Below are 226,614 nucleotides of genomic sequence, written 5' to 3' on the forward strand. Positions count from 1 at the left end.
CTCCCGGCGAAATGTCTCCAGATCATTGGCCGGTATCGCAGCGTCGCCGAGGGCTGCCATGATCTGGCGTGGCGTGATCTCGCCATGGGCGAGGTGAGGGGAAAGACGCGAGGTTGCTTCCTCTGCCATCCTGTCGCGTCCGTTGGTGTAGCCGTTGCCGCGACCTTCAAGAAACTCATTCAACCTGACCTGCGCACCGGATTCACCAGGTTCCCAGATTTCACCAAATGCCGTCGCCCAGGCGGGAGCGTAGTCCAGCAAACCATCCGGATCGGTTTCAAGGTCATGCTCGTGGGCTTGCACATGGTCCGGCGCATCGGCCGGATCGGCAAAGTCACCCTGGGAGGCGAGGGCGCGCCAGAAGGGCGTGAACACATTGTAGAAACCGCCGCTGGTCGTTCTCAGCTGATGCGGGTCATGCAGAAGCTGCCCCTCGTGACGTTCTGCAACGACGTTTGTCCGTGCGAGCTGTTCGATCAGACGCACATCCGCGGCATCTGCAGCGGGTTCGAAACGTCGGTTCATGAAGACTGCGCCAGCACCAATTTGCGCGATGTGGCTGCCGACTACGTCGCATAGCGGTCCTTTACGGCAAATCAGCCGCAAACCGCTGCCGGAGAGCGCATTCTGAAGCTTCCTCAGCGATCTTGCCCGCCACCACCTTGCCGCCGCACCCAATGGTCGCACGCCTTCGGTCAGATCCTCGATATATACAGCAACGAGCGGCAGCCCACTGCGGGCCGCTGCACAAAGGGCGAGATTGTCGGAAAGACGCAGATCGTGCCGGAAAAGAATCAGAGCCGGTTCATGAGGATCATTCTTCATGCATCAGCTCTGTAGATCATCGGATTCGAAATGTTCAAAACTCTGCCTGACGGCTGGAATCAGAAAACAAAGACGAAAAGCAGAATGATGACGATCAGCGGCACGCCCAGCAGCCAGAGGATAAGGCCCTTAATCATGTGATTCTCCTGCGACAGAATTGCTTCATTGAGCGGTGAACGCCTCAATGAGGAGCAGGTTCCAGAAGCAGAAGATGCGCGTCGATTGCCGCACCAGAAGGAGCGACAGGCATGCCAGCAGAAAGTTATGAAAAGAGTGGCTCCCCGGGCCGGATTCGAACCAGCGACCAACCGGTTAACAGCCGGTTGCTCTACCGCTGAGCTACCGGGGAAGGCCTGTGCTCTTGCGAGTGAGCGTGCCTATAGCAAAGTGATTTTCATTTTGCAAAGCGTCAATGACACTTTTTTGCACCTAATTTGTGGTTCCCCTCGATTTGCGGGCATTGGGACCGCATAAGTATCGCACATTATTCGGGCGCAAGCCCTTTGAGATTGTTTGCAGGACATGAAGACGGACCGGAAGAACGAATCTCCAAACCATGCAAGCCGTCCCCATGTGGCGATGTTCGGGCGTAGCCTGCCGCTGCCGCAGACCCGATTGGCACGCATGGGCGTGGGGAGTGCACTGGTGGTTTTGGGCATGTTCGGGTTCCTGCCCGTTCTTGGCTTCTGGATGATTCCTCTGGGGCTGCTTGTCCTGTCCTATGATTTCGCATCGGTACGCCGGATGCGGCGCAGGAGCGAAGTCTGGTGGAATCGCAAGCGTCAGAAGACAGGGAAAAAGGTGAGGGGGCAAAGTTCTCACAAATGATCCGATTATGGTCGCCTTACCCGCTTGACGCTGAGCGCCGCGCGCCATATTGAACGCCCCGACGCATGATTGCGCATGAGGCCTCGTGGCGGAGTGGTTACGCAGAGGACTGCAAATCCTTGCACCCCGGTTCGATTCCGGGCGAGGCCTCCATTTCCAAGAATCAATCTCCATCCACGCGCATCGATCGGGCATCCACGAGGCCTGTCGCAGCGCAATTCCAACTGAGTTTGGATCCGCAAGCATTGGCTTTGCCGCCTCAAACACTGGCTTTTGGGGGCTGTGTGGTGGATTTCGGGCAACAGGCTGTCAGGAAGGTCATGAGGCGGCGGTCAGCTTGATTGACAGCAGGGGATGCGCGCTATAGCAAATCCAAGGATTCTCCAGAGTGCTGGCCGGGTTGGAGTGGCTCTGGTAGGTTGGGTTGGTGCCAAGTGCCTCGGCGCATTACGCGCCCCTGGTGACGGGAACAGTTTGAATGTCGGTGGATTTCTCAAAGCAGCGCGAAAACATGATCGAGGGCCAGCTTCGCACCCAGGACGTGACGAATGTCCGGCTGATCGATGCGGTGCGCGCGATCCCGCGTGAGGAATTCGTACCGGGCCGCCGCAAGGCGCTTTCCTACATCGATGAGGATCTGGAAGTTGCAGCGGCCAGCGGTGGTCAGCCGGCTCGTTTTCTCATGCAGCCGGCGCAGTTCGGCAAGCTGGTGCAACTCGCCGATGTGAAATCCTCGGATTTCGTGCTCGATGTGGGTTGCGCCACCGGATATTCGACAGCCGTGCTTTCGAAGATCGCCAGCTTCGTGGTGGCGGTGGAGTGTGACGAGGCACTTGCCGAAGGTGCAGCTTCAACACTCGCCGAGCTTGATTGCGTCAATGTCACGGTGGTGACGGGTGCTCTTGAAAAGGGGCATGCCAAGGAAGCGCCTTACGATGTCATCTTCGTTGGTGGTGCTGTTGAAGAGGTTCCGCAGGCGCTGCTTGACCAATTGGGCGAAGGCGGACGGCTTGTTGCTGTTGTTGGTCACGGCAATGCAGCGCGGGCGCATCTTTACCTGAAGGAAGACGGTATTGTCTCCTCGCGGGCAGTTTTCAATTCCGCGGTTGAGGCGCTTCCCGGTTTTCAGCGGGAAGTCGGTTTCGTGTTTTAGTAAGCTACGCAGTGCAGTATGGGGAAGCTGGATTGTAGGAGACGAGGTTCCTCATATTGCTGCCGGGTTCGAACCCGGCAATGACAGGTGCAAAGGCTGGATGAATTGGCTGGCCGCAGGAACGCGAGGTTGAGCGTGACGTTCTTTAGACGCAGAATGATAGCTGCCCTGGCGGTTTCAGTTTCGATGGTCATGGCGATGCCGGCTGGAGCGGAGACGCTCGCAGGTGCCTTGGCCAAGGCATATCAGAACAATTCGACCCTGAATTCGGAGCGCGCCGGAGTGCGCGTGACCGATGAAGATGTTGCGATCGCCAAATCGGGCATGCGTCCGCGGATCAACGGTGCGGCCAATGCCGGACTGGCAAGTCGCGGCGGTGTGGAATCGCGCAGCCTCGATGTGAGCATTTCGCTGAACCAGCCGATTTTTGACGGGTTCCAGACGCGCAACAATGTTGCTTCGGCGGAATCGTCCGTGCGCGCAGCAAATGCCGCTCTGGCCAATCAGGAAATCACGACGCTTCTCAACGCCGTCAATGCCTATCTCGACGTCATTCGTGATCGCCAGATTGCAGCACTGCGCGCGCAGAGCCTGGAGTTCTTGCAGGAGCAGGTTCGCTCGGCTCGCTCGCGACTGGATGTGGGTGAAGGCACGCGGACCGATCTTGCGCAGGCCGAGGCGCGGCGCCAGGAAGCGCTGGCACAATTGACCGCTGCCCGTGCGCAGGTGGCTGCAAGTGAGGCGGTCTACCGGCAGGTTGTCGGAGAAGCGCCAGGCTCTCTTCAGCAGCCTTCAGCCATCAGCAAACTGCTTCCCTCCGGCCTCAACCAGGCTATTGCGATCGCGCTGAGCGAGCATCCTGCGATTGCGGCACGCAAGCACGGCGTCGATGCGGCGTCGTTCGGTGTGAAGGTCGCCGAGGGCGCATTCCTGCCGCAGCTGTCCGCACAGGCGCAGGTAAAGTCGGAATTTCTGGACACAAGCCCGAGTGCAAGTGACGGAACCACAAATTCCGCGTCGCTGGGCCTCAACCTCTCGGTGCCGATCTATCAGGGCGGTGAGAGTTCAGCACGTGTTCGCAAGTCCAAGGAGCAACTTGGTCAGGCGCGCATTCTTGTGGATGTGACCACGGACGAGGTTCGTCAGGCGGTTACCAGAGCTTGGACAGGCTATCAGGCTGCGCGCGAGAGCGTTGCGGCAAACCGCGAGCTGGTCAGCGCCGCCCAGTTGGCGCTCAACGGTGTGATCGAAGAACGTTCTGTCGGCCAGCGCACCACTCTTGATGTCCTGAATGCGCAGTCGGATGTTATCGCTGCACGGATCGGGCAAGTCAGTGCCGAGCGTGACGTGGTGGCTGCAAGCTATGCCATCGTCGGTGCGATGGGGCGCCTTTCGGCAACCCGGCTTGGTCTACAGGTCGCCACCTACCGTCCCGAAGAGCATTACAATGCCGTGAAGGACAAGTGGTATGGTCTGCGTACGCCGGATGGGCGTTGAACCTTAAGTCGGCAGAGGCCTGAAGGCGCGGATCAAGGACGATTCCGTTCATATTGTGTGGTCGCGGGAAACGGCGGGAGCCATTCCTCGCGCCTGATCACCCACAATTCGTAGCTTGGCGTGAACAAGTTAGGGCTGTCGAAGCTTCCAAGATGAAGCTCCAGTTCCTCTCCGGATCTTGAGTAAACCGATGAACCGCAGCGCGGGCAGAAGTGTCTGTTTTCGTATTGCGCTGATGCGCCGGTGATCTCTACCGCCTTTTCGGAGTAGATCGCGGAGGCATGAAACAGGGCGCCGTGGTGTTTGCGGCAGTCCATGCAATGGCACAGGCCAACCCGCTTGGGCGAGCCTTCGGCTTCGAAGCGCAACGCGCCGCACAAACATCCGCCTGCTGCTTTCGTCATCGCTCCCTCCTCAAGAAATTGCGGCGCAGGAAAGTCTAGCATTCAGGCCTACGTCTACATAGGTGAAGTGGAGCGAAGTCCGCGATCCGCTAAATCTTGTGTGTAGCTTGCCAGCATGGGTGGGCAGGGATTCTCACTTGCCGAAGTCTCCGATACTCTCTGAGTGATTCGGAAAGAGGGTTGATTCCCTGCAAACGGCTTTCCGTACAAATGTTGATCAGCGGCGGATCCATATTATGGCCCAGGCGAGCAGTGTACAGCGTGAACCCTCGATGGAAGAGATTCTGGCTTCCATCAGGCGGATCATCGAAGACAACGAAGCGGGCAGCGGACAAGGCGTCGCGGCTAGCGCGGCGGCAAGTGCAGCAGATCCGGCCGATGACGCACCTGCTGCGCATTCAGCTGATGTCGAGGAATTTCGCGCTGAGCTTCGTCCATCCTTCGCGGATCGCCAGGATGAGCCTGCAAACAAGCCTGCTTCTATCAGCGAGGATAAGGTCCACGCATTGAACGTGAAGCGTGACGAGGCGCAGGCAAAGCCCTTCGATTGGATGCAATCCACCGGCTCGGCACCTTCAAGTGCCGCGGCGCCTGCAAGTGCTGAAAAGTCAGAAGAGCGCGAAGAGCGTGCCTGGCCTCCAGTGGGGCAGGCCGATACGCGTTATGACGATGCAGCGCGGCCGGAGCTGCAGGCTTCACCTTCACAGGCAGAGCCGGCGGAGGAAATGGCTGAGGCGACTGCGAATACGGCGCCCGAGATGGGAAATACCGCCTCTGTCGGGCAGAACGTGGAACAGGTCGTGCGGCAGAGCCTTTCGGAATCGACCGGCAGGGAATTGGCGACCGAGCGCAAGCCCATTCTTTCCGAACAGTCGGGGCGCAAGGTGGCGGCTGCATTCAGTGAGCTGAATGAGGCTTTCCAGGCATCGCGGCGCAAGGGGCTCGATGAAGTCGCGGAAGAAATGCTGCGGCCGATGCTTCAGGAATGGCTCGATGACAATCTGCCGGCGATCGTGGAGCGCTTGGTGCGCGAAGAGATCGAACGTGTGGCGCGCGGCGGATAGGATCGAAGCCGAAGATTGCTTGTGGAAGCCCCGGTGGATGCCGGGGCTTTTTTCATTCCGGAACCGTCGCGCATCCGAGCATGGCACGGTGTGCTTCGCCACCAGTTGACTTGACCATACCCATGGGCTTTACCACTCGCATTCACAAATGCCCCGAGAAGCGCGGAATTTCACATGCTTGAAAAGACCTTTGACGCGGCCAGCGTCGAGCCCCGTATCAATGAGCGCTGGGAAGAGGCCAAGGCCTTCAAGGCAGGAGCAGGGGCCGGGAAGGGCGCTGAAAGCTTCACCATTGTCATTCCGCCACCGAATGTGACGGGCTCGCTCCATATGGGGCACGCGCTCAACAATACCCTTCAGGACATCATGGTCCGCTTCGAGCGCATGCGCGGCAAGGATGTGCTGTGGCAGCCGGGTATGGACCATGCGGGCATCGCCACCCAGATGGTTGTCGAGCGCCAGCTTGCGGCCAAGGGCGAGCATCGCCGCGACCTGGGACGCGAGAAGTTCGTGGAGCGCGTGTGGGACTGGAAGGCAGAGTCCGGCGGCGCCATCATGAATCAGCTGAAACGTCTTGGCGCATCCTGCGACTGGTCACGTGAGCGCTTCACCATGGATGAAGGGCTTTCCGAGGCGGTCCGCGAAGTCTTTGTCACCCTCTACAAGCAGGAACTGATCTACAAGGACAAACGCCTGGTCAATTGGGATCCGAAGCTGCTCACTGCGATCTCCGACCTCGAGGTCGAGCAGGTGGAGATGCAGGGGAACCTTTGGCATTTCCGCTATCCGCTCGAGCCGGGTGTGACCTACGAGCATCCGTATAATCTGGATGAAGAGGGCAACCGCACCGCCTGGAAGCCTTCTGATGGCGAACCGGCCGGTTACGAAACGCGCGACTATCTGGTAGTCGCGACGACGCGACCGGAGACCATGTTGGGTGACAGCGGCGTCGCCGTGCATCCCGATGACCCGCGCTACAAGGACCTGATCGGCAAGCATGTGGTGCTTCCGCTCGTGGGGCGCAGCATTCCAATTGTGGGCGATGAATACCCGGATCCGGAAGCCGGCACGGGCGCGGTGAAGATGACACCTGCGCATGATTTCAACGACTTCGATGTCGGCAAGCGCCATGATCTGAAACAGATCAACATTCTGACGACCGAAGCCGCCGTCACTCTGGCCGACAATGAGGATTTCCTCGAGGGGCTTGAGCGTACGCCGCAGCTTGAAGCCACGATTGGAGCCGTTGAAGGCAAGGACCGTTTCGAGGCGCGCAAGATCATCGTGTCGATGATGGAAGAAGCTGGCCTTCTCGACAAGATCGAGCCGCACAAGCATATGGTGCCGCATGGCGACCGTGGCGGTGTGCCGATCGAGCCGTTCCTGACCGATCAGTGGTATGTGGATGCCAAGACGCTCGCCAAGCCCGCCATTGCGAGCGTGAGGGAAGGGCGCACCAATTTCGTGCCCAAGAACTGGGAAAAGACCTATTTCGAGTGGATGGAAAACATCCAGCCCTGGTGCATTTCGCGTCAGCTATGGTGGGGTCATCGCATTCCCGCCTGGTATGGCCCGGACGGGCAGGTCTTCGTCGAGAAGGACGAGGAAACCGCGCTGGAGGCAGCCATTCAGCACTACATCTCCCATGAAGGCCCCTGGAAGGCCTGGGTGGAAGAGAAGCTGGAGAACTACAAGCCGGGTGAAATCCTGACGCGGGACGAGGATGTCCTCGACACCTGGTTCTCTTCCGCGCTCTGGCCGTTTTCCACGCTGGGCTGGCCTGAAAAAACGCCGGAACTGCAGCGCTACTACCCGACTTCCGTGCTCGTGACGGGCTTCGACATCATCTTCTTCTGGGTTGCCCGGATGATGATGATGGGCCTGCACTTCATGAAGGAGGAGCCGTTCCACACCGTCTATGTTCACGCTCTGGTTCGCGACAAGACCGGCGCGAAGATGTCGAAGTCGAAGGGCAATGTCATCGATCCGCTGGAGCTGATCGATGAATATGGTGCTGACGCGCTGCGCTTCACGCTCGCCATCATGGCGGCACAGGGGCGCGACGTTAAACTCGATCCCGCGCGCATTGCCGGCTACCGCAATTTCGGTACCAAGCTTTGGAATGCAACGCGGTTCGCGCAGATGAATGGTGTCGCGCGTGATCCGGACTTTGCGCCGGAGGATGCAAAGCTTGCGCTCAATCGCTGGATCCTGACCGAACTGACGCGTGCTTCGCGCACGGTTACCGCATCCATTGAGGCCTATCGTTTCAACGATGCGGCGCAGGCAGCTTACCGCTTTGTCTGGAGCCAGTTCTGCGACTGGTATCTGGAGCTTTTGAAGCCTGTCTTCAACGGTGAGGACGAGGCTGCGAAGGCTGAAAGCCGCGCATGTGCAGCCTATGTGCTTGATGAGACCTACAAGCTCCTGCATCCCATGATGCCGTTCCTGACCGAGGAGCTTTGGGCCGAAACTGCAGGCGAAACCCCGCGTGAGGACGTACTGGCGCTGGCCAAGTGGCCGAATCCCGATTTCGAGGATGACAGTGCGGCAGACGATCTCAACTGGCTGATCGACCTTGTCACCGGTATTCGCTCGCTGCGTGCGGAGATGAACGTTCCGGCAGGTGCCAAGGCGCCGCTGGTTGTTGTCAATGCGGATGAGGCGGTGCGTGACCGGCTTGCCCGCCACGATGCAGCACTGCAGCGCCTTGCGCGGCTTGAAAGCGTGACGCTGGCCAACTCGGTGCCGCGCGGCGCGGCACAGCTGGTGCTTGGATCCGCGACCTTCTGCCTGCCGCTTGGCAACCTGATCGACATCGAGGCCGAGACCAAGCGTCTCGAGAAAGAAGTTGCCAAGCTGAAGGGCGAAGTAACGCGTCTCGACAAGAAACTGGGCAACGACAAATTCGTGGCGAATGCTCCAGAGGAAATCGTGGCAGCCGAGCGTGAGAAGCTCGCGGAGTTTCAGGAGCAGATGGCGCGGATCGAGAAGGCATTGGAGCAGGTGCGTGCTGCCGGATGATCAAACGTCCTGATTCGTGCGAAATCATCGACTGAGCGTGCCTTAAGCGCCCGCTGATCCGCATTCAGGTGGTCATGCCGCGTCTGTTCAAGGCGCGGCATTATCTTTTCTCGGTGTGTGGCATAGCTGCAACATTGCTCAAATCGTGACCGTTGGGTGACAAAAATGTGAGCAAAACGGCCTGTTTTGGCCGTTTTTCGTATTGCGGCAATGCGCGCAGTCAAGAAACAGGCCGCCAAATCTGATCCTTACGTTAGGGTAAGCGCAATGCCATGCTTGGCGGTGCGTTTACAGCAATTGCAACCTGAAAAAGCTTGGATATCCTCACGCTCAACAAACGCTTTTTCAGGGAGGTCCTCGCATGCGTTTCAGGGGAATGGGGTATACGGCGCTGAGCCTGGTCCTTATGGCCGGAGCCGCTCAGGCAAACGGTTTTTCGCGCGGCACGGCTGACACGGACATTCTGTACGAGCCCGGCAACTTCAACATGCGTGCGGGTGTGACGATCGTTGCGCCGAGCCAGAAGACGAGCAAGAACCCCACCGTCACGGGTGTCGGCGCTGGCGATGACCTTGTCGGTCAAGACTATCTTGGCACCTATGCCATCCCATCCGTAGGAATAAAGTACGGAATTACCGATAGCCTATCCTGTGCAGTTACCTATACCGATAGCTTTGGTGCTGATTCTGATTTTGGTGGGTTGAAGAAGGGTGCCAAGGGAATCGTCACGGAAGAATTCGTTGTGAACGAATTTGGCGGAACCTGCGCCTATTTCGTCCCTGTCGGCCCGGGCCGCCTCGCAATTCTTGGCGGCGCGTTCGTTGAACGCTTTGACTACAATCTTGATGCCTATCCCGTGTCAATTGGCAGCGGCATGGTCCCTTACAACGTGCAGCTTGAAGGCAATGCCTACGGATGGCGGGCAGGTCTCGGCTACGAGATTCCAGATATCGCCCTGCGCGCTCAGCTACTTTACAAGTCTGGCACCTCTCATACACCGGATGGCACGTTTAGTGTGGCTAGCGGTGCGTTAGCCAGTGGCCCAGCTATGGGCGTCGGCGAACTGCCTCAGACAGTTGAGCTGCGCGTCCAGAGTGGTATCGCTCCTGGCTGGCTTGCATTCGGTTCGGTTCTCTGGACTGACTGGTCTGTAAATGAAACGCTGCAGATCTCAGCAGGCGGCACGACCAGTGAAAACAAATACTACTGGCGCGATGGCTGGACGGTCACCGGTGGCGTCGGCCACGTGTTCAATGACCGCATGTCGGGTGCTGTCAGCCTTCAGTGGGATCGCGGGGTAAGCACAGGCTACGACCTGCGTACGGACAAATGGGTCCTTGGTGCAGGCATCAGCTTGAAGGATGATCTTGGCGGTGAATTGCGCCTCGGTGCTGCAGCTGCGTACCTTGCCTCCGGTGAAGTTACTGAAGGCAGCCCGCTCGCTGGAGACGACACCGGCTGGGCCGTCGACTCCGGTTGGGCTGGCATTCTGTCTGCTGCCTACAAGGTCAACTGGTAATACCGCGGCAGATCTTCCGATCTGTTTCTGGACCCGGCTTCGGCCGGGTCTTTTTCGTTTCAGGGGCAGGTGAGGGCGTTTGCGTACTTATTTGCGTGTAACATGGCTCGTGCCCTTGAAAGGCATGTTCATGTGCAGCAAATATCTGCATGTCACCCGGGCCGGGCCCCTCTGGCAGGCAAGGCGTTGCCTGTGATGTCGGACCGATCGACAACGCGCCAACGCAGCGCATTGTTTTTCTGATCCAAACCCATGACCTTACATGACTGGCTGTGGCCCAGCTTTCTGGCCTTTGTTGCGCTGATCCTTTTCGTTGATCTGTTCGTGCTGCACCGGCGCGACCATGTCATCGGAACGCGAGAGGCGCTCCTTACCGTTGGCGGCTATGTGACGCTCGCCATGATCTTTGCCGGCGGCGTGTTCTATTTCGGCGGTGCCGACCGCGGTGCCGAATTCCTGACCGGCTATCTCGTCGAGCAGGCGCTGTCTCTCGACAATATCTTCGTGATCGCGCTGATCTTCAGCTACTTCAAGGTGCCGCCGGAGGCGCAGTATCGCGTTCTCTTCTACGGCATCGTGGGCGCAGTGGTGATGCGCCTGTCGCTCATTGTCCCGGGCGTGAAGCTTGTCGACCAGTTCCACTTCATCGCAATGGCGCTGGGCGCATTGCTGGTCTTCTCCGGCTTCAAGATGATGACGTCGGGCGACGAAATGATCGATCCGGGCGAAAGTCGTGTTGTGAAGTTCCTCATGCGCACGGGGCGGGTCACGAGCGAATATGAAGGCTCGCAGTTTCTGACGCGGCGTAACGGCGTCCTCTTCATGACGCCGCTTTTTGTCGTGCTGGTCACGGTGGAACTTACGGACCTTGTTTTCGCGATCGATTCCATTCCGGCCGTGCTCGCGATCTCTAAGGATCCGTTTATCGTCTTCTCATCGAATGTGTTCGCGATCCTCGGTCTGCGTGCGCTCTTTTTCGTGCTTTCGGGCATGATGCGCAGCTTCCGCTACCTGAAATTCGGGCTCTCACTCGTGCTCGTCTTCATCGGGTTCAAGATGCTGTTGTCGCACTACATTGATATTCCTTCCGTTTTCGCTTTGGGCGTGACGGCACTCATCATCGTTGGTTCGGTGATAGCGTCGCTCATCCACGGACCGGTGGAACCTGTCGAGGAACGCGACTGACACCCTGCATGTGTTGCCGAATGTTGCGGTTCGGCAACACATTATTATGACACGATGCGCTACAAGGTGGCGGGGGCAGGACTGCCAACTTCCCGCCATAAAACAGGCGCACCGGATAAACCCGGTAACGTCACAAGTGTTACGCGTGTCAAAGGAAGCCGTGCCAAGCGGCTAGGGTGATCATGGACTCTCGAGCAATCTCGAAGAAGAACCTTCCAAGCCGTCATGTAACAGAGGGGCCGGCCCGTGCGCCGCACCGCTCCTACCTATATGCGATGGGGCTTTCCCAGGAAGAGATTGCTCAGCCGCTCGTCGGTGTGGCCACCTGCTGGAACGAGGCCGCACCGTGCAACATTTCGCTGCAGCGTCAGGCGCAGGTGGTGAAGAAGGGCGTGGCCTCGGCGAACGGCACGCCACGCGAATTCACCACGATCACCGTGACCGACGGTATCGCCATGGGCCATCAGGGCATGAAGGCCTCGCTGGTTTCACGCGATGTGATCGCCGATTCGGTCGAACTGACGATGCGCGGCCACTGCTATGACGCGATTGTCGGCCTTGCAGGCTGCGACAAGTCGCTGCCGGGCATGATGATGGCCATGGTGCGCCTCAATGTACCGGCCGTCTTCATCTATGGCGGCTCCATTCTTCCCGGCTCCTATCGCGGTCGTCAGATCACGGTTCAGGACGTCTTCGAGGCTGTTGGCCAGCATTCCGTCGGCTCCATTTCGGATGAGGATCTTCTGGAGATCGAGCAGGCCGCATGTCCGTCAGCCGGTTCATGTGGCGCACAGTTCACTGCCAACACCATGGCGACCGTCGCCGAGGCAATCGGCCTCGCCCTGCCATATTCCTGCGGCGCCCCTGCACCTTACGAGATGCGCGACCGGTTCAATTATGCGGCCGGCGAGAAGGTGATGGAACTTGTCGCGAAACAGATCCGCCCGCGCGATATCGTGACGCGCAAGGCGCTTGAAAATGCGGCTGCCGTCGTTGCCGCGTCCGGTGGCTCTACCAATGCGGCCCTGCATCTGCCAGCAATCGCGCATGAGGCGGGCATCGAGTTCGACCTGTTCGATGTGGCCGAGATCTTCAAGAGAACGCCTTACATCGCCGATCTGAAGCCGGGCGGCAAATATGTTGCCAAGGACATGTTCGAGGCTGGCGGCATACCGCTTCTCATGAAGGCTCTGCTTGAAGCTGGCTACCTGCATGGCGACTGCATGACGGTAACTGGCCGCACAATCGCCGAAAACATGGAGCATGTTCCCTGGAATGACCAGCAGGACGTCATTCGCAAGGTCGAGAACGCGATCACCAAGACAGGTGGTGTTGTCGGTCTGCGGGGCAGCCTCGCACCGGAAGGCGCCATCGTTAAGGTGGCTGGCATGAAGGAACTGAAATTCACCGGTCCCGCACGGTGCTTCGATTCGGAAGAAGAGGCATTCGCCGCGGTCAACGAGCGCAAATACAAGGAAGGCGAAGTACTCGTCATCCGTTACGAGGGGCCGAAAGGCGGTCCGGGCATGCGCGAGATGCTTGCCACGACCGCGGCGCTCTATGGCCAGGGCATGGGCGACAAGGTTGCGCTCATCACCGACGGACGCTTCTCCGGCGCAACGCGTGGCTTCTGCATCGGCCATGTGGGCCCTGAAGCAGCGGTGGGCGGGCCGATTGGCCTGCTGCGTGACGGAGACATGATATCCATCGATGCCGTTGAAGGCACGATCGATGTTGATCTTTCGGAGGAAGAGCTTGCTGCGCGGCGGGCGGAGTGGAAGCCGCGTGAAACCGATTACCAGGCCGGCGCAATCTGGAAATATGCCCAGACCGTCGGTCCCGCAGTGAAGGGTGCTGTCACCCATCCTGGTGGAGCCAAGGAAACACACTGCTATGCAGATGTCTGATGTCATGAAGCGGATCGTCGCTACCGCATTGCTGCTGGGCTTCACGGCCGGCACGCCTGCGCTCGCGCTTGACCCGGAGACTGTGATCCAGAAGGATCGCAGTCCGTGGGCGATGTTCCGCTTCGGCTTCTCCGCCTACAAGAGCGGCAAGAAGCAGGAGGCTGTCGAGGCCTACCGTTACGCTGCTGAAAAAGGGCAGGTGGGTGCGCGCTGGAAACTTGCACGAATGTATGCCGAAGGTGACGGCGTTCCGCGCAACGACTATGAAGCCTTCAAGTTCTTTTCCTCGGTGGCCCAGCAGAATATAGAGCCGGGCAGCCAGGACGAGAGCTACATTTCCGATGCGCTCGTCGCGCTTGGGCGCTATTTGCGCAAGGGAATCGAGAACTCGCCGATCCGGCCCAATCCTCATGCCGCGCAGGAATTCTTCATGCGCGCTGCAGCCGTCTACCGCAACGCCAATGCGCAGTACGAGCTTGGGCTCATGTTCCTTGAGGGTGATACGGGAACGCAGAATGTTCAGCAGGCCGCCCGTTGGCTGCAGCTGGCAGCCGAGAAGAACCATGCGCCTGCACAGGCCACGCTTGGTCACCTGCTTTTCCAGCGCGGGCAGACGGTGGAAGGCCTGGCGCTCATGACGACCGCACTCGAAGGTGCGGCGCCATCAGACATTCCCTGGATCCGTGCCAGGCAGGAAGAAGCCTTCGCGCTTGCCGGCGAATCCGACCGGCGTACGGCGATGGCCCGCGCCGAGCACTATCTGGTCAACGGGATCGATTGACCGCCAGAAAACGAGAACAGGAAGAAGCCGGCCTTGCGCCGGCTTTTTCGTTCAGGCGGGCATGCAATCCAGCTCTGCAATGACCGGCACATGGTCGGACGGCTTCTCCCAGCCACGCGTATGTTTCGCAATCTCGACCGCGCGCAGTTGATCTGCAGCTTCCGGTGACAGAAGCAGGTGATCGATGCGGATGCCGTTGTTCTTCTGCCACGCGCCGGCCTGATAATCCCAGAACGTGTAGGTGTCTGCTTCCTGCGTGGTCGCACGCAGGGCGTCGGTGAGCCCGAGATTCACGAGTCGTCTGTATGCCTCGCGCGTTTGGGGCAGGAACAGGGCATCACCGACCCAGGCCTGCGGATTCTTCGCGTCTTGCGGCTGGGGAATGACATTGTAGTCACCAGCGAGAACCAGCGGTTCTTCCAGCGCCAGACGCTCTTGCGTCCATTGATGCAGGCGCTCCATCCATGAAAGTTTGTAAGGGTATTTCGGACTGTCTACCGGATTCCCGTTCGGCAGATAGAGTGAAACCACGCGCAGGACACCCTTGTTCGTGGAGAAAACGCCTTCGACGAAGCGCGCCTGTTCATCTTCCTCATCCCCCGGCAGGCGGCGATGGACCTCATCGAAACGCAGCTTGGAAAGGATGGCCACACCATTAAAGCCCTTTTGGCCGTGTGTCTCCACATGATAGCCCAGCGCTTCGATGCGATCGCGCGGGAAACCTTCGTCAACGGACTTGATCTCCTGCAGGCAGACAATGTCCACATCGGCTTCTTCAAGCCAGTGAAGCAGGTTTTCGATGCGCGCCTTCACGCCATTGATGTTCCAGGTGGCAATCTTCATCGACTATTCCATCCGCAGCTAGGTGGCGCGCACAGTAGCCATTGAGGCTCCGTCGTCAATGAGCCATGGCGGCTGGTCAGGCGGGACGCGCTGACGCCGTGGATGCAAGTTTGAAAGGAACGCCCGAAAGCAGCGCGCGTACGTAGCGCGCCTTCTGGTAATCGCCATTCAGGGAAACCCTGTTGAAGCTTGTGGGCGCATTCGTGCATTCGCGAGACACGAGGCCGGGCCGGTTGGTCACAGCAATGGAGTAGCCGGCATCACGGGCGGCTTCAAACTCGCGATCACCCACGGCTTCGGCAAAGCCATAGGGATAGGCAAAGCTTGCGGGCCGCTTGCCGCCTATCGCCTCTACCGCCTTTGTGGATTCCAGGATTTCCTTGCGAAGACGATCCTCGCCAACGCGAGTAAGGTTCACATGCGAGACCGTATGTGCGCCAAGGCTTGCCAGCGGATCGGTGGCAAGTACGGCAAGTTCCTTCTCATTCATCGTCAGGCGGGAGACTAGATCAAGCGGGTCGAGCCCTAGTCCTGCGGCGAGCCTGTCAATCTGCTGAACGGCCGCGTCTTCATCGCTGGTCTGCACGAATCGGGAGAACCGGTCGATGGCGACCGTCTTTTGCAGGGGCGTGCGGGTGGCAATTGTGCAGGGGCCGGAACCGAAATCGAATTCGAGCTCGTCATGGCGGGAAAGCAAGGCCTCGACGGTTTCCCACCATATGCTGTGGGTGCGTGCGGCAAAACCGGAGGTCACGAAGATCGTGTAGGGCACATCGTGCCGGCGAAACACGGGCGCGGCAAATTCGGCATTGTTGCGGTAGCCGTCATCAAGCGTGAAGACAAAATAGCGGTTGTGATCGGTGGGATCACAAAGTCGGGACGGCAGGTCTTCCAGGGAGATCGGCAGAAAGCCGAGATCGCGGCAGGTGCGGATCGTCTCGTCGAGGAAAGCGGGGGTGACGCTGAGCAGACGGTTTGGCTTCGACAGCCCCTTATGCTCGGGACGGACGTGATGGAGCGTGAATATGATCGCGCCGCCAGACAAGCGTTTGCGCGAAAGGCCGGAAAGCGCGATGGCTTCCAGGCCCGTCCGTATCAGTGTGTGACGCATGAAGCGCTTGAGCGTAATGCCCGGAATCATCGGCAACCGTCCCCTCGTCAGACCGTATTAGGGACAAGTTGTATACAGGGCGTCAACGCCACATCGCAGTTGCCGAGTAACTTCAGATCGAAAAGCTGGTACCGCAGCCACAGGATGCGACCGCATTGGGATTACGGATCTGGAAGGACTGACCCATGAGATCATCGACGAAATCGATCACCGAGCCGCCCATATAGACGAGTGACAGATCGTCGATATAGACGCTTGCACCATCGCGTTCGATGATCACATCGTCCGGATTCTTTTCGCTCACCAGGTCGAACTTGTAGGAAAAGCCGGAGCAACCGCCACCTTCGACGGAAACACGCAGGGCCGTCTTGTCAGGTTTGTCAGACAGAATCTTCGAAATCCGACGGGCCGCAGCTTCGGTCAGTTCCACGCCCTTCATATCTGTCTTTGCATCAACGCCCATAACGGTCACCTTGCTTTCGCATGTCTACACTAGGTATGAACGCGGTTGCGGCGAGTCAACAAGGGCCAAAATGTCTGCCCCTCCGGTTTTTGAAGATATAGGATTTGGTTACAGGCCGCGTGCAGCTTATGCATGCGATCCTGCAAAGTCGCGTGGGCGGTTCTATCCGGAGCCTGAGAGCCCGACCAGAACGCCTTATCAACGCGACCGCGACCGCATCATTCACTCCACTGCGTTCAGGCGTTTGAAGCACAAGACGCAGGTCTTCATCGCCCATGAGGGCGATCACTACCGCACGCGTCTGACCCATTCCATCGAGGTGGCACAGATTGCAAGGGCTCTGGCTCGCGCGCTGCGCTGCGACGAAGATCTCGCCGAGGCGATCGCGCTGGTTCATGATTTCGGCCACACGCCCTTCGGCCATACGGGCGAGGATGCGCTCGATGACAAGATGAAGCCGTGGGGCGGTTTTGACCACAATGCCCAGTCGCTTAGGGTGGTTACGCGGCTTGAACGGCGCTACGCGGAATTTGACGGGCTTAATCTGAGCTGGGAGACCCTTGAAGGGCTGGTCAAGCACAATGGACCGCTCGAGACGCGGGGAGGCGAAGGTATCGACGGCCCCGTGCCCAAGGCCATTCTAGACTATTCCGCGCTGCACGACATGGAATTGTCGCGTCACGCGAGCCTGGAGGCCCAGTGTGCCGCAATTGCCGATGACATCGCCTACAATGCTCATGACATCGATGACGGTCTGCGCTCCGGTCTTCTGACATTGGAGATGATGCGCGAAGTCGCGTTGCCCGGTCGCATCCTTGAAAAGGTGGACGAACGCTATCCGCGCCTGGATCCTGTCCGGGCAGGGCACGAATTGATGCGTCGGCAGATCACCGTCATGGTGGAGGACGTCATCAACAGCGCCCAGGAAAAGTTGCTTGCCGCGAAACCGGCTTCGCCGGACGATGTTCGCGATGCGGGTTACACCATGGTGACATTCTCGCAGACAATGGCGCTTGACGAGAAAACACTGAAGTCGTTTCTGTACGCCAATCTCTATCGGCATCCCGAAGTGGTGGAAGTGCGCAAAGCCGCCGATCGCGTGGTGCGCGAGTTGTTCGACGCCTATTTCGCGGACCCGAGGGAGATGCCGGAAGGATGGCGCGAGGGTCTTGATCGAGCCGATGAGCGGATAAGAGCGCGCGATGTCGCCGACTTCCTTGCCGGGATGACAGACACCTACGCCATCAAGGAACATGAGCGCATCTTCGGCAGCGGCCTGTTTGACCGATTCGCCGTTTTGCGATAGGCGCAGGCAATCGAAATTTCCCTGACTTCACGATTGCGGTTCCAAGCCGCTCGAGTGCAACAATCTGGAATGTCCCCATGAACATATTTGCCGATTTCTCTGATCGGGTCCTTGCTGCGATTGGTGAGCTTGGGCTGAAGCCGCGCGATGGGGGCGAGCTGGATACCAGCCGGGTCACGGTCGAGCCGCCGCGCGACCCTTCGCACGGCGATCTGGCGACCAATGCGGCCATGGTTCTGGCAAAGGCGGTTGGTGCCAACCCGCGGCAGCTTGGCGAGCAGATTGCAGCCTCCTTCGCAGATGATCCGGATGTGGCGGAAGCCACGATAGCCGGGCCCGGTTTCGTCAATCTGCGGCTATCGGACAAGTTCTGGCATTTGCGGCTGAAGGATATGCTTGGGCTGGGAAGCGATTATGGCCGCTCGGAGATGGGGCGGGGCCACAAGGTCAATGTCGAATATGTTTCAGCCAATCCCACCGGTCCGATGCATGTGGGTCATTGCCGGGGTGCGGTGGTCGGTGACGCGCTGGCGAATGTTCTGACCTTCGTCGGATATGATGTGGTGAAGGAATACTACATCAACGATGCCGGTGCTCAGATCGATGTGCTCGCGCGCTCGGTCATGCTGCGCTACCGCGAGGCACTGGGCGAGAAGATCGACGAGATACCGCAGGGGCTCTATCCGGGCGACTATCTCGTGCCGCTGGGCAAGACGCTGGCGGATGAGTTCGGCACCAAGCTTCTCGAAAAGCCTGAGACGGAAGCGCTCGTTATCGTGAAGGACCGCGCGATATCCGCCATGATGGACATGATCCGCGAGGATCTGGCCGCGTTGAACGTGCACCACGATGTCTTTTTCTCGGAGCGGTCACTTCACGTGGACAATGGCGGTCCAATCCGTGCTGCCATCGCTGATCTGACCATGAAGGGGCATGTCTACAAGGGTACATTGCCGCCTCCGAAAGGTCAGGTTCCCGAAGACTGGGAAGATCGGGAGCAGACGCTTTTCCGCTCGACCGAGGTGGGTGACGATATCGATCGTCCGCTGATCAAGTCGGATGGTGCCTTCACCTATTTCGCTGCAGACGTGGCCTATATGAAGGACAAATATGCGCGTGGCTTCGAGCATCTGATCTACGTGCTCGGCGCCGATCATGGAGGCTATGTGAAACGCCTCGAGGCGCTTGCGCGCGCATTGTCCGATGGCGAGCTGGAGCTGACCGCCCTTCTGTGCCAGCTCGTGAAGCTCTACCGCAATGGCGAGCCGGTTCGGATGTCCAAACGGGCAGGGGATTTCGTGACCCTGCGCGAGGTGATCGACGAGGTCGGGCCCGACGCCGTACGTTTCATGATGCTCTATCGCAAGAGCGATGCGCCGCTCGATTTCGACTTCGCGAAGGTCACCGAGCAGTCGAAGGACAATCCGGTGTTCTATGTCCAGTATGCCTCGGCACGCTGCCACTCCGTCTTCCGGCAGGCGCGCGAGCATTTGGGTGTCGAGAAGATCGACAGGGATGTGCTCAAGAACAATCTCCACCTGCTGACGGATGAGGGCGAACTGGCGCTCATACGCAAGCTGGCGGAGTATCCGCGCTTGGTCGAAAGTACAGCGCAAGCACTCGAGCCGCACCGGGTTGCGTTCTACCTCTATGATCTGGCCAGCCAGTTCCACGCACAGTGGAACAAAGGCAGTGACAATGACGACTTACGCTTTATTAAGGTTAACCAGCCAGACTTGTCTTACGCCAGGCTGGGTCTGGTGCAGGCGGTCCTGGACGTTCTGACGTCCGGATTGGCGCTCGTGGGGGCCGGTGCACCCGCGGAAATGCGCTGATTTTCAGGGGAAAACCTGTCACCTTTTGCCCACATTGCGCTGGTAGTGCCCTAGAGTAAGTGTGACGTCGCCGGCGTCCGACCAAGCGTGGGAAAAGGCATGGCCGACAGTAATTTCGCCAATCGCGTAGAGCCAAATCTTGTCGCGGAAGATGATCCTTTCGCCGAGCTGACCCGGATCATGGGTCATGATCCGAGATCATCTTCCAGCGAAGCTCCAGCTTCCAGCCAGGCGCAGGATGACCTTGCGCTTGATCTTGAGAGTGAGCTTCTGGGTGACCTGGCTCGAGAAAACTTTCATGGAGAGCCCCAGGCGGAGGTGCTTCCGTTCCGTGGCGGCGAGCGGGCGGAGCCTCTAGCCCAACAGGAACCAGCGGTTCAGGCCGATGCGCAGGAAGATCTTGGCGATCTCCTGAGTGACGCGGATTTCGATGCTTCATTCACGGCAGCCTTCGAAGACTTTCAGGAGCAGCCCGAGCCGCAGAGCGTTGAAGCCGCGCCGGCACCGGCGCCTGCGCCGCAGCCTGTCGAGAATGATCTCGGTTTCGAACTGAGCGAAGATGATCTCGCGGCTTTCGACAACGATTTCGCGATGGAAGAAGAATTCGCAGCAGTGGCGGACGATTTCTCCCCGGCTGAGGAGGCTTCCAGCGAAGATGCGGCGGAGCCAGAGCCAGCCTTCGACTTCGCACGGGCGGCTGCTTCGCGCCCGGATTTCTCTGCCGACCGCGTGGTGGCGGGGGACAACCACTACCAGCCGGTTGCCCAGCCGCAAGCCGTCGATCCCCAGCCAGAAGCGCAGGCGGAATCCGATGATTGGTCGAGCGAAGCCTTGTTCCAGGAATTTTCGCAGAGCATGCAGGCTTCACTCGGAGTGGAACTCGGTACTGATACCGAAACCCGTGAGGAAGCTGCATACGCCGCATCTGCGCCGGTCGAGCCGACGGGCGCCGAAACGTCTCGCTACAGCCAGCCCGAGATCGATACGGTTGATGTTCCAGATGAGGCCGTGCCTCAAACCGACCAGCTTGATCTTCCAGAAGTCGACTATCACGGCGACAAACCTGTGCAGGGCGAGTTCGACGACCTCGAGGAACTGCTTTCGGGCGCGTTCGGTGAAGGCAGCGGAGTGGGAGCGGAAGAGCCGGAGCCGCAATGGGCTGAAGCCGCGGCTGCAACTGCCGTTGCTGCACCTGCTGCCGCAGTTGCTGCTACAACAGCGTCCGCGCAGACGGACTATGACGACGACTATTTCGACTCCGTTTATCAGCCCGGCGCACAGGGCGCTGCTGCCTTTGGTGCATCCGCTCAGGCCGCACCGCATTTCGGAGCGCCTGTCGACCCCAGCTGGGGCGATTTCGACGAGACTGAAGCGCGTCTGGCACCTGCGCCCGGTGCTGAGCCTCCCTATCACACGGCCGCGCCATGGTATCAGTCGCGCAACGTGATGGCTGGTGCTGCGGCCGCTCTGGGCATCTTCATCCTGGGTGGCGTTGGCTATTACGCGTTCAGTTCCGGTGACGAGGCCTCTTCCGGTCCGGTGATCGTTCGCGCCGACGAGGGGCCGATCAAGGTAAGGCCGGAGAATCCGGGCGGGGTCCAGATCCCCAACCAGGACAATCCGGTCTACAAGAAGGTCTCCGGCGCCAGCAACGAGCCAAAGGCAGAGCAGACCGAACTGGTCTCCACCACCGAGGAGCCGATCGATGTCGCTGCGCGTGTCCCAGCCGCTCCTTCACAGCCGTCGCCAGTTGCGTCGGCCGATACGGCAAAGAGCGAGGAACGTCTTGAGACAGCGGGTGATCAGGATGGTTCCGCCGGCTCCGACACGGTGACGCTGGCGCCACGGATGGTGCGCTCCCTGGTTGTTCGTCCCGATGGCACCATGGCTCCGCGTGAATTGCCAAAACCGCAGCCACAGACGGCTGAAGGAGCGGCGCCGGCCGATACGCAAACTGGCAATACAGCTGCCGAAGAACAGACTGCGGTGCAGCAGGTCTCGCTGCCAGCAACGCCATCTGCAGTTCCGACGCAGCGGCCATCACGTCCGGCTGCCGCACAGGCGGCTCCAGTTCAGCCTCAGGCTCCCGCTCAGCAGCAGGTTGCCGCTGCACGTGCACCGGCCGCTCCGCAGCCAGCCGCCGCGCAGCCTGCAGCGCCCCAAGCTCCTGCCGCAAGTTCGGGATGGTCGGTTCAGATCGCTTCTCAGCCTTCGGCCGCCGGTGCGCAGCAATCCTATCAGCAGATGGCCCAGCGTTATGGAAATCTCCTGCAGGGCCGTGGCGTGAATATCGTGAAGGCGGATATTGCGGGCAAGGGAACCTATTACCGGGTTCGTATCCCGTCATCCTCCAAGGATGATGCGATCCAGCTTTGCTCGCAGTTGAAATCCGCCGGCGGCAGCTGCTTCGTATCCAAGTAGTCCTGCCACTACATGTGTTGGTGAAAGCGCTGCCCTGACGGGCGGCGCTTTTTTCTTTGTGCGCCGGGTATGTGGGCGCATAACCTTTCTTCATGACCGAATCAAAAGCCATGATCCTCGGCGCAAAGGGCCTGAGCCTGACCGCCGATGAAAAAGCCTTCTATGCAGCCGAGCGGCCATGGGGCTTCATCCTCTTTGCCCGCAACATCGCTGAGCGTGAACAGGTGATCGACCTGGTCGCCAGCATGCGCGAGAGCATCGGACGCTCCGATGCGCCTGTCTTTATCGATCAGGAGGGCGGGCGTGTGCAGCGTCTGCGGCCACCGCTCGCTGACAACTATCCGGAGGCTGCCAAGCTTGGCGAGGTTTATCGTCGGGACCGGGAGGCAGGACTGCGCGCGGCCTGGCTTATGGCGCGGTTGCATGGATTCGACCTTCGAAAGCTTGGTATCACCGCCGATTGCCTGCCGGTTCTTGATGTGCCTGTTGAGGGTGCCCATGACGTGATCGGCAATCGCGCCTTTGCCAAGGACCCGCAGACCGTGATCGCGCTTGGTCGTGCGGCAGCTGAGGGTCTGATGGCTGGGGGCGTCCTGCCCGTGATGAAACATGTGCCGGGTCATGGGCGCGCGGGCGCCGACAGCCACAAGGCACTGCCGCGCGTTTCGGCGACGATGGATGAACTGCGTGCGCATGATTTCGTGCCGTTCAAGGCGCTGAACGATCTGCCCATGGCGATGACGGCGCATGTGGTCTATGAAGCGATCGACCCCGAGCGACCGGCCACCACTTCGACGAAGGTGATCAACGAGATCATCCGACAGGAAATCGGCTTTGACGGTCTGCTCATGAGCGATGACCTCTCCATGAACGCACTTTCTGGGGATTATCGCAGCCGCGCGGAAGCAGTTCTTGCGGGCGGGTGTGATCTTGTCCTTCACTGTGACGGCACGATGGGCGACATGATCGAGGTGGCCAAAAGCACGCCTGAATTAAGCGGTAGATCTTCACAGCGTGCACAAACAGCGCTTGCCGCGCTTGGTGCGGGTGATGGAACGGAAGAAGCCGTGGCGCGCGCGGAGTTTGACAGTCTGGTGAGGGCTGCCTGAACAGAACGGATTGCAGCTTGGCAGAAGCGACGAAACAGGATGGGCAGAAAGGGGGGCTGAAACCAACCCCCATGGATCCTCTGTGGTCGGACGCGGAAGCAAATTCAGACCGTGGCGTCAGCGAGCCGGCTCTGACCGTAGATGTTGACGGTTTTGAGGGACCGCTTGATCTCCTGCTTCATCTGGCACGCAATCAGAAGGTTGACCTGTCCAAGATCTCAGTCCTCGCTCTTGCCGAGCAGTATCTCGTATTCGTGGAGCAGGTGCGCTCCATGCGGCTTGAACTGGCCGCCGATTATCTCGTCATGGCCGCCTGGCTTGCCTATCTGAAGTCGCGGTTGCTGATCCCCAAGAAAGCGGATGATGAGGAGCCTTCTGGTGAAGAGATGGCTGCGGTCCTTCAATTCAGGCTGAAGCGCCTGGAGGCCATGCGTGATGCCGCAGCGCGGTTGGTCAATCGCAATCGACTGGGGCGTGAGGTTTTCGGGCGCGGCATGCCGGAGCAACTGGTTGTCGACAAGCGCAGTACTTTCGAGGCCTCGCTCTATGACCTGCTTACCGCCTATGCAGCCCAGCGCCAGAGACGCGCGATCACCAATGTGCGCATAGCCAAGCGTGGCGTCTGGTCGCTGAAACAGGCGCGCGACATCCTCACGCGGCTCGTTGGAGAATTGAAGGACTGGACGGCATTGGACCGCTTCCTACTCCAATATATCGATGACCCGCGCGACCGGGCGACAGCGCTTGCAAGTTCCTTCGCGGCAAGTCTTGAACTTGTCCGTGAGGGTGCACTTGAGATCCGGCAACAGGAGGCGTTCGCGCCCATCTATATGCGCAACACCACGGACCTTACGCGTCCGAAGAGGGAAGCGGGATGAGTGATCGTGCCAATGTCATACCGATTTTCGGCTCGTCTGAAGGGGATGACGGCAGCGTCGGAGGCGGAGTAGCGCTCAGTGATGCCAAGCGCATGGCGGAAGCCATCGTGTTCGCCAGTGCCGAACCTGTCTCGCGCCGCATGCTTGAGGAACGGCTGCCGGAGGGCGTCAATATCAGCAAGGTGATGGAAGCGCTTGTTCGCGATTATGCGACACGGGGCGTGAACCTTGTTCGTGTCGAGGACAACTGGGCGTTCCGCACGGCAGGTGATCTCGCATTCCTGATGAGCCGCAATGCGGTTCAGCAGAAGAAGCTTTCGCGCGCCGCGCTGGAGATGCTCGCGGTCATCGCCTATCACCAGCCGGTTACACGCGCCGAGATCGAAGAGATCCGTGGTGTCGAGACCTCCAAGGGGACCCTGGACATTCTGCTGGAAACCGGCTGGGTGCGGATGCGCGGGCGTCGCAGGACACCGGGCCGCCCCGTCACTTATGGCACGACCACCGATTTTCTCGATCATTTCGGGCTTGAGGAACTCCGCGATCTTCCAGGCATGGACGAGCTGCGTGGGGCCGGGCTTCTATCGGGGCGGATGCCCTCCGGCTTTGCGGTTCCCCAGCCGCCTGTGGACGCGGATGCATTGACTGAGGACGAAGATCCGCTGACGGATATCGACTTCGAGGAGCTCGGTCTGTTGACACCGCGCGTCGAGGATGATTGACCCGGTTACGGATCAACCGCGCGAGACGCTCCAGCCATGAACGACATGAGGGAAAAGCCGGCCCGGGTTACCGCCGGTGTTACCTTTGCCGCGCGGCTTGCCTTCAAGAATATCAGCCACCGGTTTGCGCCGGGCAAGGATACGCTTTGCGATGTGACGCTTGAGGCCGAGCCTGGTCAGGTTTTGTGCCTGCTTGGGCCGTCGGGCTCGGGCAAGACGACACTTTTGCGTATTGCGGCGGGTATCGAGGCGCAATCCGAAGGTCAGGTTGTTCTCAATGATCGTGAGATTGCCGGCCCCAATGTTTTCCTGCCGCCAGAGGAACGGTCGATCGGGCTTGTCTTCCAGGATTTCGCTCTGTTTCCCCACCTCACCATACTTGAAAATGTCCGCTTCGGCCTGACCGCGCTTTCAAGCGAAGAAGCGAGGCGGGAGGCAATGATCGCCCTGGAACGCGTGGGGCTTGAGGGTGTGGCAGAGGCCTATCCGCATGTCCTGTCCGGGGGGCAGCAGCAGCGTGTTGCGCTCGCGCGCGCTCTCGCGCCGCGACCGGCGGTCTTGCTGATGGATGAACCCTTTTCGGGCCTGGATTCGCGTCTCAAGGATTCGGTGCGTGCGGAAACGCTCGCGATTCTTCGCCAAAGCCGCGCTACGGCCATAGTAGTGACGCATGATGCTGAAGAGGCCATGCGGATGGGCGACCGTATCGCGCTGCTTCGCGATGGCAAGCTTGTGCAGGTGGGTACGGCTCAGGAGCTGTATCTTCAGCCGGTTGATCCTTTCGTTGCGGGCTTCTTTTCCGAGATCAACCGCATCGAGTGTCGCGCGCAGAATCAGCAGGCTCAGACACCGTTCGGTTCATTTCCGGCAGCCGGGATGGCGGACGGCCAGCCCCTGACCGTGGCGATCCGGCTTGCAGGCTTCGATGTCTCGGAGGACGGCGAGGGGCTCGCTGCACGCATCGTCGCGCGGCGGTTCCTGGGCGTCGTGGAGCTTCTGGAACTGGCGGTTTCCGGTCTCGACGAGCATGTGCATGCGCGCGTGCGAGCTGGCATTCTGTCACCCGGTATACGAGACATTCGTATTAATGTTCGCCCTTCGGACGTTCTAGTGTTTGAAAGACAGAACGAAACCGCATAAATCAATCTTCAGGAAACAGGCAAAAGAGAATTATCATGGGTTCCTTCTCCATCTGGCACTGGCTTATCGTTCTGGTCGTCGTGCTTCTGCTTTTTGGTCGCGGCAAGATCCCCGAGCTGATGGGTGACATGGCCAAGGGCATCAAGAGCTTCAAGAAGGGCATGGCGGACGATGAGGATGCGGAAGACACCCGCACCGTTGAGCATCGGGCGGATGAGCCGGTAAAGCCGTCCAAGGAAAAAGCCACCAAGTCCTGACATTCGCGGCGTCACTTGTGACGCCTGCACGGAAGCTTGATACATGTTTGATCTTGGCTGGCCGGAACTGCTCGTCGTCGCGATTGTCCTGATCGTGGTTGTCGGGCCCAAAGACTTGCCGCGCGTATTGCGCGGCTTTGGGCGCACCACGTCGAAGATCCGCGGTATGGCTGGTGATTTCCGCAAGCAGTTCGATGAAGCCCTTCGGGAGGCGGAACTGGAGGACGTCCAGACACTGGTCAAGGACGCTCGCAAGCTGGACCCGCGAAGGGAAATCAAGAAGCATCTGAGTCCGTTGGAAGAAGCGGGCAAGGATGTTCGTGCGGGGCTGGATCAGGCCATGAAGCCAAAGGCTTCGCAGCCGAAGCTTGATGAAGGCAACCGGCCGGCGGCAAGCGACGCCGTGGCCAAGGCGCCGGTGAAGACAGGCGCAACGGCAAAGTCATCCGCGGCAGGTAAAGCTACGGCCAAGAGTGCCGCTTCAGCTGCGAAGAAGGCTCCATCCGGCTCCCGTAGCACATCGAAAACCGCTGCAAAGCCCAAGAGCGCGAGGGCAGGTGGGACAAAATCTGCCACTGCCAGGCCGGCAACAACCAAGAAGACAGGAAGCGGCGCGTGAGTTCTCACGACGAAGACGATATCGAGGCGACGTCAGCCCCGCTGATGGAACATCTGATCGAGTTGCGCCAACGGCTGATCTGGGCCATTGGCGGCTTCTTCGTGGCGTTTCTGGTCTGCTTCTTCTTTGCAAAGCAGATATTCAATCTGCTCGTCATCCCCTTTCAGTGGGCGACTAGCTGGGCCGGCCTTGATGCCGACAAGGTCGATTTGATCTACACGGCGCCGCAGGAATTCTTCTTCACCCAGATCAAGCTCGCCATGTTCGGCGGTCTTGTCCTGGCTTTTCCGGTCATTGCTTCGCAGATATACAAATTCGTGGCTCCCGGGCTCTACAGGAACGAGCGCCACGCATTCCTGCCATTCCTGATCGCTTCACCGATCCTGTTCCTGATCGGTGCGGCACTCGTCTATTTCTTCTTCACGCCCATGGTGATGTGGTTCTTCCTGTCGATGCAGCAGGTTGGACCCGATGCCGAAGTGCAGATTTCACTTCTGCCGAAAGTGTCCGAATATCTCGGACTGATCATGACGCTGATCCTCTCCTTCGGGCTGGTGTTCCAGCTTCCGGTGGTGACGACGCTCATGGCGCGCGTCGGTTTGCTGACTTCCGAGGGGCTTGCCGACAAGCGCAAATATGCAATCGTAGCTGCTTTCGTGGCCGCTGCCATCCTCACGCCGCCGGATCCGGTCAGCCAGATCGGTCTTGCGATTCCGACCATCCTTCTCTACGAGGTTGCGATCTGGAGTGCCCGGATGGTGGAGCGCAGACGCGCTGAGCGGGAAGAAGCGGCAGCAGCTGAAACGGCTTCTGACAAGGCAGCCGAAACAGGCGAGTAGACCGCATCCGTTCATCGAGCGCTATCGCCGTGCGGGCTCAATTTCACGCCTCGCACGCCGGAAAGAACATGCTCGACATCAAGTGGATACGCGAAAACCCGCAAGGCCTTGAACAGGCCCTCATCAAGCGTGGAGCGCAGGCCGACGAGGCCTCGAGCCTGGTACAATCCGTGCTTGAGGCCGACGAGGCGCGCCGTTCCCACCTCACAAAATTGCAGGAAGCCCAGTCGCGTCAGAAGACGATCTCCAAGGAAATCGGCCAGGCCATGGGCGCTGGTGACAAAGAGAAGGCCGAGGCACTCAAGGCCGAGGTCGGAGAACTGAAGCGCTTCGTACAGGAAGGCGAGGCTGCCGAGCGGGACCTGGATGCGAATCTTCTCAATATCTTGGCCGGTATCCCCAATGTGCCGCTGGAAGATGTTCCGGTTGGTGCCGACGAGAATGACAATGTCGAGTTGCGCCGCTTTGGCGAGCCAAGAGAGATGGATGGTGCAAAGGAGCATTACGAGCTTGGCGAGGCGCTCGGCATGATGGATTTCGAGCGTGCGGCGAGGCTTTCCGGTGCGCGCTTTACCGTTCTTTCCGGTCCACTTGCGCGTCTTGAGCGTGCGCTCGGCCAATTCATGCTCGATCTGCACACGCAGGAGCACGGATATACGGAAGTGCAGCCGCCGCTACTGGTGCGTGACGATGCGCTTTTCGGCACCGGGCAGTTGCCGAAATTTTCCGAGGATCTCTTCAAGGCCGGTGACCATCATTGGCTGATCCCGACTGCCGAAGTGCCGCTCACCAATCTGGTGCGTGAAGAGATTCTGGAGAAAGAGAAGCTACCGCTGCGCTTTACCGCGCTCACGCCGTGCTTCCGTTCCGAGGCCGGTTCTGCGGGACGCGACACGCGTGGCATGTTGCGTCAGCACCAGTTCTACAAGGTCGAGCTGGTCTCGATCACGGATGCGGACAGCGCAATCGCCGAGCATGAGCGGATGACCGAATGCGCCGAGACGGTTCTGAAAAAGCTGGAACTGCCTTTCCGCACCATGACCCTTTGCACGGGGGACATGGGGTTTGGTGCACGAAAGACCTATGACATCGAGGTTTGGCTGCCGGGCCAGAATGCCTATCGCGAAATTTCATCCTGCTCCGTCTGCGGTGACTTCCAGGGGCGTCGCATGAATGCGCGCCATCGCGCGAGCGGCGAGAAGCAGACGCAGTTCGTGCACACGCTGAACGGTTCGGGCACTGCTCTTGGCCGCGCGCTCATTGCGGTCATGGAAAACTATCAGAACGCGGATGGTTCGATCACGGTGCCGACGGCGCTGCGTCCCTATATGGGCGGGGTGGAAAAGATCGGCGGATAGGCGCTTGTCATCAAGCCCGTGTCTTTCCATTTGGCTTCGGTGCGGGCAGCATCAGCCGTTGTTGCACGATTGCGAATCATGGGCGAGGGGACTGAACATTGCGCATTCTGTTGACGAATGACGACGGCATCCATGCTGAAGGTTTGCAGGTTCTGGAGCGCGTTGCCCGCACTCTGAGTGATGATGTCTGGGTGGTGGCGCCCGAGACCGACCAGTCCGGCTTCGCCCATTCGCTCTCGCTGTCCGAGCCGCTTCGCATGCGCAAGATCGATGATCGCCATTTTGCATTGCGCGGCACCCCGACCGATTGCGTGATCATGGCTGTCACCAAGGTTATGGACAGCCCGCCCGATCTCATCCTTTCAGGCATCAACAATGGCACCAATATCGCCGATGATGTCACCTATTCGGGTACAGTGGCCGGAGCCATGGAAGGAACGCTTCTCGGCATCCGTTCGATTGCGCTTAGCCAGGCCTACGACTTTACCGACGAAAGCCGCTTCGTGCCGTGGGATGTTGCCGAAACGCTGGCGCCTGATCTTCTGCGCAAGCTCGTGAAGACCGATCTTCCCGAAGGCGTGTTTTTGAACGTCAACTTCCCCAATTGTCGTCCTGAGGATGCAAAAGGCACGCAGGTGACGGCTCAGGGCAAACTGATCCACGGGCTGTGGATCGATGAACGAAAGGACGGTAGAGGCTTTCCCTATTACTGGCTGCGCTTTGGCCGCAAGCAGTCGGAAGTGCGGGAGGGAAGCGATCAGGCTGCCGTTCGTGACGGCTACATATCCGTTACGCCGCTGCATCTCGATCTTACCGCTCATGAGGTTCGTCAGGAACTGGCCAAGGTATTGAAATGAGCGAGACCGGCAGCGACAGGGAGGGGTTTGCGGCCCTGATGCTGCGCATGCGCGCACGGGGCATAGGATCGAAGGCACTCTTCGAGGCAATTGAAAACACACCACGCGCGAGTTTCGTGCCCGCCGAATTCCGTGATGCGGTCTGGTCGAACCGCACCGTTCCGATCGCGTGTGGAGAGACCCTGGAAGCCTGCGATTTCCAGGCCGCCATGATTGCCGCACTTGATCTTCAGCCGGGCAACCGGCTTCTCGAGATCGGAACGGGGTCGGGATACACGTCAGCGGTCATGGCGCGGCTTTGCGACAAGGTCCTTACTCTCGATCGCTACAAGACGCTGATCCAGCAGGCCCAGTTACGCCACGAGCATCTCGGTCTGACCAACATCGTCGCCAGGCAATCCGATGGGCGCGAAGGAGCGGCGGAAGGTCCGTTCGATCGCATCATCGTCTGGGCTTCGTTCGAGGAACTGCCACGAAAATTCGTCGATCAGCTCACCAGTGGGGGCATCATGATCGCTCCGATCGGGCCGGGGGAGGATGTGCAGACCATGACACATCTGACCAAGGTGGGGAGTCGTTTCGAGAAGGTGGAGCTTGAGACCACGAGGCTCCAGCCACTTGCAGCCGGTGTGGCCGAGGCAATCTGAATTTATGCCGATCATTCTTCGGCAGATTTAACCGACCAGTAACATTAACGCGCTTTAATCCCATCCAGTTAGAGGTAATGGGTACGCGGGTAGGTTCTATGTTTCTGGGCATCACAGGTCATCTAAGCCGCACGCTGGCACGCGGTGTTGCCGTGTGTGTCGTCGGCGGAACCGTTGTCGGTTGCGGCAGCGCGGCTAACCTCACCGATGGTCTGGTCACGAATTCGACCGCACAGGCCACCAGTTATGCACCGGCAAACCAGCCCTATCCGGGTGATGTGGCGCACACCACGCGGCGCAGTGCCGGTCGTCCGGGCATGAAGATTGTCCGGCCAAGTCTTCCTGTCGGAGGTGGTGGTATCCTGCAGAACAGGGCAGTCGCGAATCTTCCAAGTCCCAGCACGGCGCAGCAGCCGGTCTATACGGCAGCAGCAGCCCGGAATTCCACCGTGACCAGCCAGCCGCTTCCAGCACCTCAATCTGTGCAGGCGCAGCCCGCGCCGCAACAGGTTGCTTCGGCAGCATCGGCAACAATGCCTGCGCCCGCACAGGCAGCGCCTGCCAATATCGACAGTCGCTCGACCGGTTCGGTCGCGACTGCCGCAACGACCACCGTAGCCAGTGCCGCAACACGCAGGATTACTGTCTCCGAAGGTGACACGCTCTACGGTCTTGCGCGTCGCTTCAATGTTCCCGTTTCCGCGCTGATGAGCGCCAATGGCATGAGCGAACCGCGCGGGCTGATGATCGGCCAGACGTTAGTGATCCCGGGTGCCGGTGCCGCGACTGCTCCCGCACCAGCTGCGGTTGCTTCAAAAAAGCCCGTGCCGGAACCAGAGCAGCGCCCGCAGATCCAGGCGGTTGCAAGCGTGCCGTCAAAGCCGGAGCCGGTTGCCAAGGCGCCAGCTGAAGCGACGGCATCTTCCGATCAGGGTCGCTATACGGTGGTTGCTGGCGATACGCTCTATGGCGTGGCTCGCAAAACCGGTGCCAGTGTAGACGCAATCAAGCAGGCCAATGGCCTCGGCGACGGCGTCATCCGCATCGGTCAGACACTGAACATTCCAAATGGCAGCGGCAGCGTCGTTGCTGCCAACGCGGGCGTTGACCCGGTCAAGACCGCAACGACGGTGAAGCCGAAGGAAGTGGAGAGCGACAGCTCCGCTCAGGTGGCTGCCTATACGCCGCCCAAGATTACCGACGATGTGGCCAAGAAGGCAGAGAGCGACGCACAGACAGCAGCGCTCACCCCGCAATCCACCGGCGTCGACCGTTTGCGCTGGCCAGTGCGCGGCCGTGTCATCACCAGCTACGGTGCTGGTGCGGGTGGACGTTCAAGCGACGGCGTGGACATCGCCGTGCCTCAGGGCACGTCGGTTCGAGCCGCGGAGAACGGAATTGTCATCTATGCGGGTGACGGCCTGAAGGGCTTCGGCAATACAGTGCTCGTGCGCCACGAGAACGAACTTGTGACCGTATATGGTCACACATCGGATATCCGCGTGAAGCGTGGTGAAAAGGTCAAGCGTGGCCAGGAGATTGCTCTTTCGGGCATGAGTGGCGATGCAGACCGTCCGAAACTGCATTTCGAGGTTCGCAAGGGCACGAATCCTGTCGATCCGATGCAGTTTCTCGAATAGCCGACGTTCCCCAGACATTATCGGTTTAGCGGCCTGCTGACCTCCAGCAGTGGCCGTGCCTGAAGCGGGCTGCCTCTGACCCAATCGGCCGCCCGCTTCATGGCGTTTTCGGCCCGGTTGCGGCAATATGCGCCTCTTAACAGGTGCAAAACGGGCTTTTGCAGCGCGGAGCACGGTTGCCGCTGCGTTATCACGGTGCTAAGCGCGCTCCGCGAAAGTCGATGTTGCTGAAGGCAGGTCTTTTCGGAACGAAATATAATCGTTCCCACTGCGCTGGGACATCAATCTTTCACTATTCAAGCTAAGCCGCCTGATCTCTTGAAGCGCACTTCGAGTGCTACGAGGACGGCAGTTGAAACTGTGGTTCGCTGTATTGGCGTCAGGCCAACGGCAATGCGAGACCGAATTTGGTCACACCACGCCACGCGAATGGATTGGAGCGATGGTTCAAGCACGTGAACACTGGTCCTCGAAGATGGGGTTCATCCTTGCCGCAGCAGGATCTGCTGTCGGCCTTGGGAATATCTGGCGTTTTCCCTATGTCACCGGCGAGAATGGTGGTGGCGCATTTCTCTTGATCTACCTGGCCATCGTTTTCACGATCGGACTTTCGCTGCTGGTCGCCGAGCTTCTGATCGGCCGCTCAACCCAGCGTGATGCCGCGCGGGCCTTCAAGGAGAGTGCAGGCGGTGCCTGGCCACTGGTGGGCTATATGGGCATTCTCACCGCATTTCTCATCCTGTCCTTCTACATCGTCATCGCCGGCTGGACCGTTGCCTATACGGTGAAGTCACTGACGGGTACGATCCTGGCGAGCGGGACAGAAGAGGTGGGGGCCGTGTTCACCGGCTTTATCTCCGATCCGATCGAGCCGGTGATCTACACGGCGATATTCCTGGCGCTGACCGTCTTCGTTGTTCTTGGTGGCGTTGCCAGCGGTATCGAGCGCGCCGCTCGCTATCTGATACCGATCCTGTTCATCATTCTGCTGGTTCTGGCCGCGCGTTCCGTAACGCTGGACGGTGCGGGCGAGGGGCTTTCCTTCTTCCTGAAGCCGGATTTCTCGAAAGTGGGTTGGGACACGTTTCTTGCCGCACTTGGGCAGGCCTTCTTTTCCCTGTCACTGGGCATGGGCGCGATGATCACCTATGGCTCATATATGCGCCGGGACGATGCGATCGTGGGATCTGCGGCTTCCGTTGCGACACTCGATGCGCTCGTGGCCGTGCTCGCAGGTTTCGTCGTGCTGCCGGCTGTTTTCGCTTTTGGTGCCGAGCCGTCCGCCGGCCCCGGTCTCACCTTCATCACATTGCCATCGATCTTCGCGCAGATGCCCTTCGGCGCATTCTTCTCCGCGTTGTTCTTTTTCCTGCTCGCCATCGCAGCCTTGACCAGCGCGGTCGCGCTGTTTGAGGTCGTGGTTTCATACTTCTCGGCAGGAGATCCTGCGCGGCGCAAGCCGGTGACGCTGTGGGTCAGCCTTGCGAGCTTCGTTCTAGCCATTCCGACCTCGCTCAGCATGGGTGTCTGGTCCGGCTATACGATTGGTGGCAAGCCGCTGCTTGATGCTCTGGACTTCTTCACCAACAACATCACCATGCCACTGGGCGGCCTGCTGATCGCGATCTTCGCTGGTTGGGTGCTGCGACGTCAGGTGGTGCAGGAACTTGGAGCCAGCGGCACGCTGGTCGGTGCATGGCAGTTCGTCATCCGCTTCGTTGCGCCTGTGGCCATCGCGGTGATCCTGATTGCCGGGCTGATCTAGCAATCATGTGAACCGGAGAGTTCGCGAGAGGGCGTTGCGGGCGATCGCAGCGCCCTTTCTGTTCAGGAATTGAGTCTGACCCCGAGACGCCCGGCAAGTTCCTGTATGAATTGCCATGCCACGCGGCCCGAGCGGCTGCCTCTCGTGGTCGCCCATTCGAGCGCGTCGTGCCGCCACTCACCCTGTGCAACCGGCAATTCATAGAAGGCTATGTAGCCTTCGAGCATGGCCAGATATTCATCCTGGGAGCATTTGTGGAAGCCAAGCCAGAGACCAAAGCGATCTGATAGCGAGACCTTCTCTTCGACGGCTTCAGCCGGATTGATCGCGGTTGAACGTTCGTTCTCGATCATGTCGCGCGGCAGCAAATGCCGACGGTTGGAGGTCGCATAGAAGATCACGTTTTCCGGCCGTCCTTCCACGCCCCCCTCCAGCGCGGCCTTCAGGGACTTGTACGAGCTGTCGTCAATGTCGAAGGACAGATCGTCGCAGAACAGGATGAACGCGAAGCGTGCCTGGCGCAGATGGTGCATGAGCTGCGGGAGTGTGTCGATATCCTCGCGGTGGATCTCGATCAGCTTCAGTCGCGAGGCGACTTTGTCGTCTTCATTCACCGCGGCATGAACGGCCTTCACGAGTGAGGACTTGCCCATGCCGCGCGCACCCCACAGCAGTGCATTGTTTGCAGGAAGACCGTTCGCGAAACGGCGGGTATTTTCCAGCAGCAGGTCGCGCGCACGGTCTACACCCTTGATCAGGCTGATGGAAATGCGGTTTACGTGTTCAACGGGTTGCAGTTCGGCGCGCTCCGGTTGCCAGACGAAACAGTCAGCCCGATCGAAGTCGGGGACAGCCTGTTCGGGCGGTGCCATCCGTTCCATGATGGACAGCAGTCGATCCAGCTTTGCGTTCAGTGTGGTCAGAGCATCCTGCGCCATTTGATGGTTACCTGTCAGTGGTTCGTACCGTGCGGTACGGTTTTCCACGGATGTGAAGTGGTTGCAAGCCACGCAGTTGCGCAGGAAAGCCTGTGTGCGGCTGTCGCATGGAGTTGCAAAGCGTTACTGAACATCTATATTCCGCCCAACCTTTACGGGGGCGCACAAGCGGCCTTTTCTTCATCAATTGCGGGAGTTCAAGATGTTCGTTACACCGGCTTATGCCCAGACTGGCGCAGGCGCACCGGATATGTTGGTCAGCATTCTGCCCTTCGTCCTTATTTTCGTCATCATGTACTTCCTCATCATTCGTCCGCAGCGTACGCAGATGAAGAAGCGCCAGGAGATGCTTGCCAATATCCGCCGCGGTGACACCGTGGTGACGGGTGGCGGCCTGGTTGGCAAGGTTTCCAAGGTGGTCAACGACACCGAGCTCGAAGTCGATCTCGGCGGAGGCAACAAAGTGACGGCTCTTCGCTCCATGATCGCGGATGTGCGTGTGAAGGGCGAGCCGGCCGAGAAAGCCGCCAACAAGTAGGCCCTCAGGCTTCGGGACGAGATATGGCGGCGGTGCAGCACCGCCGCTTTTGGCAATCAGGAAGAGGCAGCATGTTATATTTCCCTCGCTGGCAAACGGTTCTTATCTGGCTGGCGGTGGCGCTGGGCATAGCCTATGCCGCGCCCAATATTCTGCCTCAGACCTGGTTCTCCTCAATGCCGACCTGGGCTCCGAAGCAGCCCATGACGCTTGGTCTGGACCTGCAGGGCGGTTCGCATATCCTGCTGGCGCTCGATCGCGACGAATTGACCGAAGAGCGTCTTGTTTCGGCACGTGATGATGTTCGCCGTTCGCTGCGTGAAGAACGCATCGGCTATACCGGCCTTGCCATCAATGGCCAGGCGGTTCAGGTGCGGGTGCGCGATGCCTCCCAGCTCGATGCTGCACGGGAAGCACTTTCCGAACTCACCCAGCCCGTTTCCAGCGGTGTTTTTGGCTCTGGTGCTGTCGCCGAGTTCTCGCTCAGCGAGCCGGAGCAGGGGATCCTGCGCTACTCGCTTACAGAGCAGGGTATCGAGTACAGGCTGAACTCGGCCCTGTCCCAGTCCATCGAAGTGGTCAGCCGCCGCGTGAACGAGCTTGGTACGACCGAGCCCGTCATTCAGCGTCAAGGTGACGACCGCATTCTGGTTCAGGTGCCCGGTCTTCAGGATCCGGAGCGCCTGAAGGAGATTCTCGGCCAGACGGCCAAGCTGACATTCCAGATGGTCGATCAGTCCATGCCTGCGCAGGAGGCCATCGAAGGTCGTCCGCCGGTCGGCACGAGCGTGATGTATTCCACGGATGATCCGCCCGTTCCCTATGTTATCGAAGACCGCATCATCGTTTCGGGTGAAAACCTCGTCGATGCGCAGGCGAGTTTCGACCAACGGACGAACGAGCCGGTCGTTTCCTTCCGTTTCGACACACGAGGGGCAACGGGCTTCGGTCAGGCGACGCAGGAAAATGTCGGTCGCCTCTTTGCCATCATTCTAGACGGGCAGGTGATTTCCGCTCCACAGATTCGAGAGCCTATCCTGGGCGGAAGCGGTCAGATCTCGGGCAATTTCTCGGTTCAGGGCGCAAACGACCTGGCGGTTCTACTGCGCGCAGGCGCGCTTCCCGCTACCCTGACCGTCATCGAGGAACGTACGGTCGGGCCGGGCCTTGGCCAGGACTCGATCAATGCCGGCAAGATTGCCGCAATGATCGGCGCTGTCCTCGTGGTCGCCTTCATGATCATCGCCTATGGTACGTTCGGTGTATTTGCCGTGGTCGCGCTTGGCGCCAATATCGCCTTGATCATCGCCCTGCTTTCGGGCCTTGGCGCTACGCTTACCCTGCCTGGTATCGCCGGCATCGTGCTCACCATGGGCATGGCGGTGGATTCCAACGTGCTTGTGTTCGAGCGTATCAGGGAGGAACGCGCTAATGGGCGCTCGCTGATCCAGGCGGTCGATTCCGGCTTTTCCAAAGCGCTTGGCACCATCGTTGACGCCAATGTCACCACCCTTATCGCGGCTATCATCCTTTTCTATCTGGGTACCGGTCCCGTACGCGGCTTCGCCGTGACGCTGGCAATCGGTATCGCAACGACGGTGTTCACGGCCTATACGCTCACGCGCTGGCTCGTTGCTCAGTGGGTGAAGCGGCAGCGTCCGAAGGAGTTGCCGCGCGCACCGCTCAACCTGCTCCCCGGGGCGACTTCCATCGGTTTCATGTGGCTGCGCCGCATGACCTTCACATTGTCGGCCATTGCGTCCATAGCAGCGCTCGCGCTCTTCATGACGCTGAACATGAACTATGGCATCGACTTCAAGGGCGGTTCGGCCATCGAGGTGCAGGCGAGGCAGGATGTCGCCGATATTTCGGACATCCGCTCACGCCTGTCCGAACTCAATCTTGGAGAGGTGCAAGTTCAGGAATTCGGCAATCCGAAGGACGTTCTGATCCGCGTCCAGGCACAGGGCGGTGGCGAGCAGGCTGAACAGACAGTCATCACCAAAGTCCGCGATGCGCTGGAAGCCGACTACGACTTCCGCCGTGTCGAAGTGGTTGGCCCGACGGTTTCGGGTGAACTCGCGCGGGCCGGCACCATCGCGGTTCTTGTCTCGCTTTTTGCGATCCTGATCTATATCTGGCTGCGTTTCGAGTGGCAGTTCGCGGTGGGTGCGATCCTTGCCACCACCCACGACGTGGTGATGACGATCGGCTTCTTCGTGATCACCGGCATCGAGTTCAACCTGTCGAGTATCGCCGCGATCCTGACCATTGTCGGTTACTCGCTGAACGATACTGTGGTGGTCTACGACCGCATTCGTGAAAATCTGCGCCGCTTCAAGAAGATGCCGATGCCGCAACTTCTCGATCTGTCGATGAACCAGACGCTGTCGCGTACGATCATGACCTCGGTCACGACACTTCTGGCTCTGATCGCACTCTATGCGTTCGGTGGCGAAGTCATCCGCTCCTTCACGGCTGCCATGATCTTCGGTGTGCTTATCGGCACCTATTCCTCGATCTTCGTCGCTGGTCCTCTTCTCATCCTGTTCCGTCTGCGTCCAACGGGCGCAGCAGCAAAGGATGCGGAGGAGAATGGTGAGGAGGTCGCGGTCAAGGGATGAGTGGCGGTATCGAAATGCGAGAGGCGCATTTCCCCGGGAAAGCGCCTATCGAAGCCTATGGCAATGGCGGCTTCCGCTTCGCCGATATGAGCCATCGCGGCTCGCTGCTCTGCCTGCCATCGGGTATACATGGCTGGAAGGCCACGGATGCGAGATCGCTGGACCTTGGCGATTTCCAGTCGGTCCTGGCCGAGGCTGAGGAGATTGACATTCTGCTGGTGGGTACAGGGCGCGATCTCTTGCACCTGCCACAAGGCTTGCGTGACGCCTTGCGCGAAAAGGGCATAGCGGTGGAGACAATGGCGACTGGTGCTGCGGTGCGCACATACAACGTCTTGCTCGCCGAGGAACGGGCGGTCGCTGCTGCGCTGATCGCGGTCGATTGAGATGGAAGCCCATTTTCTCCATGCCATGGAGCAGGTGCGGGCAGCAGACCCCGAACGCTATCTGAGCACACTCTATGCGCCTGAAGACAAGCGGCCTGCGCTTTACGCGCTATATGCTTTCAACACCGAAATAGGGTCTGTGCGCGACAAGGTCAGTGAACCGATGCCAGGCGAGATCCGCCTGCAGTGGTGGCGCGATGTCATCGCGGATGACACTGAAGCACAGGCAGGCGGTAACCCCCTGGCCGAAGCATTGCTGGCAACGATCAAGCGGCATGAACTTCCTCGCCAGCCGTTTCTGAACATGTTGGATGCGCGCGTTACCGACCTCTATGACGATGCCATTCCTTCTCGCAACGATCTTGAAGGTTATCTGGGCGAGACGCGCTCCGCTCTTATCCAGCTTGCATCTTTGTGTCTGGATCCGCGAATTGCGGGGGAGCATGCCCAACTGGCGGGCCATGCGGGCTGCGCACAAGGCGTGAGCGAGATCATCCGCAAACTGCCGCTACTGTCCCGCCGTGGTCAGAGCTTTATCCCCGCGGACATCCGTGCTGCGGCTGGAGCGGGAGAGGTCGCACTGCACGACCCGGCACAGGCAGCTGCGGCTGAACGCGTATTGGCTGCACTGATCGCGTTGGGTCGTCAGCATTTCTCGACATTCCGCCGCGACAGCGCTTCCCTGCCACAAAGCCTGCGCGCAGCCTATCTGCCACTTGCAAGCACGGGTGCTGTCTTTTCGCGCGCCGAACGGTTGGGCGCGAAAGCATTTCAGGAACCGGTTCGCATCTCCGTTTTGGCGCATCACATCCATTTGTTGCGGAACGCTTTGGGCGGGTGGTAGTGCCGTAATTTCGCCTGTCGCTTGTGCTAGCAGTATGGGCAATATTGTCTGCAATATTGTCGGCAGGGTCATTTCAATGACGATATGGGCTGAAGAAATCGCCTCCACGGGCTGGAAATCGGTGCTGCGCGAAATGCAGGACGGTATCGGCAAGGCTCTGTCGCGGTTTCCCGTGCCCATAGCTTTCCTGAGTATGGCGACGATCAGCGCGTTCATGGAGATCGCGGACGCATCTTTCGCTCTTCCCTGGCGCGGACCCAATGAACTGATGGCCGCTTTCCTCGGCGCTGCCGCTGCTGCACTGGTGTGCACATTGGTGACTGAGGCTCATCAGATCAAAAGAAGCTTTGGTTATCTGAGCGGCCTGCTGTTTGGATTGCTTCTGGGAGCGCTCCTGCTCGATCCAGCCTATCTCTGGGTGCAGGAGTGGTCTCTCGTGGCTGCGCTTGCAGGCTTGATTCTGGTTGCCCCTTTCACTCTGCGGGGAAACAGCAGCCAGTTTTGGATGTTTAGCCTGCGGGTAGCCTTCTCGGTTATGCTGATGGTGCTGGCCTTGCTTCTTTTTGCCGGAGGGACTTCGGCGACGCTTGCGACACTAAGCTTCCTGTTCGGGTTCGATATTGATCAGGGCGTCTATCAGTATGTATGGGCCTTCACGGGCCTGCTGGCCGCACCGGTCTTCGGACTGGGACAACTTCCTCGAAATTTCGACCACGAGCCGCGGCTGAGCCAGATCGGTGCGATGGATCGCGGCATGCGGGCGCTCGGTGACTTCGTGGCTGCGCCATTGCTGATACTCTATGCGGCTATCCTGCATCTCTATGCCGCAAAGATCGTGCTGACGGGCGAATTGCCTGCAGGCCAGATCGGCTGGCTGGTTCTCACCTACGGCTTCTGCCTCTTCGGCACCTTGCTGGTGATCAACCCGTTTCTGGATCTGGCGCGCGCGCCTACGCGGTTCGTTCTTCGCTTCTGGCCTGCGTTTCTCGTGGTGCCCCTCATTCTATTAGCGCTGGCTCTTTGGGTCCGTGTAGCCGCGTTCGGATTTACGCCAGACCGCTATATGGTGATGCTTTTTGGTGGAGTGAGCGCAACGGTGGTTGCTCTTCAACTCGTTCCAACCCTGCGTGGCGACATACGCCTGATCCTTGCATTGCCCGTAGCGGCATTATTCCTTGCCAGTTTCGGGCCACAGGGCGCGCGCGCGGTTTCCGTCGCAAGCCAGGAGGATCGATTCCGAAACGCGATTGCGAATGAGCAGCTTACGCAAGAGCAAGAGCTTCAAGCCTTGGCCTCGTTGCGATATCTGTCTGGTCAGGGTGCGCTTCAACGGGTGACTCCGGTGGCTGCCGAAGGCGAAGTGCTGCCGGATGGCTACGAACAGGTCGCCCGGGCCTACGGCCTTGATCCCGAACTTCGCTATCCCGAACGCGAAAGACTTGTCCTGCGCCGAAGCGAAACGCTTTTGGCGGAAGATCTCGGCGAATATCTGGGAAGCGAGGGATACGGTTTCGACATTTTCCTGCCTCAGCTTTCACTGAGGCAGGATTATCCGGTGGATGTTGCGCTGCCGAGCGGGAAGAACATACGCGTCTCGCTGGCGGAAGACTCGATCCTGCTTGAAACGGAGAACAATTCAGCTCGATTTCATGTTGCGGAACAGGATGTTGCCGCACTTGAAGATCGCGATTCGCGGGTGCTCCGCTTGATTGGCGAGGATGAGGAGCGTGAAATGCTCGTCATCCCTGCATTCGCGTTCGTATCGGCTGATGGAAGGTTACAAACTTTCGAGACGCTTGTGTTCCTGCGCGGGCAGGATTGGGATTGACTATTCCGCAGCCGCAGCCGGTTGTGGCAAACCGAGCCAGCTGCGTGCATCAGCCAAGGCGCGTGCACTCAGCGCATGTTTGCGTGCGAGGCTTTTTTCCTTTCCGCGCAGACGTTTGCCTTCCGGCTTCACGATTTCCACGGGCGGGAAGAGCCCGAAATTTACATTCATGGGCTGGAAGGAGCGTTTCCCGGGTTCGTCATCAGAGATGATGTGGCCGCCGGTTATGTGGTTGAGCAACGCGCCGAAAGCAGTAGTTGCAGGCGGTGGGGTGAGAGTTTCACCCTTTCGCGCCGCCGCGGCAAAGCGCCCTGCGAGCAGGCCCATTGCCGCGCTCTCCACATAGCCTTCGCAGCCGGTGATCTGACCTGCGAATCGTAGGCCATCGCGGCCCTTCAGCTGAAGTGTACCGTCGAGCAGAGCAGGCGAATTTATGTAGGTGTTGCGGTGAAGCCCGCCAAGGCGGGCGAATTCCGCGTTCTGCAGGCCAGGAATTGTCCGGAAGATCTCGACCTGTGCACCATATTTCAGCTTCGTCTGGAAACCGACCATGTTGTAGAGCGTGCCCAGAGCATTGTCCTGGCGCAACTGCACGACGGCATAAGGTTTTTCATCGGGCTTGTGAGTATTGGTGAGGCCCATCGGTTTCATTGGACCGTGACGCAGGGTTTCTGGCCCGCGCTCTGCCATCACTTCAATCGGCAGGCAGCCGTCGAAATAGGGGGTACCCTCCCATTCCTTGAACTGGGTCTTCTCGCCGTCAAGAAGCGCCTGAATGAACCGCTCATACTGCTCCTTGTTCATGGGGCAGTTGATGTAGTCCTTGCCGGTACCACCGGGGCCGACCTTGTCGTAACGCGACTGGAACCAGCAGGTGTCCATGTCAATGGAATCGTAATGCACGATGGGCGCGATGGCATCGAAAAAGGCCAGAGCTTCCTCGTCCGTATGCCTGCCGATCGCCTCTGCCAGTGAGGGAGCGGTGAGTGGGCCGGTGGCGATGATCGCCTGGTCCCATTCCTCAGGCGGAAGGTCAGTGACTTCCTCGCGCACGAGCTCGATCAACGGATGTTCCTGCAGTGCTTTTGACACCGCATCCGAGAAGCCGTCGCGGTCGACAGCCAGTGCACCGCCTGCAGGGACCTGATTCGCATCACCGCTTGCCATGATGATCGAGCCGGCCATGCGCATTTCCGCATGAAGAACGCCGACCGCATTCGCAGTGGCATCATCGGAGCGGAAGGAATTGGAGCAGACAAGCTCGGCGAGGCCGTCTGTCTTGTGCGCGTCGGTGCCGCGAACGGGGCGCATCTCGTGGAGGATGACCGGTACGCCGGCCTGCGCGATCTGCCAGGCAGCTTCGGAGCCGGCCAGGCCGCCGCCAATCACGTGAACTGGCTTGTATGGGGAGCTGTTTGTCATGTGGGGGAGATAGGCAAAAGCGAACGGTAATGCAATTCACATGTGTGCCGCATGAAACGTCCGATAAAAAAACAACACCCGCCGGGGGAGGAGGTCCGGCGGGTGTCGTTTTTGTCGACCAGCTATCGGGAGGAGGAGAGAGCTGGCCGTATTCGTCAGAATTGGGAGGAGGTAATCCTGACGAAATCTCTTTGTCAGTCCTTAGAGGGACTTGCGTGCAACGAACGGAATGTCGCCGCGGGCGATGCCGAGGTCGTTGAGCTCACGGCTGGAAAGGCGGCTCAGTTCGTTGACGGTCTGACGGTAACGGCGCCAGTTGCGGTAATTGCGAATGATGTTCATCTGTCTTGCTCGCTTCAGAATTCGTGTGGGGTGTTGATCACCCGTTGCGATGGACAGATAAGCCCATTGAGCCATGCGTAAAAGTGCCAATGTTGCATAGCAGCGATGCAGATTGTGCATTGCAACATCAAAGTGTCACAAAGCGGCCTGAGACGCGTCACACAGGTTAAATGAAGATGAAGAATCGATGACGCTCTAGACGGCCGTGGAAGCGTCTCAATGCTGAAGATATGTAAAAAGCTCCCAAAAATCCTTGCACCAGGCCAATTTCCCTTTGAACACACATGGTCAGGTGATATAGAGGCGCGCGCTTTCGGGAGCGTTGGCTGTCGGCAGCGGGTGTGGTGGAACTGGTAGACACGCCAGATTTAGGTTCTGGTGGCGCAAGCCGTGGGGGTTCAAGTCCCTCCACCCGCACCAGACAGAGCCATCCCCGAAACACGGAATTCGGCAGGCTGACCGCAAGGCGCCGTTGGCACGGCCAGTGAGTAAACGCAAAGGTTTGATGAATGCAGGTAACCGAGACTCTCAATTCAGGTCTTAAGCGCGAGATCAAGGTCACCGTGCCGGCCCAGGACCTGGAATCGCGTCTTGTGGCGCGGCTCGAGGACGCCAAGGACAAGGTGCGGCTGAAAGGCTTCCGTCCGGGCAAGGTTCCGCTCAGCCATCTGCGCCGCATGTACGGCAAGTCCTTCATGGCAGAAGTGGTCAACGAGATCCTGTCCGACTCCTCGCGCTCCATTCTTGAAGAGCGCGGCGAGAAGCCCGCCATGCAGCCCGAAATCAACATGACCGAAGACGAGAAGGAAGCCGAAAAGGTTCTCGACGGTCAGGCCGATTTCGAGTTCTCAATGGCTTACGAAGTGATCCCGGCAATCGAGATCAAGGACTTCTCCGGGATCAAGATCGAACGCCCCGTTTATGACGTTTCCGACGAGGAAGTTGACGACCAGGTCAAGCGTATTGCCGACTCCGTCCGCACCTACGAGGACAAGGACGGCAAGGCTGAAGATGGGGACAAGGTCACCATCGACTATCTTGGCAAGATCGACGGCGAAGCGTTCGACGGTGGTGCTGCCGAAGATTCAGATGTTGTCATCGGCCACAATCAGTTCATCCCCGGCTTCGAAGAGCAGCTGGTTGGTCTGAAGGCGGGCGACGAGAAGACCATCAAGGTCAAGTTCCCCGACGAATATGCAGCAGCTCATCTTGCCGGCAAGGACGCCGAATTCGACATCAAGGTGAAGAAGGTCGCAGCGGCGGAAGAACTCGTCATCGATGACGAGCTGGCGAAGAAGCTGGGTCTGGAATCGGCTGACAAGCTGCGCGAAATCGTTCGCGGCCAGCTGGAGAACCAGTTCGGCCAGATGACCCGCCAGAAGGCGAAGCGTCAGCTTCTCGATGCTCTCGACGACCAGTACAAGTTCGAGGCGCCGGAGAAGCTGGTGGAAGCCGAATTCCAGAACATCTGGAACCAGGTGACCCGCGATCTGGAGAATGCCGGCCGCACCTTCGAGGACGAAGACACGACCGAGGAGGAGGCTCGCGAAGAGTATCAGCGCCTTGCCGAACGCCGCGTGCGTCTCGGCCTCGTGCTCGCACAGATTGGTGAAGAGCAGGGCGTGCAGGTGTCCGAAGACGAGATGCAGCGTTCGCTGATCGAATCGATCCAGCGTTACCCGCGTCACCAGCAGCAGGAAATCTACGACTTCTACCGTCAGAACCCGCAGGCGCTCGCCAATATCCGCGCGCCGCTGTTTGAGGAAAAGGTCGTTGACGAGCTGCTTTCCAAGGCCGACGTGACCGACAAGAAGGTGTCTCGTGAAGAGTTGATGGCCGACGACGAGGACGAGGCAGAGGCTGAGAAGCCTAAAGCCAAGGCCAAGAAGAAGGCCGCGCCGAAAAAGAAGGCTGCCAAGGCTGACGACGCCGAATAAGCCCTCCGTCAGGTGCATAGTCGAAAGCCCCTGCAGCCAAGCTGCGGGGGCTTTTTCGTTTGGCACAGGAACAAGCCTTATCTGGTTCTCGATCGATCCGTGCCAGCAGGCCGATAAAGCGGCGGATAGTGGAGGGTGCTGATGAAGCGGGTGATTGACGGCGTTTTCCGTGGCACGCTGAAGACGCTTGGCCCCAAGGCCAGTCCGACGGGCATTTTCAAAGAGCCTGTGAAGGGACCTGTCGCTGTAGGTTCCGAGGGACTTTCCGGTGACCATCAGGGTGATCGCAGAGTTCATGGCGGACCCGAGAAAGCAATCCATCTCTATCCATCGGTTCATTACGCTTCATGGGTGACAGAATACCCTCATCTCGAATCCCAGATGCAGCCAGGCTCATTCGGCGAGAACATATCGGTCGGGTGCATGGACGAAGGTGATGTATGCCTTGGCGACCGGTTCAGGCTCGGGACCGCTGTCGTGGAATTTTCTCAAGGACGACAGCCCTGCTGGAAGCTCAATGCGCGCTTCCTGGAGCCGAGACTAGCGAAAGCCGTGCAGGATACGGGACGCACGGGCTGGTATTTCCGGGTGATCGAGCCCGGAACGGTGTCCGCCGGCGATGCCTTGGAGCTTGTGGAACGGCCACATGGAAGCTGGTCGCTGGCGCGGGTGACGCGTCTTTTCTATGTCGATCAGCTCAATTACGACGCTTTGGAAGAGCTGGCGGCAATCGCCAGTCTTGCAGAAAGCTGGCGGAAGCTTGCCTGTCGGCGTCTGGAGCGTCGTGAGGTGGAAGACTGGAACCGCCGCCTCAATGGTGAGGCTTGAGCACTAGAGCAGGCGCTGGATGTTGCGACCGGCCTTGATGAAGCGCAACGGGTTGATGGGCTTGCCCGACTTGCGGACTTCATAGTGCAGATGCGGTCCGGTCGAACGCCCGCTGCTGCCGACCTTGCCGATGACGCTGCCGGGCGAGACCTTGTCTCCAACGCCGACATCGATCCGGCTCATATGGGCGTATCGCGTGGTCAGGCCATTGCCGTGGTCGATTTCCACCATTCGGCCATAGCCCCCATTCCATCCGGCGCGTATGACCTTGCCGGCGCCGGCCGCCTTGATGGGAGTGCCGGTCTTGCCGCTGAAATCCATGCCTGAATGGTGCGCGCGGCGTCCAAGGAGCGGATCACGCCGCGTGCCGAACATGCTTGTTACACGGGCTCCCGGGAGAGGATTTGCAATGGGAACCTGGCGCGCCGTTTTCTTGAGCTGCTCCAGCGTGTTCAACGCTTCGTCGAGCTCACGGACCTTCTCGTCGAACGGTCCGATCTGGCCGGCAGCAAGGAGGGGGCCGCCAACAGCTTCCGTACCGAAGTTATCCGCAGGACGCACACCGGCTTCTGCGAGAGCCTGCGCAATCTCCTCCGCCGTCTGATAGGCTTCCTCGGCGAGAACCTCCACACGCGCAATCTGTTCGGATTCGATGTCGCGCAGCGAACGGTTTATGGCAACGAACAGACGGTCTGCCTGATCTGCCTCGGATGGCTGCGCACGATCGCGAATCGGCCATCTCATCGCGGACACGGCAGCTGCGGGAGCCGGAGCATAGGCACTGGCGGTAAGTATCGTGGTGTCGACCGTGGTGCCTCTCAGCTGCAGTGATGCATCTTTCTGCGGGCGCGGCGAGGGGAGAGGAACAGCAGTATGCTTGTCTGGCCGACTGCGCTCGAGGATAGGCTCCAGCCTGCCGTGACGCTTTGTCAGCTGCTCCTGACGCTCGATCAGCTTGGAGACCTTGCGTTCCATCAATTGCTGGTCGAGAAGCTGACGGCTCGTGATCCTGTCGACCTGGGCGCGAAGTGTGGAAATACGGTCTTCATAGGCCTGCTGCATGCGCGCCTGGCGCGCCATCGCAGCGCCCATAAGGTCGTCACGGACCACCAGATAAGCAGTTGCCACCAGATATCCGCCAGCGATCACAGCCATTGCCGTACCCGCCAGGGCCGCGACCCATGGGCGGATGGTGAAATGCCGGATCCGGTCGCCCCGCGCGATGATCACCGTGTGGGGCTCTTTGCGTTTGCCAAAGACTGTCGGCTGAATGTTCACGAGACCGTATCACCATAGAATGTTCAACGGTCCCGATTACACCCTGTTAGGGTTAACAAAGCATTTGGCGGCAGGTAGAAATCACGCCGAGGCGTTCAACTCTTCGACCTGCTTGAGCACGGCGTCGACGTGGCCTGGCACCTTGACCTTCCGCCAGGCCTGAATGATCGTCCCGTCGGCGTCGATCAGAAAGGTGGAGCGTTCAACACCCATATATTTGCGGCCATACATGCTCTTCTCCACCCAGACGCCGTATGCCTGGAGGACTTCCTTCTCCGGATCGGAGAGGAGGGTGATCTTCAGATCATGCTTGGTCTTGAATTTTGCATGCTTCTGTTGGCTGTCGGGCGACATGCCCAGAACGACGGCACCCTGCTGTTCGAAATCGTTCAGCCGTTCGGTAAATGCGATGGCCTCTGCCGTGCACCCGCTGGTGTCGTCTTTCGGATAGAAATAAAGCACGACCGGCTGGCCGCGAAAATCCGACAGTTTCACATTATCGCCGCCATCTGCAGTCAATTCAAAATCGGGAGCAGGGCTGCCAATGTCTGGACCGGCCATTGTCTCTACCTCTTGGGCTGTTGCACGAAATGAAAACGAGGGAAAACCCCATGCGGTGGGTCCCTCGCAAGGCTGCACAGATATAATAGCTTCGCCGGATTCGTCCATCGCGAGCGGCAAACTTGAATAACATAGGCTGCCAGTGCGTCGTTGACATCAGATCAGGGTAATCACGAGAAGATCCGCTTCAGTCGCAAGGAGATGCCGCGTTACGAGCAGTATCCCTCCGTTGAAGCGGCACGGGGCGGTGCGCCGGCTTGCCTGCGACGTCCAATACGTGTGCGCCGGTGGTTGGTTGTCCCTGTGCTTGCACTTCTGGCGCTGGTCGTTGTCATACTCGGCGGCATCTGGCTCGTTGGTGTTGATGCGATCGGCAATGAGCGCCTTCGCGCACAGGCTGAACAGGCGCTGACGCGGCTTGCAGGCGTTGATGTCGATGTGGAGCTTGGGCGTCTGCATCTGGGGCTCGGGCGGAGAAGCCTCTTTGCACTCGAGATCAGCGATGTGCGCATCAATCTGGCGCAGACCGGCGAGCAATTGGCGCGAGCCGACAATCTGCGTATCGGCCTCAAGGCCGTCCCCATGCTTTCCGGCCAGCTTGAACTCGGTGCAGTTACCCTCGTCGACGCAGAACTTGCACCCTTCTTCCTTCCCCAGCTTGGTCAGGAGGGGATGGGACCGCCGCAAGGGGCGCTTTCTCCTCAGGAGGTGGAGGCCGCGGTTTTCGGTGCCGTTCAACGTGCTTTTGCAATCACTGACAATTCCGGCCTGCGGCAGCTCGTCCTGCGCAATGTCGGCTTGCGCTTGCGAGATAAAGGGGAGCTGTCGGACCTGACCATCAACCAGCTTGACCTTCTGCGCGTGAGCGAGGACGAGATCACCTTCGCGGGCGAAGCGCAATTTCGCGAGCGCGTTGCATCCTATGAAGGCAGCGCATTGCGAGGTGAGAACGCGACGGCCATTGAAGACCTGGAGCTGAAAGTCACTTCTGACGTTCCCGAAGATCCTCTGCCGGCACCTGGTGGCGGGCTGCAGAGCGTGGGCTCCTACAGTTTCGTCCTCAGCGGCAACAGCGAGGGTCCGGGAGACGGCAGCGGCCGGACCGGGGCGGAGCTTCTACTTGATGCGCAGATCAATGACATTGCCGTGCGTTTCGATGATGATGCCATCAAGGTGGATCAGGTGCGGGTTCGTACCGGCTTCTCCGGCACGGCGGACAAGTTCACACTCGGTGCGCTCGAATTCGACATGGGGCGTTCGCAGGTCAATCTGCTCGGGACTTTCGGGCCCGAGGGCGCTGACAGTTCGCGCTATGCATTCGAGCTTGTTTCCCGCGAATCGCGCCTTGCCCCGGTCGATTCCCCGGAAGCGGCCTTGCCTTTCGGAGCACGAATAGCCGGGACCTTGGATGTTGCGGAGTCGGTGTTGCAGGCCGATTCCATCAACATTCGGACCACCAATGGCGAACTGGTCGCGCGCTCTGCGCTCGACTTCGAACGCGGTTCTTCGCCGGGAATTTCATTCTCGCTTGACGTTGCCAACATGGCGACTTCGCATGTGAAGCAGTTGTGGCCCTGGTTCTCTGCTCCAGGCGCGCGGCGTTGGACCCTGGAGAATGTTTTCGGGGGCGTGATGCAGTCAGGACGCATCTCGCTGGAGGTGCCGCCGGGCCGGCTTGGCAATGGTGTGCCGCTTGGTCCGGATGAAGTCTCAGGACATTTTGAACTTGAAGGTGCACGCTTCGACATTGCGGGTGAAATTCCGCCGGTGCGCAACGGGACTGGCAGCGTTTCCTTTGCAGGAACTGACGTCGAGGTCGCCTTGTCCAGCGGTGTCATATACACGGGCAGTGGACGCACGGTGCAGGTGGCGGAGGGTGCACTGGCAATCCGCTCGGCACATCTCACGCCGCGAATCGGCGATCTGGATATCAAGGTGGACGGGGAGGCCGCCGCCGTTCTGGAACTTGCTTCCTACAAACCCATCGATGCTTCACGATTTCACGATCTCGATCCGGAGGCTCTTTCGGGCCTGGTGCGTGGCCATGTGAAGGCGCGCATCCCCTTGCAGGATGGCATCGATCGCGACGATCTCCCCTGGCAGGTCGAGTTCTCCTTCAATGATCTTGATTTTGCGGAACCTTTTCAGGGGCAGGATATCAAGAATGCCAAAGGCAGCCTTCGCATTCAGCCTGATCGCGCGGAGGTCGAGGCTGAGGCGGCGCTGAACGGCATGCATGCGGTCATCAGCATTCTCGAGCCATTGCAGGAGAGTGATCTTGCCCGCAAACGCGACATAGTGCTGAAGATGGATGACGCCGCGCGCGCAAAGCATCTTCCGGGTCTCAATGATCTTGTATCAGGCCCGATCGAACTGGACGTGAAAGAACCTGAAGCCGGTGTGCGCGATCTGGTCGTAGATCTATCAGCCTCTCGTCTGCAGATACCCTGGATCGGATGGTCCAAGGGCAAGGGCATTCCGGCAACGGCCACATTTCGAATGCGTGACGAGGATGGACGCATCACGCTCTCCGATTTCCGGCTGAAGGGAGAAAGTTTCAACATATTCGGCAATGTGAGTATCGACGACGGTTCCTTGGTCGACGCCGATTTCTCGCAGGTTCGCCTGACGCGGCAGGACGATTTCCGCGCCCGGGTGGTAAAGGAAGGTGCGGGCTATCGCGTAACGGTGCGCGGCAAGGCGATGGACGCGCGAGCTCTTGTGAAGAAGCTTATCGCTCCGTCGAAGGCGGCGGGCGAGGGCGGCGGAAGCTCCAAGGGCAAACGCGTTGCCGTGGATGCGAAGCTGGACCTCGTTCACGGGTTCAAGGGTGAAGCAGTCAGTTCGCTCGATGCGCAATACAGGGTATCGGCGTCAGGGATTGCCACCGGTTCCGTGCGGGCAAGCCACTCCGGTGGCGGCGCGTTCCACATTACCAAGACCGCTGAGCAACAGCAGCATCAGCTCAGTGTTGCCTCAGGCAATGCAGGGGCGCTGGCCCGTTTCCTCGATCTCTACGGAAACATGCAGGGCGGACAGCTTGCGGTTTCCCTGGCAGGGCAGAATCTCGACGCGCTGGCAGGGCAGGTGAATGTCGAGAATTTCTGGATCGTGAATGAGCCGCGGATGGAATCGCTCGTCGCTGCCACAGATGGCGCTGCAAAGGCAGATGTCGACAGTTCTCGCTTGAGCTTCGAACGTGGTGCTGCCCGCGTGGCGATCAATGGCAGTCGACTGGATATCGCCGACGGCGTGCTCAGAGGAAGCCTGATCGGCTCCACCTTTCAAGGCGCATACAACGAAAAGGCGGATATGGTGGAGATCACCGGTACCTTCATGCCGTTTTACGGTCTCAACCGCATATTCGGCGAGTTGCCTGTGATCGGTCAGATCCTTGGCAACGGGCGGGATCGTGGCCTGATCGGGATCACCTACAAGCTCAGTGGCAAAGCCAGTGATCCCGAACTCTTCATCAATCCGATCTCGGCCATCGCGCCGGGGATTTTCCGGCAGATATTCGAATATCGGTGACGGGTGAAGCCGCCTAGCGCGGCTTGACCAGGACGTGCTTCTTGCGGCCTACGGAAAGCTTGATGACCCCGTCCGCGTTCAACGCGCTGTCGGACACGGTGGCGCGGTCATCGTTTACCTGAATATCATTGACCTTCAGTGCGCCACCTTTCACATGGCGACGGGCTTCACCATTTGACGCTGCAAGTCCGGCTTTGACAAAGAGCGCAAGCACGCCGATCCCTTCATCCAGTTCCTTGCGGGGAACATGGATCGAGGGAAGTTCTGCAGCGTGCGCGCCTTCCTCGAAGGTCTTGCGTGCGGTCTCTGCAGCTTTCTCTGCCGCTTCGCGGCCATGAAGCATTGCAGTTACCTCGGTCGCCAGCACCTTTTTCGCTTCGTTGATCTCCGCCCCTTCAAGTGCGGCGAGCTTGGCGATCTCGTCCATTGGCAGTGTGGTGTAGAGCTTCAGGAAACGGCCGACATCGGCATCTTCCGTGTTACGCCAGAACTGCCAGAATTCGTAAGCGCCCAGCAGGTCGGGGTTCAGCCAGACGGCGCCGTCCACGCTCTTTCCCATCTTCGCGCCTGAAGCAGTGGTCAGCAGCGGCGAGGTCACTGCATAGAGCTGCGGCGTGCCCATGCGGTGGCCGAGATCGATACCGTTGACGATATTGCCCCACTGGTCGGAACCGCCCATCTGCAGGCGCACGCCGAGGCGCTTGTTCAATTCGACAAAGTCGTAGGCCTGCAGGATCATGTAATTGAATTCGAGGAAGGACAGCGACTGCTCTCGATCGAGGCGAAGCTTCACCGAATCGAAGGACAACATGCGATTGACCGAGAAGTGGCGACCGACATCGCGCAGGAACTCGACATAGTTCAGGCCGAGAAGCCAGTCGGCATTGTTGACCATGACCGCATCCGTCTTGCCTTCGCCGAAGGTGAGGTAGTTCGAAAAGACCTTCTTGATGCCGTTGATGTTCTCTTCAATGGTGTCCGGCGTCAGAAGCTTGCGCGCCTCGTCCTTGAATGACGGGTCGCCGATCATACCTGTACCGCCGCCCATCAGCGCGACAGGGCGGTGGCCGGTCTTCTGCAGCCAATGCAGCATCATGATCTGCATGAGGCCGCCCACATGCAGGCTCGGAGCCGTGGGATCGAAACCGATATAGGCCGTTACCGTCTCCTTGGAAAACAGCTCGTCCAGACCGCTGTCATCGGAGGTCTGGTGAATGAAGCCGCGCTCGGAGAGCGTGCGCAGGAAGTCGGACTTGAACTCGGACATCGTCTATCGGGTCCCAATGGGGTGGTTGGATGGAGGATTGCGGCGTTTAACACCAGTTCCTTGGCAGAGACAAGCAAGACGGCCTCTGAGTAATCGCCAAGGGCTTTGCGCTTCACCTTGAGTCAGTTGCGAAGATAACTGGCTACAAAAAGAAACGCTTCCGATCGGGTGTTGAAGCCTGATCGGAAGCGCTTGAAGTTCTGATTCCACTGAATGTCTATTTCAGTCGCTTCGGACGCGCCTCGGCCAGTTCACCGTTCAAACGGCGATCCAGATAATCGGCACACTCCTCGATGAGCGTGTCGATCTTGTCCGTATAGAAGTGATTGGCGCCGGGCATCGTCTTCTGGGTAATCGTGATGCCCTTCTGTGACTGCAGCTTGTCGACGAGTGTCTGGACATCTGCAGGGGGCGCAACCTTGTCTGCTTCACCGTGGATGATCAGGCCCGAGGAGGGACAGGGTGCAAGGAACGAGAAATCGTAGGTGTTCGGCTGCGGGGAGATGGACATGAAGCCTTCTATCTCCGGACGGCGCATGAGAAGCTGCATGCCGATCCAGGCGCCGAAGGAATATCCAGCGACCCAGCAACTCTTGGAATCGGGATGGAGCGACTGCACCCAGTCCAGTGCGGCAGCTGCATCGGAAAGTTCGCCCGTGCCGTGGTCGAATGCACCCTGGCTGCGACCGATGCCGCGGAAATTGAAGCGAAGCGTGGTGAAGCCGCGCTGCTGGAACATGTAGAACAGGTCGTAGACGATCTTGTTGTTCATCGTCCCGCCGAACTGCGGGTGAGGATGGAGAATCAGCGCAATGGGCGCGTTCTTTTCCTTCGATGGCTGGTACCGGCCTTCAAGGCGACCGGACGGTCCGGCAAAAATGACCTCTGGCATCGTGTCTCCGTTAGCGATACGCCCGGGGGCAGGGAGCTTGCCTGTGCAAGTTTCGCTCAACCCTTGACGCGGCGCGTGTGCCTCCATAGAAGCTAGTTTAGAACCATTCAAAACTGGCAGCCGAGCTGCGCAATAGCCGCGTAAATAGGACGGCTGGCCCTGCAAATTCAAGGAAATAACGCCGCGGCAGCATGATTCTGTCACGGCCTGAACCGGAAGATGATGTCCAACACGCGCATATATCTCGATCACAATGCCAGCGCGCCTCTGCGTGGGGATGCGCTGCGAGTGATGATCGATGCGCTTCAGGCCGTCGGCAACGCATCTTCCGTGCACGGTGAAGGCCGTAGCGCGCGGCGCATGGTGGAGCGCGCCCGCCAACAGGTTGCAGCTCTCGCGGGCGCCAGGGCGGAGCATGTGACTTTCACGTCCGGCGCCACGGAAGCAGCGACAATGCTGCTGACATCGGAATGGGTGATGGGGCGTGCGCCGCTGCATTTCTCGCAGCTTTATGTCTGTGCGGCCGACCATCCCTGCCTGTTGAGCGGTGGGCGCTTTGCGCGTGACCAGGTCCACGAGCTTCCGGTCGATAATCAGGGACGCCTTGATCTGGAAGCACTCAAGGAAAGGCTGGCGGGCCACGACAAGGCAAAGGGACTGCCGCTCGTGGCGGTTCATCTGGCCAATAACGAGACCGGTGTCCTGCAGCCGGTCAGCGAAATATCCCGGCTTGCGCGAGAACATGGTGCAACGCTTATCCTCGATGCCGTGCAGGCTGCTGGACGAATTCCGCTTGTTGATACAATCGGCAATGCCGATTTCCTCATTCTTTCCTCGCACAAGATCGGCGGGCCGCAGGGGGCGGGCGCGATCATCGGTGCAAGCGATCTCATGATGCCGCGTCCCCTGGTTCGTGGTGGCGGTCAGGAGAAGGGGCATCGCGCCGGTACGGAGAATGTTGCTGCAATCGCAGGATTTGGTGCGGCTGCAGAAGCCGCCGCAGCCGATATCGGACTGATGGGCGAGGTCGAGCATATGCGCGACCGGCTGGAAGCTGCAGTCCTTCGCCATTTTCCTGCTGCCCGTATCCATGGCCGTGGCTCAAATCGCCTGCCCAATACCAGTTTCTTCACGCTGCCCGACGTGAAGGCTGAAACCGCGCAGATCGCTTTCGATCTGGAAGGTTTCGCAGTCTCCGCAGGTTCTGCGTGTTCGTCCGGAAAGGTCGGCCCAAGCCACGTCCTCAGGGCCATGGGCGCTGATGCGGAGGCGGGTGCCATACGCGTCTCGCTTGGCGCAGCGACCAAGGATGAGGAAATCGGGAAGTTCATCACGGTGCTGGAACGTTTCGCCCGGCGCCGAAATGCCAAGGAAACCGCTGCCTGAGCATTCGCTCAACAGCGGATGAAGAAAACTGGAGAAAAACAGACATATTTTCTTCATGAACGGGTGAAAAGGCCCGTTCGAACCATTAAATAGGAGCCAATCGCTCCCGAAATGTGAGAGTGCCGGCAATTTGGCCGGCTTGAATGGAGAACGCCGATGCCTGCAGTGCAGGAGACAATCGATCAAGTAAAAATGATCGATGTTGACCAGTACAAATACGGATTCGAGACCGAGATCGAAAGCGATCTCGCGCCAAAGGGTCTGAACGAGGACATCATCCGCTTCATCTCGGCCAAAAAGGACGAGCCGGAGTGGATGACCAATTGGCGTCTCAAGGCCTTCGAGCGCTGGAAGACCATGCAGGAGCCCGAGTGGGCACGCGTGGATTATCCTGCGATCGATTTCCAGGATCTGCATTATTACGCGGCACCGAAGAACACGCCTGGACCTTCCTCGCTGGACGAAGTCGATCCGGAGTTGCTGCGCACCTATGAAAAGCTGGGCATCCCGCTGAAAGAGCAGGAGATCCTTGCAGGCGTGCGCAAGCCTGGCGAGCCGAGCCCTGCGGATGCCGATGGCGAAGAGAGCGACAACGTCTATTCCTCCGGACGTGTGGCCGTGGATGCCGTTTTCGACTCGGTCTCGGTTGTCACGACTTTCAAGAAGGAACTGGCGAAGGCTGGCGTGATTTTCTGCTCGATTTCGGAAGCCATTCGCGAGCATCCCGAGCTGGTGCAGAAATATCTGGGATCGGTCGTGCCGATGTCGGACAATTTTTACGCGACACTGAACTCGGCGGTCTTTACCGATGGCTCCTTCGTCTATGTTCCCAAGGGTGTTCGCTGCCCGATGGAGCTGTCGACCTATTTCCGCATCAACGAGAAGAACACCGGCCAGTTCGAGCGCACGCTCATCATCGCTGATGAAGGCTCGTATGTGTCCTATCTTGAGGGCTGCACGGCGCCTCAGCGCGACGAAAACCAGCTTCACGCGGCTGTTGTCGAGTTGATCGCCCTGGACGACGCGGAGATCAAATACTCCACCGTTCAGAACTGGTATCCGGGCGACAAGGACGGAAAGGGCGGCATCTACAATTTCGTCACCAAGCGTGGTGATTGCCGCGGCAAAAACTCGAAGATCTCCTGGACACAGGTGGAAACCGGTTCTGCCATCACCTGGAAGTATCCGTCCTGTATCCTGCGCGGCGACAACAGCCGCGGCGAGTTCTATTCGATCGCAGTGTCCAATGGTCACCAGCAAATCGATTCCGGCACCAAGATGATCCATCTGGGCAAGAACACGTCCAGCCGCATCATTTCCAAGGGTATCTCGGCTGGCAACTCCAACAATACCTATCGCGGCCAGGTGTCGGCGCATCGCAAGGCGACCAATGCGCGTAACTTCACCCAGTGCGACAGTCTGCTGATTGGCAATGACTGCGGCGCGCACACGGTGCCTTACATCGAAGCAAAGAATGCCACGGCTCAGTTCGAGCATGAGGCGACCACCTCGAAGATTTCCGAGGACCAGCTGTTCTACGTGATGCAACGCGGCATCCCCGAAGAGGAGGCCATCGCGCTTATCGTCAACGGCTTCGTGAAGGACGTCATACAGGAACTGCCGATGGAGTTTGCCGTCGAGGCGCAGAAGCTTATCGGCATTTCGCTTGAAGGCTCGGTCGGCTGATAGCCGGAAAAAGTTTGGGAAAGAAAAAGATGCTTGAGATCAAGAACCTGCACGCCCGTATCGCCGAAGACGGTACGGAAATCATCAAGGGCCTGAACCTGACCGTAAAGGCCGGGGAAGTGGCTGCGATCATGGGGCCCAACGGCTCCGGCAAGTCGACCTTGTCCTACATCCTTGCAGGTCGTGATGACTACGAAGTGACCGAGGGCGATATCCTCTACAATGGCGAATCCATTCTGGAGATGGATCCGGCAGAGCGTGCGGCCGCCGGCCTGTTTTTGGCCTTCCAGTATCCGATGGAGATACCGGGTGTCGCCACAATGGAGTTCCTGAAGGTTGCCATCAATTCGCAGCGCAAGGCGCGTGGCGAGCCTGAACTGAAGATCCCCGATCTTCTGAAGAAGGTCCGTGAAGCTGCCGGCGAGCTGGAAATGGACATGTCCATGCTCAAGCGCCCGCTCAACGTCGGGTTCTCCGGTGGTGAAAAGAAGCGCGCGGAAATCCTGCAGATGAAGCTTCTGGAGCCGAAGCTTTGCGTTCTCGACGAGACCGACTCCGGCCTCGACATCGATGCGCTGAAGATCGTTGCTGATGGCGTGAACGCGCTGCGTTCGCCGGATCGTGCGGTCGTGGTCATCACCCACTATCAGCGCCTGCTCGACTATATCGTGCCGGACAGCGTGCACGTGCTCTACAAGGGCCAGGTTATCAAGTCGGGTGAGAAGGATCTCGCGCAGGAACTGGAAAAGAACGGCTATGCCGGCATCATCGGCGCAGCAGCCTGAGGTTTGATATGAACATTCAAACACCCGTAAAGCATACGCCTGCCGAGGAAGCGCTGATCGCTTCCTATGGTGCGCGTGCGGCCGACCTGCCAGGTGACGGCAGCGTTACGCTGAAGCGCGACAATGCGGTGGAACTCCTCAAGCGCGGCCTTCCCACCCGCAAGGTGGAAGCGTGGCACTATACGGATCTTCGTCGACTTCTGTCGCAGGTTCCGTCCTTCGACCCGTCGGCCAGTGTCGAAACGATTGAGCCGCTTCTGGCGGGCTCGGACGTTCTGGTCGTCGCGAATGGTTTTGCCAATCGCGACATTGCTCTGGAGCAGGTTTCGGTATCAACGGTTGCGGATAAGCTCTCGGACGGAAGTCTCGCCGAGCTTCTTGGCACCGCAGGCGATGACGACACGGTTTCGGCGATCAATTCAGCACTGGTTTCCGATGGCTATGTCATCGACATCGAAGCCGGGTGCGAGGTCGAGCGTCCCATTGAACTGCAGAACCTGCAGGCCGGCGGTCAGGCCCATGCGCGTTTCGTGGTGAAGGCCGGTGCTGGTGCCAAGGCGACCATCGTTGAACGCCAGACCGGTAGCGGTGAGGCGCTTGTCTCCAGCATCGCGCATCTTGATGTCGCCGATGGTGCCGAGATCACCTGGATCATCGTTCAGGAGCAGCCGGAGAATGTCAGCAATCTCGGCCAGCTCAACCTGACGATTGGCAGCAATGCGAAGGCCACCGTCTTCATCATGAATGCCGGCGGCAAGCTTGTTCGTCAGGAACTGCGTATCGCCGCGAAAGGCGAGGGCAGTGACTTCCGCCTGCGTGGCGTGAACCTGCTTTCTGGCGAAACGCATACGGATGTGACCATGGTTCTCGACCATATCGCACCGGGTACGGAATCGACCGAGACCATCCGCAATGTGGTGACTGGCAAGGCCGAAGGTGTGTTCCAGGGGCAGATCCGTGTGGATCGCGAGGCCCAGAAAACTGACGCCAAGATGGCGTGCAACACGCTTCTTCTGTCGGATGAAGGCAGCTTCTCGGCCAAGCCGGAGCTGGAAATCTTCGCCGACGACGTGGCCTGCGGCCATGGTGCCACAGTTGCCGAGATCGACGAGAACCATCTCTTCTATCTCATGGCGCGCGGCATCGACGAGAAGACGGCACGCGGCCTTCTGGTCAAGGCATTCCTGGCCGAGGTGATCGAAGAACTCGACGACGAGGCTCTGATCGAGGCGCTCGAAGCAAAGCTCGACGCCTGGTTCGCCGAGCACGGCTAATCATGGATCGAGGGCAGGGGAAACGCTGCCCTCATCTGCCAAACTGACAGGAAGCGGAAGAGATGGACCAGGACACTATGCCCAAAGCGTTCGATGTCGAGGCAGTGCGGCGCGATTTTCCGATCCTGTCACGCGAGGTCTATGGCAAGCCGCTGGTCTATCTGGACAATGGTGCGTCCGCGCAGAAGCCGCAGGCGGTCATCGACGCGGTGTCCGAGGCTTACTCGACCACCTATGCCAATGTTCATCGCGGGCTGCATTTCCTCTCCAATGCCGCCACCGACGCTTATGAGGCCGCGCGCGAAACGGTGCGCGACTACCTGGGAGCCGAAAGCACCGATCAGATCATCTTCACCAAGGGAGCGACCGAGGCGATCAACGCAGTCGCCTATGGCTATGCAATGCCGCGCATCGGCGAAGGTGACGAAATTGCGCTGTCGGTGATGGAGCATCACTCCAATATCGTGCCATGGCATTTCCTGCGGGAGCGGCAGGGCGCGAAGCTCAACTGGATTCCCGTCGAGGATGATGGTTCCATTGCAATGGAAGCCTTCGAGGCGAGCCTGACCGAGCGCACGAAACTTGTTGCCATCACGCATATGTCGAACGTGCTTGGCACGGTCAATCCGGTGAAGGAGATGATCGCGATCGCTCATGCGCGGGGTATCCCCGTGCTGGTCGATGGCAGCCAGGCGGCAGTGCATATGCCGGTCGACATGCGCGACCTTGATTGCGACTTTTACGTCTGCACTGGTCACAAGCTTTACGGGCCTTCGGGCATCGGTGTGCTCTACGGGAAGAAACATCTTCTGGAAGAGATGCGTCCCTTCCAGGGCGGCGGCGAGATGATCGAGGATGTCTCGGTCGACGGCGTTACCTATAACGACCCGCCACATCGCTTCGAGGCAGGCACGCCGCCTATCGTGCAGGCTATCGGCCTTGGTGCCGCGCTTCGCTATGTGCAGGGTGTGGGGCGCGAAGCCATAGCACAGCATGAGGCGGAGCTTTCCCGCTATGCGCATGAGCAGCTTCATGGCATCAACAGCCTGCGCATCATCGGTGAAGCGCCGGGGAAGGGCGCGATCATATCCTTCGAGCTTGAAGGCATTCACGCACATGATGTGGCAATGGTCATCGACCGTTCCGGTGTGGCGGTACGTGCAGGCACTCATTGCGCGCAGCCGCTTCTGAAGCGTTTTGGCGTGACCTCGACATGTCGTGCCTCATTCGCCATGTATAATACGAAGCAGGAAGTGGACGCGCTGGTGGAAGCGCTCGACAAGGCACGAAAGTTTTTTGGATAGCGATATGACGGACATGGTCGAAAACACCTCGGTGCCGAGCACCGACGAGCCGGTCAAGACGGAGCCGAACGCCAATTCCGCGATTCCGCAGGAAGAACTGGCGCGGCTGAGCGACGATATCATCAGCGCTCTGAAAACGGTTTATGACCCGGAGATACCCGCCGACATCTACGAACTCGGCCTGATCTACAAGATCGACATCGAGGATGACCGGTCGGTAAAGATCGAGATGACGCTGACCGCACCGGGCTGTCCGGTCGCAGGCGAAATGCCCGGCTGGGTGGAAAATGCCGTCAGCACGGTCGAGGGTGTCAGCGATGTCGAGGTTTCCATGACCTTCGACCCACCATGGACGCCGGACCGCATGTCCGAAGAAGCGCAGGTTGCCGTCGGCTTTTACTGATCTGCCCTTGTCGGCAGAAGTCCCGATCGCCATCTTGTGCAAAGCAACCTTCCGCGAGTCTTTCACCTCGCCGTGAATGGAGAATGATATGGGCCGCTTTCAGGTAATTTCTCTCACCGACGCTGCTGCAACCCGTGTGCGCGAAATCGTTGACGCACGTGAAGATGCGGCAGGCGTGCGCGTGGGTATCAAGAAAGGTGGCTGTGCAGGCATGGAGTATACGGTAGACCTCGTCACCGAGCCCAACCCCGCGGACGATCATGTCGAACATGAAGGCGCACATGTCTATGTGGCGCCAGAGGCTGCGCTATTCCTGCTGGGCACTCAGATGGATTTCGAAGTGACGACGCTTCGCACCGGTTTCGTCTTCAACAATCCGAACCAGAGTTCAGCATGTGGCTGTGGCGAGTCGGTCGAGTTGAAGCCTGCGGATCTCAAGGCGCTGGCCGAAGCCCGCGCACAGAATGCGTGATCCAGACGGTCGCAATCAGCTGCTGATACTGGCACAAACCGGCGAGTGATCGCCGGTTCTACGGTTTCAGACCTTGCCCGGGACCTTCATGAAGTCGGGGATATTGTCACCAAATCCTATGGGGGCATCATCGTCGCGATTGCGCGCCCTGGACTTGCTGTTAGAAGCCTTGATCGCGCTCTTGCGCTCCTCACGTGGCTTTTCAATCTTCTCTTCCGCCGCAACTTCAGGAGTTTTGGCTTCCTGAGGGGTATCAGCCTCGCTGGATGCGGAGGGCTTGCGCTTGCGGGTACGGGTATTGCGTGAGTCTTCGGAAGTGCTCTTGCCGCCGGCCTTCTTGCCACGCTGCGGCTTCTCATCGCCCTGATCCTCCGCCTCGAGCGTGGACAGGTCGCCATCGAGCCACTCGACGTCCTCACCGATCAGTTTCTCGATGGAATCGAGATATTTCGCGTCGCCCTTGGCGACCAGGGTGAAAGCCTTGCCAGAACGACCCGCCCGTCCCGTTCGACCGATGCGGTGCACATAGTCATCGGCGTGAGTGGGAATGTCGTAGTTGATGACGTGGCTCACGTCAGGAATATCAAGTCCGCGTGCGGCAACATCAGATGCGACCAGCAAGGACAATTTCCCTTTTCGGAAATTGTCGAGCATCATCATGCGCGCGCGCTGGTCCATGTCGCCATGCAATGCGCCGGCATCGAACTCATGGCGTGCCAGCGACCGGAAAAGCGTGGCAACTTCCGACTTGCGATTGCAGAAAATGATCGCGTTTTTCAACTGATCGCCTTCGCCGCGGATCAACTCACGCAGACGCGCGCGCTTGGCCCAGGGCTTGGAACCCGTCTTCACCAGTTTCTGGGTGATGTTGATGTTCGTGGAAGCGGGCTTTGCCACCTCGACACGTACCGGCGCCTGAAGAAACTGCTGCGTCAGCTTGGTGATCTCGGGCGGCATTGTCGCCGAGAAGAAAAGCGTCTGGCGGGTAAAGGGGATCAGTTTGCAGATGCGCTCGATGTCGGGGATGAAGCCCATGTCCAGCATGCGGTCGGCTTCGTCGATGACGAAGATGTCCACGCCTGTCAGGAGCAGCTTTCCGCGCTCGAAGTGATCGAGCAGGCGACCGGGTGTGGCGATGAGAACATCCGCGCCACGCTCCAGCTTCTTTTCCTGCTCATCAAATGAAACTCCGCCGATGAGCAGCGCGATGTTCAGCCGATGGTTCTTGCCGTATTTGATGAAGTTTTCTTCGACCTGGGCGGCAAGTTCACGCGTCGGCTCCAGGATCAGCGTACGCGGCATGCGGGCACGCGCGCGGCCACGTTCCAGACGTGTCAGCATGGGAAGAACAAAGGAGGCGGTCTTGCCTGTTCCCGTCTGGGCTATGCCCAGAACATCCTTGCCTTCAATTGCATGGGGTATCGCACCCGCCTGGATGGGCGTGGGCGTTGTGTAACCTGCATCGGTAACAGCCGAAAGAACCTTGGGTGAAAGGCCGAGTTCGGCAAATGTCACAGCTTCCTGTGCGGTTTTATTGTCTTCTGACACGAATTAGCTGTCTTTGCTTCTCAACAAAAAAGAGGATGAACGCTATGCGGCAGACCGGATGGGTGATCCGTGTTGGGGCCTAGAGCGTGCCTGACGCATTGTCAACCACAGTATAAACAGGTCTGGCGCACGAATATATCCAAATCGCTCTGCCTGGGCATTCTTTTACGAGAATGTTTAATGTCGCCATCCGGTTCCGCGGATGTAGTTACCATCCTCAATAGCGAAATTGTTCGGAGAGAATACGCTCGTCCCAGGAATGGCTCGCATCGAACATTACTGTAACGGTCAGATCATGGGACTCGCGCACGCGCACGCGCTGTACCGATTTTATCTCGGTGTGATCTGCCACCGCGTTCACCGGGCGCTTTTGCGGTTCGAGGATCTCGAAATCAACGGTGGACTGGTTGGGAAGCAGTGCGCCGCGCCAGCGCCTCGGTCGGAAGGGGCTGACGGGGGTGAGCGCCAGAAGCGGTGCGTCCAGCGGCAGGATCGGACCTTGTGCGGAAAGATTGTAGGCGGTGGAGCCGGCGGGCGTGGCCACCATCACTCCGTCACAGATGAGCTCTTCCAGACGTTCCTTCTCGTCGATTGCGATCCTGATCTTTGCCGCCTGATAGGACTGGCGCAGCAATGAGACTTCGTTGATGGCAAGAGCCTTGTGGCTGAGGCCTTCTGCATCGGTTGCGGTCATTTCCAGCGGGCGTATCGTTTCGGGAACGGCTGCGGCGATGCGCTCCCGCAAGCCTTCCTCGCGATATTCATTCATCAAGAAACCGATCGTGCCGCGATTCATGCCATAGATGCGCTTGCCGCTGCCCATCGTGTCACGCATCGTTTGCAGCATGAAGCCGTCACCGCCCAAAGCCACGATGATGTCGGCATCCGCCAGCTTTTCCTGCCCATAAAGCGCGGAAAGCCGTGCCGCGGCCTCACGGGCATCCTCCGTTTCCGCCGAGACAAAGGTTATCGCTGCAGGAAATTCTGACATTGAAAGTTGTGTCCCGGTCTATCCAAGCGAAAGGCGGTTATCGCCTAGCACGCGTAAAAGCTGCTGCAAAGCGCGACACCGGCGCGACTAGACCTGCAGATAAAGCACAGAAACCATTTCCAAAGACGAAACTTTTTGCTATGCGCACGCCACTGCCCTTGTAGCTCAGTTGGTAGAGCACCTGATTTGTAATCAGGGGGTCGCGGGTTCGAATCCTGCCGGGGGCACCATTTCTGGAAATTTCCGCGCCTATCTGATCCGCTCAGCCCTTCAGCGCCTGCCGTGCTATGTACAGCGATACGGCTGCTGCGTTGGATACGTTGAGCGAACGGATCGCGCCTGGCATGTCGAGACGGGCGAGGGCGGTAACCGTTTCGCGCGTCTTCTGGCGCAGGCCTTTTCCTTCAGCTCCAAGGACCAGGGCGATCTTCCCGCCTTCCAAGGTTCCTTCCAGCGGTTCGGGGCCTTCCGAATCCAAACCGACCGTCTGGAAGCCGGCAGCGTGAAGTTCCTCAATCGCATTGGCGAGATTTCGAACCTCTATATGATCGATATGCTCAAGGGCTCCCGATGCCGATTTGGCGAGAACGCCTGATTCGGCAGGGCTGTGCCTTGTCGTTGTCACCAATGCGTCCACGTTAAATGCGACGGCCGAACGCATGATGGCCCCCACATTGTGTGGATCGGTGACCTGGTCGAGAACAAGGACGAGGCTGGCCCTGCCCAACTCGCTGAGCGCCTTGGCCTTGCGGCGATGGGCTTCGACGACCACGCCCTGGTGTACGGCCTCGCTGCCCACCAATGCATCGATTGCCTTCGGCTCCACGAGTTCTGCGGGATAGGGCAGGGCGTGCAGGTCCCCGAGCTCCAGCCTTTGGGCGGCATTGCGGGTGACAAACATGCGCAGGATCTTGCGCGAGGGATTGTCGAGCGCGGCCCGAACCGTGTGAAGGCCGTAGAGGCGCACCTGGTGCTCTGGCAGGTCAGGCGCGCTTGGTGCCGTGACCTGCTTGCGTTCGCGATGGGCCCGCCTGAGGCGCGCATAGTGGCTGTCTTTGGCCGAGCCGGCCTTCTTCTCATCTGTCATGATCCAACGCCTATAAACGATGAGGCCGCCGCCTGCCATCAGGCTGTTGGGCGAGGCGGCAAAATTTTATCCACGGAGTGCTGTCACACGGTTGACAGAAGAAGTCGTCCTCGCCATAACGCGCCTCGCAGACGGGCCGAGGCCAGAACCGAGGCCCAGACGCACAAGTAGCTCGCTACACGGTTCCGGTTCCGGAGGGGTGTCCGAGTGGTTAAAGGAGACGGACTGTAAATCCGTTCGCTATGCGTACGCTGGTTCGAATCCAGCCCCCTCCACCACCGGCCGGACCTGAGCGAGTTGCCCTCCAAGCGTTAAGCGAAAGGGGGCTGTTCACGCTGTACGCGGGTATAGCTCAATGGTAGAGCAGCAGCCTTCCAAGCTGAATATGCGGGTTCGATTCCCGCTACCCGCTCCAGATGCTCCGATCACTAGAAGTGGTTTTGATTGCCGGGCCGGGCATGGCTTTTTGCGCGTTCGGCATTCGCGAACGGCTGAATGATGCATGCCCCCTTGTTTTTTTCGGCCATAGCCGCTAATCGCCCCCGCATCTGCAATTCCAACCACGCCGCCTAAGGGAAATAAGATGGCCAAAGGTAAATTTGAGCGTACGAAGCCGCATGTGAACATCGGGACGATCGGTCACGTCGACCACGGCAAGACGTCTCTGACGGCCGCGATCACCAAGTATTTTGGTGAATTCCGCGCCTATGACCAGATCGATGGTGCACCTGAAGAGAAGGCACGCGGTATCACGATCTCGACGGCGCACGTCGAGTACGAGACGGAAGCGCGTCACTACGCTCACGTCGACTGCCCGGGCCACGCCGACTATGTGAAGAACATGATCACCGGTGCGGCACAGATGGACGGCGCGATCCTGGTTTGCTCGGCCGCTGACGGCCCGATGCCGCAGACCCGCGAGCACATCCTTCTTGCCCGTCAGGTTGGCGTTCCGGCCATCGTTGTCTTCCTGAACAAGGTTGACCAGGTTGACGATGCCGAGCTTCTCGAGCTGGTTGAGCTTGAGGTTCGCGAGCTTCTGTCGTCCTACGACTTCCCCGGCGACGACATTCCGATTGTCAAGGGTTCGGCTCTTGCTGCTCTCGAAGACTCCAACAAGGAGATCGGTGAAGACGCAATCCGCGCTCTGATGAAGGAAGTCGACGCCTATATCCCGACGCCTGAGCGTCCGGTTGACCAGCCCTTCCTGATGCCGATCGAAGACGTCTTCTCGATCTCCGGCCGTGGTACGGTTGTGACGGGTCGCGTCGAGCGCGGCATCATCAAGGTTGGCGAGGAAGTCGAGATCGTCGGCATCCGCGACACCACGAAGACGACGGTTACGGGCGTCGAGATGTTCCGCAAGCTGCTCGACCAGGGCCAGGCCGGCGACAATATCGGTGCTCTGATCCGCGGTATCGACCGTGAGGGCGTTGAGCGCGGCCAGGTTCTTTGCAAGCCGGGTTCTGTTACCCCGCACACGAAGTTCAAGGCAGAAGCCTACATCCTGACCAAGGAAGAGGGTGGCCGTCACACGCCGTTCTTCACCAACTACCGTCCGCAGTTCTACTTCCGCACGACGGACGTGACCGGTGTTGTTTCGCTGCCGGAAGGCACGGAAATGGTGATGCCTGGCGACAATGTCACCGTTGACGTCGAGCTGATCGTGCCGATCGCCATGGAAGAGAAGCTGCGCTTCGCTATCCGTGAAGGCGGCCGCACCGTCGGTGCCGGCATCGTGGCATCCATCACCGAGTAATCTCAACTCGATGTGGTAAGGATCAGGGGCGGGCCGCGAGGCTCGCCCTTTTCCGTTGGAGCAAATTTCGTCATGTTGCGGACATATCTACTTTTGCTTCCGCTGCTGATATTGCCGGTCTGCCTTTCGTCCGTCATTCCGGCAAATTCGGATGTAAAATGTCCTGAACGACCGGCATGTCGTGGCTGTGGTTGCAAGGGTGGGCCAGGCTATCGTGGGCCCGACGGCAAGTGTGTCGGTTTCAAGGACCTCAATGAGAAATGCGGAGCATATCCGCATCCGCGCTGTGTTTTCGAGAATGCGCCGGGGACCGGTGCCAACAGCTACTGCGCACTTCACTGAGATCGGAAAATTTCTTCAGGAAATAGCCCCGCGATGGCCTTCGGACTCTGGACAATGCCGGCAGGGCGTAATATTGAACCGCCGTCGCAGCGCAATGCGCGCGGCAAAGGGGTATAGCTCAGTTGGTAGAGCGGCGGTCTCCAAAACCGCAGGTCGGGGGTTCGAGCCCCTCTGCCCCTGCCATTTTCCCCACACGAGAAGCGCTATCCCTTAAAAGCCTCTTGCGCGTTGGGGGAATCGCAATTATGTAGAGCGGCAGACAGGCGGTGCGTGGAGCTGGCGAGCAGCTTTACGCGCCTTTGTTGCATGTGTGGAATACGGCAGCGATTCGCTAGGCCTATTTTGCATCCACCGGGTTGATCCGGGCGGTTACAAGATCCGGAGCAAATCCGGACGCTACAGAATAAAGAGCGGCATATGGCGTCGAAGACCACTAATCCATTTACGTTCCTGCAGCAGGTGCGGTCGGAAACTGCCAAAGTGACTTGGCCGTCGCGGCGCGAGACACTTATCTCGACCCTTATGGTTATCGCCTTTGCGGCGCTGGCTGCGATTTTCTTCTTTGCCGCTGACCAGTTGATGGCGTGGGCAATCGAGCTGATCCTGCAGATCGGCAGCTGAGCGCCACCAACGAACAGGAGTATTTTTTGAGATGACTGCGCGTTGGTACATCGTCCACGCTTATTCGAATTTCGAGAAGAAAGTTTCCGAATCGATCGAAGAGCAGGCTCGCCAGAAGGGCTTGAGCCACGAGATCGAGCAGGTTGTCGTTCCGACCGAGAAGGTTGTCGAGGTGCGTCGCGGTCGCAAGGTTGACGCCGAGCGCAAGTTCTTTCCCGGCTATGTCCTGGTGAAGGCCAATCTGACCGATGCCGTGTTCTCGATGATCAAGAACACGCCGAAGGTCACCGGCTTTCTTGGGGATTCCAAGCCGGTACCGATCACGCAGGCCGAAGCCGACCGTATCCTGAATCAGGTTCAGGAGGGTGTCGAGCGTCCGAAGCCTTCGATCAGCTTCGAGATCGGCGAGCAGGTGCGCGTCTCCGATGGTCCCTTCGCTTCCTTCAGCGGCTATGTGCAGGAAGTCGACGAGGAGCGTTCGCGCCTCAAGGTAGAGGTTTCGATCTTCGGGCGTGCAACGCCTGTGGATCTGGAATTCGATCAGGTCGAAAAGCTCTGATTGGATTGTCCGACCTCAGGTCGGGCTGAAACGGTGGAAGGTGGCTGCGGCTTTAGCCGGTTGCAGTGCAAGCCGAACCACCAAACTGCAACCGCCCCAACCGGAAACCGGTTGGGCAAATGATAGGGCAGATTAGAGATGGCTAAGAAAGTTGCAGGCCAGCTCAAGCTTCAGGTTCCCGCCGGGTCGGCTACGCCGTCGCCCCCGATCGGTCCTGCGCTTGGTCAGCGTGGCATCAACATCATGGAGTTCTGCAAGGCGTTCAATGCGCAAACGCAGGAAGCCGAGAAGGGTTCCCCGATTCCTGTAGTGATTACATACTATCAGGACAAATCCTTCACCTTCACCATGAAGACGCCGCCGGTGAGCTACTTCCTCAAGAAGGCCGCCAACCTGAAGTCCGGTTCCAAGGAGCCAGGCAAGGCTTCGGCAGGTCAGATTTCGCGGGACAAGGTGCGTGAGATCGCGGAAGCCAAGCTTAAGGATTTGAACGCGAATGATGTGGATGCGGCCATGCGTATGGTCGAAGGTTCCGCTCGTTCCATGGGCCTTGAAGTGGTGGGCTGAAGATATGGCGACGAAACTTGCAAAGCGCGTGGCCAAGAGCCGCGAAGGTATCGACCGCAACAAGCAGTACAGCCTTGATGAAGCCGTCGCGCTTCTGAAGGAGCGTGCGACCGCGAAGTTCGACGAGACCGTCGAAGTTGCGATGAATCTGGGCGTTGACCCGCGTCATGCCGACCAGATGGTCCGCGGCGTTGTGAACCTGCCGAACGGCACGGGCCGCAATGTACGTGTTGCCGTCTTCGCTCGCGGCGACAAGGCCGAGGAAGCAAAGGCTGCCGGTGCCGACATCGTGGGTGCGGAAGATCTGGTCGAAACCGTCCAGAAGGGCGAGATCGACTTTGATCGCTGCATTGCCACGCCTGACATGATGCCGCTGGTCGGTCGTCTTGGTAAGGTGCTTGGACCGCGCGGCATGATGCCGAACCCGAAGGTCGGTACGGTGACGCCGGATGTGGCTTCTGCCGTCAAGGCTTCCAAGGGCGGTGCCGTAGAGTTCCGCGTAGAGAAGGCCGGTATCGTTCATGCAGGCGTTGGCAAGGCTTCCTTCGATGCCAATGCGATCGCCGAGAACATCCGCGCTTTCGCTGATGCTGTGATCAAGGCCAAGCCTACGGGTGCGAAGGGCAACTACCTCAAGCGTGTTGCGCTCACCACCACGATGGGCCCGGGCCTCAAGATCGACCCGTCGACGCTCAGCGCGTCCTGATGAATTGCGGGGCCTCTCGCCCCGCCGAAGAATTCCGGGCCGGAAACGGCTCGGAATGTCAGAGGAAACTCTGGCAAATCCTGTCCGAGATTGCAGGCGGCTCGCCTTAATTCATATGGGCCTGCATGAGACGGGTGCGAACCGGATTTCGCCGCGCATGCGGCAAATGAAAGTTCGGACCGTGTATGCCTTTTGTCCTTGCGTCTTCGGGCGTGGCGAAAGGGGGCAGGATCCTCGAACGTCGTTCGGGTGATCCGATGGATGACCCGTTCGGCAAAAGGCAACCCGGCGGCTGGGTTCTACTCACCCGTCGTCAAATGGAGAAAGGCTGTGGAAAGAGCGGAAAAACGCGAATTCGTCACGAGCCTGAACGAGGTGTTTCAGAACACCGGTTCGGTCGTCGTGGCCCACTATGCCGGACTGACCGTCGCGCAGATGAACGATCTTCGTTCGAAGATGCGTGAGGCGGGCGGTACCGTCAAGGTCGCGAAGAACCGTCTTGCCAAGATCGCTCTTCAGGGAACGCCATCCGAGGGTATCCAGGCGCTGTTCGAAGGACAGACCTTGATCGCCTATTCGGATGATCCGGTTGCTGCTCCGAAGGTCGCCAACGATTTCGCCAAGGCCAATGACAAGCTTGTCATCCTCGGCGGTTCGATGGGTCCGACCGTGCTCGATGCTGATGGTGTGAAGGCTCTGGCCACCATGCCGTCGCTGGACGAGCTCAGGGCGAAGATTGTCGGCATGATCAATACGCCGGCAACCCGGATTGCACAGGTCGTCAACGCACCGGCAGGAAATCTTGCCCGCGTGTTCGGCGCCTATTCCCGGAAGGACGAGGCGGCGTGAGGCCGTTCCTCAATCAATACACGAAGTTCGAACTTTTAAAGGAAGTGAAAAATGGCTGATCTCGAAAAGATCGTTGAAGACCTTTCGAACCTGACCGTCCTCGAGGCGGCTGAGCTCTCGAAGATGCTCGAAGAGAAGTGGGGCGTTTCTGCCGCTGCTCCTGTTGCAGTTGCTGCTGCTGGTGGCGCTGCTGCCGGCGGTGAAGCTGCTGAAGAGAAGACCGAGTTTGACGTGATCCTCACCGATGCCGGTGCACAGAAGATCAACGTCATCAAGGAAGTCCGTGGCATCACCGGCCTGGGCCTGAAGGAAGCGAAGGACCTCGTTGAGGGCGCTCCGAAGGCAATCAAGGAAGGCGTTGCCAAGGACGAAGCTGAGAAGATCAAGAGCCAGCTCGAAGGTGCCGGCGCCAAGGTCGAGCTCAAGTAATATGGATGCGGCCTGCGGAAACTCTTCCGCGGGCCGCGCCCATTGACGTTTTACGGAAGCCTCTTTCCCAAAGGCCGGACCAACGGCCTTTGGGAAACGGGTTTTCACCCGTTTTGATCAGCCGTCACAGACGGCGCGGACGATGGCAGGCAAGCCAGGCAGGCAAGGAGCGACGATGGCCCAGACCCTCACATTCAACGGTCGCAGGCGCGTACGCAAATTTTTCGGTAACATTCCGGAAGTTGCGGAGATGCCCAACCTCATCGAGGTTCAGAAGGCATCATATGATCAGTTTCTCATGGTGGACGAGCCGGAGGGCGGACGTGCGGATGAAGGTCTGCAGTCGGTCTTCAAATCGGTTTTCCCGATCCAGGATTTTGCCGGTACGGCGATGCTCGAATTCGTCAAATACGAATTCGAGGCCCCCAAGTTCGACGTTGACGAGTGCCGCCAGCGCGACCTCACCTATGCAGCGCCGCTCAAGGTGACGCTGCGCCTCATCGTTTTCGATGTGGACGAGGACACGGGCGCGAAGTCCATCAAGGACATCAAGGAGCAGGATGTCTATATGGGCGACATGCCGCTCATGACGGACAACGGCACCTTCATCATCAACGGTACCGAGCGCGTGATCGTGTCGCAGATGCACCGCTCGCCGGGCGTCTTCTTCGATCACGACAAGGGCAAGTCCCATTCCTCGGGCAAGCTGCTTTTCGCCGCTCGCGTGATTCCGTATCGTGGTTCCTGGCTCGACATCGAATTCGATGCCAAGGACGTGGTGCATGCACGTATCGACCGTCGCCGCAAGATTCCAGCGACATCGCTTCTGATGGCGCTTGGCATGGATTCGGAAGAAATCCTGTCGACCTTCTACAACCAGCTGACCTTCCGTCGCGACAAGGATGGCTGGCGCATTCCCTTCTCCGCCGACCGTTTCCGCGGCATCAAGGCAACGACCGACATGGTCGATGCCGATACGGGCGAGGTTGTTGTCGAGGCGGGCAAGAAGATCACCGCACGTCAGGCACGTCAGCTGGAAGAGAAGGGCCTGAAGGCCATTCGCGCCACCGAGGAAGACCTTCTTGGCAACTATCTCGCCGAGGATATCGTCAATCCGATGACGGGTGAGATCTTCCTCGAGGCCGGTGACGAAATCGACGACAAGACCCTCAAGGTCCTGCTCGAGACGGGTGAGGAAGAGGTTCATTTCCTCGACATCGACCACGTGAATATCGGCGGTTACATCCGCAACACGCTGGTTGCCGACAAGAACGAGAGCCGCCAGGACGCGCTGTTCGACATCTACCGTGTGATGCGCCCGGGCGAGCCGCCGACGCTCGAGACGGCAGAGGCGATGTTCAACTCGCTGTTCTTCGACGCAGAACGTTATGACCTTTCGGCAGTCGGTCGCGTGAAGATGAACATGCGTCTGGGCGTCGAGTGCCCGGATACGGTTCGTGTCCTTCGCAAGGAAGACATCGTTGAAGTCGTGCGTACGCTTGTAGAACTGCGCGATGGCAAGGGCGAGATCGACGATATCGACAATCTCGGCAACCGCCGTGTGCGTTCGGTCGGCGAGCTAATGGAGAACCAGTATCGTCTGGGTCTGCTGCGCATGGAGCGCGCGATCAAGGAGCGCATGTCTTCGATCGAGATCGACACGGTCATGCCGCAGGATCTCATCAATGCGAAGCCTGCCGCTGCTGCCGTTCGCGAGTTCTTCTCGTCCTCGCAGCTCTCGCAGTTCATGGATCAGACGAATCCGCTGTCCGAAATCACGCATAAGCGCCGCCTGTCGGCACTTGGACCGGGTGGTCTGACGCGTGAGCGTGCAGGTTTCGAGGTACGCGACGTTCACCCGACCCATTACGGCCGTATCTGCCCGATCGAGACGCCGGAAGGCCCGAATATCGGTCTGATCAACTCGCTTGCCACCTTCGCCCGCGTCAACAAATATGGCTTCATCGAAAGCCCGTATCGCAAGATCGTTGACGGCAAGGTCACGCAGGACGTGGTCTATCTCTCAGCCATGGAAGAGGCCAAGCACTATGTGGCTCAGGCCAATGCCTCGCTGAACGACGATGGCACTTTCGCCGATGAGTTCGTGATCTGCCGCCACTCCGGCGAAGTGCTCATGACACCGCGTGAGAATGTCGACCTCATGGACGTTTCGCCGAAGCAGCTCGTTTCGGTTGCGGCCGCGCTCATTCCGTTCCTCGAGAACGATGACGCCAACCGCGCGCTCATGGGTTCGAACATGCAGCGTCAGGCCGTGCCACTGGTTCGTGCAGAGGCACCGTTTGTCGGTACCGGTATGGAGCCCATCGTGGCACGCGATTCCGGTGCTGCGATTGCTGCACGCCGCACGGGTGTGGTCGATCAGGTGGATGCGACCCGTATCGTTATCCGCGCGACCGAAGATGTCGATGCTTCCCAGTCGGGCGTGGACATCTATCGCCTGATGAAGTTCCAGCGTTCCAACCAGAACACCTGCGTCAACCAGCGTCCGCTGGTTCGCGTTGGCGATCATGTGAACAAGGGCGACATCATCGCAGACGGTCCGTCGACCGATCTCGGTGATCTGGCTCTGGGCCGCAACGTGCTCGTCGCGTTCATGCCCTGGAACGGCTACAACTACGAGGACTCCATCCTCCTGTCCGAACGTATCGTTCGCGATGACATCTTCACCTCGATCCATATCGAGGAATTCGAGGTCATGGCTCGCGACACCAAGCTTGGACCGGAAGAGATCACCCGCGACATCCCGAATGTCTCGGAAGAAGCTCTCAAGAACCTGGATGAGGCCGGCATCACCTATATCGGTGCCGAGGTTCAGCCAGGCGATATCCTGGTGGGCAAGATCACTCCGAAGGGTGAGAGCCCAATGACGCCGGAAGAGAAGCTTCTGCGCGCCATCTTCGGTGAGAAGGCATCGGATGTGCGTGACACCTCCATGCGTATGCCGCCCGGCACCTATGGTACCGTTGTCGAGGTTCGCGTCTTCAATCGCCACGGCGTTGAGAAGGACGAGCGCGCGATGGCCATCGAGCGCGAAGAGATCGAACGTCTTGCAAAGGACCGCGATGACGAGCAGTCGATCCTCGACCGCAACGTCTACTCACGCCTTGCAGAGATGCTCGATGGCAAGTCGGCTATTGCCGGACCGAAGGGCTTCAAGAAGGGCACGACGGTTACTTCGGAGATCCTTGAGGAATATCCGCGTTCGCAGTGGTGGCAGTTCGCCGTTGAGGACGAGAAGCAGCAGAGCGAGCTTGAGGCTCTTCGTGCACAGTACGACGAGTCCAAGAGCCAGCTCGAGCATCGCTTCATGGACAAGGTCGAGAAGGTCCAGCGCGGTGACGAGATGCCTCCGGGCGTCATGAAGATGGTCAAGGTCTTCGTCGCCGTAAAGCGCAAGATGCAGCCCGGCGACAAGATGGCTGGCCGTCATGGCAACAAGGGTGTCGTGTCGCGCATCGTTCCTGTCGAGGACATGCCGTTCCTCGAAGACGGCACGCATGCAGACATCGTTTTGAACCCGCTTGGCGTGCCTTCGCGCATGAATGTCGGACAGATCCTCGAGACGCATCTCGGCTGGGCCTGTGCCGGCATGGGCAAGAAGATCGGCGATCTGATCGAAGCCTACAAGGAAAGCGGCGACATCAAGCCGCTGCGCGAGACGATCGAAAGCGTCATTCCTGACAATGACCGCAACGAGCCGGTCCGTCAGTATGACGACGAGAGCATCGTGCGCCTTGGCGAGCAGATGAAGCGCGGTGTCTCCATTGCGACGCCGGTCTTCGACGGTGCGCATGAAGCGGACGTCAACGAGATGCTGGAACAGGCGGGTCTGCATTCGAGCGGACAGTCCCAGCTCTATGACGGCCGTACGGGTGAGCCATTCGACCGCAAGGTCACGATGGGCTACATCTACATGCTGAAGCTGCATCACCTTGTCGATGACAAGATCCATGCTCGCTCGATCGGTCCATACTCGCTCGTCACCCAGCAGCCGCTTGGTGGTAAGGCGCAGTTCGGTGGTCAGCGCTTCGGTGAGATGGAGGTCTGGGCACTTGAAGCCTACGGTGCGGCCTATACCTTGCAGGAGATGCTGACCGTCAAGTCGGATGACGTGGCCGGTCGTACCAAGGTGTATGAGGCGATCGTGCGTGGTGATGACACGTTCGAGGCAGGCATTCCCGAGAGCTTCAACGTTCTCGTCAAGGAAATGCGTTCGCTTGGCCTCAATGTCGAGTTGGAAAACTCGGGCTTCAGCACCAGCCAGGCACAGGAACTGCCGGACGCTGCCGAATAAGGATTGGGCGCCGCGAGCCTTCTCGCGGCGCCATCGCCCTTCGCAAGGGCTGGCCTTTGGCCAAGGGAATTGGACCGGTGAGGCGGTGGCGGCCGTCAGCACCGCAGATGACAAGGGACAAAGCGTCCCGCAAAGGAGATCGGCATGAACCAAGAGGTCATGAATCTTTTCAACCCTCAGGCGCCGGCACAGACATTCGATTCAATCCGGATCTCGCTCGCGAGCCCGGAAAAGATCCTGTCCTGGTCTTTCGGTGAGATCAAAAAGCCCGAAACCATCAATTACCGTACGTTCAAACCAGAACGTGACGGTCTTTTCTGCTCGCGTATCTTCGGTCCCATGAAGGACTACGAGTGCTTGTGCGGCAAGTACAAGCGCATGAAGTACAAGGGCGTCATCTGTGAGAAGTGCGGCGTCGAAGTCACGCTTTCGCGTGTGCGTCGTGAGCGCATGGGCCATATCGAGCTTGCCGCACCGGTTGCTCACATCTGGTTCCTGAAGTCGCTGCCTTCGCGCATCGGTACGCTGCTCGACATGACGCTCAAGGACATTGAGCGCGTTCTCTATTTCGAGAACTACATCGTGACCGAGCCGGGCCTGACGGCTCTGAAGGAAAACCAGCTTCTTTCCGAAGAAGAGTACATGCTCGCCGTTGACGAGTATGGCGAGGATTCCTTCACCGCAATGATCGGTGCCGAGGCGATCCATCATCTTCTGGAATCGATGGAACTGGAGAAGATCGCGGGCGACCTGCGTTCCGAACTTGCTTCAACGACGTCCGAACTGAAGCAGAAGAAGCTTCTCAAGCGCCTCAAGGTCGTCGAGAACTTCCTGGAATCCGGCAATCGTCCCGAGTGGATGATCATGAAGATCGTTCCGGTGATCCCGCCGGATCTGCGTCCGCTCGTACCGCTGGACGGCGGTCGTTTCGCGACGTCCGATCTGAACGATCTCTATCGCCGCGTGATCAACCGTAACAACCGTCTGAAGCGCCTGATCGAGCTTCGTGCGCCGGGCATCATCATCCGCAACGAGAAGCGCATGCTTCAGGAGGCGGTTGATGCGCTGTTCGACAATGGTCGTCGCGGTCGCGTCATCACCGGTGCCAACAAGCGTCCGCTGAAGTCGCTCTCCGACATGCTCAAGGGCAAGCAGGGTCGCTTCCGCCAGAACCTGCTTGGCAAGCGCGTCGACTATTCCGGCCGTTCGGTCATCGTGACCGGTCCGGAACTCAAGCTGCACCAGTGCGGCCTGCCGAAGAAGATGGCGCTCGAGCTCTTCAAGCCCTTCATCTATGCCCGTCTTGACGCCAAGGGATACTCCTCGACCGTCAAGCAGGCCAAGAAGCTGGTCGAGAAGGAAAAGCCGGAAGTCTGGGATATCCTTGATGAGGTGATCCGCGAGCATCCGGTTCTCCTGAACCGCGCGCCCACGCTTCACCGTCTCGGCATCCAGGCGTTCGAGCCTGTGCTGATCGAAGGCAAGGCCATCCAGCTGCATCCGCTCGTCTGTACGGCATTCAATGCCGACTTCGACGGTGACCAGATGGCTGTTCACGTGCCGCTGTCGCTCGAAGCGCAGCTTGAAGCACGCGTTCTCATGATGTCGACGAACAACATCCTGCATCCGGCTTCGGGCGCACCGATCATTGTTCCGTCGCAGGATATGGTTCTGGGTCTCTATTACCTGTCCATCATGAACCAGAACGAGCCGGGCGAGGGGATGGCATTCGCCGATATGGGCGAGCTGCACCACGCGCTAGAGAACAAGGTCGTCACGCTTCACACGAAGATCAAGGGCCGGTTCAAGACGGTTGACGAGAACGGCAATCCGGTCTCGCAGATCCATGAGACCACGCCTGGCCGCATGATCATCGGCGAACTTCTGCCGAAGAACCACAATGTTCCCTTCGACATCTGCAATCAGGAGATGACGAAGAAGAACATCTCCAAGATGATCGACACGGTCTATCGTCACTGCGGTCAGAAAGAGACGGTTATCTTCTGTGACCGTGTCATGCAGCTTGGCTTCGGCCATGCATGCCGCGCGGGCATCTCCTTCGGCAAGGATGACATGGTCATTCCGGATACCAAGGAGAAGCTGGTCTCCGAGACCGAGGCGCTCGCGAAGGAATATGAGCAGCAGTACAATGACGGTCTGATCACTCAGGGCGAGAAGTACAACAAGGTCGTCGACGCCTGGGCCAAGTGCTCGGAGAAGGTCGCCGACGAGATGATGAAGCGCATCAAGGCTATCGAGTTTGACGAGAACGGTCGTCAGAAGCAGATGAACTCCATCTACATGATGTCCCACTCCGGTGCCCGTGGTTCGCCGGCGCAGATGCGCCAGCTCGGCGGCATGCGCGGCCTCATGGCCCGTCCGGATGGCTCCATCATCGAGACGCCGATCATCTCGAACTTCAAGGAAGGCCTGACCGTGATGGAGTACTTCAACTCCACCCACGGCGCACGCAAGGGTCTTGCCGATACCGCTCTGAAGACGGCAAACTCGGGTTATCTTACCCGCCGCCTCGTCGACGTTGCGCAGGATTGCATCGTCGTCACGCCGGACTGCGGTACCGAGAAGGGCCTGACCATGCAGCCCATAGTGGATGCCGGTCAGGTGGTTGCCTCCATCGGCCAGCGCGTTCTCGGTCGCACCTCGCTTGACGACATTCTGCATCCGGCAACGGGTGACGTGCTCGTCAAGGCAGGCACACTCATCGACGAGCGCGATGTCGAAGCCATCGAGACCGCAGGCGTCCAGTCGGTCCGCATTCGTTCCGCACTGACCTGCGAAGTGCGCAACGGTGTCTGCGCGGTCTGCTACGGCCGTGACCTTGCACGCGGCACGCCGGTCAATATCGGTGAGGCTGTCGGTGTCATCGCCGCCCAGTCCATCGGTGAGCCCGGCACCCAGCTGACCATGCGTACCTTCCACGTTGGTGGTACGGCACAGGTCGTGAACCAGTCCTTCCTCGAGGCTTCCTTCGAGGGTACGGTCAAGATCCGCAACCGCAATGTTGTCCGCAACTCCGAGGGCCACCTCGTTGTCATGGGCCGCAACATGGCCGTTCTGATCATGGACGAGCAGGGCGCAGAGCGTGCCTCGCACCGACTGACCTATGGTTCGCGTCTGTATGTCGACGACGGCGACAAGGTGAAGCGCGGTCAGCGTATCGCCGAGTGGGATCCCTATACCCGCCCGATGCTCACCGAGGTCGAGGGTACGGTTGCGTTCGAGGATCTGGTGGATGGTGTTTCCGTTCAGGAGACGACCGACGAATCCACCGGCATCACGAAGCGTGAGGTCATCGACTGGCGTTCGACGCCACGCGGTACCGATCTCAAGCCGGCCATGACGATCCTCGACTCCAAGGGCAAGGTCGCAAAGCTCGCCCGTGGCGGTGATGCGCGGTTCCTGCTCTCGGTTGAGACCATCCTTTCGGTCGAGCCTGGTGCAAAGGTTGCGCCTGGTGACGTGATCGCGCGTATTCCGACGGAAAGTGCCCGTACCAAGGACATCACCGGTGGTCTGCCGCGTGTTGCCGAACTGTTCGAGGCACGTCGTCCGAAGGATCACGCGATCATCGCCGAGATCGACGGTACTGTCCGGTTCGGCCGGGATTACAAGAACAAGCGCCGCATCATCATCGAGCCACATGACTCGACCCAGGAGCCTGTTGAATATCTGATCCCGAAGGGCAAGCCGTTCCATCTGCAGGATGGTGACCAGATCGAGAAGGGTGACTACATCCTCGACGGCAACCCGGCACCGCATGACATCCTGGCGATCAAGGGCGTGGAGGCTCTGGCTTCCTACCTCGTCAACGAGATCCAGGAAGTCTATCGACTGCAGGGCGTGCTGATCAACGACAAGCACATCGAGGTGATCGTTCGCCAGATGCTGCAGAAAATCGAGGTGACGGCACAGGGCGACTCGACCTATATCCCCGGCGATCACGTCGACTCCGTCGAATTCGACGAGGTCAACGAGCGTCTGGTGGAAGAGGGCAAGAAGCCTGCCGAAGGTCAGCCGGTTCTGCTCGGTATCACCAAGGCATCGCTGCAGACGCCGTCCTTCATCTCGGCCGCTTCGTTCCAGGAGACCACGCGTGTCCTTACCGAGGCTGCAGTCGCCGGCAAGATCGACACCCTGCAGGGTCTGAAGGAAAACGTGATCGTGGGCCGCCTGATCCCGGCTGGTACCGGTGGTGCCATGAGCCAGGTCCGTCGCATCGCACGTTCGCGTGACGACCTGATCCTCGACGAGCGTCGCAAGACGTCGGGTGCAGAAAGTGCCGACCCGATGCTTGCCGACATGTCGGGCGCACAGTCCGGGGCTGCCGAATAATAGGCAGCTCAGCGAGCTACAAATCAAAAGGCCGCCGGAGCTTTGCTTCGGCGGCCTTTTTCATTGGTCGGCAGTTCGAGCCGGTCTGTGGCGCGCTGGCTATTCGTCGTCGTCGAAGGTAACGATCGCGATCTCGCCCTCGGTAGCTCCTTGCCAGGCAGACTGGTGGGGTTCTTCATCCGGTGGGCCTTCCATCTCGCCGATCTGATCAAGCTCGGCTTCCGCATAGCCCTCCTCGGAGAGCGCTTCGAGGGCCATGCGAACGGCGGTGTCTTCATCTGGCGCCATGAGGAGGATGTGGACACCCTCGGGCTTCTTGCTGCCTTCACGCCAGGCGCGACCGACAATGATGCTGACGGGGTGGATGTCCTGTTCTTCCATACGTGATTCTGCCTTTTCATATTCGCGGCGATTCTCAGGCCCTACGGCCGGGCTCATTTCAGGCATATAGCGGCTGATCTGAAGTTAAAAGGGCAGGGCGGCAGGCTTGAGGGGTTAAAAAAGTGCTAATTTGCGCCAGGCAGGCTGGAATTATCGTCTTCCCATAACGATATCAGGCGCGACGGGGTTGACGATTGGCGATGTTAAGCGTAATACCCGCCTCGTCTGAGCCGATGTGAGGCTTTCCATTTTCAGAGCGACGCGCTCCGAAGCTGGCCTCAAACAGGGTTCGTTTTTACGAGCGACAGACCATCCGGCGCATGAAGCGGGCAACTGCTTCCTCTGCTTTTGTTCGGGCGAGACCGTGTATCACGGTTTGCGGCCCGAATTTGCGTATGGTCACCTGGCGCTTGGAGTTAGCGAACCCGTTCGCAAGAGACACGAGATTTGTAACAAGGGAAGGTTTGATGCCGACCGTAAGCCAGCTGATCCGCAAGCCGCGCCAAGCGCCGGTGAAGCGTAATAAGGTTCCCGCCATGCAGGCAAACCCGCAGAAGCGGGGCGTTTGCACGCGCGTTTATACGACTTCGCCTAAGAAGCCCAACTCGGCAATGCGCAAGGTCGCAAAGATCCGGCTCGCCAATGGCTTCGAGGTGATTGGTTATATTCCCGGTGAGGGTCATAACCTTCAGGAGCACTCCGTGGTCATGATCCGCGGCGGTCGCGTGAAGGATCTTCCGGGCGTTCGCTACCACATCATCCGTGGTGTGCTCGATACGCAGGGCGTGAAGAGCCGCAAGCAGCGCCGCTCCAAATATGGCGCCAAGCGTCCGAAGTAAGGTTGTCCGGCGCTGGTGCCTCATGGCGCCAGGCTACGAAGGTGAGAGACGAAAGATATGTCCCGACGTCACCGTGCAGAAAAGCGCGAGATCAACCCGGATCCGAAATTCGGCGATGTGGTTGTGACCAAGTTCATGAACGCCATCATGCTCGACGGCAAGAAGTCTGCTGCTGAGCGTATTGTTTACGGCGCATTCGACAGCGTTGAAGAGAAGATGAAGCAGGAGCCTGTCGCCATCTTCCATCAGGCGCTCGACAATGTTGCGCCGCATGTTGAGGTTCGCTCCCGCCGCGTTGGTGGTGCAACCTATCAGGTTCCGGTCGATGTTCGTCCTGAGCGCCGTCAGGCCCTGGCGATCCGCTGGCTGATTGCTGCTGCGCGCAAGCGCAATGAGACGACCATGGTTGATCGCCTGTCGGGTGAGCTGCTTGACGCTGCCAATAATCGCGGTACCGCCGTGAAGAAGCGTGAAGACACCCACAAGATGGCTGAGGCCAACCGCGCATTCTCGCATTACCGCTGGTAATGACGGGCACGGATTGAAGAGGTAACGACGATGGCCCGCGAATATAAGCTCGAAGATTACCGTAATTTCGGTATCATGGCGCATATCGACGCCGGTAAGACGACGACGACCGAGCGCATCCTGTTCTACACGGGTAAGTCGCACAAGATCGGTGAAGTTCATGATGGTGCAGCCACCATGGACTGGATGGAGCAGGAGCAGGAGCGTGGCATCACGATCACCTCTGCTGCTACGACCACCTTCTGGGAAGGCCGTGACGGCAAGAAGCGCCGTTTCAACATCATTGATACGCCCGGACACGTTGACTTCACCATCGAAGTCGAGCGCTCCCTGCGCGTTCTCGACGGTGCCATCGCTCTTCTCGATGCGAATGCCGGTGTCGAGCCGCAGACGGAGACCGTCTGGCGCCAGGCCGACAAGTATCATGTCCCGCGCATGATCTTTTGTAACAAGATGGACAAGATCGGTGCGGACTTCTATCGCTCCGCCGAGATGGTCAAGTCGCGTCTTGGTGCAACGCCTGTTGTGATGCAGCTGCCGATCGGCGCTGAAAACGACTTCGCCGGCGTTATCGACCTGATCGAGATGAAGGCCCTTGTGTGGCAGTCCGAAAATCTCGGCGCCGCCTGGGATATCGTCGAGATCCCGGCCGACATGCAGGCCAAGGCTGAAGAGTATCGCGAGCAGCTGATCGAGACGGCTGTCGAGATGGATGAAGCCGCGATGGAGCGTTATCTGGAAGGCGAAATGCCCTCCAATGACGAACTGCGCAAGCTGATCCGCAAGGGCACCATCGAGGTCAAGTTCTTCCCGATGTTCTGTGGCTCTGCCTTCAAGAACAAGGGTGTTCAGCCGCTTCTCGACGGTGTTGTGGACTTCCTGCCTTCTCCGCTCGAAGTTCCGGCCATCAAGGGTGTTGATCCCAAGACCGAGGGCGAGATCTCCCGCAAGTCCTCTGATGAAGAGCCGCTTTCCATGCTGGCCTTCAAGATCATGAACGACCCGTTCGTTGGCTCGCTGACCTTCTGCCGCATCTATTCCGGTGTTCTGAACAAGGGCGTTTCGCTCCAGAACACGGTCAAGGACAAGCGCGAGCGTATCGGCCGCATGCTGCAGATGCACTCCAACTCCCGTTCGGATCTTGAAGTTGCATATGCCGGTGACATCGTTGCCCTGGCTGGCCTCAAGGAGACCACGACGGGTGATACGCTTTGCGATCCGCTGAAGCCGGTTATCCTCGAGCGCATGGAATTCCCCGATCCGGTCATCCAGATCGCGATCGAGCCGAAGACCAAGGGCGACCAGGAAAAGATGGGCCTCGCGCTCAACCGTCTGGCTGCAGAAGATCCGTCCTTCCGCGTCAAGTCCGACGAGGAATCCGGTCAGACCATCATCGCCGGCATGGGCGAGCTTCACCTCGACATCATCGTTGATCGTCTGAAGCGTGAGTTCAAGGTCGAAGCGAATGTTGGTGCGCCTCAGGTTGCTTACCGTGAGACCATCACCAAGGCAGCCGAGATCGACTACACCCACAAGAAGCAGTCGGGTGGTTCGGGTCAGTTCGCTCGCGTCAAGATCATCTTCGAGCCGAACACCGAGAGCGAAGAGTTCGAGTTCGAATCCAAGATTGTCGGTGGTTCCGTTCCCAAGGAATACATCCCCGGCGTTCAGAAGGGTATCGAGAGCGTTCTGTCTTCCGGTCCGGTTGCAGGCTTCCCGATGCTCGGCGTGAAGGCAACGCTCGTCGATGGTGCCTACCATGACGTAGACTCCAGCGTTCTCGCCTTCGAAATCGCGGCACGTGCTGCCTTCCGTGAGGGTGCTCAGAAGGCTGGTGCACAGCTTCTCGAGCCGATCATGAAGGTCGAGGTCGTGACGCCTGAGGAATATGTGGGCAGCGTGATCGGTGACCTGAATGGCCGTCGTGGCCAGATTCAGGGCCAGGAACCACGCGGCATCGCCACCGTGATCAACGCGATGGTGCCGCTGGCCAACATGTTCAAATACGTGGACAACCTGCGTTCGATGTCTCAGGGCCGCGCCCAGTACACGATGCAGTTCGACCACTACGAGCCGGTGCCGACCGCAGTGGCTCAGGAAATCCAGAAGAAATACGCGTAAGCCTCAGGCGCGCGCCAGTAACACAGGCCTGTAAAAGGCAAGAAAGAAACGGAGACCTCACATGGCCAAAGGTAAATTTGAGCGTACGAAGCCGCATGTGAACATCGGGACGATCGGTCACGTCGACCACGGCAAGACGTCTCTGACGGCCGCGATCACCAAGTATTTTGGTGAATTCCGCGCCTATGACCAGATCGATGGTGCACCTGAAGAGAAGGCACGCGGTATCACGATCTCGACGGCGCACGTCGAGTACGAGACGGAAGCGCGTCACTACGCTCACGTCGACTGCCCGGGCCACGCCGACTATGTGAAGAACATGATCACCGGTGCGGCACAGATGGACGGCGCGATCCTGGTTTGCTCGGCCGCTGACGGCCCGATGCCGCAGACCCGCGAGCACATCCTTCTTGCCCGTCAGGTTGGCGTTCCGGCCATCGTTGTCTTCCTGAACAAGGTTGACCAGGTTGACGATGCCGAGCTTCTCGAGCTGGTTGAGCTTGAGGTTCGCGAGCTTCTGTCGTCCTACGACTTCCCCGGCGACGACATTCCGATTGTCAAGGGTTCGGCTCTTGCTGCTCTCGAAGACTCCAACAAGGAGATCGGTGAAGACGCAATCCGCGCTCTGATGAAGGAAGTCGACGCCTACATCCCGACGCCTGAGCGTCCGGTTGACCAGCCCTTCCTGATGCCGATCGAAGACGTCTTCTCGATCTCCGGCCGTGGTACGGTTGTGACCGGTCGTGTCGAGCGCGGCATCATCAAGGTTGGCGAGGAAGTCGAGATCGTCGGCATCCGCGACACCACGAAGACGACGGTTACGGGCGTCGAGATGTTCCGCAAGCTGCTCGACCAGGGCCAGGCCGGCGACAATATCGGTGCTCTGATCCGCGGTATCGACCGTGAGGGCGTTGAGCGCGGCCAGGTTCTTTGCAAGCCGGGTTCTGTTACCCCGCACACGAAGTTCAAGGCAGAAGCCTACATCCTGACCAAGGAAGAGGGTGGCCGTCACACGCCGTTCTTCACCAACTACCGTCCGCAGTTCTACTTCCGCACGACGGACGTGACCGGTGTTGTTTCGCTGCCGGAAGGCACGGAAATGGTGATGCCTGGCGACAATGTGACCGTTGACGTCGAGCTGATCGTGCCGATCGCCATGGAAGAGAAGCTGCGCTTCGCTATCCGTGAAGGCGGCCGCACCGTCGGTGCCGGCATCGTGGCATCCATCACCGAGTAATCTGGGGCAGCATCCGGCGCGGCGCGGCAGAAGCCCGCGCCGCAGCGGAGAAGGAAACGAAGAATGATGAACGGACAAAATATCCGTATCCGCCTCAAGGCTTTCGATCACCGGGTGCTCGATTCCTCGACCCGCGAGATCGTGTCTACGGCAAAGCGCACTGGTGCGAATGTGCGTGGGCCCATCCCGCTGCCGACGCGCATCGAGAAGTTCACGGTGAACCGTTCGCCGCATATCGACAAGAAGAGCCGTGAGCAGTTCGAAATGCGCACGCATAAGCGTCTTCTGGATATCGTCGATCCAACCCCGCAGACGGTCGACGCGCTTATGAAGCTCGATCTGGCTGCCGGCGTGGACGTCGAGATCAAGTTGTAGGCGGAAGACATTAGGTGAGGAACCCGCGATAGGTTGCTTGAAGCAGCCGGAGGCGGGAACCCTGAAAGGAAATCGAACCGATGCGTTCAGGTGTTATCGCACAGAAGATCGGGATGACGCGCGTCTACAACGAGGCGGGCGAGCATATCCCTGTCACGGTGTTGCGCATGGAAAACTGCCAGGTCGTCGCGCAGCGTACCGAGGAGAAGAATGGCTATACGGCTGTTCAGCTCGGTGTAGGACTGGCCAAGGTGAAGAACACGTCGAAGGCAATGCGTGGTCATTTCGCCACGGCCTCCGTCGAGCCCAAGGCCAAGCTGGCCGAGTTCCGGGTAAGCCCCGACAACCTTCTTGAGGTTGGTGCAGAGATCACTGCCGAGCACTTCGTTGCCGGCCAGAAGGTTGATGTCACCGGTACCTCGATCGGTAAGGGCTTCCAGGGTGTCATGAAGCGCCACAATTTCGGTGGTGGTCGCGCAACCCATGGTAACTCGGTATCGCACCGTTCGCATGGTTCGACCGGTCAGCGTCAGGATCCGGGCAAGGTTTTCAAGGGCAAGAAGATGGCCGGTCACATGGGTTCCACCCGCGTGACGACCCAGAACCTTGAAATCGTCTCCACGGATACCGAGCGCGGTCTGATCCTCGTTCGCGGTGCTGTTCCCGGCTCCAAGGGCGCTTGGATCGTGGTTCGTGACGCGGTGAAGGCGCCGCTGCCCGAGAACGCTCCGGTTCCGGCTGCCATCCGTGCTGCAGGCAATTCGAATTCGGCTGAGAATGCCGGTGCCAGCGAGGGTGCAGAATAATGGACGTCAAGGTAACAACACTCGCAGGCAAGGATGCCGGTAAGGTTGCTCTTTCCGATGCAATCTTCGGTCTTGATCCGCGCGAGGACATCATTCACCGCGTGATCCGCTGGCAGCTTGCCAAGCGTCAGCAGGGCACGCACAAGACCAAGGGCCGTGCAGAGATCGCACGCACCGGTGCGAAGATGTACCGCCAGAAGGGTACGGGCCGCGCTCGTCACTCGTCTGCTCGCGTACCGCAGTTCCGCGGCGGTGGTCGTGCTCATGGACCGGTTGTTCGCAGCCATGCACACGAGCTCCCCAAGAAGGTTCGTGCGCTTGGTCTGAAGCATGCACTGTCCGCCAAGGCTCGTGCAGATCAGATCATCGTGCTTGATGACCTGACCTTTGCCGACGGCAAGACCAAGGCTCTGGTCGACAGCTTTGCAAAGCTTGGTCTCTCCAATGCGCTGATGATCGGCGGCAACGAGATCGACGCCGGCTTCAAGCGGGCTGCAGCAAATATCCCGAATGTGGATGTTCTGCCGGTCCAGGGTATCAATGTTTACGACATTCTTCGTCGCGGCACGCTGGTGCTGTCGAAGTCGGCTGTCGAGGCACTCGAGGAGCGCTTCAAATGACGGATCTTCGCCATTACGACGTGATCGTCAGCCCGGCGATCACCGAGAAGACCACCATCGCCTCCGAAAACAACCAGGTTGTTTTCAATGTGGCGCCGAAGGCCACCAAGCCTGAAATCAAGGCTGCGGTTGAAGCTCTCTTCGGTGTGAAGGTGAAGGGTGTGAACACTCTTGTCCGCAAGGGCAAGGTCAAGCGGTTCCGCGGCACGATCGGCAGACAGAGCGACGTCAAGCGCGCAGTTGTCACGCTGGCCGAGGGCCATTCGATCGACATCGCGACAGGTCTTTGAGAGGCCCGGGGATTAGAACATGGCACTCAAGCACTTCAAACCGGTAACACCGGGCCAGCGTCAGCTGGTGATCGTCGACCGTTCGGGCCTCTACAAGGGCAAGCCCGTCAAGGGCCTGACCGAAGGTCTGACCTCCAAGGGCGGTCGCAACAATACGGGCCGTGTAACGGCTCGCTTCCAGGGTGGCGGTCACAAGCGCTCCTACCGTCTGATCGACTTCAAGCGTCGCAAGTTTGACGTTTCGGCGACTGTCGAGCGCATTGAATATGACCCGAACCGCACCGCGTTCATCGCGTTGGTTCGTTATGAGGACGGCGAGCTGTCCTACATCCTGGCTCCGCAGCGTCTTGCAGCCGGCGACAAGGTTATTGCCTCGTCCAAGGCCGTAGACGTGAAGCCCGGCAATGCCATGCCACTCGGCTCCATGCCGATCGGCACCATCGTCCATAATGTGGAGATGAAGGCAGGAAAGGGCGGCCAGATGGCACGTTCGGCTGGTGCTTATGCCCAGCTGGTTGGCCGTGATGATGGCATGGCGATCCTGCGCCTGAACTCCGGTGAGCAGCGCCTTGTATCCGGTAACTGCATGGCAACTGTCGGTGCAGTATCGAACCCGGATCATTCGAATGTGAGCCTCGGCAAAGCCGGCCGCAAGCGCTGGATGGGCAAGCGTCCGCATAACCGCGGTGTGACCATGAACCCGGTCGACCACCCGCATGGTGGTGGTGAAGGCCGTACTTCCGGCGGTCGTCACCCGGTTTCGCCATGGGGCAAGCCCACCAAGGGTGCGAAGACGCGGTCGAACAAGTCGACTGACAAGTTCATCATGCGCTCGCGCCATCAGCGCAAGTCTTAAGGAAAGGTAACGGCAAGTGTCCCGTTCAGTCTGGAAAGGTCCGTTCGTAGACGGTTTTCTGCTCAAGAAGGCAGAGAAGGTGCGCGAAAGTGGCCGCAAGGAAGTGATCAAGATGTGGAGCCGCCGCTCCACCATTCTGCCGCAGTTTGTTGGCCTTACCTTCGGTGTCTACAACGGCCAGAAGCATATCCCGGTCCTCGTCTCTGAAGAGATGGTCGGCCACAAATTCGGTGAATTTGCTCCATCCCGCACCTATTACGGCCACGGGGCGGACAAGAAGGCAAAGAGGAAGTAACGATGGGCAAAGCCAAAGCACCGCGCAGGCTTGCAGATAACGAGGCACGTGCCGTATTGCGCACGATCCGCGTCAGCCCTCAGAAGCTGAACCTCGTTGCTGCCATGATCCGCGGAAAGAAAGTGGCGAGCGCTCTCGCCGATCTGGAATTCTCGCGCAAGCGCATCGCCGGTACCGTCAAGAAGACGCTTGAATCGGCCATTGCAAATGCAGAGAACAATCACGATCTCGACGTGGATTCGCTGGTGGTGGCTGAGGCCTTTGTCGGCAAGTCGATGGTTCTTAAGCGTTTCCATGCACGCGGCCGTGGCCGTGGCAACCGGATCCTGAAGCCTTATTCGCACCTGACGATTGTCGTCCGCGAAGTCGAAGAACAAGTGGAGGCCGCCTGATGGGCCACAAAGTCAATCCGATCGGCCTGCGCCTCGGCATCAACCGGACCTGGGATTCCCGCTGGTTCGCGGACAATGCCGAATATGGCCAGCTCCTTCATGAGGATCTCAAGATCCGCAACTATATTCAGAAGGAACTGAAGCAGGCTGCCATTTCGAAGGTGGTCATCGAGCGTCCGCACAAAAAGTGCCGCGTCACGATCCATGCTGCCCGTCCAGGCCTGATCATCGGCAAGAAGGGCGCTGACATCGAAAAGCTGCGCCGCAAGCTGACCCAGATGACGAATGCGGAGACGCATCTCAACATCGTCGAGGTCCGCAAGCCCGAGATCGATGCCACGCTTGTTGCTCAGTCGATCGCACAGCAGCTCGAGCGCCGCGTTGCATTCCGTCGCGCCATGAAGCGTGCGGTTCAGTCGGCCATGCGTCTTGGTGCAGAAGGTATCCGTATCAACTGCTCGGGTCGTCTGGGCGGCGCGGAAATCGCCCGTATCGAATGGTACCGTGAAGGTCGCGTTCCGCTGCACACGCTGCGTGCGGATGTTGACTATGGCACGGCTGAAGCTAAGACGGCCTACGGCATTTGCGGCGTGAAGGTTTGGGTATTCAAGGGCGAGATCCTTGAGCATGACCCGATGGCTTCCGAGCGTCGTGCGGTCGAAGGCGACCAGGGTGGCAACAACCGCCGCCGTGAAAACGCCTGATAGCCGGGATTTTGGAGTAGAAAGATGCTGCAACCAAAGCGCACGAAATTCCGCAAGCAGTTCAAGGGCCGCATCCACGGCACTGCAAAGGGCGGCACGGAACTGAATTTCGGTTCCTTCGGCATCAAGGCCCTCGAGCCTGAGCGTGTAACCGCACGCCAGATCGAGGCAGCCCGCCGTGCGATCACGCGCTACATGAAGCGCCAGGGTCGTGTATGGATCCGCGTATTCCCGGATCTTCCGGTAACCTCCAAGCCCACGGAAGTCCGTATGGGTAAGGGTAAGGGTTCGGTCGATTACTGGGCAGCCCGCGTCAAGCCGGGTCGCGTGATGTTCGAGATCGACGGCGTGGGTATCGACGTGGCCCGTGAGGCGCTGCGCCTCGGTGCTGCCAAGCTCCCGGTCAAGACGCGCTTCGTACAGCGCATCGCAGAGTAGGAGACGGTTCATCATGAAGGCCGCAGACGTAAGGTCAATGACCCCTGATCAGCTCAATGACGAGCTGGCCAAGCTTAAGAAAGAGCAGTTCAACCTCCGCTTCCAGCGGGCGACGGGACAGCTCGAGAAAACCGCGCGCGTGAAGCAGGTTCGCCGTGACATTGCGCGTATCAAGACAATCGCCGCCGAGAAGTCGGCCGGCAACAACGCCTGAGGAAAGCGAACATGCCAAAGCGCGTTTTGCAGGGCACCGTGGTTAGCGACAAGGGCGACAAGACGATTGTCGTACGTGTCGAGCGCCGGTTCGCTCATCCGCTCTTGAAAAAGACCGTGCGCCGCTCCAAGCGGTACAAGGCACATGACGAGAACAACGCTTTCAAGGTCGGCGACAAGGTGTCGATCGAAGAGACGCGTCCGATCTCGAAGGACAAGAGCTGGATCGTCGTTACCGAGAACCAGGCGCAATAATTATTGGAATATGCCGGGACTGCCGTTAAGAGCAGCTTCCCAGAAGAATTAGAAGGCGGCCAGTCATGATTCAGATGCAAACAAACCTCGATGTGGCGGATAATTCCGGCGCACGTCGTGTCATGTGCATCAAAGTGCTCGGCGGCTCGAAGCGGAAATATGCTTCGGTAGGCGACATCATCGTCGTCTCCGTGAAGGAAGCCATTCCGCGCGGCCGTGTGAAGAAGGGCGACGTTATGAAGGCGGTTGTGGTTCGCACCGCCAAGGATATCCGGCGCGCGGATGGCAGTGTCATCCGGTTTGACAACAACGCAGCCGTACTCGTCGACAATAAGAAAGAGCCTGTCGGTACCCGTATCTTCGGACCGGTTCCGCGTGAACTTCGCGCCAAGAACCACATGAAGATCATTTCGCTGGCGCCGGAAGTGCTCTAAGGAGGCCGGAGAAATGCAGAAGATCAAAAGAGGCGACCAGGTCGTCGTGCTCGCCGGCCGTGACAAGGGCCGCACGGGCGAAGTAATCAAGGTGATGCCGAAGGAAGACCAGGCTCTGGTCCGTGGCATTAATGTCGTTCGCCGTCACCAGAAACAGTCAGCGCAGCAGGAAGGCGGCATCATCTCCAAGGAGTCGCCGATCAACCTGTCCAACATCGCACTGGCCGATCCCAAGGATGGCAAGCCGACCCGTGTCGGTTTCCGTGTTGGCGATGACGGCAAGAAAGTGCGTGTCGCCAAGCGCTCGGGAGAAGTGATCGATGGCTAACGCGAACATCCAGCCACGTATGAAGAAGCGTTACGACGAAGTGATCCGCAAGGAGCTTCTCGAAACCTTCAACTACAAGAACGAGATGCAGATTCCGCGCCTCGACAAGATCGTCATCAATATTGGTGTCGGCGAGGCGACTGCAGACTCCAAGAAGCCTTCGGTTGCTGCTGAAGATCTGGCGCTCATCGCCGGTCAGAAGCCCGTGATCACCCGTGCCCGCAATTCGATTGCAGGCTTCAAGGTGCGCGAAGGCATGCCGATCGGCACCAAGGTGACGCTTCGCAAGGAGCGCATGTACGAGTTCCTGGATCGCCTCGTGAACATCGCGCTGCCGCGCGTTCGCGACTTCCGCGGGCTCAACCCGAAGAGCTTTGACGGCCGCGGCAACTATGCCATGGGCGTGAAGGAACACATCGTATTCCCCGAGATCAACTACGACAAGGTAGACCAGATCTGGGGTATGGACATCATCGTTTGTACGACTGCTGAAACCGACGACGAGGCACGGGCGCTGTTGAAGGCTTTCAACTTCCCGTTCCGGCAGTAACGGCAAGCGAGAACAAGGAAATATCCTATGGCTAAAGTTAGCGCAGTCGAGAAGAACAAGAAGCGCCGGGAGATGGTCGACCGCTATGCTGAAAAGCGTGCGGCACTCAAGGCCATCATCAAGGACCAGGACAAGCCGATTGAAGAGCGCTTCAAGGCGCAGCTCCAGTTGTCCGCGCTTCCGCGCAACTCGTCCAAAACCCGCATCCGCAACCGTTGCGACGTAACCGGCCGTCCGCGCGCCTATTACCGCAAGTTGAAGATGTCCCGTATCGCGCTTCGCGAGCTTGGCAATAACGGCCAGATTCCTGGTCTTGTGAAGTCGAGCTGGTAAGGGGGCTGAAGAAATGTCTGTGAATGATCCACTCGGCGATATGCTGACCCGCATCCGCAACGCGATTGGCCGCAAGAAGACGAAGGTCTCCACGCCGGCTTCCAAGTTGCGCGCGCGTGTGCTCGATGTCCTCAAGGCCGAGGGCTATATCCGTGACTACAGCCAGGTCGACTATGACAATGGCAAGTCGGAAATCGAGATTGAACTGAAGTATCATGAAGGCGCACCGGTCATCCGTGAGATTGCACGGGTTTCCAAGCCGGGCCGTCGCGTTTATGTGTCTGTGAAATCGATTCCCCAGGTTGCGAACGGTCTCGGTGTCGCCATCCTTTCAACGCCCAAGGGCGTGATGGCAGACCACGAGGCGCGCGAGCAGAATGTAGGTGGAGAGGTTCTCTGCCAGATCTTCTGATCGGGTGGTAACCACAACGGAACAGCGAGGACGAATAAATGTCTCGTATTGGCAAAAAGCCAGTCCCCGTACCGGAGGGCGTTACCGCCACCGTCGAGGGCAAGACTGTTACGGCCAAGGGGCCGAAGGGCGAACTCAAATTCGTCGTCAATGACGAAGTGCTCGTCAAGATGGAAGATGGCGCGGTTCAGGTTGATCCGCGCGACCAGTCCAAGCTTGCACGCTCCAAATGGGGCATGTCACGCACGCAGATCGCCAATATTCTCAATGGCGTGAAGACTGGTTTCGAGAAGAAGCTAGAGATTAACGGCGTTGGTTACCGTGCAGCCATGCAGGGTACCAAGCTGCAGCTTTCTCTGGGCTACAGCCACGAAGTGGTTTATGAAGCGCCGCAGGGTGTTTCCATTGCCGTGCCGAAGCCGACCGAGATCGTTGTCTCCGGCATCGACAAGCAGGCTGTTGGCCAGGTCGCGGCCGAGATCCGCGAATTTCGCTCTCCTGAGCCCTACAAGGGCAAGGGTGTCAAATACGCGGATGAGACGATCGTCCGTAAGGAAGGCAAGAAGAAGTAAGGATCGCAGGCAATGGTGTCGAAGGTATCCGTTAAGCGGCGCGCCGCGCGCGTTCGCCGTAAGCTTAAGGCGGTCGCCAACGGCCAGCCGAGGCTTTCCGTCTATCGTTCGTCGAAGAACATCTATGTTCAGGTTATTGACGATACGAAGGGTCACACGCTCGCAGCCGCGTCCACACTGGACAAGGATCTGCAGGGCAAGCTAAAGAGCGGCGCCGACACGGCTGCTGCTGCCGAAGTCGGCAAGCTTGTTGCTGAGCGTGCCAAGAAGGCTGGTGTAACGGCTGTGGTTTTTGACCGCGGACCATACATCTACCACGGCCGCGTCAAGGCGCTGGCTGATGCCGCCCGTGAGGGTGGTCTGGAGTTTTAACCTGTTCCGGGCGAATGCGCCCGGAGCTTTCCATCAATCCCGTGCTTCCGGAAAAGAAAAAGGACAAGGATAATGGCACAAGGCCGTAGGGACGACCGTCGCGACCGCGAAGAGCGCGATAGCGAATTCGTCGACAAGCTCGTTCACATCAATCGCGTTGCCAAGGTGGTCAAGGGTGGCCGTCGTTTTGGTTTCGCAGCACTCGTCGTCGTTGGCGACCAGAAGGGTCGCGTCGGCTTTGGCCACGGCAAGGCCCGTGAGGTGCCTGAGGCAATCCGCAAGGCAACCGAAAGCGCAAAGCGCGACATGATCTTTGTCCCGCTGCGTTCCGGTCGTACGCTGCATCACGACGTGAATGGCCGCCATGGCGCCGGCCGCGTTCTCCTGCGCGCTGCAAAGCCGGGTACCGGTATCATCGCCGGCGGTCCGATGCGTGCGGTTTTCGAGACGCTTGGTGTTCAGGACGTTGTCGCGAAGTCGATGGGTTCGTCCAACCCCTACAACATGGTTCGCGCTACCTTCGATGCCCTGAAGCATCAGATGCATCCGAAGGATGTGGCTGCACAGCGCGGCATCAAGTATTCCACCCTCCAGGCTCGTCGCGGCAACGCGGTCGCCGGGGAAGAATAAGGCTGGCAGATCGTCACTGGCCTTCCGGCTGGAACGATCAATGGCAAGGAATGATGGAAATGGCAGAGAAGAAGAAGGGCGCAACGATCACCGTTGAGCAGATCGGCAGCCCCATCCGCCGCCCGAAGGAACAGCGTGCAACGCTCGTTGGCCTGGGCCTGAACAAGATGCACCGTCGCTCTACGCTTGAGGACACGCCTTCGGTTCGCGGTATGATCGCGTCCGTTGCGCACCTCGTGCGTGTCGTGGACGAAGCCTGAGATCGAGGAGCTGATCATGAAACTCAATGAACTCAGGGACAATGAAGGTGCACACGTATCGCGCAAGCGCGTCGGTCGTGGCATCGGTTCGGGCCTCGGCAAGACCGGCGGCCGCGGTGTAAAGGGTCAGAAGTCGCGCTCCGGCGTGGCGATCAAGGGCTTCGAAGGCGGCCAGATGCCGCTTTACCGTCGCCTGCCCAAGCGCGGCTTCAAGAATATCTTCGGCAAGGACTTCAACGAGGTCTCGCTTGAGCGTCTCCAGGAGGCTGTTGACGCCAAGAAGCTGGACGAGAAGGCCACTGTCGATACGGAAGCTCTCATCAAGGCCGGCGTTGTTCGCCGCGCTCGCGATGGTGTGCGCATCCTCGGCAATGGTGAGCTCAAGGCGAAGCTGAACCTTGAAGTTGCCGGCGCAACCAAGTCTGCGATCGAGAAGATCGAGAAGGCTGGCGGTTCGGTCAAGGTCACCGCAAAAGCTGCGGAATAAGTGAATAGCTGCAGGCGGCGCGTCAGCGCCGCTTGCATCCGGTTGCGGCCGGGCCTATCTGGGGCCGGTAATGCATTGACGTTGCCGCGACGTCGAGGATGTCTCCGCCGCAATGGCGGTCATAGCCGGATGCCCCGGCGGATCTTCAAGCGCGGTCGTCACAAGACCAACCGTGCAGGAACCTGGTTACGCCCAGGCGCGTGACGAAGGGGAGAAGTTCTTAATGGCATCGGCAGCCGAACAACTTGCGTCCAATCTCAATTTCGCGGCCTTTGCCAAGGCAGAGGATCTGAAGAAGCGTATCTGGTTTACGCTTGGGGCTCTGCTTGTCTACAGGCTCGGCACCTATATTCCCATGCCCGGCATCAACCCTGATGCATTCGCGCAGGCCTTCCAGCAGCAGTCTGGTGGCGTGCTTGGCATGTTCAACATGTTTGCCGGTGGTGCAGTGGAGCGCATGGCGATCTTCGCGCTCGGCATCATGCCTTACATTTCCGCCTCCATCATCATGCAGCTCATGACGTCGGTCGTGCCGTCCCTGGAGCAGCTGAAGAAGGAAGGTGAGCAGGGCCGAAAGGTCATCAACCAGTATACCCGCTATGGCACGGTAATTCTCGCCACGGTCCAGGCCTACGGTATTGCCGTGGGGCTTGAGAGTGGTGCGGACATTGTCACCGATCCGGGCTGGTTCTTCCGTATCTCTGCCGTCATCACGCTTGTTGGCGGCACCATGTTCCTGATGTGGCTGGGCGAGCAGATCACTGCACGCGGCATTGGTAACGGTATCTCGCTGATCATCTTCTCCGGTATTGTGGCGGGCCTTCCGTCTGCGATTGGCGGTACTCTCGAACTTGGCCGTACCGGGGCAATGTCCACCGGGCTCATCTTGGCGATCATTGTTCTGGCCATTGCCGTGATCGCACTGATCGTCTTTTTCGAGCGTGCACAGCGCCGGCTTCTGATCCAGTATCCGAAGCGTCAGGTTGGCAACCGCATGTTCCAGGGCGACACATCGCATCTGCCGCTAAAGCTCAATACAGCCGGTGTCATTCCGCCGATCTTCGCATCGTCGCTTCTGCTTCTGCCGGCGACGGTTGCGGGCTTCGCCGACACAACCACGCTGCCTGCATGGGCAAGCACGGTTCTTGCCACGCTCGGTCATGGTCAGCCTGCCTATATGGTTCTCTACGCCGCGCTGATCGCATTCTTTGCCTTCTTCTACACGGCGATCGTGTTCAATCCGAAGGACACGGCTGACCAGCTCAAGAAGCATTCGGGCTTCATTCCCGGCTATCGCCCGGGTGAGCGTACGGCGGACTATATCGACTATGTGCTGACTCGCATTACGGTAGTTGGTGCTATTTACCTGGTGCTGGTCTGCCTGTTGCCAGAGTTCCTGATCGCGTCCACCGGCGTACCATTCTACCTCGGCGGTACATCGCTGCTGATCGTCGTCAGCGTCACGCTGGATACCGTGGCGCAGGTACAAGGCCACCTGATTGCCCATCAGTACGAGGGGCTGATCAAGAAATCGAAACTCCGCGGGGGGAAAAGAGGACGATGAGGCTTATACTTCTTGGGCCGCCGGGGGCGGGCAAGGGAACCCAGGCTCAGCGGCTGGTCGAGAAGCTCGGCATCCCACAGCTTTCCACAGGCGACATGCTGCGCAAGGCTGTCGCTGACGGGACCGAGATCGGCAAGAAGGCCAAGTCAGTGATGGATGCCGGTCAGCTTGTCTCGGACGATATCGTCAACCAGATCGTATCCGAGCGGGTTGATGGCGACGATTGCGCCAACGGTTTCATCCTTGATGGATATCCCCGCACGCTTGTGCAGGCCGATGCGGTCGAAGTGATGCTGGAAGCAAAGGGTATGAAGCTTGATGCCGTTATCGAGCTGCGCGTGGATGACGCGATTCTCGTGGATCGCATCGCGGGTCGCTATACCTGTGCCAATTGCGGGGCTGGATATCACGACGAGAATCTGAAACCACGCCAGGAAGGCGTTTGCGACAAGTGCGGCAGCACCGAGTTCAAGCGCCGCGCAGATGACCGTCCGGATGCAGTGAAGGATCGCTTGTGGGTCTACTACAAGGAAACCGCACCGCTGATCGGCTACTATCATGCGAAGGGCAAGCTCCATACGGTTGATGGCATGGCAGAGATCGATGCCGTCACCGAAGAGATCGAAACAGTTCTGCGCTCCCTCTGAGCGTTGATCCTAAAAGCGGGCAGGGGAGTTGACTTTCCCGCCCGTTTCCGTCAAAGACCGACACAAATCGCTTTGTATTTATAGCGGTCGGTGCCGGGCTGAAGAACGATGGCCGGTATCGGGCGCTTTCGCTTTGTCCGGCCTTCAATAGTGAAGTGCCGCGAGAGGCGGCAGACAACCAAGGAGAGCCGACGTGGCCCGTATTGCTGGCGTCAACATTCCGACGAACAAGCGCGTAGTGATCGCGCTTCAGTACATTCACGGCATTGGCCCGCATTTCGCGCGCCAGATCGTGGAGCAGGTGGGTATTCCCGCAGAGCGTCGCGTGAGCGAGCTTACCGACGCGGAAGTCCTGCAGATCCGCGAGACGATTGACCGCGACTACCAGGTCGAGGGCGATCTGCGCCGCGAAGTTTCCATGAACATCAAGCGTCTGATGGACCTTGGCTGCTACCGCGGTCTGCGTCATCGTCGTTCGCTGCCTGTTCGTGGTCAGCGCACGCACACCAATGCGCGTACCCGCAAGGGTCCTGCCAAGGCAATCGCCGGCAAGAAGAAGTAATCTGGTGAATGGTTTTTGGTGAATGGTGAATGGGTCGTCCATTCGCCATTTTACCATTCACTGTTCACCCGATGGTGGAGCCGCTGGTGTTACGGCGGTGTAGAGATCAACGGAAGGAAAGTTTATGGCTAAGGAAGCCGCACGCGTTCGCCGTCGTGAACGTAAGAATATCTCGTCGGGTGTTGCACACGTCAACTCGACCTTCAACAATACCATGATCACCATCACCGACGCTCAGGGCAATGCTATTGCCTGGTCGTCTGCCGGTGCTCAGGGTTTCAAGGGTTCGCGCAAGTCGACGCCGTTCGCTGCACAGACCGCTGCCGAAGATTGTGCGCGCAAGGCACAGGAACATGGCATGCGCACCCTTGAGGTTGAGGTTTCCGGTCCCGGTTCGGGTCGTGAATCCGCGCTCCGCGCTCTCCAGGCAGCCGGCTTCACGATCACGTCCATCCGTGACGTGACTCCGATCCCGCACAATGGTTGCCGTCCGCGCAAGAAGCGCCGCGTCTAATTGCTTGCAACCGTAAGAGCGGTCCGCCGCTCCTCTGCGGTCTCCAGCACGCCCGGCACGAATGGATGGTGTCGGGGTAACGGAAGGAAAAGCTTATGATCCAGAAAAACTGGCAGGAACTGATCAAGCCGAACAAGATCGAGTTCACGTCAAAGGGCAAGACGCAGACCACCCTGGTCGCTGAGCCGCTTGAGCGTGGTTTCGGCCTGACCCTCGGCAATGCGCTTCGTCGCGTGCTTCTGTCCTCGCTTCGTGGTGCGGCTGTGACTGCTGTACAGATCGATGGTGTGCTTCACGAGTTCTCCTCGATCTCCGGCGTTCGTGAAGATGTCACCGACATCGTTCTGAACATCAAGGAAATCGCCATCAAGATGGACGGCGACGGTCCAAAGCGCATGGTTGTGCGCAAGCAGGGCCCGGGTGTCGTCACCGCTGGTGACATCCAGACCGTTGGCGATGTCGAAATCTTGAACCCGGACCACGTGATCTGCACGCTTGACGAGGGTGCGGAAATCCGCATGGAGTTCACGGTCGACAGCGGCAAGGGCTACGTTCCCGCAGAACGTAACCGTGCAGAAGATGCGCCAATCGGCCTTATCCCGGTCGACAGCCTCTACTCGCCGATCAAGAAGGTCTCCTACAAGGTCGAAAACACCCGTGAGGGCCAGGTTCTCGACTATGACAAGCTGACCATGACCATTGAAACCAATGGTTCAGTGTCCGGTGAGGATGCCGTCGCATTTGCAGCGCGCATTCTGCAGGATCAGCTCGGTCTGTTCGTCAACTTCGAGGAGCCGCAGCGCGAGCAGCCTGCAGAGCAGGTCACCGAGCTTGCGTTCAACCCGGCGCTTCTGAAGAAGGTGGACGAGCTGGAGCTTTCGGTCCGTTCGGCCAACTGCCTGAAGAACGACAATATCGTTTATATCGGCGACCTGATCCAGAAGACGGAAGCGGAAATGCTCCGCACTCCGAATTTCGGCCGCAAGTCGCTGAACGAAATCAAGGAAGTGCTTGCTTCGATGGGGCTGCATCTCGGCATGGAAGTGCAGGATTGGCCGCCGGACAATATTGAAGAACTCGCAAAGCGCTACGAAGACCAGTATTAAGCGCCCGGGGCCTTTAGAGCCTGACGGGTATGTGAAGGAGAAAAGCCATGCGTCACGGAAAATCCGGCCGCAAGCTGAACAGGACCGCCAGCCACCGCAAGGCGATGTTTGCCAATATGGCAGCATCCCTCATCGAGCATGAGCAGATCGTCACCACGCTGCCCAAGGCCAAGGAACTGCGTCCAATCGTTGAGAAGCTGGTGACGCTCGGCAAGCGCGGCGACCTGCACGCACGCCGCCAGGCCATTTCGGCCATCCGCGACGAGAAGCTCGTTCGCCGTCTTTTCGAGACGGTTGCACCGCGCTATGCATCGCGCAACGGTGGTTACCTGCGCATCATGAAGGCAGGCTTCCGCCACGGCGACAACGCACCGATGGCCGTGATCGAGTTTGTCGATCGCGATGTTGATGCGAAGGGTGCGGCTGACCGCGCTCGCGTTGAGGCAGAAGCGGCCAATGACGAGGCTGAAGCAGCATAAGCTGCCAGTTCGTTATTTGGATTTCGATCAAAGGGGCTTCAGGGCCCCTTTTTTCGTGCCCACGGTTTCGCCATCATCTTTGACTGTCATAAAGGCCTCACCCGTGATTCAATCAGCGACATTTCAAGGATACTCTTCATGGTCGGTCGGCTTGCGATGAACCGGTTATCCAAGGCGGGCTTGCTGCTCGTGGCCGTTTCGATGGCTTCCAGTGCGGTTGCCCAGGATGGTATCGCGGATGCCCTGACGGATCTGTTGCGTGGCAGTCGCACGCAGGAGGGGGCAACAGCACAACAAGGTGCATTGAAGAGGGTGCCTTTCTCGCAGGAGCAGATTCAGCTGTCATTCGCTCCGCTGATCAAGGAAACCGCGCCCGCAGTCGTAAATGTCTATGCTTCTTCCCAGGTGGAAGTGCGTTCGCCATTTGCCGGTGATCCCTTCTTTGAACGCTTTTTCGACGTGCCCCGCATGCCGCCGCGCGTACAGTCGTCGCTCGGGTCAGGTGTTATCGTGGATGCGGATGGCATCATCGTTACCAATTACCACGTCATTCGCGGAGCGGATGAAGTGAAGGTCGCCTTGGCGGATGGCCGAGAGTTTGAGAGCGAAGTGCTCTTAAAGGACGAAGGGCTTGATCTGGCTGTGCTGAAGATCAGCAATGACGGGCCGCTTCCATCGGTCAGCCTCGGGGATTCCGAAGCACTTGAGGTCGGCGATCTCGTTCTTGCCATAGGAAACCCCTTCGGTGTCGGACAGACCACCACCAGCGGCATTGTCTCCGCGCTTGCCCGTACACCGAGTGGAATTACCGATTTCGGTTTTTTCATCCAGACCGATGCTGCGATCAATCCTGGTAATTCAGGGGGCGCTCTGGTCGGGATGAATGGCAGCGTGGTTGGAATAAATACGGCGATCTTCAGCCGCTCGGGCGGATCCAACGGTATCGGTTTCGCTATTCCTGCGAATATTGTGCGGGTGGTGGTGGAAGCAGCGCAGCGCGGGGAGGACTTTTTCGAGCGCCCCTATGTAGGGGCGAGCTTCGACACTGTGACTGCGCGTATCGGCGAAGCTTTGGGTCTTGATCGCCCCACAGGTGCACTTGTCACCAATGTGACCAAGGACAGTCCCGCGGCACGTGCGGGCTTGCGCAGCGGCGACCTGATACTTCAGGCTGAGGGCAAACCGGTGCAACATCCCGAAGGGCTGGAATATCGCCTTGCAACCATGCCTCTGGGGTCCGCGGTGAAGCTGATTGTCCTGCGCGATGAAAGCCAGGTTGAGATCGAACTTGCGATCGAGCGAGCGCCGGATAGCGATGCCAAACCTCTGTCAATTGCGGGAAACAGCCCCTTTGCCGGTGTGACTGTGCAGGAACTGGGTCCGCGCCTTGCGCAGCGTCTGCGTCTTTCGGTAGACCTTGAAGGCGTCGTCGTCACAGGGATGGAGCGGGGGACACCTGCAGCGCGCGTTGGTTTGCGCATTGGTGACATCGTGCGGGAGGTCAATGGGGAGGCCATAGAGACGGCTTCCGACCTTGCCGAGATCACCAGTTCTGGCGCACGTTGGTGGCAGTTCACGATCGAACGCGACGGGCGGTTGATGCGCCAGGTGATCCGGTATTGAGGTGTTCAAACAGGTATGGGTGATCTCTTCCAGGCACCGCCAAATGTCTCAGGGCAAGTTGGTCAGCCTTTGGCTGAACGCTTGCGTCCAAGAAAATTGCAGGATGTCGTCGGACAGGAACATCTGACGGGGCCGAATGGCGCACTTACACGCATGATCCGATCCGGTTCGCTGGGGTCGCTGATTTTTTGGGGACCGCCTGGAACCGGAAAGACTACGGTCGCGCGGCTGCTTGCCGGTGAGACCGAGCTTGCCTTCGAGCAGATATCCGCAATCTTCTCCGGTGTCGCAGACCTGAAAAAGGTGTTCGAGGCCGCACGGCTGCGTCGCTCGCAGGGGCGGCAGACACTCTTGTTTGTGGATGAGATCCATCGCTTCAATCGGGCGCAGCAGGATTCGTTCCTGCCCGTGATGGAGGATGGCACTGTCATTCTCGTCGGAGCGACGACGGAAAATCCGTCCTTTGAGCTCAATGCCGCATTGCTGTCGCGGGCCAGGGTCCTGACGTTCCAATCCTTGGGTGAAGATCATCTGTCGCATCTGCTTGCGCGCGCCGAGGCGCTGGAAGAGAAGGCGCTTCCCGTTGATGACGGTGCCCGAACCATGCTGCTTCGTATGGCCGATGGCGATGGTAGATCTCTGCTGACGCTTGCTGAAGAAGTCTGGCGCGCTGCCGGTGAGGAGGAAACCTTTGATGCCGAAGGTCTGCTGAAGGTCGTCCAGCGGCGGGCTCCCATCTATGACAAGGGACAGGACGGGCACTACAACCTCATCTCAGCGCTGCACAAATCCGTGCGGGGCTCCGATCCGGATGCCGCCCTATACTATCTTTGCCGGATGTTCGATGCGGGCGAAGACCCTCTTTATATAGGCCGGCGCCTGGTGCGCATGGCTGTCGAGGATATCGGGCTCGCCGACCCTCAGGCACTTGTCATTACAAATGCCGCGAAGGACGCCTATGACTATCTCGGCTCGCCCGAGGGGGAACTGGCCTTGGCACAGGCATGTGTCTATCTGGCGACCGCGCCAAAGTCGAATGGCGTCTACACCGCATTCAAGAGCGCCTATCGTGCCGCGAAGGAACATGGTTCGCTTCTTCCACCCAAGCACATATTGAACGCGCCGACCAAACTGATGAAAGAAAGCGGTTATGGTTCGGGCTATCGCTACGACCATGATGAACCGGACGCGTTCTCGGGCCAGAACTATTTTCCAGAGGCTCTCGGACGCCAGGTGTTCTACGATCCACCGGAACGTGGATTTGAAAGAGAGATACGCAAGCGGCTGGACTACTGGTCGAAGCTGCGCCGCGAGCGGGGGGAAGGTTGAGCTTTCTGTTGGTGTTCCTGGGAGGCGGAGCAGGGGCGAGCCTTCGCTATGTTAGCGCACAATGGATCGGGCGCCTGGTCGGGCCCGGGTTTCCGGCTGGAACAATGACCGTCAACGTGGTCGGCTCTTTGGCGATGGGGCTCCTGATCGGTTATCTGGCACGTCGCGCCGAAGGAGTCGGAGAGGGCGCGCGATTGTTGTTGGCTACGGGTTTCCTTGGCGGCTTCACGACCTTTTCCGCCTTTTCGCTCGATTTCGCTGATTTATGGGAGCGGCAGGCCATGCAGGCCGCGCTGATTTACGCGGTGCTCAGCGTAATCCTATCCATCATTGCCGTCTTTGTTGGTTTGTGGCTCGCAAGAAGCCTTCCTTAATGCTATTGGCCGCAGTCGAAATGGATGCAGGTAAATGGCTGGCGTAGAACAGATCAAGATTGACGAGGGCGAGGCAGGAATGCGCCTCGACCGGTGGTTCAAGTCTCACTATCCGGGACTTGGGTTTGGACAGTTGCAGAAGCTTTTGCGCACAGGGCAGGTTCGAGTGGACGGCGGTCGCGCGAAGGCTGATACGCGTGTCCAGCCGGGACAGATGGTGCGCGTGCCGCCGCTGCAGGTCGACCACAAGGCTTCCGGGCCAGCCACGGTTCGCACGATGCGCGGGCAGGCTGACGGCGACGTGCTCTCGCAAATGCTCATTCATGAGGATGACAAGGTCTACGTCTTCAACAAGCCCGCGGGGCTTGCCGTGCAGGGCGGATCTGGCGTCGCGCGTCACGTGGACGGCATGCTGGAAGCCTGGCGCAACAAGAAGGGCGAGAAGCCGCGCCTTGTCCATCGGCTGGACCGCGATACTTCCGGTGTTCTCGTGGTTGCAAGAAGCCGGTTGGCCGCAATGAAGCTTGCCGAGGCGTTTCGTGCCCGCGAAACGCAGAAGATCTATTGGGCGCTCGTGAAAGGCGTGCCAAAGAAACGCGAAGCAAAGATTTCCACCTGGCTTGCCAAGGAGCAGACGCCTGATGGCGACCGGATGCGTGTGGTAAAGCATGGCGAGCCGGATTCCGACCATGCGGTCTCGAACTACAAGATCGTTGAACAGGCCGGAACGGCGTTATCGTGGTTGCACATGGAGCCTTATACGGGGCGTACGCACCAGCTGCGTGTTCATGCCGCCCATATCGGCTGTCCGATCATCGGCGATCCGAAATATTTCGAGGCCGACCAGAACTGGGAACTGCCTGGTGGCTTGCAGAACCGGCTGCATCTCCATGCCCGGCGCATCATCATTCCGCATCCCTCAGGTGGAAAGCTTGATGTAACGGCTGAAATGCCCGGACACATGCAGCAAGCCTGGAACCTGCTTGGCTTCGACGAGACGCTTGGCGAAACGGAAAGCTGAACGGACAAGCCCTTTCGCTGCCGATACCGGAAACCTATGTGAGTTGTCATGCGTGAAATTCTGACCGATCTCGAAACGCCTTCTCCGTTGTCAGACCCCGACCCGGTCAAGCGCGCGCAGAAGCAGATGCGGACACCTCTTCCGAAGCGCTTCTACAAAAGCGTGGAAGTAGGCGAGGCAGATGGCGGTTTTCGAGTGCTTCTGGATGGCAAGCCGGTGCGCACCCCTGGCAAGGCGGTGGTCGTGCTTCCGGTGGCCGAGGCTGCAGAGATCGTCCGGGCAGAGTATGATGCGCAGGACAAGGAAGTGGATCCTTCCACCATGCCCGTGACGCGCTTGGTGAACACGGCCATCGACGGCGTGGCGCAGGACCCGCAGGCTGTCGCGGAAGATATTCTGCGCTTCGTGTCGAGCGATCTTCTCTGCTACCGCGCGGATGGCCCCGAAGCACTGGTCGAGAAACAGCGCGAACATTGGGATCCGGTTCTGGATTGGGCCGAGCGGCGTTTTGGCGGGAGCTTCAACCTTGCCGAAGGTGTCATGCATGTCGAGCAGCCGCGTACAACTGTCGCTTCCGTAGGCACCTATCTGCGGGAGCGTACGGAGCCCCTGCGCATTTGTTGTCTGCATCTCATGACGAGCCTTACCGGTTCAGCCCTTATCGCACTTGCCGTAGAGGACGGGCACCTTACGGCCGAAGCCGCGTGGGCGGCTGCGCATGTGGATGAGGACTGGAACATCACCCAATGGGGCGAGGACAGCGAAGCGGCCCAGCGCCGGGCCAATCGCTGGCGCGACATGAAAGCTGCCAGCGACCTTTTGGCTGTTCTGCCCTGATACTGCCGGTCACGGGGACGCTTCTACGGGAAAGTGCAGCTGTTCCACCAGTTGAGCCGTGTCTTTGGACGCGTGGCCACGCTGAAGCATCGTGGCAATCAGCATAAAGATGAGGCTTCCGGCGAGCCCGGGCACTGCAATCCGGTAAATGTCGAGGCCGAGCCAAGGCTCGGCAGTCACCAGCAGGTGATAAAGCCAGCCTGAGCTGGCAGTGAAACCCCCAACAATTCCGGCACTTGCTGCAATCCGGCCCGGCTTCTTCCACCATATACCGAGAACGAGCGGGAAGAAGAGGCAGGCGCCGCAAAGGGCCAATGTCACTGCGATCAAGGGAAGCAGGGCGTGCTCCACAATTGTTGCCGCAATCGCACTTCCTATTGCCAGAACGATCATTCCCACTCTTGTAGCAAACAGCCGCAATGCCGTATCTGCTTTCCGGCCTGCTGCCGCGAAGATGATGTCATTGCTGAGCATGGCCCCCATGACCGCGAGCGTCAGGCTTGCGATGGCAAGGCAGGCCGCCAGAAGCCCGGTCGCGATCAGGGCACTCCACACCTGCGGCAGATCCAGAGCTGGCGGCAGTTCCAGAAGCGCCGCTACGGATCCCGCGATGTCCGGGGATTCCACCTCCAGGCCCGACGGCTGAGGGACGGTCCCATTCATCCCCAGATATGGAAGAAGACTGAAGCTGAGCGTGAAGAGAAAAATCAAGGCGAGTGCCCACGCGCTGGCACTTCGGGACGAGCGAATATCCCGTGCGGCGAAATAGGGAGCGTGCAGGAGCGGTGTCGAGGCGATCGCCGCTGCAAGGGACAACATGAGGGTCGCCGCGCTCCAGGGGTCAAATGCCGAAGGCTCAAGGTCTCCGCCCGGTGCCGGGGCGCGAGGAAGAGAGGCTCCACCGGTCTGACCCTCCAACATTCCCGTTCCCATGAGGAATTGCGGCAGGCATACCGCGATCGTGGCCAGGGCCATGGCGCTGAGGAGAATGCCTGTCGTGGTGGCAAAGCTGCGCATGCCGCCAAAGAGCGTGCCGAGCAGGGCGAAAGCGGCAACGACAATGGTGGCGGGCAGGGCGGGCAGTGCGAATGTGACTTCCAGAACCGTACTTGCTATGACGAACGCCGCAACAAGGAGAGCGGCCGATACGGGCAGACAAACAAGGGCTGCAAGTGCGCGCACGGACCGACTTGCGTATCTGCGGCCCAGAAAGGCAGGTACGGAAGCTTCGCCGCTCTTGCGCAATTGGGGAGCGATGCATGTGTTCAGGATGATGAAGGCGCTCGATCCCCCCACCACAGCTGGAAGCAGATTAACGCCAGGTGCGTTGCGGGGGCCGGAGAACGTCAATACCACGGCGCCTGCAAGCATTGTGGATGCGAGCATGGCCCCTGCAGTCTTTCCACTTGGCGAGCGATCGGCCAGCAGGAAAGCGTTTTGGGTCATGGTGCGCGCGGCAAATGCTCCATGAAGGAAGAATATAGCGCTACAGCCAACATAAACGATGTCGATCGTACCGCCGGCCGTTCCCAGAATTTCCAGGATGATCAGGAGTGCGATCAGACCGACACATGCGAGAATATAGGAGAGAGTGAATTTTCGCGTCGAGCGCGGATGCTGGATACCTTGGCCGTTCACAATTGGCGCTCCTCAAAGCCGAATGCACGGTCGAGCGCCTGACGGCGCGTTAAGTGGACGATCAGGATGACCAGATGCAGGATGATCAAAACCGGCAATGACATTGTGTGATGGAGAGCTGCAGTTCCGCTGTGGATCATGAACAGCAGCGTGAACCAGATTGCCGCAGTCGCCGCGAGGCTCGCAATGACGAGGTTGCGGCACTTCCGGTGATAACGCGTCCGCGCATCGAGTTTCTGCATTCTGCCTCCCCCATCCCCGCGACTGCAGAGAATCGCCCTGTCTCCCGGTCCAGTTTCGGGCAGAAGAGCGTGGAAGGGAACTGCTGCTGGCGCCTTTCATGTGCAGGTTAAGCTGCAGTTTTGCCTGTTCTCGCCCAAATATATGAAAAAGGCCCTGCATTGCTGCAGGGCCATTTTCCGATTTCTCGCGTTCTGCTGCGCCTAGCGCTTTGCGATCGGTACGTAATCGCGCTGGGTGGAGCCGGTATAGAGCTGGCGCGGACGACCGATTTTCTGGTTCGGGTCTTCGATCATCTCTTTCCACTGGGCGATCCAGCCGACGGTACGTGCGAGCGCAAAGAGCACGGTAAACATGGTGGTCGGGAAACCGAGCGCCTTCAGCGTAATACCGGAGTAGAAGTCGATATTCGGATAGAGCTTCTTTTCGATGAAGTATTCATCGGTTAGCGCAATACGCTCCAGCTCCATGGCGATATCGAGCTGCGGATCGTCCTTGATGCCGAGTTCGCTGAGGACCTCATGACAGGTCTTCTGCATGATCTTCGCGCGCGGGTCGTAGTTCTTGTAGACCCGGTGGCCGAAGCCCATGAGGCGGAACGGATCGTTCTTGTCCTTTGCCCGATCGATATATTCGGGAATGCGGTCGACCGAACCGATCTCGGACAGCATGTTCAGTGCAGCTTCGTTCGCGCCGCCGTGAGCGGGACCCCAGAGACAGGCGATGCCGGCGGCGATGCACGCAAAGGGGTTTGCGCCAGACGAACCGGCGAGGCGAACGGTGGAAGTGGATGCATTCTGCTCGTGATCAGCATGCAGGATGAAGATGCGCTCCATCGCACGTGCCAGAACAGGGTTCACCTTGTACTCTTCGCACGGCACCGAAAAGCACATATGCAGGAAGTTGGCCGCATAGCCGAGATCGTTCTTCGGGTAAACGAAGGGCTGACCGACGTGATATTTGTAGGCCATGGCCGCGATGGTCGGCATTTTCGCAATCATGCGCAGGCTTGCGACCATGCGCTGGTGCGGGTCGGAAATGTCCGTCGAGTCGTGATAGAAAGCAGACATGGCACCAACCACACCACACATGACCGCCATGGGATGTGCGTCCCGGCGGAAGCCGGTGAAGAAGCGGTTCATCTGCTCATGCACCATGGTGTGGTGCGTCACGCGGTAATCGAAGTCCTGCTTTTGAGCCTTGGTCGGCAGTTCGCCATAGAGCAGCAGGTAGCAGGTCTCGAGGAAATCGCCGTGTTCTGCCAACTGCTCGATGGGGTAGCCGCGGTGGAGCAGGATGCCTTCGTCACCATCGATATATGTGATCTTGGATTCACAGCTTGCCGTGGAGGTGAAGCCGGGATCATAGGTGAACATCCCGGTGTTCTTGTACAGTGCACCGATATTGATGACATCGGGTCCGAGCGTACCGTTCAGTACCGGAAATTCTTCGCTGTCGCCACCAAGCTCCAGTTTCGCACTCGACTCTGACATCGCAACACCTCTTCCATATGTGAAACTTGGGGGCGCGGATAAAACTCCGCGTAGGAGACGCGGCCCGCCGCAGGTGGCACTTAGCTATCGCATTTGTCCGCCCATGCCAAGCGCACCGCACCCCCAATGTTGCAGCGCAACGGCGATGTGCAGACCAAAGTATTATGCCAACTGATCTTTTATCCGCGCGAGCGATTCTTCCCGACCGAGAACAATAAGCACGTCGAATATTCCAGGCGAAGTCGTGCGGCCTGTGAGCGCCGCGCGAAGCGGCTGTGCAACCTTGCCAAGCTTGACCTCGGATTTTTCGGCGCAAGCCCGCACTGCTGCCTCTGTCGATTCAAGCGTCCAGTCTGCGAGCGCAGACAGGTCTGCATGAAGAGTTGCAAGAACAGCACGTGCGTCATCAGTGAGCAAGCCGGCTGCCTTTTCTTCGAAGACGAGGGGGCGTTCGGCGAAGATAAATCCGGCACCATCGAGCAGTTCGACGAGCGTCTTTGCACGTTCCTTCAAACCGGGTATGGCCTGACGGATCTGGGCTCGCTGCCCATCGGGCATGTTCTGAACGATCTCCGCGCCGCCTTCCAGATAAGGCAACTGCTTCATGAAGAGATCGAAAAGCCGTTCATCGGTGCTGTTTCGCATGTGAATGCCATTGATCGCCTCGAGCTTCTTGAAGTCGAAGCGAGCAGCACCCTTGTTGACGTCTTCGATCTCGAACCATTCGACCATCTGGGCAATGGTCATTACCTCGTCGTCACCATGGCTCCAGCCAAGGCGGGCGAGGTAGTTGCACAGCGCCTCGGGCAGATAGCCCATGGCACGATAGGCTTCGACACCCAGCGCGCCGTGACGCTTTGAGAGCTTCGCGCCATCCGCGCCGTGAATTAGAGGAATATGGGCCATGACCGGCACGTCCCAGCCCATGGCCTTGTAAATCAATGTCTGTCGCGCCGCATTGGTCAGATGGTCGTCGCCGCGAATTATGTGCGTGACGCCCATGTCGTGGTCGTCGACGACAACGGCATGCATGTAGGTGGGCGAGGCATCGGACCGCAGGACGATGAAATCGTCGAGATCCTTGTTGGGAAAGCGCACTTCACCCTGCACCTTGTCGTGGATGACGGTCTCGCCCTCTTTCGGCGCCTTGATGCGAATGACGGGTTTGACCCCTTCAGGTGCTTCGGATGGATCGCGGTCGCGCCATGTACCGTCGTAGCGGGGAGGGCGACCCTCAGCGCGCGCCTTTTCGCGCATCGCTTCCAGCTCTTCCTGCGAGGCATAGCAGTAATAGGCTTCGCCGCGCTCCACCATCTCCAGGGCGACCTCACGGTGCCGCTCCGCGCGCGAATGCTGCGAGACGGGTTCGCCGTCCCAGTCCAGCCCCAGCCAGGACATGCCCTCGATGATGGCTTTTGTCGCTTCGTCGGTGGAGCGTTTGCGATCGGTGTCCTCGATGCGCAGGAGCATCTTGCCGCCGGTATGGCGTGCGTAGAGCCAGTTGAACAAGGCCGTGCGGGCGCCACCGATATGCAGGAAGCCGGTGGGTGAAGGGGCAAAGCGGGTTACGACAGGTCTAGACATGACATCCTGTTTTGGCTCGGGGCGGTGGCACCGCCCCCGTCGGGTAGAAATTGCGTGCGCCTCATGTAGCATAGGCGAGAGCGCACGCAAGCGCCGGGGGCTGTGGGAAAATGCAAGGTGAGGGTGCCAGCACCAGCATCGATGAGCGTGAGCGCTTCTTGCAAGCCTCCCGCTTGGTCGATGCTGTTGTGGGTTCAGGCTCCGTAGTCTCACGTGAAGAAGCTGCTACGCCGGTCGAAGAAAGGGGCGGTGGCTCTTATTCGCTACCGAGCACAGCCCGGATGGCAGGCCTTATGCGCCAGGAGGCCGCACGAGGTACACCGTTTCTGTTCCTGCCGGTCTTGCTGGCAGTCGGAGCTGCAGCCTATTTCGCTTTGCCGGAAGAGCCGTCGGGAAGCGCGATCATCGCGGTGCTCCTTGCCAAGCTCTGCAGTCTTTGGTTGGCCCGTAGCAGACCGGCAGCTTCCGTCATCATCGCTGCGCTGCTCGTTTTCACCATGGGAATGGCCGCAGCCAAACTTGAGACCTGGCGGCGGTCGACACCAATGCTCGGCTCACCCATCGCAACGACACTTACCGGTCAGGTGCGAGCGCTTGAGCATATGGCGAGCGGGAGAATGCGGCTTACACTGGACGTGATCGCCACCGAGCGCCCGCAACTCAGATATGCCCCGGATCGGATACGCGTGAGCGCGAGACAAGTGCCGGAGAATCTTGCACCCGGTGACGTCATCAAGGGACTGGTGCGCCTGATGCCCCCGAGTGGGCCTGTCCGGCCCGGAGCCTACGATTTCGCCTTCGCGAGCTTTTTCCAGGAGCGTGGAGCCGTCGGGTTCTTCCTCCGTGATCCGGAAAAGCTGACCCTCCAGGCAGAACCGGTTCTGCTGCGCCTGCAAGGAGTTGTGCAGCGGCTGCGCAGGGCACTTTCCGAGCGCATCCTGCACCATGTTCAGGGGCAGGAGGGGCATATCGCTGTCGCCATGATCACGGGTTTTCGAGGGGGGATACCCGAGGAGACCAACGAATGGCTGCGTCGCGCCGGTCTGGCACACATACTGGCAATCTCCGGCCTTCACATGGCACTTGCAGCCGGCTGCGTCATGATCGGTTTGCGCTGGGGTTTCGCGCTCTTTCCCCAAACCGCGTCGCGTCTGCCCGTGAAGAAGTATGCCGCGGCCGCGGCCTTGATGCTCGCGACCCTCTATCTCCTCATCTCCGGAGGAGCCGTCGCGGCTCAACGAAGCTATATAATGCTTGCCGTCATGCTTGTGGCGCTGCTCTTTGATCGTGCGGCAATCACCATGCGCAATCTGGCGATCGCGGCTCTTTTCATCACGGCCGCTTCACCGCATGTGGTCATCGGGCCAAGCTTCCAGATGTCCTTCGCCGCCACGGCAGCCCTTATTGCGGCCTACAGTCTTTGGACCGGACGCCAGCGCAGGCGCGGTTCGAACATGCCGGCTGATCACGGAGTGCTCAGACGTGCGCTCACATCGATGCTGATCTTCTTTGCAGGGCTATGTGCCACCAGCATTATTGCGGGGCTTGCGACCACCCTTTTCGGTGCGTGGCATTTCCAGCGTACAAGTCCCCTGGCATTGCCGGCCAATCTGGCGGCGATGCCATTGGTTTCGCTTGTGGCGATGCCCTCCGCGGTCATGGCTATCATCACCATGCCCTTCGGGCTGGATGGACTTTTCTGGACACTCATGGGCAAAGCCATTCAAGGTATTGTCATCGTGGCGGAAACCATCGCCAGCCACAGCCCGATCGATGCGATCGGCCTGATGCCCCGCAGCGCCTTTTTGTTGCTTGCTGCAGGCTTCACCCTGCTCGTCATCTTCACCACCGGCTTGCGGCTTCTGGCTTTGCCACTGCTCCTTGCCGGTGCGATCCTGTGGGCGCAGCGCGAACTACCGGATGTGCTGGTCAGCGATGATGCGCGACTTGTTGGTGTCTATATGGGTGAAGGCAGGCTGGCAGTGAACCGCGAGCGTCTAAACGGCTTCACCATGGGTGACTGGGAGCATGCGCTCATGATCGAGAGTGTGATCAAGCCTCTACAGGATAATGATGGTGCTGAAGCCACCTCCGCCCGGGGATTTTCATGTCGTGAGGGCGCTTGTGCCATCCAGCATCCCAGCGGAGCCTGGATTGCTCATCTGAATGAGCCGGTTCAGGTGGCGCAGTGGTGTGGCAAGGCGGCAATAATCATTCTGGATGATGCGACGGTTGAACCACGCTGCGGTGCACGGACATTGGTCTTGACGAAGCGGGATCTTGCCCGACGCGGCGCTGCCTCAATCCAGATGGATGCACGGGCGACAAATGGTGCAAATGTTACTTATGCCGTCGACATGCCTTACCGGCCCTGGCACGAACATCGGCGATATTCCAGGGCAGCGCGAGGGCTCGCGCCCTACAGGCGCGATTGAGGGAAAAAACTCCACCAGATCTCAATAGCGCCGGATCAAGCCAACGAGCTTTCCCTGAACCTTGACCCGGTCAGGCCCAAAGATCCGGGTCTCATAGGCCGGATTGGCCGCTTCGAGCGCAATAGATGCGCCTTTGCGTCTGAGCCTCTTGAGTGTGGCTTCCTCATCGTCGACCAGTGCCACGACGATCTCACCGGGATTGGCCGAACTCGAATGCTTGATGATGACCGTGTCGCCGTCAAAGATGCCCGCTTCGATCATCGAGTCGCCCTTGACCTCCAACGCGTAATGTTCCCCTCCCGAAAGCATGTCGGGTGGTACGGTGATGCTGTGGGTCTGATGTTGTATCGCGTCGATCGGGACACCGGCTGCAATGCGGCCCATGACAGGCACGCTGTAGGCGCCACTGTCTTCAACAGGCGTTGACGCGGGTGCTGCCGGGCGGGCAGGTTCGGATGTCTTGCCGAGGCTTCCCTCGATAACACTCGGCTGGAACCTGCGCGCGCTACCTGGAAGGCCAGGCGCGATGGAATCGGGCAGCCGCAGCACTTCCAACGCACGAGCCCTGTTGGGCAGCCTGCGAATGAAACCACGCTCCTCAAGGGCGGTAATGAGACGGTGAATGCCTGACTTTGATGCCAGATCGAGAGCCTCCTTCATCTCGTCGAATGAAGGCGGTATGCCCGTCTCCTTAAGACGCTCATGGATGAAGAGTAGCAACTCGTGCTGCTTGCGTGTCAGCATCGCCGACTCCCAGAATCAGTCATAAACAAAACCAGAACATAATTTATCTGTTCCAGTTGTGTTCCGCAATGGCATTTCTCAGGATCAGCGATGCAGCATCAAAATTCGGCAGTCGTCACCGGTATTCGCGGCAGGCGCGTGCGGTTTGCGGATGATAAGACAGTTGGCAGTCGCATAGGCAGTAAGCTGTGATGAGTCCTGCCTGGTGAAAGGCGTTGCGATCATCCCCTCCGCCGTGTGTCGAACAACCGCACGTATGTAGTCCTGTCGCTCGTCATTGGCGCGAAGGGGCGCACCGAGCGCGGCGCTGCGCATGTCGGGCTCATGCCGAGCCCCTTGCATATGCGCAACAAGAGGGCGCAGAAAGAGTTCGGCACAGACCAGGCTTGATACCGGGTTGCCGGGCAAGCCAAGCACATGCATTGCGCCCATCCGGCCAGAGATCAGCGGTTTGCCCGGGCGCATGGCCACTTTCCAGAACGACAGTTCCATTCCGGCTTCTGCGAGCGCCCCGCGCACGAGATCATGTTTGCCGACCGAAGCGCCGCCAAGCGTCACGAGGATATCGGCTGCAGTATCTCGCGCTTTGGCAAACAGGGACGACAGGTGCTGGTCATTGTCGGAAGCGATGCCAAGGTCGATGATCTCCGCTCCTTCCTCCTTTGCGATTGCCGCAATACCGTAGCTGTTCGATGCCACGATGGAATCCTGGCCGGTCGTTTCTCCGGGGTTTACCAGCTCGTTTCCCGTCGCCAGCACGGCAACGCGCGGGCGGCGATGGACGAGCAGTCTTGCGTGTCCGCTGGAGGCAGCAAGGGTCAATGCGCCCGGATCTAACCGCCGTCCTTGCTCAAGCAGCAGGTCCCCTGCATGAAAATCCATGCCGGCCTGACGTATGTGCCGACCGTGTTCGACAGGCTTTGCTGCGCGGATGGTCCGGTCACTGACGGATTCGGCATTTTCCTGGATGAGTACCGCGTCAGCGCCGTCCGGTACCGGAGCGCCGGTGAATATGCGCACGGCCTGACCTTGGCCCATCGAGCCGGGAAACCGTGCTCCGGCGGCTGCCTCGCCGATGACACTCAGGTCGCGCCGCTCATCAAGCGTATCAGAAGCACGAACGGCATAGCCATCCATGGCTGATGCGTTGAAAGGGGGCTGTGTTCGAAGGGCATGGAGGGGGCTGGCAAGAACACGACCCATCCCGTCGTGCAGCGGTATTTCTTCGGCCGGTAGTGGATTAATACCCTCCAGCACGCGCTCAAGCGCTGCATCAACAGGAATCAGTGCCATCCGCTGCATCTTCCCGTGACCAGTGTCCGGATTTGCCTCCGGACTTCTCAAGCAGCCGAAGGCCGGTTATCTCCATCGCGCGATCGAGCGCCTTGGCCATGTCGTAGATCGTCAGGCAGGCAACAGAAGCGGCCGTGAGCGCTTCCATCTCGACGCCGGTTTTCCCGGTGACCTGCGCTGTTGCGCGTATGTGCAGGCCTGGAAGATCCTCGTCTGCCGTTATTTCCACGCTCACCTTATCCAGCCCAAGCGGATGACACAGCGGGATCAACTCGTGGGTGCGCTTTGCAGCCATGATGCCGGCGATGCGCGCTGTTGCGATCACGTCGCCCTTCTTGGCATTTCCATGCCTGATGGTCTCCAGCGTTTCCGCTTCCATCCTCACATAGCCTTCCGCAGTGGCCAGACGGGTCGTGGCGGACTTGGCGCCAATGTCGACCATCTGTGCGCTTCCATCGGATGCGATATGAGTGAGTTTCGCCATGACCGGGTTCAGGCTGCAATCGGGGCAAGAAGAGTGCGCGTCGCCGCGGCAACATCATCCTGCCGCATCAGGCTTTCGCCGATGAGGAACGTGTTGATGCCGACTTTCGCAAGACGCTGACAATCGGCGTTGGTGAATATCCCGCTTTCACCAACAATAATGCGATCGTTCGGGACGCGTGGAGCAAGTAGCTCGCTGGTCTCGAGACTGACCTCGAACGTGCGCAGGTTGCGATTGTTGATCCCGATCAGGGGGGAATACAATTTGAGAGATCGCTCAAGCTCTTCTGCGTCATGGACTTCGACAAGGACGTCCATTCCAAGGCCGAAAGCTTCGTCTTCGAGCCGGCGTGCCTCGTCATCCGTAAGGGACGCCATGATGAGCAATATCGCGTCGGCACCCCAGGCCCGGGCTTCGTGAACCTGATAGGTTTCGAACATGAAATCCTTGCGCAGTACCGGAAGTCCCGATGCACGACGCGCCTGATCGAGATATTCCGGAGCGCCCTGAAACGACGGCTTGTCAGTCAGGACGGAAAGACATGTCGCCCCGCCATCGCGATAGGCCCTGCCGAGCGCCGGTGGGTCGAAATCTGCGCGGATCAAGCCTTTCGAAGGGCTTGCCTTCTTCACCTCTGCGATAAGGGCAAAGCGGCCGCGTTCAATATCGGAGCGCAGCGCACTGGCAAAGCCGCGCGGCGGTTCCACATCTGCCGCACGTGCCTTCAGCTCCTCCAGGGGAACTGAGGATTTTGCTGCGGCGATCTCTTCGCGCTTGTAGTTCTCGATTTTTTTCAGAATGTCAGCCATGGCTGTACGTCCGTCATTTGAAGGCTCAACGATTGGAAACTTCGACGAGCTTGTCGAGCCGCTTGAGCGCGCTGCCATTGTCGATTGCATTTTGCGCCTGTTCGACGCCGTCCTGCAAGCTTGCCGATTTTCCTGCCATCGTCAGGGTGGCGGCAGCGTTCAGTACTGCAATGTCGCGATAGGGATTGCGCGCGCCTTCAAGGACCGCACGAAGCGCACGCGCATTATGCTCGGCATCCGCACCTTTCAGATCGGCCAGAGTGACCCGCTTCAAACCAACATCCTCAGGTTCGAGTTCGAAAGTGCGGATTTCGCCATTCTCCAGCGCCGCGACCCTGGTCGTGCCTGCCGTGGTGATTTCGTCCAGGCCATCTCCATGAACGACCCAGGCCTTTTGCGTCCCCAGTTCTCTGAGAACCTCCGCCAGAGGTTCGACCCATTGCGCTGAGAACACGCCCACAAGCTGGTGCTTCACGCCTGCGGGATTTGAAAGCGGGCCTAGCAGGTTGAAGATAGTGCGGGTGCCGAGCTCAACACGGGCAGGTCCGACATGGCGCATGGCTGCGTGATGATTGGGCGCGAACATGAAGCCCAGGCCGGCCTCGGCGATGCATTCGGCGATACGTTCGGGACCGATGTCGATATTCACACCAAGGGCTGCAAGGCTGTCGGCAGCACCTGACCGGGAGGAGAGGGCACGGTTGCCGTGTTTGGCAACGGGCAGCCCGGCACCTGATATGATGAACGCGGCACAGGTTGAAACATTGTAGGTGCCGGATCCGTCGCCGCCGGTGCCGACGATATCCACGGCATCAGCCGGTGCTTTCACAGGCAGCATTTTCGCGCGCATCGTGTCGACGGCGCCGGTAATTTCGGAGACCGTCTCGCCGCGCACGCGCAGAGCCATCAGAAAACCACCGATCTGTGCCGGCGTGGCCTCGCCGGACATGATGATTTCAAAGGCGGCACGTGCGTCGTCGAAGTCGAGCGAAGCGCCGGCTGCAACCGTGGCAATGTGCTTTTTCAGATCCGCCATGGCTCAGAAGCTCAGCGCCTGTTCGACCGCATTCCGGTTGACCCGCACGTCGTATTTCTCCTGCAGTCCCTGCACAAGCTGCTGCACCAGATCATTGGCATAGGCAGAGCCGGTGTTGGAGACCACATTTTCGGGCAGCGCATCGGCTCCGGCTTCCGCGGGAGCGAAAACTTCCGTTACCTTGAAGAGGAAGCGACCTTCGCCTGCCGGATTGGGGAACATGCCCACGCCCTCAGGAGCAACATTGAATGCGGCTGCAACACCGTCGCGGCCGAGATCGGAATCGTCTGCAAGGCGCTTCAGGCCGCGCTTGACCTGCTTGGTCTGCCCGATTTCCTCGGCGATGGCGTCGAGCGTTGCGCCGGAGCGCAGTTTGGCAGCGAGTTCTTCTGCTCGTTCCTCGAGCTGAGCTACTGCTTCGCCTTCCTTCCAGTCGGCGACAACCCGTTCACGCACTTCTTCAAGTTCACGCTCGCGAGCAGGTACGATCTCCTCGATTTCGTAAAACAGATAGCCGTTGGCACCGAGATTGATCGGCGCATTTTCGATGCCCGTGTCGCTCTCAAAGGCTTCCGACAGGAGGTCCCTTGAAGCCGGCAGGTCGGAAATGACATTACCGTCTTCGTCCTGAGCGTTGCGGTCAACGCGTTCCACTGTCTGCATTTCCAGACCCAGACGCTCGGCTGCTTCCTTCATGGTTGCACCGCCAGCGCGTGCATCCTCATAGGCGTCATATATGTCGAGCAGGGAACGGCTTGCATCATCGAGTGCGAGTTCATTGCGGATTTCGTCGCTGACTTCTTCCAGTGGTGTTGCCTGCTCGGGCGTGATTTCGCTCACCCGCAGGATGACGTGGCCAAAAGCACCTTCAAAGACGTCGCTCACGCCGCCTTCGGGCAGTGCAAATGCTGCTTCTGCAAGGGCCGGATCCGAAAGCTCGCTTTTGGTGAAGGTACCGAGCTCGGCATCCTCAAGCGAGAGATCGCGCATTTCCACGAGGTCTTCGAAAGTCGCGCCGGTGCGCATGCTTTCGCGGGCTGCTGTCGCTTCTTCCTGTGTGGGGAAGACGATCTGCTCGATCCTGCGCTTCTCAGGCTGGGTGTAGCGCTCCTCGCGTGCCTCGTAATATTCACGCACCTGTTCGTCGGCAACGCTTTGGGGATCCGCTATGTCTTCCGGTTCAAGTTTCACATAGGCGATCGTGCGGTATTCCGGTGCCGCGTAATCAGCCCTGTTTTCCTCGAAGAAACGTGCAAGCTCTTCGTCGGATGGCTCACTGATCGGCTCGACGAGCGAGCGGGGCAGGGGCACGAATTCGATGGTGCGGCTTTCGCCACGATATTGCGCAAGATTGCGCAGGAAGGTCTCAGGCGCGTTCATGCCATCGGACACGGCCTCGATGATCTGCTGGCGGATAGCGACCTGTTCACGGTTTTTCAGATAGTCTTCGGGACGCATGCCGACCTGGGAGAGCACGAACTGGAACTGCTGGCGGTCGAAGCGTCCGTCGGGTCCGCGGAAGGCAGGGTCTGATGCCGTGAGCTCGGCAAGCCTGTCCTGAGACAGTCCAAGACCGATCTCGCGGGCGGCTTCATCCAATACGGCTCCGGAAGCCAGTTCCGAAAGCACCTGGTTGTCGATGCCGAAGGATATGGCCTGTTCACGGGTGATGCGCGTGCCGATCTGCTGGGAGAGCACCGAAATCGAGCGGTCATAGGCCAGGCGATAGTCCAGCATGGAGACCGAAGTGCGGCCCGCCGAAATGACATCCCGGCCCATATCCGAGAAGATCTGCCCCGAGATGCCCCAGAACGCAAAACTGGCCACCAGCAAGACAAGCAGCAGCTTCGCAATCCAGCTTGAAGCAGCGTTTCTCAGAGTGTTGAGCATGATCGATCCCGTGTGGATGAGTGTTCTTTTCGTTGCAGCAAGGCAATAACGCCCCAAAGCAGCCCTGTCGATTGCTTTGTGCGTGCAATTTGGTAGGGGAACAGGGCACAGCAAGTCAAAGCATTGTGAGGAACAGATGACGCCAAACATCAAGCCACTCATCGCCGGCAACTGGAAAATGCATGGCACGAGTGCTTCGCTCTCCAGTCTGGAGGCCATGGCAACCGGCTTTGCCGAGGCGGCATCCGACGCGGATGGGGTAATCTGTGTACCAGCTACCTTGCTTGAGCGTGCCGCGGGTGTCGTCGAAGGCTCTTCATTGCAGGTTGGCGGGCAGGACTGTCATCCAGCGGAGAAAGGTGCGCATACAGGTGATATTTCGCCAGAGATGCTCTCTGACTGTGGTGCAATCTATGTGATTGTCGGCCACTCGGAGCGCCGCGCCGATCATGGGGAAAGCGATGGCGTGGTCGCGGACAAGGCGAAGGCCGCCTGGCGTGCTGGGCTGATCGCCATCATCTGCATCGGCGAGACCGAGGCCCAGCGCAAGGCCGGCGAGACATTCAATGTGCTGGAAGAGCAGATGGCGGGTTCGGTACCTGCCGGTGCAAGCGCCACAAATACAGTGATTGCCTACGAACCGGTGTGGGCGATCGGCACCGGCCTCACACCAGAAATCGCCGATATCGAGGCCGCTCATGCACATATCCGGCAGCATTTGCGCAAGCAGTTGGGCGCCGAAACCGCCGACTCCATGCGTCTGCTCTATGGTGGTTCCGTGAAGCCGGGGAATGCAGGAGACATACTTTCGGTGGAAAATGTCGATGGTGCGCTTATTGGTGGAGCAAGCCTGAAGGCAGAAGACTATCTGGGGATTGTCGGCTCCGTTGGCTGAAACACTGGCATCGGGCGCTTGCAGAAGACCGTATGGTGCCTATATCCGCCTCAACGACGCCGCAGATGCGGGGTTGGATTCTGCGATAAAGCCGTGTAATGAGCCGCGTCCGCAGCAATAAGCCGCTTGTCCGCGCAAGGCGCTGGAAGGAAAAATGCAAACTGTCATCATTGTCATTCACCTGCTTGTCGTCCTTGCTCTGGTCGGCGTTGTCCTCATGCAGCGCTCCGAGGGAGGCGGGCTTGGAATTGGTGGCGGTTCGGGCTTCATGTCTGCTCGCGGCGCAGCCAATGCGCTCACGCGCACCACATCCATTCTTGCTGCAGCGTTTTTCGCCACGTCTCTGGCGCTTTCCCTGATTGCTCGCTACCAGGCGAGCCCCACCGATATTCTGGATCGACTTCCACAGACCCAGGGCGAGAGTGGTCAGAGCGAAGGTGGCGCTGGCGTGCTCGATCAGCTTGGCGGAAGTGATGAACCGTCTGCTCCGGCAGACAGTGACGCACCGGCCGTGCCTTCGGGTGACGCTGCGCCGGCAGACAATGCCGAGCCACAAGTGCCCACTGGTCAGTAACGGGTTAGAGAGAAGGCGCTTCAGGCGCCTTCCTTTTTGGTCGCGCCGCACTGATTGTGCGGCGTATTTGTGAAAAAGATAGGGTTCTTGCGATTTTGCCTCTGGCGGAATCGTCACGGGCCAGTTATGCGGTAGGTCCCATGGCGCGATATGTTTTCATCACCGGCGGCGTGGTTTCTTCTCTCGGCAAGGGTATTGCAGCAGCAGCCTTGGGCGCTTTGCTCCAGGCACGTGGATATCGTGTGCGTATCCGCAAGCTCGATCCGTACCTGAATGTCGATCCGGGAACGATGTCGCCCTATCAGCATGGCGAAGTTTTCGTTACCGACGACGGTGCGGAGACCGACCTTGATCTCGGACATTATGAACGCTTCACGGGGCGCTCGGCGACGAAGTCGGACAACATCACGACCGGCCGGATCTACCAGAACATTCTGGAGAAAGAACGCCGTGGCGACTATCTGGGCGCGACCGTGCAGGTCATTCCCCATGTGACGGACGAGATCAAGCAGTTCATCCTCGAAGGCAACGAGGATTTCGACTTCGTTCTGTGCGAGATTGGCGGCACAGTGGGCGATATCGAGGCGATGCCGTTCCTCGAGGCGATTCGCCAGCTTGGCAACGAGCTCCCGCGTGGCAATGCGCTTTACGTGCATCTCACGCTCATGCCGTGGATCCCGGCTGCAGGCGAGCTCAAGACGAAGCCTACGCAGCATTCGGTGAAGGAGCTGCGCTCAATCGGTATTGCACCCGATATCCTTCTCGTGCGGGCCGATCGTGAAATTCCCGCGGAAGAGCGGCGCAAGCTCTCACTGTTCTGCAATGTGCGCGAATCGGCAGTGATTCAGGCGCTGGATGTTGCGCATATCTATGATGTGCCGACGGCCTATCATCGCGAAGGTCTTGATTCTGAGGTGCTTGCAGCCTTCGGTATCGAGCCGGCACCGAAGCCGCGCATGCAGCAGTGGCAGGAAGTTGCCGACCGGATCCATAATCCCGAAGGCGAAGTCACCATTGCGGTGGTCGGCAAATACACCGGCCTGAAGGATGCCTACAAGTCGCTCAACGAAGCGCTTGCTCATGGTGGCATGGCCAATCGCGTTCGCGTGAAGCTGGAATGGATCGAGGCGGAAATCTTCGAGAAGGAAGATCCCGCGCCCTGGCTTGAGAAAGTGCACGGCATTCTCGTTCCTGGCGGCTTTGGCGAGCGTGGTGCGGAAGGGAAGATCCTGGCTGCTAAGTTCGCGCGTGAACGCAAGGTGCCGTATTTCGGTATCTGCTTTGGCATGCAGATGGCCTGTATCGAAGCCGCACGTTCGCTGGCTGGCATTGAAGAGGCCTCGTCCACGGAATTCGGCCCGACCAAGGAGCCGGTGGTCGGCCTGATGACTGAGTGGCTGAAGGGCAACATGCTTGAGAAGCGCACCGCAGCCGGTGATCTGGGCGGCACGATGCGTCTCGGCGCATTTGAAGCCAAACTGGTGGAAGGTTCGCGCATTGCCGACATCTACGGCAGCGAGACGATTTCTGAGCGCCATCGCCACCGCTACGAGGTGAATATCGGCTATCGCGAGAAGCTGGAGGAATGCGGTCTTGTCTTTGCCGGTCTTTCTCCGGACGGCGTGCTTCCCGAGACGGTGGAATATGCGGACCATCCCTGGTTCATCGGCGTGCAGTACCACCCCGAGCTGAAGAGCCGTCCACTTGAGCCGCATCCGCTGTTCGCGTCCTTCATCGAAGCTGCGGTCGAACAATCGCGCCTTGTGTAGTCGGTCGAGACTGCCACAGGTTTGCAATGTGCCTCATCATGGGGCACATCGCATTTCATGAGCGATAGAGCGCCCACGACCAGTACTGTTGCAATTGACCACTGCGTCTTGCCAGTGGCCTCGCTTGCAGTGGCACGTGAACGCTATGAGGCGCTTGGCTTCACGGTCGCGCCGGATGCATTACATCCTTTTGGAACCGGCAATGCCTGCATCTTTTTTGCAGACGGCACCTATCTGGAACCGCTGGCGGTTTGCGACCGGACTGCCTATCGGGATGCTTTGAGCGACCAAAACAGTTTCATCCTGCGTGACAAGAGTTTCAGACAGACGCAGGGCAATGAGGGATTTTCCGCACTCGCCCTGAAAACCGACGACGCTCGGGCAGATCATGAGCGCTTCCTTCTGTCGGGCAACTCTGCCGGTGCTCCCGTAGAGTTTGCACGTCCTCTGAAAGGGCCTGACGGTTCGACGGGGGAAGCACGATTTCGGTTGGCTTTCTCTGCGCCTGCAGGGACTGGCGGTTTTTGCTTTACCTGCCAGCGCTTGCACCGCTCGGCCATGGGGGGCGGAACCTCGAGCCGGCACGGGAACGGCGTTAGCGGTCTGCTTTCGGTCTCCGTGAAAGTCGGAGACCTCGAGACAGCCCAAATCTATTTCAGCAAGCTCGCCTGTGTTCCTGCCATTGGTACAGAAACCGGCGCGGTGGTTCGGTTCCGGAATTGTGCCGTTCACCTGGAGCAGGATCCCGCGATGCCTGACAGCGACGAGATCCGCTTCGATGCGGTGACATTTTCATGCGCCGACCCGGGAAAGCTTCGTCAAATTCTGACGCGTTCGAATATTGTCTGGCAGGAAAGGAATGGTGCCATACACATTCCGACTGCGCCGGGCCAGGGCGCGACATTCATCTTCAAGGAGAATGATCATGAAGCCTAATACAAGCGTGAAGGTCGGCGATGCGGTATTCGCCAATGACGCTCCGTTCGCGCTCATTGCCGGTCCGTGCCAGATGGAATCGCGCCAGCATGCTTTCGACATGGCCGGCAAGCTCAAGGAACTGACTACCGAGCTTGGTCTTGGCTTCGTCTTCAAGACCAGTTTCGACAAGGCCAATCGCACATCGCTTTCGGGCAAGCGGGGAATGGGGCTGGAAGCAGCCCTTCCGGTCTTTGCGGATATCCGCAAGGAGCTCTCACTGCCCGTGCTGACCGACATCCACAACGAAGAACAATGCGTTGTGGTGGGCGAGGTCGTCGATGTCCTTCAGATTCCGGCCTTTCTCTGCCGACAAACGGATCTGCTCATTGCTGCTGCGAAAACCGGCAAGGTCATCAATGTGAAAAAGGGACAGTTCCTGGCTCCCTGGGATATGGGAAACGTGATCAGCAAGGTCACCGAATCAGGCAATCCCAATGTGCTGGTGACCGAACGCGGGGCATCGTTCGGCTACAATACACTCGTGTCTGACATGCGAGCCCTGCCGCAGATGGCGGAGTTTGGCGCTCCGGTCATCTTTGACGCCACGCATTCCGTTCAGCAGCCGGGCGGGCGAGGCGGGTCGAGCGGTGGTGACCGCCGCTTTGTGGAACCGCTCGCCAGCGCAGCGGTAGCGGTTGGTGTCGCGGGCATTTTCATAGAGACGCATGAAGATCCCGACAATGCACCTTCCGATGGGCCGAACATGGTGCCATTTGCCGACATGAAGCGGTTGCTGGAGCGCCTGATGGCTTTTGACAGTGTTTCAAAGAACACCTGACGCATGCGGTGTCATTGTCTTTTTGACGCCATAGGGTAAGAGAAGCGCGTATTTCTCCGATCAATCCACACGAGTAATGGGGACACACTTCCATGACAGCCATCATCGACATCGTCGGACGTGAAATTCTTGATAGCCGCGGTAATCCGACTGTGGAGGTCGATGTTTACCTTGAAGATGGCTCCATGGGCCGTGCTGCCGTTCCTTCAGGGGCGTCCACAGGCGCGCATGAAGCCGTTGAACTTCGTGATGGTGGTACGCGATATCTCGGCAAGGGTGTAGAGCGCGCTGTCGAGGCCGTGAATGGAGAGATCTTCGAGGCTGTCGGTGGTCTTGAAGCCGAAGAGCAGATGCAGATCGATCAGACGATGATCGACCTCGATGGTACTCCAAACAAGAGCCGTCTTGGTGCGAATGCGATCCTGGGTGTTTCGCTGGCAGTCGCCAAAGCCGCGGCGAATGCTTCCGGGCTGCCGCTCTATCGCTATGTAGGTGGCGCTTCCGCTCACATCCTGCCAGTGCCGATGATGAACATCATCAATGGCGGCGCGCATGCCGACAACCCGATCGATTTTCAGGAATTCATGGTCATCCCGGTTGGCGCGGAATCACTTTCGGAGTCCGTGCGCTGGGGGGCAGAGATTTTCCACACGCTGAAGGCGGGTCTGAAAAAGGCCGGCCACAACACCAATGTGGGTGATGAAGGCGGATTCGCTCCGGGCCTCAACAGCGCACAGGAAGCCCTCGACTTCATCATGGCTTCGGTCGAGAAGGCTGGCTACAAGCCCGGTGAACAGGTCGCCATCGGTCTTGATTGTGCTGCCACCGAGTTTTTCAAGGACGGGAAATATGTCTACGAAGGCGAGGGGACAACACGCGACGCGCAGGCGCAGGCCGAGTATCTTGCCAAGCTTTCGTCCGACTACCCGATCATCTCGATCGAGGACGGCATGGGTGAAGACGACTTCGAAGGCTGGAAGATTCTGACAGAACTGGCTGGCGACCGCGTCCAGCTCGTCGGTGACGATCTTTTCGTGACCAATTCAGCCCGCCTGAATGACGGCATCGGCATGGGAATCGCCAACTCGATCCTCGTGAAGGTGAACCAGATCGGCACGCTGACGGAGACGCTGGACGCGGTCGAGACGGCGCACAAGGCTGGCTACACCGCCGTGATGTCGCATCGCTCGGGCGAGACCGAGGACTCCACCATCGCCGATCTGGCCGTTGCCACCAATTGCGGGCAGATCAAGACCGGATCGCTGGCGCGTTCGGACCGGCTGGCAAAGTACAACCAGCTTATCCGTATCGAGCAGCAGCTTGGGCGTCAGGCGCGCTACCACGGCAAGAAGATGCTGCGCGGCTGATATCTCGCAGTATCCCGACAGTTGTCATGGGAGGTGCATCGGGATGCCGGTGCACCTCTTTTTCATTTGCTATCGCAACATAACGGTCCATTAAGCAAAATCGGGCGATATGCGGCAGAGAAGGAGAATTTCTCGGCATGTGGACCCGCCATCACAAAAGACGCAATACCGGTCGGCTGATCGTTCCGATGATCGCCTGCGTCGTGCTGGCTTATTTCAGCTATCACGCCTATCATGGCCGCTACGGGATCAACTCCAAGGCCAGCCTTGAGGCGAGGCTGGAACTGCTTGAAGCACAGCATCAAAAGATTGTCTCGTCACGGGTGAAGCTGGAAGAGAGGCTTGCGCTGCTGCAGGACGGATCCGTGGAGCGGGACATGCTCGATGAACAGGCGCGGCGCGCACTCAATCTCGCCCAGGATCGTGAATTGGTGATCTTTAGGGTGCAGCGCAGCAATTAACCGGTATTCGGTTAATTGCTTTTTTCCCTATGTGTTAGAACGGTTTAGCTGCATAGCTGGCATGCATTTTCCGCATGGCGGAACGGTTCTTGCCATGCTAGCCTTTTGGCAACTGCTGCTGCGCGCTCCGTTTCCCTGGCTGGAAGCGGGGCGCTGCAGTGCGCGGTATCGTTTAGCCTGCAGGGCCGATGGTTTCATGTCGAAACCTGTCTCCACAAAAAGGGGAGCGGCCCGATGCAAGACTTTAGGGAGTGACCGATGGCGACATCCGCCAGGAAAGCCTCATCGAAGTCGGCACCCAGCCGTTCCAAGGGTACGCCCCAGACGGCTGTTGCTGCTGCCAACGCGGTGAAGACACCCGAGCCAGCCGATTTCAAGAAGGAAGACGAACTGAAGGCCTATGAGGAGATGCTCCTCATCCGCCGTTTCGAGGAGAAGGCGGGCCAGCTTTACGGCATGGGGCTGATCGGTGGTTTCTGCCACCTCTATATCGGTCAGGAAGCCGTGGTTGTCGGTATGCAGATGTCGCTCAAGGAGGGTGATCAGGTCATCACCGGTTACCGTGATCACGGCCACATGCTTGCAACCGGAATGGAAGCACGTGGTGTGATGGCAGAGCTTACCGGTCGCCGTGGAGGCTACTCCAAGGGCAAGGGCGGCTCCATGCACATGTTCTCGAAAGAGAAGCATTTCTATGGCGGTCACGGCATCGTGGGCGCACAGGTGTCGCTGGGTACCGGTCTGGCCTTCGCGAATCGGTATCGCGGCAATGACAGTGTCTCTCTGACCTATTTCGGCGATGGCGCGGCCAATCAGGGTCAGGTCTATGAAAGCTTCAACATGGCTTCGCTGTGGAAGCTTCCGGTGGTCTACATCATCGAGAACAACCGCTACGCCATGGGTACATCCGTTTCGCGTTCATCCGCTGAAACCGATTTCTCCATGCGCGGCATCTCCTTCAAGATACCGGGCATCCAGGTCGACGGCATGGATGTGCGTGCCGTGAAGGCTGCCGGCGATCTTGCCGTCGAGTGGTGCCGTTCCGGCAAGGGTCCGATCATCCTCGAGATGCAGACCTATCGCTATCGCGGGCACTCCATGTCCGATCCGGCCAAGTACCGGACGAAGGAGGAAGTGCAGAAGATGCGCTCCGAGCAGGATCCGATCGAGCAGGTGAAGAACCGTCTGATCGAGAAGAAGTGGGCGAGCGAGGACGACCTGAAGGCCATCGACAAGAAGGTTCGCGAAGTGGTCGCCGATTCCGCCGAATTCGCTCAGAACGACCCCGAGCCGGATGTATCCGAGCTCTATACCGACATTCTGCTCTAAGGGGGACGCATCCATGCCAACGGAAATTCTCATGCCCGCGCTTTCCCCGACCATGGAGGAAGGCAATCTTGCCAAGTGGCTCAAGAAGGAAGGTGACAGCGTTGCTCCTGGCGACGTGATTGCCGAGATCGAAACCGACAAGGCCACGATGGAAGTCGAAGCCGTCGACGAAGGCACGATCGGGAAGATCCTGATCGAAGAGGGAACGGAAGGCGTGAAGGTCAACACGCCTATCGCCGTACTTCTCGAAGAAGGCGAAAGCGCTGACGATCTGGACAAGTCCGCATCCAGCGCGCCAGCGAAGGATTCCGAAGCACCTGCCGAGGAAGCATCTTCCCAGCAGAACGAAGAGGCCCCCAAGGCCGCTGCTGCGCCCAAGTCTGTCAAGCAGGAGCTTCCTTCCGATCCGGATATTCCGGAAGGCACCGAGATGGTTCCGACCACCGTTCGCGAGGCGCTTCGCGACGCGATGGCCGAAGAAATGCGCCGCGACGAGGATGTCTTCGTCATGGGTGAAGAAGTCGCCGAGTATCAAGGCGCCTACAAGATTACCCAGGGGTTGCTCGATGAGTTCGGCGACCGCCGCGTTGTCGACACGCCGATCACAGAACATGGTTTTGCCGGTGTCGGTGTCGGTGCCGCCTTTGCCGGTTTGAAGCCGATTGTCGAGTTCATGACCTTCAACTTTGCCATGCAGGCGATGGACCAGATCATCAACTCGGCAGCCAAGACCCTCTATATGGCAGGCGGCCAGATGGGTGCGCCGATCGTGTTCCGTGGCCCGAACGGTGCTGCTGCACGTGTCGCAGCCCAGCACAGCCAGGACTATGCGGCGTGGTACGGCCATATTCCGGGTCTCAAGGTCGTCATGCCCTACACCGCAGCGGATGCGAAGGGCTTGTTGAAAGCAGCCATCCGTGACCCCAATCCGGTGGTTTTCCTCGAGAACGAGATTCTCTACGGGCAGACCTTCGACGTGCCGAAGATGGATGACTTCGTGCTGCCCATCGGCAAGGCGCGCATTCACAAGATTGGTACGGACGCGACCATCGTCTCCTTCGGCATCGGCATGACCTATGCGGTCAAGGCCGCCGAGGAACTGGCCGGCGAAGGTCTTGATGTGGAGATCATCGATCTGCGCACGATCCGTCCGCTTGATCTCGATACGGTTATCGAGTCGGTGAAGAAGACGAACCGTCTTGTGACAGTCGAGGAAGGCTTCCCGCAGTCGTCCGTGGGCGATCACATCGCTGCCCAGGTGATGCAGCGTGCATTTGACTATCTCGATGCACCGGTCATCACCATCACGGGCAAGGATGTGCCGATGCCTTATGCGGCCAATCTTGAAAAGCTGGCTCTGCCCAATGTGGCGGAAGTGGTCGAAGCGGTGAAAGCCGTTTCCTACCGGAACTGAGGGAGCAGTCTTCATGCCGATCAAGATCACAATGCCTGCGCTCTCACCAACCATGGAAGAGGGCAACCTCGCCAAGTGGCTGGTGAAAGAAGGCGATACCGTCTCGGCCGGTGATGTCATTGCCGAGATCGAGACGGACAAGGCGACGATGGAAGTCGAGGCCGTGGACGAAGGCACGGTGGCAAAGCTTGTCGTTTCCGAAGGCACCGAGGGCGTGAAGGTCAATGCCCTCATCGCGGTTCTGGCAGAAGAAGGCGAGGATGCATCCGAGGCAGCCAAGGCGGCGGAAGGTGGCGAAAGTGCACCTGCCAAGGAAGCTCCGAAGGCTGAGGAAAAGAAGGACGAGCCTGCTCCAGCAAAGGCTGAAGCTTCTGCGAAAGCGGAGGCCGCACCATCCAAGAGCGACGACGCTGCGAAGGGTGAACGCGTTTTTGCCTCGCCTCTCGCGCGCCGAATCGCCAAGGACGCAGGTATCGACCTCAAGACCTTGAAGGGCAGTGGTCCAAAAGGCCGGATCGTCAAGGCTGACGTGGAGAAGGCCAGGGAAGAAGGTGTTCCTGCGGGCAAGGCCGCGGATGCACCTGCGGCAGCGTCAGCAGCCAAGCCCATGTCCGACGATGCCGTTCTCAAGCTGTTCGAGGAAGGCTCCTACGAGCTTGTGCCGCATGATTCCATGCGCAAGACCATCGCGCGGCGTCTGGTCGAGGCGAAGAGCACGATTCCGCATTTCTATCTGACGGTGGATTGCGAGCTCGACGCGCTGCTGAAGCTTCGCAAGGAGCTGAATGCGGCGGCGCCCGTGGTAAAGACCGACGACGGCGAGAAGCCTGCCTACAAGCTTTCGGTCAATGATATGGTCATCAAAGCCATGGCCATGGCGCTGCAGGCGGTGCCGGACGCTAATGTATCGTGGACAGAGGCCAATATGGTCCGCCACAAACATGCCGATGTCGGCGTTGCGGTCTCAATTCCCGGTGGCCTCATAACGCCGATCATTCGCAAGGCGGAACAGAAGACGCTGTCTGCCATCTCAAACGAAATGAAAGATCTGGCGGGCCGGGCTCGTAACCGCAAGCTGAAGCCTGAGGAATATCAGGGTGGCAGCACTGCGGTTTCCAATTTGGGCATGTTCGGCATCAAGGATTTCTCCGCAGTCATCAACCCGCCCCATGCGACCATTCTGGCCGTTGGTGCTGGCGAGCAGCGTCCGGTCGTCAAGGATGGCGAACTGGCCGTTGCGACGGTGATGTCCGCCACGCTTTCCACCGATCACCGTGCGGTCGACGGTGTTCTTGGCGCGGAGCTTCTGGCAGCATTCAAGCGTCTCATCGAGAACCCGATGGGCATGCTGGTCTAAGCGGGAATGTCCGTCATGAAGACCATCCTGTGCTATGGCGATTCCCTGACCTGGGGTTACGATCCGCAAGGTCCGGGACGCCATGCGTTCGAAACGCGCTGGCCAAGTGTACTTGGTCGCGTCCTTTCAGGCGATGCGCAGGTGATTGCTGAAGGTCTGAACGGGCGAACCACCGCATTTGACGACTTCACGGCAGGCATTGATCGGAACGGGGCGCGGCTTTTGCCGAGCATCCTTTCCACTCATGCTCCGCTCGATCTCGTCATCATCATGCTCGGCACCAATGACATGAAGCGCTTCCTGTGCGGGCATGCCATCGGTGCCGCGAAAGGCATGCGGCGGCTGGTGGAGATTGTCCAGACCCATGTCTATCCGTTCGAACAGGCCGCGCCAAAGGTCCTGCTCGTCTCGCCACCGCATGCAGTCGCCACCTCAAACGGCGATTTCCAGCAGGTATTTGAGGGGGCGTTGGAAGAAAGTGCGAAGCTGGCTGGTCTTTACCGGGATGTAGCGGACGTTTCGGGCGCAGGTTTCTTCGACGCGGCTTCCGTGGCCAATGCCAGCCCGATCGACGGCATCCATCTCGATGCGGCCAACACACGTTCCATCGGTGAGGCACTCGCCAGGCCGGTTAAGGAAATTCTCGCGCTTTAGGCTTCGCGCCCGAGCGCTTCCGGAAGGGCAATGGTCCTTCTCACTCATTGCGGGATGCCTGCGGGTGTCCATGATTGAAGGAGACACAGTCAGTGGCTGATTCCTACGACGTTATCATCATCGGTTCAGGCCCCGGCGGCTATGTGACTGCGGCGCGCGCATCGCAGCTCGGTTTGAAAACGGCCATTGTCGAGCGCGAGCATCTGGGCGGCATCTGCCTGAACTGGGGTTGTATCCCGACAAAGGCGCTGCTGCGTTCCGCTGAGATCAAGGAATTTGCCGAGCATGCCGACCAGTATGGTCTGAAGCTTGAGGGCAAGGTGACGGCTGACACTGCGGCTGTGGTCGATCGCTCCCGCAAGGTTTCGCTGCGCCTGAATGGCGGCGTCGAGTTCCTCATGAAGAAGAACAAGGTCGACGTGATCTGGGGTGAGGCCAAGATCACCGGCAAGGGTGAAGTGACAGTCGCCGCACCGAAGAAGAAGGCCATGGAGCCGCAGCCGCCCAAGCCCAAGAAGACCTTGGGTGAGGGGACCTACAAGGCAAAACACATCATCGTTGCTACCGGTGCGCGCCCGCGCGTTCTGCCGGGCATCGAGCCTGATGGCAAGCTGATCTGGACCTATTTCGAGGCGATGGTGCCGAAGGAAATGCCCAAGTCGCTGATCGTGATGGGTTCCGGTGCAATCGGCATCGAATTTGCCAGCTTCTATCGCAGTATGGGCGCTGATGTGACCGTGGTTGAGCTCATGCCGCAGATCATGCCGGTGGAGGATGTAGAAGTATCCAAATTTGCCAAGCGCCAGCTTGAAAAGCAGGGCATGAAGTTCAAGCTCGAAGCCAAGGTGACCAAGGTCGAGAAGAGCGGCGACAGCGTCACCGCGCATGTCGAGACCAAGGATGGCAAGGTCGAGAAGATCACGGCCGATCGTCTTATTTCCGCAGTGGGCGTTCAGGGAAATACGGAAAATCTCGGTCTGGAAGAGATCGGCGTGAAAGTTGAACGCGGCACGGTCGTTGTCGATGGCTATGGCCGCACCAATGTCGAGGGCATTTATGCAATCGGCGATGTTGCCGGTGCGCCGATGCTTGCGCACAAGGCCGAGCATGAGGGTGTCATCTGCGTGGAGAAGATCGCCGGTGTTCCAGGCGTTCATCCGCTCGACAAGGGCAAGATCCCCGGTTGCACCTATTGCCACCCTCAGGTGGCGTCTGTCGGTCTGACCGAGGCCAAGGCCAAGGAAGCCGGCCGCGATATTCGCGTCGGCAAGTTCCAATTCGGCGCGAATGGCAAGGCTATTGCGCTGGGTGAAGACCAGGGCTTCATCAAGACCATTCTCGACAAGAAGACGGGTGAGCTTCTGGGTGCCCATATGGTGGGTGCCGAAGTCACCGAACTCATTCAGGGCTTCGTGATCGCGATGAATCTCGAGACTACCGAAGAAGAGCTGATGCACACGGTCTTCCCCCATCCGACGCTGTCGGAGATGATGAAGGAAAGCGTGCTTGATGCCTATGGGCGCACATTGAACGCCTAGCGCCGTTGGTGAGGGCAGGGGTTGACGCCTGCCCCGTAAACTGGTTGGCGTGAACCCGAATGCCTATATGGGCGAAGGAGCAGAGAATGGAACCGGATCTAGCCATCATGTCCATGCCGGGTGTCGGCTTCATCGGAATGCTGCTGATCGGTTTTCTCGCAGGGTATATCGCCGAGAAGACGATGAACCGCGACCACGGCGTCCTCACCAATATCCTGGTGGGAATTGCGGGGTCTTTCGTTGGCGGAACCGTTGCCAGCGTGGTTGGGATCGAGTTCTACGGATTTCTGGGCAATCTGGTCGTGGCAACTGCCGGTGCGATCCTCATTCTCTGGCTCTTCGGGCGGTCGGAAAAGCCGCGCGCACGATAGGAAGAAGCTATGGTCACCATTCTCGACAACCGCGCCGCCAAGCCGCGCCCTCGCCATCCCGAGAAGGCTCATCGGCCTGATCAGGAGGTCATGCGCAAGCCGAAATGGATTCGCGTGAAGGCCCCGACATCCAAAGGGTATCTCGAAACGCGCGAGATCGTGAAAACGAACAAGCTCGTCACGGTCTGCGAGGAAGCCGGTTGCCCGAATATCGGCGAGTGCTGGGACAAGAAGCACGCGACCTTCATGATCATGGGTGAAATCTGCACCCGTGCCTGCGCTTTCTGCAATGTCGCCACAGGCATTCCTGCCCCGCTTGATCTGGATGAGCCGGCCAATGTGGCCAAGGCCGTTGTCGAGATGGGCCTGAAGCATGTCGTCATCACTTCCGTGGATCGCGACGATCTGAAGGATGGCGGTGCGCAGCATTTCGCCGACGTGATCCTCGCCATCAGGGCAGCTTCGCCGGAGACGACCATCGAGATCCTGACGCCGGACTTCCTGCGCAAGGATGGTGCTCTGGAGATCGTCGTTGCAGCCCGGCCCGACGTCTTCAACCACAATCTGGAGACGGTTGCCTCAAATTATCTGACGGTTCGGCCCGGTGCGCGCTATTTCCACTCGATCCGGCTGCTTCAGCGCGTGAAAGAGCTTGATCCATCCATCTTCACCAAGTCGGGCATCATGGTCGGTCTTGGCGAGGAGCGGAACGAGGTTCTGCAGCTCATGGATGACCTGCGTTCGGCGGATGTCGATTTCATCACGATCGGCCAGTATCTGCAGCCAACCCGCAAGCATCACCCGATCAAGAAATTCGTCACACCGGAGGAGTTCCAGTCCTACGAGACGGTTGCCTATTCCAAGGGCTTTCTGATGGTTTCCTCCAGCCCGCTGACCCGCTCCTCTCATCACGCTGGCGAAGATTTCGAGCGGCTGCGTGCAGCGCGCGAAGCAAAGCTGAATGCTGTTGCCAAGTCGGCGTGATCGTCAGCAATGCCGAAGCATGAGACCGTAAAGCGGGTGAACCACAGCGCGAAGGAGATGTTCGCGCTGGTGGCCGATGTGGAAGCCTATCCGGAATTCGTGCCCATGTGCGAGGCACTTGTGGTGCGTTCGGAAAAGGAACGCGATGGCGTGCGCATTCTCGTGGCGGACATGACTGTAGGCTACAAGGCCATCCGCGAGACATTCACGAGCCAGGTCGTGCTCAAGCCCGAAGAGAGCCTGATCGAGGTCCGCTATATCGACGGGCCGTTCCGCTTTCTGCAGAACCGCTGGTTCTTCGAGGAAGTCTCAGAGGGTGTCTGCGACATCCACTTCTTCATCGAATACGAGTTCAAGAACCGCATGCTCGGCATGTTGATGGGCGCTATGTTCGACCGCGCCTTTCGCATGTTCACCGATGCCTTCGAAAAGCGGGCCGACCGCGTCTATGGTGTTGCCTCGGTTTGAGGTTTTGCCTTCTCGGCTGCTTCAAGCACCATCTGAAGCGCGGTCAACACACTGTCGCGCCTGACAATCGCACGCCCCTCCGGTGCGAAACTGCGTCTTTCCGTCACGACAGGCAAACCGGCTACGGCCAAGCCGAACCAGACCAGCCCGACGGGCTTGTCAGGGCTGCCTCCGCCGGGACCCGCAATGCCGGTGATGGAAACAGCAATATCGGCGTGGGAATTGCGCAGGGCTCCATCCGCCATTTCGCGCGCGCATTCCTTGGAAACCGCACCGTGCTGTTTGATGGTCTGGGGGTCCACTCCCAGCATCTCGACCTTGGCCTCGTTGGTATAGGTAACAAAGCCACGGTCCAGGACCTCAGAAGCTCCGTTGATATCCGTGATCGCGCCTGCAACCAGGCCACCGGTGCAGGATTCTGCCGTGGCCAGCATCAGACCGCGTTGTTGAAGCGTCCTCAACACCTTGCCCGCCAGAATTTCCGTGTCGCTCATTTCATCCTCACTCCGGCAGTTGGCCGGGATAGACCACACTGGCAGTCGCGATGGCCGCAATACCTTCCTCGCGTCCCACGAAGCCGAGTTTTTCGTTGGTTGTAGCCTTGACCGATATTCGGTCCTCAGAAATGCAAAGCATCCGTGCAAGTTCCGCTGTCATGGCTTCACGATGTGGGCCGATCCTCGGCGCTTCGCAAATCAGGGTGATGTCAGCATTGGCAATCCTGCCGCCGCGCTGGCGCACGATTTTTACCGCGTGTTCGACGAACAAATGTGAAGCTGCGCCTTTCCATTGAGGATCCGAGGGTGGAAAGTGCGTGCCGATATCGCCTGCGCCGCATGTGGCCAGCAGCGCATCCGTGAGCGCATGGAGCCCAACATCCGCGTCCGAATGGCCAGAGAGTTTCTTGGCATGCGGTATCTGCACTCCGCATAGCGTGACGAATTCGCCATCCTCGAAAGAATGAACATCATAGCCGTTGCCAGTGCGTACATCCGGATAATTCATGGAGAGCGCCTTCATTTTCTGATCGGCCGCCTGCAGGTCTTCCGGCCAGGTTATCTTCGTGTTGGCAGCAGAGCCGCGCACGAGCTTCATGCGAAGTCCTGCCCATTCGGCTATGGCAGAATCATCCGTGAAATCCATAAAGGATTGCGCGTGAGCGACCTCATGCGCCTTGTGGATCCTGGCATAGGGAAACCCTTGAGGCGTTTGGGCTGCGAAGAGATTCTCGCGCGATACCGTTTCACCGACCAGTTTGTCTTCAGTGCCCCGTTTGAGGGTATCGGACACTGCCAGAGCGGGTAACACGCCGTGATCTTCGTCAATGGCTTCAATCACACGGTCCAGGAGCTTCGCGTCCACGAAAGGACGCACGGCATCATGAATCAGAACCTTTTCCGGGTTCCAGGTGCTCAACGCTTCCAGAGCGCGCAGGGTCGAAGCCTGACGGGTGGAGCCGCCAGTGACGGAGGATACGCGTTCTTCCAGTCCCTTCACGGCATCGGCAAAGAGCGCGGCATCGTCTTCATGTATGGCGACAACCACGGGTCCAATTGCCGGATGCTGCAGAAAATGTTCGAGCGTGTGACGGATGACGGGCTTGCCGGCGATGGTCCGATATTGCTTCGGCCCAGTGGTCAGCCCGCCGGCGCGCTCGCCACGGCCTGCCGCGACCAGAACAACCGCGACGCCCGTTATCTCATTGCGCAGTTCATGTGTCATGGGGCGAGGATTAGAACGCTCGCCTCCAAAATGCCAATCCTGATTTGCACAGAGCAGTGCCGTGTCATTTCGTGCGTTTGGCGGATTGCCAATGCTGGCGCAAATGTCTACAAATTAATCAGATGAAAATGGTGCCCTAATTTTGAGCATGTCCGACATCTCCATTCTTGCCGAGCCGCTGCTGGTCGGTAGTGTGACCTTGAGGAATCGGGTCTTTCTGGCCCCCATGTCCGGGGTGACCGACCTGCCGTTTCGCCGACGCGCACATGGTCATGGTGCCGGCCTTGTCGTTTCGGAAATGGTGGCCAGCGGTGAACTGGCGAAAGGGCGGGATGAGAGCGCCCGGCGCATCAATCGGCCAGACATAGATGTGCATATGGTGCAATTGGCTGGCCGAGAAGCCTATTGGATGGCCGAGGCGGCCAGAATCGCGGAGGCTGGCGGCGCCGACATCATCGATATCAATATGGGCTGTCCTGCAAAGAAGGTCACCGGCGGATATTCCGGCTCTGCCTTGATGCGGGAGCCTGAACATGCGCTCACGCTGATCGAAGCCGTCGTCAAGGCCGTCACTGTTCCGGTTACATTGAAAATGCGCCTCGGTTGGGACGAGAACAGCCACAACGCCCCGGACATCGCGGCTCAAGCCGAAGCGGCAGGCGTCCAGATGATCACGATCCATGGACGCACGCGCTGCCAATTTTACAAAGGTGAAGCAGACTGGGATGCCATCCGTGCCGTAAGTCAGGCCGTCCGTGTGCCAGTAGTCGCCAATGGGGATGTGAAAGACGTCCGGGATCTTCCGTCCATCCTGCAGAAATCAGGTGCGGACGCAGTGATGGTCGGCCGCGCGCACTATGGGGCGCCCTGGACTGCCGGTATGTTGGCGAATGCTGCTCGAGGCGTTGCGCAGGCAGGGGCAGCGCTTCCGGACAATCCGGCGGAGTATGTTGCCGCGCATTACGAAGACATGCTTTCGCTCTACGGGATACGGCGCGGCGTGCAGCACTCGCGCAAGCATCTTGGGTGGTATGCGGAGCGTTTTGCGCCTGATCTGAGCCTGGAAAAGCGCAAGATGCTGATGACTCAGACCGATCCCGCAGTGGCGCTCACGGCAATTCGCCAGCTGTTTCCAACAAATTCGGAAAATCAACGGAGACTTGTCGCTTGAGCCTTGATTTGGACCCGGCACCCGGCACCGCAGCAACAACAGCGCAGCTGGCGCTCAATGCACTCGGGCATCCCGTCATCATGGTGGATGAAGGGGGCTATATCACCTTCGCCAACGCAGAAGCTGAAGACTTCTTCAGGGTCAGTGCTGCCGTTCTCAGCAGGAACAGGCTTTGCGACTATGTACCGTTCGGCAGCCCGCTTCTGACGCTTGTCGAACAGGCACAGGAAAGGCGCGCGGCATTCAACGAATATCGGGTAGACATTTCTTCTCCCCGACTTGGCTCTGATCGGTTGGTCGATATCTATGTCGCCCCCGTGGCGGAGCTCTCAAATCATGTCGTGGTGATGTTCCTCGAGCGGGGGATGGCGGAGAAGATCGACCGTCAGATGACACATCGCGGTGCTGCCCGTTCCGTCTCTGGGCTTGCTGCCATGCTCGCGCACGAGATCAAGAACCCGCTTTCCGGTATTCGTGGTGCAGCGCAGCTTCTTGAAAGCGTGGTCACGGATGCCGACCGGCCCCTTGCCCGGCTCATCACGGAGGAAACCGATCGGATCGTTGCGCTTGTAGATCGCATGGAGGTCTTTTCCGATGAGCGTCCTGTCGATCGCGAGCCGGTCAATATTCATGTCGTTCTGGACCACGTGAAGGCAATTGCAAGCAACGGCTTCGCTAGGAACATCACCATCACGGAACGGTATGATCCATCGCTTCCTCCCATTCTGGCCAATCGTGACCAGCTCGTGCAGGTATTCATAAACCTGTTGAAGAATGCAGCAGAAGCCATTGGAAATGCAGGTGATGGCGAGATCACTATTTCCACGGCCTTCAGGCCAGGCATTCGCTTCTCCGTGCCGGGGACGAAAGAGCGGGTTTCGCTGCCTATGGAATTTTGCGTTCACGACAATGGTCCGGGTGTCTCGCCCGATATCCAATCGATCATCTTTGATCCTTTCATCACCACCAAGCAGAACGGTTCCGGTCTAGGGCTGGCACTGGTGGCCAAGATCGTGGGAGCGCATGGCGGAGTGATCGAATGCGACTCCACGTCGCGTGGCACCACCTTCCGGGTTCTGATGCCTGCCTGGCGGGAGCGGGATGCAGAACGCGCCGGAAATTCCAGCGAGGGGCAGAAGCCATGACCATACGCGGCAACATTCTTGTCGCCGATGACGATGCGGCGATCCGTACCGTCCTCAATCAGGCGCTATCACGTGTGGGACACCAGGTGAGGGTCACCTCGAATGCCGCTGCTCTGTGGAAGTGGGTGGCGGCCGGTGAAGGCGATCTTGTCATCACCGATGTCGTCATGCCCGATGAAAACGCGTTCGATCTGTTGCCGCGCATCAAGAAGGCGCGGCCGGACCTGCCCGTCATCGTCATGAGTGCGCAGAACACCTTCATGACAGCAATCAGAGCATCAGAGGCCGGTGCCTATGAATATCTGCCAAAGCCATTCGATCTGAGCGAATTGCTCAGCATTGTGGGTCGGGCGCTGGCCGAGCCCAAGACAGCGAAAAGCAACGACAAGCCTGCAGAAAATTCGGAGAAAATGCCTCTGATCGGCCGTTCGGCGGCCATGCAGGACATCTATCGCATGCTTGCGCGCATGATGCAGACGGATCTCACCGTCATGATCAATGGTGAGAGCGGGACCGGAAAGGAATTGGTGGCGCGGGCTCTGCACGAGTTCGGCCGGCGCAGCAGGGGGCCGTTCGTTGCGATCAACATGGCGGCAATTCCCCGCGATCTCATCGAGTCGGAGCTTTTCGGCCACGAGAAGGGTGCGTTTACCGGGGCGCAACATCGTTCCTCCGGTCGCTTCGAGCAGGCAGAGGGGGGCACACTCTTCCTTGATGAGATCGGCGACATGCCGATGGAAGCGCAGACGCGTCTCTTGCGCGTGCTTCAACAAGGTGAATACACGACCGTCGGGGGACGCACGCCGATCAAGACCGATGTGCGTATCGTCGCTGCGACCAACAAGGATCTCCGATCCCTGATCAATCAGGGCCTGTTCCGGGAAGATCTGTTCTATCGGCTGAATGTGGTTCCGCTGCGTTTGCCGCCCTTGAGGGAGCGCGCAGAAGACATTCCCGATCTGGTGAGGCATTTCTTCGAGTTGGCCGAGCGGGAAGGGCTGCAGTCAAAGCGGGTTTCGCGAGCCGGACTGGATGCGATGATGCGCTACCCCTGGCCGGGGAATGTGCGCGAACTGGAAAATCTTGTACGCCGTCTTTCCGCGCTTTATCCACAGGACGAGATCTCGGAGGAAATCGTTCTGAGCGAGCTTGGCAGCAATTCGGTTACGCCGCAGCTGCCGGCATCGGAGAGCGTGCTGCCGGAGAATGTCTCATTGGGCCAGGCCGTGGAGCAGTATCTGCAGCGTCATTTCAGCTCCTTTGGCGCAGAACTCCCGCCACCGGGGCTCTACCAACGCATTCTGGCGGAAGTAGAGTACCCGCTGGTTCTGGCAGCCCTTGCCGCAACGCAGGGCAATCAAATCAAGGCGTCGGAACTGCTCGGGGTAAATCGCAATACGCTGCGCAAGAAAATCCGGGAGCTTGGCGTGGATGTCTTCAAGGCAACCAGACATAGACAGGTCTCCTGACGAGACATTCCGACCACAGCTGATTTTGACCTTTGGCGGTGCGATGTTGCAATGTCGCCACATTGCGTTGCATATCTGCAACGTGACTTCGTGTGGCGGGATAATCAAAAGTCTAGCATCTCATGAGTAACTCAGCACCAGCCATGGCTGCTACGGGCACCTATCAGGGGAACGAAGAGAGGCGCAGACTTCTTGCGCTGCCGGGGCTCATTTCGGCGCTGGGTGCACTCATATCTGCAGGTCTGTCCTTCGCGGTGCTGCTGGGTTTCACGCCGGTCAATCCGGATGCGACGACGACCCTCGCACTGATCGGCATCAACGCGTTCTTCCTGATACTCCTTTTGTCCCTGATCATCCGGGAAGCCTTGCGCATCTACGCAGCGCGCAGAGGTGGGAAGGCGGCATCGCGGCTTCATGTGCGGATCGTGACGATGTTCTCGTTGATCGCGGCTATTCCCGCAATTCTCGTCGCGATCATTGCTTCGATCACCCTCGACTACGGTCTGGACCGCTGGTTCAATCTACGCACCCGCGTGATCGTGCAGTCGTCGCTGTCGATTGCCGAGGCCTATGAGCGCGACAACGCGCTGAACCTGCAGGGCACGACGCTTTCCATGGCGATCGATCTCGACCGGATGCGCAGCCTCTACAATCTCGACCGCACGGGTTTTCGCCAGCGTCTGACACAACAGGCGATGATCAGGGGACTGGCATATGCCCTTTTGATCAAGGAAGACGGGTCTCTCATCATGGGGGCGGAAATCCCCGAGCAGGACACCGTGCCCGCACCGCCCGCGGACGCGTTGAAGCTTGCGGCAGATCGGATGCCCAATCTGTTCGAATTGCCGCCCGGTAATCTGATCGGGACCATCATCAAGCTGAAGGCGATCCCGGACGCCTATCTCTATACGGCGCGGGAGCTGGATTCGCAGGTCATCAAAGCGCAGAAACTTGTTGCCGACAATACCGACGAATACAGCGCGCTCGAACAGAATCGAATGCAGACACAGCTCGCCTATGCGCTTGTCTATCTCGTCGTTACCCTGGCAATCGTGCTTGCGGCCATCTGGACCGGCATTGCAGTCGCTGATCGGATCGTTCGTCCGATCCGCCAGCTGATCGGTGCGGCTGACGCCGTGTCGCATGGAAATCTCGATGTCGCGGTGCCGGTGCGTGCATCGGATGGAGACGTGGCCTCGCTTGGCGACACCTTCAACAAGATGACGCTGCAGCTGAAGACGCAGCGCAACGAGTTGATCAGCGCCCGCGACGTGATCGATGAGCGCCGCCGCTTCAACGAAGCCGTCCTGGCCGGCGTGACGGCCGGTGTGATTGGTGTGGATGGCGAGGGAACGGTATCGATCGTCAACCGGTCCGCGGAACGGATGCTGGCCCTGAACGAGAAAGAGGCGATCGGACAGAAACTATCGGCCGTGCTTCCGCAAGTTGGCGCCGTTTTCGAGAAAGGTCGTGAAGCAGGGCGCAAGGTCTATCGCGAACAGGTCACGTTCTATCGCTCGGGCGCCGAGCGGACTTTCAATATCCAGCTGACGACCGAGGAGAGCGGAGAGTTGAGTGATGAGCGATCATTCGTCGTGACCGTTGATGACATCACCGATCTTGTTCAGGCGCAGCGCTCGTCGGCATGGGCCGACGTTGCGCGACGCATCGCACATGAGATTAAGAATCCGCTGACGCCCATCCAGCTTTCGGCCGAACGCATCCGGCGCCGCTACGGGAAGGTGATTACCGAAGATCGTGACGTGTTCGACCAATGTACGGACACGATTATCCGTCAGGTTGGTGATATCGGTCGCATGGTGGATGAGTTTTCCGCATTTGCGCGCATGCCGAAGCCGGACATCCAGAAGCTCGATTTGCGCGAGCCGTTGCGCGAGGCATCATTTCTGGTGGAGGTTTCGCGGTCGGATATCGCGTTCGAACGCGACCTTGGGTCGGAACCTCTGCCCGGTCGCTTCGATTCCCGGCTGATGAGCCAGGCATTCGGGAACATCATCAAGAATGCTGCCGAAGCCATCGATGGCGACCGCGAAGATCGCAAACCCGGGCGGATCAGGGTGAGTGCGCGTCGCGTCGATCAGATGATCGAGGTCAAGGTGACCGACAACGGCAAGGGGTTGCCGCGCAAGAACAGGCAGCGTCTTCTCGAGCCCTACATGACCACACGAGAAAAGGGCACGGGCCTGGGCCTTGCGATCGTGAAGAAGATTATCGAAGACCATGGCGGACATCTCGAACTTCACGATGCACCGCCGGACTTTGACGGTGGGGGCGGTGCTGAGATCCGTCTGTACCTGCCAGCCGAAGACGCAGGCCCCGCGTCATCCGAGAAGCATATTGATGAAGTAAAGAAGGTCCAAAATGGCGTCTGACATACTGGTCATCGACGACGAGGAAGACATTCGCGAGCTCGTCGCCGGAATCTTGAGCGATGAAGGCCATGAAACGCGCACCGCTGGTGACAGCGATGCGGCATTTGCGGCCATCGAGGCGCGTGTACCGCGCCTGGTCCTGCTCGATATCTGGTTGCAGGGCTCGAAGCTGGACGGCCTCGGCATTCTGGACAAGATCAAGCAGATGCATCCCGAGTTGCCGGTGATCATGATCTCCGGTCACGGGACGATCGAAACCGCAGTGTCCGCGATCAAGCGCGGCGCATACGACTTCATCGAAAAACCCTTCAAGGCGGATCGCCTTCTTCTGATCTGCGAGCGCGCGCTGGAGACCTCCAAATTGCGCAGGGAAGTCTCCGACCTCAAGAAGCGTACGGGTGACAGCGTCGAGCTTATCGGCGAATCTCAATCCGTCCATCACCTGCGCCAGACGATCGAGCGCGTCGCGCCTTCGAACAGTCGCATCATGCTGATCGGTCCGTCTGGTTCGGGCAAGGAAATGGTGGCGCGTGCCATTCATGCACAAAGCCTGCGGGCGCAGGGACCGTTCGTATCCGTCAATGCGGCGAGCATCACCCCGGAGCGGATGGAGATCGAGCTCTTCGGTACCGAAGCGAATGGCAGTGAACGGAAGGTGGGTGCGCTCGAAGAGGCACATGGAGGCACGCTCTATCTTGATGAAGTCGCCGACATGCCGCGTGAGACACAGGCCAAGATACTGCGTGTTCTGGTCGACCAGCAGTTTGAGCGCGTCGGCGGCACGAAGCGTGTGAAAGTGGATGTGCGCATCATTTCCTCCACTGCGCAGGATCTTGAAGGAATGATCGCAGAGGGCGCATTCAGGCAGGATCTGTACCATCGTTTGGCAGTGGTTCCGGTGAAGGTGCCGGCACTTGCGGAGCGAAGGGAAGACATTCCGCTTCTCGTGGATCATTTCATGGATCAGATCGTGAAACAGCTGGGTATCCGGCCGCGTGTGCTTGGTCCTGACGCTCTGGCCGTGTTGCAGGCGCATAACTGGCCCGGCAATCTGCGCCAGCTTCGCAACAATATCGAGCGGCTTCTCATCCTCACACGGGATGAGGAGCAGAACGCACCCATCACCGCCGACCTCTTGCCTGCTGAGATCGGCGACGTCATGCCCCGAGTGCCAAACCAGACCGATCAACACATCATGGCCTTGCCGTTGCGCGAGGCGAGGGAGATGTTCGAGAAGGAATATCTATTGGCACAGATCAATCGTTTTGGTGGCAACATCTCGCGTACGGCCGAATTTATCGGTATGGAACGCTCAGCCCTGCACAGAAAACTCAAATCGCTGGGCGTCTAGTTGTTCTGACAAGGCCAGGGAGCAGGCCCCATGAAGGTCATCATTTGCGGCGCAGGCCGGGTTGGCTACGGCATTGCCGAGCGTCTGGCTGCTGAACAGAACGACGTTTCCGTTATCGACACGTCCGCCGAACTCATCCGGACAATGCGCGACACGCTGGATGTACGTGGTTTTGTCGGCCATGGTGCGCATCCCGACATCATGGCTGCGGCTGGTGCCGAACAGGCGGACATGATCATCGCAGTCACGCTGTACGACGAAGTCAACATGACGGCCTGCCAGGTGGCCCATTCGCTGTTCAACGTTCCGACAAAGGTCGCGCGCATACGTTCGCAGTCATATCTGCATCCCCACTACATGGATCTGTTCTCGCGTGATCATCTGCCCATCGATGTGATCATTTCGCCGGAAATGGAAGTTGGCGAGATGGTTCTGCGGCGCATCGCGCTGCCCGGTGCCACGGATGTGGTGCGATTTGCCGATGGTCATGTGGCCATGGTCGCCATCGAGTGTCTGGATGAGTGCCCGGTGATCAATACACCGCTGTCACAGCTGACTGAGCTCTTCCCGGATCTTCCTTCCACCGTGGTCGGCGTATCTCGCGGGGGGAAGCTGTTTGTCCCGCATTCGGGCGACCAGCTGATGGCCGGTGACATGGCCTATGTGATCACCACCAAGGAACAGGTGCGGCGAACCCTAGGCCTCTTCGGTCATGACGAGACCGAGGCAACGCGCATCGTCATTGCCGGCGGCGGCAATATCGGGCTCTATGTCGCGCGGGCGCTGGAACGCAAGCAGAGCCGCACCAAGGTCAAGATCATCGAGAGCAGTCGCGAGCGGGCCGTGAAGATCGCCGACGAACTGCGCCGAACGGTGGTTCTGCATGGCAGTGCGTTGGAGCAGAAGCTTCTGCTTGAGGCCGATATCGACCATGCCGACCTGATGGTGGCGCTGACCAATGACGACCAGGTCAACATCCTGTCGAGCGTGATCGCCAAGCAGCTTGGCTGCCGGTCCAATCTCGTCTTGATCAACAATCCGACCTATCACGATTTCGCCAAGACCCTTGGCATCGACGCGCATATGAATCCGCGTGCGGTCACGATTTCCAAGGTTTTGCAGCATGTTCGCCGCGGACGTATTCGCGCGGTCCATAACGTGCAGCGCGGTGCGGCCGAGATCATCGAAGCCGAAGCGCTGGAAACGTCGCCGCTGGTTGGCCCGCCCTTGGCCGAACAGGAACTGCCCGACGGCATGCGCATCGGTGCGGTCTATCGTAATGGCGAAGTGCTGAAGCCTTCCGGCTCCATGCGGATCAAGCCGAAGGACCGGGTTGTCATTTTCGCGTTGGAAAATGCAGTCCGTCAGGTCGAACAGCTTTTCCGGGTAAGTCTCGAATTTTTCTGATGAAGCTCCTGCGGGCTTCAGTTTTGCGAGGGGATTTCAGATGCCACGTATTGCATATGTGAATGGCCGATATGTCAGACATGCCGATGCGGCAGTTCACATCGAGGATCGCGGCTACCAGTTTGCGGACGGTGTCTACGAGGTGTGTGAAGTGGCCAGGGGCTTCATCATCGACATGACCCGTCACCTCGACCGGCTAGGCCGTTCGCTTTCGGAACTGTCGATCGGTTGGCCGATGAATCGCAAGGCTCTGGAATTCGTTCTTCGCGAGGTTGTTCGCCGCAACCAGGTGAAGAATGGGCTCGTCTATCTGCAGGTCACCCGCGGTGTTGCGCCTCGTGACCATTTCTTCCCCACCATTCCGGTGAGACCTGCACTGGTCGTGACCGCAAAGAAAACGGATCCAGCGATTGCAAACAAGAAGGCGGAACAAGGCGTGGGTGTCATCACCGTGCCTGAGAACCGCTGGGACCGCGTGGACATCAAGACAGTGGGATTGCTTCCCAATGTACTGGTCAAGCAGCAGGCTAAGGAGGCATCTGCTGCCGAGGCCTGGTTTGTGGATGAAGACGGCAGAGTGAAGGAAGGCGGCTCCACCAATGCATGGATCGTCACCAAGGATGGCACTCTCGTGACCCGACCAGCCGATTTCGGGATACTGCGTGGGGTGACTCGTGCAACGCTCATGGACCTGGCGGCCAAACTCGGGCTCAAGGTCGAGGAACGCGCGTTCAGCGTGGATGAAGCCTATGAGGCCCGCGAAGCATTCATCACAGCTGCATCGACAGTCGTGATGCCGGTGGTGCGCATCAATGATCGTTCGGTCGCCAATGGGCATCCAGGAGAGACCGCGCGCAAGTTGCGGGAAGCATTTTTTGACATTGCGGAAAAAAGTCCTGCCTGATACGACGCGAAACGGGGACACTACCGCAAGCAGCATTGTGTGGGGAATGGCGTCCGCACGCTTGACAGGGCAGGGGCATTTTTGCGCTACTGCCTCCCGCCCGCAGGGTAAGATGAAAGAAAAAAACAATGGCGGAACGTTCGCAAAACTTGCAGGATCTTTTCCTGAACACCGTACGCAAGAGCAAGAACCCGTTGACGATCTTTCTGATCAACGGCGTGAAGCTTACTGGCGTGGTGACCTCCTTCGATAATTTCTGCGTCCTTCTGCGTCGCGACGGGCATTCGCAGCTTGTTTACAAGCATGCAATCTCGACGATCATGCCGAGCCAGCCGGTTCAGCTGTTCGAAGCGGAAGAGGGCGCTCGGGAAGGCTGATTGACCGACTGGGAAAGCCCTTCCGACGGTTCCTTTCGCACACTGCCGGCTGAGAATGCCAGCGGTGCGACAGCCATTGTGCTTGTTCCGGTTCTGCCGCGCCATTTCGCGAAGAACAGCGATGAGGGAAACGCCGACACCATCCCCCTGACTCCGGATGCGCGGCTTGACGAAGCGGTCGGCCTTGCAGCGGCCATCGAGCTTGAGGTCGCCCACGCGGAGACCGCCATCGTCAATGCGCCACGTCCGGGCACGCTGATCGGTACGGGCAAGGTTGAAGAGGTCGCTGCGCTCGTAAAAGAGCTGGAAGCGGAACTGGTGGTTGTTGATCACCAGCTTTCACCGGTGCAGCAACGCAATCTTGAGAAGGCGTTCAGGGCAAAGGTTCTGGACCGGACCGGCCTTATTCTGGAGATCTTCGGTCGGCGCGCCCGCACGAAGGAAGGTCGGCTGCAGGTTGATCTTGCCCATCTGGAATATCAGCGCGGACGGCTGGTCCGGAGCTGGACCCACCTTGAGCGCCAGCGTGGCGGCGGTGGCTTCATGGGTGGTCCGGGCGAAACGCAGATCGAGGCGGATCGTCGGCTTCTGCAGGAGCGAATCGTTCGTATAAAGCGCGAACTTGAGACGGTGCGACGCACCCGTGACCTGCATCGGGCAAAGCGACAGAAGGTTCCGTTCCCGGTGGTTGCCATTGTCGGCTATACCAATGCGGGAAAATCCACGCTGTTCAACCGGCTGACCGGGGCAACGGTGATGGCAGAGGACATGCTGTTTGCCACGCTGGACCCGACCTTGCGGCGCGTACGCTTCCCGCATGGCACGATTGCCATTCTTTCCGATACGGTCGGCTTCATCTCGGACCTGCCGACACATCTGGTTGCCGCTTTTCGTGCCACGCTTGAAGAAGTCGTGGAGGCGGATTTCATTATTCACGTCCGCGACATATCCGATCCCAACGCGTCAGCGCATGCCGCCAATGTCCAGGATGTTCTCAAGAGCCTTGGTGTCGATGTCGCCGACGACAAGCGCATCATCGAGGTTCTGAACAAGATCGACCTTCTGGACGAGGGAGCGAATGCGGCCCTGGCGCACGCGCAAAACCGAAGTTCAATCGCGATCTCGGCCGTCAGCGGGCAGGGTATAGATGCGCTCCTGCAAGAGATCGAACGGCGGGTCGCAGGCGTTCTGGAAGAAATCACGATCGAGGTGTCACCAGCGAAAATGGGGACACTTGATTGGATCTACAGGAACAGCCAAGTGCTTTCCCGCCGCGACAATGACGATGGCTCCCTGACCCTCACGCTTCGGGCTACCGAGATGGCCCGCGAAGAGATCAGAGGCAGACTTTCCGCATAAAAACAATAGATTATGCGGGGTTCTTCTCACGCTTTGCAAGCTGCCAAAGCTCTTCCATCTCTTCCAGTGTAGCCTCATCCAGGCTTTGGTCCCTCGCGGAAAGCGCGCGTTCGACCGCGTGGAAGCGATTCTTGAACTTCCCGTTCGTGCGACGCAGTGCGGCTTCGGGATCAAGCTTCAGATGTCTGGCCAGGTTCACGACCGAGAAGATGACATCGCCCAGTTCGTCTTCTATGTCGCCGGTCAAGCCTTCCATGATTGCGCGACGCAACTCACCGATTTCTTCCTCGATCTTGTCGAGGGTCGGTGCTGCGTCTCCCCAGTCGAAACCGACACGCGCGGCCTTCTGTTGCAGTTTCAGCGCGACCGTTGTTGCTGGGAGTGTGAGAGGCACGTCGTCGAGATAGCCTGCCTCGGCATCGGCCGGTTCGGCAATCCTGCGCCGGGCGCGACGTTCTGCCTTCTCTTCTGCCTTTATCTTCTCCCACATCCCCTTGGCCATACCAGCCTGTCGTGCGTCTTCATCGCCGAATACGTGAGGGTGGCGCCGGATCATTTTCCTGGTGATGGCTTCAACGACATCTTCGAACGAAAAGTGGCCGGCTTCTTCCGCAATCCGGGAATGGAAGACGACCTGCAGCAGAAGATCTCCAAGTTCCTCTGCAAGATCCATCATGTCGCCGCGACGGATGGCGTCATCAACCTCATAGGCTTCTTCGATCGTGTAAGGGGCGATGGAAGCGAAGTCCTGCTCGACATCCCATGGGCATCCGGAAACCGGATCCCTCAGAGCGGCCATGATGCGAAGAAGACCTTCGATGTCTCGTGATGGTTTCATGCGAGGACTCTAGCCGAGTTCAGGAGTGCGCAGAACCGATTTGCGCAGATGAATGGAGTTACTCAACAACTCGTTTCACCCTCTCGTCCCGACGCAAGCTCTAATACTTTAGTCTTAGAAAACGAGCTCAACTCTTCGCAATTGCAGCAATTTTCGCGGTTTTCATGCTGCATGTGCGTAAGAGCGGGTATTGCTGGTGCTTGCATAAATACTTGGCTCGTGCATCCTAGCTGTAGAGAACGCATGAACCAGGCCGATGCGGCGACCTTGGAGGAGGGGCCCCATCAAGCAAAACAAGCCGGTCATGCGGCTGGGAGGAGGAACTTGCTGCATGAGTGACAGCACAATTCTTGCTGCGCGGAATCTGACAAAGGAATTTCGAGGGTTCTTTGCCGTAAGTGACGTTGATCTAAGCGTAATTCGCGGCAGCATCCATGCTCTGATCGGACCCAACGGTGCGGGCAAGACCACCTGCTTCAATCTGCTGACCAAGTTCCTTTCACCCACGCGCGGCACCATCACCTATAACGGGAAAGACATAACCTCCTACAGCCCTGCTGACATTGCGCGGCTGGGTCTGGTCCGTTCCTTCCAGATCTCGGCGGTCTTCCCCAACATGACCGCCATGGAGAATGTGCGTATTGCACTGCAGCGTGCGCGCGGTGACAGTTTCGACTTCTGGCGTTCTGACAAGACCCTTCGCCAATATGATCACCGTGCCGAAGAGCTTTTGCACGAGGTCGGGCTGGAGCAATTCGCCGAAACACCTGCGGAAGAGCTGTCCTACGGACGCAAGCGCGCGCTCGAGATAGCAACCACGCTCGCTCTCGATCCGGAAATGCTGCTTTTGGACGAGCCCATGGCCGGCATGACCCAGGAAGACATCGAACGCATCAGCAGTCTGATCAGGCGTGTTGCGAAGGATCGTACGGTCCTAATGGTCGAGCATAATCTGTCCGTCGTTTCTGATCTGTCGGACCGAATAACGGTTCTGGCACGCGGGCAGGTGCTGGCCGAAGGTACCTATGATGAAGTCTCCAAGGATGAGCGTGTGGTAGAGGCCTATATCGGGAGCGGTCATGACTGAGGCGGGTTTGATGGAACGGACAGGTGATGCCGCCACGGCAGACATGGTCCTGAAAGTTCGAGATCTGCATGCCTGGTACGGCGAAAGCCACGTACTGCACGGAATCGACTTTGATGTGCGGGAAGGAGAGGTCGTAACTCTGCTTGGTCGAAACGGCGCCGGCAAATCCACGACCTTGAAGACCATCATGGGAATTCTGGCAAAGCGGAAGGGCTCGGTCGTCTACAAAGGTGAAGAGCTGATCAACCAGCCATCACGCCAGGTCGCGCGGCGCGGCATTGCATTCTGTCCGGAAGAACGCGGCATCTTCGCCAGCCTTACCGTTGAAGAGAATCTGTACCTGCCGCCTCAGGTCAGTCAGGGCGGCTGGGACGTCGATCGGATATTCGAACTGTTCCCCAATCTGCGTGAGCGTCTTTCAAGTCAGGGCACGAAACTCTCTGGTGGCGAACAGCAGATGCTGGCGATCGGTCGAATCCTGCGTACCGGCGCGCGTCTGTTGCTGCTCGACGAGCCCACGGAGGGGCTGGCGCCGGTTATCGTTCAGCAGATTGGGTCCACGATCGCGAGATTGAAGCAGGAGGGCTTCACCATCGTGCTCGTGGAACAGAACTTCCATTTCGCCGCAAAGCTGGCAGACCGTCACTACATTGTCGATCAGGGCAGGGTGGTGGATGTCATTCCCGGCGAAGAAGTGGAAGCGAGGATGGAGGACCTGCACGCCTATCTTGGGGTGTAGTCAAAAGCCGATCCTGCACCCGCAGGGTCGATAGTGGAGGAGGAAACAGGCATGAAAATCGCTAAGGCACTATTCGCATCTGCCGCATTTGCAGCGCTGGCGACGCCCGCCCTTGCAGTGGATGTCACCATCGGCGTGCTCAACGACCGGTCCGGTCTTTACGCCGATCTTGCAGGTGAAGGATCCGTGGTCGCGACACGCATGGCGATCGAGGATTTCGACGCCGAGAGCAAGGACATCAATGTCGAGGTTCTGAGTGCGGACCACCAGAACAAGCCCGATGTCGGCTCCAACATCGCGCGCCAATGGATTGACACGGAAAGTGTTGATGTCATCGTGGACGTGCCCACATCATCCGTGGCGCTGGCGGTCAATGAGGTGGTGCGGGAGAAGGACAAGATATTCCTCGCTTCCGGTCCGGCAACATCGGACCTGACCGGCAAGGCGTGCTCGCCCAACACGATCCACTGGACCTATGATACCTATTCGCTTGCCAATGGTACCGGCAAGGCCATGGTGCAGGAGGGCGGTGACAGCTGGTTCTTCGTGACGGCCGACTATGCGTTCGGTCATGCGCTGGAGCGCGATACGCAGGCAGTGGTGGAAGAAGCCGGTGGTAAAGTGCTCGGCAATGTCCGGCACCCGCTGAGTTCCAGCGACTTTTCGTCATTCCTGCTCCAGGCCCAGGCGTCCGGCGCAAAGGTGATCGGTCTCGCCAACGCAGGTGGTGATACGATCAACTCGATCAAGCAGGCTGCCGAGTTTGGTATCGTGCAGGCAGGGCAAAGCCTTGCAGGGCTCCTGATCTTTTCGACCGACGTTGCCGCGCTGGGTCTGGAGACCGCTCAGGGGCTGGTTCTGACAAATGCCTTCTTCGCGGACCGTAATGAAGACACCAAGGCTTTTGCCGAGCGCTTCAAGGAGCGTCATGGCAAGAACCCGACCATGGTGCAGGCAGGCGTATACTCATCGGTCCTTCACTATCTCAAGGGCGTTGAGGCAACCGGTAGCGACGAAGCGTCCAAGGTGATGGAGTGGATGAAAGCCAATCCGTCCAATGACCCGATCTTCGGCGAAGCGTCGGTGCGCAAGGACGGGCGGCACATGCATGACATGTATCTGCTGAAGGTGAAGTCTCCTGATGCCGCCCAAGGCGAAGAGGACTATTTCGAACTGCTGGCGACAATCCCTGCCGAGGAAGCATTCCGTCCCATCGAGGATGGCGAATGCGAAATGGCAAAGCAGTAGGCTGAACCAGGGCAGGGGTGCCACCAGCGCCCCTGCCGTTCATGCATGGAGCTCACATGCTGAAGACCTGATTCAGTCATGGGCTCCAAGCGGCTGAATTATCGGGGTTTTTCATGTTTGAGCTGATTGGAATACCGCCTCAGGCCTTGTTCGGGCAACTTCTGCTCGGCTTGATCAACGGCGCCTTTTACGCGGTTCTCAGCCTTGGTCTGGCGGTCATTTTCGGCTTGCTGAACATCATCAACTTCACCCATGGCGCGCAGTATATGCTGGGCGCATTCGTGGCCTGGATGCTTTTGAACTATCTGGGTCTTGGTTATTGGTGGGCTCTGCTGTTGGCCCCTGTCATTGTCGGGATCACCGGGGTGATCCTCGAACGAACCCTGATCCGGCGGCTTTATCACCTGGATCATCTCTACGGATTGCTTCTGACTTTCGGTCTGGCGCTGATCTTCACAGGCGTATTCAAGCAACTCTATGGAGTGTCCGGGCTTCCTTACCGTGCGCCCGAGCTTCTTTCCGGCGGCTACAATCTGGGTTTCATGTATCTGCCCAACAGCCGTGCCTTTGTCATTCTGGCGTCTGTGGTGGTGTGCTTCGGCACCTGGTTCATGATCGAGAAGACCAAACTAGGTGCCTATCTGCGTGCGGCCACAGAGAACCCGACCCTGGTGAGCGCATTCGGCATCAATGTGCCGCTGCTTATCACGCTGACTTATGGGTTCGGTGTCGGACTGGCAGCGTTTGCAGGCGTGCTGGCCGCGCCGATCTATTCCGTAAATCCGATCATGGGTGAAAACCTCATCATCGTCGTCTTCGCTGTGGTGGTAATCGGAGGCATGGGTTCGATCCTGGGCTCCATTCTCACGGGCTTCGGGCTCGGTTTGGTGGAAGGGCTCACGCGCGTTTTCTATCCAGAAGGTTCCGCGGTGGTCGTGTTCGTCATCATGGCGCTCGTGCTTTTGGTGAAGCCGGCAGGCCTGTTTGGGAGGGAGATCTGATGGCCAACCAGGTTGAAACGATCGCAACCGATCTTCCTCGCGAGAAAGGGGCGGGGATGCCCCGTCACCATCTGATCATCTTCGTCGTACTGGCTGCAGCGCTGCTGGTCGCGCCTTTCCTGCTTTACCCGATCTTCCTGATGAAGGTGCTGTGCTTCGCGCTTTTCGCCTCTGCTTTCAACCTCCTGCTTGGTTATGGCGGGTTGTTGTCCTTTGGCCACGCAGCGTATTTCGGCATGGCGAGCTATGTGAGTGCCCATGCTGCCAAGGTCTGGGGTCTGCCACCGGAGCTGGCGATCTTGTGCGGTACGGCCATCGCTGCAGTGCTGGGACTCGTATTCGGCGCACTGGCGATCCGTCGACAGGGCATCTATTTTGCCATGGTGACACTTGCATTTGCGCAGATGGTCTATTTCTTCTCGCTGCAAGCGCCATTCACCGGCGGTGAAGACGGTATTCAGGCGGTGCCGCGCGGTACGCTGTTCGGTCTGTTCAATCTGGCTGATCCGGAAACGCTGTATTTCTTCGTGCTGGCGATCTTCTTCTTCGGCATCCTCATCATCTATCGCATCATCCATTCGCCATTCGGTCAGGTTCTCAAGGCCATTCGCCAGAATGAGCCACGTGCCGTCTCGCTGGGTTATCGGGTCAATCAGTACAAGCTGGCCGTGTTCGTGCTTTCCGCAGCACTTTCCGGTCTTGCCGGTGCGACCAAGGCGATCGTGTTCCAGCTTGCTTCCTTGACGGATGTCTATTGGGCAATGTCGGGCGAAGTTGTTCTGATGACATTGCTGGGCGGCATGGGGACGGTATTCGGTCCGATGGTCGGCGCAACAATCATCGTGACGATGCAGAATTATCTGGCAACGCTCGGTGATTGGGTGACGATCATACAGGGGCTCATATTCGTTGTTGCCGTTCTGTTGTTCCGCGAAGGTGTTGTCGGCGTGTTGGCAAAGAGATTCCGCAAGCCGCTGTAAAACCCTGACAACTAAAGGAAAAAAGATGAATGAGCCGCAGCGATTCTGCGGCTTTTTCCTATATGGACCCGATGCTATGCCGACACCGAGCCGCATGGCTCTGTTGTGCGATGAGTTCCATAATCTATCTTATCTGATTGTCTTTGGTGCGGCTCATCCCGAAGCTGGAAACTGCGACAGGCTTTTGATCATTCGTCCCTGCGCAGCAGCTCTTCCAATTCTGTCGGGAAACGCGCCGGTTCCACACGATTGAGAAAGTAGTCCACATTTCCGATGGGCTCAGGCAGCGCAACGGTCATGTTGAAGCTGTCTGCCGAACATGTGTATGTGATGTCAGGAACGAAGCTGCCGCCGTTCGGAACAGGCATGGTTTGGGACGTGGTGCCGGCGGATGTCGATGTGGTCGTCCCCAGTATCGCCCCACCGCCACCAGCGTCGCAAAATTTCAGTCGCCCATCGGCTGTCCAGATCTGACCTGTTCCTGTCCCCACGCGCAGGTCCAACTGCGTGATAGCGATTTCGCCAGAGTCTTCATCAAAATCCTGCAGTTCAACATTTCGATTGAATGGAATGGTTGAAAAGAAACCGTCCTCATAGATCCGAATGCCCAGCGTATGGGACATGTCCGCGGTCATGTCTGCAACGGATTCGAAACCCATTCCTGAAAATGCCGTTCGCAGCTTTTCCATGGCCGTGTTGCTTCCAATCCAGGCGCCGGCCAGGCACCTGTCCATCACGGCACCAGGCGGAGGCGGACACGGAGTTTGGGCGCCAGCACTTGTCGCAAAGGCTGTAGCGGCCAGCAAGAGTGTTGCAGTCAAGGCAGTTTGACAGGACGAATTGGATGGAATGCGGATTGAATGCATGGATCTGCCCCGCGTCTAGCGACCTCGTGGAGATGCTATCAAGGTCGATCCGATGCGACAAATCAAGCGGGTATTGCTGTCAAATCCGCAATCTGAGCCTGTGCAGCGCGAAACAGATCCGACGGAGCGACGGCGAATACGGCATCCGGCGCACCAGCGGCTGCCCAGATCCGGTCGAATTGAAGCAAGGTTCGATCAGCGATACAGCGAATTGGGTTCAGATGGCCTATCGGTGACACGCCGCCGATTGCAAAGCCCGTGAATTCACGCACCTTCTTCGGATCAGCCCGCTCCATTGGTTCGCCACAGATATCGGCTGCACGTGTAGGATCAAGTTTCTGGCTGCCGGATATGAGGAACAGGAACAGGTTCCCGCTCTCGTTTCCCTGAAAGATCAGGGATTTCACGATTTGGTCTACCTCACAATCGCATTGCGCTGCGGCTTCTTCAGCGGTGCGGGTCGACTCCCCCATCCGCTTCACTTCTATCGAAAGGCCTGCCTCAGCGGCCGCTTGCTCGACACGTTTCACGCTCTTTGACATCACCATCACCTGCAGGATCAGTATGCAATCTCAAGAAGAAGTCCATCATGCGCCGGGATGACATGAGCCGGTGTTTCCCGCTCTACCGTCGCGTAGTCCAGCGGGATATGCATGTGGGTCAAAACCGCCTTCCCCGGCTTCAGACGTTTGATCCATTCAAGCGCTTCTGCAAGCGAAAAATGACTGGGATGCCTCTTGTACTGCAAGGCGTCGATAACGAGCACGTCCAGATCGTGCAGCCTTTCAGCGGTTTCCGGCGGAAACGCACTGACATCGGAGCAATATGCCATTGAGCCAACGCGAAAGCCTAAGGAATGAATGGCGCCGTGAACCTGACGCAGGGGCTCGAAGGTGATCGGACCGCCCTCGCCTGCAATCGTGATTTCACGGCCAGGTTCTATGATGTGCCCTTTGAGTATCGGTGGATAGTTGCTGCCTGCCGGCGTCTCGAAACAGTAGCTAAATGCCTCGACCAGGCGCTCCATGGTTGGCTGATCGGCATAGACATCCATCAGCGCGTTCTGGGCAAGGACGTAGCCGCGCAGATCATCGATACCGTGGATGTGGTCGGCATGTGGATGCGTGTAGAGCACGCCATCGAGATGGTCGACCTTGGCCGAGATCATCTGGCTGCGGAAATCAGGTCCGGTATCAATGACGACCCGGGTGGTCCTGCCATTCGCGCCGATGCGTTCCACGAGCGCAGCCGCTCGTGTACGTCGATTTTTCGGGTTCTTTGGGTCGCAGGCTCCCCAATCGCCCATGATGCGCGGCACACCGGGTGAGGAGCCGCAGCCCAGGATGGTGAGGCGCAGCCTGTCGCTCAAGATGCGCCCTGCCCCAGTGCCTCGCGTGGCACCTTCGCAAATAGCCGGAAAAAGTTGTCGGTCGTCAGTTTCGTCAGCTCTTCGGGCTGCATTTCACGCACATCCGCGAGCACCTTGGCTGTATGGGCGACATATGCCGGTTCGTTCGTCTTGCCGCGTTTTGGAACTGGCGCCAGATAGGGAGCATCCGTTTCCACCAGCAGACGTTCCGCGGGAACTTCTCTGGCAATCGCCCGCAACTCCTCCGACTTCTTGAAGGTCAGTATGCCTGAAAACGAGACATATCCGCCCAATTCCACGCCTTTGCGTGCGAGGGCCGCGCCTGAAGAAAAGCAATGCAGGATGAAGGGAAACGAGCCTCGGCCGGTTTCCTCTTCCAGTATGGCGGCAACGTCCTCATCCGCTTCACGTGCGTGGATCACCAGTGGAAGACCGGTCTCGCGCGCAGCCGCAATGTGCCGGCGGAATCCCTGCGCCTGAAGATCGCGGGGTGCCTTGTCATAGAAGTAGTCCAGACCCGCCTCACCGATGCCGACCACCTTGGGATGTTTGGCGAGACTGACCAACTCCTCGGTGGTGACCCCGGTCTCTTCGCCGGCATTGTGCGGATGTGTGCCGACCGTGCAGAAGACATTCGGATATGCCTCGGCAATCGCCCTGATATCGTTGAAACGGGCGACACGCGTCGAGATCGTCACCATCAGTCCCACGCCAGCTTCTCGCGCGCGTTCGATCACCGCATCGCGGTCACCGGCGAAATCCGGGAAATCAAGGTGGCAATGACTGTCGACGAGCATCTCAGCTGGCTGCCTTTCCTGCCTCTTCCTCGACATAGCGCGGGAATATAGGCTCAGGCTTCGGCAGCGCAGAACCGGATTCAAGCGCGTAGTTCTCGGAGAGATGTGCGAAGTCGCGCTGGTTGTCGGGAACGGCAAGAATGTTCAGAAGCTTAGCGGCAGAGTCCGGGATGAAGGGCTGGCAGAGAATGCCGATACGGCGAAGCACCTCTGCGGTCACGTACAGAACAGTCTCCATTCTGGCAGGATCGGTTTTCTTCAAAGCCCAGGGTTCCTGGCCTGCAAAATAGCGGTTGGCCTCCGCTACCACTTCAAAGACTGCAGCCAGCGCCTGATGAATGGCCTGGCGCAACATTGCCGAACGTGCGGTTTCGAGTGCCTTGTCCGCCATGGCCAGTATGGCCTTGTCGGCATCGGACAGCTCGCCTTTTTGCGGCACGGCACCGGCGCAGTTCTTCGCAATCATGGAGAGGGAGCGCTGCGCAAGATTGCCCAGGTCGTTCGCCAGATCCGCATTGGTGCGGTTGACGATGGCCTCATGGCTGTAGCTGCCGTCCTGTCCGAAGGGCACTTCACGCAACAGGAAGTAACGGACCTGGTCGAGACCGTAGTGATCCACAAGTGCAAACGGGTCGATGACATTGCCCACCGACTTCGACATCTTCTCCCCCTTGTTGAAGAGGAAGCCGTGACCAAAAATCCGCTTTGGCAGCGGCAGGCCCGCCGACATCAGGAATGCGGGCCAGTAGATCGAGTGGAAACGGGTGATGTCCTTGCCGATGACGTGGCAATCCGCGGGCCAGAATTCGGCACGGGGATGGTCGGGATCGGGATAGCCGGTGGCGGTCAGATAGTTGGTTAGCGCGTCGACCCAGACATACATGACGTGCTTTTCATCACCGGGAACCGGCACGCCCCAGTCGAAGGTTGTTCGCGAGATCGACAGATCGCGCAGGCCGGATTTCACGAAGCTGGCAATCTCGTTGCGACGCTCGACCGGGCCGATGAAATCCGGCTGGCTTTCATATAGATCAAGCAGCTTGTCCTGATAGGCAGAGAGCTTGAAGAAGTAGCTTTCTTCCTCCACCCACTCGACCGGGGTTCCCTGAGGGCCGTAGCGAATGCCATCTTCACGAAGTTCGGTCTCGTCCTCGCTGTAATAGGCCTCATCGCGCACCGAATACCAGCCGGAATAGGAACCGAGATAGATATCGCCTTTTTCGGCCATCGCCTTCCAGATGGCCTGCGAGGCCTTGTGATGGCGCTCTTCTGTCGTGCGGATGAAATCGTCATTTGACGCGTTGAGAACCTGCGCCATCTGCTGGAACTTCGGTGCGTTGCGGTCCGCCAGCTCACGCGCGGAAATATCCTGCTTGCGCGCGGTCTGAAGCATCTTGATGCCGTGCTCGTCGGTTCCCGTCAGGAAGAAGACCTCCTTGCCGTCAGCACGCTGAAAACGCGCCAGAACATCTGTCGCGATCAGTTCATAGGCGTGGCCGATATGAGGATCGCCATTCGGGTAGGAAATCGCGGTCGTGATGTAAAATTTCTCGCGGGTCATATCTTCTTTCCGGTCGAAGGTTCTGGCGGTGGGATAGCGATTAATGGCCGTGATGCCAAGCACCCTGGCTACAATGCCTGGGGCATCCCGCCGAGCTTCGTGTGAAGGGTGGAAATCGTTCCGATGATGTGCTGGCGACGATCGAGATTGTAGGTTTCGGTTTCGATGAGTTGGGTGCGCATGTCTTCATGCAGTTCCGCCAGGCTGGCAGCCGTGCACGTGTCACCCTCCTCACCTGCCAGGCGCGCGCGTTCGGCAATGCGATCAAGAGCAAGGCGGTTGAACAGGTCGAACTGTATCTGCCTGTCGCGGCCGCTTGCAGCGTCTGCCAGGCGGAAGACGTCCGTCATGTTCAACTTCGGTTGGCCCAGGACACCACTCAATGCCTGTTCGATTTCCAGGCCACCGAACTGGGTCAACAGAACAGCGTTGCGCACGCTTCCCGAAGAACGTGCTGCAAGAAGGGCGCGCTCTTCGGAAGCTTCGGGCATATCTGCTCCTATGCCTTGCAGCACCGTGAAGAGGTCCTGATCCGGGAGCGGTTGGAGCTTTATCGTCTGACACCGGGAGCGGATCGTTGGCAGGAGCCGTCCCAGCGAATGCGTGGTCAGGATGAACAAGGTGCGTCGCGGCGGCTCTTCGAGACTCTTGAGGAGAGCGTTTGCGGCATTGGTGTTCATGTCATCGGCCGGATCAACAAGGATGACACGGAAGCCGCCTTCCTGGGTTGTCATGCCCAGAAAGCGACTGACCCGGCGGATTTCATCCACCGTAATCACTGTCTTGAATTTCTTTTCGCGATCATTGCGTGGGCGCGTCAGGTGGAGAAACCCGGGATGAGCCCCCTGTGCGAGGAGGCGAAAGGATTGCGATGCAGTGTCGATGGCGACCAGATCTTCCGGCGCCTCGCGGGGGTCTGGATGCGTGAAGATGTGGTTGGCCAGATGATAAGCCAGTGTCGCCTTGCCTATGCCCTGTGGGCCCGCAAGCAGTAACGCGTGATGCATCTTGCCCGATCGGTATGCCTGCGCGAGCATCCGGCGTGTCTCGAGATGGCCGAAAAGCGCCGGGTTCTCAGCAGGTTCGGGAATATCCGGCAGGGTATCGTGCTGCTCAGGCGCGATCCGCTCAAACATGACTTGTCGCTCCCGATCGTTCGCGAAGTGCCGTATTGGTCAAGGCGAGAATCTCCGCAAAGACGCTCTCGGCGTCTCGTGCTGCATCGACAACGCGACATCTCTCTGGTTCCTGCTGCGCGATCTTCAGGAAGCCCTGTCGTCTGAGGCGGTGTGTCTCGATTTCTTCCTTCTCGAAGCGGTCCGCTGTTGCGTCTCCGCGTCGCGCACTGGCGCGGTGAAGACCTTCTTCGGGGTCTATGTCGAGTATGACCGTGAGATCGGGTATCGTGTCATTGACTGTCACGCGTTCCAGCTTGCTCATGAAGTCTTCGCCAAGCGCGCCTGTAATACCCTGGTAGACACGGGAAGAGTCCATGAAGCGGTCGCACAGCACGATCGAACCGGCATGCAGTGCTGGCTTGATGACCCTCTCCACGTGATCGCTTCTGGCGGCCGCAAACAGGATTGCCTCCATTGACGAGCCAAAAGGCTCAGCTGCACCTGACAGCAATACGTGACGCACCGCCTCTGCTCCGGGAGAGCCGCCGGGCTCGCGCGTTACGACAACGTCGTGGCCCTGGCTGCGCAGTGCTTCGGCGAGCCTGGTGATCTGGGTCGATTTGCCAGCCCCCTCACCGCCTTCAAATGTCACGAACAAACCCTCAGGCACCGAACTGATCACCTCAACCACAGAAACCGGGTCTTCTTAGCGGTCTGGTGGACCTCAGTCCATGACAGTGGACAATCCGGATCACGAAACCGGAACGCATGCGTCCCTGCGCACACTTAACGCAGCCATCCGATCAGGAGTTCTCCAACGGCATCCAATGCGCGTTGGTGAAGTTCGCCTTTCCCGACAGATTCCGCGGCATAGACCGGTGTCTCCTGACTGATCGTGTCGCCGAGCCAGATACGCAACCGCCCGACCTCCTCGCCCTCTTCGACGGGAGCCTGGAGCGGCCCTTCATAAACGACTTCCGCACGCATGCGTTCGCGGTCGGTGATGGGCACGAAAATCGCAACGTCACGGCGCGCACGCAATTTGACCGTCGGCTGCGCACCGCCATATACATCCGCCTCGGCGATTGCCTCGCCTTCACCGAAAAGAGCCATCTTCTCGAAAGCGCGGATGCCCCAGTCGAGCAACTTGCGCGCCTCTTCAGCGCGCTGCTGCTCGCTTTCCATGCCGCCAAGGGTCGCGAAAAGGCGACGACCGTCGCGCTCGATCGACGCAGTGATGGCATAGCCCGATTCTTCCGTGAAACCCGTTTTCAGCCCGTCGGCACCGATATTCATCGGCAGAAGTGGATTGCGATTGCGCTGGCGGATGCCGTTCCATTCGAAATCCGGCTGCGAGAAAGTCTGATAGCGCTCCGGATATGTCTGCCATAGATGCAGAGCAAGTTGAGTGAGTTCTCGCGCGGTAACAACCTGTCCTGGGGCCGGAAGTCCTGTTGCATTGACAAAAGTCGAGGTCTCGAGGCCAAGTTTGCGCGCGCGGGTGGTCATCAAGCGTGCGAAACTTTCTTCCGATCCCGCCATGCCCTCGGCAATGGCGATGGCACCGTCATTGGCCGAGTGAACAATGACGCCTTGCAGCAATGCATCGAGCGGGACGCTCGACTTGACTTCGGCAAACATTGTCGACGTGCCTGAAACCGCACCACCGGTGCGCCAGGCATGTTCGCTGATGTAGAAGTTTTCCTCGGGTGAGATCTGGCCCGACCTGATGGCGTCGAAGGCAAGCTCAACGGTCATCAGTTTCGCAAGCGAGGCTGGCGGGAATGCAGCGTCTGCATTCTTCGAAAAAAGGATTGTGCCCGTCTCAGCGTCGATGAGATGCGCCTGTTTGGCGCGTGTTTCGAAAAGCTGTGCCTGGGCAGGGAGTGCCACGCAGGCTGCAAGCAGCGCCACTGCGCATTGCCGAAGCCATCTCATCTTCAGGCGCATACTCTCCCCCACTCCATGATTGGCCCCGCAAAGGCTATGTCGGAGAGGTTATAGTATCACCTTGGAAATCTTCAACAACAGCGCCTACAAATCGCTGTCGCGGACGATGAACGCATCACTGGCACCAGCATTCCACGCCGCCTGCAATGCACGGTCTATGAGAGCTTCATCCCTGGGCATGAGCGTCAGCGAACGCGTCGTGGCCGAGCCGGCATTCTCAACGCGGATCGTACCAAAAGGGGAAAGCGTCTGGAACAGGGCTGTTATTTTCTCATCGTCGGCGAAGACGCCAAGGCTGATGGTCATGCCCTGTTGCGGCAGCGGATCCTTGCCGTTGCGGGTCCACCACTCCTTCAGCGCATTCTGATCCAGCTTCTTCTTCATGACCTGATCAAAGCTGCTGGCGGCTCTATTGACGCGCTGGTCTGCGTAGGAAAGCAGCGCACTGGCCATTTGCTGCGGCTGTGGCTCCACGCCCGGCGCGGTTTTGGGGCGATCGGGTACGAGCGGACCGGAAGCAGGGAGCGCGGAAGTGCCAGCGGGCGACGACGTGCTGAGCGCGGTCTCGAAGCTTGCAGCGGTCGCAGACGCGCCATTGTCTTTCATTGCGAGCATTACGCCGGATGGTAGGCCGTCGGAAGGATCCGCATCGGCTCCGCCGGGCTTGAAGGATGCGAGGAGGAATGAATCATCTCGTCCTTCAAGGGGCGCGGGCCCCACATATTCAACCTTCACCTTTGCGACACCCGCAGATTTGTAGTCCAGCAGTTCCGCTGTGCGCTTGGACAGATCGATGAGCCTGTCATGCGCGAAGGGGCCGCGGTCGTTCACACGAACGATCACCGAATTCCCGTTGTTGATATTGGTGACGCGCGCATAGCTTGGAAGCGGCATGGTCGGATGTGCGGCGGTCAGGTGGTTCATGTCATAGACTTCGCCATTCGCCGTAAGCCGCCCGTGGAATGCGTCGCCATACCAGGAGGCTGCGCCTACATCCACATAGTCCGGATCTTCTTGCGGGTGATACCAGCGGCCCTTGATCTGGTACGGTTTCCCGACCTGGCGGCGGCCGCCGCCACGCGGCAGGTTCGACACCTTCTCGGCAACCTTGGGGCTGGCTTTCACGCCATATTCCGATTCGGCGAAATATTCCTTGCTCTTGGTCTTCGGCGTGATCTCAGCAGTCGGAGTGGGCTTTTCACAGGCGGTCAAAGCGATAGCCAACGCAGTAAAGGCAAGGGTTGAAACGGCTGCTCGGCGCGCAGATCTGCTACCCGTTTTCAGCATGAATCAACTTCCCCGGCAAGAAAGCAACGAACCGCGGCTCGCGCAAAATAATCATGGATTTGGCGGTCTGCCAGGTGCCCCCAGCCGCACCACCCCTCTCAATGCGCACGCAAACGTTACCGTGCGGTAAAGACTATTTGTTCAGAAATAGGCGAAAATGTGCCGACGTAGCAACTCTCTTGATGAAGAACGCCAAGTGGCTCGTTTGCGGGCAACGAAATCACTCTTGAAACTCCTGCGGTTCATGCGTACACGAAGAGCCGTTTGGAGGGATGGCCGAGCGGTTTAAGGCACCGGTCTTGAAAACCGGCGTGGCAGCGATGTCACCGTGGGTTCGAATCCCACTCCCTCCGCCACGCCTTATATGCCAGCTGCAGCTTTCTTTCGCCGATCCTGAGGTTTGTCAGAACGACAGTGTTGCAGCGCCGGCCTTGATCTCTTCATGCATCACGCTTGCGCCTGCTATGACCACTCCGTCGAGCAGGTCGTCCGCTTCATAGCCGCGCGCCTTGACACAGGGCGGGCAGGCCCAGATCACACCGCCGCGCGCCTGGAAATCCTCGATCAGTTTCGCAAGCGGGTCGAGCGGTGAGACATGTGTCATCTGCTGTCCTTTGATGCGCACGAGGTCGATGGCGGTGCTCGTCAGGAACAGGAAGACCTTCAGCCCTGACGTGATACCCCCATTCGCAATGGTCAGGGCCACCGATGAGAGTTCTGAATCGATGCCTTTTGTCAGCAAAACCACCAGTTTGTCACTTGCCGGGCTCATGATAACCTCCGTTTTCATCATGCCTGTGAAGTGACCATGATGATGGAGAATTCGGTGTCCGGCTTTGACCGAGATGCCCGATCTCTTAACAGGGATGCTCGATATGGCAGAAGCACAGGTTGCCGACCTGCTGTCAGAGATGTTGCGGCGTATCCGAATTTCCGGATCGCTGCAGTATTGCTTCATGCCTGCAGGGAACTGGCAAACCAGTGCGGAGCCAGCTTCATACAGGCCCAAAGGTGCGGTCGGCTTCCATATCATCGCTGCAGGAAGCTGCTGGCTGGACGTGGATGGGATGCATCTTGAACTGAAGCAGGGAGATGTCGTCCTCTTCCCCTTCGGTAGCGCTCATGTCGTGGGTGCGGGGCACGGTGGATCGGTGGTTGATCCCGCACGCCTCCTGCCTCCCCTGCCCTGGGACCACACGCCGCTCGTCCGTTTCGGAAGCGGGCTTGGGGGAAGGCGGTTGTTGTGTGGTTATATAGAATGCAATGCGCTCGCCTTCCTGCCATTCGCCCACACCTTGCCAATGGTGATCCATATCAGCACGAGTGGCGGTTCAGACTGGTTGGCAGACATCGTTCGGCAGATCATCCATGAAGTCGACGCACGACCCGGAGCTGGCATGCCGGTTGTTGAGCGCCTTTCAGAGATCGTATTGCTTGAAATATTGCGGCGCGAGCTGCTGCGTTTGCCTCCCGGTGGGAAGGGCTGGGTAGCCGCAGTTCAGGATCCGGTGATCAGGCGCTGTTTGAGCCTGATCCACTCGCAACCCGCACGGAACTGGAACCTGCAGGAACTTGCCAGGAACTCGGCGGTGTCACGGGCAGTTCTGATGCAACGCTTTGCGCACCTCCTTTCAACGTCTCCGATCAGATATTTGCGGGATTGGAGGCTCTATCTGGCGGCTGAGCGGCTGCGTTCGGGTGACGTGTCGATCTCGGAACTTGCAGTTGAGGCTGGCTACAGTGGCGAAGCAGCCTTCGCCAGAGCCTTTGCGCGCAAACAAGGATGTCCACCGGGGACCTTTCGTCTGAGATATGCGGGGGCAGATAAATTGACGGCAGGCTAGAGATACGAAAAAAGGGCGGCTCCTCGGCCGCCCTCTTCTCATCGCGTTCTTCAGATCAGTTCGGGAGCTTGTCGTCCACGCCTTCGACGTAGAAATTCATGCCCAGAAGCGTACCGTCATCGGCCACTTCACCTTCGGCAAGCCAGTCGGAGCCGTCCTGCTTCTTGATCGGGCCGGTGAAGGGATGGAATTCGCCGGAGCGGATCTTCTCTTCGATTTCCTTGGCCTGTGCTGCCACTTCGTCGGGCATGTTCTTGTAGGGTGCCATCACGACGTGACCTTCAGCCAGACCGGCCCACACGTCCTTCTGCTCCCAGGTGCCCTCGTGGACTGCCTCGACACGTTCGACATAGTACGGGCCCCAGTCGTCGATGATCGAGGTGAGCTGTGTTTCCGGGCCGAACTCAAGCATGTCGGAGGCCTGGCCGAATGCCTTGATGCCGCGTTCGGCGGCAACCTGCATCGGAGCAGTGGAATCGGTGTGCTGGGTGATGATGTCCACGCCCTGATCGATCAGTGCCTTGGCAGCATCGGCTTCCTTGCCCGGGTCGAACCAGGTATTGGCCCAAACGACCTTCACCTTGAAGTCGGGATTGATCGACTGTGCGCCCAGGAGGAACGCGTTGATGCCCATGACCACTTCGGGAATCGGGAACGATGCGATGTATCCGGCAACGCCCTTTTCCGAGATGTTGGCGGCAATCACGCCCTGGATGTAGCGACCTTCGTAGAAGCGCGAATTGTATGTGGAGACATTGTCATGCTCGCGCTTGTAGCCGGTGGCATGCTCGAACTTCACGTCCGGGAACTTGGCTGCGACCTTGTTGGTCGGATCCATGTAGCCGAAGGAGGTCGTGAAGATGATGTCGCAGCCTGAACGGGCGAAGCGCTCGATGGCGCGTTCGGCATCAGCGCCTTCGGGTACGCTTTCCAGATAGGCGGTTTCGACCTTGTCACCCATCGCCTCTTCGACATCAAGCAAGCCCTGATGGTGCTGGTAGGACCAGCCGAAATCACCGATCGGGCCGACATAGATGAAGCAGGCCTTGGTCTTGTCCTGTGCCTGTGCCGTTCCCCCTGGAACGATAGCCGTGGCGGCAACGGCGAGCGCCGCCAGTGCCGAGGCCTTTATTGTCTTGATCATGCTTGTTTCCTTCATGGTTGCCGTTGGCGCCTTCCCGTCTTTATCTGTCCGGCACAAATGGGCGCCCTAGTGAGGCCGGTGTGTTCATGAGCGTCAGTCTGCGGTTTCGCGAGATTATGACAAGTACGGCTATAGTTGCCAGATAGGGTAGCGAAGAAAGAAGCTGTGAGGGTATGCCCACCCCCTGCGCCTGGGCGTGAAGCTGCCCAATGGTGACGCCACCGAAAAGATAGGCGCCGGCAACAACGCGCCATGGCCGCCAGGAGGCAAAAACCACGAGCGCCAAGGCAATCCAGCCACGACCCGCTGTCATGTTTTCCACCCATTGCGGCGTGTAGACCAGCGAAAGATAGGCGCCGGCGAGGCCGGCACAGGCTCCGCCGAACATCACCGCTCCGTATCGGATGGCAATGACATTGATGCCCTGCGCATGAGCCGACCCATGATTGTCGCCCACCGCACGCAACTTCAGCCCGGCGCGTGTGGAAAACAGGAAATAGGCCACGGCAATCGTGAGGAGGATCGACAGGTAGAAGATCGGATCCTGACCGAACAGCAGGCGTCCGACAAATGGGAGATCGGTGAGGAAGGGGATGTCGATATTGCCCATCTTGATACCCGGGCGACCGACGAAGCTTTCGCCCAACATACCCGATAGTCCCAGACCGAACAGGGTGAGTGCCAGACCTGTGGCCACCTGGTTGGTAACCAATGTCAGGGTCAGGAAGCCGAACAGCAGCGAGAAGACCGCACCGACGATGACGGCGGCAAGAACGCCAAGCCAGGGCGAACCCGTCGAGAGCGCCACCGCGAAACCCGTGATGGCACCCATGACCATCATGCCTTCAACGCCAAGATTGAGGACGCCTGAGCGTTCTACAACGAGTTCCCCCAAAGCCGCGATCAGGAGCGGCGTTGCAGCAGTCGCAATGGTTATCAGGATCGACTCAAGCATTGTTTTCGACCCCTTCCAAAGCTGCGCCTTGCGGTTGGGTGGTGCGTATGAGGCGGATCCGGTAGTGAATGAGCATGTCGCACGCCAGAACAAAGAAGAGCAACATGCCCTGAAACGCTCTGGCAACCTTGTCGGATACGCCTATCGATATCTGTGCGGCTTCGCCGCCAAGATATGAGAGTGCGAGAACCAGACCCGCAGCAACGATGCCCAGTGGGTTCAAACGCCCCAGGAAAGCGACGATGATTGCGGTGAAGCCGTATCCGGGTGAAATGCTCGGTCGCAGTTGACCGATCGCGCCTGAGACCTCGGAGATGCCTGCAAGCCCTGCCAATGCGCCGGAGACCAGGAACGCGAACATGATCATCCGGGTGCGCGAAAAACCGCCGAACCTTCCCGCGCGCGGGCTCTGGCCGATGACTTTCACCTCGAAGCCCTTCAGGGTCTTGGCCAGCAGGAACCACAGAACAACCGCCGCGATCAGCGCGAAGGCAAATCCCCAATGGGCGCGCCCCGAAGCCGGCAATATCTCCGGGAGAATGGCGTCGGCATGAAAGCTGCGTGTTTCTGGAAAGTTGAAGCCTTCCGGGTTGCGCCAGGGGCCGCGGACCAGCCAGTCGAGGAAAAGCTGTGCCACATAGACCAGCATCAGGCTGGTCAGGATTTCATTGGTGCTGAAGCGGGCTTTCAGAAATGCGGGTATGGCCGCATAGGCGGCACCGCCCAGCATGCCCATCAACAACATCAGCGGAAGAACGAATGCGTTTTGCCACTCAGGCACCATGATCGGCAGGATAGACCCGGTAATCGCACCGATGACGAATTGCCCTTCCGCGCCGATATTCCAGTTGTTCGACAAATAGCAGATCGAAAGTCCGACCCCGATCAGGATGAGAGGCGCGGCCTTTACTGCAAGCTCATGCAGTGACCAGACTTCCAGCAGCGGCTCGATGAAGAAGTAGTAGAGCGCGGTCACCGGATTCTTGCCAAGAAGCGCAAACATGATCGCGCCTGCGACCAGCGTCAGCAGCAGCGCGATGAACGGCGACATGATGGAGAACAGTGCCGATTGGCGCGGACGTCTTACCAGTTCGAGACGCATCATGCCGTCTCCTCGAGTATGCCGGGTTCAGAGGCGTCAGCGCCACCCATTAGGAGGCCGATCTTCTCGAATGTCGCGTCCTTGATGGGAACCGGTTTCGAAAGATGTCCGTGATGCATCACGCTGATCGCATCGCTTATCTCGAAAAGTTCATCCAGATCCTGACTGATCACCAGTACTGCTGAGCCTGAGCGTGCCAATTCGATCAGCGCGTTGCGAATGCGGGCCGCAGCACCTGCGTCGACGCCCCATGTGGGCTGATTGACTACAAATACCGAGGGAGAACGGTCCAACTCGCGTCCGATGACGAATTTCTGGAGATTACCACCGGACAGGGAAGAAGCCGCAGGATCTGGAGCGCCCTTGCGTACATCCATGGCCTTGCAGACCCTTGCTGCGGCGTGCGCGAGCCCCGAACTCCTGATGAAGCCTGCCGGTCCCACATAGCTGCTGCCATCGGTCTGGTGGCGCGACAGGAGCAGGTTCAAGGACAGGGGCAGGTCGGGTGCGGCAGCATGGCCAAGGCGCTCTTCGGGGACGAAGGCTGCTCCAAGTTTCCTGCGCTGGGAAATGTTCAGCAGGCCCGCCTTCCTGCCACAAAGGCAGATCGTGGAAGCCTCTGCCTGGGTTGCTTCGCCCGATATAGCCTCGAACAGTTCGCCCTGCCCGTTGCCAGCAACGCCTGCTATGCCCAGCACCTCGTTCTCATGAACCCTGAGATTGATGTCATGCAGCGTGACGGCGAAGGGATGCGCGGCAGGACGGTTCAGGTTCTGGACCTCAAGAAGCGCGCGACGTGCGGCATTGGACGATTGCGGCTGGCGCCGTGCCCCTTCTACCTCATCCCCGACCATAAGCCGTGCCAGAGAAGCGGCAGTCTCTTGTTTCGGATCGCAGTGGCCGACCACCCTGCCCTGTCTGAGCACGGTGGCACTGTCACAGATGCGCTTCACTTCTTCGAGCCGATGCGAAATGTAAAGGATCGAGCGACCTTCACCGCGAAGCCGCTCCAGCGTCTCGAACAGGCGGTCAGCTTCCTGCGGGGTCAGAACCGAGGTGGGTTCATCCAGAATGATGAGCTGCGGGTTCTGCAGAAGACACCGGACGATTTCTATGCGCTGTCGTTCGCCGACGGAAAGGTCGCCAACATGGGCATAAGGGTCGAGCGGAAGTCCATAGGCATGTGAGACCTCCTTTGCCCGTTCGGCCACCGCGGAAGGCTGTTCGTCGGAATCAAGGGACAGCAGGATGTTTTCGGCTGCAGTCAGCGCGTCGAACAATGAAAAATGCTGGAAGACCATACCGATGCCAAGACGGCGTGCAGCGGCCGGGTTGTCGATCTGCACGCTCTGACCCTGCCAGACAATGGAACCTGCAGTCGGCTCAAGAGCGCCGAAGAGCATCTTGACGAAGGTGGATTTGCCCGCACCGTTTTCGCCGAGCAAAGCGTGAATTTCGCCGGGCGCGATCGTCAGATCGATCGCGTTGCAAGCGGTAACCGCTCCGAATGTCTTGGTCAGTCCACGCGCTTGAAGCAGCGGAACGCGCCCACTCTCAAGTGTTGTCTGCACAACACCTCCCATTGTTCGGCACATTGTTTTTGTTGCCGTTTATGTTCCCGCGCTCATGGTAGGCATGGCGCACAGGCATGCAATAGGCTTCCAGAAATTGAAACTGCTTCAAGATTGGTGCCCGGACCATCTTATGACTTACGGGATCAAAACGGTAGCACCGCTTGTGCGGCGGTTTTCAAGGTCTTCATGGGCTTGGCCCGCATTGCTGAGGGGATAGCGCTGATTGACCTTCGGCGTGATGACACCGTCTACGACGAGACCGAAAAGTTCTTCAGCCGCGGCCTCCAGTTCCTTGCGCTTCGCGATATAGGTGAAGAGTGTCGGACGGGTCGTGAAGATCGAGCCCTTCTGCGCCAGGAGATTAATGGAGAATGGCGGTACCTGGCCGGATGATTGGCCGAAGCTTACGAACATACCGAGCGGGCGCAGGCAGTCCAGCGAGCCCTCGAACGTGTCTTTGCCTACCGAGTCGTAGACCACGTCACATTTCTCGCCATCGGTAAGTTTTGCCACCGCGGAGACAAAGTCGTCCGTCTTGTAATCGATGACGCTGTTATAGCCGTGTTGAAGCGCCAGCTTGACCTTCTCCTCGCCACCGGCTGTCCCAATGGCTTGAGCGCCGAGGTGCTTCGCCCACTGTCCGAGGATCAGGCCCACCCCTCCTGCAGCGGCATGGTAGAGAATGCGATCACCTGCCTTGACGGGAAATGTGCGGCGAAGGAGATACCATGCGGTCATCCCCTTGAGCATGATGGCTGCCGCCTGTTCGTCACTCACGCCATCAGGGATCTTTACCACGCGGTCGGCAGGCATCAGACGTTCCTGCGCATATGCCCCGCCATTGGTGGCATAGGCTACACGGTCGCCCTCTTTCAGTTCCTGCACGCCCTCGCCTACGGCAGCCACGACACCGGCACCTTCTCCGCCCGGCGTAAACGGTGGTTGTGCCGGGTAAAGGCCCGTCCGGAAATAGACGTCGATAAAGTTCAATCCGACTGCGTTCTGCGCGATCAGAACCTCACCAGGGCCTGGCGCTGGCGTTTGCACATCTTCCCATTTCAAAACGTCCGGACCACCGGTTTCATGGATGCGGATGGCTTTGGCCATGTCAGGGCTCCTTTTTTCCAAGGTCAGGCATCATCTGCATGATGCCACCTATGACAAACAGATAGATGCTCGTGAGGCCTATGCCCCAGGTGACAATGAAATGCGGGTTCAACTGGGAGAGGAGCGAGATTGCGCCAAACAGGCACCAGGCGAGGAAAATCGTCAGATTGATTGGACGCAGGCGCGTCACGCGTACCGGATGAAGGAAGTTCACGGGCAGGAACGTCAGCAGGCAGGAAATCGCCACGATGCCAAAGGAGATGTTCTCGCCGGGCCTGATTACGAAAAGCGTGAACACGACCATGTTCCAGACAACCGGGAACCCCTTGAAGAAGTTCTCCTTCGTCTTGATACCAGTGTCGGCATAGTAGATCGCGCTTGAGACGACGATCAGGGCAGCCGAGAGGAAGGAGAGTCCCTCACCCATGAAACCGCTCTGGTAGAGAGCAAAAGCGGGTATCAGCACATAGGTTACGTAGTCGATGATATTGTCCAGCATGTCGCCGGACCAGTTTGGCAGCACGTCCTTCACTTGCAGCTTTCGCGCTATCGGCCCGTCTATGCCATCGACGAACAGTGCAAGACCCAGCCACCAGAACATCGCCGTCCAACGCTCTTCGCTGGCCGCCACGAGTGAAAGGAATGCGAGAAAGGAGCCGGAGGCGGTGAGCAGATGGACCGAGAAGGCCTTCGCCTGCGGTGCTGTCACCCGCTTAGCGTTCATGATGCCCCACCTCCATCTGGTACAGACCGAAACTGCCGATCATCCGCGGACCCGGCGGCAGTCGTTTCCCTGCGGTAATAGCATGAGGAGCGACAGCGCAAAGGGGTAAAGCGCCAGTATGTATGTGGAAAACCATCTTTGGCGCTTTGCGGAAACACTGCGCCAACTTTGGCAATGCACGCATTGATCCTTTGCACGTGACTGCCATATATCGCCTGAAGCAGTGAAGGAGCCGTAGCATGAGCGAAGGTGAAAGAACCGAGATTGTCGTCGCCGGAGCAGGGCCGGTCGGGCTTGCTGCAGCTCTCGCGCTTGCCAGCAATGGGCGCCGGGTGACGCTTCTGGGACCCAAACCGGCCATGGACGAACGGCGCACAGCTGCCTTGATGCTGCCCTCGCTTGAACTTCTCGAGCGGCTCGGGGTGGCGGATGCTCTGCTCAAAAATGCAGCGCCACTCAGCACGATGCGTATCATCGACGCCACAAATCGCCTGATACGCAGCCCTTCCGTCACGTTTCGTGCTGCGGAAATCGGCGAGGATGCCTTTGGCTACAATGTCCCGAACCGTGTCCTGAACGCCGTCTTGTCCGATAAGGTCGAGGCGCATCCAGGCATCGAATGGAAGCAGGTTCTGGCCCACTCCTGGCAGATCGGGGTCGACCAGGTGCAGGCAAGACTTGTAGGTGGTGGGACGATAGCGGCGTCGATTTGTGTCGCCGCAGATGGACGTAATTCCGCTGCGCGCGATGCTGCCGGCATCGGGGTGCGCAGCCGGATGCTGCCGCAGACCGCGCTTGTCTGCAATTTCGGCCATAAGCGGCATCATGGTTTTGCTTCGACCGAGTTCCACACCGAACACGGGCCCTGCACTCAGGTCCCGTTGCCCGGCGGTTATCGATCCAGTCTCGTCTGGGTCATGGAACCGAGCAGGGCGGAAGAGTTTGCGACGCTCGATGATATCCAGCTGGCCGATAAGCTCGAGGAGCAGATGCACTCGATGCTCGGCCGGACGGAGATCGAGGATGGCCGCGCTCTGTTCCCGCTTTCATCCACTCTGCCCAAGCGCTTTGCATCAGGTCGCGTCGCGCTGGTGGGCGAAGCTGCGCATGTCTTCCCACCAATCACCGCTCAGGGGCTTAATCTGGGACTGCGCGATGTTGCAGATCTTGCGACCTGCATAGGCGAGGCCGGCGATCAGCTGGGTGAAGAACAGTTATCGGCCTACGCGCGAAAAAGGCTTCCCGATATCTTTGCGCGCAGTGGTGCGGTATCGCTCGTCAACGGATCGCTGTTGGCAACCAATCTGCCCGCACAGCTTGCCCGTAGTGTTGGTCTGACTTTGCTTGACCGGCTGCCCGGTCTCCGCGGCTTCTTCATGCGGGAAGGTATGCGTCCGGGCAGTGGCTTGAAAACGCTGTTGCCGCAACTGCCCTTCGGCCGGGTCAGGGAAAAGGATCAATCGGCAGATAGCCGTTCATGATCGCATAAAGCAGCGCAGTCACGGTGAAAACGGAGCAGGCCGTCGTGACGAGGATGCTCGCGGATGCGCGCTGTACCCAGACGTCATATTGCTGGGCAAGAACGAAGACGTTGGTTGCAGTCGGGAGGCTCGCTGTCAGCACCGCGGAGAACACCCATATCTTCGGAAAGGAGCCGATCAGGCCCAGGGCCAGATAACAGATGATCGGGTGAACCACGAGCTTCAGCGGCACGATCAGAGCGAGTTCCCGCGGGAAGCGCTTCAGCGGACGCAGCGACAATGTCACGCCCATCGCAAACAGCGCGCACGGCGCTGCCGCGCCTGCCAGGTAGTCGAGAAAGCGCTCGATGGCCAATGGCGGTTCCCAGGAGTAGTAGGCAGCGATCACGCCTGCCGCCGTCGAGATAATGAAAGGATGCAGCAGTATCTTGCGTGTAACCTGGAAAGCCAGTGCGAGGCCCCTGCCCTTTTCACTGCCGGCGATCGCCATCATCATCGGTGCCACTGCGAAATGAATCACATTCTCGAAGCTGAAGATGAGTGCGACGGGAACTGCAGCTTCAGGTCCAAAAGCCAGCAAGACGAGACCTGGAGCCATATAGCCGATATTGCCATAAGCTGATGCCAGGCCCTTGATCGTGCTTGCAGCGATATTCCTTCCGCTGGACAGCCAAGAAATGGCGAACATGATTGTGAAGATCGTGTAGGTGGCCAGCACGACGCCCAGAATGTAGCGCCAGTTGCCAAGCTGCTCGAACGGGGTCTTTCCAACGAGTTGGAAAAACAGGGCTGGTAGTGCCACATAAACGATGAAGACATTCATCCAGCCGAGCGCTTCCAGCGGTTGTTCAGCTATGCGTGCGGCGATAAAACCTATGAATATCAGGCCAAAAAACGGAATCACCAGGCCAATGATATCTGCCATCGGAAACGACTACCAAGCTTGATTTGCCACGGTACGCGGCGCGAAAACGTTTGATTTGCTTGTCGCGTCGCGCCACATGATGGATAAGGCTCGACATGACTTACGAAATGAAGACAGCGAAATTCTCCATCGGACAAGTCGTCCGACACCGCATCTATCCTTTTCGCGGTGTTATTTTTGATGTCGATCCTGTCTTCGCAAATACGGAGGAATGGTATCAGGCCATTCCCGAAGACGTCCGGCCGGTAAAAAACCAGCCTTTCTACCACCTGCTCGCTGAAAATGACGAGACCGACTATATCGCTTATGTCTCTGAGCAGAATCTTGTTCTCGACGAGTCGGGCGAGCCGCTTCGCCACCCGCAGATCAACGAGTTCTTCGTGGAAACCGTTGAAGGGCGTCTGGCGCCACGCGAGCGCCACGAACACTGAAAGCCTTTTACACAAACGAAAACAGGGCCTCGTGGGCCCTGTCGCAAATCGCAAATGGGTGAAGCGAGCCCTACTGAGCCTGCTTCGCCTTCTCCTGGGCTTCCTTCAGCTTCTTCGTGAACTCTTCGTTGTTCTTGTTCACGAATTCCTGCAGCTTCTGCTGGCGTTCGTTCAGGTCTTCCTGCTTCAGCGGAGGTCCGTCAAAAGCGTCGGTGAAGCCCTTGAGCGTGATCTTGATCGGGTTTGGCTGGTTCTGGAAATTGACGGAGGTCAATGTCAGCTCCGAACCCTTCTTGAAGGACGCGACAATCTGGTCAGAAAGCTGGGCTTCAGCAACGCAGCGGTCCGGCAGACAGATCGCATAGTCGATCTTCGTTGCCGCGCCACCATCGACCTGCAGCCCAACACCGGGGGGGATCAGACGTGCGGTAGGCACTGCAATCTGCAGAACGCGGCGGTTTACCTTGCCCTTGACCTCGATCAGGTTGATCGCGGTGAGCAGCTGGCCTGACTGGGTACGCAGGAGATGCTGGACATTACACACATCCACCTCATCCTGCTTCGTGCACGCCTTGAACCAACCATCCGGCTGTGCCTGCTGCTGCTGGGCCACAGCGGCGCCGCCACCTGCCGCTACGCTGGCGGACAATGCCCCGCCAAATATCAGTGCCAGGCGTGTCGCTTTCGCTATCAGGCTCTTCATATTTTCCGTCCTTCGTGAAAACTTGCTGTGCAACGCTATGCGTCCGCTTCCGGTCCACCTGTTGTGGGCCGAATGCGGCGACAGCATGGCTCGAAGGCGTGTTACAACGGTTGGAGCGCCAAATCCAGTGTTGTGACGTTTCGCTAATCGGCGGACCGATTGCATAGGAGTGGACAAGAGCCCCAATGGCCGCAAGGATGCGTCGAAGGCCCAAGCGGCCACGAATCGATCAATTTGTGCGAGGTTGATGCTATGCGCTCCACGTTCATGCGCCTACCGGCTTTGATGATGACCAGCCTCCTGGCATTGAGTGGCGCAGCTTTTGCCGAAGAGCCAAGCCACGGCATCGCGATGAATGGCGAGCCGGCATTGCCCGCCGACTACACGCATTTCCCATATGCGAATCCGGATGCACCCAAAGGCGGTGACATCACCTATTGCGTCGTGGGGACATTCGACAATCTGAACCCCTTCATCCTCAAGAGCATGCGCACCACGGCACGTGGTGTGATCGATTCCATTTTCGGAAATCTCGTCTTCGAGCCGCTGATGCGCAGGAGTGCAGCCGAACCGTTCACCCTCTACGGGCTGCTGGCGGAGAGCATCGAGATGGATGAAGAGCGCAGCTATGCGGTATTCAATCTCAATCCTGATGCACGCTGGTCCGACGGCGAACCCGTCACGCCCGAGGATGTGATCTTCACCTATGAAACATTCGCGGAGAAGGGCCGCCCGCCCTATTCCAGCCGGATGGCGCGGATCGCCAGCATCGAGAAGACAGGTGAAAACAGCGTAAGGTTCAACTTCAATGACCAGGCAGACCGGGAGTTTCCGCTGATCGTCGCAATGACGCCTGTCATCCCGGCCCATGCCTTCGACAAAGAGACCTTCGACCAGGCGACCCTTGAGCCTGTGACAGGCAGCGGTTCATATGTGATCGAGAAAGTGGAGCCCGGTTCGCGGATAGTCTTCAAGCGCAACCCGGAATATTGGGGCGCCGAGGTGCCTTCCATGCGCGGCTTCGACAATTACGACCAGATCACCATCGAATATTTTCTCAACGAGAATGCGCAGTTCGAAGCCTTCAAGAAGGGCATCTGCTCGGCATATGCCGGCCCGATCTATACCGGGCTTGATCCGCAGAAGATCGAAAGAGACTTTGATTTTCCCGCCGCCCAGAACGGGGACGTGAAGGTTGAAGCTTTCGAGACGCGTATCCCGCCGGTAGTAACCGGCTTCGTCTTCAATACGCGCCGCGAGAAATTCTCCGATCCTGCCCTGCGGCGTGCTTTGGCCAAGCTCTATGATTTCGGGTGGGTCAACAAGAACATGCTCGATGGTGAGCACAAGCGTACGCTGAGTTACTGGCAGGGATCCGAACTTTCCGCGCTGGGCCGCCCGGCAAACGAGATCGAGCGGAAACTGCTGGAACCATACATGGATCGCGTCCTGCCAGAGGTGTTGGACGGTACCTATGGCGCGGATCTCATGCAGAGCGAGGAGATCGGTCGCGAGCGGCTGCGTTCGGTCGTGTCGGATCTGCGCGATGCCGGTTATTCCATCGACGGTGGTGTGCTCAGGAATCCGGAAGGCGAACCCGTCAGTTTCGAAATTCTGCTTGCGTCCGCTGATGAGGAGAAGCTCGCGACGGTCTATCAGCGCGCGCTGAAACGCATCGGCATCGATGTCACGTTGCGTCTTCTCGACGATTCGCAGATGCAGCAGCGCAAGCAGACCTATGATTTCGACATGATGATCGGATCGGTCGGTTTCTCCGGTTCTCTTTCTCCAGGTGTCGAACAGCTTGGCCGCTGGGGATCTGAAGCTGCCAGGGCTGAAGGTTCCTTCAACCTTTCAGGCGCATCAGATCCCGCAATCGACGCGATGATCGACGCGATGTTGAATGCGCGTGATGCGGAGACTTATAATGCGGCCGTTCGCGCGCTTGATCGCCTCTTGATGTCTGGTGCCTATTATGTGCCGACGCAACACAGTTCCAAACAGTATATCGCCTACTGGAATGATCTCGACCATCCGGAAGAGCAGCCGCTGAACGGTTTCAAACTGCGCAGCTGGTGGCATAAGGCAGACCAATGAGTTCAGAGAAAACGCTCAGTATCGATGTCATTTCAGACGTCATGTGTCCCTGGTGCTTCGTCGGGCAGAAGAACCTCAAGCAGGCTCTTGCACAGGTGGAAGATGTTGATGTGAGCATCCATTGGCGCCCCTATCAGCTTGATCCGACACTGCCGCCGGAGGGCAAGGATCGCCAGACCTACCTGGAAGAGAAGTTCGGCAGCAGGGATCGTGCTCAAGCGCTTCATGACCGGATAAAAGAGGCCGGGCGTGCCGCAGACATCGATTTCAAGTTTGAACGGATTGCGACATCTCCGAACACGATTGATGCGCATCGGGTGATCCGTTGGGCCGCAAGTGCTGGCGAAGGCATTCAGGATCGATTGGTTGAACGCCTGTTCGAGATGTATTTCCTCGAGGGTGAGAATATCGGCGAGCACCCGGTTCTCATCAAGGCCGCACGCGAGAGCGGCATGGATAGCGCTGTCGTCGAAACCCTGTTGCCCACGGAAGCCGACCGCGAGGAGGTATCAAGGGAGGTTGCCACCGCGCAGCAGATGGGTGTCACGGGGGTGCCCTGCTTCCTGCTCGAAGGGAAATACGCGCTTATGGGAGCGCAGCCGCCGGAAGCACTTGCAGATGCCATTCGCAAGGTAGCAGAGGCCAAAGCAACAGGCGCTCTGGATCAGCCGCAGGCCTGACCCGTCGCGGGTCAGGCCGCTTGCTTCTCCGCTAGCTTTGCCAGCTGTGTCATGACCACCGCCGCCCCTGAAAGGCGCTTTTGAGACGTCGGCAGATCGCGAATGAACACCACGCTCTGGTCGGGGCGTATCTTCGCCATCGATCCCTGCTGGGCGATGTAACCGACCAGGGCAGCAGGTTCCGGAAAGGCCTGGTTTCGGAACTGAACGACAATGCCCTTTGGCCCTGCGTCCAGTTTCTCGACATTCGCCTTGCGGCAAAGAGCCTTGATATAGACGATCTTGAGCAGATGCTCGACTTCCTCGGGCATCGGGCCGAACCTGTCGATTATCTCCGCGCCGAATGCATCGATTTCATCCGGCGTTTCGAGATCACCCAGCCGGCGATAGAGACTGAGGCGCAGTTGCAGGTCAGGCACGTAGGATTCGGGAATCATCACCGCTGTACCCACCGTGATCTGCGGCGACCACCCGGAATCGACCGCTTCACCGGAACCGCGCAATTCGGCGACAGCCTCCTCCAGCATCTGCTGATACAGCTCGTAGCCGACTTCCTTGATATGCCCCGACTGGGCGTCTCCAAGCAGGTTGCCTGCTCCGCGCATATCCAGGTCATGACTGGCGAGCTGGAAGCCTGCGCCAAGCGTGTCGAGAGACTGAAGGACCTTGAGCCGGCGTTCGGCCATCGGTGTCAGCTTCTTGTTCGCCGGAAGGGTGAAGAGTGCATAGGCACGCACTTTTGAGCGCCCTACCCGCCCGCGGATCTGGTAGAGCTGTGAAAGGCCGAACATGTCCGCGCGATGGACAATCAGTGTGTTTGCGGTCGGGATATCGAGTCCCGATTCAACGATAGTCGTCGACAGGAGAACGTCATACTGACCGTCGTAGAAGGCGTTCATGATGTCGTCGAGTTCCCCCGGCGGCAATTGACCATGTGCGCGTGCTACTTTCAGTTCCGGCACTTCGTCTGCCAGGAACTGAGCCACTTCATCGAGATCGGAAATCCGGGGGACAACGTAGAAGCTTTGCCCGCCGCGGTAACGTTCGCGTAAGAGCGTCTCGCGGATGACCAGCGGGTCGAAGGGCGAGATAAAGGTTCTGACCGCCATGCGGTCCACGGGCGGTGTAGCAATCAGCGAAAGTTCGCGGACACCTGTCAGTGCGAGCTGCAATGTCCGCGGTATCGGAGTTGCCGAAAGGGTCAGGACGTGGACGTCTGTTTTCAGTTCCTTCAGGCGTTCCTTGTGCTTCACACCGAAATGCTGCTCTTCATCGATAATCAGCAAGCCCAGATTCTTGAAGTTCACCGCGTTGCCAAGCAGCGCATGGGTGCCAACGACGATGTCGACCGTTCCCTCAGCGATCCCCTTTTTCGTCTGGTTCAGATCCTTGGTGGATACGAGGCGTGACGCCTGCTCCACGCGCAAGGGCAAGCCGGAAAAGCGCTCCTTGAACGTCTTGTAGTGCTGGCGTGCGAGAAGTGTGGTGGGCACCACAACAGCAACCTGCAGGCCTTCCATCGCGGCAACGAAGGCAGCTCTGAGCGCAACTTCCGTCTTGCCAAAGCCCACGTCACCACAGATCAGGCGATCCATCGGCTTGCCCGACGAGAGATCGTCCAGAACAGCGTCAATGGCATTCTGCTGATCGTCGGTCTCGTCATAGGGGAAACGCGCGGCAAATTCCCCATAGAGCCCCTCGGGCGGCTGGATGCGCGTTCCCGGCCGCATTGCGCGTTGCGCCGCTATTTCGATCAGCTGCCCGGCCATCTCCAACAGGCGCTTTTTCAGTTTGGCCTTGCGTGACTGCCACGCTCCACCACCCAGCTTGTCCAGCACCGCATCGATGCTGTCCGAGCCGTAGCGCGACAACAGTTCGATATTCTCGACCGGCAGGAACAGGCGGTCATCGCCCGCGTAGCGCAACTCAAGACAATCATGCGGTGCGCCAGCGGCCTCGATCGTTTTCAAGCCGACGAACCGACCGATGCCGTGATCGGCATGGACGACGATATCCCCTGCGGAAAGCGCGTTGACTTCGCTGATGAAGTCGGATGCTTTCTTCCGCTTGCGGCTGCGCCGCACCAGACGGTCACCGAGCACATCCTGCTCGCAGATGACTGCAAGATTGGCAGTTTCGAAACCGGTCTCCAGAGGGAGAAGACCCAACCCGGCCTGCCCTTTGGGAAGTCGGGCAAGTTCGGCCAGACTGTTGACGCGCTTCAGGTTTTCCAGGCCGTGTTCGGCCAGGATCTGAGAGAGGCGATCACTGGAACCTTCGCTCCATCCGGCAATCAGCACCTTTCGCCCGTCCTCGCGCAACTTGCCGATATGCTTGACGACATGATCGAAGATGTTGGCGTTGGGGTCCGCGCGCTCTTCCTTGAAGCTGCGGCCGGCGCTCGCTCCAGCGTGAAGGACCTTCAGCGCCGTTCCATCCGGCGTGTGGAAGGGAGTGAAGCGAACCTGGCTGCGTCCTTCCACTCGTTTCTTCACCTCTGATGGAGAGAGATAAAGTTTCGCCGGTTCGACGGGATTATACGGAACCGCCGAGTTGAGGGCATCCCCCTCGTTCTGGCGCTTGCGCGCGTCGAAATGGTCTTCGATCAAAGTGTAGCGTTCTTCGAGCGCATCCAGAGAGAGGTGATCGAATATGATCGGTGCCTCAGGCAGATAGTCGAATACGGTCGAAAGCTCATCGTGAAAGAGCGGAAGCCAATGCTCCATCCCTGCAAAACGGCGGCCTTCGGTGATCGCTGCATAAAGCGCGTCGTCACGCTTGGGAGCGCCAAATGCCTCGATGTAATTTCTGCGGAAGCGGCTGATCGTTTCGGCTGTGAGTGACACCTCGCTCATCGGGTTCAGCGAAATGGAGTTCCTCTGTCCCGTGGTTCGCTGCGTTTCGGGATCGAATGCGCGGATCGATTCCAGCGTATCGCCGAAGAAATCCAGGCGCAGCGCTTCCTCGGCCCCGGGTGCAAAGAGATCCAGGATGCCGCCGCGCACCGCGTACTGCCCCACATCCCTGACCGTAGGTTCACGATCAAAACCCGCCGCTTCCAGACGCTTGGCGAGGTCTTCCATCGACACCTGATTGCCCGGCCTGGCGGAAAATGTCTGAGCCCGGATCTGTTCCTTGGGCGGCATGCGCTGAAGGACCGCATTCGCGCTTACCAGCACAATGGATCGATGCGGAGCTTCGGCCAGAGATGCCATGGAGGACATGGCCGACAGCCGCCGCGCAGACGCATCTGCACCAGGCGACACCCTATCATAGGGAAGGCAGTCCCACGCCGGCAGCTCAAGGACTGGCAGCTCGGGCGCAACAAATTTCAAAGCGTCGACGATGGTGCCCAGCCGCTGACCGTCGCGCATGACAAAGATGACCGGTCCGTCGGGAGCAAGTTCGCGCGATGCCTGGGCCAGAGCGAAAGCATCGTAACCGTCAGCAACACCGTCAACCAGCGTTTCGCGGCCTGTTCGGGAAGCAAGTCCGATCCTGTCCAGCAACTCCGCCATGTGGTTCTACTCGATCCCGTTCGCGCAAAAGGTTCTGATCTGTTCGAAGAGCGGGCTCTCAACCTCGGGCGGTGGAGCAACCTTTCCTGTTATCCATGGAAGAAGATCGGTGTCGGGAAGAGCCAGTATCCTTTCGAACTCATCCATTTCGGATGGCGAAAAGCTCTCCAGATGGCTGTCGGCAAAACCGCCAAGAACAAGATCCATTTCCCGCGTGCCGCGTCGCCACGACCTGATAAGGGCCTTGCGTCGGCGCGGTTCAAGATCTGCGCTGGAGCGGGTGGTTCCGGTCATGGCTGAAGTCCTTTATGAGGATGCGGTGCGCATATAGCGCGGGACGCAGGAGATGTCAGCCTTGCGTGGCCCGTTTTGAGACTTAAGCTTCACCGCCAACCAGGATATTCGGGAATCGCATGCGTCCCTCTGCTCTTGATCCGCTCTTTGCGCCAGCCACATCGCTCGACGGAATTGGTGACAAGATCGCCGGCCTTATCTCCAGGCTCGTGCCGGCGGATCTTACGAACAGGCCGGTTCGGGTGGGCGATCTTCCTTTCATTCTGCCTCACTCCGTTATCGACCGTTCACGGCGGATCCGCATTGCGGAAGCGACCGAGAGCGGTATCGTAACCTTGACCCTGACCGTTGGCGCTCACTATCCGCCGCCGCGCGGCAAGAACAATCTGCCCTACCGTGTCATGGCTTTCGATGAGACCGGCGAGATCGCACTCACATTCTTTCACGGCAGGCAGGTGTGGCTGGAAAAAGCCTTGGGAGAAGGCAGCCGCGTACTCGTCTCCGGCAGGATCGAATGGTTCAACGGGAGGGCCTCCATGGTTCATCCCGACCACATCGTTGCAGAGGCCGAAGCAGAGAAACTCCCGGTGATCGAGCCTGTCTATCCGCTCACTGCCGGCCTATCCGCAAAGGTATTGCGCAAAGGTATCGCCCAGGCGCTCAATCGATTTCCGAAGCTGCCCGAATGGCAGGATGCCGCACTCCAGCAGCGCATGGAGCTCCCGCCAATCGGGACAGCCTTGCAGCGTATTCATGCCCCTGTTTCGCCGGCCGAACTTTCGCCTGAAGGCGCGCCCTGGCGCAGGCTGGCCTATGACGAACTCTTGGCAGGGCAGCTTTCGCTTGCTCTTGTGAGGCAGAAGTCGCGTCGACTGGACGGGCGTCCACTTCTGGGTGACGGGAGACTGGTACAGGGGCTCTTGAACGCCCTGCCCTACCGACTTACCGGTTCGCAGGAAACCGCGCTTGCGGAAATACATGCAGACATGGCCGAGGGCGAGCGCATGCTTCGTCTTCTGCAGGGTGATGTGGGATCAGGCAAGACCGTGGTTGCACTCATGGCCATGGCGCGTGCGGTGGAAGCCGGTGGCCAGGCAGCCTTGATGGCGCCCACCGAGATACTGGCCAGACAGCATCATGCGACCATCGCCAGGCTGGGTGAGGCTGTTGGCCTGAGGGTCGGGCTTCTGACCGGGCGTGACAAGGGACGCGATAGGCAGAAAGTACTCGATGAGCTTTCCGCCGGAGAGATCGACATTCTTGTCGGCACGCATGCACTGTTTCAGGAGGGTGTGAATTTTTCCGATCTTGCCCTGGCCATCATAGATGAACAGCATCGTTTTGGCGTGCATCAGAGGCTCGCGATCACTTCCAAGGGAAATGCGCCGGACATGCTCGTGATGACGGCGACACCCATCCCGCGGACACTGGTGCTCTCCGCGTTCGGCGACATGGATGTCTCACGTCTGACCGAAAAGCCGGCCGGGCGGCAACCGATCAAGACCGTCACCATGCCGATGGAACGTCTGAGCGAACTGGTGGGTCGTATGCGCGATGCTGTTGCCGACGGGCAAAAGGTCTATTGGATCTGCCCGTTGGTGGAAGAGTCGGAGAATATCGACGTGACTTCCGCCGAGGACCGGTACGAGTCGCTCAGGCAAGTCTTCGCCGATCAGGTCGCCCTCGTTCACGGTCGCATGTCGGGCCGGGACAAGGATGCCGCGATGTCGGCTTTCAAGAACGGTGAAGCGCGGGTTCTCGTTGGAACGACCGTTGTCGAAGTCGGCGTGGATGTTCCCGACGCCACGATCATCGTGATCGAACATGCGGAGCGTTTTGGACTTGCTCAGTTGCACCAGTTGCGCGGGCGCGTTGGTCGCGGCGAGAAGGCATCATCATGTGTGCTGCTCTACAAGGGGCCGCTTGGCGAGGTCGCAACCCGCCGCCTGGCAGTCATGAGGGAGACCGAGGACGGCTTCGTCATTGCGGAAGAAGACCTGAAGCTGCGTGGCGAGGGGGACCTTCTGGGCACGCGCCAATCGGGATCACCCGGCTTCCACATCGCGCGACTTGAGTTCCATGGCGATCTTCTGGCCGTTGCACGTGACGATGCACGGCTTGCGCTTACACGCGACCCCGAGCTTCAATCAGATCGCGGAGAGGCGTTGCGGGTGTTGTTGTACCTGTTTGGAAGAGATGACGCGGTAAGATTGCTGCGTGCGGGCTGATCACTTCGCCGCGAAGCTGGCGGCTTGTCTCGCCTTGGCCTCTTCGGCAAGTGCGCGGGTGCGTTCCTGGTATTCAGGTGCAACAAGACCGGCAGATATCACCAGTTTCGCGCCTTCCTCAACCGTCATGTCCAGATCGATGACGTCCTGTTTGGGTACGAACAAGAGATAGCCCGAAGTGGGGTTCGGAGTGGTCGGCAGGAATACGGCAATGGCCGGGCTGTCATCATTGCTGCCCAGCTTGGCGTCCACTTCCCCGCGCGCTTCCGTTGCCACGAAGACCAGTGCCCAAAGTCCCTTGCGCGGATACTCGATGAGACCCACCTTCTTAAAGGTGTCCGAGCGTTCGGAGAGAACTGTTTCGAGTATCTGCTTCAACCCGCGATAGACGCTGCGCACGAGCGGCATGCGGCCAAGCAGATACTCCCCATAGGACACGATGGTGCGCCCAACGAAGTTTGCTGTCAGAAAGCCGACGAGCGTGATCAAGACGAGCGCGACGATCAGGCCGAAACCGGGCACTGCGAATGGCAGATAGGTATCCGGATTGTACCGAGGCGGAATATACGGCTTCACCCATGAATCGACCCATCCCACGAACGACCAGGCGAGATAGGCAGTTATGGCGAGAGGCGCCGTGACGATGAACCCCGTCAGGAAGTAGTTTCTTACGCGGGTCATCATCGCCGTTTTCTTTTGGGCTCTATTTTCTGCAAAAGCTTCATGTTGCAGTGCAAACAATAGCTTCGCCAAAGATGCGCGTCCAGATGGCAATTGGACGCGCTATAATGTCGCTCACTCCACAGTGACCGATTTTGCCAGATTGCGCGGCTGATCCACATCTGTGCCCATGGCAACAGCGGTGTGATAGGCGAGCATTTGGATCGGAAGGGCATAGACGATCGGGGTCACGAATTCCGACATGTTGGGCATGATGATTGTCTTGATGCCATCCAGCGATGTGTGTGCGGCGCCCTTCTCGTCCGTGATCAGGATTATGCGGCCTCCGCGGGCAGCAACTTCCTGCATGTTGGAAGCGGTCTTCTCATAGATCTTGTCGAAGGGCGCGATGACGACCACAGGCATCTGCTTGTCGATCAGCGCGATCGGGCCGTGTTTCAGCTCACCTGCTGCGTATCCTTCAGCGTGGATGTAGGAAATTTCCTTCAGCTTCAAAGCGCCTTCCATCGCCAGCGGATAGCTCGTGTCACGTCCCAGATACAGAACATGGTTCACCTCGGAAAGCTCACGGCCGAGCTCCGCGATCTCACCTTCAAGCTTGAGCGCTTCCTTGATCAGGCGCGGGACTTCCGACAGTGAGCGGACAAGCTGAGCTCCCTCCTCCGCGCTCACCGTACCGCGCTCCAGTGCTGCTCGAACGACGAGAGATGCGAAAATAGAGAGCTGACAGGTGAAAGCTTTCGTCGAGGCGACGCCGATCTCGGGACCGGCCAGGGTTGGATAGATGCCGTCGCTCTCACGTGCGATCGTGCTTTCGCGAACATTGACGATGGAACCGATGGCCAGTCCGGCGCCCTTGCAGTAGCGCAACGATGCGAGCGTATCGGCCGTTTCACCGGACTGTGAAACGAAGAGTGCGGCACTGCGCTTGTCCAGCGGCATCTCGCGGTAGCGGAACTCCGACGCCACATCGCTGTCCACTGGGAGACGGGCGTAACGCTCGAACCAGTATTTGGCGATCTGACCTGCCAGATATGCCGTGCCGCATGCCGAGATGTAGAGCCGGTCGATATTCTTGAAATCGATCGCTGAATCCAGCTCCTTGTAGCCACCATTTGCGAAATCGAGATAGTGGGCAAGGGTTTGGCCGGTTACTTCCGGCTGCTCATGGATCTCCTTCTCCATGAAATGACGGTGATTGCCCTTGTCGACAAGAAGCGTGGTGCCGACCGACTGCTGCTTCTGGCGCTCGACGGCCTGCCCTTCCATGTCGAAGATTTCGATGCCGCTGCGGCGGATAACCACCCAATCGCCATCTTCAAGATAGGTGATCGCATTGGTGAAGGGCGCAAGAGCAATTGCATCCGAACCAAGGAACATCTCGCCATCACCATGGCCTACCGCGAGCGGTGGCCCGCTGCGTGCCGCCACGATCAGATCTTCATCGCCCTGGAACATGATCGCGAGGGCGAATGCACCCTGCAAGCGCTTCAACGCCGCATGAGCGGCTTCTCTGGGGGCTTTTCCCGCCTTCAGTTCGCGTGCCACCAAATGGGCGACGACCTCTGTATCGGTCTGGGATGCGAAGCTATAACCGTCGGCTTTCAGCTCATCGCGCAACTCACCGAAGTTTTCGATGATGCCGTTGTGGACGATAGCCACACCGTCGGAGAAATGCGGGTGTGCGTTGGGTTCATTGGGGATGCCATGGGTGGCCCAGCGGGTATGTCCAATACCGATCGTACCCTTGAGTGGCTTCTCGGCGAGGCGCTTCTCAAGATTGATCAGCTTGCCTTCCGCGCGGAGCCTGTCCAGCTGCCCTTCGCTCAGTGTTGCGACACCTGCAGAATCGTAGCCTCGATATTCCAACCGCTTGAGTGCGTCCACGATGAGTGGTGCGACTTGCGAATTGCCGATGATACCCACGATTCCGCACATGAGATCGCTTCTCCAGATGATGTCTTTTCAGTGAGGTGGTGCCGCAGAACTGCGACACCCTTTCCTCGGAAAGTGCAAAGGCGATGTAGCCGAACCGCCACAGTTGCGAAACACACACTTCGTTGCAACCATGTCACAGATCGGTTGCCCGCTTTCTAGTCGATATCGGCCACTTCGCTCCTGGATCCGCCATCGACGCGCGCGGACAGTGAAGCGCGCATGAAGGCATCGAGATCACCGTCCAGCACGTCCTGGGGGCTGGTGCTTTCCACGCCAGTACGAAGGTCTTTCACAAGCTGATATGGCTGAAGAACATATGAACGGATCTGATGTCCCCAGCCGATTTCGGTCTTGGAGGCTTCAGTTGCGCTAGCAGCTTCTTCGCGGCGCTTGAGCTCTTCTTCGTAAAGGCGCGAACGCAGCATGTCCCAGGCTGTGGCACGGTTTTTGTGCTGAGAGCGCTCCTTCTGACACTGAACCACGATGCCCGAGGGAATGTGGGTGATGCGTACAGCCGAATCGGTCGTATTGACGTGCTGGCCACCCGCGCCCGACGCGCGATAGGTATCGACGCGAACATCGGATTCGGGGATGTCGATCTCGATCGTGTCGTCGATGACCGGATAGATCCAGACACTGGCAAATGACGTGTGGCGGCGCGCATTGCTGTCATAGGGCGAAATACGCACAAGCCGATGCACGCCTGATTCGGTCTTGAGCCAGCCATAGGCATTGGTGCCGCGCACGAGGATCGTTGCGGACTTTATGCCGGCCTCCTCACCGTCATGAACTTCCAGAACCTCGACTTTCATGCCGCGACGGTCAGCCCAGCGGGAATACATGCGAAGCAGCATGTTGGCCCAATCCTGGCTTTCCGTACCACCCGCACCGGCATGAACTTCGAGATAGGTGTCGTTGCCGTCCGCTTCGCCTGAGAGCAGCGTTTCTAGCTGCCGCTCGGCAATCTCGGCCTTCAGGCCACGTATAGCCTCCTCGGCTTCGGAAACGATGGACTGGTCGCCCTCTTCTTCGCCCATCTCGATCAGATCGACATTGTCCTGAAGCGATTGGGCCAGGCCATTGATGCCATTGATATTGTCTTCAAGAGACTGGCGTTCGCGCATAAGCTTCTGCGCCTCCTGGGGATCATCCCAGAGATCGGCATCTTCTGCACGGGAATTGAGGTATTCGAGACGTTTTACGGCTTCGTCCCAGTCAAAGATACCCCCTCAGCAGGCTTATGGCCTGCTTGATTTCGTCGATGAGATTGGCCGTTTCGGCTCGCATATTGGCTTACTCTTGATTGGATATGAATATGGATTCGGCGCGGAACTTATGGTCCGCGCCGTGCCATGTAAAGGTTAGATGGGTTGGAGCAGGCGACGGCTAGAACAGGCCACCTGCCCCGGTGCTGATCGCTCGGTTGGCTTCGGGCGACAGGTTACGGGCACGTTCGTTCACCCGTTCGATCTCATCCTGACCTATGACCCAGTAGCTATCGGCAGGGCCGGTACCAGGCTTGAACGCCTCCATGATGGAGCCCGGGGCTCCTTCATTGGCGCGCATGCCGGATTTGCGGTCGATTGCCACGAGCTTCATGCCTTCGGGCACACGGAAGTCCACCGGTTCCTTGCCTTCGAGTGCCTTGGCCATGAAATCCTTGAAGACTGGGGCAGCGAGACCGCCACCGGTCGAGCCCCGGCCCATCGGTTTTGGCTGATCGAAGCCCATGAAGACGCCCACGACGAGGTCGGGTGTGTAACCTATAAACCAGGCATCCTTCTCGTCATTGGTGGTGCCCGTCTTGCCGGCGATCGGATGGCCGAGTTCGGCGACCGTTGTCGCCGTGCCGCGCTGGACGACCCCCTCCATCATGGAAGTGATCTGGTAGGCGGTCATGGGATCGAGAACCTGTTCGCGATTGTCGACCAGTTCCGGTTCCGGCTGACCACGCCACTCTTCCGCGACGCAGCCGACACATTCGCGCTGCTCATGCTTGTAGACCGTCTTGCCATAGCGGTCCTGAATGCGATCCACCAGTGATGGTTCGATGTGCTTGCCGCCATTGGCCATGATGGCATAGGCGGAAACCATTCGCATGACGGTCGTTTCGCCTGAGCCCAGAGACATGGCCAGCACCGGCAGCATCTTGTCATAGATGCCGAAGCGCTCCGCATATTCCGCGACAAGCGGCATTCCCATATCGTTGGCGAGGCGCACGGTCATCAGATTCCGCGAACGCTCGATGCCCGCACGCAGCGTGGACGGTCCTGCGAAATTGCCGCTGTAGTTTTTCGGCTCCCATATCTCGTCACCTGAGCGGATAGAGAACGGAGCGTCCATAACCACCGAGGCCGGTGTATAACCATTGTCCAAAGCCGCAGCGTATACGATCGGCTTGAACGAGGAACCTGGCTGACGGTAGGCCTGTGTGGCGCGGTTGAACTGGGAATCGGCATAGGAAAACCCACCGACCATGGCGAGTACACGGCCCGTATGGGGGTCCATGGCAACCAATGCGCCCTCGATCTGCGGCGGCTGGCGCAGGCTCCAATTGCTGGAGCCCTCTTCCTTGCGCTCGACGTAAACGACATCACCAACTTCGAGCACCTCGGCCGGAGAAGATGCTTTCTGGAGCTTGTCGCCCTCGTAGTAGCGCAACGCCCATTTCATGTCCTCAGCCGCGATGGTGCCAGTCTCGCGATCCTCGGCTATACGACCTGAAACGAGCTGTTCGGGCTGAATGCCGATATCAACGGCCTCACTCGACGCGCTCAGCACCACGGCAAGCTTCCATTCCGGCACGTCGGACAGCGCTTTCACCTCGCTCAGCGGAGCACCCCAGTCACCGTCAAACTCGATGTGTTCCACCGGACCACGATAACCACGGAGCGTATCGTAGCGGATCAGACCGCGATGAAGGGCCTTGCGCGCGTGGCGCTGCAGTTCGGGTTCCAGGGTCGTGCGAATGGAAAGGCCGCCTTCATAGAGCGCATCTTCGCCATAGCGCGAGATTATCTCGCGGCGCACCTCTTCGGTGAAATACTCTGCTGCGAAGAGGTAGCTGCCGCTGCGGCGCGGCGACACCTTCAGTGGCTTTTCCTTTGCCGACTGTGCTTCCTCATTCGTGATATAGCCGTTTTCTGCCATCTGATCGATGACCCAGTCACGGCGTTCGGTCGCACGCTCCGGATAGCGGAACGGGTGGTAGTTGGAAGGACCCTTGGGCAGAGCGGCCAGGTAGGCTGCCTCCTCAATGGTCAGCTCGTTCACCGACTTGTCGAAATAGGTCAATGCCGCCCCGGCGATGCCGTAGGATCCGAGGCCGAAGAAAATCTCGTTCAGATAAAGTTCGAGAATACGATCTTTCGAATAAGCCTGCTCGATACGGAAAGCGAGAATCATCTCGCGGATCTTGCGGTCGATCGTCTGGTCTGAGGTCAGGAGAAAATTCTTGGCAACCTGCTGGGTAATCGTCGACGCCCCAACCGGACGGCGTCCGCTTCCGAGGTTCTGGACATTGGTAATCACCGCGCGCGCCAAGCCCGTAGCGTCAATACCGGGATGGTTGTAGAAATTCTTGTCTTCCGCAGACAGAAATGCAGCCTTGACGCGATCCGGAATGGCCTGAATGGGGAGGAACAGCCGTTTCTCACGGGCAAATTCCGCCATCAAGGCGCCGTCTGAGGAATGAATGCGCGTGGTTACCGGAGGCTCGTATCGTGCGAGTACCTCATAATCCGGCAAATCTTTCGAAAGGTCACTGACATAGATCGCGATGCCCGCTGCAACGAGCAGTGCCAGGCCGACGCCGACCCCGAAAAAGTAACCAAGAAGTCGTAGCATTTCCGCTCCAGATTCGCCCTGTCGGCCAAGTGCCGTGATTCAGGAGGACCTTTGCAACCTTAACATCTGCGGCTTTGCAAAGGAAAATAACATTACACGCTATGGGCTTTTGACCCGTGGATATGGGGAAAATGGGGCAACACCGGCAATATTCGCTGCATGCCCCCGCAATTACCGTCAGCCTCCAGTGCCGCCTTTAGCCTCAGCAAACAAGTCTATGGCCCGGATTACATTTTCCGCCGCCTTGGACCGCCAGTCTGCGTCGCGCAGAAGCTCCTCGTCCTCAGGGTTGGAGAGATATCCCAACTCCAGTAGCACCGATGGAACTTCAGGTGCACGCAATACGCGAAAGCCTGCCGAGCGGAGTGGGTTGTTCACCAGATCGACGGTTTTTGTCAACTCGTTCATCAAGGTGCGCGCAAAGCGCAGGGAAAAAGAGTGAGTCTCCCGCCTGATCAGGTCGACCAGAATGTCGGCAACCTCGTCATTCTTCTCCTCCATGCCCATACCGGCCAATTCATCCGAAAGGTTCTCGCGAGCTGCTGTCGCTGCCGCTTCGGCGTCGGATGCCTTGTCGGAAAGCGTGTAAATGGTGGCGCCGCGGAAATTGCGCATGCGAATCGCATCGGCATGCACGGAGATCAGAAGATCAGCTTCATGCTCTCGAGCGATGCGGACGCGCTCGTCGAGGCGCAGGAACGTGTCCCTGTCGCGCGTCATCACAACATCATAACGACCGGTTTTCTCGAGTTTGCTGCGCAGTTCGAGAGCAAATGCGAGGGTGATGATCTTTTCCTGGGTACCGTTCACGCCCCTTGTCCCGCCGTCAACACCGCCATGGCCGGGGTCGATGACCAAAGTCATCTTGGCCGGGCCTTCAGCCTCACTGACCGATGGTTTGGCCGTATCCGCCTGCTGGTCCGGCGCCACGCGGCTGCGCATTGCGGTCTCGAAGGCTTCGGGTGAAGCGGAAACGAAGTCCACGATCAGACGATAGGTCGTTTCATCGTCATTTTGCTTGATTGCAAAGTCGTCCAAAATGAACGGGCCCGTCATCGTGAGAAGCAGTCTCGAGCTCTCCTCGTCAAGAGCTCCAAAGCGCAATGTGCGTGCCATTCCGGCCGTATGCTTTTCCGTCGGGTCGATCAGGAAGTCGGTCTGGGGAAGATCGAGGACAAAACGGTGCGGGCTGCGCAGATAAAACCAGTCGGCTTGCGGCTTGCGATCGAAATGAACGACAAGCCTTGTGCGGTTCGCGTCGCCCGCGATCTTCAATTCATCGACGAGGAGTGGCCCCTGCCCTTCCTGTGCCAGAGATGGAACAGCCACAATCAGCAAGAGAATCAGTTTGATGGATGCCAAAATGCGGGTTGTGAGCACTTTTCGTTCCCGGGTTCGCCACGGTGCAAGGCGCAATTGAGCTAAATCACGAGCTGATGCCAATGCAATCTCGCTGATCTACTGAGGCTGCGTTTGTGCGCGTTTCAAGGCGGAATCGCTTCTGCCACATATGCGACGGGATATCGAGCAGCCAGTATTGCCTATCAAATCAGGGTTGCCATGTCCTGTAGCAAATCATAAAAGCGGCATTGAACTGGCGTAATGCCCGCACTGGCGTTTGATCGACCGACCGCGGGAATGCGGGGCGATAACAGCCGTGGCATATCGGGCCGATGCGGTGGTTCAAAGAGATTTCTTCGAGGTGTTTGCGGCACGGCCGAGACCCTTAGTTTGAGGAAAACGGCGCGAAAATTGCGCGCCGGCTCGTTAACGAGCAATAGTCGGGTCTGAATAGTCAGACCTTGGTTGAAACGGTACTGCCGGGCGATGCTAATGGCTTTGAGCGCAGTCAGTATAAAATTCTTCACGATCCGCGGCCTTGCCGCGTCGAGCGGATTTTTCACTGCGTCTCCACGACCGCCGGCAGGCTTCAGATTATCCGACACGATATCCCGAAACGGGGCTTGCAGAATCAGACCTGCACCCGTCCGATTCCCGGATCGCGTCGGGGAGACAAGAATAAATGCCAAACAAGATGTTGATAGACGCGTCTCATCCCGAGGAGACGCGCGTTGTTGTCACTCGCGGTAGCCGCATTGAAGAGTTTGACTTCGAATCACAGGACAAAAAGCAGTTAAGAGGAAATATCTATCTCGCTCGCGTCACGCGGGTTGAACCATCACTCCAGGCTGCTTTCGTGGAATATGGCGGCAATCGCCATGGCTTTCTCGCGTTCAGTGAGATCCATCCTGACTACTACCAGATCCCTGTTGCCGACCGGCAGGCCTTGCTTGAAGCAGAGGCTCAGGAGGCTGGCGATGCGGACGATGACGGCGACGAGCCGGAAGTTTCTGCCGCCAAGTCCGGCCGGAAGCGTCGGCGCAACTCAAAGCGATCCAAGGTAGCCGATACCGACAAAGACGCAGTCCAGGCGTCCGAGGACAAGGAAGAAGCCAAGGCGCTTGCGGAAAACGGCGAGAGTGTTTCCGAGGATGTCTCGTCGTCCGACGGCGAGGACACGAACGGTTCTGCCAATGGCGATGACGGCGAAGTCGACACTGTCGGCGCTGAAGACGCAATCGACGAGGCTCAGAACCGCCGTCGTCCGGTGCGCCGCAATTACAAGATCCAGGAAGTCATCAAGCGTCGGCAGATCCTGCTCGTCCAGGTCGTCAAGGAAGAGCGCGGCAACAAGGGTGCAGCACTCACCACATATATGTCGCTTGCCGGTCGCTACTCGGTCCTCATGCCGAATACCGCACGTGGCGGCGGCATCTCGCGCAAGATCACCAATGCACAGGATCGCAAGCGCCTGAAAGAGGTAGTGAAGAATCTCGAAGTGCCGCAGGGCATGGGTGTCATCCTTCGCACTGCAGGCGCCAACCGCACCAAGGCTGAGATCAAGCGCGACTATGATTATCTCATGCGCATGTGGGAAAAGGTCCGCACATTGACGCTCGAATCCGCAGCCCCTGCCCTCGTCTATGAGGAAGGCAGTCTGATCAAACGCTCGGTTCGCGATCTCTACAACAAGGATATCGACGAGATTCTCGTTGCCGGCGAGGAAGGCTATCGCGAGGCAAAAGACTTCATGCGCATGCTGATGCCGAGCCATGCGAAGGTCGTTCAGCCCTATCGTGACACGGTTCCGATCTTCGCGCGTAACGGGATCGAAGGTCAGCTCGACAAGATGGTGCAGCCGCAGGTTACGTTGAAGTCCGGCGGATATATCATCATTAATCAGACCGAAGCGCTGGTCGCCATCGACGTCAATTCCGGTCGCTCCACGAAGGAGCATTCGATCGAAGACACGGCACTCCAGACTAATCTGGAAGCTGCCGAAGAAGTCGCGCGCCAGCTTCGCCTGCGCGATCTTGCCGGTCTTATCGTGATCGATTTCATCGACATGGAAGAAAACCGCAACAATCGTGCGGTCGAAAAGAAGCTGAAGGAATGTCTGAAAAACGACCGGGCGCGCATCCAGGTCGGTCGTATTTCACATTTCGGCTTGCTTGAAATGTCGCGTCAGCGCATCCGCGCCAGCGTTCTTGAAAGCACGATGCAGCCCTGCCCCACTTGCGGTGGTACCGGTCATGTGCGTTCGGAATCTTCCGTTGCGCTTCTGGTTGTTCGCGCGATCGAAGAATATCTGCTCAAGGATGCCCGCAACAATATCAGTGTCCACACACCAGCCTCAACCGCGCTCTACCTGCTCAATCACAAGCGACAGAACCTTGTTGAACTCGAAGAACGCTTCGGTGTGACGATCACGATTGAAGCTGACGAGAAGATCGGCGGACAGCACTACCAGATCGTGAAGGGCGAGGCCTCCGCACGTGAAGGCACGGTGACCGCGGATGCCATCGAAGCCCAGCTGCGCGAAGTCGAGCCGGAGCCTGAAGAGGTAGCCGAAGCCTCGGTCGAGAGCGACAATGCGCAAGTCGATGGCGGCGAGAATGGCAATGGCAGCGGGCGCAAGCGTCGGCGCAAGCGCCGGCGGCGTGGCGGGCGGGACCGCAACAACAGTCCCGACCAGCAGAATCAGCAGGATCAGGCTTCTGCGTCTTCCGACAACGATGGCGCGAATGCCGAAACCGAGGATGCTTCTGCCGAAGGCGAAAACGAAAAGTCCGCCAGTGATGATGGCGGTGCACCTGAGCGCAAGAAGCGCCATCGCGGCCGGCGGGGCGGTCGCCGCAATCGCAAGGACGACCAGTCTGCTGACGAAAATGGCGTGGAAGCGGAATCTGAATCCTCGCAGATTGACGGTGAAGCGGCCGCTGCCTCGGCAGAAGGAGAGGCTGTTTCCGAAACCGGGGTGGAAGATGCGGCTCCTGCAACGGATACTGGTTCCGAGCAGTCGACCGAGAGTTCCGCAGGTGCCGAGGAAAAGCCGGAAGAGCCGGTGAAGAAGCCACGTCGCCGTTCGCGCACACGCAAGACGGCAGTGGCCGAAACATCGCCCGAGGCTCAGCCCGATCCGGCAGATGATGGCGCGGTTGGTGCTGCGTCCGATGCGGTCGTTGCAGATCCTAAGCCTGAAGCTGAAGTCGTGACGAAGGCCGTGGAAACACCGTCAGAAACGGTTGCTGAGCCTGGTGAAGCTGAACCAGAAGAACGCTCGGACGAAACCGTGAGTGCTGACAACGGGGACAGCTCACCCTCCAGGGACAAGGAGGATCAGAAAACGCCAGAACCCGTTGTTTCGTCCTCCACCGATTCCGCCCCTCGCAAAACCGGTTGGTGGCAAAGAAAAAGCTTCTTCTGAGACATCAAGGGCCCGCCTCGTGCGGGCCTTTCTCGTATCGGCAGCGCAGGGAGGAGGATGTCGCCATCAAATGAACTTGATTGGCAGGGAGTTCTCTTCCAAACATTTTGTAGCTCCACTAACTTCAACGGCATGAACATGTTTTCGCGAAGCAGGCGTTCCTTTGTCTCCCGGTTGGGCGTTGCCATAACTGTTGGCGCATCCCTCGTCCTGACGAGCCTGCCCGCAACGGCGCAACGCAGCGTGCCTGTCGTTCGCGACGCGGAGATCGAGAGGTATGTGGAGGACGTTGCCAGTCCCATTCTCAAGGCCGCGGGGCTCCAGTCAGGTGTTGACCTCATCCTGGTCAACGACCACCGGTTCAATGCCTTTGTCGCCGGGCGCAGGATCTTTCTTCACACCGGCGCACTGCTGACTGCCGAAACGCCGAACGAGATCGCTGGCGTATTGGCGCATGAGGCGGGACATATCGCAGGTGGCCACCAGGAGCGGCTGCGTCAACAGATGGCACGTGCGCAGACAATGGCTGTGGTCGCAATGCTTGCGGGCATCGGTGCAGGAGTTGCTGGTGCTGCTGCGGATCTTCCAGGTCTGCCCCAGGCTGGAATGGGGATAGCGGCCGGAGGTACCGAAGCGGCGCGGCGCAGTGTCCTTGGTTACCAGCGGGGCGAGGAACTGACGGCTGATCGTACCGCGATAGAATATCTGAACCGCACCAAGCAGTCAGCGGCTGGCATGCTCAAAACCTTCGACCGCATGGCGCGGGACCTGTCGCTGTCCGGCGTGAATGTGGATCCCTATCAGTCAAGCCATCCCATGCCGAGAGACAGGCTTGCAACGCTCGAAACGCTGGCTCGCCAAAGTCCCTATTATGCCGTTCAGGATCCTGCAGCTCTCAGAACGCGTCATGATCTCGTTCGCGCGAAGATCGCGGCCTATACCGGTGGCGCCAACGCTGTCCGCCGCGTTTTTCGCGGACAGTCAAACAATCTGGGTGCCGTCTATGGCGAGACCATCGCGACATATCTCAATGGCAGTTCCCGCGACGCGCTGGCACGCGTGGAGCGGCTGATCGCGGCGCAGCCAAGCAACCCGTATTTCCACGAATTGAAGGGAGAGATACTGCTGAAGGCCAACAATCCGGCAGCCGCTGCAAATGCTTATGCCAAGGCAATACAGCTTGCTCCCGGCAATCCCGGGCTTCTGCAGATCGGCTATGGACGCGCATTGCTTGCTACCGGGCAGCCAGAGCATGTTCGCAAGGCCGCCGAGATTTTGAAGGCAGCTCTCACTCGCGAGCCGGAATATGCTGCAGGCTACCGTTTCCTGGCTCAGGCCTATGGGCAGCTGGGCGATGTCGGCGCAGCGGAACTGGCCACAGCCGAGGGCCACTATCACAGCGGACAGGTCAGGGAAGCCAAGATCTTCGCCGCACGTGCTCAGCAGCGTCTGCAGCGCGGGACACCCAACTGGTTGCGTGCACAAGACATTATCAATGCGCGCAATTGAATTTTCATTTTTGAAGACTGATTTTCAGTTCAAAAGGATCGAATTACACATGACCAGACATCTCATCACATTCGGCACTTGCGCCCTGCTCGCATTGTCGACTGCAAATACATTCGCGCAGGACAAGAAGCCCGAGACGCGCGAAGATGTCGAAACCATTGTTCGGGAGTATCTTCTGGAGAACCCCGAGATCCTTCTTGAGATGCAGACGGTTCTGGAACAGCGTCAGCAGGAGCAACAGGCCGCTGCGCAGTCCCAGATCATTGAGGAAGCGTCCAGCAGGCTGTTCGAGAGTTCCTATGACGGTGTGATCGGCAATCCCGACGCGAGTGTCACCGTCGTGGAGTTCTTCGATTACAATTGCGGCTACTGCAAGCGCGCGCTGGCAGACATGGAAGCGATTGTTGCCGAGAATGACGACGTGAAGTTCGTGCTCAAGGAATTTCCGATACTCGGGCCTGATTCCCAAAGGGCGCATGTGGTCTCGATGGCTTTTCAGAAGCTGAAGCCCGAGGCGTATGAAGAGTTTCACTCACGTCTGCTTGGCCTTGATGCACGCGCGGATGAAGCCGCGGCCATGACGATCGCAAAGGATCTCGGTGGCGATGAAGACGAGATACGCGAAGCCATGAAGGATCCGAAGATCATGGCCTCCTTCAGCGATACATTCGAACTGGCAAACGCATTGCAGATAACCGGAACGCCCTCCTATGTCGTCGGCACCGAAGTCGTGTTTGGTGCTTTGGGCAAGGACGTGTTGGCCGAAAAGATCGAGCAGGCGGCGCAATAACGCCTCGGATTCGCGGATTTTCCCAGTTGTGGACAGGGAAAGTTGCCTCTTGCGCTCTTTTCGCGAGAGTTTAAGCCCACTATACAGACCTCAAAGTCGTCCAGGCGGCTTATCCATTGGAAACTGGTGATGGCGCAAACAATCTTTGTCCTCAATGGTCCTAACCTGAACCTGCTCGGCAAGCGGGAACCGGGGATCTATGGAGGGCAGACGCTTGCAGATGTGGAGGCGGAATGCGCCAGGGAAGCCGAAGCACTCGGTTTCGAGTTGAGCTTTCGCCAGAGCAACCACGAAGGTGTTCTGGTCGATTGGCTTCATGAAGCGCGCGAGGCAGCTGCCGGGGTGGTCCTCAATCCCGGCGCATATGCGCATACTTCCATTGCGCTTCGCGACGCGATCAGCGCGATTGCACCGGTTCCGGTGATCGAGATCCACATCACCAACATTCACGCCCGCGAGTCTTTCCGGCACCATTCGACCATAGCCCCGGTCGCCGCCGGTATGATATGCGGATTGGGCCCGATAGGTTATCGTCTGGCTATACAGGCATTGGCAGCCAGGCCGTAGGGCATCAGAGGCAGGACGAAAGAGCTACGAAGATGAAAAAGAACGGTGTCGACCAGCAACTGATCCGCGATCTTGCCGGTATCCTCAATGATACTCAGCTGACCGAGATAGAAGTTGAAGAAGGCGATCTGCGCATCCGCGTTTCGCGCCAGGCCTCCATGCATGCGGCGCAGATGGTTGCGGCAGCGCCACAGCCTGCCGCGCCAGCTCCTGCACCAGCAAGTGCGCCAGCACCAGCCGCAGAAAAATCGGCGGCTGCCAACAGCTCCAAGAATGCCGTTCCGTCGCCGATGGTTGGCACGGCATATCGTGCGTCTTCACCGGGTGCAGCTCCCTATGTGGAAGTCGGGCAGACGGTGAAGGAGGGGCAGACGCTGCTTATCATCGAAGCCATGAAGACCATGAATCAGGTCCCCTCCCCGCGTTCAGGCACCGTGACTGCGATTCTCTTCGAAGACGCGCAGCCGGTCGAATACGGCGAGCCGCTGGTCGTGATCGAATAGGCGCTGGGGTCCATGTTCCATAAAATCCTGATAGCCAACCGAGGCGAAATCGCCCTTCGCGTTTTGCGCGCTGCCAAGGAACTCGGCATCCAGACGGTTGCCGTCCATTCCACCGCTGACGCCGATGCGATGCATGTGCGCCTTGCAGATGAATCCGTGTGCATCGGACCGCCTGCAAGCCGTGATTCCTACCTCAACATTCATCAGATTCTCGCTGCGTGCGAAATCACCGGGGCTGATGCGGTCCATCCCGGCTACGGCTTTCTTTCGGAGAATGCCAAGTTTTCCGAGATTCTCGACGCACATAACCTGACTTTCATAGGTCCACGCGCCGAGCATATTCGGGTCATGGGCGACAAGATCGAAGCCAAGCGCACCGCGAAGCGCCTCGGAATTCCGGTGGTGCCAGGTTCCGAAGGTGCCGTGACGGATGATGTCGAGGCAAAGCGCATTGCCGCTGAGATCGGATACCCGGTACTCGTCAAGGCGTCAGCTGGTGGCGGTGGCCGCGGCATGAAGGTCGCCAAGACGGAAGCCGATCTTTCCGACGCGCTTGCCAATGCCCGCAATGAAGCTGGCGCCGCATTTGGTGATGACGCGGTCTATATCGAGAAATATCTCGCAAAGCCGCGCCATATCGAAGTCCAGATCATGGGCGACGGCAAGGGCAACGCGATCCATCTGGGCGAACGCGACTGTTCGCTTCAGCGCCGCCACCAGAAGGTTTGGGAAGAAGCCAATTCGCCAGCGCTCAATGTCGAGCAGCGGATGAAGATCGGTGAAATCTGCTCGCGTGCAGTCGCAGATCTGGGTTATTCCGGTGCCGGCACCATCGAATTTCTTTACGAGGACGGGGAGTTCTATTTCATCGAAATGAACACACGTCTTCAGGTGGAGCATCCTGTAACGGAAGCGATCACCGGCATTGATCTTGTGCATGAGCAGATACGTGTCGCATCCGGCGGCGGTCTGTCGGTCACGCAGGATGAAGTGCGTTTCCAGGGGCACGCCATCGAATGTCGCATCAATGCCGAGGATGCACGGACCTTCGTTCCCTCACCCGGTGTGATCACCCATTTCCACACGCCCGGCGGTCTTGGCGTACGCGTGGATTCCGGTGTCTATTCCGGCTACAAGATCCCGCCATATTACGACAGCTTGATCGGCAAGCTGATCGTTCATGGCCGCAACCGCGTCGAATGCATGATGCGTCTGCGCCGGGCTCTTGACGAGTTCGTGGTCGATGGGATCAACTCTACCCTACCACTATTCCGTGACCTTGTTGGTAATGTCGATGTGGCCAATGGCGACTATGACATTCACTGGCTGGAGAATTATCTGGCCAACAAAGATTAGAGCCGGGCGCTGATGTCCCGGCCCTATGCACCCGGACAGCATATTCCGGTTGATCTGCTTCTGCGTGCCTATGCTTCGGGAGTATTCCCGATGGCTGAGCACGCGGATGATCCGGAAGTCTTCTGGGTGCGGCCTGAATCCCGCGGAGTTATTCCGCTCGACGGATTTCATGTGCCCCGCAGTCTGCGCAAGCTGCAGAAGCGTGCGCCATTCACGATCCGTATCGACTCTGATTTCGAAGGCGTGATCGACGGCTGTGCCGAACCCGCCGAAGGCCGCCTCGACACATGGATCAACGAGCCGATCCGTCAGGCTTATCGTGATCTGTTCGAGCTTGGCCATTGTCACACCGTCGAGGCGTGGCTTGAAGGCGAACTGGTCGGGGGGCTTTACGGGGTGACACTCGGACGCGCATTTTTCGGGGAAAGCATGTTTTCGCGCGTGTCGAACGCATCGAAGCTCTGCCTCGTACATCTCGTCGAGCGCCTACGCGAGCGCGAGTTCATGCTGCTCGACACCCAATTCACGACGGATCACCTGAAGGGTTTCGGTGCGGTCGATATACCGCGCAAGCGATATGAGCGCATGCTTGCAGAAGCGCTGGAAGGAAGCGCGACTTTCAATCCCTGAGGCTTGATCAGCCCGCGTCGGGTGGCGGTACGTCCGATCCCGACTTGCAGCTCTTCAGCCACACATCATAGACCGCATGCTCAACCGCGTTGAGACCAGGACTTTCGGCAAACATCCAACCTGTGAAAATGCGCCGGATCTTTCGGTCCAGCGTGATCTCATCCACCTCAACGAAGGCGTCGGTCTTGGGTTCTTCCGTCTCGGGCGAACTGTAGCAGACGCGCGGCGTGACCTGCAGTGCACCAAACTGGACGGTTTCATCCATATACACGTCGAAGGTAATGATGCGTCCGGTGATCTTGTCGATTCCGGCAAACTCGGCAACCCGGTTTTGCAGCCGTTCAGCGTGGGCGGCCGTAGCTGCCATCATGGCGATGAGAACAAGACCGGTTTTCAAGGGAGATGCCATTGGTGCAGGAAGCCCGCTTCGAATCATGTTTACCGATATCACACCGGATTGTGCGAGAGTACAATCACCGCGTGTTTGAAGCGCGTTTAGCCAACAAATGTGGCGGCATACGGTCGACGATCAGGATCCCGGGGTCCAGGCGTCATAGTCACCGGTAACGCGCGGGCGGTCTTCCGGTGTCAGAACGGAACCGCGCGGACGATACGCCAATGGCGTGCCCGTGAGATTCGGCAGATGCGGCTTCTGCCATTCGCGGGCAAGATAATTCTCGTCAACGGGCGCGGTATCCACCTTGTGGTGAAGCCAGCCGTGCCAGCCGGGAGGAACCTGCGAGGCTTCGGCGATATCCTTGTAGATAACCCAGCGACGCGTCCGTCCTTCAGAAGTCTTGCCGCCCTGATAATAGATGTTGCCGAATTCGTCTTCGCCGACCTTCGTGCCCTTGCGCCATGTGTGAAAACGCGTGCCAAGCGTCTGGCCGTTCCACCAGGTGAAAAACTGCAACAGAAACTTGTTCATCACGAACCTCGCTTGGATAATGCCGGCTGGTTGCACGCGTTATGGCCGCGGCTGCGTTTGAAAGCAAGAGCTGTGCGACCAGCGTTCCTCAAGAATCGGGCCTCAAGCTGCGTGACAGAATGAGCGCGGGCAACTCGTCGCCATTGCCGCCACAGTCGCTTGTTCTGCCGCATTCGGAAAAGCCGTTGCGTTGATAAAATGTAAGGGCCTGCACATTGTTCTCGTCGACTTCCAGCGAGATCGTCTCCGCTTCCGGAAAGCAATCCATGACTTCGGCGAGAAGTGCTCGGCCGATACCCCTTTTCTGGTGCCGCGGCGACACGTAGAGCTGATGCAGCCTGACATCCTTCTTTTCCATCCGGGCGAAGGCCATGCCAAGTATGTTCGACCCATCGTCAGCCAACACAAATTCCGAATGAGGCAGTGTGAGACGCTTTCGAAGCGTCTCCTGCGAATGCCACCGCGCAGTCAGCTCCGTGACTTTCTCGACCCCGTACAGCCGGTCATAGGTCGCATGCCATGTTTCGGCCAGCAATTGCTGGACGGCCGGCAGGTCTGATGGAGCGGCTGTACGAAGATAGAAAGTCACTCCACACCCAGCTTCTGACGCACAAGGGCATTTACAGCCTGCGGATTGGCCTTGCCGCCGGTGGCCTTCATGACCTGCCCGACAAACCAGCCCGCAAGTGTAGGCTTGGCTTTCGCCTGCTCAACCTTTTCAGGGTTTTCTGCGATGACCGCATCGACCGCTGCCTCGATTGCGCCGGTATCGGTCACCTGCTTCATGCCGCGTTCCTCGACGACAATCTTCGGATCTCCGCCCTCGTTCCAGATGATCTCGAACAGGTCTTTCGCGATCTTGCCGGAGATAGTGCCATCCTGGATCAGGTCGACGATCGCGCCAAGCTGTTCGGGATTGACGGGCGTCTGCTCAATATCGAGGCCCGCCTTGTTGAGAGCTCCCAACAGGTCATTGATGACCCAGTTGGCTGCCATCTTGCCGTCACGCCCGTTGGCAACTTGCTCGAAGAAATCTGCAGTTGCCTTTTCGGAGACGAGAACGGAAGCATCATATTCCGACAGGCCAAGCTTTTCGATGAAGCGGGCTTTCTTCTCGTCCGGCAGTTCCGGAAGATCCTTTGCCAATTCGTCGACGAAGGCCTGGTCAAATTCGAGCGGAAGAAGATCGGGATCGGGGAAGTAGCGATAATCATGCGCTTCTTCCTTCGAACGCATGGAGCGGGTCTCGCCCTTTGCAGGATCGAAGAGGCGCGTTTCCTGATCGATCTCCCCGCCATCTTCCAGAATCGCGATCTGACGCCGGGCTTCCGACTCGATTGCCTGGCCGACAAAACGGATCGAATTTACGTTCTTGATTTCGCAGCGTGTTCCGAAGCCCTCGCCCGGCCGGCGTACGGACACATTGACGTCCGCCCGCATCGAGCCCTCGTCCATATTGCCGTCACAGGTACCCAGATATCGCAGGATGGTGCGCAGCTTGGTCAGAAAGGCCTTGGCCTCATCTGCCGAACGCATGTCCGGCTTGGAGACAATCTCCATCAGGGCCACACCTGAACGGTTCAGATCGACAAACGACATGGTCGGATGCTGGTCATGCATGGACTTGCCCGCATCCTGCTCCAGATGCAGCCGCTCGATACCCACATGGATCTCCTCGAACGAGCCGTCGCGTGCAGGGCCGACATTCACGATAACGATGCCCTCGCCCACGATCGGGTGCTTGAACTGGGAGATCTGGTAACCCTGCGGGAGATCCGGGTAGAAATAGTTCTTTCGATCGAACACCGAGCGGTTGTTGATCCTGGCTTTCAGGCCGAGGCCCGTACGCACAGCCTGGCGTACGCATTCCTCATTGATTACCGGCAGCATGCCCGGCATCGCCGCATCAACGAGAGACACTTTGGAATTGGGTTCGGCACCGAAATCGGTGGCTGCGCCGGAAAAAAGCTTGGAGCGCGATGTCACCTGCGCATGGATTTCCATACCGATGATGATCTCCCAGTCGCCGGTGGCGCCGGAAATGAAACGCTTCGGATCGGGTACACGCGTGTCGATGATGGTCATGGAGCCGTGGTCAAATGAAGGATTGGGATCAGTCGTGTGGCTAGCCCAATCAGACCGCTGTGGCAAGCGTACCTTGGCCGGTACGCCTGCCGGAGGGCTCTTCAAGCCGATATCGGGTCAGGCCGTGGCGATATAGCTGCGAATATCTTCGGCTTCTCGCTCAACATCCTCGATACGGCGCTTCACGACATCGCCGATGGAAACAAGGCCGGCAAGCTTCCCGTCCTTTTCTACCGGTAGGTGGCGGAAGCGCCCTGCAGTCATGACCTGCATGACTTCATTGACCGAGTTGTCCTCACGGCAAACCTGGACCTTCGCGGTCATGACGCTTGAAACGGGTTGTCTTAGAGTTTCCGCGCCGCTTCTTCCAAGCGCCCTCACAATATCGCGTTCCGAAACTATGCCGTTGATCCTTTGACCGTCCCTGGAAACGACCAGCGCACCGACACCATGTTCGGACAGCAGGGATGCTGCCTCGGCAAGGGTGCTGTCGGGGGAAATTGTCAAAACATCCCGTCCCTTGGAATCGAGAATGGCCTTCACCGTCATTGCCGTCTCCTCATCGGTCTTGTGATGACCAGGGACCGGTGTGATGCTGGTCATCCATCCTGTGCGGCCAGCAACCCTCCCCGATTGCCGGTCAGACAGAAGCGACGCTGTCTGAAAGTGGATGTTGAACCGTGTTGGAGGGCTTTGCAAGCGCAGGCTGTGTGCACTCAACGGAAGTTGCGAGCAAACAGACGGATCAGGAGAAAGCCGGCGAGAAAGCCGCCAATGTGAGCTTCCCAGGCGATGGTCTGAGCGCCTGACGAGGCTGAGGCGATGCCGACAACGAGGTTGACCATCGACCAAACCAGGAGAAAGGTGACCACGGTGCGCGACTTCAATACCTGCGGGATGGTCAGAACAGGCCCGTTGAAACGTGACCTCGCCTGGCTGCGATCGATGCGAAAGCCGAAGCGTGCCGCAGCGCCCATCATTCCTGATATGGCTCCGGATGCACCGACCACCGGAGTAGCGTCCTGGGAGTGCACGATGAAGTGCAGCAGCACGGCAAATCCTGCAGTGACAATCCAGAAGATGAGGAAGCGTACTGCCCCGATCCGGCCAGCCAGGGGAGAGCCGAAGGCCGCAAGCCAGATCATGTTGACCACGAGATGGCCCGTGCTGCCATGCAGAAAGGCGTAGGTGACGGGAGTCGTGAAGGCATGGAAGTCCAATGTGTAGGGACCGGTATAGCGCAAGGGTATGAATGACAGATCGCGCAGCAATATCCATTGCTGTTCGGCTGTCAGCACGAACTCCTGCAGCACGAAAATGCCGCAACAGATCGCCGCCAGGATGACGACGATGGTCGGGATGTTGAAAGCCGGCACCTTCGCATTTGGCTCTTGATCATCCTGGAGCTCGTGGGGGGAATTCGAAGACATCTTCAGCTCCGGTGGACAGTTCATCGCGATCAGCTTTGTACGCGAATGCGTCTACCAAGCCTGATACCACAAGAAAAGCCGCCCGGCATGCCGAGCGGCTTCAGGTTGAGCCCCCTGTACGAACTCCGTCCCCAACGGTTTCGCTTATTGATTGTCTACTTGGCAGTTTATGCCCTAATCGGCAATCTCAACCCTTTGTTAACCCTAACAAATCCTTCCCGTGCACAAGTCCGATCGAGACTGGCACGCCATCTGCTTCTCCTGTCTTGTAGACGGATCGGATGACCGATTCCGTCCAGGAATGAAACATCTGGAAGGCTTCGGAGCCGGGAGAGGTTGATATGAGACAGGGTGGATCGAACCAGCTGTTCCAATATTGGAACCGGCTGCGCGGAAATCGCGCGGCTCCGCTGCGTACTGAGATCGAACCTTCGGATATCCGCACGCTTCTGGCAGATACCTTCATCCTGGAGAAGGATGGACGCGGCGAGGCAACATTCCGTCTGGCAGGGACGCGAATCTGTTCGCACTACGGGCAGGAACTGAAAAGTCGTGCGTTCTGCCCGCTCTGGAGCGCGCAGGACCAGGCCCGCATGGCCCGTCTGGTGGATCATGTTTTCGAGCAGGATGCGGTGGTTGTCCTGGAATTCGACGGTCTTACCGAACAGGGACGATCGGTGACATTTGAAGCCATCATTCTCCCCTTGAGCGGTGGCCAGGAAGGACCGCGGGCCCTGGGTGCACTGTTTCCGCTCCAGAAGCCGTTCTGGCTGGGTGCCGATCCGGTTCTTGAGAATCAGCTGCACAGTTTCAGGCTGATCGACCCGGACCGCGAGCCCCTATTCCTCGGCAACCGTCCCGAAATTTCGGTCCCGCCGCTCTCGCCCCATTCCATGGCTGCAGACCTGCCGGAAACCAACAGGCCCTTGAAAAAGGTAAGACATTTGGTTGTCTTCGAAGGCGGCAAGGTCGACTGATCTCTTCACGAAGCTTACTTCGTATTAAGGAATGCGGCTGTATCGTCTTGACACGCACCGGTTGTTCAACAATGGACCAGCCGGAAGGGTGACAAGATGATCGCAACAGCCAGCTCCATCCAGAACCAGCAGGTCGAGCGCCGCCGCTTTCAGCGCGTGCGAATTTCTGTCTATGGCCGCTATATGCTGCAGGACCGGACGGAATATGCCTGCAAGGTAATCGACATGTCTCCGGGCAATGTCTCGCTTCAGGCGGAATATCCCGGTCGGGTCGGTGAGCGTATCATTGTCTATCTCGATCACATCGGACGTATCGAAGGACGGATGACACGCAGGATCGATGGCGGTTTCGCCATGGAGATCAACGCGTCGGAACGCAAACGCGACAAGCTTGCCGCTCAGCTTACCTGGTTGGCGAACAAGCATGAGCTTGACCTTCCGGAAGATCGTCGCCACGAGCGCATCACTCCGCGCAATCCGATAACGCACATCAAGTTGCCGGATGGGCGCCAGTATCAGTGTCGGATTGTCGATCTTTCGCTGTCGGGTGCAGCGGTCGAGAGCCAGGTCAAGCCTGCGCTCGGCACACAGGTCTTCCTCGGCTCCATGCGTGGCCGCGTCGTTCGCCATTTCGAGGACGGTGTCGCCATCGAATTTGCAGCCGTACAGGAACAGGCGACTCTTGATCAGGAATTTTCCGACTAGAAAAAACGCTTCGGATTCACGCTTTCCCAACGCCGCAGGCTTCCGCCTAGCGGCGTTTTTTCTTTCGGCGACGAGAAGAAGTGCCTGAAAGCCTGGTCGGCCAAACTCGGAGGGTTAACAACCGATGATCGACGCTGTTAAACTTTTATACTTGAGCTTTACTTGTGATGTTTAAAATTTGAAACGTTTTTTACTGTGACATTTTGCGTGAGATAAATTCGTCTCTGCCATTGTCTCCTCAAACGGGGAGACAAAAAAATGCATTCCAAAAAGACGGGCGCGCTGTTTTTCGCTGCATCCATCATCATCGGGGCGTTCACCGCACAGGCCAGTGCCACAGTCGATTTCATGCCTACCGGCAGCGTTACCAGCCAGCCGGTCGGTCATTACGAACTATGCCAGCGCGCACCTTCCGAATGCGCGCCAACACGGTCGGCAAACGGCCCCGTACATCTGTCGCGCGATCTTTGGGCGAAGATGATCGAAGTAAACAACAAGATTAATTCCACTATCATACCGCGCACTGACATGGAGCTGTGGGGTCAGGAAGAATTGTGGTCCTATCCTGAACTATATGGTGATTGCGAAGACTATGTGCTTGAGAAACGCCGTCTTCTGATGGAGGCAGGTGTTCCGGCAGGCAATCTCCTTATCACGGTGGTGCGTCAGCCGAACGGTGATGGCCATGCGGTGCTTACGGTCAACACGCATCTTGGCGACTTCATCCTCGACAATCTCGAACCGCGTATCCTTTCATGGTCGCAGACCCCTTACGAATATCTCAAGCGTCAGGCTCCCAACCATGCCGGCGCATGGGTAGCGGTGCATGACGGTCGTGCTGTGGCCGTCGGTGCTGTCGGTTCCAACCGCTAGAGATCACGGGTTACCCGGTCGAGTCCCACCTCCCCGTCCCCAACGACCGGGTGCACGGAGCCGACCCTTCCCCGGGGTCGGCTCCACACCGGGGATTCATCCTGCTTCACGCAGGCCCTTGAGGAAGCGTCTGCCATTCGCGACATAGTGCTTTGCAGACAGCCGCAGGCCGTCTATCGCCGCTTGGTCAAGGCTTCTTACGGTTTTGGCTGGAGAACCGACAATTAGTGAATTTGGCTCGAAGGTCTTGCCTTCGGTGATCAGTGCGCCCGCACCAACCAGACAGTTTTCAGGGATGTCAGCGCCATTCAGGATGATTGCGCCCATCCCTACCAGAACATTTGAGCCAAGCTTGCAGCCGTGGAGCAGGGCGCGGTGGCCGATCGTGCAGCCCTCCCCAATTTCCAGTGGAAACCCGGGATCGGTGTGCATGACAACATGTTCCTGAACGTTGGTTGCGGCACCGATCCTTATCGGTTCGTTATCGCCGCGGATCGTTGAGCCAAACCAGATGCTGACATCCCGCCCGATCTCGATGTTGCCGATCAGTTCCGCACTCTGTGCTATGAAGTTGGTCTCGCGTTCGATGAATTGGGGTGTCTTCCCATCGATTTCGTAGATCGGCATCGCTCATGCTCTCCAGTTGGCGAATTTACCATGGCTTTACCATAAGATGCGAGCTTCGAACCATGTCGAGCCTGTAGCCGAGAGCGTTTGAACCGAGACATGGCCTCCGCAAAAGATCCTGCCGCAGAAACCCAGGCATACGCAAACTTGCCCAAGCGCGTGCTGATGGGTGCCCTGCTCTTCCTGATTTCAGCCGTAGCTCTTGTGGTTGCCGCAAAATGGGCGGGCGGAAAGCTTGTGGATGGCGGGCACAGTCTGTCACAGGAAACGCGCAGCATCATTGTCTCGGGAACAATGGTTCAGGTGCCCGACAACATGATCCGTCGCAGTGAAGCACGGCGCGATGGCGTGCGGGACAAACTGGATCTCTACATGGTCTGGCCTGAACTTGTCGGATACACGCACGACAATCGCGCTGCATTCAATCACATGGACGACACCCACAGGCTTGTCATGTTCAGTCTGGAGCCGCGCATGATCTCACGCGACATGAGCAGTCGGTACGATCTCGTCTATCGCAAGCTCCTGTCGTCGCAGGCGGTGGAAGGCCCCGCAGAACTTCTGGTTTACGAATTCGAGGCCGGTTCAGGTTTTGAAGACGAACTGCTTTATGTCGGCCTCAAGGGCGGCAAGGATCCCTTCGTGGCACGATGCCTGAAGGTTTCGGTCGCTTCCGACACGTTTGCTCCGTGCGAGCGCGACGTGCATCTCAACGAACAACTCAGCCTGTTCTATCGTTTCCCCCGTGCACTGCTGGGTGAATGGCGGGCCCTCGACAAGGGCGTGGTGCAAAAGGCGCAGAGCCTTATCGGAAATCAGTAATAGCCTTCGAGATTTGGGAACACCATTCGAGACGGTTCGTTAGGCTCTCAACGAGCCCATTCATGGATCTGGAGGTGGTGCATGATCGAACGACACGACGAGATGGATCGAAATAGGCCCAAACCCAAATCAGGGCTGAACGGCAAGACCCCGGCCGAAGGTCCTCACGCCCGCTCGGATCTGCAGGACACCGAGAAGACACCAGGAACCGGTGCCTTGCCTGATCGCAAAAGCGAGGTGGATGTAGGCCCTGATTGATCCGCCAGTGGAGTGGTATTTCTGACAAGCGAGGCGAGTATGGGCGAAAGCAGCAAGCGCCGGGCCAACAATCCAGCGCAGATCTCCGGAGACATCGATGCGGGGCGTACGGGAGACAAGCGTCCCGGTTTTGATCCCGCTGCCGCACCCCTGTCTACCGATGGTGAGGCCGGCGGTGTTCGAATGAGCGAGGCTCAAATTCGCGAAGCGCGTATATCTGAGCTTTCAAACCAGCAGCATGATAAAGATGTGTCTTATGGTGACGCCATGCGTCCGCTCAATGCCAAACCGGCCGGGGGCCACTACGGTTTCGTAGCACTCGCCGCCATTGTTGCGGCTGCTGCCATGATCATTGCTGTAGTCGCGCTTCTGAGCATGTAGGCATAAAAAAGCGCGCCATGAAGGCGCGCCTTGATCAACGATATTGCGGTCTAGATCAGTCGAGATCGATATCGAGGATGGCCATGGAGAAGTTGTAGGACAACTCGCCTTCGTCCTCATCCTTGAAAATGATTCCGAGGAACTCGTCGCCGACATAGAGCTCGCAGGAATCATCCTTGCGAGGACGGGCCTTCACCTCCAGCGACGGATTGTTGAATGTACGCTTGAAATAGGCGTCGAGCTTGCGGATCTCTTCGGGCTTCAAAAAACTTCTCCGATGGAATTTGGGTTCGGCTATGGCCTGGTGAGCTTCTGACATGCAGGCCTCTGCAGTGTAAACCCTTCACGCCAGACTTGGTTCAAACAATTCCCACCTTCGCGAAACTGTCTCAGTCATCCGCCTTGAGGAGTTGGTCCATGGCGCGAGAAGGCTCGTCACATCCTGCCTCACCGACAATCCGGGCTGGTACGCCGGCCACCGTCTTTTTCGGCGGAACGGATTGCAATAGGACAGAACCCGAAGCCACCTTCGTGCAATGGCCGACTTCGATATTGCCAAGGATTTTCGCCCCAGCACCGATCAGCACACCGTGTCCGATCTTTGGGTGGCGGTCGCCGGATTCCTTGCCGGTGCCGCCTAGGGTAACCTCGTGAAGGAGGGAGACGTCATCGCCTACCACGGCCGTCTGGCCGATAACCAGACCAGTCGCATGATCGATGAAGACCCCCTTGCCGATTTGTGCTGCCGGGTGAATGTCGGTCTGGAAGGCGGCCGATGACCGGCTTTGCAGATAAAGCGCGAAATCGCGGCGACCATTGTTCCACAACCAGTGTGCCAGCCTGTGCGTCTGAAGAGCATGGAAGCCCTTGAAATAGAGCACCGGCATTATGAAACGGTCGCATGCAGGATCACGATCATAGTAAGCCTGAATGTCGACACGCAGCGAAGCAGACCATTCCGGCTGGTCATCCCGCATCGCGCGAAATGTCTGTCGTATCAAATCCGCACTTATATCCTGATGGTCAAGACGCTCGGAGACGCGGAAGATCACCGAATCTTCCAGCGATACGTGATTGAGCACCGTCTCATAGACGAAACCGGCCAGGAACGGGTCGTTTTCTACAGCAGCCCGCGCCTCACTCTGCACCGCAGCCCAGATCGGATCCAGACTCTTGGGCGCATTCTTGTTGGTCAGTCGGGGCGCAGACATGGGCCACTCCGTTTGCTGTTCGCAAGGCCACTTCCTAGCCCAGATGAGTGGCTAGACGAAACCGGATTCTACTACATCAAAGATGAAAGAAAATTGATCTCTCATCCTGGCTGCCCGCCTGCATCAACGAAAAGCATCAGGCCGCCTGGTCTCCAGTCAGGAAATCCAGAACCGCACGCGAGAAGACATCATTGCGATCGCCTGCAACCATATGACCTGCGCCGCCAACGTCAATATAGCTCGCAGACGGAACCATTTCGACAAATTCGCGCGCATATTCCTCATGCACGAGTTCAGACTGCATCCCTCGGACAAGAAGCACGGGGAGCCGAAGTCGCGGAAGCGCTTCTATCATCTCGCCGACAAGCTTTTCGGCGCCGCAGTTGATGTTGTTCCGGCCACGAATAAAGGCGGGATCCCAATGCCAACGGTACCGTCCGTCATCACACAGACGCAGGTTCTTGCGCAGGCCTTCCAGTGAACGCGGTTTGCGACGATGGGGCAGATACTGCGCAATCGACTCTGCAGCCTCTTCCAGCGAGGCGAAGCCTTCGTCCATTCGCGCGCCCATGAAACCCTGAATCCTGGCCACACCTTCGGGATCCATTCGCGGCGTGATGTCAACCAGAACAAGGGATTCAAGAAGGTCGCGGTCGCGAATGAGCGCACCGAGCGAGGCGAGACCGCCAAGCGATGCGCCTACGGCCGAAGGTCGCTGATGGAACTTCGACATGATCTGCGCAACAATCGCGGCCACATCTTCGGCATAATGGCCGAAGCTGTAGTTCTCACTCTCGACCCAGTCGCTCTCGCCATGACCGCGCTGATCGATCGTGATCGCTCGCATCCCGCATTTGGCCAGACGTTCGGCAGTGGCATCCCAGGCATAGCGCGTCTGTCCGCCACCATGAAAGAAAAGGACCGGTTGACCCTGTCCGCCCCATAGGGACGCCTTCAGGTGGTTTCCTTCAGCTCCGACCAGATCGATCTCCTGCCGCAGGAAACTCAACGCACGGACTCCAGAAACTCAAGCGCACGCTTCTTGAAGGTCCGATCTCCGACAGAAAGCATGTGATCCCTCCCCTGAATGTCGAAAGATTGCCCGTGTGGCATCATTTCCGCAAGTGGGGCGGGATTGCCTGCTATGTCATCCCTGGTGCCGACGGCAACAAGTGCAGGCATATCGATACGCGCCATATCCTCCGGCGTGAGCAATGCGCGGCTTGTCTGGATGCATGCGGCAAGTGCCAGGCGGTCGCTTTTTGTCTGATCGGCAAAAGTGCGGAACATGCGCGGTCGCTCACCGGTCACCGTGGCGGGATCGGGCGCACGCAATGCGTCCGCGATCTCATCCCACTCGCCAACGCCCTCGACCATTCCCAGGCCCAGGCCTCCGAGAATGATGCTCTTCACCCTGTCTGGATAATCCCGCGCCAGAAAGGCAGTGATACGCGCGCCCATGGAGTAGCCCATCACATGAGCCGCAGAGATGCCGAGATGATCCAGAAGCGCAACGGCATCGGCCGCCATCGCGGGAGGCGCGTAGTCTTCGGGATCGTGGCTCTTGCCGGAGCTGCCATGGCCCAGATTGTCCAACGCGATAGCCCTGTATCCGGCATCGCGAAGGGTTTTCACCCAACCAGGGGCGACCCAATTGACGAAATGGTTCGATGCGAAACCGTGAATCAGGAGGATGGGTTCACCCTCGCCCTTATCGATGAAGGCGATGTCGCGCCCATCGCGCTGGAATGACTTCATGAAGATACTGCCTGCTACTGTTGTGCGGAGACAATGGCCGGGTGTTCAACCCGGTCGCCGACGGTGATCCCGTTGTTTTCAGCCACGCCTGCGTTCAGTTCAAGAACAAAACGTGCGGGCACATTTGGAGCGATACTCGCGGTGGAAAAGGGTTCGCCCTGTTCGATTGCAGTGATGCGCCCCGCCGAGGATATGAAGAGAAGATCCAGCGGCAAAGGCGTGTTCTGCATCCAGAAAGAGCGACGTCCTTCTTCGGGGAATATGAACAGCATGCCGCGATCTTCGGACATCTTCTTTCGGTGCATAAGGCCGCGCTGCCGCTCCAGCGGGTCATCGGCGATCTCGATGCGCACCAGCAGCTCTTTACCTTCTGAAACGATCTTCAAGGGGGTATCGTCTACCGGCAGGAGCATGGGCTCCTGCGCCGCAGCCGGGCTGAGGATGCCGAAGATCAGGAAAAGGAAAGCAAAAAGGCGCGTCACGATTGTACTACCCCACCGATTGTTGGAGCGGCGACAGTAGTTCCTGTATCGCCGCGCGCAAGGGGCTGACGGTGATGCGCTCAGTGTGGGATGGAAAGTGTCCCCACATCGGGATGGATCTCAGCAGCCATGAGTCCCTTGCCGCTGTCACCGTAGCGGACGAGAACGACCTGCCCCGGACGAAGCTCCGTTACACCGAAGCGCCGGAGCGTCTCCATATGGATGAATATGTCTTCGGTACCCTCGCCCCGAGTGAGAAAGCCGAAGCCTTTGGTTCGGTTGAACCACTTCACCAAAGCGCGCTCGAGGCCGCTTTCCGGCGTGACAGTGACTCGGGTCCGTTGCGCCTGATCTTCCGCAGGTTCGCTGGCCGTCGAGGTGTCCATGGAGATCAGCTTGAATGCCTGCAGACCACGTTCCCCGTGACGGGCAAGGCACTCAACGCGTGCACCTGACAGAGCAGTCTGGAAGCCATCACGGCGCAGGCATGATACATGCAGCAGAATATCGCCCATCCCAGGCGTGTCGGGCAGAATGAAGCCAAATCCCTTGGCGACATCGAACCACTTGATCGACCCGGTCACCTCAATGATGTCCGAAGTCTCACGTTCAGCGCCCGCCCCCCGGGCCTGATTGCTCTCTGCAAGCCCACGTCTGCTCGGGGAATTATCCTCCATCCGTTTAGCCTTCCCTCAGGTCCACAGGACTGATTCTGTTTAGTCAGGATAGCACCGCGTCTTCGTGACTTAGCAAGACCCGGCTGCCGCTTTTCAACAATGGTCGAAGATAGAGGCGGGAGCGCCCTTAATGTCTCATAAGCAACGGAGATTTTTTGTTTGGCCCGATCATCACCCACCACTTATGGTGCGCGCTTCTCTCGGCAATGAGCAGGAAAGGATTTTTGATGCGGTATCTGCACACTATGGTGCGTGTGAGCGATCTGGATGCATCGCTCGACTTCTATTGCAACAAGATGGGCATGGTTGAAGTTCGCCGAACCGAGAATGAGAAGGGACGCTTCACATTGGTTTTCCTGGCAGCGCCGGAAGACAGGGAAAGCGGCGAGAAGACCAAGGCGCCATTGCTCGAACTCACTTACAACTGGGATCCGGAAACCTATAGCGGTGGCAGGAATTTCGGCCACCTCGCCTATGAGGTGGATGATATCTATGGCCTGTGCCAGAAGCTCATGGATGCCGGCGTCACCATCAACCGACCGCCCCGGGACGGCTACATGGCATTCGTGCGCTCGCCCGATGGCATCTCCTTCGAACTGCTTCAGAAGGGTGGTGCCAAGGAGCCTCAGGAACCATGGGCGTCCATGGAGAACACCGGCAGCTGGTAAGCTGACCTTGGTGCAATAAAGCATCTCGACGAGACAGGCCCCCACAAACCGGTTTTGTGCGGGGCCTGCTTTGTATCCGCCAGGGTGCATGGTAACAGCAAGTGACGGTGAGGTACGGAGGAACCTTGATGAAAGACGTTCTGATCGAATTGGAGCGGCGCAGGGCAAATGCCCGTGCAGGCGGCGGACAGAAGCGCACCGACGCACAGCACTCGAAAGGCAAGCTGACGGCCCGTGAGCGCATCGAAATCTTTCTGGACGAGGGTTCCTTCGAAGAGTTCGACATGTTCGTCGAACACCGCTCCACCGACTTCGGCATGGAGAAGACGCGTATAGCCGGTGACGGGGTCGTTACCGGATGGGGTACGGTCAATGGCCGCACCGTTTTCGTATTTGCCAAGGACTTCACGGTCTTTGGCGGATCGCTTTCGGAGGCGCATGCCGAGAAGGTGATGAAGGTCCAGGACATGGCGCTCAAGAACCGGGCGCCGATCATCGGATTCTACGACGCTGGTGGAGCGCGCATCCAGGAAGGCGTTGCAGCACTCGGTGGCTATGCCGAGATCTTCCAGCGGAATGTGCTGGCATCCGGCGTTATCCCGCAGATATCGGTGATTATGGGCCCATGTGCAGGTGGTGATGTCTACTCCCCCGCGATAACCGACTTCATTTTCATGGTCCGCGACACTTCATACATGTTCGTGACCGGTCCTGACGTGGTGAAGACGGTAACCAACGAATCGGTGACTTCGGAGGAACTGGGCGGTGCCTCGATACACACGACCAAATCATCCATCGCTGACGGGGCTTACGACAACGACGTCGAGGCCCTGCTGCAGATGCGCAGGCTGATCGATTTCCTGCCTGCCTCCAATACGGCAGCCTTGCCGGAAATCGAGTATCAGCAATCGGTGACCGAACCGGACTTTTCGCTCGACCGCCTCGTTCCAGAAAACGCCAACAAGCCCTATGATGTGAAGGAGTTGATCCTGAAAACCATCGACGAGGGCGATTTTTTCGAAATCCAGGAAAGTTTCGCGCGGAATATCGTCACCGGGTTCGGGCGCATCGAGGGGCGTACGGTCGGTTTCGTTGCAAACCAGCCAATGGTTCTGGCCGGTGTTCTGGATTCCGACGCTTCACGCAAGGCAGCGCGTTTCGTTCGCTTCTGTGACTGCTTCAACATTCCCATCGTGACATTTGTCGATGTGCCAGGCTTCCTGCCCGGCACCGCCCAGGAATATGGAGGCCTGATCAAGCATGGCGCCAAGCTGCTCTTCGCCTATGGTGAAGCAACGGTGCCCAAGATCACCATCATCACACGCAAGGCATTCGGCGGCGCCTATGACGTCATGGCATCCAAACATCTTCGCGGTGACATGAATTATGCCTGGCCAAGCGCGCAGATCGCCGTGATGGGGGCCAAAGGTGCGGTCGAGATCATCTTCCGCAAGGATATCGATGATGCTGAAAAGATCGCTGCGCATACCAGGATGTACGAAGAGCGATTTCTCTCGCCCTTCGTCGCCGCGGAACGCGGTTATGTGGACGAAGTCATCATGCCGCATTCGACCCGACTGCGGGTCGCGCGGGCACTGAAGCTTCTTCAAAATAAGGATCTGAAAAATCCATGGAAGAAGCACGACAACATTCCGCTGTGAATTTCCCCATGTGCAGACGGACCACCTGTCAGGCGGGAGAGCGGTCAAACAGTACAGCTGCATTCTGGCGAATAGCCGCAGACAGGACGTGAACTTCATAGTCGAGCAAAAGACCGTCCGCCATCGGATAACGCTGCAGCATTTCGTTTGCGATCAGGGGGACATTCACATGGCCCGTATTTATCGAGGCAAGATCAACGACCAGATCGAGATCGCGAAAAAATTGCTCCGACGTTGGCGCAGTCATAGCAGCCTCCAGTTCAATGAGCGGTGCGATGATACTTCACCGCTCAGGCTCATATGATATCTGGACCCACAATTTTAAACAAGGGAAAAGAATTTATTTTCAATTAGTTAGCACATACACCCTATATCGCCTTCTGAACAAGATCAGCCAAATGAGTAAGTTTAGACATTGGACGGTGCGCAATTGTTGCGTAGAATGAACTCAAAAGGTTTGCGTAGGTCCCAGGGGCATTCGAGTTGGCAGCTTTAGGTCGCGACGAGCGTCTCCAGATCATGCTTTCCGCTGAAGAGCTGAAAGCACTCGAGGATTTCCGTTTCGAAAACCGCATGCCTAGCCGTGCAGCAGCCGTACGGGAACTCCTGCGCCGAGGTCTTCACGCAGGCGGATTTCTCCCCCAGACGGAAGGGTTTCGCTCCCAGGATTTTGGCGTTCTGGACGATGAGGCAAGCAGCGGGGACTCCGAAGCGTGAGCTAGAACGCCTTCGGTGGGACGAAAAGGCAGATCGTTTTCGTGTCTGCCTTGCCTGAAATCGAACACCAGTGAAAGACGCCGTCCGGTGAGTGACGAATACGCTTGTCATCGTATGAGATGATCTCGCCGGTCGTCCTGATGACATAACCCTCAGCACTTTCATTCACCATTCTGGCGGGAACTTCACGGCAATCCTTGTTCGAACAGCAGGCATAGGGATAGCGCCAGCCGGTTTTCGCTTCGTGAGCCCCTACCCCATCGCCGGCAAGGAAAAGGCAACTGATCGAGATCAGGATGGAAGATCGCCTGTGCACGGATAATCTCATGGCACACCTCAAGCCATAAGCCCCCGCGACATTGATGCTGGACCGTGATGCTTAACGAGCAGTTAACGACCTTGAGCCGTGTACCAAAGCCGTGTGCACCACGATTGACTTTTGCGAGTGTACGTTGTCGGTTGCGCGGCAGAATTTAAAACAGGCGGTATGGCAGAAATGATTGCGACAACGACGAGCAGGCCTCGCATGACAAAGACGGATATTGCACGCCGCGTATACAATCACACCTGGAAGCTCGACCCGATCTGCCGCAGTCTTCTGGACACCGACTTCTACAAGTTGCTCATGCTCCAGATGATCTGGGGTTTGTACCGGGACGTGGACGCGACCTTCACGCTTATCAATCGCAACAAGACGGTGCGCCTGGCCGAGGAAATTGACGAAGGTGAACTGCGCGAGCAGCTGGATCATGCCCGCCAATTGCGCTTCACGAAGAAGGAGATGATCTGGCTTGCCGGTAACACCTTCTATGGCAAGAAGCAGATATTCGAACCCGACTTCCTTGAATGGCTCGCAGACTTTCAGCTTCCTGAATACGAACTATCGACACGTGACGGGCAGTTCGAGCTGAATTTTCACGGCCGGTGGATGGAAACCACCATGTGGGAGATTCCCGCACTGACCATCATCAACGAATTGCGGTCGCGTGCGGCTATGCGCTCCCTTGGCCCCTTCGCACTTGATGTGCTTTACGCACGCGCCAAGGCGAAAGTCTGGTCCAAGGTCGAGCGCCTGAAGACGATCCCCGATATTCGCATTTCCGACTTTGGCACCCGCAGGCGCCATTCGTTCTTGTGGCAGCGCTGGTGTGTTGAAGCGCTCAAGGAAGGTATCGGCGACTCGTTCACGGGTACTTCCAACGTCCTTCTGGCCATGGATAGTGATCTTGAGGCACTCGGTACCAATGCTCACGAACTCCCCATGGTTCTTGCTGCACTGGCCGAGAGTGAAGAAGCGTTGAAACGGGCGCCCTATGACGTTCTGAAGGACTGGCAAAGCTATTATGGCGGTAATCTTCTGATCGTACTGCCAGATGCATTTGGCACGGAGTCCTTCTTGCAGAACGCACCTGACTGGGTCGCCGACTGGACGGGTTTCCGCCCCGACAGCGCCCCACCCATCGAAGGGGGCGAGCGGATCATCTCCTGGTGGAAAGATCGTGGACGCGATCCGCGTGAAAAACTCCTGATCTTTTCGGACGGCCTGGATGTGGAAACGATCGAAGAGGCCTATCACCACTTCAAGGAACGCGTCCGGATGGCTTTCGGTTGGGGCACCAATCTGACGAATGATTTCGAGGACTGCGCTCCGATGGCCAATGATCGCCTTAACGCGATCTCTCTCGTGTGCAAGGTCAGCCAGGCGAACGGCAAGCCCGCGGTAAAGCTGTCGGACAATCCGGCGAAGGCTACCGGCGATCCGGAAGCGATCCGCCACTATCTGGAAGTGTTTGGCGACACCAACCGCCAGGAGCAGAAAGTCAGCGTGTAAGCGCTGGCCTATTCCTGCTCCAGCATCTCTTTCACGACAGTTGCGAGCTGCTTCAATGAGAAGGGCTTTGGCAGGAAGCCGAATTTTGCGCCTTCTGGAAGATTCTTGGCGAAAGCATCTTCAGCATAGCCCGACACGAAGATGAACTTGATGTCAGGCTGCAACTTCAAGAGTTCGGTCAGAAGTGTCGGACCGTCCATTTCGGGCATCACGACATCGGAGACGACGATATCGACCTTTCCTTCAAGCTCGTGGAAGATTTCGAGCGCTTCGGTGCCCGATGTCGCCTCATGTACCTCGTAGCCGCGCGATGAGAGTGCCCGGACACTGCCCATGCGCACAGCGTCTTCGTCTTCAACCAGAAGAACCCTGGCACTTCCCGACAGATCCTTCCTGGCGGATGCGGCCTGCTGGGCCTGCTTGGTTTCGACCGCTGTCTGCTCCGCCGAGATTTCGGCCGCCGTTGGCACGTGGCGCGGCAGGAAGATACGGAAGGTCGTGCCGACGCCGACCTCTGAATCACAGTATATGAAACCACCCGTCTGCTTGACGATGCCATACACCATGGATAGGCCAAGCCCGGTTCCCTTGCCCACTTCCTTGGTCGTAAAGAACGGCTCGAAGATCTTTTTCAGCGTCTCCGGCTCAATGCCGGTTCCCGTGTCGGTAACTTCAACGGCGACATAATCATCGGTGACGAGCCCGCGATACTGGAACCCGGCGCATTCCTCGGAGGTGATGTTGCGTGTGCGCACCGACAGTGTGCCGCCATCGGGCATGGCGTCCCTTGCATTGACAACCAGATTGACGACAACCTGTTCGAACTGACCGATATCCACCTTGACCGGCCACAAGTCCCGGCCGTGCTCGATGGATAGATTGATCTCGGTTCCGACCAGTCGCGAAAGCAGCATGCGCAGGTCAGCCAGCACATCGGTGAGGTTCAGAACCTCAGGCCGCAAGGTCTGGCGGCGCGAGAACGCCAGAAGCTGGCGGACCAGAGACGCCGCACGATTGGCGTTTTGCTTGATGTTCATTATGTCCGGGAATGACGGGTCCGACGGACGATGATTGGTCAGCAAGAGGTCGGATGCCATGATGATGGCGGTCAGGACATTGTTGAAATCATGTGCGATACCGCCGGCAAGTTGTCCGACCGCCTGCATTTTCTGGCTCTGCGCCATTTGGGCCTCGAGGGCCTTCTGCTCGGTGGTTTCAACCGCATAGACGATCGCAGCCTCTTCGACGCCTTCGCCTCCGGTCTGATCAGCTACCGCATTCACGTAGAAGCGCATATGGCGCTCCTCGTCATCAGGCAGAACCGTATCTATAGGTGAAATGTCGGCCTGACGCTGTTTGGCTTTTTCCAGAGCGACTTCGAATGCCTCTCGATCACGCTGGTGCATGACCGTGTCGAGGCGGATGCGGCGTTCCAGGGAATCGTTGTCTACAATGCTGCCGAACAGTGAGTGGAAGGGCGCATTGGTGCGCAATATGCGCCCATTGGCATCCACGCTTGCGATCGCCATGGGCGTGGAATTGAAGAAACGTGTGAAACGGACCTCGGAGGCACGCAGATCGGCAGAGGAATCTTCGCCCAAGGTACGATTGAGTACTATTGTTCGCGTGGGCCCGGGATAGCCTTCACGGCTCGATGTGACCCGGTGCATGAAGCGCACCGGCAGAGCCTCGCCGCTCATGGTCGACAGATCGAGATCGATGACCGCGTTGCGCGCCGTGCCGTGTTCGGCCTTTACAGCCTGTATGAGGGCAATACCGTCTCCGGCCACGAACTCGGAGAGTGTCAGGGAACCGGGAGCGAAATTGGCGAGATCAACGCCCAGCCACTCCGCAAGGGTGGCGTTGATATAGGTGACACGCCCTTCTGCATCGGCGGCAAAGAAACCTGCAGGCGCATGGTCGAGATGATCGATCGCCTTTTGCAGATCAAGGAAAAAGCGTTCCTGCTCTGCCCGTTCTGCGGATATGTCGACCAATTGCCAGGCGTTGAGGGGCTTGCGGTGCCCAGGCACCTTGAAGACACGGGCCAAGGCGCGATACCAGCGCGCGGTCGGCTCTGCTCCGGGACGGATCGGACGTGAAAGACGAAATTCACCGTCAGCGGACTTACCGTCGCGCAGTGCCAGTGAAAGGCGCTCGATTGTGGGCGATGCCTCTGCATTGTCCGACAGGATGGCTTCGGCGGTTTTCACATCCGCAGCAGATGTCGCGCCCGTCAGCTCTGCATAGGCGCGATTCGCATACATGATGCGTCCCTTGGTGTCGGTAACCACGAGACCTTCATCCATGGAATCGACGAAATGCTTGGCGAGTTCATCACCGGTCGAACGAGGAGCAAGCTGAATGAAGCCAATGGCGCTGGCGAAGAGATAGCCAATGCCGACCATTGCCAGGATGCCCAGAATTCCAAGGAAGAACTCCTCGCCAAGACTTTCCTTGAATAGTGCGAAGAACAAGGCAGCGCCCGTCAGCACCATTATGAAGATGATCAATCGGGCAATTACGCCTGGACGTGATCCCTGATCGATGATCGGGGCCGTCTCAATATCGACACCAGAATGTTTGGCCATCCGTTCCCTGCCTGTCGCGCCGACTGATGGCGGCCCTGTTTCTTTGGCTCTTTCGCATATAACAGGGCCTCAATAGCGCGCAAGGTGGCGCGCCTGTAAAGGCTGGGTATGGTAAGCTCGGCGCAAGTATTTGATCTTGCCGCTCCTGAGGTGGCGACCTACCCTGTTTGAGCATTTGATCGGAGAGGCGCGATGCAGGACTGGCTAAGTACTATGAGCAACAACGCTTTGACTGGAGCAATTCTGTGGACACTCGCGGCCCTTGTCGGTCTCGCACTGATCCTGGCAGCGGTCCGGTTCATGCGCGGTTCCCGCCAAGGCACCTATGTTGCTGGCGGTCGCAACCGGCGTCCGCGACTGGCTGTCATCGATGCCACACCCGTCGACACCCAGCGGCGCCTGGTGCTTATTCGGCGCGACCATGTGGAGCATCTCGTTCTCATCGGCGGACAAAGCGATCTGGTAATAGAGCGCGGCATACCCATTGCGCCTCAACCGCAACAGGTCGCACCTCCCCCTCAGACAGCAGCTGCCGTCCAGCGTCCAATGCCCATGGAGCCCGCCTCCCCTGAGCCAGTGACATCTTATAGCGAGCGTCCCATTGTCCAGCCGGAGCATGTGGCGCCTACGGCCAGTTCCAATGTCGCCGGCGGTGTCGCCGCTGGCTCCGTCGCAGCTTCGGCAGCCTCGGCACAAGAGCGACAGGAAAGCCTTGAGCCGGCGCCGATGAGTGCGCGCGAGGTATACGAACAGCAGGCGGCCGAGCTTCGCGAACGTGAGAGGCAGCAGGCTTCAGTCGAACCGGAGATGGAACAGCAACAGTCGCTCCCAAGCCACTCCGTAGCGCCACCGAGCGAGGAAGAGGCCATCGCCAATCAGGATACAGCCTCTGAGGAAGCGGTATCAATCGGGACAGACATGTCCTTTGCAGAAGAACCACGGATCGATTTGCCAGAGCCGCAGCAGGAATGGGCATCGGTCTCGCGCGCTGAACCCTACTTCACCATGCCCGCCCCTGATCAACATCCATCTGACGCGGCACCCGATGCCCCTCATGAACAACCGGCATTTGTTGATCAGCGGGCTGAAGCGGCACACACCGGGCAGGACATGGAAAGCCATGTCGCAGTCGAGCCAGAACCGGCAACGGCAGATGAACCGCAAGCCGAGTTGGACGAGAACGGCGAAGAGGACCCGGATCTGACGCTTGAGCGCGAAATGAGCCGTCTGCTGGATGATCTGGGGGACGATCGCAATACGCGTAGCTGAAATGAAGCCGCGGTCAGGTGCCGCGGCTTTCATCATCCAAAGGTGAGCGGAAGAGCTTACTTGCCCGCGAGCTTGCGCAGCCTTTCACGCAGTTGCCTTCCCCGTCCTTCACGCGTGGACTGCCTTGCGCGTCCGAAGGCCAGCGCGTCATCCGGCACATCCTGCGTTACGACACTGCCCGATGCCACATAGGCACCTGCGCCGATCCTGATCGGAGCAACCAGGGAGGAATTCGTGCCGACAAACGCATTGTCGCCGATTTCGGTCCGGTGCTTGCCGAAACCGTCATAATTGCAGGTGATGGTTCCAGCGCCGATATTCGCACCTGCCCCGACATCCGCATCTCCGACATAGGATAGATGTGGCACCTTGGCGCCCTCACCGATGCGTGATTTCTTGATTTCGCAGAAATTGCCGATCTTGGCATTTTCCATGACTTTCGCACCCGGACGCAGGCGGGCATACGGGCCGACCTGCGCTCCTGTAGCCACATGCGCATCTTCAAGATGCGAAAACGCACGGATAAGGGCGCCTTCTGCTACTTTCACGCCGGGTCCGAAGAAAACGTTTGGCTCGATAACCGCGTCCGCTCCGATCTCGGTATCGTGAGCGAGATACACGCTGTCCGGCGCAAGCATGGTGACACCAGCCAGCATCAGTTCCTCGCGCCTGCGGTTCTGCCAGATTGTCTCCGCCCGAGCCAGTTCCGCGCGGTTGTTCACGCCCAGCGCGTCTTCCTCGTCAGCTTCCACCGCACGAACATCAAGTCCCGCCGCGGCAGCAATGGCCACGATGTCCGTCAGATAGTACTCCCCTTTTGCATTGTCATTGCCGATCTGGTGCAGCAATTCCAATGCATGCGCACCGGACAGTGCCATCGCGCCGCCATTGCAGAAGGTGATGCGGCGTTGCTCGTCCGAACAATCCTTTTCCTCGCGGATGCCAACCAACGCACCGCCATCTTCCAGAAGTCGACCATAGCCATGGGGGGTCTGAGTGCGGAAACCCATGACGGCTACTTGGGCGCCCTGCGCCAGTGCCATCCGCATATCGCCAAGCGCCTCGGGGCGAATCAGCGGTGCATCGCCGAATAGGACAAGGATGTCGTCGAATTTCTTCTCAAGTGCCGGTCGGGCTGCCAGGACGGCATCAGCCGTTCCCAGCTGCTTTTGCTGCAAGAAAGTAGAAATGGCAGTACCGGCTCCCAGGCTATCCGCCGCCGCTGATACGCGGTCGGCGCCGTGACCGAGTACAAGTGCGATCTCATCGCTGCCGCTGCTGCGGGCACTTTTGATCACGTGACCGAGCATTTCCAGGCCAGCCACCTTGTGAAGGACCTTGGGCAGCGCGCTTTTCATGCGTGTGCCTTCACCTGCGGCGAGAATGATTGTGAGACAGCTTCGGTTCGACATGCAGGCTCCGTTCAGCAAGGATCAGACAATGCGTTGCCTTTAGCGCATTCCACCTGCATTTGAAATTTTCTTCACATCCGTGCAGCTGCAGAATTGCTCTCAGCCGAGCGCTCCAAGCGCTGGAAAGGTCTCGAGCAGCCAGAATGCGGCTGACTGGATACCACCGGTCAGAAAGAGAACGCCTGCTATGACCAACAGGCCGCCGATGATTCGTTCAACGCTTCCCAGGTGACTGCGAAAACGCTGCAGGAACGCCATGAACTGACCGGAAAAGAGCGCGGCTATGAGGAAAGGTATGCCAAGACCGGCGGAATATACAGCCAGGAGAAGCGCACCTTCGCCGATCGTGCCGCGCCCACCTGCGAGCGTCAGTATAGGCCCGAGAACCGGACCTATGCAGGGTGTCCAGCCAAATCCGAATGCGAGACCCATCACATATGCGGAGGAGAGGCTGGCCGGCGTGCCGCTGGTCTGGAATCGCGCTTCGCGTGAAAACAGCGATATGCGCAGCACACCCAGGAAATTCAGCCCCATCAGTATGATGATGACGCCCGCCACGATTGCCAATTCCTGCTGCCAGGCACGCAGAAAGGCACCGATGGAGGAAGCGCCGGCGCCCAATGCGATAAAGACGGATGAGAAGCCAAGCACAAAGAACAGCCCCGACCTCAGGAGCGAGAGACGTGCCGCACCGCCCTCGTCAGCTCTGAAATCGTCCAGGGACACCCCTGCCATGTAGCAAAGATACGGAGGCACAAGCGGGAGCACGCAGGGTGAGAGGAAGGACAATGCTCCTGCGATCAATGCACTTGTGTAACCGATATCCAATGCCATAGCGTCGCGCTCGTTCCTCAGCTGCTTTGCGCTCTTCTAGCCAAGGTAAGGCTCCCAAACCAATCACTTAACTGTGGCCAAATGCTGCACCACCGACTGCTTGTTCGGCCCATGGTAAAAGTGGAAGGAATTGAGACGAAGATGGTTGACCGCTGTGCGGTGCCTGACTATGTTCCGCGCACTTTCTCCAGGCAGCTTGCCTTGTGGGAGCGCGTAGCTCAGCTGGTAGAGCAACTGACTTTTAATCAGTAGGTCCAGGGTTCGAACCCCTGCGCGCTCACCATCATCTCCCTGGTTGCGGACAGCCGAATTACGATCTTGTGCAAAGATAGACTTCGCGTTCGGGATGCTCCCTGATCGTGAAGCCTGAGCTTCTGAGCATGGCTTCCACTGCTGCTCGATTGGGGAAGAACCAGTTTGTCGGATCGCCGGCATAGCTGTGCTCGACGAAATGAAGCTTGGGGTAGTCCGGTTTGTCGAATATCTCCCATTCGGAAAACGGATAATCCGCCTCGACCTCGGCCACCGTATTCCAGCCACGCTGCAGGCATTGGAAGAGCATCTTGTCGCCGCACACATGTTCGTGGATCAGATCAAGCGCCAAGAGCGGGTGGCGCAAATGATACAGCACACCCATGAAGATCACGAGATCGAACTTCTCACCGAGTTTTGCCACGTCGTAGACGGACATCTGATGAAGTTCGAGTTCGAAACCCTCTGTCTCTGCAGCAAGTTTCGCCTGTTCGAGGTATCTCGGATCCGAATCGATGCCAACAACACGGCCAGCATTGCGCCGCTTCATCTCCATTGAATAGAAGCCCGCATTGCAACCGATGTCCAGCACGCTGCGACCTTCCAGGTCCTCCGGCAGAATATGTGCGAAATTGGCAAACTTGAACGCCGGGTAGTCGCCCAGAAAATGATCGGGAGCGGTTTCAATTCCTCCGATCTCCATGTTGTGAAACCATGGCCGCAAGGCGTGGATCCGATCCTCCAGTTCACTTGTGGAGATTCTATTGCTTCGCGCAGTCATTTCAGGCTGTTCTCCTGACTTCGCCCGGAGCATTCATGGCGGGCATCCAGTGAATGCCGAGCTCGAGTGCAAAATAGGCAATGGTCGGCTCAAGCCCTTCGACCAGCGGCACCCGCGGCTCCCATCCCAGCAAGGTTTTGGCCTTCGAAATGTCCGGCTGCCTCTTTTGCGGGTCATCCTGTGGGAGCGGATTGTAAACGACTGGACCTGCGGCCGGAACGCGTGCCATTACCAGATCAGCCAGTTCGTTGATGGTGAATTCTCCGGGGTTGCCCAGATTAACCGGTGTCTTCGGATTCGCGTCGATCTGCATCAGAGCGATGATGCCGCGCACCAGGTCGTCGACATAGCAAAAGGAGCGCGTCTGCTGGCCGGTTCCATATATCGTCAGCTGCTCGCCCCTGAGCGCTTGAGTGATCAGATTGGAAACGATGCGCCCGTCGTCTGCCTGCATCCTCGGGCCATAGGTATTAAAGATGCGCACGACCCGTGCATCGATCGAGCCACGTCGCAGATAATCGAATGAAAGGGTTTCGCCGGCCCGCTTGGCTTCATCATAACAGGCGCGCGGACCGGTACAGTTCACATTTCCCAGATAGTCTTCCGGCTGCGGGTGAACCAGCGGGTCACCATAGATTTCACTGGTCGATGCCTGCAAGAAGCGCGCCGCGTTGGCTGCGGCAAGCTCGAGCAGGTTGTTCGTACCCACCACACCGGTCATCATCGTATGCACAGGGTCCTTCTGATATTTCGGCGGGGACGCAGCACTGGCCAGATTGTAGATCTCATCGAAATTGCCCATGCTCGGCAGTGGATCGGTTATGTCAGCTTGCACGAGACTGAACCCAGGGTGGTTCTCCAGCGGGTCGATATTCTGCCGCGCGCCGGTGAGGAAGTTGTCCAGGCAAACTACCTCATGCCCCTGCCCCAAAAGCGCATCACAAAGATGCGAGCCGATAAATCCCGCACCGCCAGCCACAAGGATTCGTTTCTGCTTGAGCGTGTTCCCCATGTCGGCCTCAGACAGCCTTCGCGTAATGAGAAGTTCCGGCTCCTGCATCGCGCAGCGTCGCTACGAGTTCACGCGCGCGGGCCTCCCCGGTATGGTTTTTCAGAACGCGATCTCGGGCCGAATTGCCGATCGCCGCTCTTTCCTCGCGCGTTGAGTTGCAGAGCCAGTCGATCACCTGCCGGGTATCGTCAGCCAGCAGGATCGCCTCTCCTTCCGGTAGAACCTCTTCAATGCCGCGCCAACGATCGCTGATGATCGGTGTCGCACATGCAGCTGCTTCGAAAAGACGGACGCTGGGTGACCAGCCTGCAGCAACCATGTCAGCACGTGTGACATTCACAGTGAATTTCTGACGGCTGTAAAAGGATGGATGTTCTTCCGGCGGAAGGTGATCGATCCTGTCGACGTTATCGGGCCAGTCGATGTCCTTGGGATATTGCGACCCGGCAACGACGAACTTGCGGTCAGGCAGTGCCCGGGCCGGCTCCAGCAGCAACCTGTCCAGAACCGGCTGGCGGTCGGGACTGTATGTGCCCAGATAACCCAGCTCCCACTCGATCGCCTCGCCGGTCGGACGGTAGCGCTCGGCATCCACGCTGCAGTAGAGCGCTTCAGCCCGCTGCGCGCCGTAATCGCGCTCAAGCCTGGTGAGCACTTCTCCACCCGAGAAAGAATAATAGATATCGAAGAACGGCACCTGCCGACGGGCAAGGAATGTTTCTTCCCCGCGATCGAGCGCGGCCATGGTGACCGGCGTATCAATGTCATAGAAGCAGAACAGTCTGGGCTGCATCCGCGCCACCCTGTCGATCACCAACTGTCCATCCGGCACATACGAGCCCAGGATCACCGCATCGGCCGAGACGATTTCCTTCTCGAACCGCGTGATCTCGTCAGCATTCTCATAATAGGAAAGCTTGCAGAATTCCGGGTCGGGTAGGTCACGATGCTCTGCATACCAGGGCACGTCGCGCTCTATGAAGTGGAGTTCATGGCCCTGCGAAGCCAGGCCGCGCATAAGAGAGCGATAGGTCGTGGCATGACCGTTGCCCCATGAGGAAGAGACGGAAAGACCGATGAAGACAATCGAGAGGGGGCGGTTCATTCGGCAGCCTCTATGTGATTGTTGTGCAAATGGTTCTTCAGGATGCGATCGAGCTCCGCCGCCCTGTGGGCATAAGTATGCTCGCGCAGAATGCGCCGTCGGCCGTTTTCCCCGATACGCTTTGCCTCTTTGTCGGTCAGAGACTGAAGGATTTCCGCGACTTCCTGCCCGTCTCGCGCTGCCAGGACCTCTTCACCTTCTTTCAGGAACATATCGAGGCCTTCCCAACTGTCAGTGATGAGACATGCACCGGCACCAGCCGCCTCGAAGACACGTGTTGCCGGCGAGTAACCATTCTGCGCCATGCTTTCACGGCTGATGTTCAACACTGCTTTTGGCGTCACATTGAAGGCGTTGTGGTCCTTGGTCGGAACATGGCCGATATAGCGGATATTGCTCGGCATCGCCTTGTCGCCCCAACCTGATCCGCCAAGGATGAAGCGTTGGGAGGATGCCTGTTCGGCGGCATCGAAGAAGAACTGCTCAACGCGGGCCTCGCGATCGGGAAGACGATTCCCGAGGAAGGACAGATCGGCGGTGAAGCGGTTTTCGGCGCGGACGGGATGATGCGTATCGGGATCGAGCGCGTTGTAAATGGGGATACATTCACGAGCGCCCATGGCGTGGTAGCCGTCAATGACGGGCTTTCCGCCACCATAGGTCAGAACCAGATCCACCTCGGGAATCTGCCGATGCAACGGGTGGGTGCTATGCGACCGCATCTCGGACAAGGTTGCAGGTGCATCCACGTCCCAGAAAATCTTGAGCGATTGGGGATGCGCGGCGGCAAAGACTTCATCGAACAGGGCTTCGTCCTCGAAACCGACGCCGCTGGTCTTCACCACAACGTCTGCTTTCGCGGCTTTTCGGGCATGTTCTTTCAGCGCTTCGGTCGTGCCATCATAAACGACCGAGCGACACCATTCGGGCGGGCAGATATCCCTGTGTTTCTGGCGGTCATAGACATTCGGCTCGTAGAAAGTCACCTGGTGACCAAGCTTGTGAAGCTGACGAATGATGCCCCGGTAGTATGTTGCAGCACCGTTCCAGTAAGACGAAACGAGGCTCGACCCATAGAATGCGATCTTCATCACTCGGCGGCCTCCTTCGGAGCCAGTTGAGTGCGAACGCGCGCGGTACCGTGTTGGCTCAAGACGCTAAGCAATTCGTCCACGCGGTGGGCACAGCTGTGTCTTGTTGTGATTGTCTCGTACCCATTACGCGCAAGTTCGGCGCTGAGTTCCGGATCAGACAGTATGTTTGTCAGATGCTTCCTCATCTCCTGGCCATCGCGAGCGAAAAGGAAGTCCTGGCCGCCTCGAAACAAACCCTCGGTATCTTCCCAGGGTGCCGAAACCAGCGGGATGCCGCAGGCCAGCGCCTCGAACATGCGTATCGTGGGAATGCCGGGCAGTGTTTCGCGATATGGCCGTCTGGGCACATGAACCGTCACGCGGTAGCGGGCAAAGGCTTCCGGAACGTCAGCATTGGCAATCCAACCGCCATAGGTGATGTTGGCTGCCGCCAAGGTTTCTTTGGCTTCCGAGGGATAGCGGACACCCCGGACCAGGGTTTTCAGCCGAAGTGAGCGCGCGGGTTCAATCAGGAACTCGTGAAGTTCCGCCGTTCGTTCATCGTCACCCCAATTGCCGATCCAGATCAGGTCACCATCCTTTGCCGGCGTGTGCATGGGGCGGAACAGCCTCAAATCAGCCGC

The 226,614-nt window shown here is 58.6% G+C and carries 217 protein-coding genes and 9 tRNA genes (2 of these 226 only partly in view); 146 read left to right on the top strand and 80 right to left on the bottom strand.

Features of this window, described 5'->3' with window-relative positions; all coding sequences use genetic code 11:
* From EL18_RS04300 to EL18_RS04305, 3 genes are all read right to left on the bottom strand, one after another.
* Positions 1–825, bottom strand: partial view of a cryptochrome/photolyase family protein gene (locus EL18_RS04300; protein ID WP_036480124.1) — the 5' portion only. 573 nt of this gene lie to the left of the window's left edge; only the first 825 of its 1,398 coding nucleotides appear in the window; its start codon is at positions 823–825; the stop codon falls past the left edge of the window.
* A 59-nt stretch (positions 826–884) separates the two neighbouring features.
* Entirely contained in the window at positions 885–1,010 is a 126-nt protein-coding gene (locus EL18_RS18265; protein WP_280113655.1) for a hypothetical protein, read from the bottom strand.
* A gap of 89 nt (positions 1,011–1,099) precedes the next feature.
* A tRNA-Asn gene (locus EL18_RS04305) sits at positions 1,100–1,174 on the bottom strand.
* A gap of 173 nt (positions 1,175–1,347) precedes the next feature.
* Between EL18_RS04305 and EL18_RS04310 the strand changes: the two genes are divergently transcribed.
* The 4 genes from EL18_RS04310 (at position 1,348) to EL18_RS04325 (ending at position 4,303) form a co-directional block, all read left to right on the top strand.
* Entirely contained in the window at positions 1,348–1,653 is a 306-nt protein-coding gene (locus EL18_RS04310) for a hypothetical protein (protein ID WP_051913763.1), read from the top strand.
* Between the two features lie 79 nt (positions 1,654–1,732).
* Positions 1,733–1,806: transfer RNA gene (locus EL18_RS04315), tRNA-Cys, on the top strand.
* A gap of 325 nt (positions 1,807–2,131) precedes the next feature.
* Positions 2,132–2,806 (top strand): protein-L-isoaspartate O-methyltransferase family protein, encoded by a 675-nt coding sequence (locus EL18_RS04320; protein WP_036480126.1) that lies wholly within the window; start codon positions 2,132–2,134, stop codon positions 2,804–2,806.
* Positions 2,807–2,962: 156 nt separating this feature from the next.
* Positions 2,963–4,303 carry a TolC family outer membrane protein gene (locus EL18_RS04325; protein WP_036480128.1) on the top strand — a complete coding sequence of 447 codons (1,341 nt, stop codon included), beginning with the start codon at positions 2,963–2,965 and terminating at the stop codon, positions 4,301–4,303.
* Positions 4,304–4,335: 32 nt separating this feature from the next.
* Here EL18_RS04325 and EL18_RS04330 read toward each other — a convergent pair whose 3' ends face one another.
* Positions 4,336–4,707 carry a GFA family protein gene (locus tag EL18_RS04330; RefSeq protein ID WP_036480130.1) on the bottom strand — a complete coding sequence of 124 codons (372 nt, stop codon included), beginning with the start codon at positions 4,705–4,707 and terminating at the stop codon, positions 4,336–4,338.
* A gap of 272 nt (positions 4,708–4,979) precedes the next feature.
* Here EL18_RS04330 and EL18_RS04335 point away from each other — a divergent pair, with 272 nt between their 5' ends.
* From EL18_RS04335 to EL18_RS04360, 6 genes are all read left to right on the top strand, one after another.
* Positions 4,980–5,771 (top strand): PopZ family protein, encoded by a 792-nt coding sequence (locus EL18_RS04335; protein ID WP_051913765.1) that lies wholly within the window; start codon positions 4,980–4,982, stop codon positions 5,769–5,771.
* A 174-nt stretch (positions 5,772–5,945) separates the two neighbouring features.
* Positions 5,946–8,795 carry a valine--tRNA ligase gene (locus tag EL18_RS04340; protein ID WP_036480134.1) on the top strand — a complete coding sequence of 950 codons (2,850 nt, stop codon included), beginning with the start codon at positions 5,946–5,948 and terminating at the stop codon, positions 8,793–8,795.
* 361 nt (positions 8,796–9,156) lie between these two features.
* Positions 9,157–10,314, top strand: a complete 1,158-nt coding sequence (locus tag EL18_RS04345; protein ID WP_036480136.1) for an outer membrane protein transport protein — start codon at positions 9,157–9,159, stop codon at positions 10,312–10,314.
* A 252-nt stretch (positions 10,315–10,566) separates the two neighbouring features.
* Complete coding sequence (locus tag EL18_RS04350; protein ID WP_036480138.1) at positions 10,567–11,499, top strand: TerC family protein; 933 nt, start codon at positions 10,567–10,569, stop codon at positions 11,497–11,499.
* A gap of 182 nt (positions 11,500–11,681) precedes the next feature.
* Positions 11,682–13,406: a dihydroxy-acid dehydratase gene (ilvD, locus tag EL18_RS04355; RefSeq protein WP_036480141.1), complete on the top strand. Its 1,725-nt coding sequence runs from the start codon at positions 11,682–11,684 to the stop codon at positions 13,404–13,406.
* On the top strand, positions 13,393–14,187 hold the full coding sequence (locus EL18_RS04360; protein WP_036480143.1) for a tetratricopeptide repeat protein: 795 nt from the start codon (positions 13,393–13,395) through the stop codon (positions 14,185–14,187). The genes ilvD and EL18_RS04360 overlap by 14 nt, the downstream gene beginning before the upstream one ends.
* A 51-nt stretch (positions 14,188–14,238) precedes the next feature.
* On the opposite strand, the gene xth is transcribed toward EL18_RS04360, so the two are convergent.
* The 3 genes from xth to erpA all read right to left on the bottom strand — a co-directional run bounded on the left by xth (position 14,239) and on the right by erpA (position 16,604).
* Positions 14,239–15,030: an exodeoxyribonuclease III gene (gene xth, locus EL18_RS04365; RefSeq protein WP_036480144.1), complete on the bottom strand. Its 792-nt coding sequence runs from the start codon at positions 15,028–15,030 to the stop codon at positions 14,239–14,241.
* 76 nt (positions 15,031–15,106) lie between these two features.
* Positions 15,107–16,171: a polysaccharide deacetylase family protein gene (locus EL18_RS04370; RefSeq protein ID WP_036480146.1), complete on the bottom strand. Its 1,065-nt coding sequence runs from the start codon at positions 16,169–16,171 to the stop codon at positions 15,107–15,109.
* Positions 16,172–16,253: 82 nt separating this feature from the next.
* Positions 16,254–16,604 (bottom strand): iron-sulfur cluster insertion protein ErpA, encoded by a 351-nt coding sequence (gene erpA, locus EL18_RS04375; RefSeq protein WP_036480148.1) that lies wholly within the window; start codon positions 16,602–16,604, stop codon positions 16,254–16,256.
* A gap of 70 nt (positions 16,605–16,674) precedes the next feature.
* On the opposite strand from erpA, the gene EL18_RS04380 reads away from it, so the two are divergent.
* From EL18_RS04380 to EL18_RS04450, 15 genes are all read left to right on the top strand, one after another.
* Positions 16,675–17,910: a deoxyguanosinetriphosphate triphosphohydrolase gene (locus tag EL18_RS04380; protein ID WP_036480151.1), complete on the top strand. Its 1,236-nt coding sequence runs from the start codon at positions 16,675–16,677 to the stop codon at positions 17,908–17,910.
* 77 nt (positions 17,911–17,987) lie between these two features.
* On the top strand, positions 17,988–19,745 hold the full coding sequence (gene argS, locus EL18_RS04385) for an arginine--tRNA ligase (RefSeq protein ID WP_036480153.1): 1,758 nt from the start codon (positions 17,988–17,990) through the stop codon (positions 19,743–19,745).
* Between the two features lie 99 nt (positions 19,746–19,844).
* On the top strand, positions 19,845–22,166 hold the full coding sequence (locus tag EL18_RS04390; protein WP_036480155.1) for an SPOR domain-containing protein: 2,322 nt from the start codon (positions 19,845–19,847) through the stop codon (positions 22,164–22,166).
* Positions 22,167–22,258: 92 nt separating this feature from the next.
* On the top strand, positions 22,259–23,275 hold the full coding sequence (gene nagZ, locus EL18_RS04395) for a beta-N-acetylhexosaminidase (RefSeq protein ID WP_036480157.1): 1,017 nt from the start codon (positions 22,259–22,261) through the stop codon (positions 23,273–23,275).
* A gap of 71 nt (positions 23,276–23,346) precedes the next feature.
* Complete coding sequence (locus EL18_RS04400; RefSeq protein ID WP_051913767.1) at positions 23,347–24,153, top strand: segregation and condensation protein A; 807 nt, start codon at positions 23,347–23,349, stop codon at positions 24,151–24,153.
* On the top strand, positions 24,150–24,875 hold the full coding sequence (gene scpB / locus EL18_RS04405) for an SMC-Scp complex subunit ScpB (protein WP_036480159.1): 726 nt from the start codon (positions 24,150–24,152) through the stop codon (positions 24,873–24,875). Before EL18_RS04400 ends, scpB begins: the two co-directional genes overlap by 4 nt.
* Positions 24,876–24,911: 36 nt before the next feature.
* Positions 24,912–26,015, top strand: coding sequence for an ABC transporter ATP-binding protein (locus EL18_RS04410; RefSeq protein WP_036480161.1), 1,104 nt, complete (start codon positions 24,912–24,914; stop codon positions 26,013–26,015).
* A gap of 35 nt (positions 26,016–26,050) precedes the next feature.
* Entirely contained in the window at positions 26,051–26,272 is a 222-nt protein-coding gene (locus EL18_RS04415; protein ID WP_036480163.1) for a twin-arginine translocase TatA/TatE family subunit, read from the top strand.
* Positions 26,273–26,315: 43 nt separating this feature from the next.
* The gene (gene tatB / locus EL18_RS04420) at positions 26,316–26,891 is read left to right on the top strand and encodes a Sec-independent protein translocase protein TatB (protein WP_036480165.1); all 576 of its coding nucleotides are present in this window, start codon (positions 26,316–26,318) and stop codon (positions 26,889–26,891) included.
* A 44-nt stretch (positions 26,892–26,935) separates the two neighbouring features.
* Positions 26,936–27,730 (top strand): twin-arginine translocase subunit TatC, encoded by a 795-nt coding sequence (gene tatC / locus EL18_RS04425; RefSeq protein ID WP_051914159.1) that lies wholly within the window; start codon positions 26,936–26,938, stop codon positions 27,728–27,730.
* 68 nt (positions 27,731–27,798) lie between these two features.
* Positions 27,799–29,088, top strand: a complete 1,290-nt coding sequence (gene serS / locus EL18_RS04430; RefSeq protein WP_036480169.1) for a serine--tRNA ligase — start codon at positions 27,799–27,801, stop codon at positions 29,086–29,088.
* Positions 29,089–29,186: 98 nt separating this feature from the next.
* Positions 29,187–29,945, top strand: coding sequence for a 5'/3'-nucleotidase SurE (gene surE, locus EL18_RS04435; RefSeq protein WP_036480171.1), 759 nt, complete (start codon positions 29,187–29,189; stop codon positions 29,943–29,945).
* Positions 29,942–30,592, top strand: coding sequence for a protein-L-isoaspartate(D-aspartate) O-methyltransferase (locus tag EL18_RS04440; RefSeq protein ID WP_036480173.1), 651 nt, complete (start codon positions 29,942–29,944; stop codon positions 30,590–30,592). Before surE ends, EL18_RS04440 begins: the two co-directional genes overlap by 4 nt.
* A gap of 98 nt (positions 30,593–30,690) precedes the next feature.
* Complete coding sequence (locus EL18_RS04445) at positions 30,691–32,232, top strand: peptidoglycan DD-metalloendopeptidase family protein (RefSeq protein WP_036480175.1); 1,542 nt, start codon at positions 30,691–30,693, stop codon at positions 32,230–32,232.
* A gap of 442 nt (positions 32,233–32,674) precedes the next feature.
* A complete protein-coding gene (locus EL18_RS04450; RefSeq protein ID WP_036480177.1) occupies positions 32,675–33,997 on the top strand; it encodes a sodium-dependent transporter in 1,323 nt (440 codons plus the stop codon).
* 62 nt (positions 33,998–34,059) lie between these two features.
* On the opposite strand, the gene EL18_RS04455 is transcribed toward EL18_RS04450, so the two are convergent.
* On the bottom strand, positions 34,060–34,935 hold the full coding sequence (locus tag EL18_RS04455) for an ATP-binding protein (RefSeq protein WP_036480179.1): 876 nt from the start codon (positions 34,933–34,935) through the stop codon (positions 34,060–34,062).
* A gap of 202 nt (positions 34,936–35,137) precedes the next feature.
* Between EL18_RS04455 and yajC the strand changes: the two genes are divergently transcribed.
* The 5 genes from yajC to EL18_RS04480 all read left to right on the top strand — a co-directional run bounded on the left by yajC (position 35,138) and on the right by EL18_RS04480 (position 41,155).
* The gene (yajC, locus tag EL18_RS04460) at positions 35,138–35,473 is read left to right on the top strand and encodes a preprotein translocase subunit YajC (protein WP_036480182.1); all 336 of its coding nucleotides are present in this window, start codon (positions 35,138–35,140) and stop codon (positions 35,471–35,473) included.
* 71 nt (positions 35,474–35,544) lie between these two features.
* A complete protein-coding gene (gene secDF / locus EL18_RS04465) occupies positions 35,545–38,097 on the top strand; it encodes a protein translocase subunit SecDF (protein WP_036480185.1) in 2,553 nt (850 codons plus the stop codon).
* Positions 38,094–38,483 (top strand): Mth938-like domain-containing protein, encoded by a 390-nt coding sequence (locus EL18_RS04470; RefSeq protein WP_036480188.1) that lies wholly within the window; start codon positions 38,094–38,096, stop codon positions 38,481–38,483. Before secDF ends, EL18_RS04470 begins: the two co-directional genes overlap by 4 nt.
* 1 nt (position 38,484) lies before the next feature.
* Entirely contained in the window at positions 38,485–39,327 is an 843-nt protein-coding gene (locus tag EL18_RS04475; RefSeq protein ID WP_036480191.1) for a phytoene/squalene synthase family protein, read from the top strand.
* Between the two features lie 76 nt (positions 39,328–39,403).
* Positions 39,404–41,155 (top strand): DUF4153 domain-containing protein, encoded by a 1,752-nt coding sequence (locus EL18_RS04480; RefSeq protein ID WP_036480194.1) that lies wholly within the window; start codon positions 39,404–39,406, stop codon positions 41,153–41,155.
* Here the strand turns inward: EL18_RS04480 and trmFO are convergent, their stop codons facing one another.
* Together trmFO and EL18_RS17470 are read right to left on the bottom strand one after the other, a co-directional pair.
* Positions 41,156–42,577 carry a methylenetetrahydrofolate--tRNA-(uracil(54)-C(5))-methyltransferase (FADH(2)-oxidizing) TrmFO gene (gene trmFO / locus EL18_RS04485; protein ID WP_036480197.1) on the bottom strand — a complete coding sequence of 474 codons (1,422 nt, stop codon included), beginning with the start codon at positions 42,575–42,577 and terminating at the stop codon, positions 41,156–41,158.
* 201 nt (positions 42,578–42,778) lie between these two features.
* Positions 42,779–42,919 (bottom strand): DUF1127 domain-containing protein, encoded by a 141-nt coding sequence (locus EL18_RS17470; protein ID WP_081871090.1) that lies wholly within the window; start codon positions 42,917–42,919, stop codon positions 42,779–42,781.
* A 335-nt stretch (positions 42,920–43,254) separates the two neighbouring features.
* On the opposite strand from EL18_RS17470, the gene EL18_RS04490 reads away from it, so the two are divergent.
* The 3 genes from EL18_RS04490 to EL18_RS04500 all read left to right on the top strand — a co-directional run bounded on the left by EL18_RS04490 (position 43,255) and on the right by EL18_RS04500 (position 45,684).
* Positions 43,255–43,339: transfer RNA gene (locus EL18_RS04490), tRNA-Leu, on the top strand.
* An 89-nt stretch (positions 43,340–43,428) separates the two neighbouring features.
* Positions 43,429–44,856, top strand: coding sequence for a trigger factor (gene tig, locus EL18_RS04495; RefSeq protein WP_036480200.1), 1,428 nt, complete (start codon positions 43,429–43,431; stop codon positions 44,854–44,856).
* A gap of 141 nt (positions 44,857–44,997) precedes the next feature.
* Positions 44,998–45,684 (top strand): MOSC domain-containing protein, encoded by a 687-nt coding sequence (locus EL18_RS04500; RefSeq protein WP_036480203.1) that lies wholly within the window; start codon positions 44,998–45,000, stop codon positions 45,682–45,684.
* A gap of 3 nt (positions 45,685–45,687) precedes the next feature.
* Here EL18_RS04500 and EL18_RS04505 read toward each other — a convergent pair whose 3' ends face one another.
* Positions 45,688–46,962: a M23 family metallopeptidase gene (locus EL18_RS04505; protein WP_036480206.1), complete on the bottom strand. Its 1,275-nt coding sequence runs from the start codon at positions 46,960–46,962 to the stop codon at positions 45,688–45,690.
* Positions 46,963–47,043: 81 nt separating this feature from the next.
* The gene (bcp, locus tag EL18_RS04510) at positions 47,044–47,523 is read right to left on the bottom strand and encodes a thioredoxin-dependent thiol peroxidase (RefSeq protein ID WP_036480209.1); all 480 of its coding nucleotides are present in this window, start codon (positions 47,521–47,523) and stop codon (positions 47,044–47,046) included.
* Positions 47,524–47,673: 150 nt separating this feature from the next.
* On the opposite strand from bcp, the gene EL18_RS04515 reads away from it, so the two are divergent.
* Complete coding sequence (locus EL18_RS04515) at positions 47,674–51,054, top strand: YhdP family protein (protein ID WP_036480212.1); 3,381 nt, start codon at positions 47,674–47,676, stop codon at positions 51,052–51,054.
* A 13-nt stretch (positions 51,055–51,067) separates the two neighbouring features.
* Here the strand turns inward: EL18_RS04515 and tyrS are convergent, their stop codons facing one another.
* Positions 51,068–52,321: a tyrosine--tRNA ligase gene (gene tyrS / locus EL18_RS04520; RefSeq protein WP_036480215.1), complete on the bottom strand. Its 1,254-nt coding sequence runs from the start codon at positions 52,319–52,321 to the stop codon at positions 51,068–51,070.
* Positions 52,322–52,538: 217 nt separating this feature from the next.
* Positions 52,539–53,213, bottom strand: coding sequence for an alpha/beta hydrolase (locus EL18_RS04525; protein WP_036480218.1), 675 nt, complete (start codon positions 53,211–53,213; stop codon positions 52,539–52,541).
* A 222-nt stretch (positions 53,214–53,435) separates the two neighbouring features.
* On the opposite strand from EL18_RS04525, the gene EL18_RS04530 reads away from it, so the two are divergent.
* The 7 genes from EL18_RS04530 to sufA all read left to right on the top strand — a co-directional run bounded on the left by EL18_RS04530 (position 53,436) and on the right by sufA (position 60,523).
* The gene (locus tag EL18_RS04530) at positions 53,436–54,599 is read left to right on the top strand and encodes a cysteine desulfurase family protein (protein ID WP_036480221.1); all 1,164 of its coding nucleotides are present in this window, start codon (positions 53,436–53,438) and stop codon (positions 54,597–54,599) included.
* Between the two features lie 156 nt (positions 54,600–54,755).
* On the top strand, positions 54,756–56,285 hold the full coding sequence (gene sufB / locus EL18_RS04535; protein ID WP_036480224.1) for a Fe-S cluster assembly protein SufB: 1,530 nt from the start codon (positions 54,756–54,758) through the stop codon (positions 56,283–56,285).
* A 29-nt stretch (positions 56,286–56,314) separates the two neighbouring features.
* Entirely contained in the window at positions 56,315–57,070 is a 756-nt protein-coding gene (gene sufC / locus EL18_RS04540) for a Fe-S cluster assembly ATPase SufC (RefSeq protein WP_036480227.1), read from the top strand.
* An 8-nt stretch (positions 57,071–57,078) separates the two neighbouring features.
* Entirely contained in the window at positions 57,079–58,344 is a 1,266-nt protein-coding gene (gene sufD, locus EL18_RS04545; RefSeq protein ID WP_036480230.1) for a Fe-S cluster assembly protein SufD, read from the top strand.
* Positions 58,345–58,406: 62 nt separating this feature from the next.
* Entirely contained in the window at positions 58,407–59,648 is a 1,242-nt protein-coding gene (locus tag EL18_RS04550; RefSeq protein ID WP_036480233.1) for a cysteine desulfurase, read from the top strand.
* Between the two features lie 13 nt (positions 59,649–59,661).
* Positions 59,662–60,051 carry an SUF system Fe-S cluster assembly protein gene (locus tag EL18_RS04555; RefSeq protein ID WP_152553026.1) on the top strand — a complete coding sequence of 130 codons (390 nt, stop codon included), beginning with the start codon at positions 59,662–59,664 and terminating at the stop codon, positions 60,049–60,051.
* Positions 60,052–60,139: 88 nt separating this feature from the next.
* Entirely contained in the window at positions 60,140–60,523 is a 384-nt protein-coding gene (gene sufA, locus EL18_RS04560) for a Fe-S cluster assembly scaffold SufA (RefSeq protein ID WP_036480238.1), read from the top strand.
* A gap of 66 nt (positions 60,524–60,589) precedes the next feature.
* Here sufA and EL18_RS04565 read toward each other — a convergent pair whose 3' ends face one another.
* Both EL18_RS04565 and EL18_RS04570 read right to left on the bottom strand, forming a co-directional pair.
* Positions 60,590–62,071 carry a DEAD/DEAH box helicase gene (locus EL18_RS04565; RefSeq protein ID WP_036480241.1) on the bottom strand — a complete coding sequence of 494 codons (1,482 nt, stop codon included), beginning with the start codon at positions 62,069–62,071 and terminating at the stop codon, positions 60,590–60,592.
* Between the two features lie 217 nt (positions 62,072–62,288).
* The gene (locus EL18_RS04570; RefSeq protein WP_036480243.1) at positions 62,289–63,062 is read right to left on the bottom strand and encodes an NAD kinase; all 774 of its coding nucleotides are present in this window, start codon (positions 63,060–63,062) and stop codon (positions 62,289–62,291) included.
* Positions 63,063–63,216: 154 nt separating this feature from the next.
* Between EL18_RS04570 and EL18_RS04575 the strand changes: the two genes are divergently transcribed.
* Positions 63,217–63,292, top strand: a tRNA-Thr gene (locus EL18_RS04575).
* A 32-nt stretch (positions 63,293–63,324) separates the two neighbouring features.
* Here the strand turns inward: EL18_RS04575 and EL18_RS04580 are convergent.
* Positions 63,325–64,149 (bottom strand): TrmH family RNA methyltransferase, encoded by an 825-nt coding sequence (locus tag EL18_RS04580; protein WP_036483976.1) that lies wholly within the window; start codon positions 64,147–64,149, stop codon positions 63,325–63,327.
* Positions 64,150–64,342: 193 nt separating this feature from the next.
* Between EL18_RS04580 and EL18_RS04585 the strand changes: the two genes are divergently transcribed.
* From EL18_RS04585 to rpoC, 12 genes are all read left to right on the top strand, one after another.
* A tRNA-Tyr gene (locus EL18_RS04585) sits at positions 64,343–64,427 on the top strand.
* Positions 64,428–64,490: 63 nt separating this feature from the next.
* Positions 64,491–64,564 (top strand) — tRNA-Gly (locus EL18_RS04590).
* Between the two features lie 168 nt (positions 64,565–64,732).
* Positions 64,733–65,908 carry an elongation factor Tu gene (gene tuf / locus EL18_RS04595; protein WP_036480246.1) on the top strand — a complete coding sequence of 392 codons (1,176 nt, stop codon included), beginning with the start codon at positions 64,733–64,735 and terminating at the stop codon, positions 65,906–65,908.
* A gap of 449 nt (positions 65,909–66,357) precedes the next feature.
* Positions 66,358–66,433 (top strand) — tRNA-Trp (locus EL18_RS04600).
* Between the two features lie 234 nt (positions 66,434–66,667).
* Entirely contained in the window at positions 66,668–66,871 is a 204-nt protein-coding gene (gene secE / locus EL18_RS04605; RefSeq protein WP_036480250.1) for a preprotein translocase subunit SecE, read from the top strand.
* 31 nt (positions 66,872–66,902) lie between these two features.
* Entirely contained in the window at positions 66,903–67,430 is a 528-nt protein-coding gene (nusG, locus tag EL18_RS04610; protein WP_036480265.1) for a transcription termination/antitermination protein NusG, read from the top strand.
* Positions 67,431–67,568: 138 nt separating this feature from the next.
* A complete protein-coding gene (gene rplK / locus EL18_RS04615; protein ID WP_036480267.1) occupies positions 67,569–67,997 on the top strand; it encodes a 50S ribosomal protein L11 in 429 nt (142 codons plus the stop codon).
* Between the two features lie 4 nt (positions 67,998–68,001).
* Complete coding sequence (gene rplA, locus EL18_RS04620; RefSeq protein WP_036480269.1) at positions 68,002–68,703, top strand: 50S ribosomal protein L1; 702 nt, start codon at positions 68,002–68,004, stop codon at positions 68,701–68,703.
* A 330-nt stretch (positions 68,704–69,033) separates the two neighbouring features.
* Entirely contained in the window at positions 69,034–69,552 is a 519-nt protein-coding gene (gene rplJ, locus EL18_RS04625) for a 50S ribosomal protein L10 (protein ID WP_036480271.1), read from the top strand.
* Between the two features lie 51 nt (positions 69,553–69,603).
* Entirely contained in the window at positions 69,604–69,981 is a 378-nt protein-coding gene (rplL, locus tag EL18_RS04630) for a 50S ribosomal protein L7/L12 (RefSeq protein WP_036480273.1), read from the top strand.
* 175 nt (positions 69,982–70,156) lie between these two features.
* Positions 70,157–74,296, top strand: a complete 4,140-nt coding sequence (gene rpoB, locus EL18_RS04635; RefSeq protein ID WP_036480275.1) for a DNA-directed RNA polymerase subunit beta — start codon at positions 70,157–70,159, stop codon at positions 74,294–74,296.
* Positions 74,297–74,440: 144 nt separating this feature from the next.
* Complete coding sequence (gene rpoC, locus EL18_RS04640) at positions 74,441–78,649, top strand: DNA-directed RNA polymerase subunit beta' (protein ID WP_036480277.1); 4,209 nt, start codon at positions 74,441–74,443, stop codon at positions 78,647–78,649.
* A 99-nt stretch (positions 78,650–78,748) separates the two neighbouring features.
* Here rpoC and EL18_RS04645 read toward each other — a convergent pair whose 3' ends face one another.
* Positions 78,749–79,030, bottom strand: coding sequence for a hypothetical protein (locus EL18_RS04645; protein ID WP_036483979.1), 282 nt, complete (start codon positions 79,028–79,030; stop codon positions 78,749–78,751).
* Between the two features lie 467 nt (positions 79,031–79,497).
* On the opposite strand from EL18_RS04645, the gene rpsL reads away from it, so the two are divergent.
* From rpsL to EL18_RS04825, 36 genes are all read left to right on the top strand, one after another.
* Positions 79,498–79,869, top strand: coding sequence for a 30S ribosomal protein S12 (gene rpsL, locus EL18_RS04650; RefSeq protein WP_036480279.1), 372 nt, complete (start codon positions 79,498–79,500; stop codon positions 79,867–79,869).
* A 57-nt stretch (positions 79,870–79,926) separates the two neighbouring features.
* On the top strand, positions 79,927–80,397 hold the full coding sequence (gene rpsG / locus EL18_RS04655) for a 30S ribosomal protein S7 (protein ID WP_036480281.1): 471 nt from the start codon (positions 79,927–79,929) through the stop codon (positions 80,395–80,397).
* Between the two features lie 30 nt (positions 80,398–80,427).
* Positions 80,428–82,518: an elongation factor G gene (fusA, locus tag EL18_RS04660; protein WP_036480284.1), complete on the top strand. Its 2,091-nt coding sequence runs from the start codon at positions 80,428–80,430 to the stop codon at positions 82,516–82,518.
* Between the two features lie 61 nt (positions 82,519–82,579).
* The gene (gene tuf, locus EL18_RS04665) at positions 82,580–83,755 is read left to right on the top strand and encodes an elongation factor Tu (RefSeq protein ID WP_036480246.1); all 1,176 of its coding nucleotides are present in this window, start codon (positions 82,580–82,582) and stop codon (positions 83,753–83,755) included.
* 66 nt (positions 83,756–83,821) lie between these two features.
* Positions 83,822–84,130, top strand: coding sequence for a 30S ribosomal protein S10 (gene rpsJ / locus EL18_RS04670; protein ID WP_036483982.1), 309 nt, complete (start codon positions 83,822–83,824; stop codon positions 84,128–84,130).
* A gap of 80 nt (positions 84,131–84,210) precedes the next feature.
* Positions 84,211–84,936: a 50S ribosomal protein L3 gene (gene rplC / locus EL18_RS04675; RefSeq protein ID WP_036480286.1), complete on the top strand. Its 726-nt coding sequence runs from the start codon at positions 84,211–84,213 to the stop codon at positions 84,934–84,936.
* Positions 84,936–85,556, top strand: coding sequence for a 50S ribosomal protein L4 (rplD, locus tag EL18_RS04680; RefSeq protein WP_036480288.1), 621 nt, complete (start codon positions 84,936–84,938; stop codon positions 85,554–85,556). The genes rplC and rplD overlap by 1 nt, the downstream gene beginning before the upstream one ends.
* Entirely contained in the window at positions 85,553–85,846 is a 294-nt protein-coding gene (locus EL18_RS04685; RefSeq protein ID WP_036480290.1) for a 50S ribosomal protein L23, read from the top strand. Before rplD ends, EL18_RS04685 begins: the two co-directional genes overlap by 4 nt.
* A 19-nt stretch (positions 85,847–85,865) precedes the next feature.
* Positions 85,866–86,702: a 50S ribosomal protein L2 gene (gene rplB / locus EL18_RS04690; protein ID WP_036480292.1), complete on the top strand. Its 837-nt coding sequence runs from the start codon at positions 85,866–85,868 to the stop codon at positions 86,700–86,702.
* Between the two features lie 16 nt (positions 86,703–86,718).
* Positions 86,719–86,997, top strand: a complete 279-nt coding sequence (gene rpsS, locus EL18_RS04695) for a 30S ribosomal protein S19 (protein WP_036480295.1) — start codon at positions 86,719–86,721, stop codon at positions 86,995–86,997.
* Between the two features lie 2 nt (positions 86,998–86,999).
* On the top strand, positions 87,000–87,389 hold the full coding sequence (gene rplV / locus EL18_RS04700) for a 50S ribosomal protein L22 (RefSeq protein WP_036480298.1): 390 nt from the start codon (positions 87,000–87,002) through the stop codon (positions 87,387–87,389).
* Positions 87,389–88,093, top strand: a complete 705-nt coding sequence (rpsC, locus tag EL18_RS04705) for a 30S ribosomal protein S3 (RefSeq protein ID WP_036480299.1) — start codon at positions 87,389–87,391, stop codon at positions 88,091–88,093. The genes rplV and rpsC overlap by 1 nt, the downstream gene beginning before the upstream one ends.
* Before the next feature lie 24 nt (positions 88,094–88,117).
* On the top strand, positions 88,118–88,531 hold the full coding sequence (gene rplP / locus EL18_RS04710) for a 50S ribosomal protein L16 (protein ID WP_036480302.1): 414 nt from the start codon (positions 88,118–88,120) through the stop codon (positions 88,529–88,531).
* Positions 88,532–88,544: 13 nt separating this feature from the next.
* A complete protein-coding gene (rpmC, locus tag EL18_RS04715) occupies positions 88,545–88,745 on the top strand; it encodes a 50S ribosomal protein L29 (RefSeq protein WP_036480305.1) in 201 nt (66 codons plus the stop codon).
* Positions 88,746–88,756: 11 nt separating this feature from the next.
* Positions 88,757–88,999 carry a 30S ribosomal protein S17 gene (gene rpsQ / locus EL18_RS04720; RefSeq protein ID WP_036480307.1) on the top strand — a complete coding sequence of 81 codons (243 nt, stop codon included), beginning with the start codon at positions 88,757–88,759 and terminating at the stop codon, positions 88,997–88,999.
* Positions 89,000–89,064: 65 nt separating this feature from the next.
* Positions 89,065–89,433 (top strand): 50S ribosomal protein L14, encoded by a 369-nt coding sequence (gene rplN / locus EL18_RS04725; RefSeq protein WP_036480309.1) that lies wholly within the window; start codon positions 89,065–89,067, stop codon positions 89,431–89,433.
* 13 nt (positions 89,434–89,446) lie between these two features.
* Positions 89,447–89,761: a 50S ribosomal protein L24 gene (rplX, locus tag EL18_RS04730; RefSeq protein WP_036480311.1), complete on the top strand. Its 315-nt coding sequence runs from the start codon at positions 89,447–89,449 to the stop codon at positions 89,759–89,761.
* Entirely contained in the window at positions 89,754–90,311 is a 558-nt protein-coding gene (gene rplE / locus EL18_RS04735; RefSeq protein ID WP_036480313.1) for a 50S ribosomal protein L5, read from the top strand. Before rplX ends, rplE begins: the two co-directional genes overlap by 8 nt.
* A 27-nt stretch (positions 90,312–90,338) precedes the next feature.
* Positions 90,339–90,644 (top strand): 30S ribosomal protein S14, encoded by a 306-nt coding sequence (gene rpsN, locus EL18_RS04740; protein WP_036480315.1) that lies wholly within the window; start codon positions 90,339–90,341, stop codon positions 90,642–90,644.
* Positions 90,645–90,657: 13 nt separating this feature from the next.
* A complete protein-coding gene (rpsH, locus tag EL18_RS04745; protein WP_036480317.1) occupies positions 90,658–91,056 on the top strand; it encodes a 30S ribosomal protein S8 in 399 nt (132 codons plus the stop codon).
* A gap of 38 nt (positions 91,057–91,094) precedes the next feature.
* A complete protein-coding gene (gene rplF / locus EL18_RS04750) occupies positions 91,095–91,628 on the top strand; it encodes a 50S ribosomal protein L6 (RefSeq protein WP_036480319.1) in 534 nt (177 codons plus the stop codon).
* Positions 91,629–91,640: 12 nt separating this feature from the next.
* Entirely contained in the window at positions 91,641–92,000 is a 360-nt protein-coding gene (rplR, locus tag EL18_RS04755) for a 50S ribosomal protein L18 (protein ID WP_036480321.1), read from the top strand.
* 72 nt (positions 92,001–92,072) lie between these two features.
* Positions 92,073–92,630, top strand: a complete 558-nt coding sequence (gene rpsE, locus EL18_RS04760; RefSeq protein WP_036480324.1) for a 30S ribosomal protein S5 — start codon at positions 92,073–92,075, stop codon at positions 92,628–92,630.
* Positions 92,631–92,689: 59 nt separating this feature from the next.
* Complete coding sequence (rpmD, locus tag EL18_RS04765) at positions 92,690–92,890, top strand: 50S ribosomal protein L30 (RefSeq protein ID WP_036483986.1); 201 nt, start codon at positions 92,690–92,692, stop codon at positions 92,888–92,890.
* 16 nt (positions 92,891–92,906) lie between these two features.
* Entirely contained in the window at positions 92,907–93,377 is a 471-nt protein-coding gene (gene rplO, locus EL18_RS04770) for a 50S ribosomal protein L15 (protein ID WP_036483989.1), read from the top strand.
* Between the two features lie 223 nt (positions 93,378–93,600).
* A complete protein-coding gene (secY, locus tag EL18_RS04775) occupies positions 93,601–94,941 on the top strand; it encodes a preprotein translocase subunit SecY (protein WP_036480326.1) in 1,341 nt (446 codons plus the stop codon).
* Entirely contained in the window at positions 94,938–95,588 is a 651-nt protein-coding gene (locus EL18_RS04780) for an adenylate kinase (protein WP_036480328.1), read from the top strand. The genes secY and EL18_RS04780 overlap by 4 nt, the downstream gene beginning before the upstream one ends.
* Positions 95,589–95,781: 193 nt before the next feature.
* Positions 95,782–96,150, top strand: coding sequence for a 30S ribosomal protein S13 (rpsM, locus tag EL18_RS04785; protein ID WP_036480332.1), 369 nt, complete (start codon positions 95,782–95,784; stop codon positions 96,148–96,150).
* Positions 96,151–96,274: 124 nt separating this feature from the next.
* Positions 96,275–96,664: a 30S ribosomal protein S11 gene (gene rpsK, locus EL18_RS04790; RefSeq protein WP_036480335.1), complete on the top strand. Its 390-nt coding sequence runs from the start codon at positions 96,275–96,277 to the stop codon at positions 96,662–96,664.
* 95 nt (positions 96,665–96,759) lie between these two features.
* A complete protein-coding gene (locus EL18_RS04795; protein WP_036480337.1) occupies positions 96,760–97,770 on the top strand; it encodes a DNA-directed RNA polymerase subunit alpha in 1,011 nt (336 codons plus the stop codon).
* A gap of 47 nt (positions 97,771–97,817) precedes the next feature.
* A complete protein-coding gene (gene rplQ, locus EL18_RS04800) occupies positions 97,818–98,249 on the top strand; it encodes a 50S ribosomal protein L17 (RefSeq protein WP_036480340.1) in 432 nt (143 codons plus the stop codon).
* Positions 98,250–98,387: 138 nt separating this feature from the next.
* A complete protein-coding gene (locus EL18_RS04805) occupies positions 98,388–99,872 on the top strand; it encodes a DegQ family serine endoprotease (RefSeq protein ID WP_425277132.1) in 1,485 nt (494 codons plus the stop codon).
* Positions 99,873–99,887: 15 nt separating this feature from the next.
* Complete coding sequence (locus EL18_RS04810) at positions 99,888–101,201, top strand: replication-associated recombination protein A (protein ID WP_036480342.1); 1,314 nt, start codon at positions 99,888–99,890, stop codon at positions 101,199–101,201.
* On the top strand, positions 101,198–101,575 hold the full coding sequence (gene crcB / locus EL18_RS04815; RefSeq protein WP_036480345.1) for a fluoride efflux transporter CrcB: 378 nt from the start codon (positions 101,198–101,200) through the stop codon (positions 101,573–101,575). The genes EL18_RS04810 and crcB overlap by 4 nt, the downstream gene beginning before the upstream one ends.
* A 34-nt stretch (positions 101,576–101,609) precedes the next feature.
* Positions 101,610–102,596: an RluA family pseudouridine synthase gene (locus EL18_RS04820; RefSeq protein WP_036480346.1), complete on the top strand. Its 987-nt coding sequence runs from the start codon at positions 101,610–101,612 to the stop codon at positions 102,594–102,596.
* Positions 102,597–102,644: 48 nt separating this feature from the next.
* Entirely contained in the window at positions 102,645–103,433 is a 789-nt protein-coding gene (locus tag EL18_RS04825) for an ATP12 family chaperone protein (RefSeq protein ID WP_036480348.1), read from the top strand.
* A gap of 9 nt (positions 103,434–103,442) precedes the next feature.
* On the opposite strand, the gene EL18_RS04830 is transcribed toward EL18_RS04825, so the two are convergent.
* The 4 genes from EL18_RS04830 to gltX form a co-directional block, all read right to left on the bottom strand.
* Positions 103,443–105,071 (bottom strand): sodium:solute symporter family transporter, encoded by a 1,629-nt coding sequence (locus EL18_RS04830; protein WP_036480350.1) that lies wholly within the window; start codon positions 105,069–105,071, stop codon positions 103,443–103,445.
* A complete protein-coding gene (locus EL18_RS04835) occupies positions 105,068–105,313 on the bottom strand; it encodes a hypothetical protein (RefSeq protein WP_036480352.1) in 246 nt (81 codons plus the stop codon). Before EL18_RS04835 ends, EL18_RS04830 begins: the two co-directional genes overlap by 4 nt.
* 201 nt (positions 105,314–105,514) lie before the next feature.
* A complete protein-coding gene (gene gltA / locus EL18_RS04840) occupies positions 105,515–106,804 on the bottom strand; it encodes a citrate synthase (RefSeq protein WP_036480354.1) in 1,290 nt (429 codons plus the stop codon).
* A gap of 162 nt (positions 106,805–106,966) precedes the next feature.
* Positions 106,967–108,388 carry a glutamate--tRNA ligase gene (gene gltX / locus EL18_RS04845; RefSeq protein WP_036480356.1) on the bottom strand — a complete coding sequence of 474 codons (1,422 nt, stop codon included), beginning with the start codon at positions 108,386–108,388 and terminating at the stop codon, positions 106,967–106,969.
* 281 nt (positions 108,389–108,669) lie between these two features.
* Here gltX and EL18_RS04850 point away from each other — a divergent pair, with 281 nt between their 5' ends.
* Positions 108,670–110,823 (top strand): ComEC/Rec2 family competence protein, encoded by a 2,154-nt coding sequence (locus tag EL18_RS04850; RefSeq protein ID WP_244444512.1) that lies wholly within the window; start codon positions 108,670–108,672, stop codon positions 110,821–110,823.
* A gap of 21 nt (positions 110,824–110,844) precedes the next feature.
* Here the strand turns inward: EL18_RS04850 and lexA are convergent, their stop codons facing one another.
* The 6 genes from lexA to EL18_RS04880 form a co-directional block, all read right to left on the bottom strand.
* Positions 110,845–111,567: a transcriptional repressor LexA gene (gene lexA, locus EL18_RS04855; RefSeq protein WP_036480360.1), complete on the bottom strand. Its 723-nt coding sequence runs from the start codon at positions 111,565–111,567 to the stop codon at positions 110,845–110,847.
* A gap of 84 nt (positions 111,568–111,651) precedes the next feature.
* Positions 111,652–112,860, bottom strand: a complete 1,209-nt coding sequence (locus tag EL18_RS04860; RefSeq protein WP_036480362.1) for a molybdopterin molybdotransferase MoeA — start codon at positions 112,858–112,860, stop codon at positions 111,652–111,654.
* Complete coding sequence (moaC, locus tag EL18_RS04865) at positions 112,841–113,344, bottom strand: cyclic pyranopterin monophosphate synthase MoaC (RefSeq protein ID WP_036480364.1); 504 nt, start codon at positions 113,342–113,344, stop codon at positions 112,841–112,843. Before moaC ends, EL18_RS04860 begins: the two co-directional genes overlap by 20 nt.
* A gap of 8 nt (positions 113,345–113,352) precedes the next feature.
* Positions 113,353–114,153: an indole-3-glycerol phosphate synthase TrpC gene (gene trpC, locus EL18_RS04870; RefSeq protein WP_036480366.1), complete on the bottom strand. Its 801-nt coding sequence runs from the start codon at positions 114,151–114,153 to the stop codon at positions 113,353–113,355.
* Positions 114,154–114,178: 25 nt separating this feature from the next.
* On the bottom strand, positions 114,179–115,189 hold the full coding sequence (gene trpD / locus EL18_RS04875) for an anthranilate phosphoribosyltransferase (RefSeq protein WP_036480368.1): 1,011 nt from the start codon (positions 115,187–115,189) through the stop codon (positions 114,179–114,181).
* A gap of 3 nt (positions 115,190–115,192) precedes the next feature.
* Positions 115,193–117,079: a peptidyl-prolyl cis-trans isomerase gene (locus tag EL18_RS04880; protein WP_036480370.1), complete on the bottom strand. Its 1,887-nt coding sequence runs from the start codon at positions 117,077–117,079 to the stop codon at positions 115,193–115,195.
* Between the two features lie 136 nt (positions 117,080–117,215).
* Between EL18_RS04880 and tpiA the strand changes: the two genes are divergently transcribed.
* From tpiA to EL18_RS04955, 15 genes are all read left to right on the top strand, one after another.
* Positions 117,216–117,974, top strand: a complete 759-nt coding sequence (tpiA, locus tag EL18_RS04885) for a triose-phosphate isomerase (RefSeq protein ID WP_036480373.1) — start codon at positions 117,216–117,218, stop codon at positions 117,972–117,974.
* 154 nt (positions 117,975–118,128) lie between these two features.
* Positions 118,129–118,548 carry a preprotein translocase subunit SecG gene (secG, locus tag EL18_RS04890; RefSeq protein WP_036480375.1) on the top strand — a complete coding sequence of 140 codons (420 nt, stop codon included), beginning with the start codon at positions 118,129–118,131 and terminating at the stop codon, positions 118,546–118,548.
* A 140-nt stretch (positions 118,549–118,688) separates the two neighbouring features.
* On the top strand, positions 118,689–120,317 hold the full coding sequence (locus EL18_RS04895) for a CTP synthase (protein ID WP_036480379.1): 1,629 nt from the start codon (positions 118,689–118,691) through the stop codon (positions 120,315–120,317).
* Between the two features lie 57 nt (positions 120,318–120,374).
* The gene (locus tag EL18_RS04900; RefSeq protein ID WP_036480383.1) at positions 120,375–121,253 is read left to right on the top strand and encodes a VOC family protein; all 879 of its coding nucleotides are present in this window, start codon (positions 120,375–120,377) and stop codon (positions 121,251–121,253) included.
* A complete protein-coding gene (kdsA, locus tag EL18_RS04905; protein ID WP_036480386.1) occupies positions 121,243–122,073 on the top strand; it encodes a 3-deoxy-8-phosphooctulonate synthase in 831 nt (276 codons plus the stop codon). The genes EL18_RS04900 and kdsA overlap by 11 nt, the downstream gene beginning before the upstream one ends.
* A gap of 92 nt (positions 122,074–122,165) precedes the next feature.
* Positions 122,166–123,440: a phosphopyruvate hydratase gene (eno, locus tag EL18_RS04910; protein WP_036480388.1), complete on the top strand. Its 1,275-nt coding sequence runs from the start codon at positions 122,166–122,168 to the stop codon at positions 123,438–123,440.
* A 137-nt stretch (positions 123,441–123,577) separates the two neighbouring features.
* Positions 123,578–123,901 (top strand): FtsB family cell division protein, encoded by a 324-nt coding sequence (locus tag EL18_RS04915; protein ID WP_036480392.1) that lies wholly within the window; start codon positions 123,578–123,580, stop codon positions 123,899–123,901.
* Between the two features lie 258 nt (positions 123,902–124,159).
* Complete coding sequence (pdhA, locus tag EL18_RS04920) at positions 124,160–125,230, top strand: pyruvate dehydrogenase (acetyl-transferring) E1 component subunit alpha (RefSeq protein ID WP_036480395.1); 1,071 nt, start codon at positions 124,160–124,162, stop codon at positions 125,228–125,230.
* Between the two features lie 13 nt (positions 125,231–125,243).
* Positions 125,244–126,644 (top strand): pyruvate dehydrogenase complex E1 component subunit beta, encoded by a 1,401-nt coding sequence (locus EL18_RS04925; protein WP_036480398.1) that lies wholly within the window; start codon positions 125,244–125,246, stop codon positions 126,642–126,644.
* 13 nt (positions 126,645–126,657) lie between these two features.
* Positions 126,658–128,001 carry a pyruvate dehydrogenase complex dihydrolipoamide acetyltransferase gene (locus EL18_RS04930; protein WP_036480402.1) on the top strand — a complete coding sequence of 448 codons (1,344 nt, stop codon included), beginning with the start codon at positions 126,658–126,660 and terminating at the stop codon, positions 127,999–128,001.
* Positions 128,002–128,016: 15 nt separating this feature from the next.
* Positions 128,017–128,655 (top strand): SGNH/GDSL hydrolase family protein, encoded by a 639-nt coding sequence (locus EL18_RS04935; RefSeq protein ID WP_036483993.1) that lies wholly within the window; start codon positions 128,017–128,019, stop codon positions 128,653–128,655.
* 92 nt (positions 128,656–128,747) lie between these two features.
* A complete protein-coding gene (lpdA, locus tag EL18_RS04940) occupies positions 128,748–130,193 on the top strand; it encodes a dihydrolipoyl dehydrogenase (protein ID WP_036480405.1) in 1,446 nt (481 codons plus the stop codon).
* A gap of 86 nt (positions 130,194–130,279) precedes the next feature.
* Positions 130,280–130,564, top strand: coding sequence for a GlsB/YeaQ/YmgE family stress response membrane protein (locus EL18_RS04945; RefSeq protein ID WP_036480408.1), 285 nt, complete (start codon positions 130,280–130,282; stop codon positions 130,562–130,564).
* Positions 130,565–130,573: 9 nt separating this feature from the next.
* Positions 130,574–131,548: a lipoyl synthase gene (gene lipA / locus EL18_RS04950; RefSeq protein WP_036480412.1), complete on the top strand. Its 975-nt coding sequence runs from the start codon at positions 130,574–130,576 to the stop codon at positions 131,546–131,548.
* Between the two features lie 9 nt (positions 131,549–131,557).
* Positions 131,558–132,016, top strand: a complete 459-nt coding sequence (locus EL18_RS04955; protein ID WP_036480415.1) for a type II toxin-antitoxin system RatA family toxin — start codon at positions 131,558–131,560, stop codon at positions 132,014–132,016.
* On the opposite strand, the gene EL18_RS04960 is transcribed toward EL18_RS04955, so the two are convergent.
* Together EL18_RS04960 and EL18_RS04965 are read right to left on the bottom strand one after the other, a co-directional pair.
* Positions 131,995–132,510, bottom strand: a complete 516-nt coding sequence (locus tag EL18_RS04960) for a CinA family protein (protein WP_036480418.1) — start codon at positions 132,508–132,510, stop codon at positions 131,995–131,997. The genes EL18_RS04955 and EL18_RS04960 overlap by 22 nt on opposite strands.
* Before the next feature lie 7 nt (positions 132,511–132,517).
* On the bottom strand, positions 132,518–133,738 hold the full coding sequence (locus EL18_RS04965) for a bifunctional 2-C-methyl-D-erythritol 4-phosphate cytidylyltransferase/2-C-methyl-D-erythritol 2,4-cyclodiphosphate synthase (protein ID WP_036480421.1): 1,221 nt from the start codon (positions 133,736–133,738) through the stop codon (positions 132,518–132,520).
* A gap of 148 nt (positions 133,739–133,886) precedes the next feature.
* Between EL18_RS04965 and dusB the strand changes: the two genes are divergently transcribed.
* The 9 genes from dusB to hflX all read left to right on the top strand — a co-directional run bounded on the left by dusB (position 133,887) and on the right by hflX (position 145,314).
* Positions 133,887–134,909: a tRNA dihydrouridine synthase DusB gene (gene dusB, locus EL18_RS04970; RefSeq protein WP_036480424.1), complete on the top strand. Its 1,023-nt coding sequence runs from the start codon at positions 133,887–133,889 to the stop codon at positions 134,907–134,909.
* A complete protein-coding gene (locus tag EL18_RS04975; RefSeq protein WP_081871091.1) occupies positions 134,906–136,054 on the top strand; it encodes a two-component system sensor histidine kinase NtrB in 1,149 nt (382 codons plus the stop codon). The genes dusB and EL18_RS04975 overlap by 4 nt, the downstream gene beginning before the upstream one ends.
* Positions 136,051–137,523, top strand: coding sequence for a nitrogen regulation protein NR(I) (gene ntrC, locus EL18_RS04980; RefSeq protein WP_036480426.1), 1,473 nt, complete (start codon positions 136,051–136,053; stop codon positions 137,521–137,523). Before EL18_RS04975 ends, ntrC begins: the two co-directional genes overlap by 4 nt.
* A gap of 122 nt (positions 137,524–137,645) precedes the next feature.
* A complete protein-coding gene (locus EL18_RS04985; RefSeq protein ID WP_036480428.1) occupies positions 137,646–139,916 on the top strand; it encodes a sensor histidine kinase NtrY-like in 2,271 nt (756 codons plus the stop codon).
* Positions 139,906–141,267, top strand: coding sequence for a nitrogen assimilation response regulator NtrX (gene ntrX / locus EL18_RS04990; RefSeq protein ID WP_036480430.1), 1,362 nt, complete (start codon positions 139,906–139,908; stop codon positions 141,265–141,267). The genes EL18_RS04985 and ntrX overlap by 11 nt, the downstream gene beginning before the upstream one ends.
* A gap of 30 nt (positions 141,268–141,297) precedes the next feature.
* Entirely contained in the window at positions 141,298–142,674 is a 1,377-nt protein-coding gene (gene trkA, locus EL18_RS04995; RefSeq protein WP_036480432.1) for a Trk system potassium transporter TrkA, read from the top strand.
* A 40-nt stretch (positions 142,675–142,714) separates the two neighbouring features.
* Positions 142,715–143,578 (top strand): D-amino-acid transaminase, encoded by an 864-nt coding sequence (locus EL18_RS05000; protein WP_036480434.1) that lies wholly within the window; start codon positions 142,715–142,717, stop codon positions 143,576–143,578.
* Positions 143,579–143,706: 128 nt separating this feature from the next.
* Entirely contained in the window at positions 143,707–143,955 is a 249-nt protein-coding gene (hfq, locus tag EL18_RS05005; RefSeq protein ID WP_036480436.1) for an RNA chaperone Hfq, read from the top strand.
* Positions 143,956–145,314 carry a GTPase HflX gene (gene hflX / locus EL18_RS05010; protein ID WP_036480438.1) on the top strand — a complete coding sequence of 453 codons (1,359 nt, stop codon included), beginning with the start codon at positions 143,956–143,958 and terminating at the stop codon, positions 145,312–145,314.
* 10 nt (positions 145,315–145,324) lie between these two features.
* Here the strand turns inward: hflX and mazG are convergent, their stop codons facing one another.
* A complete protein-coding gene (gene mazG / locus EL18_RS05015; protein ID WP_036480440.1) occupies positions 145,325–146,152 on the bottom strand; it encodes a nucleoside triphosphate pyrophosphohydrolase in 828 nt (275 codons plus the stop codon).
* 331 nt (positions 146,153–146,483) lie between these two features.
* Here mazG and EL18_RS05020 point away from each other — a divergent pair, with 331 nt between their 5' ends.
* The 5 genes from EL18_RS05020 to EL18_RS05040 all read left to right on the top strand — a co-directional run bounded on the left by EL18_RS05020 (position 146,484) and on the right by EL18_RS05040 (position 151,207).
* A complete protein-coding gene (locus EL18_RS05020; RefSeq protein WP_036480448.1) occupies positions 146,484–147,239 on the top strand; it encodes an ABC transporter ATP-binding protein in 756 nt (251 codons plus the stop codon).
* Positions 147,232–147,978 (top strand): ABC transporter ATP-binding protein, encoded by a 747-nt coding sequence (locus EL18_RS05025; protein WP_036480450.1) that lies wholly within the window; start codon positions 147,232–147,234, stop codon positions 147,976–147,978. Before EL18_RS05020 ends, EL18_RS05025 begins: the two co-directional genes overlap by 8 nt.
* Positions 147,979–148,029: 51 nt before the next feature.
* A complete protein-coding gene (locus tag EL18_RS05030) occupies positions 148,030–149,226 on the top strand; it encodes an ABC transporter substrate-binding protein (RefSeq protein ID WP_036480452.1) in 1,197 nt (398 codons plus the stop codon).
* Between the two features lie 113 nt (positions 149,227–149,339).
* Positions 149,340–150,227 (top strand): branched-chain amino acid ABC transporter permease, encoded by an 888-nt coding sequence (locus tag EL18_RS05035; protein ID WP_036480453.1) that lies wholly within the window; start codon positions 149,340–149,342, stop codon positions 150,225–150,227.
* Positions 150,227–151,207 (top strand): branched-chain amino acid ABC transporter permease, encoded by a 981-nt coding sequence (locus EL18_RS05040; protein WP_036480456.1) that lies wholly within the window; start codon positions 150,227–150,229, stop codon positions 151,205–151,207. The genes EL18_RS05035 and EL18_RS05040 overlap by 1 nt, the downstream gene beginning before the upstream one ends.
* Before the next feature lie 188 nt (positions 151,208–151,395).
* On the opposite strand, the gene EL18_RS05045 is transcribed toward EL18_RS05040, so the two are convergent.
* From EL18_RS05045 to EL18_RS05085, 9 genes are all read right to left on the bottom strand, one after another.
* Positions 151,396–151,896, bottom strand: a complete 501-nt coding sequence (locus EL18_RS05045; protein WP_036480457.1) for a hypothetical protein — start codon at positions 151,894–151,896, stop codon at positions 151,396–151,398.
* Positions 151,897–152,135: 239 nt separating this feature from the next.
* Complete coding sequence (locus EL18_RS05050; RefSeq protein ID WP_036483998.1) at positions 152,136–152,615, bottom strand: YbaK/EbsC family protein; 480 nt, start codon at positions 152,613–152,615, stop codon at positions 152,136–152,138.
* Positions 152,616–152,632: 17 nt separating this feature from the next.
* Complete coding sequence (locus EL18_RS05055; protein ID WP_036480460.1) at positions 152,633–153,442, bottom strand: MBL fold metallo-hydrolase; 810 nt, start codon at positions 153,440–153,442, stop codon at positions 152,633–152,635.
* Entirely contained in the window at positions 153,439–154,239 is an 801-nt protein-coding gene (locus EL18_RS05060) for a TatD family hydrolase (RefSeq protein ID WP_036480461.1), read from the bottom strand. Before EL18_RS05060 ends, EL18_RS05055 begins: the two co-directional genes overlap by 4 nt.
* Position 154,240: 1 nt before the next feature.
* A complete protein-coding gene (metG, locus tag EL18_RS05065) occupies positions 154,241–155,800 on the bottom strand; it encodes a methionine--tRNA ligase (RefSeq protein ID WP_036480464.1) in 1,560 nt (519 codons plus the stop codon).
* A 68-nt stretch (positions 155,801–155,868) separates the two neighbouring features.
* Complete coding sequence (locus EL18_RS05070) at positions 155,869–156,936, bottom strand: DNA polymerase III subunit delta' (RefSeq protein WP_036480467.1); 1,068 nt, start codon at positions 156,934–156,936, stop codon at positions 155,869–155,871.
* Complete coding sequence (gene tmk, locus EL18_RS05075; RefSeq protein ID WP_036484001.1) at positions 156,929–157,588, bottom strand: dTMP kinase; 660 nt, start codon at positions 157,586–157,588, stop codon at positions 156,929–156,931. Before tmk ends, EL18_RS05070 begins: the two co-directional genes overlap by 8 nt.
* Before the next feature lie 116 nt (positions 157,589–157,704).
* The gene (locus EL18_RS05080) at positions 157,705–158,856 is read right to left on the bottom strand and encodes a D-alanyl-D-alanine carboxypeptidase family protein (protein WP_051914165.1); all 1,152 of its coding nucleotides are present in this window, start codon (positions 158,854–158,856) and stop codon (positions 157,705–157,707) included.
* Positions 158,857–158,952: 96 nt separating this feature from the next.
* Positions 158,953–160,155: a septal ring lytic transglycosylase RlpA family protein gene (locus tag EL18_RS05085; RefSeq protein ID WP_036480471.1), complete on the bottom strand. Its 1,203-nt coding sequence runs from the start codon at positions 160,153–160,155 to the stop codon at positions 158,953–158,955.
* A gap of 266 nt (positions 160,156–160,421) precedes the next feature.
* Here EL18_RS05085 and EL18_RS05090 point away from each other — a divergent pair.
* Positions 160,422–160,511, top strand: a tRNA-Ser gene (locus EL18_RS05090).
* A 47-nt stretch (positions 160,512–160,558) separates the two neighbouring features.
* On the opposite strand, the gene EL18_RS05095 is transcribed toward EL18_RS05090, so the two are convergent.
* Positions 160,559–160,927, bottom strand: a complete 369-nt coding sequence (locus tag EL18_RS05095; RefSeq protein ID WP_036480474.1) for a DsrE family protein — start codon at positions 160,925–160,927, stop codon at positions 160,559–160,561.
* Between the two features lie 103 nt (positions 160,928–161,030).
* On the opposite strand from EL18_RS05095, the gene EL18_RS05100 reads away from it, so the two are divergent.
* Complete coding sequence (locus EL18_RS05100; RefSeq protein WP_161781971.1) at positions 161,031–161,999, top strand: AraC family transcriptional regulator; 969 nt, start codon at positions 161,031–161,033, stop codon at positions 161,997–161,999.
* Between the two features lie 55 nt (positions 162,000–162,054).
* Here the strand turns inward: EL18_RS05100 and EL18_RS05105 are convergent, their stop codons facing one another.
* The 6 genes from EL18_RS05105 to pcsA all read right to left on the bottom strand — a co-directional run bounded on the left by EL18_RS05105 (position 162,055) and on the right by pcsA (position 168,605).
* The gene (locus EL18_RS05105) at positions 162,055–163,143 is read right to left on the bottom strand and encodes a BMP family ABC transporter substrate-binding protein (protein WP_036484010.1); all 1,089 of its coding nucleotides are present in this window, start codon (positions 163,141–163,143) and stop codon (positions 162,055–162,057) included.
* Between the two features lie 40 nt (positions 163,144–163,183).
* Complete coding sequence (locus EL18_RS05110) at positions 163,184–164,098, bottom strand: ABC transporter permease (protein WP_036480479.1); 915 nt, start codon at positions 164,096–164,098, stop codon at positions 163,184–163,186.
* On the bottom strand, positions 164,091–165,200 hold the full coding sequence (locus EL18_RS05115) for an ABC transporter permease (protein ID WP_036484014.1): 1,110 nt from the start codon (positions 165,198–165,200) through the stop codon (positions 164,091–164,093). The genes EL18_RS05110 and EL18_RS05115 overlap by 8 nt, the downstream gene beginning before the upstream one ends.
* Positions 165,200–166,783, bottom strand: a complete 1,584-nt coding sequence (locus EL18_RS05120) for an ABC transporter ATP-binding protein (RefSeq protein ID WP_036480484.1) — start codon at positions 166,781–166,783, stop codon at positions 165,200–165,202. The genes EL18_RS05115 and EL18_RS05120 overlap by 1 nt, the downstream gene beginning before the upstream one ends.
* Positions 166,784–166,909: 126 nt before the next feature.
* Positions 166,910–167,881 (bottom strand): quinone oxidoreductase family protein, encoded by a 972-nt coding sequence (locus EL18_RS05125; protein ID WP_036480497.1) that lies wholly within the window; start codon positions 167,879–167,881, stop codon positions 166,910–166,912.
* Between the two features lies 1 nt (position 167,882).
* Complete coding sequence (gene pcsA / locus EL18_RS05130; protein ID WP_036480500.1) at positions 167,883–168,605, bottom strand: phosphatidylcholine synthase; 723 nt, start codon at positions 168,603–168,605, stop codon at positions 167,883–167,885.
* Positions 168,606–168,844: 239 nt separating this feature from the next.
* Between pcsA and EL18_RS05135 the strand changes: the two genes are divergently transcribed.
* Positions 168,845–170,086 carry a UbiH/UbiF family hydroxylase gene (locus tag EL18_RS05135; RefSeq protein WP_036480503.1) on the top strand — a complete coding sequence of 414 codons (1,242 nt, stop codon included), beginning with the start codon at positions 168,845–168,847 and terminating at the stop codon, positions 170,084–170,086.
* On the opposite strand, the gene EL18_RS05140 is transcribed toward EL18_RS05135, so the two are convergent.
* Positions 170,049–171,011 (bottom strand): AEC family transporter, encoded by a 963-nt coding sequence (locus EL18_RS05140; protein ID WP_036480505.1) that lies wholly within the window; start codon positions 171,009–171,011, stop codon positions 170,049–170,051. The genes EL18_RS05135 and EL18_RS05140 overlap by 38 nt on opposite strands.
* Positions 171,012–171,118: 107 nt before the next feature.
* On the opposite strand from EL18_RS05140, the gene hspQ reads away from it, so the two are divergent.
* Positions 171,119–171,442, top strand: coding sequence for a heat shock protein HspQ (gene hspQ / locus EL18_RS05145; RefSeq protein WP_036484019.1), 324 nt, complete (start codon positions 171,119–171,121; stop codon positions 171,440–171,442).
* 70 nt (positions 171,443–171,512) lie between these two features.
* Here the strand turns inward: hspQ and EL18_RS05150 are convergent, their stop codons facing one another.
* A complete protein-coding gene (locus EL18_RS05150; RefSeq protein WP_036480508.1) occupies positions 171,513–172,145 on the bottom strand; it encodes an invasion associated locus B family protein in 633 nt (210 codons plus the stop codon).
* Between the two features lie 285 nt (positions 172,146–172,430).
* On the opposite strand from EL18_RS05150, the gene EL18_RS05155 reads away from it, so the two are divergent.
* Complete coding sequence (locus tag EL18_RS05155; RefSeq protein WP_244444513.1) at positions 172,431–174,242, top strand: extracellular solute-binding protein; 1,812 nt, start codon at positions 172,431–172,433, stop codon at positions 174,240–174,242.
* Entirely contained in the window at positions 174,239–174,922 is a 684-nt protein-coding gene (locus EL18_RS05160) for a DsbA family oxidoreductase (protein ID WP_036480511.1), read from the top strand. Before EL18_RS05155 ends, EL18_RS05160 begins: the two co-directional genes overlap by 4 nt.
* Positions 174,923–174,933: 11 nt before the next feature.
* Here the strand turns inward: EL18_RS05160 and mfd are convergent, their stop codons facing one another.
* Complete coding sequence (gene mfd, locus EL18_RS05165; RefSeq protein WP_051913774.1) at positions 174,934–178,440, bottom strand: transcription-repair coupling factor; 3,507 nt, start codon at positions 178,438–178,440, stop codon at positions 174,934–174,936.
* A 6-nt stretch (positions 178,441–178,446) separates the two neighbouring features.
* On the bottom strand, positions 178,447–178,734 hold the full coding sequence (locus EL18_RS05170) for an FAD assembly factor SdhE (RefSeq protein WP_036480515.1): 288 nt from the start codon (positions 178,732–178,734) through the stop codon (positions 178,447–178,449).
* A 119-nt stretch (positions 178,735–178,853) separates the two neighbouring features.
* Between EL18_RS05170 and recG the strand changes: the two genes are divergently transcribed.
* Positions 178,854–180,962 (top strand): ATP-dependent DNA helicase RecG, encoded by a 2,109-nt coding sequence (gene recG, locus EL18_RS05175; protein WP_036480517.1) that lies wholly within the window; start codon positions 178,854–178,856, stop codon positions 180,960–180,962.
* On the opposite strand, the gene EL18_RS05180 is transcribed toward recG, so the two are convergent.
* The 6 genes from EL18_RS05180 to EL18_RS17740 form a co-directional block, all read right to left on the bottom strand.
* On the bottom strand, positions 180,963–181,643 hold the full coding sequence (locus EL18_RS05180; protein WP_051914166.1) for a DUF502 domain-containing protein: 681 nt from the start codon (positions 181,641–181,643) through the stop codon (positions 180,963–180,965).
* A 114-nt stretch (positions 181,644–181,757) separates the two neighbouring features.
* Entirely contained in the window at positions 181,758–183,581 is a 1,824-nt protein-coding gene (gene glmS, locus EL18_RS05185) for a glutamine--fructose-6-phosphate transaminase (isomerizing) (protein WP_036480520.1), read from the bottom strand.
* A 155-nt stretch (positions 183,582–183,736) separates the two neighbouring features.
* A protein-coding gene (gene prfB, locus EL18_RS05190; protein ID WP_425277133.1) for a peptide chain release factor 2 occupies positions 183,737–184,868 on the bottom strand; the annotation gives its coding sequence in 2 pieces (ribosomal slippage) (positions 183,737–184,798 and positions 184,800–184,868; 1,131 coding nt in all).
* A 99-nt stretch (positions 184,869–184,967) separates the two neighbouring features.
* Positions 184,968–187,427 (bottom strand): penicillin-binding protein 1A, encoded by a 2,460-nt coding sequence (locus EL18_RS05195; protein WP_036480523.1) that lies wholly within the window; start codon positions 187,425–187,427, stop codon positions 184,968–184,970.
* A gap of 177 nt (positions 187,428–187,604) precedes the next feature.
* Entirely contained in the window at positions 187,605–188,870 is a 1,266-nt protein-coding gene (locus EL18_RS05200) for an N-acetylmuramoyl-L-alanine amidase (RefSeq protein ID WP_244444514.1), read from the bottom strand.
* Positions 188,871–188,971: 101 nt separating this feature from the next.
* On the bottom strand, positions 188,972–189,331 hold the full coding sequence (locus EL18_RS17740) for a hypothetical protein (RefSeq protein WP_152552955.1): 360 nt from the start codon (positions 189,329–189,331) through the stop codon (positions 188,972–188,974).
* Positions 189,332–189,450: 119 nt separating this feature from the next.
* Here EL18_RS17740 and EL18_RS05205 point away from each other — a divergent pair, with 119 nt between their 5' ends.
* The 7 genes from EL18_RS05205 to aat all read left to right on the top strand — a co-directional run bounded on the left by EL18_RS05205 (position 189,451) and on the right by aat (position 197,550).
* A complete protein-coding gene (locus EL18_RS05205; RefSeq protein ID WP_036480527.1) occupies positions 189,451–192,195 on the top strand; it encodes an Rne/Rng family ribonuclease in 2,745 nt (914 codons plus the stop codon).
* Between the two features lie 138 nt (positions 192,196–192,333).
* A complete protein-coding gene (locus EL18_RS05210) occupies positions 192,334–193,704 on the top strand; it encodes a M48 family metalloprotease (RefSeq protein ID WP_081871200.1) in 1,371 nt (456 codons plus the stop codon).
* A gap of 49 nt (positions 193,705–193,753) precedes the next feature.
* A complete protein-coding gene (locus tag EL18_RS05215; RefSeq protein WP_081871201.1) occupies positions 193,754–194,494 on the top strand; it encodes a DsbA family protein in 741 nt (246 codons plus the stop codon).
* A gap of 129 nt (positions 194,495–194,623) precedes the next feature.
* A complete protein-coding gene (aroQ, locus tag EL18_RS05220) occupies positions 194,624–195,061 on the top strand; it encodes a type II 3-dehydroquinate dehydratase (RefSeq protein WP_036480531.1) in 438 nt (145 codons plus the stop codon).
* 32 nt (positions 195,062–195,093) lie between these two features.
* Entirely contained in the window at positions 195,094–195,564 is a 471-nt protein-coding gene (gene accB / locus EL18_RS05225) for an acetyl-CoA carboxylase biotin carboxyl carrier protein (RefSeq protein ID WP_036480533.1), read from the top strand.
* 12 nt (positions 195,565–195,576) lie between these two features.
* Positions 195,577–196,920: an acetyl-CoA carboxylase biotin carboxylase subunit gene (gene accC, locus EL18_RS05230; RefSeq protein WP_036480536.1), complete on the top strand. Its 1,344-nt coding sequence runs from the start codon at positions 195,577–195,579 to the stop codon at positions 196,918–196,920.
* A gap of 12 nt (positions 196,921–196,932) precedes the next feature.
* Positions 196,933–197,550: a leucyl/phenylalanyl-tRNA--protein transferase gene (gene aat, locus EL18_RS05235; protein ID WP_036480538.1), complete on the top strand. Its 618-nt coding sequence runs from the start codon at positions 196,933–196,935 to the stop codon at positions 197,548–197,550.
* Between the two features lie 7 nt (positions 197,551–197,557).
* Here aat and EL18_RS05240 read toward each other — a convergent pair whose 3' ends face one another.
* The 6 genes from EL18_RS05240 to EL18_RS05265 all read right to left on the bottom strand — a co-directional run bounded on the left by EL18_RS05240 (position 197,558) and on the right by EL18_RS05265 (position 201,993).
* Complete coding sequence (locus EL18_RS05240; protein ID WP_425277148.1) at positions 197,558–198,058, bottom strand: DUF2155 domain-containing protein; 501 nt, start codon at positions 198,056–198,058, stop codon at positions 197,558–197,560.
* A 21-nt stretch (positions 198,059–198,079) separates the two neighbouring features.
* The gene (locus tag EL18_RS05245) at positions 198,080–198,478 is read right to left on the bottom strand and encodes an NADH:ubiquinone oxidoreductase subunit NDUFA12 (RefSeq protein ID WP_036480542.1); all 399 of its coding nucleotides are present in this window, start codon (positions 198,476–198,478) and stop codon (positions 198,080–198,082) included.
* 88 nt (positions 198,479–198,566) lie between these two features.
* Positions 198,567–199,067: a GNAT family N-acetyltransferase gene (locus EL18_RS05250; RefSeq protein ID WP_036480544.1), complete on the bottom strand. Its 501-nt coding sequence runs from the start codon at positions 199,065–199,067 to the stop codon at positions 198,567–198,569.
* Positions 199,064–200,563: an Asp-tRNA(Asn)/Glu-tRNA(Gln) amidotransferase subunit GatB gene (gene gatB / locus EL18_RS05255; protein WP_036480547.1), complete on the bottom strand. Its 1,500-nt coding sequence runs from the start codon at positions 200,561–200,563 to the stop codon at positions 199,064–199,066. The genes EL18_RS05250 and gatB overlap by 4 nt, the downstream gene beginning before the upstream one ends.
* Before the next feature lie 117 nt (positions 200,564–200,680).
* The gene (locus EL18_RS05260; RefSeq protein ID WP_036484037.1) at positions 200,681–201,112 is read right to left on the bottom strand and encodes a CBS domain-containing protein; all 432 of its coding nucleotides are present in this window, start codon (positions 201,110–201,112) and stop codon (positions 200,681–200,683) included.
* 167 nt (positions 201,113–201,279) lie between these two features.
* Positions 201,280–201,993 (bottom strand): rhomboid family intramembrane serine protease, encoded by a 714-nt coding sequence (locus EL18_RS05265; RefSeq protein WP_036484040.1) that lies wholly within the window; start codon positions 201,991–201,993, stop codon positions 201,280–201,282.
* Between the two features lie 341 nt (positions 201,994–202,334).
* On the opposite strand from EL18_RS05265, the gene EL18_RS05270 reads away from it, so the two are divergent.
* The 3 genes from EL18_RS05270 (at position 202,335) to EL18_RS05280 (ending at position 204,548) form a co-directional block, all read left to right on the top strand.
* Complete coding sequence (locus EL18_RS05270) at positions 202,335–202,970, top strand: PAS domain-containing protein (protein ID WP_036480549.1); 636 nt, start codon at positions 202,335–202,337, stop codon at positions 202,968–202,970.
* Between the two features lie 96 nt (positions 202,971–203,066).
* Positions 203,067–203,675, top strand: coding sequence for a PilZ domain-containing protein (locus EL18_RS05275; RefSeq protein ID WP_036480551.1), 609 nt, complete (start codon positions 203,067–203,069; stop codon positions 203,673–203,675).
* 258 nt (positions 203,676–203,933) lie between these two features.
* Entirely contained in the window at positions 203,934–204,548 is a 615-nt protein-coding gene (locus EL18_RS05280) for a transglutaminase-like cysteine peptidase (protein WP_036480553.1), read from the top strand.
* A 96-nt stretch (positions 204,549–204,644) separates the two neighbouring features.
* Here the strand turns inward: EL18_RS05280 and EL18_RS05285 are convergent, their stop codons facing one another.
* Positions 204,645–205,175, bottom strand: coding sequence for a gamma carbonic anhydrase family protein (locus EL18_RS05285; RefSeq protein ID WP_036480555.1), 531 nt, complete (start codon positions 205,173–205,175; stop codon positions 204,645–204,647).
* A 99-nt stretch (positions 205,176–205,274) separates the two neighbouring features.
* On the opposite strand from EL18_RS05285, the gene EL18_RS05290 reads away from it, so the two are divergent.
* From EL18_RS05290 to EL18_RS05295, 3 genes are all read left to right on the top strand, one after another.
* On the top strand, positions 205,275–205,997 hold the full coding sequence (locus EL18_RS05290) for a hypothetical protein (RefSeq protein ID WP_051913780.1): 723 nt from the start codon (positions 205,275–205,277) through the stop codon (positions 205,995–205,997).
* 81 nt (positions 205,998–206,078) lie between these two features.
* Positions 206,079–206,255, top strand: a complete 177-nt coding sequence (locus tag EL18_RS18055) for a hypothetical protein (RefSeq protein WP_200875500.1) — start codon at positions 206,079–206,081, stop codon at positions 206,253–206,255.
* A 39-nt stretch (positions 206,256–206,294) separates the two neighbouring features.
* Positions 206,295–206,636, top strand: coding sequence for a hypothetical protein (locus tag EL18_RS05295; RefSeq protein ID WP_036480557.1), 342 nt, complete (start codon positions 206,295–206,297; stop codon positions 206,634–206,636).
* A 55-nt stretch (positions 206,637–206,691) separates the two neighbouring features.
* Here the strand turns inward: EL18_RS05295 and EL18_RS05300 are convergent, their stop codons facing one another.
* The 6 genes from EL18_RS05300 to EL18_RS05325 form a co-directional block, all read right to left on the bottom strand.
* A complete protein-coding gene (locus tag EL18_RS05300; RefSeq protein ID WP_036480559.1) occupies positions 206,692–206,901 on the bottom strand; it encodes a DUF3126 family protein in 210 nt (69 codons plus the stop codon).
* A gap of 124 nt (positions 206,902–207,025) precedes the next feature.
* Positions 207,026–207,847 carry a serine O-acetyltransferase gene (gene cysE, locus EL18_RS05305; protein WP_036480561.1) on the bottom strand — a complete coding sequence of 274 codons (822 nt, stop codon included), beginning with the start codon at positions 207,845–207,847 and terminating at the stop codon, positions 207,026–207,028.
* Between the two features lie 136 nt (positions 207,848–207,983).
* A complete protein-coding gene (locus tag EL18_RS05310; protein ID WP_244444515.1) occupies positions 207,984–208,856 on the bottom strand; it encodes an alpha/beta fold hydrolase in 873 nt (290 codons plus the stop codon).
* On the bottom strand, positions 208,853–209,605 hold the full coding sequence (locus EL18_RS05315) for an alpha/beta fold hydrolase (protein WP_036480563.1): 753 nt from the start codon (positions 209,603–209,605) through the stop codon (positions 208,853–208,855). The genes EL18_RS05310 and EL18_RS05315 overlap by 4 nt, the downstream gene beginning before the upstream one ends.
* A gap of 14 nt (positions 209,606–209,619) precedes the next feature.
* Positions 209,620–210,087, bottom strand: a complete 468-nt coding sequence (locus EL18_RS05320) for a DUF192 domain-containing protein (RefSeq protein WP_036480566.1) — start codon at positions 210,085–210,087, stop codon at positions 209,620–209,622.
* Between the two features lie 80 nt (positions 210,088–210,167).
* Positions 210,168–210,764, bottom strand: a complete 597-nt coding sequence (locus tag EL18_RS05325) for a cold-shock protein (RefSeq protein ID WP_036480569.1) — start codon at positions 210,762–210,764, stop codon at positions 210,168–210,170.
* 227 nt (positions 210,765–210,991) lie between these two features.
* Here EL18_RS05325 and EL18_RS05330 point away from each other — a divergent pair, with 227 nt between their 5' ends.
* Positions 210,992–211,432 (top strand): VOC family protein, encoded by a 441-nt coding sequence (locus tag EL18_RS05330; RefSeq protein ID WP_036480573.1) that lies wholly within the window; start codon positions 210,992–210,994, stop codon positions 211,430–211,432.
* Between the two features lie 128 nt (positions 211,433–211,560).
* Complete coding sequence (locus EL18_RS05335; protein WP_036480575.1) at positions 211,561–213,093, top strand: acyl-CoA carboxylase subunit beta; 1,533 nt, start codon at positions 211,561–211,563, stop codon at positions 213,091–213,093.
* A 28-nt stretch (positions 213,094–213,121) separates the two neighbouring features.
* Here EL18_RS05335 and EL18_RS05340 read toward each other — a convergent pair whose 3' ends face one another.
* The gene (locus tag EL18_RS05340) at positions 213,122–213,340 is read right to left on the bottom strand and encodes a hypothetical protein (protein ID WP_036480578.1); all 219 of its coding nucleotides are present in this window, start codon (positions 213,338–213,340) and stop codon (positions 213,122–213,124) included.
* A gap of 236 nt (positions 213,341–213,576) precedes the next feature.
* Here EL18_RS05340 and EL18_RS05345 point away from each other — a divergent pair, with 236 nt between their 5' ends.
* Positions 213,577–213,810, top strand: a complete 234-nt coding sequence (locus tag EL18_RS05345; RefSeq protein ID WP_036480581.1) for a hypothetical protein — start codon at positions 213,577–213,579, stop codon at positions 213,808–213,810.
* 1 nt (position 213,811) lies between these two features.
* Here the strand turns inward: EL18_RS05345 and EL18_RS05350 are convergent, their stop codons facing one another.
* Positions 213,812–214,108 (bottom strand): hypothetical protein, encoded by a 297-nt coding sequence (locus tag EL18_RS05350; RefSeq protein WP_051914168.1) that lies wholly within the window; start codon positions 214,106–214,108, stop codon positions 213,812–213,814.
* Positions 214,109–214,336: 228 nt separating this feature from the next.
* Here EL18_RS05350 and pncB point away from each other — a divergent pair, with 228 nt between their 5' ends.
* Entirely contained in the window at positions 214,337–215,641 is a 1,305-nt protein-coding gene (gene pncB / locus EL18_RS05355; RefSeq protein ID WP_036484048.1) for a nicotinate phosphoribosyltransferase, read from the top strand.
* Between the two features lie 8 nt (positions 215,642–215,649).
* Here pncB and cckA read toward each other — a convergent pair whose 3' ends face one another.
* Positions 215,650–218,232: a cell cycle histidine kinase CckA gene (gene cckA / locus EL18_RS05360; protein WP_036480586.1), complete on the bottom strand. Its 2,583-nt coding sequence runs from the start codon at positions 218,230–218,232 to the stop codon at positions 215,650–215,652.
* A gap of 213 nt (positions 218,233–218,445) precedes the next feature.
* Between cckA and EL18_RS17235 the strand changes: the two genes are divergently transcribed.
* The gene (locus EL18_RS17235; RefSeq protein ID WP_051913783.1) at positions 218,446–219,501 is read left to right on the top strand and encodes a flagellar biosynthetic protein FliO; all 1,056 of its coding nucleotides are present in this window, start codon (positions 218,446–218,448) and stop codon (positions 219,499–219,501) included.
* Between the two features lie 56 nt (positions 219,502–219,557).
* Here the strand turns inward: EL18_RS17235 and glmU are convergent, their stop codons facing one another.
* Together glmU and EL18_RS05375 are read right to left on the bottom strand one after the other, a co-directional pair.
* Positions 219,558–220,913 carry a bifunctional UDP-N-acetylglucosamine diphosphorylase/glucosamine-1-phosphate N-acetyltransferase GlmU gene (gene glmU / locus EL18_RS05370; protein ID WP_036480589.1) on the bottom strand — a complete coding sequence of 452 codons (1,356 nt, stop codon included), beginning with the start codon at positions 220,911–220,913 and terminating at the stop codon, positions 219,558–219,560.
* A 99-nt stretch (positions 220,914–221,012) separates the two neighbouring features.
* The gene (locus tag EL18_RS05375) at positions 221,013–221,747 is read right to left on the bottom strand and encodes a cytochrome c biogenesis CcdA family protein (protein ID WP_036480593.1); all 735 of its coding nucleotides are present in this window, start codon (positions 221,745–221,747) and stop codon (positions 221,013–221,015) included.
* 207 nt (positions 221,748–221,954) lie between these two features.
* Between EL18_RS05375 and EL18_RS05380 the strand changes: the two genes are divergently transcribed.
* Positions 221,955–222,030, top strand: a tRNA-Lys gene (locus tag EL18_RS05380).
* A gap of 27 nt (positions 222,031–222,057) precedes the next feature.
* Here EL18_RS05380 and EL18_RS05385 read toward each other — a convergent pair.
* The 5 genes in view from EL18_RS05385 to EL18_RS05405 are tightly spaced (at most 7 nt apart) and all read right to left on the bottom strand, a layout consistent with a single transcriptional unit that may run on beyond the window.
* On the bottom strand, positions 222,058–222,780 hold the full coding sequence (locus EL18_RS05385) for a TIGR04290 family methyltransferase (protein WP_051913784.1): 723 nt from the start codon (positions 222,778–222,780) through the stop codon (positions 222,058–222,060).
* A 1-nt stretch (position 222,781) separates the two neighbouring features.
* Complete coding sequence (locus tag EL18_RS05390) at positions 222,782–223,792, bottom strand: UDP-glucuronic acid decarboxylase family protein (protein WP_051913786.1); 1,011 nt, start codon at positions 223,790–223,792, stop codon at positions 222,782–222,784.
* A 7-nt stretch (positions 223,793–223,799) separates the two neighbouring features.
* Positions 223,800–224,897: a CgeB family protein gene (locus tag EL18_RS05395; protein ID WP_036480595.1), complete on the bottom strand. Its 1,098-nt coding sequence runs from the start codon at positions 224,895–224,897 to the stop codon at positions 223,800–223,802.
* The gene (locus EL18_RS05400) at positions 224,894–225,988 is read right to left on the bottom strand and encodes a CgeB family protein (RefSeq protein ID WP_036480598.1); all 1,095 of its coding nucleotides are present in this window, start codon (positions 225,986–225,988) and stop codon (positions 224,894–224,896) included. The genes EL18_RS05395 and EL18_RS05400 overlap by 4 nt, the downstream gene beginning before the upstream one ends.
* A protein-coding gene (locus tag EL18_RS05405; RefSeq protein ID WP_036480601.1) for a CgeB family protein crosses the window boundary here: on the bottom strand, positions 225,988–226,614 show its 3' portion. 501 nt of this gene lie beyond the right edge of the window; only the last 627 of its 1,128 coding nucleotides appear in the window; its start codon lies off the right edge, out of view — the gene reads right to left on this strand; its stop codon occupies positions 225,988–225,990. Before EL18_RS05405 ends, EL18_RS05400 begins: the two co-directional genes overlap by 1 nt.

This window comes from Nitratireductor basaltis (assembly GCF_000733725.1).
Lineage (GTDB): Bacteria > Pseudomonadota > Alphaproteobacteria > Rhizobiales > Rhizobiaceae > Chelativorans > Chelativorans basaltis.

What these genes read in the sequence shown, in the direction of transcription:
- EL18_RS04310 (WP_051913763.1), top strand. Translation starts at nt 1,348, where the DNA reads ATGAAGACGGACCGGAAGAACGAATCTCCAAACCATGCAAGCCGTCCC.
- EL18_RS04320 (WP_036480126.1), top strand. Translation starts at nt 2,132, where the DNA reads ATGTCGGTGGATTTCTCAAAGCAGCGCGAAAACATGATCGAGGGCCAG.
- EL18_RS04325 (WP_036480128.1), top strand. Translation starts at nt 2,963, where the DNA reads ATGATAGCTGCCCTGGCGGTTTCAGTTTCGATGGTCATGGCGATGCCG.
- EL18_RS04330 (WP_036480130.1), bottom strand. Translation starts at nt 4,707, where the DNA reads ATGACGAAAGCAGCAGGCGGATGTTTGTGCGGCGCGTTGCGCTTCGAA.
- EL18_RS04335 (WP_051913765.1), top strand. Translation starts at nt 4,980, where the DNA reads ATGGAAGAGATTCTGGCTTCCATCAGGCGGATCATCGAAGACAACGAA.
- EL18_RS04340 (WP_036480134.1), top strand. Translation starts at nt 5,946, where the DNA reads ATGCTTGAAAAGACCTTTGACGCGGCCAGCGTCGAGCCCCGTATCAAT.
- EL18_RS04345 (WP_036480136.1), top strand. Translation starts at nt 9,157, where the DNA reads ATGCGTTTCAGGGGAATGGGGTATACGGCGCTGAGCCTGGTCCTTATG.
- EL18_RS04350 (WP_036480138.1), top strand. Translation starts at nt 10,567, where the DNA reads ATGACCTTACATGACTGGCTGTGGCCCAGCTTTCTGGCCTTTGTTGCG.
- ilvD (WP_036480141.1), top strand. Translation starts at nt 11,682, where the DNA reads ATGGACTCTCGAGCAATCTCGAAGAAGAACCTTCCAAGCCGTCATGTA.
- EL18_RS04360 (WP_036480143.1), top strand. Translation starts at nt 13,393, where the DNA reads ATGCAGATGTCTGATGTCATGAAGCGGATCGTCGCTACCGCATTGCTG.
- xth (WP_036480144.1), bottom strand. Translation starts at nt 15,030, where the DNA reads ATGAAGATTGCCACCTGGAACATCAATGGCGTGAAGGCGCGCATCGAA.
- EL18_RS04370 (WP_036480146.1), bottom strand. Translation starts at nt 16,171, where the DNA reads ATGATTCCGGGCATTACGCTCAAGCGCTTCATGCGTCACACACTGATA.
- erpA (WP_036480148.1), bottom strand. Translation starts at nt 16,604, where the DNA reads ATGGGCGTTGATGCAAAGACAGATATGAAGGGCGTGGAACTGACCGAA.
- EL18_RS04380 (WP_036480151.1), top strand. Translation starts at nt 16,675, where the DNA reads ATGTCTGCCCCTCCGGTTTTTGAAGATATAGGATTTGGTTACAGGCCG.
- argS (WP_036480153.1), top strand. Translation starts at nt 17,988, where the DNA reads ATGAACATATTTGCCGATTTCTCTGATCGGGTCCTTGCTGCGATTGGT.
- EL18_RS04390 (WP_036480155.1), top strand. Translation starts at nt 19,845, where the DNA reads ATGGCCGACAGTAATTTCGCCAATCGCGTAGAGCCAAATCTTGTCGCG.
- nagZ (WP_036480157.1), top strand. Translation starts at nt 22,259, where the DNA reads ATGACCGAATCAAAAGCCATGATCCTCGGCGCAAAGGGCCTGAGCCTG.
- EL18_RS04400 (WP_051913767.1), top strand. Translation starts at nt 23,347, where the DNA reads ATGGATCCTCTGTGGTCGGACGCGGAAGCAAATTCAGACCGTGGCGTC.
- scpB (WP_036480159.1), top strand. Translation starts at nt 24,150, where the DNA reads ATGAGTGATCGTGCCAATGTCATACCGATTTTCGGCTCGTCTGAAGGG.
- EL18_RS04410 (WP_036480161.1), top strand. Translation starts at nt 24,912, where the DNA reads ATGAACGACATGAGGGAAAAGCCGGCCCGGGTTACCGCCGGTGTTACC.
- EL18_RS04415 (WP_036480163.1), top strand. Translation starts at nt 26,051, where the DNA reads ATGGGTTCCTTCTCCATCTGGCACTGGCTTATCGTTCTGGTCGTCGTG.
- tatB (WP_036480165.1), top strand. Translation starts at nt 26,316, where the DNA reads ATGTTTGATCTTGGCTGGCCGGAACTGCTCGTCGTCGCGATTGTCCTG.
- tatC (WP_051914159.1), top strand. Translation starts at nt 26,936, where the DNA reads ATGGAACATCTGATCGAGTTGCGCCAACGGCTGATCTGGGCCATTGGC.
- serS (WP_036480169.1), top strand. Translation starts at nt 27,799, where the DNA reads ATGCTCGACATCAAGTGGATACGCGAAAACCCGCAAGGCCTTGAACAG.
- EL18_RS04440 (WP_036480173.1), top strand. Translation starts at nt 29,942, where the DNA reads ATGAGCGAGACCGGCAGCGACAGGGAGGGGTTTGCGGCCCTGATGCTG.
- EL18_RS04445 (WP_036480175.1), top strand. Translation starts at nt 30,691, where the DNA reads ATGTTTCTGGGCATCACAGGTCATCTAAGCCGCACGCTGGCACGCGGT.
- EL18_RS04450 (WP_036480177.1), top strand. Translation starts at nt 32,675, where the DNA reads ATGGTTCAAGCACGTGAACACTGGTCCTCGAAGATGGGGTTCATCCTT.
- EL18_RS04455 (WP_036480179.1), bottom strand. Translation starts at nt 34,935, where the DNA reads ATGGCGCAGGATGCTCTGACCACACTGAACGCAAAGCTGGATCGACTG.
- yajC (WP_036480182.1), top strand. Translation starts at nt 35,138, where the DNA reads ATGTTCGTTACACCGGCTTATGCCCAGACTGGCGCAGGCGCACCGGAT.
- secDF (WP_036480185.1), top strand. Translation starts at nt 35,545, where the DNA reads ATGTTATATTTCCCTCGCTGGCAAACGGTTCTTATCTGGCTGGCGGTG.
- EL18_RS04470 (WP_036480188.1), top strand. Translation starts at nt 38,094, where the DNA reads ATGAGTGGCGGTATCGAAATGCGAGAGGCGCATTTCCCCGGGAAAGCG.
- EL18_RS04475 (WP_036480191.1), top strand. Translation starts at nt 38,485, where the DNA reads ATGGAAGCCCATTTTCTCCATGCCATGGAGCAGGTGCGGGCAGCAGAC.
- EL18_RS04480 (WP_036480194.1), top strand. Translation starts at nt 39,404, where the DNA reads ATGACGATATGGGCTGAAGAAATCGCCTCCACGGGCTGGAAATCGGTG.
- trmFO (WP_036480197.1), bottom strand. Translation starts at nt 42,577, where the DNA reads ATGACAAACAGCTCCCCATACAAGCCAGTTCACGTGATTGGCGGCGGC.
- EL18_RS17470 (WP_081871090.1), bottom strand. Translation starts at nt 42,919, where the DNA reads ATGAACATCATTCGCAATTACCGCAACTGGCGCCGTTACCGTCAGACC.
- tig (WP_036480200.1), top strand. Translation starts at nt 43,429, where the DNA reads ATGCAGGTAACCGAGACTCTCAATTCAGGTCTTAAGCGCGAGATCAAG.
- EL18_RS04500 (WP_036480203.1), top strand. Translation starts at nt 44,998, where the DNA reads ATGAAGCGGGTGATTGACGGCGTTTTCCGTGGCACGCTGAAGACGCTT.
- bcp (WP_036480209.1), bottom strand. Translation starts at nt 47,523, where the DNA reads ATGGCCGGTCCAGACATTGGCAGCCCTGCTCCCGATTTTGAATTGACT.
- tyrS (WP_036480215.1), bottom strand. Translation starts at nt 52,321, where the DNA reads ATGTCCGAGTTCAAGTCCGACTTCCTGCGCACGCTCTCCGAGCGCGGC.
- EL18_RS04525 (WP_036480218.1), bottom strand. Translation starts at nt 53,213, where the DNA reads ATGCCAGAGGTCATTTTTGCCGGACCGTCCGGTCGCCTTGAAGGCCGG.
- EL18_RS04530 (WP_036480221.1), top strand. Translation starts at nt 53,436, where the DNA reads ATGTCCAACACGCGCATATATCTCGATCACAATGCCAGCGCGCCTCTG.
- sufB (WP_036480224.1), top strand. Translation starts at nt 54,756, where the DNA reads ATGCCTGCAGTGCAGGAGACAATCGATCAAGTAAAAATGATCGATGTT.
- sufC (WP_036480227.1), top strand. Translation starts at nt 56,315, where the DNA reads ATGCTTGAGATCAAGAACCTGCACGCCCGTATCGCCGAAGACGGTACG.
- sufD (WP_036480230.1), top strand. Translation starts at nt 57,079, where the DNA reads ATGAACATTCAAACACCCGTAAAGCATACGCCTGCCGAGGAAGCGCTG.
- EL18_RS04550 (WP_036480233.1), top strand. Translation starts at nt 58,407, where the DNA reads ATGGACCAGGACACTATGCCCAAAGCGTTCGATGTCGAGGCAGTGCGG.
- EL18_RS04555 (WP_152553026.1), top strand. Translation starts at nt 59,662, where the DNA reads ATGGTCGAAAACACCTCGGTGCCGAGCACCGACGAGCCGGTCAAGACG.
- sufA (WP_036480238.1), top strand. Translation starts at nt 60,140, where the DNA reads ATGGGCCGCTTTCAGGTAATTTCTCTCACCGACGCTGCTGCAACCCGT.
- EL18_RS04570 (WP_036480243.1), bottom strand. Translation starts at nt 63,062, where the DNA reads ATGTCAGAATTTCCTGCAGCGATAACCTTTGTCTCGGCGGAAACGGAG.
- EL18_RS04580 (WP_036483976.1), bottom strand. Translation starts at nt 64,149, where the DNA reads ATGACAGATGAGAAGAAGGCCGGCTCGGCCAAAGACAGCCACTATGCG.
- tuf (WP_036480246.1), top strand. Translation starts at nt 64,733, where the DNA reads ATGGCCAAAGGTAAATTTGAGCGTACGAAGCCGCATGTGAACATCGGG.
- secE (WP_036480250.1), top strand. Translation starts at nt 66,668, where the DNA reads ATGGCGTCGAAGACCACTAATCCATTTACGTTCCTGCAGCAGGTGCGG.
- nusG (WP_036480265.1), top strand. Translation starts at nt 66,903, where the DNA reads ATGACTGCGCGTTGGTACATCGTCCACGCTTATTCGAATTTCGAGAAG.
- rplK (WP_036480267.1), top strand. Translation starts at nt 67,569, where the DNA reads ATGGCTAAGAAAGTTGCAGGCCAGCTCAAGCTTCAGGTTCCCGCCGGG.
- rplA (WP_036480269.1), top strand. Translation starts at nt 68,002, where the DNA reads ATGGCGACGAAACTTGCAAAGCGCGTGGCCAAGAGCCGCGAAGGTATC.
- rplL (WP_036480273.1), top strand. Translation starts at nt 69,604, where the DNA reads ATGGCTGATCTCGAAAAGATCGTTGAAGACCTTTCGAACCTGACCGTC.
- rpoB (WP_036480275.1), top strand. Translation starts at nt 70,157, where the DNA reads ATGGCCCAGACCCTCACATTCAACGGTCGCAGGCGCGTACGCAAATTT.
- rpoC (WP_036480277.1), top strand. Translation starts at nt 74,441, where the DNA reads ATGAACCAAGAGGTCATGAATCTTTTCAACCCTCAGGCGCCGGCACAG.
- EL18_RS04645 (WP_036483979.1), bottom strand. Translation starts at nt 79,030, where the DNA reads ATGGAAGAACAGGACATCCACCCCGTCAGCATCATTGTCGGTCGCGCC.
- rpsL (WP_036480279.1), top strand. Translation starts at nt 79,498, where the DNA reads ATGCCGACCGTAAGCCAGCTGATCCGCAAGCCGCGCCAAGCGCCGGTG.
- rpsG (WP_036480281.1), top strand. Translation starts at nt 79,927, where the DNA reads ATGTCCCGACGTCACCGTGCAGAAAAGCGCGAGATCAACCCGGATCCG.
- fusA (WP_036480284.1), top strand. Translation starts at nt 80,428, where the DNA reads ATGGCCCGCGAATATAAGCTCGAAGATTACCGTAATTTCGGTATCATG.
- tuf (WP_036480246.1), top strand. Translation starts at nt 82,580, where the DNA reads ATGGCCAAAGGTAAATTTGAGCGTACGAAGCCGCATGTGAACATCGGG.
- rpsJ (WP_036483982.1), top strand. Translation starts at nt 83,822, where the DNA reads ATGAACGGACAAAATATCCGTATCCGCCTCAAGGCTTTCGATCACCGG.
- rplC (WP_036480286.1), top strand. Translation starts at nt 84,211, where the DNA reads ATGCGTTCAGGTGTTATCGCACAGAAGATCGGGATGACGCGCGTCTAC.
- rplD (WP_036480288.1), top strand. Translation starts at nt 84,936, where the DNA reads ATGGACGTCAAGGTAACAACACTCGCAGGCAAGGATGCCGGTAAGGTT.
- EL18_RS04685 (WP_036480290.1), top strand. Translation starts at nt 85,553, where the DNA reads ATGACGGATCTTCGCCATTACGACGTGATCGTCAGCCCGGCGATCACC.
- rplB (WP_036480292.1), top strand. Translation starts at nt 85,866, where the DNA reads ATGGCACTCAAGCACTTCAAACCGGTAACACCGGGCCAGCGTCAGCTG.
- rplV (WP_036480298.1), top strand. Translation starts at nt 87,000, where the DNA reads ATGGGCAAAGCCAAAGCACCGCGCAGGCTTGCAGATAACGAGGCACGT.
- rpsC (WP_036480299.1), top strand. Translation starts at nt 87,389, where the DNA reads ATGGGCCACAAAGTCAATCCGATCGGCCTGCGCCTCGGCATCAACCGG.
- rplP (WP_036480302.1), top strand. Translation starts at nt 88,118, where the DNA reads ATGCTGCAACCAAAGCGCACGAAATTCCGCAAGCAGTTCAAGGGCCGC.
- rpmC (WP_036480305.1), top strand. Translation starts at nt 88,545, where the DNA reads ATGAAGGCCGCAGACGTAAGGTCAATGACCCCTGATCAGCTCAATGAC.
- rpsQ (WP_036480307.1), top strand. Translation starts at nt 88,757, where the DNA reads ATGCCAAAGCGCGTTTTGCAGGGCACCGTGGTTAGCGACAAGGGCGAC.
- rplN (WP_036480309.1), top strand. Translation starts at nt 89,065, where the DNA reads ATGATTCAGATGCAAACAAACCTCGATGTGGCGGATAATTCCGGCGCA.
- rplX (WP_036480311.1), top strand. Translation starts at nt 89,447, where the DNA reads ATGCAGAAGATCAAAAGAGGCGACCAGGTCGTCGTGCTCGCCGGCCGT.
- rplE (WP_036480313.1), top strand. Translation starts at nt 89,754, where the DNA reads ATGGCTAACGCGAACATCCAGCCACGTATGAAGAAGCGTTACGACGAA.
- rpsN (WP_036480315.1), top strand. Translation starts at nt 90,339, where the DNA reads ATGGCTAAAGTTAGCGCAGTCGAGAAGAACAAGAAGCGCCGGGAGATG.
- rpsH (WP_036480317.1), top strand. Translation starts at nt 90,658, where the DNA reads ATGTCTGTGAATGATCCACTCGGCGATATGCTGACCCGCATCCGCAAC.
- rplF (WP_036480319.1), top strand. Translation starts at nt 91,095, where the DNA reads ATGTCTCGTATTGGCAAAAAGCCAGTCCCCGTACCGGAGGGCGTTACC.
- rplR (WP_036480321.1), top strand. Translation starts at nt 91,641, where the DNA reads ATGGTGTCGAAGGTATCCGTTAAGCGGCGCGCCGCGCGCGTTCGCCGT.
- rpsE (WP_036480324.1), top strand. Translation starts at nt 92,073, where the DNA reads ATGGCACAAGGCCGTAGGGACGACCGTCGCGACCGCGAAGAGCGCGAT.
- rpmD (WP_036483986.1), top strand. Translation starts at nt 92,690, where the DNA reads ATGGCAGAGAAGAAGAAGGGCGCAACGATCACCGTTGAGCAGATCGGC.
- rplO (WP_036483989.1), top strand. Translation starts at nt 92,907, where the DNA reads ATGAAACTCAATGAACTCAGGGACAATGAAGGTGCACACGTATCGCGC.
- secY (WP_036480326.1), top strand. Translation starts at nt 93,601, where the DNA reads ATGGCATCGGCAGCCGAACAACTTGCGTCCAATCTCAATTTCGCGGCC.
- EL18_RS04780 (WP_036480328.1), top strand. Translation starts at nt 94,938, where the DNA reads ATGAGGCTTATACTTCTTGGGCCGCCGGGGGCGGGCAAGGGAACCCAG.
- rpsK (WP_036480335.1), top strand. Translation starts at nt 96,275, where the DNA reads ATGGCTAAGGAAGCCGCACGCGTTCGCCGTCGTGAACGTAAGAATATC.
- EL18_RS04795 (WP_036480337.1), top strand. Translation starts at nt 96,760, where the DNA reads ATGATCCAGAAAAACTGGCAGGAACTGATCAAGCCGAACAAGATCGAG.
- rplQ (WP_036480340.1), top strand. Translation starts at nt 97,818, where the DNA reads ATGCGTCACGGAAAATCCGGCCGCAAGCTGAACAGGACCGCCAGCCAC.
- EL18_RS04805 (WP_425277132.1), top strand. Translation starts at nt 98,388, where the DNA reads ATGGTCGGTCGGCTTGCGATGAACCGGTTATCCAAGGCGGGCTTGCTG.
- EL18_RS04810 (WP_036480342.1), top strand. Translation starts at nt 99,888, where the DNA reads ATGGGTGATCTCTTCCAGGCACCGCCAAATGTCTCAGGGCAAGTTGGT.
- EL18_RS04820 (WP_036480346.1), top strand. Translation starts at nt 101,610, where the DNA reads ATGGCTGGCGTAGAACAGATCAAGATTGACGAGGGCGAGGCAGGAATG.
- EL18_RS04825 (WP_036480348.1), top strand. Translation starts at nt 102,645, where the DNA reads ATGCGTGAAATTCTGACCGATCTCGAAACGCCTTCTCCGTTGTCAGAC.
- EL18_RS04835 (WP_036480352.1), bottom strand. Translation starts at nt 105,313, where the DNA reads ATGCAGAAACTCGATGCGCGGACGCGTTATCACCGGAAGTGCCGCAAC.
- gltA (WP_036480354.1), bottom strand. Translation starts at nt 106,804, where the DNA reads ATGTCAGAGTCGAGTGCGAAACTGGAGCTTGGTGGCGACAGCGAAGAA.
- gltX (WP_036480356.1), bottom strand. Translation starts at nt 108,388, where the DNA reads ATGTCTAGACCTGTCGTAACCCGCTTTGCCCCTTCACCCACCGGCTTC.
- EL18_RS04850 (WP_244444512.1), top strand. Translation starts at nt 108,670, where the DNA reads ATGGCAGGCCTTATGCGCCAGGAGGCCGCACGAGGTACACCGTTTCTG.
- lexA (WP_036480360.1), bottom strand. Translation starts at nt 111,567, where the DNA reads ATGCTGACACGCAAGCAGCACGAGTTGCTACTCTTCATCCATGAGCGT.
- EL18_RS04860 (WP_036480362.1), bottom strand. Translation starts at nt 112,860, where the DNA reads ATGGCACTGATTCCTGTTGATGCAGCGCTTGAGCGCGTGCTGGAGGGT.
- moaC (WP_036480364.1), bottom strand. Translation starts at nt 113,344, where the DNA reads ATGGCGAAACTCACTCATATCGCATCCGATGGAAGCGCACAGATGGTC.
- trpC (WP_036480366.1), bottom strand. Translation starts at nt 114,153, where the DNA reads ATGGCTGACATTCTGAAAAAAATCGAGAACTACAAGCGCGAAGAGATC.
- trpD (WP_036480368.1), bottom strand. Translation starts at nt 115,189, where the DNA reads ATGGCGGATCTGAAAAAGCACATTGCCACGGTTGCAGCCGGCGCTTCG.
- EL18_RS04880 (WP_036480370.1), bottom strand. Translation starts at nt 117,079, where the DNA reads ATGCTCAACACTCTGAGAAACGCTGCTTCAAGCTGGATTGCGAAGCTG.
- tpiA (WP_036480373.1), top strand. Translation starts at nt 117,216, where the DNA reads ATGACGCCAAACATCAAGCCACTCATCGCCGGCAACTGGAAAATGCAT.
- secG (WP_036480375.1), top strand. Translation starts at nt 118,129, where the DNA reads ATGCAAACTGTCATCATTGTCATTCACCTGCTTGTCGTCCTTGCTCTG.
- EL18_RS04895 (WP_036480379.1), top strand. Translation starts at nt 118,689, where the DNA reads ATGGCGCGATATGTTTTCATCACCGGCGGCGTGGTTTCTTCTCTCGGC.
- EL18_RS04900 (WP_036480383.1), top strand. Translation starts at nt 120,375, where the DNA reads ATGAGCGATAGAGCGCCCACGACCAGTACTGTTGCAATTGACCACTGC.
- kdsA (WP_036480386.1), top strand. Translation starts at nt 121,243, where the DNA reads ATGAAGCCTAATACAAGCGTGAAGGTCGGCGATGCGGTATTCGCCAAT.
- eno (WP_036480388.1), top strand. Translation starts at nt 122,166, where the DNA reads ATGACAGCCATCATCGACATCGTCGGACGTGAAATTCTTGATAGCCGC.
- EL18_RS04915 (WP_036480392.1), top strand. Translation starts at nt 123,578, where the DNA reads ATGTGGACCCGCCATCACAAAAGACGCAATACCGGTCGGCTGATCGTT.
- pdhA (WP_036480395.1), top strand. Translation starts at nt 124,160, where the DNA reads ATGGCGACATCCGCCAGGAAAGCCTCATCGAAGTCGGCACCCAGCCGT.
- EL18_RS04925 (WP_036480398.1), top strand. Translation starts at nt 125,244, where the DNA reads ATGCCAACGGAAATTCTCATGCCCGCGCTTTCCCCGACCATGGAGGAA.
- EL18_RS04930 (WP_036480402.1), top strand. Translation starts at nt 126,658, where the DNA reads ATGCCGATCAAGATCACAATGCCTGCGCTCTCACCAACCATGGAAGAG.
- EL18_RS04935 (WP_036483993.1), top strand. Translation starts at nt 128,017, where the DNA reads ATGAAGACCATCCTGTGCTATGGCGATTCCCTGACCTGGGGTTACGAT.
- EL18_RS04945 (WP_036480408.1), top strand. Translation starts at nt 130,280, where the DNA reads ATGGAACCGGATCTAGCCATCATGTCCATGCCGGGTGTCGGCTTCATC.
- lipA (WP_036480412.1), top strand. Translation starts at nt 130,574, where the DNA reads ATGGTCACCATTCTCGACAACCGCGCCGCCAAGCCGCGCCCTCGCCAT.
- EL18_RS04955 (WP_036480415.1), top strand. Translation starts at nt 131,558, where the DNA reads ATGCCGAAGCATGAGACCGTAAAGCGGGTGAACCACAGCGCGAAGGAG.
- EL18_RS04960 (WP_036480418.1), bottom strand. Translation starts at nt 132,510, where the DNA reads ATGAGCGACACGGAAATTCTGGCGGGCAAGGTGTTGAGGACGCTTCAA.
- EL18_RS04965 (WP_036480421.1), bottom strand. Translation starts at nt 133,738, where the DNA reads ATGACACATGAACTGCGCAATGAGATAACGGGCGTCGCGGTTGTTCTG.
- dusB (WP_036480424.1), top strand. Translation starts at nt 133,887, where the DNA reads ATGTCCGACATCTCCATTCTTGCCGAGCCGCTGCTGGTCGGTAGTGTG.
- ntrC (WP_036480426.1), top strand. Translation starts at nt 136,051, where the DNA reads ATGACCATACGCGGCAACATTCTTGTCGCCGATGACGATGCGGCGATC.
- EL18_RS04985 (WP_036480428.1), top strand. Translation starts at nt 137,646, where the DNA reads ATGAGTAACTCAGCACCAGCCATGGCTGCTACGGGCACCTATCAGGGG.
- ntrX (WP_036480430.1), top strand. Translation starts at nt 139,906, where the DNA reads ATGGCGTCTGACATACTGGTCATCGACGACGAGGAAGACATTCGCGAG.
- trkA (WP_036480432.1), top strand. Translation starts at nt 141,298, where the DNA reads ATGAAGGTCATCATTTGCGGCGCAGGCCGGGTTGGCTACGGCATTGCC.
- EL18_RS05000 (WP_036480434.1), top strand. Translation starts at nt 142,715, where the DNA reads ATGCCACGTATTGCATATGTGAATGGCCGATATGTCAGACATGCCGAT.
- hfq (WP_036480436.1), top strand. Translation starts at nt 143,707, where the DNA reads ATGGCGGAACGTTCGCAAAACTTGCAGGATCTTTTCCTGAACACCGTA.
- mazG (WP_036480440.1), bottom strand. Translation starts at nt 146,152, where the DNA reads ATGAAACCATCACGAGACATCGAAGGTCTTCTTCGCATCATGGCCGCT.
- EL18_RS05020 (WP_036480448.1), top strand. Translation starts at nt 146,484, where the DNA reads ATGAGTGACAGCACAATTCTTGCTGCGCGGAATCTGACAAAGGAATTT.
- EL18_RS05025 (WP_036480450.1), top strand. Translation starts at nt 147,232, where the DNA reads ATGACTGAGGCGGGTTTGATGGAACGGACAGGTGATGCCGCCACGGCA.
- EL18_RS05030 (WP_036480452.1), top strand. Translation starts at nt 148,030, where the DNA reads ATGAAAATCGCTAAGGCACTATTCGCATCTGCCGCATTTGCAGCGCTG.
- EL18_RS05035 (WP_036480453.1), top strand. Translation starts at nt 149,340, where the DNA reads ATGTTTGAGCTGATTGGAATACCGCCTCAGGCCTTGTTCGGGCAACTT.
- EL18_RS05040 (WP_036480456.1), top strand. Translation starts at nt 150,227, where the DNA reads ATGGCCAACCAGGTTGAAACGATCGCAACCGATCTTCCTCGCGAGAAA.
- EL18_RS05045 (WP_036480457.1), bottom strand. Translation starts at nt 151,896, where the DNA reads ATGGAAAAGCTGCGAACGGCATTTTCAGGAATGGGTTTCGAATCCGTT.
- EL18_RS05050 (WP_036483998.1), bottom strand. Translation starts at nt 152,615, where the DNA reads ATGTCAAAGAGCGTGAAACGTGTCGAGCAAGCGGCCGCTGAGGCAGGC.
- EL18_RS05060 (WP_036480461.1), bottom strand. Translation starts at nt 154,239, where the DNA reads ATGCTCGTCGACAGTCATTGCCACCTTGATTTCCCGGATTTCGCCGGT.
- metG (WP_036480464.1), bottom strand. Translation starts at nt 155,800, where the DNA reads ATGACCCGCGAGAAATTTTACATCACGACCGCGATTTCCTACCCGAAT.
- EL18_RS05070 (WP_036480467.1), bottom strand. Translation starts at nt 156,936, where the DNA reads ATGTTTGAGCGGATCGCGCCTGAGCAGCACGATACCCTGCCGGATATT.
- EL18_RS05080 (WP_051914165.1), bottom strand. Translation starts at nt 158,856, where the DNA reads ATGAGATGGCTTCGGCAATGCGCAGTGGCGCTGCTTGCAGCCTGCGTG.
- EL18_RS05085 (WP_036480471.1), bottom strand. Translation starts at nt 160,155, where the DNA reads ATGCTGAAAACGGGTAGCAGATCTGCGCGCCGAGCAGCCGTTTCAACC.
- EL18_RS05095 (WP_036480474.1), bottom strand. Translation starts at nt 160,927, where the DNA reads ATGAGCCCGGCAAGTGACAAACTGGTGGTTTTGCTGACAAAAGGCATC.
- EL18_RS05100 (WP_161781971.1), top strand. Translation starts at nt 161,031, where the DNA reads ATGGCAGAAGCACAGGTTGCCGACCTGCTGTCAGAGATGTTGCGGCGT.
- EL18_RS05105 (WP_036484010.1), bottom strand. Translation starts at nt 163,143, where the DNA reads ATGATCAAGACAATAAAGGCCTCGGCACTGGCGGCGCTCGCCGTTGCC.
- EL18_RS05110 (WP_036480479.1), bottom strand. Translation starts at nt 164,098, where the DNA reads ATGCTTGAGTCGATCCTGATAACCATTGCGACTGCTGCAACGCCGCTC.
- EL18_RS05115 (WP_036484014.1), bottom strand. Translation starts at nt 165,200, where the DNA reads ATGCGTCTCGAACTGGTAAGACGTCCGCGCCAATCGGCACTGTTCTCC.
- EL18_RS05120 (WP_036480484.1), bottom strand. Translation starts at nt 166,783, where the DNA reads ATGGGAGGTGTTGTGCAGACAACACTTGAGAGTGGGCGCGTTCCGCTG.
- EL18_RS05125 (WP_036480497.1), bottom strand. Translation starts at nt 167,881, where the DNA reads ATGGCCAAAGCCATCCGCATCCATGAAACCGGTGGTCCGGACGTTTTG.
- pcsA (WP_036480500.1), bottom strand. Translation starts at nt 168,605, where the DNA reads ATGAACGCTAAGCGGGTGACAGCACCGCAGGCGAAGGCCTTCTCGGTC.
- EL18_RS05135 (WP_036480503.1), top strand. Translation starts at nt 168,845, where the DNA reads ATGAGCGAAGGTGAAAGAACCGAGATTGTCGTCGCCGGAGCAGGGCCG.
- EL18_RS05140 (WP_036480505.1), bottom strand. Translation starts at nt 171,011, where the DNA reads ATGGCAGATATCATTGGCCTGGTGATTCCGTTTTTTGGCCTGATATTC.
- hspQ (WP_036484019.1), top strand. Translation starts at nt 171,119, where the DNA reads ATGAAGACAGCGAAATTCTCCATCGGACAAGTCGTCCGACACCGCATC.
- EL18_RS05150 (WP_036480508.1), bottom strand. Translation starts at nt 172,145, where the DNA reads ATGAAGAGCCTGATAGCGAAAGCGACACGCCTGGCACTGATATTTGGC.
- EL18_RS05155 (WP_244444513.1), top strand. Translation starts at nt 172,431, where the DNA reads ATGATGACCAGCCTCCTGGCATTGAGTGGCGCAGCTTTTGCCGAAGAG.
- EL18_RS05160 (WP_036480511.1), top strand. Translation starts at nt 174,239, where the DNA reads ATGAGTTCAGAGAAAACGCTCAGTATCGATGTCATTTCAGACGTCATG.
- mfd (WP_051913774.1), bottom strand. Translation starts at nt 178,440, where the DNA reads ATGGCGGAGTTGCTGGACAGGATCGGACTTGCTTCCCGAACAGGCCGC.
- EL18_RS05170 (WP_036480515.1), bottom strand. Translation starts at nt 178,734, where the DNA reads ATGACCGGAACCACCCGCTCCAGCGCAGATCTTGAACCGCGCCGACGC.
- recG (WP_036480517.1), top strand. Translation starts at nt 178,854, where the DNA reads ATGCGTCCCTCTGCTCTTGATCCGCTCTTTGCGCCAGCCACATCGCTC.
- EL18_RS05180 (WP_051914166.1), bottom strand. Translation starts at nt 181,643, where the DNA reads ATGACCCGCGTAAGAAACTACTTCCTGACGGGGTTCATCGTCACGGCG.
- glmS (WP_036480520.1), bottom strand. Translation starts at nt 183,581, where the DNA reads ATGTGCGGAATCGTGGGTATCATCGGCAATTCGCAAGTCGCACCACTC.
- EL18_RS05195 (WP_036480523.1), bottom strand. Translation starts at nt 187,427, where the DNA reads ATGCTACGACTTCTTGGTTACTTTTTCGGGGTCGGCGTCGGCCTGGCA.
- EL18_RS05205 (WP_036480527.1), top strand. Translation starts at nt 189,451, where the DNA reads ATGCCAAACAAGATGTTGATAGACGCGTCTCATCCCGAGGAGACGCGC.
- EL18_RS05210 (WP_081871200.1), top strand. Translation starts at nt 192,334, where the DNA reads ATGTTTTCGCGAAGCAGGCGTTCCTTTGTCTCCCGGTTGGGCGTTGCC.
- EL18_RS05215 (WP_081871201.1), top strand. Translation starts at nt 193,754, where the DNA reads ATGACCAGACATCTCATCACATTCGGCACTTGCGCCCTGCTCGCATTG.
- aroQ (WP_036480531.1), top strand. Translation starts at nt 194,624, where the DNA reads ATGGCGCAAACAATCTTTGTCCTCAATGGTCCTAACCTGAACCTGCTC.
- accB (WP_036480533.1), top strand. Translation starts at nt 195,094, where the DNA reads ATGAAAAAGAACGGTGTCGACCAGCAACTGATCCGCGATCTTGCCGGT.
- accC (WP_036480536.1), top strand. Translation starts at nt 195,577, where the DNA reads ATGTTCCATAAAATCCTGATAGCCAACCGAGGCGAAATCGCCCTTCGC.
- aat (WP_036480538.1), top strand. Translation starts at nt 196,933, where the DNA reads ATGTCCCGGCCCTATGCACCCGGACAGCATATTCCGGTTGATCTGCTT.
- EL18_RS05245 (WP_036480542.1), bottom strand. Translation starts at nt 198,478, where the DNA reads ATGAACAAGTTTCTGTTGCAGTTTTTCACCTGGTGGAACGGCCAGACG.
- gatB (WP_036480547.1), bottom strand. Translation starts at nt 200,563, where the DNA reads ATGACCATCATCGACACGCGTGTACCCGATCCGAAGCGTTTCATTTCC.
- EL18_RS05260 (WP_036484037.1), bottom strand. Translation starts at nt 201,112, where the DNA reads ATGACGGTGAAGGCCATTCTCGATTCCAAGGGACGGGATGTTTTGACA.
- EL18_RS05265 (WP_036484040.1), bottom strand. Translation starts at nt 201,993, where the DNA reads ATGTCTTCGAATTCCCCCCACGAGCTCCAGGATGATCAAGAGCCAAAT.
- EL18_RS05270 (WP_036480549.1), top strand. Translation starts at nt 202,335, where the DNA reads ATGAGACAGGGTGGATCGAACCAGCTGTTCCAATATTGGAACCGGCTG.
- EL18_RS05275 (WP_036480551.1), top strand. Translation starts at nt 203,067, where the DNA reads ATGATCGCAACAGCCAGCTCCATCCAGAACCAGCAGGTCGAGCGCCGC.
- EL18_RS05280 (WP_036480553.1), top strand. Translation starts at nt 203,934, where the DNA reads ATGCATTCCAAAAAGACGGGCGCGCTGTTTTTCGCTGCATCCATCATC.
- EL18_RS05285 (WP_036480555.1), bottom strand. Translation starts at nt 205,175, where the DNA reads ATGCCGATCTACGAAATCGATGGGAAGACACCCCAATTCATCGAACGC.
- EL18_RS05290 (WP_051913780.1), top strand. Translation starts at nt 205,275, where the DNA reads ATGGCCTCCGCAAAAGATCCTGCCGCAGAAACCCAGGCATACGCAAAC.
- EL18_RS18055 (WP_200875500.1), top strand. Translation starts at nt 206,079, where the DNA reads ATGATCGAACGACACGACGAGATGGATCGAAATAGGCCCAAACCCAAA.
- EL18_RS05295 (WP_036480557.1), top strand. Translation starts at nt 206,295, where the DNA reads ATGGGCGAAAGCAGCAAGCGCCGGGCCAACAATCCAGCGCAGATCTCC.
- cysE (WP_036480561.1), bottom strand. Translation starts at nt 207,847, where the DNA reads ATGTCTGCGCCCCGACTGACCAACAAGAATGCGCCCAAGAGTCTGGAT.
- EL18_RS05315 (WP_036480563.1), bottom strand. Translation starts at nt 209,605, where the DNA reads ATGAAGTCATTCCAGCGCGATGGGCGCGACATCGCCTTCATCGATAAG.
- EL18_RS05325 (WP_036480569.1), bottom strand. Translation starts at nt 210,764, where the DNA reads ATGGAGGATAATTCCCCGAGCAGACGTGGGCTTGCAGAGAGCAATCAG.
- EL18_RS05330 (WP_036480573.1), top strand. Translation starts at nt 210,992, where the DNA reads ATGCGGTATCTGCACACTATGGTGCGTGTGAGCGATCTGGATGCATCG.
- EL18_RS05335 (WP_036480575.1), top strand. Translation starts at nt 211,561, where the DNA reads ATGAAAGACGTTCTGATCGAATTGGAGCGGCGCAGGGCAAATGCCCGT.
- EL18_RS05340 (WP_036480578.1), bottom strand. Translation starts at nt 213,340, where the DNA reads ATGACTGCGCCAACGTCGGAGCAATTTTTTCGCGATCTCGATCTGGTC.
- pncB (WP_036484048.1), top strand. Translation starts at nt 214,337, where the DNA reads ATGACAAAGACGGATATTGCACGCCGCGTATACAATCACACCTGGAAG.
- cckA (WP_036480586.1), bottom strand. Translation starts at nt 218,232, where the DNA reads ATGGCCAAACATTCTGGTGTCGATATTGAGACGGCCCCGATCATCGAT.
- EL18_RS17235 (WP_051913783.1), top strand. Translation starts at nt 218,446, where the DNA reads ATGAGCAACAACGCTTTGACTGGAGCAATTCTGTGGACACTCGCGGCC.
- glmU (WP_036480589.1), bottom strand. Translation starts at nt 220,913, where the DNA reads ATGTCGAACCGAAGCTGTCTCACAATCATTCTCGCCGCAGGTGAAGGC.
- EL18_RS05375 (WP_036480593.1), bottom strand. Translation starts at nt 221,747, where the DNA reads ATGGCATTGGATATCGGTTACACAAGTGCATTGATCGCAGGAGCATTG.
- EL18_RS05385 (WP_051913784.1), bottom strand. Translation starts at nt 222,780, where the DNA reads ATGACTGCGCGAAGCAATAGAATCTCCACAAGTGAACTGGAGGATCGG.
- EL18_RS05390 (WP_051913786.1), bottom strand. Translation starts at nt 223,792, where the DNA reads ATGGGGAACACGCTCAAGCAGAAACGAATCCTTGTGGCTGGCGGTGCG.
- EL18_RS05395 (WP_036480595.1), bottom strand. Translation starts at nt 224,897, where the DNA reads ATGAACCGCCCCCTCTCGATTGTCTTCATCGGTCTTTCCGTCTCTTCC.
- EL18_RS05400 (WP_036480598.1), bottom strand. Translation starts at nt 225,988, where the DNA reads ATGAAGATCGCATTCTATGGGTCGAGCCTCGTTTCGTCTTACTGGAAC.